This window comes from Halobacillus andaensis (assembly GCF_014636475.1).
In the GTDB taxonomy this organism is placed as follows: Bacteria; Bacillota; Bacilli; order Bacillales; family Halobacillaceae; genus Halobacillus_A; species Halobacillus_A andaensis.
In genome coordinates, this window is the sequence record NZ_BMEL01000001.1 from 748,889 (window position 1) to 979,574 (window position 230,686).

Below are 230,686 nucleotides of genomic sequence, written 5' to 3' on the forward strand. Positions count from 1 at the left end.
TCAGCAATGGAGACCGGCCGACGCAAGAAAAATTGGTCACTCACTTGCACATGAACAAATTGTCCTGGACGTTCGACTAAAGTAGAGATCTCCCCTTGCAGTTCTAACAAATACGTTTGAAAAGCAATTTGCTGATGGTTCACAACCTTCATCCATTCTCTAATCATTACACAAACACCGCTTCTTTCTTATCAATGGTGCGGGCTGTAAATGTCATCGCATCAATGACTTCTACTATGGTCTTAGCTGTATCTAGACTTGTTAAACAAGCAATTCCATGCTCCACAGCCTCTCTTCGAATTAAGAAGCCATCAGATCTTGATCGGCGTCCTTTATTTAAGGTATTCACAACAAATTGGACTTCATCGTTGCGAATCAAATCGATAATGTCTCTCTGCTCCGCTCCTAGTTTACCGACCGCTTCGACTGGTAATCCTTTTTCTTCAATGGCTTGAGCCGTTCCTTTTGTTGCAATTAACTGAAAGCCTAGCTGGTGAAATGTTTTGGCGATTTCCAGCATCTCTGCTTTATCTTTGTCCGCTACGGTTAGAAGGACAGAGCCTTCTGTTGGGATTTTCAACCCAGCAGCCGTCATTCCTTTGTATAAAGCTTTTTCTAAGCTTTGATCATAACCAATCACTTCACCTGTTGATTTCATTTCAGGTCCTAAGGTCGTATCTACACTTCTCAGCTTCTCAAAAGAGAATACAGGAACTTTGACATAAACTCCGTCTGGTTTTTGAGCAGTACCGGAAGAGTAGCCTAATCCTTTTAATGTTTCTCCTAAGATAACTTTTGTCGCAAGCTGAGCCATCGTAATTCCAGTAATTTTACTTAAAAACGGCACCGTACGGCTGGCTCGTGGATTAACTTCCAAAACATACGCCGTATCATTTAATATGACGAACTGAATGTTGATTAACCCTTTCATATTCAGCTCACGTGCAATCTTCACTGTAGCATCTACACATTGCTGCTCGAGTTCTTCTTTTAACCGTTGGGTTGGATAAACAGCCATCGAGTCACCAGAGTGGACGCCCGCTCTCTCAATATGTTCCATTATGCCGGGAATGAGCACGTCTTCTCCGTCGGTAATAGCATCTACTTCAATTTCCATCCCCGTTAAATATTTATCGATTAAAATTGGATGACCGTTGTGCACACGGACGTTTTCTTCCATATATACGTTCAACTCTTCCTCAGAATAAACAATTTCCATTGCCCGGCCTCCTAGTACATAGGAAGGTCTAACGACAACTGGATACCCAATTTCACGCGCTGCTTGAATGGCTTCTGCTTCACTTGTCACGCTCTCGCCACCTGGTTTAGCAATATCCAGTTTATTCAGCAGCTGTTCGAATAAATCACGGTCTTCTGTTTGATTAATCGCATCCATTGTTGTCCCTAAGATGGAAACACCGCGGCGATCAAGTCCTTCCACGAGGTTAATCGCTGTTTGACCACCAAACTGAACGATCACCCCTTCAGGCTGCTCTATATCGATGACATGCATCACATCCTCGAGCGTGAGAGGTTCAAAATATAGCTTGTCAGAGACACTAAAGTCAGTTGATACTGTTTCAGGATTGTTATTCATAATAATGGCTTCATAACCGAGTTCTTTAAGTGCCAGGACAGAGTGAACGGTAGCATAGTCAAATTCCACTCCCTGTCCAATTCGAATCGGGCCGGACCCGATAACAAGCACTTTTTTCTTAGGGGAGACAACCGATTCATTTTCTTCTTCGTAGGTACTGTAAAAGTACGGTGTTTCAGATACAAATTCCCCCGCACACGTGTCGACCATTTTATAAACCGGGTGAATGTCATGATCCTGCCTGAAGTTCATAACTTCAATTTCACTTGCTTCTAGTACTCTAGCAATTTGAGAATCTGAAAGGCCTTTCTGTTTTGCCTCTTTAATCGCAGCTTTATTCCATCCCTTATCTTGAATCAGGTGTTCAAGTCGAATAATATTCTGCAGTTTCGTCAGGAAGAAATAATCGATGCCTGTTGCTTCATGAATCTCTTCGATTGAAACCTCTTTTCTTAGAGCTTCTGCTAGAATAAATATTCGTTCGTCATCTGCTTTTTTCATGCGTTTCACTAATTCATCTACAGAAAGATCTTCAATTGATTTTACGTACAAATCATCGTTTTCGCCTTCTAACGAGCGCACTCCTTTGAGTAAAGCTTCTTCGATCGAACGGCCGATCGACATGACTTCCCCCGTTGCTTTCATCTGTGTCCCTAGCTTACGATTTCCTTTTGCAAATTTATCAAAAGGCCAGCGAGGAATTTTTGCGACTACGTAGTCTAATGCCGGTTCAAAACAAGCGTATGTTGTTCCAGTAATTGGATTACGAATTTCATCTAACGTCATACCGACAGCAATTTTTGCAGCCATCTTAGCAATTGGGTAGCCGGTCGCTTTTGAAGCTAAGGCGGAAGAACGGCTCACCCGTGGGTTTACTTCAATGACATAATACTGAAAGCTGTGAGGGTCAAGAGCCAGTTGAACGTTACAGCCCCCTTCAATTTCTAAAGCCCTAATGATTTCGAGTGAAGCATTTCGAAGCATTTGGTATTCTCGATCACTTAACGTTTGTGAAGGAGCGAATACGATCGAATCGCCTGTATGAATACCAACAGGATCAAAATTCTCCATATTACACACGACGATGGCCTGATCGTTTGAGTCTCTCATTACTTCATATTCAACTTCTTTAAAGCCTGCGATGTTTTTTTCTATTAAGCATTGGTGGACAGGTGATAATGATATGCCGCTTCGTGCAATTTCCCTTAGCTGGTCTTCATCATCACACATGCCTCCTCCAGCGCCACCCATTGTATAAGCTGGACGTACGATCACTGGATAACCGATGCGATTAGCAAACTGTACAGCTTCTTCAACAGAATTTACAATTTCGCTATCAGGTACAGGCTGACCCATCTTGTGCATCAATGAGCGGAATTTCTCTCGATCCTCTGCTCTTTGAATAGCGTCAAGCGGTGTCCCCAGCAAATCTACTTGATAACGTTCAAGAATGCCAGATTCACTTAATTCGACAGCTAAGTTTAATCCCGTCTGTCCTCCAAGTGTAGGAAGGATGGCATCTGGTCGTTCTTTTCTCACAATTTTCATTAAGAATTCCAGCGTTAAAGGCTCCATATATACTTTATCCGCAAACGTGTGATCCGTCATGATTGTCGCAGGGTTAGAGTTGGCAAGGATTACCTCATACCCCTCTTCCTTAAGCGCTTGACAGGCTTGAGTCCCTGAGTAATCAAACTCTGCTGCCTGACCAATCACAATGGGTCCTGATCCAATCACTAGTATACGTTGAATATCTGTTCGTTTAGACATAAAGAGCCTCCTTATTTTTCTTCTTCCACTGCTTAATTCTTTCTAAAAATTCATCAAATAAATACGCTGTGTCGTCCGGTCCAGGTGAGCTTTCAGGGTGATATTGCACACTAAATACGTTGCAGACAGAATGCTCTAATCCTTCAACCGTATCATCATTAAGAGATACTTGAGTAAGTCTTAATTTTGTGGATTGAACAGACACCGAGTCCACCGCGTATCCATGGTTCTGAGACGTAATACGAGTTCGGTTCGAACGAAGGTCCTTCACCGGCTGATTGACCCCTCGATGACCAAATTTCATTTTGCTCGTATCCGCTCCCCCTGCTAAAGCGATCAGCTGATGACCTAAACAAATTCCGAAGATCGGTACTTGTCCCATTAAAAGACGGATGGTTTGAATGGCCTCTGGTACATCTTTTGGATCCCCTGGGCCATTAGAGAGCATGACACCGTCTGGTTTTAATCGCAAAATTTCGTCGGCTGTCGTATGATAAGGAACCACAGTGACGTGGCAGTTACGTTTCGTAAATTCCCGCAGGATGCCGTGCTTCATACCGAAGTCTATGAGTACAATACGATCTCCTCGCCCGGGAACGACGTAAGGCTTAACTGTCGAAACCTGCTTCACCTGGTCTTTAGGTAACGGCGTATCTTTCATCATTTGTAAAATCGGTTCTACCGGTCGGTCGGCTGATGTAATAACAGCCTTCATCGTTCCGTGCTGTCGAATAATCTTTGTTAATTTGCGCGTATCGATTCCGCTGATTCCAGGTATTCTTTTTGCTTTTAATAACTGATCAAGCGTTTCTTCACTTCTAAAATTAGAAGGGTGATCACAATGTTCTTTAACCACTACACCTAAGATGGCGGGATTTACGGTTTCAAAATCGTCTCGGTTAATGCCGTAATTTCCTACCAATGGATAGGTGAACGTCACAATTTGGCCACAGTAAGAAGGATCTGAGATCACCTCTTGATATCCTGTCATTCCAGTATTAAAAACGACTTCTCCGAAACTTTCACGATCACTGCCAAACCCTTGCCCAATAAATACTGTGCCATCCTCAAGTACGAGCTGCTTCATTTATATTCTCCTCCCATACAATTTCTCCATTTACGATCGTTAACACTGGCCATCCTTTAGCTTTTTGCTCATGAAATGGGGTGTTTTTTCCTTTTGAAACAAATTCAAACCGGTTAATTGTTCGTTCTTCTGTAAGGTTAATCACTGTTAGATCAGCGGGTGCTCCTTCGTTTAATGTTCCATATGGCAGATCGAACACGCGGCTCGGTTTCACTGTGAGCCAATCCACTAATCCTTCCAGGCTCCATCCTTTTCCTTCAACGAAATGTGTATAAAGCAGCGGAAATGCTGTTTCAAGACCCGTGATCCCAAAAGGTGAATGGATTAATCCTGATTGCTTCTCTTCTTCGGTATGCGGAGCATGGTCTGTTGCAATACAATCGAGCGTTCCATCGAGAAGACCGTCGATCAGCGCTTGTTGATCTTCCTTCGAGCGAAGGGGCGGATTCATTTTAAAGAATGCATCGTCCTCTTTCACATCTTCTTCATTTAAGAGGAGATGATGGGGAGTAACTTCGGCTGTAACATGGATACCTGCTTTTTTAGCATCACGAATCACACGAACAGATTCTTTTGTCGAGACGTGACAAACATGATAGTGACAGTTCGCCGCTTCAGCTAATAGAACATCGCGGGCGATATGAACGGATTCGGCTATGTTTGGTATACCTGGTACGTTAAGTCTGCGGCTGACATCTCCTTCATGAACCACACCATTATTAACGAGAGAATTGTCTTCACAGTGGGCCACTACCGTCTTATTTAGACGTGAAGCTTCCAGCATGGCTTCATACATCATCCCTGCTTCTTGAACTCCCACTCCATCGTCCGTAAAAGCAAACGCCCCAGCCTCTTTCAAAGACTCAAAGTCGACCATTTCTTTACCTAATTGACGAGTTGTAATGGAGGCGTACGGTAACACGCGAACAACTGCATCTTCCTCAATCTTCTTATTTAACGTTTTAAGACTATCCTCATGATCAGGTACAGGTCTCGTGTTTGGCATGGCACAAACCGTCGTGAATCCTCCTTTAGCTGCAGCGCGAGTTCCTGTAGCGATGGTTTCCTTCGCTTCTCCTCCTGGTTCTCGCAAGTGGATGTGCACATCGACTAACCCAGGAGCAAGTAGCTGCCCTTCTGCGTCAATCGTCTGGTCAGCTGTCTCATTTACCGTTTCAGCAACCTTTTCGATCGTACCTTTTTTAATTAAAACCTCACAATTTACAAATTCACCGTTTTCTACTCGTTTCGCATTTTTAATGATGAGCGACATTTAGCATTCCTCCTGTAATAAAGTTTGAATTATGGCCATTCGAATGGCGACTCCATTCGTCATTTGCTGGAAGATCCGTGACCTTGGACATTCCACTAACGATGAATCGATTTCCACTCCACGGTTGACGGGAGCTGGATGAAGAATGATACTATCTTTTTTCATCCGCCTTTCCCTTTCTACCGTTAAGCCAAAGGTAGATAAATAATCATCATAAGCAGCAGGTTGTTCGTGACGTTCACACTGAACTCTTAAAAGCATAAGAACATCGCTCGTTTCAACTGCTTCATCCATGGATATGTAATTGTCGCCTAACGTTGGATCTTTCCATTCATCAGGAGCCACGAAGGACACCTCAGCTCCAAGTTTTTTCAAGGCACAAGCATTAGACCTTGCAACTCGGCTGTGTTTGATGTCTCCTGCGATGGTCACATGCAGTCCTTCAAATGAAGTGAATTCTTCAGAGATCGTAAACAAGTCAAGCAAGCTTTGTGTCGGGTGTTCACCAATGCCATCCCCTGCGTTAATGATAGACAACCGAAGATCTTTTGTAAGTTCCTGAAGGATCCCTTGTTCTGACTGACGCAGCACAGCGAGCTGTACACCGATGGATTCTAATGTTTTCAATGTGTCTCTTAACGACTCCCCTTTTGTTAAGCTGGAGTCCGATCCGTTTACATCGACCACATCAATGCCTAAGCGCTTTTCTGCGATATAAAAACTATTTTTAGTTCGTGTGCTCGGTTCCAAAAAGATGTTGGCAGCAAACGCTTGAGGCGCACACCAATGGTCATCCCCTTCTTTGATTTGTTTCGCCTTTAAGAATAATTCTTGAATATCAGAAGAAGTTAATTCATTCACCGATAATAAATGCTGCATGTTCTCATCTCCTTTATTAAAAAAAGCACCCCCGGGTGCCGGGGGTGCTTCATTCGTTAGACGTCACGAATAAGCTAAGCCCAAGTACACCCTTTAAAGCCTCACGGGACTTTGTTAAAACGCGTCTGGATTAGGTTAAGCTGCTCCTGTTGATTTTTCATTTTCTTCTACTTCAGGTTCTTCGAACATATGGCCATTGCCTTGACTTTTCTCTTTGCCTGGCAGCACTAAATTCAAAAGTACACCGATAATTGCTGCAAGGGCCATGCCTTGAATAGCTAAGCCTTCTCTAATCTCGATGAATGCTCCCCCAACACCGAGTACAAGGATGACCGAAGAGATAATAAGGTTTCTTTTCTCTCCAAAGTCGATTTGGTTATCAATTAACATGCGCAATCCGCTTGAAGCAATCGTACCAAAGAGCAGGATCGATACTCCGCCCATAACCGCTGGAGGAATAGACCCAATCACAGCTGTACTCATCCCAATGAAGCCGAAGAATATGGCAAATACTGCCGCGCCTCCGATGACGAAGATGCTGTAAACTCGCGTAATAGCCAATACACCGATGTTTTCACCGTATGTGGTATTCGGCGGTCCCCCTAAAAACGAAGCAATTGTTGTCGCTACTCCGTCTCCTAAAATTGAGCGGTTAAGTCCAGGATTCTTTAAGAAGTTACGCCCTACAACTTTTGATAATACCATCTGGTCCCCAATGTGTTCTGTAATTGTAACGAGCGCGAACGGCACCATTAAGAATACGATTTGCCAGCTGAATACAGAGACAGGTGAAAAATCTTTAAAAGGAATGAGGAATTCCGGCATTTGGAAGATCGCTTGCAAAAATCCTCCTACTGAGCCTGCACTCGTAATGCCGGCCCACTCTGCTGCAATTTCGCTTGTATCCACGATGCCTTGAGTTAAAGCAAAAGTATACCCTCCGACTATTCCTATTAAAATCGGCAGTAAGCTTAAAAATCCTCTAAAGAAGACCGTTGCTAAAATGGTAATGCCCAGCGTAACTAATGCGACGGTAAAGTGAGTAGCGCTGTATACTTCGCCATCCCCTGATTCATACATCGCCATGTCTATAGCCGTTGAAGCCAGTCCTAGACCGATTACGATAATGACAGGACCTACGACGACGGGGGGAAGCAGCTTCATAATCCACCCCATTCCAAAAATCGTAATGAGAAGGGAAACAGCTCCGTAAACAAGGCCAGCTAAGAAACTTCCCACCATAGCTCCGGCTACGCCGTGTGTGCTCGAGACTTCCATGATCGGATAGATAAATGCGAAGCTTGATCCTAGATAGGCAGGTACTCTTCCTCTTGTAATTAATAAATAAGCGAGTGTACCAAAACCGCTTGATACGAGTGCTACGGCCGGCGGTAAACCGGTTAGAAAAGGTACCAATATTGTTGCGCCAAACATGGCGAATAAATGTTGAAAACTTAATGCGAGCCATTTATGAGCTTTCGGAATTTCTCTAATGCCTACTGCTGCTTCTACTGATTTCATGATGATTTCCTCCTTTTGATCATAAAAAAACCTCTTTGCTTAAAAGTTCGCAAAGAGGTATACGTATCGTATGACACGCATGTTACTTCCGACCTTTTAAGCCTCTCTGGACTTTATTAAAGGTGACTATTTATTTTTCATAAATGATTACTTCATCGCGAGCATCCGTTTCAGAAAGCTCTACTGTAACGACTTCATTTTGAGAAGTTGGAATGTTCTTTCCTACATAATTAGCTGTAATCGGCAGCTCTCGATGGCCGCGGTCAACGAGGACAGCTAATTGAATTTGAGACGGCCGTCCATGGTCCATCAGTGCATCCATTGCGGCACGCACTGTGCGACCCGTGTACAGCACATCATCTACTAAAACCACTTTTTTGTGAGTGATATCAGTTGATATATGAGCTTCTTTTACATCAGGATCATTTTCATAACTTTTATTTTCTAAATCATCTCGGTAGAGCGTAATGTCGAGTTCTCCACCTTCGATGCTTTGGCCTTCAATGCTTTCAATTTTCTCTTTCAAACGGTCGGCAATCGGTACGCCTCTGGTTTTAATACCCACAAGGACTAGATCCTCCACGCCTTTATTTTTTTCTATAATCTCATGTGAGACCCTAGTAAGAGCCCGTCTAATTGCGGCTTCATCTAATACCGTTGCTTTTTTCTCCATTTGATAGCCCTCCATACAAAAAGCCCTTTTCCGCATAAAGGCAGAAAAGGGCTTTTTGCACACTTCTAGTGCTTCCGCTACCTTCTCAGCCTCACGGGACTGTTGTTAAAGGACTTAATTTCTTATATAGGATTATCACAGACTACAGGAATTTTGTCAACTTTTGTTTCGCAAATATTCTAGCGTTTGTGTAAACTCTTCAGGTGGGGCAACCTCAAATGACTTCCACTCTCCTGTTGTAGGATGGGTAAAACCAAGAGATTTAGCATGAAGAGCTTGACCGTCTAATTCAAGTGTCTTTCTTGGTCCATATTTCGGATCCCCCGCTAAAGGATGATTAATATACCTCATATGCACGCGTATTTGGTGGGTTCTCCCTGTTTCAAGTTTACATTCCACATAGGAATAATCTTTAAAATGTTCAAGTACTTGAAAGTGAGTGACGGCATCACGTCCATTATCCACCACTGCCATTCGCTGGCGATCTTTAGGGTCTCTTCCAATAGGAGCGTCAATCGTTCCATACTCGTGAGCAATTGTCCCGTGAACGATAGCCACATATTTACGTTCTACCGTCTTGTCCACCAATTGCTGAACGAGAGATTCATGAGCTTTGTCATTCTTAGCCACCATTAGCAGACCGCTTGTATCTTTATCGATCCGATGCACGATACCGGGTCTTTCTACACCATTAATGCCTGAGAGGTCATTACAATGGTAAAGAAGCGCATTAACGAGTGTACCCTCCTCATGTCCAGCAGCAGGATGAACCACCATACCAGACGGTTTATTGACGACGATTACATCCGAATCTTCAAAGATGACATCAAGCTCTATGTCCTCTGCCTTTAATTCAAGAGGCTTTACTTCCGGAATGGTCCAGCTGATTTTATCGCCTTCTTGAACTTTATAATTACTTTTTACCACATCCCCATTAACATGGACATGCTTTTCCTTTAACCACAATTGAATTTGCGATCGAGATGCATCTTGAATCACATCCGATAAAAGTTTATCTATTCGTTTCGCTTGGTCTGCTTCAGACACTTTATAATGTTCGTTCACTTTGCTGTACTTCCTTTCTTTTTACGTTCATCAACAAAAGTAGCGATCATGACAAAAATCACACCAACGACCAGTGCTGAATCGGCTACATTGAATATCGGGTAATTATAAGATCCAAGATAAACGTCTAAAAAGTCTACAACCTCTTTACGAAATACTCGATCAATAAAGTTTCCAATAGCCCCAGCTAATATTAAAGCCAAGGCTGTTCCTACAAACCTGCTAGCCTTCGCATATTGCTTCATATAATAAATAATAACACCAATCACAATGATCGTGATGATGTAAAAAAACCACATTTGTCCCTGAAGAATGCCCCAGGCCGCTCCGGTATTTCGGTGTGAGGTTATGTAAAAAAAGTTCTCAATGACAGGGATGGATTCTCGCAGCTCCATTTGTTGAACCACAATCCATTTCGTTAGTTGATCAATGATAATAATGGCGGCGGCAAATAAATAGTAAATAAACATAATGGCTCCTCCAAGTATTAATTTCCTTAGCTATTGTATCATATTCAAAGAAAACCCGCTTCATAAAAGAAAAAGCACCGCCAATTCGGCGGCACTTTATCACTAAGAGACATAATGCTTTTCAACGACTGTAGCACAACGCCCACAAAGTTCAGGGTGATTGGAGTCTTTCCCTACATCATGGGAAGAAACCCAGCAGCGTTCACACTTTTCGCCCGTGTGCTTTTCAACAGCTACATTTACATAATCATATTCTTTTGCTTCAGCAGCCTCATCTTTCAACTGGGCCTCTGACACAATTAAAAGTTGATGCAATCCTGAAATCGACGTTAAGATATTTTTCGTTTTCTCATCTTTCGGCACGACCGTAATTTGTGCATCTAAAGATTTTCCAATAACTTTCTCATTTCTTGCTTCTTCAAGAGCTTTGAGAACATCATCTCTCACTTCCATGAAGTGATCCCATTTCTCTACTAACTCCTGATTCACGTGATCATCCGCTTTCGGCATATCCGTTAACTGTACACTATGTGCAGTGGTTCCCGGAATGAATTTCCACGATTCTTCCGTCGTGTGTGGAAGGATCGGCGACATTAACTTCACTAAAGAAGTTAGAATTTGATAATACACCGTTTGGATACTTCTGCGGTGCGGGTGATCTTCTGCCTCGATATATAAAATATCTTTAGCGAAATCAAGATAAAATGAGCTTAAGTCAATCGTACAGAAATTATGAACCTTATTATAAACGGTGGAAAATTCGTACGTCTCATAGGCTTGATGCACATCTTTAATTAATTTATTGAGACGATGCAGCATATATTGATCGACTTCTTGCAGGTCTTCTGCTGCTACACGATCTTTTTCTGGATCGAAGTCATGAAGATTACCTAATAAGAAGCGGAACGTATTACGAACCTTACGATACACTTCAGCTACTTGCTTAAGAATATCATCTGAAATACGCACATCAGCTTGATAATCTGCAGATGATACCCACAGTCGGATAATGTCAGCCCCGAGCTGCTTCATGATTTTATCCGGCACCATCACGTTGCCTAATGATTTACTCATCTTACGCCCATTGCCATCTAAAGCAAAACCATGGCTTAAAATCCCTTTAAACGGAGCTTTACCTGTTACAGCTACGGACGTAGATAGAGAAGAGTTAAACCAACCGCGGTATTGGTCGGAACCTTCTAAATAAAGATCGGCAGGTCGCTGTAATTCATCTCTTTGATGCAGCACAGCTTGGTGTGTAGAACCTGAATCAAACCAAACATCCATGATATCCAATTCTTTCGTGAACGTGCCATTTGGGCTGTGCTTGGAAGTAAAGCCATCCGGAAGCAAGTCTTTCGCTTCTCTCTCAAACCAAACGTTTGAACCATGCTTTCTAAATAAACCGGCTACATGATCAATCGTTTCATCGGTAATGATCGGTGTTCCATCTTCGCCGTAAAAGACAGGGATTGGAACTCCCCACGTACGCTGACGGGAGATACACCAATCTTGACGGTCGCGTACCATGTTATAAAGACGCGTTTCGCCCCATTTAGGTGTCCATTCTACGCGATTAATTTCGTCGAGCAGCTGCTCGCGAAAATCTTTAATCGATGCAAACCACTGGTCAGTTGCGCGGAAGATCGTCGGCTTTTTCGTTCTCCAATCATGCGGGTAGGAGTGAGTAATAAACTCTAAGTGAAGCAAAGCTCCAGCCTCTTTAAGGTGATCAGAAATCGTTTTGTTCGCCTTATCATAAAATAACCCTTCATAACCAGGAGCTTCTTCAGTAAATACACCTTTGTGATCGACTGGACAAAGGACGTCAAGACCATATTGTTGACCTACCCAGAAGTCATCTTCCCCGTGCCCTGGTGCGGTATGAACACAACCTGTACCGCCATCCGTTGTTACGTGATCACCTAAGACTAATAAAGATTCACGGTCATAAAGAGGATGCTTCGCTTTAATGTGTTCAGCTTCTTTCCCTTTAAACATTTGAACGACTTCATAGTCTTCCCATCCAATGGTTTTAGCTACGTCTTCAAGTAAATCGTGAGCCACGATAAACTTTTCCTGCTCCACTTGAACAACTGCATAGTCGTACGCAGGATGTAAAGCAATGGCCAAGTTGGACGGAATCGTCCAAGGAGTTGTCGTCCAAATGATGAATTTTTCTCCGCCTTCTAGTAAATCTTTCCCATCAGTTACTTCAAAGCTTACATAGATCGATGGAGAACGCTTATCCTGATACTCAATTTCCGCTTCAGCTAATGCTGACTCCGATGAAGGAGACCAGAAAACCGGCTTCAACCCTTTGTAAATATAGCCTTTTTTCGCCATATCACCAAACACCTTAATTTGTTCAGCTTCAAAATCTTTATTAAGTGTGATGTAAGGGTTATCCCAATCTCCTCGAACGCCCATTCGTTTAAACTCCTGGCGCTGATTATCTAATTGACCTAAGGCGTACTCTGCACACTTCTCACGAAATTCTGCTAGAGACATTTTCTTTCGATCTACTTTTTTCTTAGCAAGAGCTGATTCAATCGGAAGCCCGTGTGTATCCCAACCAGGAACATATGGAGCATGATAGCCTGCCATAGACTTATAGCGAACAATGAAATCTTTTAACGTTTTATTTAACGCATGCCCCATATGAAGACTTCCATTCGCATACGGAGGTCCATCATGAAGGACAAAAAGAGGGCGTCCTTTCGTTCTCTCTTGTACTTGCTTGTAAATATCTTGCTCTTCCCACGCTTTTTGCATTTCCGGTTCGCGGTTTGGTAAGTTCCCACGCATTGGGAAGCCTGTTTTCGGCATTAATAACGTATCTTTATAGTTCATTCATGTATCCTCCTTTATACTTCTATACAAAAAAAGACCTCCCCATCCCCAAAAAGGGACGAGAAGGTCTCGCGTTACCACCCTAATCCATCAGCAGTCAGCCGATGTACTCTTCCTATTCGTATCGTGAATGACTCGGCTACATTTACTTTAGTTTCAACATAGCTGCTCCAGGGGGATTTTCCTGCAAAGTCCTGCTTCGGCCTTTCACCGTCGCCGAATCGCTTCTTGCTGCTAAGATCATTGAGTACTTTCCCTTTCAACGCGTACAAATATTCATATGTGTTAATGAATTATATGTAATTTAAGCCAATTCGTCAAGTTTTATTTCTCTGCATACTCTTTATCCGCTTCTTCCTGCTCCTCTTCTTCTAATTGTGCAGGTTCGGCGTGTGGAAATTGAGTATCAAGCAGCTGATCCCAATCATCGTTATCAATCATATCCACTTGGGCTTCAACAAGCATACGAAGTCTCATCTTAAAAACCTTCGCTTGCTTCTTCATCTCTTCCACTTCTACTGATAGACGACGAGAAGTAGATAAAGCCTCGTTAATTATGCGATCCGCATTCTTTTCCGCTTCTTTAACGATGAGCTTCGCTTCTTTCGCAGCGTTTGTTTTCACATCCTCTGCGGTTTCTTGAGCGACCAAGATGGATTTATTTAAAGTCGTTTCAATGTTATTAAAGTGACCAACACGCTCATTTAACTGTTCTACCTCGCGCTCTAGCTCTTTTTTCTTGCGAATGACAATTTCGTAGTCTTTAATGACTTGATCTAGAAACTCATTCACCTCGTCTTCATCGTACCCTCTAAATCCGCGTGTAAATTCTTTGTTATGAATATCCAATGGTGTTAATGCCACACCGGCCACCTCCTAAGAAAGTCTCATGTTCTATTACTACTAGTTTCGACATGTTCATTAATATTCCTGCTATTGATCAGGAATTAATTTAACTTCGCTACCGTCACTTTAAATTTTTCTTTTTTTGTTGTACCATGCACATTCATTAAACGGCTTCTGCCTTTCCCGCGGACAGATAGCAAGTCCCCCTCCTCTAAAGGATAGGAAGGGTTTTCAACAGTTCTAAAATTCACTTTCACATGGCCAGCCTCTATGAACATCGAAGCTTTTTTTCTAGAAACCCCATAAACTTCTTTCAGGAGAACATCCAACCGTAACGAAGATATTGTCGAATCGCTTGTTTTCCACTCTTCTTTACTCTCGATTAATTCTTCTAATGGCTTTTCCTCAAATTGAACATTTGCTTTTTTAATACTAGTAAAATTCATTCTTATATAGTCACTGACTTCATCAGCAACTACAATTTGAACCAGGCCATCTTGAACGACTAAGTCTCCCAGCTTTTCTCTTTTAATGCCTAATGACATAAAGGAGCCAAGTACGTCCCTATGTTCTAAATGAATAAATTTATCGTGATAGTGAGTTTGGAGCAGACAAACGGAAAAATCTTGGTCATCAATTGTCTCATACTCAGGAGCAACAATAGCCCGCTTCCTTTCCGCTTGATTTCCCCCTCCAAATAAAGCCCATTGCAGATTAGGATGAGAGCCCATTAGACTTGAAAAAATATATTGTTCTCGCGGATCAAGAAAATCGGTTTCTTTTCTTTGATATCGCATCTCAACATTACTTTGTAAGGAGAGCACTTGATCTATAAATGGTCGTTCTTCTTCTCTAAAATGCTGATAAATCTCCATTCATTCACCTCAAAATAAAAAAGAACAGATAAGAAGCTGGGTAAGCATCTAATCTGTTCTCCGATCTTATAATGTAACAATCATATAATACAGTTCCCGCAAGCCTGAAGCAGCAAAACGCAATACGAGAATAGCAACGATTGGAGAGATATCGATCATACCTAGTGGAGGAATAATCTTTCTAAACGGTTCAAGAAACGGCTCCGCTAGTTTCGCCAATATTTCCCCAAAACTAGATTCCCGTGCACCTGGGAACCAAGATAGCAAAATATAAATGATTAGAATCCAGCTGTAGATATTTAATGCTGTGAATAAAATTTCAAACAAAAACGCCATCAGTTACCACCTTCTATTTATATCATCATCTTCACTCATAAGCATTTCAGATATAGAACCTGAAATCTCAACGTTTTCTGGAGTACAAAGAAACGTTTGAGAACCTAGCTTTTGAATGTCACCACCTATAGCATAAACTGTCCCGCTTAAAAAATCCACAATTCTTTTCGCCTGTTGATGATCGACGCGCTGTAAGTTAATCACTACGGCTTTTCGGTTAACAAGCTGGTCAGCAATCTCTTGGGCTTCATTATAATTTTTCGGTTCGCTCAACACCATTTTTGATGAACTTTTTGCACTTTGTAAACTTACGATATTTTGATGCTCTGATGGCTGCTTGGTTCTTTGCGGAGCAGCTTTAGGTTCTTCTTTTTTTTCCTGGGGGGCTTCTTCATCTACATATTCGTATTCATATTCATCTTCAAGTGTAAAAAACGATTTTAGTTTATTTTTCATACTCAATTTCTTTCACCTCAATTTCTTTAGTTAACCTACGAGACTGGACCCCACTCTAATATGAGTTGCTCCTTCTTCTATTGCAATATGATAATCATTGCTCATGCCCATAGATAGACTTTCACATGGAGCATGGGGCTGATTTTTATCTCGAATAATATCACGAAGAGCTCGTAATTTTCTAAATACAGCTCGTAGTTCTTCTTCATGATCCACATGAGGAGCCATGGTCATTAGCCCTACGATTTTAATCTTGTCATAAGCTTTTAAGGATTCGACGAAATTTTCTACATCTTCTGGAGCTAGTCCATGTTTCGACTCTTCCCCGCTAACATTTACTTGAACAAAACATGGAACCGTTTGTTCTGCTCGCTTTTGTATCTCTTTCGCCAGTGACTTTCGGTCTAACGAATGAATATAATCCACTTGATGTATGACATCTTTCACTTTACGGGATTGTAAAGACCCAATGAAATGCCAGGTCGCTTGATCACCGATCGACTCATATTTTTTTAAGAACTCTTCTTTACGATTTTCACCTAAGTCCGTAATACCTGCCTGTAACGCTTCTAGTGTTCGTTCAATGGAAACGTACTTCGTGACAGCGATAATTTTAATATCGTCAGGGTTACGTTCACAGTCCCTGCACGCTTGTTCAATTGTTTGCTTCATTTTTACTAGGTTCTCTGCTACGGTCATATGTAACCTCCTAACTTAACCCTTTAGACCAATATAGGCAAGCATTCGTCCTGTCTGCCCTCGGTCACGCCGGTGGGAGAAAAATAGTTGATCTTCTTCATAAGTACAGTAATTAGAAACTTCAATGTTGTCGCTTAAGATTCCAGCATTTATCGCTATTTGTCTGTTTAACTCTTTTAAGTCAAGGTTAAACTTGTTTTCATTAACTTTCTTAAGAACTTGCGTTTTATAAACTTCAGCAATATGTTCAATGACTCGATCATCCACTTCATAGTGAGACTGAGATATGCAAGGTCCAATCACAAGTCTTATGTTGGAACGCTGTGCCCCTTGCTCTTCTAATCGTTCAGTCATGTGTCGCACCATTTCATGCACGGTACCTTTCCAACCGGCATGGGCGACGCCAATCCACCCGCTCTTAGGTTCTAAAAATAGTAAAGGGACGCAATCTGCATAAAAGGCTGTGAGTAGAATATCCTTCTGATTCGTAATGATACCGTCTATTCCTTTGAGCGCATCTTCATGTTTAAACGCTCCTTTACCTTTGTCAGCCTCAGAAACCACTTTTATTTCTGTGCCATGAACTTGTTCTCCCATTACCCATTGTTCAAGCGGAACGTTTAATTCATTGCCTAGAGCTTTTCTATTTTTTATTACTTTATCTTGTTGATCTGATACGTGAAGTCCCATATTCAAAGACTGGAACGGAACTTCACTGTACCCGTCTTCCCTGCTAGTTATACCTGCAACTACATGAAACCCATCAAAGCATGTCAACTGCTTTAACGTCATACGCTGGAAGGGTTCGGTCATGCTACCACCTCAATTTCCCTTCATTTTACCACATTATTCACTCTTTTTCCTATCATAATCCTGGGATTCGAACTTTTGGTCCTTCATTCGAGAGCTATATCCTGTCTTTTTCACTAGTATAACGTCCGCTCCTATATTAACGATCTGATTCCAAGGAATGACCATCTCTTCATCTTTTCCAAAAAGGCCCATCGCTTTCCCTTTTAACGTTAAAACTAATCCTTTCAACTGACCTCGCTGGCTGTCTATATCTAAATCGGTAATATACCCCAGTCTTTCCCCTGTTTCCATGGCAATGACGTCTTTAACTTGAAGTTCGGAAATTTTCATTTTAATCCCTCCTTCTAAAGTATATGCACAAGACTAACAACCATTTCTTATCAAGCAAGGAAATAAAAAAATCAGATTGGGACAAAACTCAATGAAGCATAAAATAAATGACACCATCGCTCCGTCAAAATACTTCGCTTTCCGTGGGCACGGCCTCAGTTTCGTCTTGCGTACCGGGTACCAGGTACCGAAATTCACACTTGGCACTTCGCTCTTTTACAACTTTTCGGTACCTGGTACCCTTATGCGTGGAGAAAAGGATTATGAAAGAGCACCGCTTTCCGCGGAGCAAGACGGAAAATTTCAGTCGGCACTTTTGAATAAGGTGTGACCCCGGAAGGCTGATAAAGCCTGAGGAGGCACACCATTCGCCACCGGAAAGGGAGTTGTTTCCTCCAACCCTTTCATCTTCGTCAAGCAAGATACAGTTAGATTGTCGAGGAAAAAAGAGAACTAAGGTTTCTCTACAAGATGAAAACCCTGCTGAATGTTCAGCAGGGTTTTAACATATTATTGAAACATGGATGAATTCATTTCTTTAATCGCTGCTTTCTCGAGCCTAGATACTTGAGCTTGAGAAATTCCAATTTCCTCAGCTACTTCCATTTGCGTTTTCCCTTGGAAAAAGCGTTTCGTTAAAATCATTTTTTCACGATCATTTAACTTTTTCATTCCCTCTCTTAACGAGAGTTCATCCAGCCAGTTTGAATCTTTCTCTCGATCATCCTTTAATTGATCAACTACATAAATGGGGTCTCCCCCATCATTATAGATCGGTTCAAACAGGGAGACAGGATCTTGAATGGCGTCCATAGCAAATACAACGTCTTCATGAGGTATTCCCATTTTCTCTGCTATTTCATGAGGAGCTGGGTCTTTTGATGTTTCACTAATCATTTTCTCACGCATTTGAAGTGCTTTGTACGCGGTGTCTCTTAAAGATCGAGACACTCGAATAGGGTTGTTGTCACGTAAATAGCGTCTAATTTCACCTATAATCATAGGGACCGCATAGGTTGAGAATTTAACATTGTGACTTAGATCAAAGTTATCAATTGATTTCATAAGCCCTATGCATCCGACCTGAAACAAGTCATCGCCATACTCCCCGCGATTGTTAAATCGCTGGATGACAGATAGCACCAGACGCAAGTTCCCGTTTACTAAGATTTCTCTAGCTTCGGTATCACCAGATTGTAAACGCTCAAACAGGGTCCTCATTTCTTTATTTTTAAGTACAGGAAGCTTTGATGTATCTACACCGCATATTTCTACTTTATGTCGTGTCAAAAGTAAGACCCTCCCAAGAAGCTGATTTCCATTTTCAGTATCTCCTTGGAAGGGAATTTTATGCATTGTTATTTTATTTAAACTTACACCATTTTATCAAATTCTCGTTGAAGACGCCGGATTATTTTTTTCTCTAACCTTGATATATAAGACTGCGAAATCCCAAGCATATCAGCTACATCTTTTTGAGTTTTCTCTTTCTTGCCAATTAAACCGAAGCGAAGTTCCATAATTTCTTTTTCTCGATCATTTAATTGTTCAAGTGCTGATTTTAGCAGTTTTTTATCTACTTTTTTCTCAATGCCTTTCGTAATTAAATCTTCTTCTGTCCCTAATATATCGGATAATAAAAGTTCATTGCCATCCCAATCCACATTAAGCGGTTCATCAAACGACACTTCTGTTTTTAATTTGTTACTCTTTCTTAAATGCATAAGGATTTCATTTTCAATACATCTTGAAGCATAAGTAGCAAGCTTGATTTTTTTCTCAGGATCAAATGTATTTACAGCTTTAATTAATCCTATCGTACCAATACTAATTAAATCTTCTATGTTTAGCCCCGTGTTTTCAAATTTCCGCGCAATGTACACGACTAACCTTAAGTTTCTTTCAATGAGCATTGCTCGCGCGGCTTTATCTCCTTTAGGGAGACGTTCTAATAAATCCCTCTCCTCTTCACGACTCAATGGAGGCGGCAGAGCTTCGCTGCCCCCAATATAATATATTTCTTTTTGTTTAATTCCCAGTTTTATTGCTAATTTGTACAACCAATACTTTAATTTAAATGAAAGTTTCATTTCGTCATTTTCCCCCTCTACTAAGCAGAAATACCTTTAACTGCAGCCTGCGGATGAATTAGAATCTGATACATTTGATCCTCTGTTAGATCCCGTTCTTGAACTCCGAGTAATGGTTTTTTAACGACTAGGTCCCCTTGGGGTGTGTAAACCGTGATTGAATCAACGACAAAGGTTACCATCAATTGACTCCCCATTCCGGCCCCTTGGTAAGGAATAAGTCGAACAGATGATTGGTAAGGTTCAGATAACTGTTCAATTCCTTCTAACTGGTCATCACCCGTTAACTTTTTTAATTGCTCTTCATTTAAAAAATGTTTCCAAACATGGAGGTCAGCTAAGAAAACCATTTTCTTGCTTATAGGATCAATTAAATGATTGCCACTATCGACTAAGCCTGTACACACCATCGACTGTTGATGAAACTCTACTTTTACACGATATAAATCTTCCGTTTTCAAACGATGAGCTTGAACATATTCCATTCTCCATTTTGTAAAGTACCACGAAGCCGGGAAACCGATGCATACAAAAAGCCAGCTGAATGGGTCGCCGAATCCTGTGGAGAAGGTAATAATCTCCCCATGATTAAATTGAACTTGATTGTTTAAGAAAAAGTGCACTCCTACGAGCGTACCGCCGATCGCAAAAGTTACAAAATAAAAAGTAAGCCATTGAATGAAGGCTGAACGGATAGAAACAAACGAAAACGCCACTAGTATAATCAGAACGGAAAAGAAAAGCTTTCCTGTTAATGTCACTAACCAGGAGTTCGGCATGAGAACAGTGACAGGAACGATTGAAGAGGCAACAAGTGCACCAGTCAGAATTCGTACACGTGAAGTTTTGGCGCGTGTTAACCCTTGGGTTAAAAAGAGAATCATCCCATCCATCAACAAATTAAGAGTCCAAACAGCATCGAGATAAATTCTTCCCCACCCCTCATTTGTATTTATAGAAAAGTATAAATCTCGTCCATTGAAAAGTCTGTCAGAACGTGATTCAATAACAAGCTATTTTTGTTAGAAGTTGTCTACTTATTTTAGAACAAAAAAAGGTCACTCCCCTGCAAGGGAGTGACCTTTACTAATCATTCTATAATTTAGCGGCGTCGATTACGATTTCTAAGGAATGTTGGGATATCTAACGTATCTTCTTCATTCCCCGCGTTTGGCTTCGGCTGCGCCGGCTGTTCTCTAGTTGTTGGCTGTGGTTGTTCTTCACGAGGACGTTCCACGTGATTCTGTTTCATTGGATTCACAGGGTTTTGACGAGGTTTTTGCTTTCCTTGTGCTAACTGCGCTTCATCGAAACCTGTGGCAATAACCGTTACAACAATTTCATCTTTTAAGTTCTCATTGATCACAGAACCGAAGATAACATTTACTTCTTGATCTGCTGCTGACGTTACAATATCGGCAGCTTCTTGAACTTCATAAAGACTTAAGTTTGTTCCACCACTAATGTTCATTAACACACCGTGAGCCCCATCAATTGATGTCTCAAGCAATGGAGATGAAATGGCCTTCTTAGCCGCTTCAGCTGCACGGCTTTCACCTGTGGCAATCCCAATTCCCATAAGAGCTGATCCTTTATCAACCATAATGGTTTTAACGTCTGCAAAGTCAACGTTAATAAGTCCAGGTACAGCAATAAGGTCAGAAATACCTTGTACACCTTGACGAAGTACATTATCCGCTTCACGGAATGCTTCAAGCATTGGAGTATTCTTATCAACAATTTCAAGCAGTCGGTCATTCGGAATGACAATTAGAGTATCTACACTGCCTTTTAGGCTGTCAGTACCTGTTGCAGCTTGCGTAGCTCTTTTTCTACCTTCAAATGTAAATGGACGTGTAACGACACCTACAGTTAAAGCACCGAGTTCTTTTGCTACGTTAGCAATTACTGGAGCCGCACCGGTACCTGTACCGCCGCCCATTCCTGCCGTTACGAAAACCATATCGGCACCTTGAAGAGCTTCTTCAATCTGTTCTTTACTTTCTTCGGCAGCTTTCCGACCAACTTCCGGGTTAGCACCTGCACCTAATCCGCGAGTTAATTTACCGCCAATTTGCATTTTAACTTCTGCTTTTGACAAATTTAACGCTTGAGCATCGGTGTTTACAGCAATAAATTCCACACCTTGCACGCCGTGCTCTATCATTCGGTTAACAGCGTTACTACCGCCGCCACCGACACCTATTACTTTAATTGTTGCTAACTGATCCATACTCGTATCAAAATCTAACATCATCCGTTCCTCCTATTTCTACAAGATTACAAGATTCATGATCGACTGTTCGTTTATAAAGGGTTTCATTTTTAATCAAAGAAATACTTTAATAAATTAGAAAAGCCTGATTCTTTTTTCTCCTTTGGCTTACTATTCTGTTCTTTTGATTGTTGTTTAGAAACTCGCTTCTGCTTCTGAGGAGCAGGCTGATCATACTGAGTCGATACTGCTGGGAATAATTCTTTTCCTTGTATTTTCGCATTACGGTAAGCAAATTGCAATATTCCAACACCACTTGTGTACTGTGGTTCTCGTACACCTAAATAGTCTGGAATGGCTAACCTTACATTGGAATGGAAGACATCCTGTGCTAATTCTAGTACACCAGGCATATTCATTGCTCCACCAGTCAGTACAAATCCTCCTGGTAAATCTTGAACTCCCATACGCTGTAGTTCTTTAGCCGCAAAAACAAAAATTTCTTCAAGCCTTGCCTCAATCATATCAGAGATTTGCAACTGATTGAACGATTGTTGACGATTACTTCCGATAATTGTGACAGAAAATGTTTCTTCTTCACTCGCATCATCAAAAAAGGCATGCCCGTATTCAAGTTTAATGTTCTCTGCTTCTTCTGTTGACGTTCTCAATCCTATAGATAGGTCTTTCGTTATATTATCGCCGCCATATGGAAGAAGACTTGTCCCTTTGAGATATCCCTCTTCAAAGATGGATACCGTGGTCGACCCTCCACCAACATCTACTAGTGCAACACCAAGATTTGTTTCATCATTAGAAAGAGAAACAGTCCCGGCCGCTAGCGGCTGCAGGCAAACGTCCAATACTTCTAAGCCTGCTCTTTCAACACATTTTAACGTGTTATGTAACACTGTCCTAGCGCAAGTAATGATCATGCCTTCCATTTCCAAGCGCACCCCGATCATTCCGCGGGGATCTGTAATTTCATCTTGCCCATCCACAATAAATTGTTCAGGAATTACATCGACGATTTCTCGCTCTGGCGGTACAGATACGACTTGAGCGGCATCGATGACTCTAGCGATATCTTCGTCACCAATTTCTCTATTTTCCGCGGATACAGCCACTACCCCGTGACAAGGCTGCAATTGGACATGATTTCCATTTACCCCTACCACGACACGTTCGATTTTCATATCTACCATTCGCTCTGCTTGTTCAACTGCTGACTTTATCGATTGAACGGTTTGATCGATATCTACGATCGCACCTTTTTTCATGCCATTTGACTTAGCTGAACCCACGCCGATTATATTTAAAGAATCATTCATGATTTCACCAATAATGACTTTGATTCTGCTTGTACCTATATCTAAACTTACTAAAACTTCATTTTCATTCACCAGTGACGCACCTCCTGTTACAAGCCATATAAGTACTTAAAATCATATCGTTTTTACTACAAAAAAACAATCTTTGCAATATAAACGTAAATGAATTGATAAACACCGTAAACGAGCGTTTTCACTACTGGAATAACTTGTATATAATTTGTTTTCCACAATGAATTAAAATTTCCTTTAATTTCTTTTCACTTTTTTGAATTTACTGGAATATCTTCTTTTCGTCGATCAAGATTCGACGAAGGCGGCCTAAATTGTTAAACATACGCACACCAAGCGCGAATACAGCTGCCAAATACAACTCAACTCCCAATTGTCTTCCTAGGAAGACGAGACTAGAAGCAAACACCACATTCAGGAGAAATCCGCCAATAAAAGCTTTATCACTAAATTGTTTTTCCAAGTGAGCTCTTGCTCCTCCTAAAAGTGTATCAAATCCAGCTAAAACAACAACAGCCAAATAATGAGAATAGGCATCTGGAACGGCGACATCTGTCATAAAGCCCAGTAATAACCCAATCATTAAAAAAATAATAGGAAGCCACATTATGATTCTCCTGCCTTTTCTGCGGTGCTTTCTGTTAAATCTTTTAAATTTAACGGATCTTTATACGGAGGCAGTGTTACTTCCTCGTTCACTTGAATTTCCACGTCCATATCTTCTATAGCAAGAACTTGAATGATTTGACTGCCATCTAAATAACTTTTCAGTGCCTCTGGGTCTTCAGCAATAGCTTTGATTTTAAGAGGTAAAGAAGGGACGGGGCGATTGTTCATGTAGGTCTCGCCATTTACATTCCGGATGGGAGTAATGAGGGTATAGCGTTCATTTTCAACCGCAATATCTTTAGCTCCGAACGTATTCATTTCATTAATCAAGTGACTGAGCATTAATGGAGACAAACTAGGGTATACGTCTGCCCCATCCTCGTTTTCAAAGAAGATAGGAGATATTGTCATGGTGACGCCTGCCCCGCTTGCCTCACTCAACCCGAGCTCTTCTTCTAATTTCTCTATCGAACTTTTTAAGGTGCGAATTTGTTGTCTTTTACCTTGCTCTTCATAATCAGAGAGTGTTTGATCCGTCTCTTTAATGCTGTCTAACAATCCTTGTTGAATTTCCTGTTCTGCGATTAATCCTTCGCGCACTTCCCATTCATCTTTGCCGTTGTATTCTTCTATTTCATTAGCATGATCTCTTGGAGAATCCATTTGTATAGCCACTAGAAATCCAATCGCTAAAAAAATAATGCCATTTACCCAACTCCACTTATTTTTCATGATGCTCTTCCTTCTAAAGTCGAACGAGCATCAATGGATACTCTTTCTACATTTATATCCACATCCACATGATCCTCTTGCAGTCGTTCTTCAATCCCTCCAGTTAGTTCCAGGCTGGACTGAAGTACATCTGGATTTCCAATCGCTTCGATGACAAACGGAGCTGGATGCTGAACGCCATCTACTGTAATGACGGGGCCTGTACAAGAAATGTAGCTGTCACTATGAAGACGCTGTCCATTTACAGAAACTGCTTTTGCACCAGCACTTAACAATTCATTAATGACTTCGAATACATGGGTTTCATGTACGATATAATCGTTCACTTGGCCGTCCTCTGGTATATAGGCTGCATCTTGTAGTTGTACAGATACTCCCTCACCTTCAACCGAAAGTTCGCCAGCAAGCAGTTGAAGCTGTTTCTTTTTATTTACATAATCGCTGACTGTCTTCTCAGAATTAGCGATTTCGTCTTCAAGGTTCACCACTTCCGTACGTTTACGCTGTAATTCTTCTCTCAATTGTTTATTGCTTTTTTCTAATTCAAGTAATTGCTGTTGGAACTCAAATTCTTCTGGCCATTCTGCATCTTCATTTAATTGAACCATCTTTGGAGACGAACTTGACTGATGATAAGTAAAAGTAATGAGAAAACCAGAAAATAGTAAGAGCATAGAGAGCATCAGTTTACTCACCCTGTTCCTCATCCACTTCTTCTCCTTCTTCATCAGCCTCTAGATCGATTTCCTGGTTCTCTTCTTCACCTTCTCCGTCTTCAGCGTTTTCATCTTCTTCATCTTCTGAATCAGGATAAGCTTCAAAGTAAGCCCCCACATCAATATGGATGATTCCTCTTTGTCCTTCTTCAATTTGAGAGGCTATGGAAGGATAGGCCGTAATTTTCTCAGAAAACGTCCGGATCGAAGCTTGTACTTCAAAGCCATCATTCATATAAAGGGTAATTAAATAAGGATTCTCATCATTAGGAGTATAATGGATTTCTGATATGAGACTGGAAATACTTTGAGGTAAATCCTTTAACTGTTTCGACATCTCTTCTAAATAAGTAGATTCGCTAAATTCTTTTAATATAGGCGCATCTCCACCAGGTAACTCACCAGTAGAATCTAATTTTTCACCATTTTCTAAAATGGGTTGAAATTGACCCTCTGATTGTATGTAACCGATACGTTCAGCTTCTTCAATTTCAACCACAATCGTGCTGGGGAGATTCCTTTTTACACTAACTCCCATAACTTGAGAATGTTCAGAAACTTTTTTCTCAATTTCTGCTGGATCTACCTGCCAAATATTTGTCGACGTTGTGACTCCTGATAACTCCTTCACCTCGTCCTCGTTTACAAATCGGTTCCCTTCTATTTCAACCTTACTTACGTGGCTTAACGGTGATTGTAAATAAACGACAATGGATATGAGTAGAAATAAAATTGATAAATATTGGGTTAATCTTCGGTTTGCCTTTTTCTTTCGAATTTGTTTTAGCTTCGGTATTCGATCCTCTATGGAAACAACTTTTTTTTCTGGCATGATTCGCATTTCTCCTTGCTGCCATTTCCATTCTTATAAAAAATAGAGCATTTTATTCAGCCCTCTACATATCTCCCATTATATCATATCTAATCACCTAATTATGTAAGAGAATCTAATTGTTTTATAGGATTATTCCGTTTATTTTCGAGGCCAAAAGATGGACGCATGGTTACTAACAACCTAAATTGTATTACCACGTTTAAACCTCCTTTAAACCAAAATAAGTCAGGCTGGGAAAATCTAAATAAAGCATTAAATCGTCACCGGGTACCAGGTACCGAAATTCACACTTGGTACTTCGCTCTTTTACAGCTTTTCGGTACCTGGTACCCCTTATGCTCCCTCGCTGCAATAGAGTTGCTTCACTTCTCCTGTTTGCCCGTCCTACCGGAGTCGTTTCTTTTTCCTCTCCTTTTATCACAACGGGCTTTTTCCCCTCTCCACGCCAGACAACGTATAGATGGTTTTAGGAGTAGATAATTGAACATACGAATGAGTTTGTAGATTGATCTCTGTTGACGCCACGATGAGCGTTCGGTGGTGACGCCTGGTCGATTAAAACCGGCCACGTCCTGTGGCCAACATCGACACTAGCACGTCCGGTGCGTCGCGGGAACAGCGCGAGCCGAAGATCCACTAGGTCAAATGAACTTCTTGACCAAGTTAGCTGAGGCCGTGCCCGCGGCAAGCATCCACCGATAAGCGATTCGTGAGATTCAACTACAAACTTTAACAGCTCTTTTAGATTAGAAAGGACTTTTTCAGTTGTTTCGCAAAAAAGTCCGAGGAGGCACATCATTGGTTTCTCTACAAGCTAGTAAAAACCGCACCATTTCTAGTGCGGTTAAGGTTCATTCGAATATCGACTGACACTCAGCAATAAGCCTAGTGCCGCTAATGTAAGAGTCAGAGAGGAGCCCCCATAGCTAATTAGAGGCAGTGTAATGCCCGTAACTGGGATTAATCCAGTTACTACACTCACGTTTATCATTACTTGAATAGAAATCATTCCGACAATCCCCAGTCCTAGTAGGCTTCCAAACAAGTCAGACGCATGCAGGCTGGCACGAACTCCTCTCCACAATAGGATAAAGAAAAGGACTAAAACGAACGAGCCTCCAAGAAAACCCAGTTCTTCAGCGAGTACAGAATAAATAAAGTCGGTTTGCGGTTCAGGTAAATAAAAAAACTTCTGCATGCTCTTCCCTAATCCGAGACCCAATAATCCTCCAGGTCCGATCGCATATAAGGATTGAATAATTTGAAATCCACTACCTAACGGGTCTTCCCAAGGATGAAGAAAAGCCGTAATTCGCTGAATTCGATAAGGCGCTGAAGCAATTAGTCCTACCATACCAGCTACCCCGCCCGCTACAATTAACATAAAGTGGGCAATTCGAGCTCCGGCTACAAACATCATCACTAAACATGTACCTACCATTACTACTCCCGTACCTAGATCAGGCTGCAGCATGATGAGGGCAAAGGGCACGAGAATAATAGCTAAACCTGGCAGGAAGCCTTCTTGAAATGAGACGATTCTTTTTTGTCTGATCGATAAAAACTTCGCTAAAAAAATGATTAATCCTAATTTCATAAATTCGGACGGCTGAATGCTGAACATTCCAATGCCAATCCAGCTTCTTGCTCCACCACGAACCATTCCAACCCCTGGAATTAAAACAAGAATTAGAAACAACAGACATACGGCTACAATTAGTTTTGCGTGCTTGTACCATACAAAATAAGGAATTTTGGATAAAGTAAACATGGCAATGAGACCTAAAGAGGCAAAAAGAATTTGTCGTTTAGCATAAAACCAGGAATCATTAAATTTGTATTCGGACCATATACTTGAGGAGCTATAAACCATTACAATTCCTATGACCAGCAAGCATAAGATTGAAATGATTAACCATACATCTGGCTTTTGTTCATTTGAGCGCATAAAAAAGCCCTACCTCCCATTTGGAAACCAGGGCTTAAATGCTTGTACATAAGCCCTTATTACAGCTTATGCACAGCTTCTTTAAACATATGACCTCTTTCTTCGAATGTCTTATATTGATCCCAGCTAGCACATGCCGGAGAAAGTAGAATGACCTCTTCTGACTCAGCAAATGAATAAGCCGCTTTTACAGCCTCATTCATCGTCTCTGCAAATGCAATCGATGAGATGCCTGCTTTCTTCCCAGCATCTGCAATCTTCTGTGCTGTTTCACCGAACACGACGAGTGCCTTTACGTTGACCAGAGGATCTATCAATTCATCAAATTCATTTCCACGATCAAGTCCACCTGCTAACAGAACAACTGGCTGATCAAATGCTTTCAGCGCATTCGTTGTTGCCAATATGTTGGTCGCTTTTGAGTCATTGTAAAAATAAATCTGGTGTTTTTTCGTTACGAATTCCATGCGATGTTCGACACCTTTAAAGGTAGTAAGTACTCTCCTAATCGCTTCATTGGAAACGTCGCTTAATTTAGCAGCTGCTATGGCAGCTAAAATGTTAGATAAATTATGCTCGCCTACTAACACAATATCTTTTCGATCCATAATTTTTTCTTCTTTAAAGTAAATAGCTTCTTCATCTCTCCAGCTTCCATCCACTTTCTTTTTAATTGAAAAAGGAACGAGCCGGGATGGTGCTGACTTAAGATAGGAAACGATAGCCGGATCATCCGCGTTATAAACAAAGTAATCTTCAGCACTTTGATTTTTAACAATATTGGCTTTGGCTGCATGATAATTTTCTAAACTATGGTGATAATCTAAATGGGCTTCAAATAGGTTAAGCAGAACTGCAATATGAGGAGAAAACTTCTCAATTCCTAGAAGTTGAAAAGAAGATAATTCAACGACCATCGTTTCATCTTCACTGGTCGTACGAGCCACCTCACATGAAACTTCACCTATATTTCCAGCGATTTTAACCGGCGACTGATTTTCTTTCATGAACTCATAAATAAGCGTAGTGGTCGTCGTCTTTCCATTAGATCCCGTCACACCGATAAGATTGCCTTCGTGAAGCTGACCAGCCAGTTCTACTTCCGTAACGATAGGGATTCTTCGCTTTTCTGCTTCTTTGATCATCGGATTCTCATAAGGAATTCCCGGGTTTTTCACAACTAATTCTATATCATCCAGGAGATGAAGGGGGTGACTCCCCGTCACCACATAAGCCCCTTTATCTTTTAACTCTGTAATATCCGCACTGTTTTCATCTGCCTTTAAGTCATTGACCGTTACATCGAGCCCACTGTCTAACAACAGATGAGCTGCTGCTGAACCACTTTTCGCTAATCCTAAGACAAAGACCTTAGTGTAAGGAAAAGCATTCGTGTTTAGTTGTTTCATCCAAACATCACCTCAATATATACCCCAAGAAAAGCGAAAATAAATCCTACAGCCCAGAATGTGGTCACTACTCTCCATTCTGACCATCCTTTTAATTCGTAGTGATGATGAAGCGGACTCATTCTGAAAATTCGTTTTCCCGTCGTCTTAAACGAAGCCACTTGAAGAATAACTGACAGAGTTTCGATAACAAAGATTCCTCCGATAATAACGAGCAGCAATTCCAGCTTTGTCAATATAGCAACGACAGCAATCGCTCCACCTAAAGCTAATGAACCTGTGTCTCCCATAAATACTTTCGCGGGGTGAGCATTAAAGACAAGAAATCCTAATAATGCTCCGACAACAGCCAGGCAGAAAACAGCGACTTCCATATTTCCACCCGTGATCCAGGCTAGAATACCAAAAGCACCAAACGCGATAGCTGCTGTTCCAGCTAGTAACCCATCCAGTCCATCCGTTAAGTTTACGGCGTTAGAGCCGCCTACGAGCATAACTAAAATGAGTAACGCATAGCCGAAGCCCAGCTCCAATTCTATCGCTGTTCCTGGAATCTCAATATAGGTAGAGAATCCGTTTTGTTGTAATATGAAATACACTACTATGGCAATAATCACTTGGCCAAGCATTTTCTGCTTTGATGTTAAACCAAGGTTTCTCTTTAAAGCTACTTTAATATAATCATCTAAGAATCCAAGTAAACCGTATCCTATCAGTACAAATAAAACGATAAAGATATGTACTTGACTCGGTTCTGAAATATACCAAAAGGAAGAGACAATCGTAGTGATTGCGATAGAGATTAAGATCATAACTCCGCCCATTGTAGGTGTGCCAGATTTCTTCTGGTGAGATTTCGGCCCTTCATCTCGTATACTTTGGCCAAATTTAAGTCGCCTTAAAAAGGGGATAATAATTGGCGAAATAACGACTGTGAGTATGAATGATAGTGCCATGGTTAGTAATAAGATATAGTCGTTCATTTAATTTTCCTCCTTCGTTGTCGTCTTCACTCATCCAATAGATCATTTAACAGGACTTCTAGTTTCATACCTCTTGAAGCCTTAAGTAAAACGACCGTATCAGAATTTAGTTGTTGTTGAACGTGATGACTCAACGAATCTTTATCTTTGAAATGCTTTGTTTCAATGTCTAAGTTTCTTTCCTTCATACCTTCAATGATTTGAGCGGCATGCTCTCCAACCGTGTAGACAGCAGAAATTTCTTCAGTAATGGCCGTTGAAACTTCTTTATGCAGCTGATCAGCATGAGCACCGAGCTCAAACATATCACCTAATATAAGTATTTTTTTAGACTTAGACTTCAACTCTAAAATAATTTCAATGGTTGCTTTCATCGAAGTGGGAGATGCATTGTACGCATCATTAATAATTAAGGCACCATTTAAGCCCATATGTTTCTCAAAACGCATCCCAGACATTTGCAATTGTTTTAAACCCGTTTGTATCTCTTTAACCGTAAGACCCAGTTCTTTAGCTAGAGTGACCACATATGAGGCGTTTTTAACATTGTGTTTACCAGACATCGACAGCTCGTATAGATCTTCATCAATCGTAAACAAACTGCGGTTTTCTTCTAGTACGATATCGTTGATCACCACATCTGAGGAAGACTGAAACCCACATGCAAAAGCCTGAGGAGTTTGATGATATTTTCTCAACAACTCTTCATCTCCATCAAAAATAAAGCTTCCCTGCTGCCATCCATCTAGAATTTCCAGCTTTGCTTTAGCAATCCCCTCACGAGAACCTAAATATTCAATATGAGATTCTCCAATATTGGTGATCATGACGTGTCGAGGCTGAGCTAATTTAGATAATAAAGAAATCTCTCCTGCTTGACTCATGCCCATTTCTAGAACAGCGACTTCCGTATCTAAAGGCATTGATAAAATCGTCAGCGGCATGCCTACATGATTGTTAAAGTTCCCTGCTGTCTTATGTGTTCGATATTTCACTTGTAGTACCGAAGCTGTTAGATCTTTCGTCGTCGTTTTTCCATTTGAGCCCGTAATTCCAACGACAACTGGATTTACTTTACGCAAATAAAACGAGGATGTCTCCTGCAATGCCCGGAGAGTATCCTCGACGAAAAATACAGGAAACTCGGTGGGAATTTCCTTTGGTAATTCGTGATCTTCTTGCCAAAGAGCTGCTACTGCTCCCATTTTTATCGCATTCATTAAAAAGCGGTGAGCATCATGATTTTCACCAACAAGTGGAACGAAAAGGCTTTGTTTCTTTTCTACGCGAGTATCTGTCATGACTTCACGAATTTGTATGGAGTCTTGAGTCGCTCCCCTTCCGTTAGGAAAATATGAAGCTAATTCCTTTACCTTAAACATTACATCTGACTCCCCTTAACCTTCAATAATATATCCCTCGCTACTTCGCGATCATCGAAATCATGGCGGACTCCATTAATTTCTTGATACGTTTCATGTCCTTTGCCTGCAATTAAAACCATATCTCCCTGCTCAGAGTTAGTAATGGCAATATCAATCGCTTTTCTTCTGTTCTCTTCCACGATGAAATCCCCATCTAAATGAGAGGTCATATCGTTAAGAATGACTTCAGGATCTTCTGTTCGTGGATTATCAGACGTGAAAATGGCCTGATCCGCATATTTCATTGCAACATCAGCCATTAACGGGCGTTTTGTACGGTCGCGGTCACCACCACAGCCTACTACTACACGAATTTTACTCTTGCAAAATTCTTGCATTGTATTTAGAACATTTTCTAATGAGTCGGGTGTATGAGCGTAATCGACGACAACACCAAATGACTGACCTTCAAGTACAGGTTCAAAACGTCCACGCACACCTTTTGTCTGCTTAAACGATTGTTGGATGACAGCGAGATCCACCCCGGACACAATAGCCGCTCCAGCAGAAGCTAACATATTATAAACACTAAACATTCCCATTAAAGGACTCTCTATGGAAACCTCACCATTAGGAGTTGATAAGACAAAAGAACTTCCTTTTTCGTGAAGGGATATTTGTTTTGCAGTGATATCCGCTTCAGAATGAATGCCGTATGTTAATGTTGGCTGAGCGGTGGAACGAATTAATTTATGAGCGAACGGCGAATCCTGATTTATGATTGCGAATTTTTCCCGTTCCATATTATACCCGTTCCCTAACTGAGCAAACAATAGGGACTTAGCCCGAAGATAATCGTCCATACTTTCGTGATAATCTAAGTGGTCTTGAGTTAAATTTGTGAAAATAGCCACATTAAAGTCACAGCCATATACCCGACCTTGGTCCAGTGCGTGGGAAGATACTTCCATAATTGCTGTATCTACTCCATGGTTCAGCATTTGATTAAAGCTTTGCTGCAGAGACAAAGCATCTGGCGTTGTATTTTTAACTGGATACGTCTGTCCTGCTATATTCATTTGTATGGTTCCAATCGTGGCCGTCGTATGATTGTTTAACGTAAAGATTTCATCCAGCAAATACGTAATGGTTGTCTTGCCATTTGTACCAGTAACACCTATGGTATGAACCTGTTCCGTCGGATAATTGTAAAAAGTTGACGCAATCATAGCTAACGCTTTTGTCGTATCATTTACGGTAACAACAGGAAAATCCACATCCAATTCTCGCTGCGCTATAATGAGAGCTGCGCCTTGGTCTATGGCGGCGTGCACGAAATCGTGCCCGTCGGATTCACTTCCAATAATACATACAAAAACATCACCTAAATCAATAGAGCGCGAATCCATCGATACTCCGTTGATCTCAAGTTCATCAATGCTTTGATTGGTTTTATAATAAGGGATTGATTCAAGTAATTTTGTAATATTCATTCATACCATCCTAACTGTCCACATTCTTTTTCATTATAGCAAAAAATCGTAAAAGTGTATGGTATTCTCCTAAATTTAGAAAAGTCAATCATCATTAAAATACAATCGAATGGTTGAATCACTAGGTACTTTCACGCCTGCTTTTGGAGCTTGTGCTACTACTTCATCTCCTTCACCACTTGATTCTACATGCAGTGTAGTAAGCACTTCCCTAATTTCTTTTCTCTTCATTCCAGTCACATCCGGGACTTCCACCAGGGGTTCATCTGGCCACGCATACTCTTTATCTAGACCGTCCTTACGCGGTTTTACTCCTAAAGACCGTAAACTGTCTTCCATAATCGAACCTACAATCGGGGCAGCCACAACTCCCCCAAATTGAACAGTACCTTTAGGATTATCGATCGCAAGGTAAACGACAAGCTCAGGATCATCAGCTGGAGCAAAACCAATAAATGAAACAATGTGGTTGTTACTCATGTATTTTCCATCTTCTCCTACTTTTTGAGCTGTTCCGGTTTTCCCTCCGACTCTATACCCTTCTACATAGGCGCTTCGACCTGTTCCTTTTGCCACAACACTTTCTAACGATTTACGTACTTCCGCAGAGGTTTCTTCAGAAATGACCCTTTTCATCATATTCGGTTCTTTTTCCTCCAGCACTTCCCCGCTTACGGGATCAAGCCACGCCTCTTGTACGTATGGCTCATAATAGTAACCGCCATTCACAGCTGCAGCTACGGCCATTACTTGCTGAATGGGAGTAACCGATACACCTTGACCAAATGCCGTGGTCGCTTGTTCTACAGGTCCTATTTGTTCAGGCTGGAACAAAATCCCGCTTCCTTCTCCTTCTAGGTCAATCCCTGTTTTCTGCCCAAAACCAAACCGTTTAATATATTCAAACAATTTATCTTTCCCTAAACGTTCTCCTAATTGGACGAAGCCTGGGTTACATGAATTTTGTACAACCTCTAAATAAGTCTGATCTCCATGGCCGCCGCTCTTCCAGCAATGAAGCGTGGCTCCTCCCACTTTAACAGAGCCAGAGTCATGAAAGTGCTCGTCCTCTAAATTGACTAACCCTTCTTCAAGCGCAGCCGCGAGCGTAATAATTTTAAATGTCGATCCTGGCTCATAGGTGCTCCATACTGGCAAGTTTCGATTATATATGGAAGCTTCAACATCTTGATATTGGCTGGGATGAAAGTTTGGTCGAGAAGCCATCGCTTTTACTTTTCCCGTCTTAGGGTCAACCGCAATGGCTATCGCACCATCAGGATTATACTTAGCTTCCGCCATGTCCAATTCGCGTTCAACAATGGATTGAACGTTGTAATCAATCGTTAACTGTAAATCCTTTCCATCCACTGGAGGAGTGTATGTATCTGCTATGTCGGGCATACGCTTTCCTTTTGCATCCGAGAAAAAAGATAGAGCGCCTTGTTCCCCTTTCAACTCCTCATCATAATACGACTCTAACCCTAGTAATCCTTGGTTATCAATCCCACTAAAACCAAGCACATGAGATAAAAAAGCTCCATTTGGATAATATCTCTCAGAGTCTTCAGCAATGTAAACGCCTGGTAAATCTAACATTTGAATGGCATCAGCTTTGTCTTCAGAAATCTTCCGTCCTTCAGGATGCAGCTTTTCAATAGAAACTTGCTTCGTTACGTGTGAATACGCTTTTTCAACACTCATTTGTAAAATATCCGCTAATTGCTCAGCGGTTTTTTCTGGTTCTTTAATTTGTCTTGGTACGACCATAACAGTTGGAGCTGATTGATTACCAACTAAAACTTCTCCGTTCGTGTCCATGATTTTTCCCCGTTCAGGCTCAAACGTTATATCTCTGCCCCATGACTGCTCGGCTCGCTCCACTAGAAAATCACTGAGAACGAATTGAACATACCCTAACCTTCCTACAATAACAGTAAAAATAAGTAAAGCCACAAAAAAAACAGCGACTAATCGCTTTCTTACGATTACCTGTGATACTCTTCTCATATCCATAACCCCTTTAAAAAATCGATAGAGTAGGCTTGTATCACTATATGCAATCTGAAAACGATTAGAACACTGCCTTAAGCTGTTTATTCAGGTGTAGAGAGCTCTACTACCAAATAACCTTCTTCCTTAATATTTGAACCTTCTTTTATACTTTGCTGGTCCACGTAACCATCACCCATCGTTTCTACTTTTAAGTCAAAGTGCTCGGCAAGCTTTTGCACATCTCGTAAAGACCAACCAGTAATATCAGGCATCTTCGGCTCATCGGTTATAATGATGATCCGCTGATCACTTAACAACGTCGTTCCTTGTTGTGGTAACGTTTCAGTTACTTCATCTCCATCTCCAACCACAGTAACTTGACTAAAGTCTTTCTTCAAATCCTTCTCAACCTTAACTGTATCTTCACCTATATAATCTTTCATTTCATGCTCTTCTACTTTATGGTCATTATTTTGATCTGGGTTAATATCAAGATAATGGAGGCTGTTTTCCATTACAGATTTCAAAATAAAGGAAACTGGTTCTGATCCTGTTTCTGTCACGTCTAGTTTTGGTTGTTTCACAGCCACGTACATTAGTAGTTCAGGATCTTCCACTGGGGCCATACCTAGAAAAGAAAAAATATGATTTTCTTTCCCTGTAAGGTAGCCGCCGCCTTCTTTAGGAATTTGAGCAGTTCCTGTTTTTCCTCCCAAAGAATAGTCATTTAATTCAAATGGAGCCCCTGTACCGTTTTCCCCAGAAACGACACGTCCGAGTAGATCTCTCATCTGACTCGCTGTCTCCTCTGATATAGGCTCATCAATGACTTCGGGTTCCTTCTCGTTTAAAATTTCTCCATTCTCACTAGAAGTCACTTTCGATAAAGTGTAAGGCCTCATCATTTTGCCATCATTCGCAATTGCCGTCGCTGCGGTCATTAATTGTAATGGAGTAGTTGTTGTTCCCTGGCCAAACGCAGTCGTTACTTTTTCAATATCATAGTCATATAATATGCGCCCTTCACCTTCGTTAGGTAAATCAATGCCTGATTTTTCATCCAGATGGAAATCCGATAAATAACCCCTGAATTTTTCTGGACCTACTAAGTCGTATCCCAGCTTTGCTGCAGCTACGTTAGAGGAACGTTCAAAACCTTCATCGTAGGAAATGTCGCCCCAGCCTTCACGGTTATGGTCACGAATCGTACTTCCGGAAACTTCATAGGATCCTGATTTAAAGTTGTCCTCGCCATTATAGACACCTTCTTCAATCGCTGCGGCCCATGTGAACATTTTCATCGTTGAACCTGGTTCAAAAGAATCCGAGATTATATCGTTATACCAGTTATCTACCTCTCCCAAATCGTTTGGATTATAGCTTGGTCTATTGCCTAAAGCCACTACCTCTCCTGTTTTAGGATCCATAACTGCTGCCATAATTTTAGCAGGTTCATATTGCTCATCCACGGTTGCCATCGCATCTTCTAAGAACGTCTGGATTTTCTGATCAATGGATAAATGAACATCTTCCCCATGATCAGGTTCTTGTAAGATTTCATTAGGATCAAGCAGTCTTGAACCATACTTATCTCGCTCATAAGAAATTTGACCTTTGCTCTCACGTAAATAATCTTCCATTTGCTTTTCAACACCGGTAACTCCGGTAATATGACCGTCTTCCGTACGAGCGAATCCAATAATGTGAGAAGCAAATGTACCGTTTGGATAGTACCGCTTAGACTCTTCTTCAAAATTGATGCCGCTTAATTCTTGATCTTCAATTTCATCTTTCACGTCTTGAGATAAATCGCGTCCATTGCTTCCAAATTCAACTTGAAACCTTCCGTCCTCTTGCGCCTCGGTTATTCGCTGCTCGATTTCATTCTCTTCCATATTCAAGAAAGGAGCCAACACAGACGCCGTTTCTTCCGGATTCGTCACATGTTCTGGCTCCTCTTCTGAACGGGAATATTCAGGATCGACCACCGCATATAGTTTATATGTAGGTCGATCGTAAGCTAATAACATCCCATTTTTATCGTAAATATTGCCTCGATCGGCATCTAAAGAATACGAACTCGTACGAGCTTCCTCTGCCCATTCATTTAAATTCACGCCTTCAATTTCGGCGGTGGACTGAATATACAAGAACCGGCCCGTAATAATTAAAAAAATCGCAGAGAATAGTAAGATTAAAACCGCGGCGCCTTTATGGGTATTTGAGCTTTTCATAAAGATTCACCTGTTTCTGTTAGTTTCCAACGACACCCGCTTGTTTCACTTCTGCATTTTGCATTTCAAGTCCGTTATCTTTAGCAATTTGCAAGATACGATCCGGATTGCTTAACTCTTTCGCTTCATAAGCCAGGTTGTCATTGACCGACTGCTGCTGTCCAATTTTTTGTTCCATTTTTTGAATGTCACGGTTTAGTGTATCAGTTGTAGAAGAAAATTGCACCATAAATACAGAAGCAATAACCACCAGCCCTGTGGCCATAGAGTATAAAACTTTCTCTCCGGTACTAACCCACTGTTTCTTCTGAACTTTAACTTTGACCTGTTGCTGTTCTTGCTGCTTCTCCATTGGCTGCTGAAGCTTTCTCGCTCTTTCTATACTCATGTTTGCTTCCACCCTTCTTCAAATGTAAATGAGTCTGACCATGGTTTTATCTTTTCCACGACTCTTAACTTCGCTGATCTTGATCTACGGTTATCATCTAATTCTTCATCGTTCGCTATAATAGGCTTTCTAGTAACTAATTTGAAAGGAGGTTGTTTTTCTTCTGGAATCATTGGAATGTTTTTTGGCAGTGGAGGGTTGGTGCTCCACTTCTTAAACGCTTGCTTACACAGCCTGTCCTCTAGTGAATGAAAGGTAATGACGGCAATTCTACCTTCGACAGATACGACTCGTGCAGCTTGATGGAGCGTATCCTGAAACGCGCCAAGTTCATCGTTTACAGCAATACGGATCGCTTGAAAAATTCGCTTTGCTGGATGACCCCCTTTACGCCTTGCCGGCGCTGGAATTCCTTCTTTAATAAGTTCTACTAGTTGGTCAGTTGTTTCTATAGTTGTTTCTTTTCTTGCGTTTTCAATCTTTCTTGCAATTTGCTTGGAGAATTTCTCTTCTCCATATCTAAAGAAAATCCTTACAAGATCTTCGTAAGCCCATTCATTTACGACATGCCAGGCAGATAGCTCACTCGATTGATTCATTCTCATATCAAGAGGCGCATCGTTATGGTAGCTGAACCCTCGATCTGCAACATCCAGCTGAGGACTGGAGACCCCTAAGTCATACAAAATTCCATCTACGTGTTCAATATTTAGCTCCGCCAACTTTTCTTCTAACTGTTTAAAATTAGCGTGAATAAATGTAATTTTATCTTCATAAGGTTGTAAGCGTTCACGAGCAGCATTTAGTGCATGGATATCTTGATCAAACGCTATCAAATGGCCGCGGTCAAGTCTAGAAGCTATTTCTTCTGAGTGCCCTCCGCCACCTAGCGTGCAATCAACATATATCCCATCTGACTGTATATGTAGCTGCTTAATGGTTTCTGATTTTAATACACTGTAATGTTCAAACATATCCTCACTCGTTTCTCTCTCGATCAAATATCAAAATCTAACATATTTTCAGCAATCTCAGAGAAAGACTCCTCTGATTCTTCGAAATAATTTTCCCATAGATCTTTACTCCAGAACTCAATACGGTTAGACACTCCAATAACGACACATTCCTTATCTAACTTCGCATGACTTCTAAGTGGGGGAGGAATATTAACCCTTCCTTGTTTATCGACTTCGCATTCAACAGCTCCAGAAAAGAAGAAGCGTGTAAAAGCGCGAGCGTCTTTTTTTGTTAATGGAAGCTTTTTCAGTTTTTCCTCGAGCAATTTCCATTCATTCATAGGGTAGGCGAATAAACATTGATCTAAACCTCTCGTGAGCACAAAGCCATCTTGAAGCTCATCGCGGAACTTAGAGGGAACAATGATCCGTCCCTTTGTATCAATGTTGTGCTGAAATTCGCCCATGAACATAGAGTTTACCCCACTTTCTAATTTCAGCCTACCACATCACTCCACTTTTCACCACTCATATTTAATTATTCGTTGTAAATAAAAAAAATCCTGCCGTCGAAGGCAGGATTTTCATCGTTTTATTTAAATATTTTTCAGGTGGGGGATCGTGGGGGAGAAACTCACACTTTCACAAGATAATGGGTGTGTTCAAACGACAAATCATGTGAATTTAACTGTTCAAACAGCGAAATACCGTATGCATTCAGCCATGGGAGGACACTCCACACTCTTTCTTGAAATCCACCATTTGGGTGAAGGAGGACATGAAGTTCGTCAAACACTTCTAACTGATCCTGGTATTGGTTTTCAATACTTTGCATCATCCGTTTCTCTAAGAACTCAACAGATTGTTCAATGTACTCCCAGTTCTTCTGAGCCAAAGCAGCCACATCCGGACTTAATTGGGCAGCTTTCTCTCGTAAAGGCTGATGGATCATCTCCATTTCCTTTTTTACTTCTTTTGACAGATCTCTGATAGGAGGAGTTCCAGTAGAAGCCAGCCATGCAAGCTTTTTACTGGCTGTTCCGTGTTCAATGACTTCCTTTTCGTCTAACTGGAGGCGCTGCATATGTTGTTCTGATTTTCGATCCACCATTGTAAAAGAAAGACGCGGCACGACGGGAGGCATTTTTAATTGTAAAGCCTCAAAACCTGGCTTTAATGCTGACCAGTAGCTGATCTCACCGGGGCCTCCTACAAAAGCAAGCACAGGCAGCAGACATTCTTGCATTAAAGGGCGAGTCACCACATTATTGCTTAACAGCCACGGTTTTTTTTCAGCAATCGAACGAAGCTGCTCTTTCGTTAGAGACACTTCCTCTTTTTTACCTTTAAAGTCCCCGTTTTCATCCCTTATTAATAAAACCCGTTCCCCTTCATGGTGGTAGAATAAATGAGCATCATCCATTTCACTATCTAAAGATAGAGGATAACCTTGTTGTTTATTTTTCTGTTCTAAGGAATGAACACCTTCAGCTATGACCTGATTTTCATCAATCATTTTTAAAAAGAACTGTGATTCTAATTTGCGTATTTCTTGATCGTGGGCATCTAATAAGATCAATCCCTCAGAAGGAAACAATTGATGAACAAGCTTGGCAAAGAAATCACTGTAACTGTTGGATGTACGGAGCATACTTTCCAAGCGGTGGAGTAGGTCTACACTATGTTCCGTTTCATTTAATTCATGAAAAACAGAAGTCAGCCATTGCTGAATGTCCTTTTGATTAAAAGGTAAGTCAGAGACTGAAGATTTTTCGTTCACATCTGTATCTGCTTGGATTTTTTCCATGTTCCCATTTTTCTTCATAAAGATATGGTTGATTTCCGCAAAATCGTGATCTTCCCCGGCAATCCAAAATATAGGAACAACCGGGGCTCCTACTTCTTTCTCTTTCTGTCGAGACAGCTGTAGAATAGATATAATTTTATGAACAGTATAAAGAGGACCTGTCAGTAAGCCAGCTTGTTGCCCGCCCACCACAACTGAAGCACGTTTATCTTTTAACTTATTAATATTCGTGAACGTAGCTTCACCTGCTCCATACTGATCATTCATTCTTATGAGCTCATCGACTAATAGGTCTCGGTCGTAGGAAGTAGATTCAATATGGTTAAGACGGTCCAGCCACGTATTTTCCCCATGAGGGTGGTAGTCAAATTTGTCCTGTACTTTAGAAAAATGATATTTATAGTCTGCAATAAGTGGATTTTTATCCGCTAAGCTTATTGAATCAATACGCATTTATAAACTTCTCCTTCTATTCCATGGGTTGGTATGTACCATTATGTATTGTACAGAAATATAGTGAGAAGTTCACCTAATCTGTTTATTACAAGAATACTCTGTCTACAATGCCGTAAGTCGCCAGCCCCATATAAACAAACATGAACAATAAAAACGTTAAGCGCAGGAATCCTTTAAACGCCTTAAAGAAACGAATCTCTTCTGATACCTTATACTGGACGATCAGAGCAAGACCTAATAAGCAAAGTAAGAATACAAGAATCCATGCAAAAAAACCTTGGCCAAATAATACGATTAACAAGGTATGCACAGCAGCAACTAACACTGGGACCATTAATTGAGCCGTTTGATGAACAGCCTTCTTTTTGTTTCGGTACCACTTTCTTGTACAGAAATAGAGCACGAATAAAAAGAGAAATGGAGCTGTTAACACAAAGGCTATTACAGATACAAGAACATCACTCATGTCGCCTCTCCTTTTATATTTTTTATTTCTAATGCGTGAATAGCATCCACCACAAAAGAATGGTAGGGTGACTTTTCCTTGGAGTGTTGAAGTATAAAGCCGCAAATCGCATCTACTTCTGTATGTCGGTGTTCCAGTAAATCTTTTAACATAGAGGATTGATTTGCGCCTGTTCTCTCTGCAATCTGCTTCACTCGGTCCCATTGCTCTTCAAATGAAAGGTTTAACGTCTGAGAAGCTTCTGCACATAGCTGTTTTGCTAATCTGCAGAGGCAGGGATTGGTGATTACATATTTATTTTTCACACCAAACAGTGCCGTTAAGGGATTAATAACCGTATTAATAACAAGCTTTTCAGCAAGCATAAGCCAATAATCGTCTTTAAACGTAAACCTAAAATTATGCACGCTGAGTTTATCAGTTAAAGCAGCAACATCAAGCGGACCTTTAAAGTGAGCTAAATGTATCATTCCCAGGCCTGTATGCTGAACTTCATATTCAGACATTCTAACTGCTCCATGCTCGACAACTCCTACTGCACAAGAATTAGGCAGCCCCTCTAAGAGATTAAGATGAGCCATCCCATTTTGTAAAAACAGACAAGGCACGTTTGAAGGAAGCTGCTTTATTATGGTATGTACATCATATTGTTTAACCGTAACTATAAGGAGGTCTTGGATTTCTAGATTTTCTGGGTTGTTATACGCTTCTACCGTTCCGCACAAGGCTCCACACTTCACCCCGTATTTATTTAATTTCTGTTTTTGGTTATTGCTTTTTACAAAAACAGAAACTGTATGGTTTTGCGAAAGGTAAGCAGCTGCTAACAGCCCAATTGCTCCCCCTCCTATAATGCCAACCTTCATGCTCGTCCCCCATTTCCCTTCGCTCTTTTTTCTTATTGTAGCAAATTTTACGATTTGGATGGTGAACAATTTTGAGGGAAGTAATTGTTCATTTCATTCTGAATATTTTTATATTATAATGAAAGGAGAGAAAGATTTAGGAAAGGGGAATTCGTTTTATGATGACAAAAGTAAAAGTTCAACCTCTTCTAGTTAACTATAAGACGTTAGAGGAATTTAAACGTTTTAAAGAATATGGACACCAGGAATTAGCCATGTTTGAAGATCTACAAAGCAATATTGTAGAGAATGATAGTGAATCACCTTTCTTTGGCATCTATTTTGGAAACGCTTTAGTAGCAAGAATGAGCCTCTATCGTGTTTCAAAAAAATATGACCACTATTTCCAGCCGCCTCAAGATTATTTAGAGTTGTGGAAACTGGAAGTGTTACCAGATTATCAAGGACAAGGGTTTGGGAAGGCTCTAGTTGATTTCGCCAAGAGCTTTCAACTGCCAATAAAAACGAATCCGCGTGTAAAATCCCATAACTTTTGGGAAAAGATGGGCTTCCAAAAAGCAATGTACGATGTGGAACGTGATTTAGGAGAAAATCCATTAATCTGGCTTCCATCAGGAGTGGAAGAAAGAGAAGTATAGATAAACACACAAGGCCTCTACAACAATCTGTAGGGCCTTTTTAAATTAAGAAGAGCTTTGGTATTTGTCCTTCACCCAATTGGTCAATTTATCAATTTCAGACCAGGCCTCTTCCCACTGTTTTATTTGATTTTTCAATCGTACATTTTCCTCGCTGAGCTGATATAACTTTGTTTGCAGCTCTTGTTGATCATGGTGAGAATGCTGTTTCATTTCTTTTAAGAAAAGGATGGCATCATCTAATGAAATCGATGTATTTTTTGCTAATGTCGAAGTCGCCAACGTATTCCGATGGTGTGTCCTCTCTTGCTTAGCCTGCCGAATATCCTTTTGATAATTTTTTCTCACTGTGGCATTCCACCTAAACCCACACGCGGCCGGCGTACGATTCAGTTGTTTTGCCACTTCTTGAAAAGCTTCCAGCTGCGTGTGGCCTTCTCTAATGTATTGCAGCACTGTATCCGCTAATAACTCATCTTCTTCCTTCTTCCAAGCATCCTGCCTAGGGGCGTCCATTCTATCCCTCCTCTATGGTTTGCTTATAGTTATGCAAACACGAAGATTGATAGACTATACTTTAAGACTTTTTTCTTGTCCTAATGAATTTTTCTACTGCTCGAATATGCTCCTCAGATTCCCATAGAGAGGCACAATTCTTAACCTCCTCCTCCATATGCGACGACACATTGTGCATCGATAAGGAATGAAGATATTGAGATTTAAATATTTTAAGCTGACGGTGAGATTTTTGTAAGAAAGGGGCTAGAAGAAGACGGTGAGTGTCAAGTGACTCCCTCGTCACGATTTTATGTAACCATCCAATACGATAGGCTTCTTCAGCTGAATACATATTCGATTCCATCAACCAATGAGCGGCTCTATCGGCCTGAATTCTTTTATATAGAAGTTCTCCTCCGCCCCATCCAGGCGTAATTCCTAAACCTCCTTGTATAAACCCGTATTCTCCATCCTCTAATCCATATCGAAAATCGCAAGCCGTTGCAATTTCACATCCACCGCCTCTTGCTTGACCATTTAATAAGGCAAAGGTAGGCAATGGAAAGGTTGCTAGCTCGTACAAGACTTGTTTCATAGGGTGCAATATTTGATAGGCTTCCTTTTCTTTTAAATTTCCATGTAATTCCCTTAAATCTCCTCCTGCACAAAACGCCTCCTTACCTGCGCCTGTTATCACTAAGCATTTGACCTTAGGGTTATTCTTACTTTCCACGATCACTTGCAGGAGCTCCTTGGCCATCACTTTTGTAATCGCATTCATTTTTTCGCTGCGATTTAACTTGATGGTAACTACTCCTCGTTCATCCCAATTGACCTCTACCTGTTCCAATGGGTACGCCCCTCTCTTTTGTAATATAAGGCTGTGTTAGACATTAGTGTTGATCCATCGGAAATGGCTTACCGCATTCCATTCCCTCACCAAATAGAAATATCAACAGTATCATTGAACAGAGTATAATGTAAAAAAGAGCCTGAACGTGAATTCAGGCTCTTCATTATACTTCTTTTACTTAGCAATAACTTGCTTTCCATTATACTGTCCACAAGATTTGCAAACATGGTGTGGTTTTGAGTACTCCCCACAGTTTGAACATTCTACCATGCCAGGTACGTGTAGCTTTTTGTGAGTACGACGTTGGTTTTTAACCTTTTTAGATGTTTTACGCTTAGGTACTGCCATGTTGTACACCTCCTTTTATTTGACAAGAGGAAATCTTTTCCCTTAATCGTTGTTTTCTTTTTCATTTAATAATGATTGCAGTTTAGCCATTCGAGGATCTACTTTATCTTCCTCCGGTTCTTCTGTAATCACTTGCCAACCCTTACCTTCTGTAAGAGCTTGATCCTGAACCTCTTGATCATCTGAAAATACACGGGTTGGAACCTCTAATAGAATATTTTCCTTGATATATGGCGTTAAGTCAAGAACTTCTCCACGAACCGGATGAATTTCGCTTTCGCCTTCTTCCTCATAGTAAGGAGAGACATTAAATTGTTCGTGTCCTTCTAACTGAAAAGGATAAGGTACATCAACTAATGTTCGCGCACAAGGCAGGATCATTTCACCTTTCACTGTAAAGGTAACAGTAATATCATCACCGTACTTTACAGCTTGCCCTTGCACATGAACAGGGGATATTTTACGAATATCATTCTTCATATCCTCTAATTCACGAACGTCGACGTCTTCTTCAAACTTAAACGGTTCATCACCAGATTGATTAAGTTTCTGTAGAGGAAATTTCATTTTTATCACCTCATGGCAACAAGAGTTATTGTAAAAGCAATTTAACTATTTGTCAATATTTTTTCTTTACAGATATCTGAAGATCTAGGACTACTCCTTATTTTATTAGAAAACAATTCGTTTCTCAACTTACAAGGCACAAAAGCCATGATAAAATAGGAAGAGCAGAATATATACAGTTCTCCTATCATACCGAATTTCCCTTAATCAATCAAGGAGGTTAACGAAATGAAAGCCTGTGGAATTATCGTTGAGTATAACCCGTTTCATAACGGCCATGCCTATCATGTTAAAGAAAGTAAAGAAAAGTCCAAAGCTGATTGTATGATTGCGGTTATGAGCGGACATTTTCTTCAACGGGGGGAACCTGCCATTATTGATAAGTGGCACCGAACAAAAGCGGCTTTACAGTCTGGAGTAGACCTTGTGATTGAGCTGCCTTACATATTTGCCGTCCAACACAGCGACTATTTCAGTAAAGGGGCTGTGTTAAGCTTAAATGCTTTGCAAGTAGATTCCATATGTTTTGGAAGTGAAAATGGTGCGATTACACCTTTCTTAGAAGCTTATCAAAATCTAAACGAGCGTTTAGAGGATTATGAAAGTTCTTTAAGAGAAGGATTAGATCAAGGTCTTTCTTATCCAGATGCTGCTCGTTTGGCTAATGAAACGATAGGTATTTCAGTGGAAGCTTTTGATTTTGCCGCGCCTAATAATATTCTAGGTTATAGTTACGTGAAACAAATAAAATCTTATGCATCTGCCATAGAGCCATTAACCATTAAGCGTATAGAGAGCAACTATCACGATACCCATGTCTCTGGTCGTATGGCAAGCGCTACAAGTATACGAAAGGAACTTCTAGCAAATCGAGAAGTAACAGAACATGCTTCTTTAGCCCTTCCGCAGTCGACAGTTGATGAGCTTAACACCTATTATAACGAGTCAAAAGTGTGGCATGACTGGGAAAGTTATTTTAACTTATTGCATTATAAAATCATGACAACCCCTACAGAAGAGTTAAAACATATACACGGGATGGATGAAGGACTTGAGTATCGGTTAAAGCAAACCATTCGATCGTCCACTTCCTTTTTTGATTTCATGCATCGTTTGAAAACAAAACGCTATACTTGGACACGACTCCAGCGGTTATGTACGCACCTTCTAACTGGACTTACGAAACAACAAGCTTCCCTCCATTTAGAATCAGAGTACATTCCTTATGTTCGTCTGCTGGGAATGAATCAAACAGGACAAGCTTATTTAAATCGTCGCAAGAAAGATATAGAAACCCCTATTATTGCGCAGCCTCAGCAGCTGACAAGCACACTTCTTGATGCTGAAGAACGGGCAACAGCTGCTTATTTCAGTCCGCTGCCCCCTGTGCAAAGAATAAAGCATTTAAAGAAAGAATACGGCCCTCCTGTTCGAATCCATTAAAAAAAGAGGCTGGAACCTCATAATGGTACTAGGTACCGAAAAGCTTTAAAAGAGCGAAGTGCCAAGTGTGAATTTCGGTGCCTGGTACCTGGTGCGTGACGGAGCGATGTGTAATTTCTCTTTAACATAAAAAATCCGAACGATTCTGCAGAAATCAGTTCGGATTTTTTATGCTTTATTCAGTTTTCCCCATCCTGTTTTAAAAAACTCATAATTGAATACGGCGTGCACTTAAAGAAAAGATACTTTTTCTTATCATTCACTTAAATAATTTAGCGCGTCTTCAAACGTATCCACGGCTACCACATCCATACCTGTACCGATATCTTCCGCTGCCTCCATAGCCACTTCATAATTTGATCCTTCTTCTTCTCCCTCATTTGGGGCAAAAAAGACATCACAACCTTCTCGATCAGCAGCTACCACTTTTTTATCGATCCCTCCGATCCTTCCTACTTCCCCTTCGTAATTAATCTCGCCTGTACCACAGACTTCTCGACCTTTTGTAATATCTTCTTCTGTTAATTGGTCATACATTTCCAAGGAGAACATTAACCCCGCACTAGGTCCTCCAATGTCTCCACTCTTTACATTGACTTCGGGATTTACTTCTACAGATCGATCCGTTACGAGCGATATTCCTACCCCTACTTTATCAGGGTCATCAGGGAAAGGAGCTACTTGTATATCCTTAGAAAGCGTTTCATCCCCTCGTTTAATGGTTAACGTTACTTCATCACCTTCACTTAAACGTTCTACGTAATTTACGAGTTCGTCTGACTCACTAATTTCTTCTCCATTCACACTAAGTATTTCATCCCCAGGTTCTAATTCGTCTTCAGCCGGCATTCCTTTTAAAGCCTGTACGACGAATACCCCTTCATAATCTATGGTTATATCGCGACCTGCTGATTCGTAAGCGACCACTTTAGCGGCTTCTTGTGAAGATTCCATTAACTGCAGTTGAGCATGAAAATATTCATCTTCCGAAATCCCTTCCGGACGAACTTGTTCTAAAGGAACCACTTCATGATAAGAACGGACTTTCGCAAGCGCCCATTGAATTGGTGTTGCCTGTCCTCCTCTAACCGTAACTAAATGCATATCTCCTTCGCTTGGGTACGCATCCGCGATTTCCACAAATGGCTGTAGTGCATCTGCTGTTCCAGGTTTATAAATATAATAAGGCAAGCGGTAAGCCCCTAAGAAAGCTACAAAAAGTATAGCTATAATTCCGGTAATAATTACTCTTTTGTTTGACTTCATGTTTTTTTAGGACCCCTTCCAGTCTCTCATCTTTTCTAGGATTTGGTCTATTGCTCTAGACGCTGCTTTCTCTCCTTCCTCCACAATTTCTTCTAAATCTGTGAAGGCTCTGGAGCTGAATTGCTCGACGTCCGGCCGGATCATAACATCAGTATAGGAGGCTACCCCAGTAACAGACGCTAACTCATCCTGCATAATATCAATACTTTGGATAATGACATCATAGATCGATTGTATGCTTGGCTCAGCTTTGCTATGGGCACAATCGACAGCAATAATGATATCGGCCCCCATATCCTTCACCACTGACACAGGCACGCGATCGATGACGCCTCCGTCAATATACAATCGACCATTAATTTTCTCTGGAACAAAAATTCCAGGTATAGCTATACTGGCGCGAACCGCTTCACTGGCAGGACCTGTTTGAAAAATTTCCTTTTTTCCCGCTGACAGGTCAGTAGCCACGATTGAGGTTGGAATGGTAAAATCCTCGATATTTTTCCCAAACGTAAATAAACGGATATACTCCTTAATTCTACGCCCCTGAATAAATCCCATTTTAGGAACCGTAAAATCAAGGTAGTATTTCCGTTTAAATGTTAAGGCCAGTTTATATAAATCTTCAATTTTTTGACCTGATGCATATAATGAACCAACTAACGCACCCATACTGCTTCCGGCAATCATATTCACAGGAATGTCGTGCTCATGTAAAACTTTTAGGACACCTAAATGAGCAAATCCTCGAGCGCCGCCAGATCCAAGTGCGAGCCCGATCTTAGGCTGCTTCAAAACGCATCTCTCCTTGGTATTTCTTATCAGCTTAAGTATGCCCTGTTTTAACGTTAAGGAAGCTTCCTTTTATTTTATGGAATAAGCAAGGCACTTATGAGCGTACAAATAGGTAAAAGAGATAAGAAATCTATAATCATTTTACTATGGATGATTTTAGAAGTACAGAAAACGAGAATGCTCCGGGGTGATTCTTCTGGCATATGTAAAAACGTTATTGTTAACTATTTTTATTATATATCTAACGATTTCCCTGATTCAAATGCCTGACGTGGCACTGTCTTCAAGTACGAAAGGTTTAAACTTGTGGTGGTCAATTGTCTTCCCATCCTTATTACCTTTTTTTATCGTGGCAGAATTGTTATTTGGACTGGGTGTCGTACATGGGGTAGGAATCCTATCTGAGAAGTTTATGAGACCGTTGTTTAATGTGCCTGGCTCAGGAGGATTTGTATGGGTAATGGGAATGGCCAGCGGGTACCCAGCAGGTGCAAAATGGACAAGAGAACTGCGTAAAAACGGACAAGTTACTCGTATAGAAGCGGAGCGGCTCGTAGCTTTCACAAACGCTTCAAGTCCGCTATTTATTCTTAGTGCGGTCAGTGTTGGTTTTTTTGGGGACCCTGGTTTAGGTATCCTACTGGCAGCCGCACACTATGGCGGGTGCATCATTGTAGGATTTCTCATGCGATTTTATGGGTATCGAGATCAAAGGTCTTCGTATCGGACTGCCAGTTTTTCACTTAAGGAAGCCTTTTTATCCATACATAAATCTCGATTAAAGGATGGGAGGCCTTTTGGCAAACTATTAGGAGACGCTGTTATTCAATCTGTACAAACCCTTCTTCTTGTTGGTGGATTTATTATTATGTTTTCCGTGCTGACAGGAATGCTTAAACATAGTTTTTTACTTGATATTTCTTATCAAATTCTACACCTTTTCCATGTACCATCCGATCTTCATTTCCCGATCTTAACTGGTTTACTAGAACTTACCACTGGTATTGGAGAGGTTACTTCTTCTAATGCTCCACTGCTTACTCAGTTGTGTCTCGCCAGCTTTATGCTCGGCTTTCATGGTTTTTCCATTCAAGCTCAAATCGCCAGCCTATTAGCTGACACAGATATTCGATTTGCTCCCTATTTTATGGCCCGCATCATTCACGGAGTAACAGCCGTATTGATTGTCACTGTACTTTATCATACGACGGATATCGTCAGTTCCAACTCCATTAACGTTTCGAATATAACCGCTCATCACAACCATTCGTATTTGGAATTCATGTATATGTACGGACCCATTTTCACCATTGTGGCTATTGCTTTAGCATTTTTCTTAAGCTGCAAAAAAGTGAACAGGGCGGGACAAAACTGAATAAAGCATAAAATCATCCGAACGATTCGATTGAAATCAGTTAGGATGATTTATACTACATCGAATGTACACGATCGCTCCGTCAAAATACTCCGCTTTCCGTGGGCACGGCCTCAGCTTCCTCAGAAAGCAAAGACCGTTCTGCGGGATCTTCGACTCGTGCTGTTTCCACTGGAGTCTCCGCATTTTGACTACGCTAATCATCTGCGTTTATACGAATGTTCGTTTCTCGATATCAAAGTTTACTTATGTCCCGACCTCTTAAAGCTAGAAACTTAAGGTTTCTCTACATTTTTATGATTGTGTAGTTCGATAGAATAAAGTGTTTTAGGAAAAGACTCCCTTTCTGTAGGCGAATGTTTTACCTTCAAAGAAATATTTGAACATACGAATGGGTTTTAGATTGGTCTCTGCCGATGCCACGATGAGCGTTCGGGGGTGACGCCTGGTCGATTAAAACCGGCCACGTCCTGTGGCCAACATCGACACTAGCACGTCCGGTGCGTCGCGGGAACAGCGCGAGCCGAAGATCCACTTGGTCAAGTGATCTTCTTGACCAAGTTAGCTGAGGCCGTGCCCACGGCAAGCATCCACCGACAAGCGATTCGTGAGATACAATTACAAACTTTAACAGCTCTTTTAGATTAGAAAGGACTTTTTCAATGGCCTCCGTTTAGCCCTCCGGGGGCACACCTGATTCGTCTCCCGCAGGAGTATCGCCGTTTCCAAAAAAACCTTTTTCGATAATTGATCACTTTTTTAAAAAAACTCTGTTCCCTTATGGAAACAGAGTTTGCCGCAAAGTATTCATTGATTGGTGGTTCCAGGAGCACAGTGTAATAAAAAGAAACGGAAAAAGTGACGGCTCCTGCGGGACGAGCAGTCAGGAGAGGCCTTGGAGATCGCACACCGAAGAGACTTTCCGCCTTGCCCCGTGGAAAGCAGCACTTTTTCCTGTTCCTTTTCTCCACACAAAAATAAAGGAACTACCCTATGATTACGTATTATATCCGTTCAAACTTTTTCAACAGTCTAAAGCAGTTACAATAATAACTGATTTAAGCTTCGTATTTCTTTTTCAAGGCTTCTTCAACAGGAGGTGGCACTAAATCTGAAATATTCGCTCGGTATTTTGCAACTTCTTTAACAATGCTTGAGCTTAAGAAAGAGTATTGATTGTTTGTCATCATAAAGAACGTTTCAATTTTTTGATTTAGCTTCCGGTTCATGGAAGTGATTTGCATCTCGTATTCAAAATCACTAACTGCTCGCAGTCCTCGAATAATCGCTTGAGCATTTTTTTCTTCTGCGTAATCCATTAACAACCCATTGCACGCATCAACCGAGACATTATCAAAATGCTTTGTGACTTCCTGAAGAAGGGCCACTCTTTCATCTACGTTAAACAATGGAGATTTACTTTGATTGTTAAAAACAGCCACCGTTACGTGGTCAAACACTTGTGCTCCACGTTGAATAATATCGATATGTCCATACGTTACAGGATCAAAACTGCCAGGACATATTGCTAATCTTGTCATCTGATAAACCTCCTACTTAAAAATAGATACACCTATATTACTTCCATACTTTTCTGTTTTGATTAATGTTAAATGCTGTACCTTTTCGGGTATTTCTTCGGAAGCATCATGTTCACAAACGATCGTTCCCCCGTCTGCCAGCAATTCATAATCCAGCACTTTAGCAAGTAAATCCTCATAAGAAAATTTCTTATATGGGGGATCTAAGAATATGTAATTAAACTTTAGCTCTCTTTTGCCAGCGGCTTTAAGTGCCCTTAATGCGTCTGTACGATACACTTCAACCTTCTCATTGAGTTTAAGCATATTAATGTTCTCATATATCGTTTCAATTGCTTTTGGTTGTTGATCCACGAACACACAGGATTCTACGCCTCGGCTTAACGCTTCTATTCCAAGACCTCCACTCCCTGCAAACAAATCTAACGCCGCTCCCCCGTCAAAATAGGGGCCAATCATTTGAAAGACGGATTCTTTTACTTTGTCAGTCGTTGGTCGTGTTTTGTGGGTTGGCACTGATTTAAGCGGTCTACCTTTATGATCACCAGCAATCACTCTCATCATAAGCCCCTCCTCTCTATATTCACAATTATCCTACCACAAATAAGCACTGGCTGGAAACTTTTGATTTTTATACATCAATCATCGTATAAATTTTTAAGAATAGGTCATACTTGTAACAGAAGCAGGACTTTTGCTTCTGGAAACGGAGAAGACTTATTTCCCCATAAGTTCTTCTACCGGTTTCTCCTCTCCCTTTGCTTTTTGCTTCAACGTTTGAAAGCAAAAAGAAGGGCTGTCCGTCTATGGACAGCCCTATTTTTTTGCCTTCCCGATCCCTACCGCATTCACAATTATTCCATTTAATGCTACAGTTACATAAGACTCAATCTAAATACATAGATATCGCAGGAGGATAAGATATGATTCAGAAATTCATCGAACTAGGCGAGGGATATACAGACATTTATGAGCTTGTAGAACTTGGTAGACGAATGCCTGAAAGAATTCAAAATGCACTCGCATTCTATAGTGAAAAGTCAGGCCAATCAGCAGCTTCTTTAGCCCTTATAATGAAACCTACGTCGGAGCAAAAATTCCAACCTATTTATATATGCAGAGAAGGCATACCTAATCCTCACGAGAAACCGAATCAGCGCTTTGAATTATTTAAAAACATGGTCGAAGGTGCTGGTCATCATGTGATCGAATATACGGTTAAACCTTCCAATGTCTTTCCAGAAAACGAGCTCTATTATAATTACCTAATTGGAATTTTGCGAACCAATAAAAGACTTTCACCATTAAGTTAAAGGCTCTGATAAATGATGCCGAAGATAGTTCTATTGAGGGTTAAGGATCCAACCCTGTTCTCGTCACAAGCAACGGAATCTCTTTTTAATTGAAGATATTCACATTGGAATCTATCGAATCTAAGTAAAAAAGCGTTCGTCTAGTAGACGAACGCTTTTCCTATATTCCCATCTTGTAATCATATTGTTTTGCTTTATCTGGTTTCGCGTTTTCAAAGTTCGTGCGAATTTCAGGTTTATATGATAATACAACGCGTGACACAAAAGGGAGTCGTTCCAGCTTGTCCATTTTAAACTCAACGTCTTCTTGATCGACATAAAGCAAAGCATATTTCTGCTTTTTCGAAGCGTGAATTAAATGTCCGTGTTTTTTAATCTGCCTTATATTTTTCATATGCTGAAAATAAACGATGAGACCTTGTCGTTTTGTTCTCATAAAGTTTCCCTACTTTTTTAAATGTTTAGAGTAATCGTAACAGTCATGTACAAAGACAGCAAGGATAATTTATAAAGGCTTACTTCTAAGAAGCACAGCCACATCCGCCACCGCTTCCACATCCGCAGCCTGAATCAAACACCATACCGTTACGGGGGACCTTAATTTGTTCGCTCACACTAAAAGCAACGCTTTGACTCACTTCATCTAAAAGCCTTTGAACTTCTCTTTCCGCTTTCTTAAATTGGACGACCTTCTCATGCATGTCCATTTCTCGTTTAACACTACGGACCTTCTTCATAATGTCGTTATAGTCCGGGTGATAGCGACCAAAACGCTGTACATCCTCGTATTGATCTTTTATATGATTAAAATTGCGAATTAATGACTGAGCTTCCTCATCAGATTCTAACTGCCTTTTTGTCTCTTGATAGTGATCCATAACATCGGAATCCATTATCATTTGGCCAATGGCTTCTGATCGATCTAAAAGATCTACAATTTCCATTGTGGCTAACATACATGCCCACCTCCACTTTCATCATACCAAAAGGAAGAGCAGAATGAAATATGAATTCCATCTGCCCTTTGTAATTAATAGTACGGAAATTGGATGGGGGGACGTCTTTCCGTTTCTTGTTTATCCTGCTGCACATTTGAAATTAACTGTTGAATTTGCCCGATGGCCCCATTGAGGTCATCAATGTGTTTAGAAACATCCTCCCAGTCAATTTCCTGAAGCAAATCACCAAACTGCCTCATCCATTCTTTCTTCGTTAACCTTTCCTTTTGCTCGTCTCCTGCCACTTGGTCCCAATATGGATCATCTTCCCCTAGAATCATCCATTTCTCATAATAATGTTGAATACGAGTATGATCTTTTCTTACCTGGTCTTTTAAAGAAGGATGACGGTTAACAAATGCCTTAAACTTTTGAACACTAGGGTGTAAATTGTGTTCACTCATTGATGTTCACACCTCGCTACGTAGACTACATTATAGCCTATGCAGCTTTTCTTCAGGTGTTCAAACGCAAAAAAGACGACCGAATTGGCCGTCCATACATAGTTAATGAAGCTCTGGCGGTTCAGAAATTTCATGTAAAGCGACGCCTGCCGCTTCATCTGACATTTCCTCTGTAGAAAGGTCGCCTAAAGAGATCATTCCGGTTAATTTTCCGTTTTCAACAACTGGTAAACGACGTACTTGGTGTTCGGCCATCATTTGACTAGCTTCTTCCAAGCTCGTGTCAGGAGTCACACTGTATAAGTGATCACTCATCACTTGTTGAACAGGAGTTGAATCAGCACTGTGATTTGCGTAACCTCGAATCGCTAAGTCACGGTCAGTTACCATTCCCATAAGTTGGCCATTTTCATCACAGATCGGAACAGAACCTACGTTTTTCTGTTTCATCATGCTTGCCGCATCAAACAATGTACTGCTTGATTGACAAACAGACAAATCCGTAGTCATAATGTCTCTCACTTTTTTCATGAAGATCCTCCTCTTTTAATCAATATCAATGGTTAGTATCTCCACAATGTCGAGTTTAACTCATGCATCCTGGGAATATTTATAGTATAATAAGGAAGTGCAAGCATCACACTGGAAGTTCACATAAAAGGTGATGTTCACTAAATTAATAGAGGTTTAGCGTTCAATCAATTGCAACTTGTACTCGTTCATAATAAAATGATACAAGATACATAAAATTTGTGAGGTGGAAGAAATGAAGCTTGAAGGTACTGGTATTGAGGGACTTGTTGTTGATTTACAGCCCCTTACTCAAATTATGGAAAATAACGGTTTTATTCTAGGTGGATCTTGGGATTACGAACGTGTTACTTATGATTACAAAGTAAGCGCCCCTGAAAAAAATGTTACGTATTATATTCGTATACAAGGATATGCCGTCGAAGGAGATGTCGACCGTGGAAATGCTGTGATCCAATTAGTCACTCCCCTACTCGGTAAACATTATTATCCTCACGGTGTTGAATACGGCGAACAAGAAGAGTTCCCTGCAGGCTTAATGGAAAGAGCTACGAAAGCAGTGGAAAAACTAAAGGACGCGGTAGCTCAGTACCAAAATTCATAAGTAGTCATACTTATGATAAGGAGTCGCACACCTTGCTCAGGTGAGCGGCTTTTTTTAAAAGTCAAAGCATATTTTGCTTTCCAGAAGGAGGATTCAGTTTACATTGTTCCGCTACCTTTCGAAACGACAGTGGATTCTTTTATTATTGGGGATATTGTTTGTTGTTGCAGGATACTTCATTTTACCTGTCTCAGTTCCCTTAATCATCGCTTTAATTACAGCCCTCTTTTTAAACCCCGCTGTTCGGTGGATGCAGTTTAGATTTAGGCTCAATAGAAAAATGGCTGTCACCATTGTCTTTCTATTGTTTGTCATCATGATCGGGTTATTAGGTACATATGCTGTTACTCGTGCCGTTACTCAACTAGTGGAGCTGGCAGATAATGCCCCGTCTTATATTAACCAAATCAATAATGTTTTAATCAACTGGCAAAACAACATGAATAGTTTCACGCAAAATATGCCCAGTGAATTTGTTGATAAAGTTTCCGTAGAGCTCCAAAACACTATAGATACAACGACTCAGACACTAAGCCAGAAGCTTCAGCTTAGTAACATTGCAGCCTTTGCTGCTAAAATCCCTGAGTATTTAATTAGCTTTCTCGTTTACCTAATTGCGCTATTTCTCTTTATGCTAGAATTGCCTCGCTTAAAGGATAAGATGCATGGCAACTTTACTGAATCGACTTCAGAAAAAGTAAAATTTATGAACGCAAGACTTTCTTACGTTGTGTTTGGTTTCTTAAAAGCTCAATTCCTTGTTAGTATCGTTATCTTTGTCGTATGTTTAATCGGGTTGTTTTGGATTACTCCAGAAGTTGCAATCGTTATGTCTCTTATTATTTGGATTGTAGACTTCGTCCCAATTATCGGCTCCATAGTGATTCTTGGACCATGGGCGCTGTATATGCTCATTGTTGGCGACATAGCAATGGGCGGACAGCTGGCCATGTTGGCCATTATCCTGCTGGCCATAAGACGAACCGTAGAACCTAAGGTGATGGGGCGCCATATCGGACTCTCTCCACTAGCTACCCTTATTGCGATGTATATTGGTCTTCAATTAATTGGCTTAATGGGATTTATTTTAGGTCCGCTTCTTGTCATCGCCTTTAATTCTGCAAAAGAAGCAGGTATTATCCGCTGGAACTTTAAATTATAAAAAAATCGCCTATCTCTTCAAAGATAGGCGATTTTTTAAATTTCTTTTCGTGAAGGAGTACTTTTCTTACTTTCTTTTTGCTTTTTCTTTTGAAAAGTGAACATGTCCCGATTTGATAGCGTCTGTGCAAACCCGTTATTAATCAGCACCTTTTGAGAGGGAATATTGGATTTGCCGCATTGAGCTTCTACACTGCTTATTTGTTCGTTTTCAAAGGCCCAATTACACATTGCTTTTAATGCTTCTGTAGCATACCCTTGGTTTCGCTCAGTTTCAACGATGTGATATCCAACTTCTACTGTTCCTTCCTCATCAGGAATTCCCTTGAATCCTATATCTCCAATGACTCTTTCCTGATCGATATCCATAATGATCCAAGGACCAAAGCCCAAATGATTTGAATCTTCTTCTAAAGATTCTACATAAAAGGGCAGCATGGCCTTTAACCCATCATGAGGCCAGCTTCGGTTCCACGGAAGCTGATACTTATAATAAAATGCAAGCGGATTTTTCATAATCGTTTGAGCTAGATCTATTGTCATCGGGATATATTTTAGTCGAGCAGATAATAATTCCATCATTCTACTCCCTTTCTATTTATGTAATAAACCCATCATACTATTTTATATTCCTTATTATCCTCATCATTAAACAATAATAAAGAAAAAACAGTCAGTTTTTTAAACTGACTGCCTTCTTTAAAATCCAAATATTGCTCTCATCATACTTGTGGTCGTTCCACTGTCATAAAGAACGTATAATAATAAATAAACCATAACACCAGTTATTGCTGTACAAAACCAAATAACGCTCGTCACAGGGCCAATTTTTCGATGCTTAGAAATATTTCGCTTAAAGGCAACACGCAAAGTTACTAAACCAAATACTCCACCGGTTGTTGCCAAGATAATGTGGAAGATTAAAAAGATCGTGTAGTATATTTTAATGTCATCCGGCCCGCCAAAGCTTGTATTGCCAACAAATATCGTGCGACTAAGGTAAATGATAAAAAAGGTCAATGCGCTAATAGCAGCAGCCACCATCGTCCTTTTATGAGCGGCTCGTTTATCTTTTGCAATTAATACCCATCCAATAGCGACAAGTATAGCACTGAGAACGATGAAAAACGTACTTAAAGTTGGTAGTAACGGCATGTCAATTTTCTCCTCTTTCAAAAATCAATTCACAGAAAAAGGAGTCGAACTTAAAGTAAGAAAGACTCTCTCTCTGAATTTATGACTCCGTTTGAGCGTGTGCAGGTAACGGGTCAATTGTATCTCTTTCACGGTTAAACCAGCTAAAGAAAATTTGAGCAATAATTACACCGAAAATAATTTCCTGAGTAATTTTCATAATAATCCCACCCAATTGCTGATCTTCAACTAATGGCATCGGTGTAAAATATTCAGGGCCGCTCAATGAACTTGAAATCCCTGCCAACACATCACCAGGTACGCACAAACTCATCGCTTGCAGCCAGGCACCGGATTGAGTGTACGTCTCGTACAATGGTGTACCAGCGAAGATAATCAGCCCACAAGCAGGTGTGATTAATACACCATTCGCAAAGATGAAACCGATTTTTAGAATTGGGCTTAAACGATCCATCTCTTTAATTGGACTAAATACGGACCACCACATAAAAAAGGCTGTAAGTAATATAAACGTGGTGATTAAAGTGTGGGCCATTTCATTCGACTTAGCGTAATCGAAAAAAACAGGCATATGGTAAATAGAAAAGAACCCATTAAACACAATTAACGATACAAGCGGTTTCGTCATCACTTTTAGTATGGACGATACAACGGGCGCGGCAAAGACCTTATGCCAAATCCATACAGGAATACCTTTAATAATTAAAATCGGAAACAGTAAGTAATAAAGAGCCATTTGCGTCATATGTGCTGTAAACATAATATGAGAAAGCAAGTCCACCGGGGACCCTTTCACTATATAAAGCAAGAGCATTCCAGCGTAAAACATAATCTGCTGACCGATCGTTGGCCGCTCTTCTCCTTGTTTACGTTTCGGACCCGTTATATAAAAATAAAGCGCTGACATGGCGAGTATAAATATTAAATAATATGGACTCCACAATGCTCTGAACCCAAATATCTGCAGTTCTAACCACACAGGCATCTCACCTCTTTTTCTTTTACAGGATTCTTTTCTATTCTAACGAAATTTCTTCTAAAAAACGAGTCTTCCTCTACAGTTTTTTTAATGTTCATAAATTAGACATAACCAGGGCATAAAAAAGAGACCGGAAAACCGGTCTCTTTTATTACCACCATATAATTGTAGTGAATGTGATGATTGTTAGAATGGCGACTCCTAATCCTCCATACATCATAACAGCTACCATGTCGTGTCCTTTATTCTTCATATGCATGAAATAATAAAGCTGGAAAAGTACCTGAACGACCGCAAGCAGTAACAAGGTAGGAATTAGAAATATCGATCCGATATCAAGTATTACCATTCCAAAAGCAATAAACGTAAAGAGAATCATTAGCGCAAAACTAATCACTTGCTGCTTCATCTCTTCTTTATGCTGCTTCTTCACAAATTCGTCTTGCTGCTGTGTCATATTCGAGTGATTTGCCATTGTTTATACCACTCCCATCAAGTAAACGACAGTAAAGATAAATACCCAAACAACGTCGATAAAGTGCCAGTACAAGCTGGCAATATAGAACTTCGGTGCGTTGTAAAGGTTCAAACCACGCTTAGAGTTACGAATCATTAGGGCTACGATCCAGCTTAGGCCAAACAATACGTGACCACCATGGAATCCGACTAACGTATAGAAAGCAGAACCAAAAGCTGAAGACCTAAAAGTAAATTCGTACTCATGGATATAATGCACAAATTCATATATTTCAAAACCTAAAAATGCTAAACCTAAAGCTACTGTAATACCTAACCAAAGCTGCATTTTTCTAAAATCATTGTTTTTCATGTGATACATCGCGTATACACTTGTCAATGAACTAGTTAAAAGCAGCATCGTCATGATAAATACCAGCTCAAGTCCGAATAAGTGTTCAGGTGTGTTTTCACCTGAAGTTGAACGATTTAGCGCCAAATAAGTTCCGAATAAACTTGCGAATAATACGGTTTCTCCACCTAAGAAAAACCAGAAAGCTAGAAACTTATTTTTCCCTTCGAGGGTGGCTTTTTCTGGATCATGCGGCATTTGTTTTGGATTCAACACATCTTCATGACTCATTATTTGCCAGCCCCCTTTTCAATATCTTTTTCAAGGTCTGCTTTATGAATGTGGTGACCGAGATCGTCTTTAAGTGAACGTATCAGCATGGAGCCGAGTGTGATTCCCATTCCGATGAAAACAAGAGCTAACCAGCCTTTATCATCCACTTGATAGATAAATCCGAAACCAGCTATAAACAGGCCTAGTGACATCATGAAAGGTAAAATAGACGCGTTCGGCATATGAATATCACCCAACGGCTCAGCAGGTGTCATACCTTTTTTCCCTTCACTTTTCTCTACCCATAATGGATCAAGTCCACGAACAAGCGGAGTTTGTACAAAGTTGTAGTGTGGTGGGGGTGATGGAATCGACCATTCCAGTGTTCTACCATCCCAAGGGTCTCCGCTCACTTTTTCAGTTTTCACAGATGTATACACTACGTTAACTAAGAAAATGATTGTACCGATTGCCATTAAGAAGGCACCAGCCGTACTAATAATATTCCCTGTTTCAAGTCCTTGTCCTTCAAGGAAAACCCAGTAACGTCGAGGCATCCCCATTAGACCTAAGAAGTGTTGAATAAAGAATGTTAGGTGGAAACCAATGAAAAACGGCCAGAAAGCAAGCTTACCAAGTTTTTCGTTAAGTACTTTACCAAACATTTTAGGCCACCAGTAGTGCAGGGAAGCAAAAAGACCAAATACTACACCACCAACAATTACGTAGTGGAAGTGTCCAACAACAAAATATGTGTCGTGGTATTGATAGTCGGCTGCAGCTGCAGCAAGCATTACCCCCGTCATTCCTCCAATTGTAAAGGAAGGAATAAACGCTACAGACCACAGCATAGCGGAAGTCATTCGAATGTTTCCGCCCCACATCGTAAACATCCAGTTAAAGATCTTAATCCCTGTTGGTACAGCGATTGCCATCGTTGCAACAGCAAAGATGGAGTTCGCAATAGGGCCCATGCCAACTGTAAACATGTGGTGAGCCCATACCATGAAGCCCAGGAACCCAATGAGTACGGTTGCAAAAACCATCGCAGAATAACCAAATAAACGTTTCTTAGAAAATGTAGAGAATATATCACTAAACGCACCGAATAGCGGCAAGATCAGGATATAAACTTCAGGGTGTCCAAAGATCCAAAATAAGTGTTCCCATATGATGGCGTTACCTCCGGCAGCCGTATCGAAAAATACAGAACCAAACATACGATCAAACATCATTAGGAACAAGCCGACTGTTAAAGCCGGAAATGCAAATAAGATTAATGCACTGGTTACAAATGAAGCCCATGAGAATAAAGGCATACGCATATACGTCATTCCTGGTGCACGCATGTTAACAATCGTTACGAGGAAGTTAATCCCCCCGATTAATGTTCCCGCACCGGAAATTTGCAGCCCCATGACATAGTAATCGACACCATGTCCTGCTGACGTTGTTGATAAAGGAGCATAGTTTGTCCACCCTGCATCAGGTGCTCCTCCTGTAAACCATGAGACGTTCAGCAAAATTCCTCCGAATAAAAACAGCCAGAACCCGAGGGAATTTAGAAATGGAAAAGCTACGTCTCTTGCGCCGATTTGCAGTGGAACAACAGCATTCATTAAAGCAAATATAAGCGGCATAGCAGCCAGAAATATCATGGTAGTTCCGTGCATCGTTATCATTTCATTGTATAATCCAGCTGAAATAAAGTCATTGTCTGGCCTCATCAACTGAATACGAATTAGCATCGCTTCAAGCCCGCCGATTAGGAAAAACAGGCCACCAGCGACCAAATAAAGATGGGCAATCTTCTTGTGGTCCACTGTTGTCAAATAATCCCAAATTGCAGCGCCGAGCCCACGATTTTGTGACATTGCAGTACTCACGCTTTAACCTCCCTTTAAAGCCTTTACATAAAGTATTATTCTTCTTCTACTTCTTCACCGGATAGATTCGAACCTACATCTGAATGATCAAGCTCCATTAAATATTCAGCGATTTGATTAGCTTCTTCTTCTGAAACTAAGTTAGCTGGCATTTGGTTTCCTGGCTTTACTTCTTCAGGGTTTACAATCCAGTTCACCAAGTTTTCTTTAGACGGCTCTAAAATACCAGCAACCTTCGTACGATTCGCAAAGTTTGTTAAGTTCGGACCTTGTCCGGCAGCACCGTCGCCAATCGCGTGACAGCCTAAGCAGCTCTCTTCAAAAAGGTCTTGTCCTTCTTGTGCATCAGCTGTTTCTGCTTCTGCTTCAGGATCGACATTTTGCATGTCTTCTTTCCACTGGTCATATTCATCAGGACTTACAGCAATTACTCTAAAATCCATCAAGGAGTGAGATTCTCCACAAAGCTCAGCACAGTGGCCCCAATAAACGCCTTCCTCGTAAGCTTCTAAGTACATGGTATTGTCATTATCTCCAGGGTTTGTATCCATTTTCCCAGCAATGGAAGGTACCCAGAAAGAGTGAATCACATCACTCGATTTCATATCTAAGTATACTCTCTCACCAGTAGGAATATAGAGATCCTGACTCGTAGAAATTTCATCGTCTGGATAACTGAAGTGCCACCAATACTGATTTCCTGTTACTTCAACAGTTGTAACTCCGTCATCACCTTTGGTAGATTCATCAGCTAGATCAAAAGTAGCTTGTACAGTTGGTACTGCCAATACTAATAACAAAATAATTGGGATAACTGTCCAAATCACTTCAAGCGCTTTATTTCCCTCAGTTTGCTTAGGAATAAAGTCTTCTTGACCCTTTTTCTGACGATAGCGGATAAGTACAAACGTGTAGATCGCCATAACGATTACAAATACAAAGACCATAATAGCGATACTGATCATCATAAGATCAAATAATAAATCCGAGCCATATCCTTTAGGTTTAAGTGCACTAAGGTTATCAACTCCACACCCTGATAAAACAAGGGTCAGTGCCCCAAATAGGAAGAATGACCGGAACTTTCCCATCCAACCTCTCATTAAGTAATACCTCTCTTTCTCTTTTTAATGAAATCTTTATATTATTAGTAACCAGCTCATGAGTTCATTTCATGAGCTAGTTACATTAATAAAAAAACGGCAGTGTAACTAATACCATTGTTAAAAATAGGATGGTCAAATAGTTAAGAGAATAAACGAACATCCATGTTGCCCACTTATAGTCATCTTTCATAAAGAAGCCAGCGATTCCTAAGATCAGCCAACCTAAGGATAAAGTAAATGCGATGACTAAAAATATACTGCCCAGTGACGCTAGATAAATCGGTAAAGGCAGCAGACAAGCCACGTAAATCACAATTTGACGCTTCGTCATTTGAAAACCATGGACAACTGGCAGCATAGGAATTCCTGCTGCTTTATATTCATCCTTCTTCTTCATAGCTAGCGCTAAGAAGTGAGGTGTTTGCCAGATAAACATGATTAGAAACAAAATAATTGCTTCTAATTGTAAACTAGGTTCAATGGCGGCCCATCCAATTAAAGGGGGCACCGCACCTGAGAAGCTTCCAATAACTGTGTTAATGGTATATTTCCTCTTAGACCACATCGTATACAGAACAACGTAGATAAACCAACCAGCTGCTCCCAATAAAGCTGCAGGTATTGTTGTGAAGGATAAGACAACGACCCCAGCTGCTGAAACACCAATTCCCATCCATTTAATAACATCAAGAGGAATAGATCCTGTTACGGTTGGTCTGCTTTCTGTTCTAGACATTAAAGGATCGATGTCTCTATCATACCAGTTATTTAAAATACAGCCACCAGCAATTACGAAAGCGGTTCCGAACATTGTCAGCAGGAAGGTTAACCACTGATCAGTAAAACTGGCTCCCGTATAATATAAAGCTAGCCAAAAGCCAGTAAAAGTCGTAATTAAATTAGAATTTATAATCCCAACTTTAATCAAACTTTTAATATCAGCTAGTAATGAAGTTTCACGTACAGTCGAATTCATGACCTGTGTAGCCGGCGTGTCAACTGTTCTAGGATTGTCCATAGACATATCTTCCCTCCTTCTCCTGCTTGCTGAAACTTTCAGTACAAAGCATTCTTTGTTTCTTGTAAAATTTGTAACACAGTCAAGAAACATCAAAATAATTGTATCACGTTATCATGTTTCTATCTATTTCTACATTACAATTTTATTTTTTTGTGACAAAATTGTGAAGCTCCTAAAAGACTCATACCTATATATTTCTAGCAAATATATAGAAGCATTGCAAGAGCTTTTGTAATAAACATTGTTCTTTCTATGTATTACTCAGAGGCTATTCCAAATGAACCACATAAAAGCCCGTACCACCATAACCAGCGGTACGGGTGCTTACCTTCTCGTGCATTACTCGAATTCAATCAGTAAGTCGCCGACATGAATCGCTTCATTGTTGTGAATATATATATTTTTAATGACTCCATCAAAAGGAGCTTGCACAGTTGTTTCCATCTTCATCGCCTCTGTAATCATGAGGTGATCGCCTTTCTTCACTTCTTCCCCTTTTTCAGTGATTACTTTTATAACTGTCCCCGGCATACTAGCTCCGATGTGTTTCTCGTTTGTTTTATCTGCTTTTGGACGTTCCTCAACCGTAGAAGTGATATTTTTATCTTTAATAACTACTTCACGAGGCTGCCCATTCAGTTCAAAATAAACCGTCCGTGTACCATCTTTTTGAGCTTCACCAATGGACACGAGCTTAACAATTAACGTTTTCCCTTGTTCAATCTCTACTTCAATCTCTTCTCCTAATCGCATCCCGTAAAAGAACGTCGGGGTATCAAGTACAGACATGTCGCCGAACTCTTCCGTGAATTTTTGATAATCCATAAAAACTTTAGGATACAACGCATGACTGATCATATCAAAGCTGGTCACTTGCCTTCCGAGCTTATGAAACAGTGTTTCTTGAAGATCTTTAAAGTCTACAGGATCTAAAAGTTCGCCGGGCCTTACATGAATAGGCTCTCTTCCCTTTAAAATAATACGTTGAAGTTCAGCTGGGAACCCTTCATAAGGCTGCCCTAAATAACCTTGAAACAACTCAACGACACTGTCAGGAAAGGCTAATGAATCACCGCGATCATAAATATCATCTTCATTCAAATCATTTTGCACCATAAATAATGCCATGTCGCCAACGACTTTAGAAGATGGTGTAACCTTTACAATGTCTCCAAACATATCGTTGACTCGGCGATACATATGTTTCACTTCGTCCCAGCGATGTGAAAGTCCAACGGCTTTCGCCTGCTGCTGCAGGTTACTATATTGTCCACCAGGCATCTCATGATGATACACTTCTGTATGAGGTGCCATCATACCGCTTTCAAAGTCCGCATAATGTTTTCTTGTATCCTCCCAGTAGTGACCTAACTTTTCGAAAGAAGAAATATCCATGCGTGGCTTGCGACTTTTACCTTCCATGGCATAGTACAAGCTATTCGCACTCGGCTGGGAAGTCAGACCTGCCATGGAGCCCGTGGCTACGTCCACTACATCCACACCCGCCTCAATGGCACGTGCATAAGTGAAAATTCCATTCCCGCTTGTATCGTGCGTATGAAGGTGAATCGGTATATCAATCGTTTCTTTCAAGGTTGAGATCAATTGATAAGCTGCTTCTGGCTTTAACAGTCCCGCCATATCTTTAATCCCTAAAATATGAGCTCCTGATTGTTGCAATTCTTTGGCTACATTTTGATAATACTTCAAATCATATTTCGGTCTTGTAGCATCCAAAATATCGCCTGTATAGCACATTGCCGCCTCTGCTACTTTATTGTTTTCCCGAACAGCATTAATGGTCAGTTTCATGCCTTCCACCCAATTTAAGCTGTCGAAAATTCTAAATACATCAATTCCAGCATTGGAGCTTTTTTCGACAAACTCTCGAATTAAGTTGTCAGGATAATTCTTATAACCAACAGCATTAGAAGCCCTTAGCAGCATTTGAAATAGAATATTTGGAGCTTTCTCCCTTAGCTTTAATAGTCTTTCCCAAGGGTCTTCATTCAAGAACCTATAGGATACATCAAAAGTAGCTCCTCCCCACATTTCCAAAGAGAATAAGTCAGGAGATAGACGTGCTGTTGGTTCTGTGATGGTCTGTAAGTCTTTCGTCCTTACCCGCGTAGCTAGTAAAGACTGGTGGGCATCCCTAAAGGTCGTGTCCGTAAGAAGCACATCGTTTTGTTGTTTAAGCCATTCAGCTAACCCTTCAGGTCCCTGTTCATCTAATATTTGCTTCGTACCATCAGGTATTTTATTAGAATGCTTTACACTTGGAATACGAGGTGTAGGAATCGTCGGTTTTTTGCGGCTTCCTTTACCTTCAAATCCATTAATGGTGCGATCAGCAATATAAGTTAACATTTTCGTTCCCCGGTCTTTTCGTTTTGGAAAAACAAAAAGCTCAGGAGAGCGATCAATAAAGGTCGTATTGTATTCCCCAGATAAGAATTGGTTATGCTGAATCACGTTTTCTAAGAAAGGTATGTTCGTTTTAATCCCACGGATACGAAACTCTTTTAAGTTTCTCACCATTTTATGTGCAGACTGGTCAAAGCTTAGGGCCCACGTAGATAATTTCACCAATAATGAATCGTAGTATGGAGAAATGACAGCGCCCTGGAATCCATTTCCGGCATCCAGACGCACCCCGAAACCGCCCCCGCTGCGATAAGCCATGATCTTGCCTGTATCAGGCATAAAATTGTTTAACGGATCTTCTGTCGTAACACGCGATTGAATGGCAAAACCATGCGTTTGAATATCTTCTTGTTTTGGAATGGATATAGGCTTCGTATGTAAATTGTATCCTTCCGCAATCATAATTTGAGATTGAACGATGTCCACACCAGTAATCATTTCTGTAATCGTATGCTCAACTTGAACACGAGGGTTTACTTCGATGAAATAAAATTCATCCCCGGTTACTAAGAATTCAACTGTGCCAGCGTTCACATATTTAATATTATCCATTAGTTTTACAGCTGCATCACAAATTTCTTCTCTTAAAGCATCGCTTAGAGATACGCTTGGTGCAACTTCAACCACTTTCTGGTGACGACGCTGTACAGAACAGTCTCTTTCAAATAGGTGAATGACATTGCCATCAAAATCCCCTAAGATTTGTACTTCAATGTGTTTAGGTTCTTCAATTAATTTTTCTACGTACACATCATCACTGCCAAAAGCTGCTTTAGCTTCTGACCGGGCTCGGTCGTATCCATCTTGAAGGGCGTCTTCACTTCGAACAATACGCATCCCCCGGCCTCCGCCGCCCATGGCTGCTTTAATCATAATTGGAAAGCCATGTTCTTTTCCAAATGTCCGGATTTCCTCTAATCCTACCGGACCGTCTGTTCCTGGAATAACTGGAATATCTGCTGCTATTGCTTGCTCTCTAGCCTTCACCTTATCGCCAAACATGTCTAAATGCTGACTTGTAGGACCAATAAATGTGATTCCTTCTTCTTCACACCTTCTAGCAAAATGGATATTCTCTGATAAGAATCCATACCCCGGGTGAATCGCATCGACATCGACACTTTTAGCAATTTCAATGATTCCTTCAATATCTAAATACGCATCAATCGGCTTTTTCCCTTCACCTACTAAATACGCTTCGTCAGCTTTATACCTATGGTAAGAACCTGTGTCCTCTTGAGAATAAACAGCTACAGTACGAATATTTAACTCAGTGCAAGCTCGAAATACACGGATCGCAATTTCACCACGATTGGCTACAAGAACTTTATTGATCTTTTTTAATTCTGCCATGATTTCACTCCTTGATTATTTGTACGATGAACAGGCTGTCTAATCGGTTCATACGTTTTTTGTTTCTCTGTTTCTTTTGCTTTTACACTTCTTGCTACATTATTTAATACACCTAATGAAAGCATCATGATAAGCAGCGAGGACCCACCATAGCTGACTAAAGGAAGCGGCACACCTGTAATTGGCAAGAGTCCACTCATAGCCCCCAGGTTAATGAAAGACTGGATAGCGAACATCGAGGATATGCCCAGCGCCAATAAGGCTCCAAATGGATCTTTACACTTCCACGATATATATAACCCTCTTAAAATAATCAATGCAAGTAAACCTACCGTGATAATAACACCTAAGAATCCTAGTTCTTCAGCAATCACAGCCATTATAAAATCTGTGTGAGGTTCGGGTAAATAGCCTAACTTTTGGACACCTTGTCCAAGGCCTTCTCCCAGAAGTCCGCCAGTACCTATCGCTACATAAGACTGAATGAGATGGTAACCGTCGGCGTCCGGAGTGTTAAAAGGTTCATAAGCTCCTGTGAAGCGTTCAATCCTCTCATCCGTTATCATTTGTGTAGCAGCCAGAATGAGAACACTTCCGGTTACCGCACTTAAGATGAGGATGTGTTTCCATCTAATTCCTGAACTCATTATTACTACAGCAGCTATCATCCCTATTACGGCAGCTGACCCTATATCCGGTTGAAGAACGATTAACGAAAGCAGAAACCCAGTTACGATTAAAGGTGGCATGACCGCCTTCGTAAAATCCTCTATGTAACTTTGTTTCTTAGCATATACAGAAGCTAAGTAAATAATTAAGCCTAACTTGGCAAACTCTGATGGCTGAAAATTCATAAACCCGAGGTTATACCAGGATTGTGCGTTATTAACAGTGGTCCCAAAGAAAAACAATCCTCCTAACGAAACTACCATTAACAACACTAATAATTTAGCCATCCTCTTTAAGTGCCGATAAGGAAAAATAGAGCCGAGCACCATAAGTATAATCCCAATGGAAACCCATTGGAGCTGCTTAAATAAGTAATGGTTGCTATCCACGTTAAATCGTACCGGGCCATACACCATACTCGCGCTGTAGACCATTACAGTCCCAAACAGCACTAATGCTATGGGGGCGAACAACAAAGTGAAGTCATAGGTTTTTAATCGCTGTATCATAATTATTCATCCCTACTAACATATTAAATTCTTGTTCCATCGTGCGATCTCCTTCTTTTTTTGTCACAATTTCTATTCTAGTTTAATAGATTTCTACTAAACCCTACACATTTTTGTATAAAAAAACTCAAACCGCAACATAAAATGTCGCAATTTGAGTTTGTCTGTCACGAATTTTGCGCTGCTTCATGCAAGACATTCAGTTGCTTTTCTAAATTATCTAAAATCGACTTGCCTTCTTCTTCACTGATTAGATCCAGTCGAACTGCGAAATGAATTTCGCGCGAAAGACCGAACATTTGTGTATCTAATACTTCTTCATATAATGGACATTGAGGCATAGTTAAGTTATCCATTTGAACTTTAATTAATCGCAATATTTTATCGGCGTCAGCTTTTAGAAGGGCATAGGCCTTTTCACGGTGATCCACAGCCACATCAGACAACATCAAGATCCCCTCCGTTTACATTCTATCTTTTATTAATAGTATCGTTTTGTGCAAAAAAATGCAACAACTGAATGGAGGAACACATCAAAAGATAGACAAGTCGTAACGATTTGATAAAATCTCTAATAATTTTAACCCAACGACACTGTTTCCTTTTTCGTCCAAGGCCGGTCCATATACTGCAATTCCTCCGAAGCCGTTTAACGAAGCCATCACCCCGCCTGCAACTCCGCTTTTCGCGGGGAGACCGACTTTAATAGCGAAAGAACCAGAAGCGTCATACATGCCGCAGGTCACCATAAACGTTTTACAAATTCGGGCAAAGTGTTTAGGTATAATCTGGCGGTTGGAGTGCAGATCCCGCCCTTCGTTCGCAAATAAGGCTCCTATTCGTGAAAGCTGCTTTACATTAACATCGATTGAACACTGTTTAGTATATACATCTAACGTCTCCTCAATATCCCCTGAAACGACGTCATGCTGTTTTAAGTAATATAGAAGAGAGCGGTTTAAAAACGCAGACTCAAATTCTGAATTCGCCACCTCTTCATTAACTCCAATCGAATGGTCATCTGTCATATCATGAATAAAACTCAACAGTCGTCCCACTTTTTCATTAGCGTTTTCCCCGCGGATCATATTAGATACTGCTAATGCTCCTGCATTAATCATCGGGTTTAGTGGTTTAGAGGGCCGGTGCTGCTCTAAACGATAAATGGAATGAAAAGGATCACCGGATGGTTCCATACCGACTCTTGCAAATACGTATTCTTCTCCGTTGTCTATTAGTGCGAGCGCTAAGGAAATGACTTTTGATATGCTCTGTAATGTAAAACAACTGTCTGTGTTTCCCGCTTGAACACATTCCCCATCTAAGTAATGGATGGAAACAGCTAATTGGTGGGGATCGCGTGATGACAAGGCAGGTATATAATCGGCCACATGGCCATCTTCTGCATATTCTCTAACATTGTCTAACCAACTTTCTAAAGTAGGTCTTTCTATTTTATCTTTCATTTTTAAAAACTCCTTTTAATGAAATCGTCATCATTTTTTGCTATCCTTTGAATTGTACATATTTAATTTAGAAAGGTGGCTGTCCCTTTGATCGTTCAAATACAAGGAAACGTCAAATTCCCCATAACCTTAGATCCAACGGTCTGGATTTTCGATGATCGTAAACAAAGCTTTGAGGAGGTATTTCATCCAGAGAGCGTGGAACAAGACAACGAAGCTGAGGAAGAGTTAAAAAGAAAGTCTCAGCGTTTTGACCGTGAAGTGTATCAACAGAAGTTAAATCCTCCCGTTAACAAAAGCTTACACCGTAAAGAAAAAGAAAGAATATTAACTGAATCGTTTATGATGCCTATTAAGCCATTCATCCACACGAGCGAACCAGATCCATCCGTTTCAAAAGCTGTTCTTATCACGGAAAATGGTGAACATACGCTTCAGGCTGACCGTTTTGCTGAGGGATTATTATTATTCTCAAAAGACGGCAAACCATTAAAAGAAGATGGTCCGGTTCACCTCTATTTCACTGATGAAGGGGATCAGCAAGAACCCATTAAAGGGATAAGGAAAATCATTTTCCAATAAGCGATGATACTTTTTGATTCGTTGATAAATGATTCTTCCATCAACAAATTTGCTTAACAGAGCTTTCCAATAAAATATATTCCCCCTTAAAGAGACAGCTGCTAAAGCTGTCTTTTTTGTATAAATGCACTAGAACTTCGCAAACTATACAAAAAGAAGCGAGGGTTTCCAATGAAATTAGTTATACTCTTAGGAGGAATTCTTTTTCTTGCCGCTTGTCAGCAGCAAGGCGGAGATTCACTATTACAGGAAAAACCAAAAAATACAGATACTAAAATGCAGTATGTTACCAATTCTGACCCCGTTGAACCGGAAAAGAAAACGACTCAGGAAACAGCAAGACATTTGGCTAAGCTAGCCGTTGAAGTTCCTGATGTTCACGATGCAACTTCCGTAGTTGTAGGAAATTACGCTGTCGTAGGAATTGATGTCGATAAAGACCTTGATCGTTCACGGGTAGGCGTTATCAAATACTCAGTAGCTGAAGCCTTGAAAGATGATCCCGACGGCAGAAATGCGTTAATCGTCGCTGACGCTGACGGGGTAGAGCGTATAAGAGACTTAGGTGAAAAAATGTCGGAAGGTCATCCCGTGGAAGGGATCACTGATGAACTAAGCCAAATCATTGCCCGTTATTTACCGGAGGGCCCAATTAGAGAAGTTCCAACCGACGATGATCAAAGTAAAGAATCTGTTCCTGATGAAGATCAACAGGATATGGATGAGATCCAAAAAGAGCAATCCTCTGATCAATAAGTGAAAAACAGCTAAATCCTTAAAGGATTTAGCTGTTACTTTTTTCAATAATTTCTCGCTCTTTTTCAGTTAAATCATTATAGTATTGTACGCCAAATTGTGAACCTTCAGAAACCATTTTTGCGTTTTCGTTATCAGATAACTCCGGTTGACCAGCTTCTTCAATCGGCATGTCGTCACCTTTACTGAAACGTCCTTGTAATGATTTTGCTTTATCAACCACTTGTTGTCGCTTTGATTCATCCTTCATAAAATAAGCAGCTGCACCACCTGCTGCCGCTCCTATTGCTGAAATAATCCAACGCTTTCTCACACTATCATCCTTTCTTTAACTACTTATGATAAAGTGTTCCCCTAACCTATTTAATTAAAACCTGAAATGCGTCTTTCGGTTATTCATGATATGATATGGATAAGAACTATAGAAAGAGGTGATCCTCATGCGTGTGAAATGTGTACTTTGTGATTCTATTGAGACGATCGACAGCTACTGCCTGCAGGCTAAACGACTTCGCAATCGCAAGATCACCACTTATATGTGTCCTTCCTGCCATGAGAGAATAAAAACAAATACTGAAAAACGGATTAATTCTGGTCAGTTTCAATTCCGCCGTGAAATAAAAAAAGAAAAACACTTAAATTAAACGAAACCCCCAATACCATAGAGATGGATTGGGGGTTTCTTATGACTGTTGATCAGATTGACGAGCACCTCGTTCTTTATGTAGTCGTAACCTATAGATCCCTAGAATTAGTGCGGCTACTACTAAGCTCTCAGCCACAGGTAAATTTAAGCCAAGTATTAATGTTAAAAAGAACGTACCGATGATGAGTACAGTATAAACCACTATATTTTTTAATAGAGGAAGCTTTCTGGCAAAACCTAATTTAAATGTAATAACCGCTAACGTCACGGTCACAAGATACAATCCAAAAAATGAACGAAAAAGTACAGCCACTTCTCCCTCGTCATTTAGATTAACTTCGCTCCCTAAACCGCTAAAAAACAAATCAGCAATCGGCCATAAATCCACTGGCACTTCTAATGTTGACATATCTGTCATGATGTCCCCCCTAACTTCGACAACTTTTCTTCTCACATCATACTAAATGTAACGTTTTTACGCCACCTTATAAAAATGTCAACAATCGTTTTCATCTTACATGATTTCATTTATAATGAGCAATAGTAGGGGTGAAATCATGAAAAATATTAATTTGAACTCAATATTGCTGGCTTTCTTCGTAATCCTGGCATTTATATCTGTTGGATTTGCACTTGGCCAGGAAGTTTTCTGGTTAGCTTTTCTATTCCTATTAGCAGGATTTGGTTTAATGGGATTCGGCATTTCTAAAAAGAAACGACAGGAAACCTAAAAAAAACGCTGATTTCTATCAGCGTTTTTTTAGGTTATTTTTTTAGTTCAACGTATTGATCTATAATCTCTTTATGGATGTCGGGATGACTGGCTAACACAGTCGTCTTATTAAGCATGTCCAGCTCTTGACCATCTGCCGTAGTTACAAGCCCCCCCACTTCGTTCACAATAATCTTCCCCGCAGCAATATCCCAAGGCATCAACGTCATCGTTAAGTAACCATCAAGCACACCTTCAGCTACATAAGCAAATTCTAAAGCGGCTGAACCGTAAGAGCGTGTACTGCGAATCCGCTTAACTAGCTCTTCTACCCCTTTATGTTCAATATGAGGGTTCTCAGGAATTAACCAAGAAGTATTTAATGCTAATATCGATTGTTCCATTGATCGTTCATTCATTAATTTAAGAGGCTCATCGTTTTTAAAAGCACCTTGTCCACGTACCGCTGTGTACAGAGCTCCTGCCATAACATCATAAATGATCCCGATTTGCCCAACACCTTCCTCATAGATACCAACGGAAATAGCAAAGTTCCGTTTTTGGTGAACAAAATTCATGGTTCCATCGATGGGGTCGACAATCCAAACAATTCCTTTTAAATCTTGGATGTCATCTCCAAACCCTTCCTCACCGAATAATCGATGTTCCGGAAACTCGTTTCGAATACTCTCCGCAAAGAATTTTTCTGTGCTTTGATCCATTTCTGTTACTAAATCATTAGGGTTCGATTTAGTTTCAATGGTTCGAGGTTCATGAATTTTTTCTTTAATTCGCTGCCCTGCTTCATATACAAAGTCTTTCGCTTTTTCAAATAAATGTTCTCTTGTTTGACTCTCCATAGACTAGATTGACTCCTTCTCGTATGGTATCCCTCTATCTTAGCAGAAATTGGGTGTATTAAACAAAAAAAGAGCAGCCTTTAGTCGGTGCTCTTTATTCAGACCATTCCATCAGCTGCTTATGAAGCTCTGACAACCTCATTTTACATTTATCCATTTGCTCCTTGTCCTCCGCTATCATAGCATCATGCAAGGAAACCAGTTCATAATCAATTTCCATGCGGATTACGGGGAGCCTCTCTTCAGCTTCTCTTTTACGTAATGCCTCCATAACGTGTTTCACTGGTCTTTCCTCCCTTTTTCCATCCATAATTATATATATGACCATAAGCTCCTGAAGTTTCGATAAGATTACTTATTTATAACCCAATTTCGCATGTCTGAAACCTGCAAAACACATTACTTAATGGCAGCTCTGACTTATGGTAAAATTCTGTGTAGAATAAATAGGAGTTGAGTTTATGAGTGAGTTTAATGGATTTACGCAGCAAGATTTTGATGTTTTTTCTATTGATGGACTTGAAGACAGAATGGAAGCCCTTCGAGGGAATATCTCCCCTAAATTAGAAGCGGTTGCTACTGAATTAGCTCCTGATCTTACAGCTATGACGGGAGATGAAATGTTTGCACATGTAGCTAAACACGCGAGACGGACCACAAATCCTCCGAACGATACATGGGCTGCGCTTGCCGCAAATAAGAGAGGCTATAAGAAGCTTCCTCATTTTCAAATCGGCATGTGGGGGACCCACGTTTTCGTCTGGTTTGCAGTGATTTATGAGAGCCCGATTAAAGAAGACTTTGCAAAAACACTGCTTAAAAACCAAGAAGAAGTTCAGTCCATTGTTCCAGACGAATTTGTGTGGTCACTTGATCATACTAAGCCAGACACCATCCCACACAACGAAGTAGATGATGAAAAATTAACTCAAATGCTCGATCGATTAAAAACAGTTAAAAAAGCTGAACTTCTTTGCGGCATTACGCTTGATCGAGACGATGAACGTCTTCAAGACGGCCAGCGCTTTATTGACTTGTGCCGCAATACGTTTGAAACATTACTGCCACTCTACCGTTATACAAAATAAAAAAAGAGCCATATCGGCTCTTCAGGCTATTGAAAAAGCTTAGACGAATATATTAGGATAATGAGATGTGATTCCTTCATATTTGTCTGGTGAAAAGGAACAGGAAAAAAGCGCCGCTTTCCGCGGGGCAAGACGGAAAGTCTCCTCGGTCTGCGACCTCCGGGGCCTCTCCTGTCTGCTCGTCCCGCAGGAGTCGTCACTTTTTCCGTTCCTTTTATCAAATTAGGCTTTGGAACCATCGTAGAATGAATGAGCTGTAGGAAACAGCGAAACTCCTATGGGAGATACGAATAAGGGGTGACCCCGGAAGGCATAAGCCTGAGGAGGCACACCATTCGCCCATGGAAAGGGAGTCGTTTCCTAAAACCCTTTATTCTATCGAAGGAAAAAAACTTACACGTACGTAAAAAATTAAACAAACCTAAAGTTTCTCTACAAGCTGAAGAGCCATATTGGCTCTTTTTATTTATTCATCTTTACTCGCTGCCCTTCAGACAGTTCTCTCGCTCTTTTAACCGTTCGATAACAGGAATACCCAGACTCTTTTTCAAACTGCCCGCATAACTGCTTCTCTTCACTTTTTGACGGAACAATTTGTTTGAATCGCGTATAGGCCATCATGAGATCTTCCTTCTTTACAATGCCTTCATAAGCTTGTTCAACCATTGAATAAAAGTTTACGACATCAATGATTTCTTCTTTCGTCCAAAACGCTTCATCTATTGGATATTGATAACTCATATTGTCACTTCCTTTGATTATTAGCTCCAACTTGTACGAATAGATTCTGCCTCTTTAATGATTCGCTCAAATAATTCGTTCACCGTTGGGACGTCATGGATACGAGCTGCCACTTGCCCAGCCCAGCCAAATCCATGTTCTTCTCCATTATAAATGTATTTTTTATTCGTTTCTCCACTGACATACGGACGCAAAAATTCATAGCCTGGCTGATTTTTTTCATATTCTACAATTTGTTCCGTCCATTGGTTCTTCAATGCCCTGGCAGGCGCTCCTAATGAACGTTTTATCACAATTGTAGAATTTTCATCCGCTTCAATTAAAGCATTTTTATACCTTTGATGAGCATGCCCACATTCTTTCGTTGCGATAAATCGCGTCCCCATTTCAATGCCTTCCGCTCCTAATGCTAAAGCAGCCATGAGACCTTTCCCATCCCCAATCCCTCCTGATGCAATAACAGGGATTTTTACTGCTTCTGAAACTTGTGGTGTTAATACAAACGTACTCACATCTTCTCTGCCAATGTGACCGCCGCCTTCTTGTCCAACCACCATTACAGCATCTGCACCTAACTTTTCTGCTTTGATCGCTTGCCTTTTCGCAGCTACAAGAACCAGCGTTTTAATTCCAGTTCCTTCTACCATTTCTAAAAGAGGTTGAGGATTCCCCCCTGTAATGGATATAGCAGGTACTTTTTCATCAATGGCCGCTTGAACCATAGACTGAAATGGTCTTCCATGCTGCCCAATAGCAAAATTCACTCCAAAAGGTTTGGAGGTTAATGAGCGTACATTATGTATTTCTTCACGCAATTGTACTTCATTCTTCATGCTCATCGCCGTAATTTGACCTAACCCACCGGCATTTGAAACAGCTGAAGCCAATTCACTATAAGCTAAGTGAGCTAACCCCCCTTGTATGACCGGGTATTCAATATCCAGCAAATCCGTCACCCTTGTTTCCCACTTCATACGATTCACCTTCCTTTTTCATCAGTTTATCATCTAGTAAAAAAACTAGCCACAGTATGAGAACTCTGCTATAATTCATGTGCTTTTATACGTGACATAGCAAAATATCAAAAGCAATAAAAAGCTTGATTTTATAAAGAGGTGGACCACGATGGACCAAAATAAAACGCCTTTGTTTTCGGGGCTTAAACAACATATTGAAAAAAAGCCTGTACAATTTCACATTCCTGGCCATAAGCAAGGGAAAGGAATGGATAGCGAATTCGCTTCTTTTATGGGAAGCCAGTCATTAGCGATCGATTTAATTAATATTGAACCATTAGATGACCTGCATCATCCTCATGGGTTAATTAAGGAAGCGCAGACACTTGCAGCAGAAGCCTTTGGAGCCGATTACACATTTTTCTCCGTACAAGGCACTTCTGGTGCCATCATGACAATGGTAATGAGTGTCTGCCACCCCGGTGATAAAATTATTGTTCCAAGAAATGTTCATAAATCTGTGACCTCCGCTATTATTTTCTCAGGCGCCATTCCTATTTTTGTTCATCCTGCTTTAGATGATCAATTAGGAATATCTCATGGTATAACACCCGCCGCTGTTAAACATGCTTGCGAGGCTCACCCTGATGCCAAAGCTGTACTTGTGATCAATCCGACGTATTTTGGTGTTACTGCTGATTTAAAACAAATTGTTAACATTGCCCACGGCTATGACATGCCTGTTCTTGTTGATGAAGCCCACGGCGTTCATATCCATTTTCACGAAAGGCTCCCAGCGTCAGCAATGCAAGCTGGGGCAGATTTAGCAGCTACAAGTGTACACAAACTTGGAGGTGCCTTAACGCAAAGCTCCGTATTGAATTTAAAAGAAGGATATGTATCTCATGAACGAGTGCAGTCGGTGCTTTCCATGTTAACGACCACTTCTACTTCTTACCTTCTTCTTGCCTCTCTTGACACCGCGCGAAGGCATTTAGCGATGAATGGTAAAGAAATGATTGAACAGACGCTGAATTTAGCAGACGAAGCACGATACAAAATAAATGAGATCCCTGGCTTATATTGCGTTGGAGAAGAAATAATAGGAACACCAGCCACTTTCGATTATGACCCGACAAAGCTTATTATTTCTGTTAAAGAATTAGGGATTACTGGCTATGATGTAGAGGTTTGGTTAAGGAAGCATTATCACATTGAAGTAGAGCTGTCCGATCTATATAACATCCTCTGCATTATTACCTCAGGGGACTCCAAACGTGAACTCACTCTGTTGGTAGAAGCGCTCACTCACTTAGCTGGTGAAGCTAAACGTGATTTGGAAGTGGATAACATGAAAGTAAATGTGCCAGAAATCCCGCTCCTTGCTTTATCACCAAGAGAAGCGTTTTATGCTTCTACGGAAACAGTTCCCTTTGCCCGATCTGTCGGTCGGATCAGCGCTGAATTTTTGATGGTCTACCCCCCCGGTATCCCAATCTTCATTCCAGGAGAAATCATCACCCAGGACAATATTGACTACATCAATGAAAACATTGCTGCTGGATTGCCTGTTCAAGGATTAGAAGATGACACACTTGAAACGATTCAAGTGATTAAAGAACATAGAGCTTTTAAATAACTGCACAAGCAAAAGGCTCTCCAATGATTTTCATTGGAGAGCCTTTTTTAAGTACTACTTTTTAGGTTGGTTGCAAGAAGGACATTTACTGTAAAGAGTAGACACTTTTTCGTTTTCATAATGTTCAATTACCTTTTGACACCCTTGACAAACAATTGTACCCATTTTTACATCCCATCCTTTACGTTTTGTATTCGCTTTCACTGTACATTTATTTTAATATGTCACATTAAAAATTACAACCCCTTTAGTATAACTTTTTATAAAATGTGTCATACTAATTAGTTGGTCTAATTCAATATATGAAATTCATTTTAAAAAAAGAACGGCTATACCCCGTTCTTTTCTAGCTTCTTGAGAAACCATCGTTTTCTCTTTTAGCTCGAAAGTATAAGCATTCCTTGCATGATCAAGAGGAAAGAGTTTTAGGAAACGACTCCCTTTCCAAGGGTGAAAGGTGTGCCTCCTCAGGCTTATCAGCCCTCCGGGGTCACACCTTATTCGTCACCCCCTTAGGAGTCTTCCCGTTTCCTAAAACCCTTTTTTCGATAATTAATCACTAGATCCAGTGGCGTTTAAGAGGTCTTTTTCCCCAAGGCTCCGTGATCCAGTGGTTCCAAGAGGCTCTTTTGATTAAAAGGAACGGAAAGCGTCGATTTTTCTTGTTCCTTTTTCTTCAGATTCTAATAAAGGAACCATGTGATACTATGTGTACATCCATCCAAAGCTTTTTCAACAGAAAAAAGAACGGCTATACGCCGTTCTTTTACTCATCGATTTTAATAAGTTTAGGATCTAATAATTTATATCCTTTTTCTTTAAAACCTTCTACAATGTCTGGAATTGCTTCTGCTGTCCACTCTCGATCATGCATGAGTAAGTTTGCTCCAGGTACTAATAGTTCGGTATTAACCATAATATCAGCTAGTGCGTCAGCATCTTGATAATCAGCTTCCCAATCGTATCCGTACGTCCAGTTCATTAACAACATGCCTTCATCTTTAGCAATCTGTTCAGTCAGCTCTGTATTTTGACCAAAAGGAGCTCTAAAGAATTCGGGGCGCTCCCCAATAATCTCTTCAATTTGATCATTGAGATCTACTATTTCAGATTTCTGCTCTTCTTCCGAGATGGCTTGTAAAGAAGCGTGAGTCATCGTGTGGTTTCCAATTGCGAAACCTAAATCATGTATTTCTTTTAAAGTTTCTTTCTTCTCAGGTGTATTGATAAAATGTCCATTCACAAAGAAGATAGCCGGTGCTCCTAACTCATGGAGGGTTTCCGCCATTTCCAGCCCATGTTTGTCTGGTGCATCATCAAATGTAAGAAGAACTACTTCTTCTGAAGCATCATCGATAGGTTCAAATGCCCAAACCCTATTCATTATGTATTCCGGTTCAGCAGGGGATTCCTCTACAGCTTTTTCCTCTTCCTCTTGCTCCTCCTCACCATTATTATTTTTTTCTTTACCTTCCACATTCTCCTCTTCGTCCTCCAACACATCTTCTTGTACCTCTTCACTCTCCTCCTTATGGGCTTGACTATCACTGCACCCCGTCAAAATGATCAGTACGATAAATACATTCAAAAAACTTTTCATTGTTACCCCCCAAATTTACTAAATATGTATATTTCAATTATAGAGGAAATGTTCATTTTTCACTATCGTTTTACAAAATTTTCGTTTATAATGTTCAAATGTGACTTATGAACCAGAGGGTATTTTTTATTCGAAAGAGTTGACATTGACTCCCGATTAGCTTTATTCTGTGTAATGGCCTGCTATTTGTGGGCTTTTTTATTTTGTTCGTGCATCTTTTTAACGATTCAGCAGAATTCGACACACTTGTTGTTTCGTTTTATAAGAGGATGGGTACTATAACGTATGGTACGATCATCTCATTTCTTATTCCATTACACTATTCAACATTTTCCCTCTGAATGGTTCTTAACTTATTATATTCACAGTCCCCCACTTGAATATAAGCGCATGAAAGACGAGTGGTGGCAAATAATAAAACCACTTCACTCCGAGCACGATCTAACTAACTAAGGTTCAATGCAAGAAAAAGAGGCTTTTAAGTCTGGTGACTTCTTTCGAGATGAGATGATGGTTAACTTTGGGGATAGAGCAGAAACAAGTCGTTCCACCAGCTAAGCTCTCTTAATAAGTCGGAAAGGATGTTTGATATGCAACAAGTCTCGAAAGTGTTTTACATTTCTGTTGTTGTAGCTGTATTGTTCATCATTTGGGGTGTATTACCTGACTCCTTAGTACAATCAGGAAGCCTTTCTACTGTAACAACAAATGTACAAGGGTTTATAACAGACAAATTTGGTTGGTTTTACTTACTCTCTGCAACAGGCTTTCTTATTTTTGCCATCTATTTGATTTTTTCTAAATATGGAAAGCTTAAATTAGGAAAGGAAGAAGATGAGCCTGAATATCCTTACATTACTTGGTTTGCTATGTTATTTAGCGCCGGCATGGGGATTGGACTTGTTTTCTGGGGCGCAGGAGAACCGCTCTCTCACTTCCATGCACCACCCGGCCTTGAAACAGAGGCTCAAAGTCAAGATGCTGCCAGAGAAGCTATGAAGTACAGTTTCTTCCACTGGGGCTTTCACCCTTGGGGGATTTATGCCGTACTTGCTCTTGCTCTTGCTTACTTCAAATTTAGAAAAGGGGCTCCAGGGGTTATAAGTGCAGCACTCGTACCGTTATTAGGAGAAAAGAGAATTAAAGGCCCCATTGGTACAGCTGTTGATTTCATTGCTGTATTTGCTACAATCTTTGGTGTTGCTACATCTCTAGGTTTTGGTACCTTACAGATCGCAAGTGGTATATCATTTTCATTTGACGGAATTGATAATACATTTGGTCTTCAGCTTATAATTATTTTTGCTGTAACTGTGCTGTTTATGACTTCAGCGATGACCGGTTTAAATAAAGGGATTAAGTATTTAAGTAATACAAACATTGTACTAGCTTTATTACTCATGTTCTTCCTTTTATTCGCAGGTCCCACAAACTTTATAATGGACTATTTCACCTCAACCTTTGGCTCATACGTAAGAGATTTACCATATATGAGCTTTAGAATGACTCCATTCTCTGAAGACAATACGTGGGTCGCTGACTGGACCATCTTCTATTGGGCCTGGTGGATTTCATGGGCTCCATTTGTCGGAACGTTTATCGCTCGTGTGTCTAAAGGACGTACAATACGTGAATTTATTTCAGGGGTATTACTAGTACCTACGATCTTCGGCGCACTTTGGTTCTCCGTATTTGGCGGAACGGCCATCAACCTGGAATTTTTCGAAGGAGTAGACATTTACTCTGACGTTAGTGAATTAGGTGAAGAAGTTGCCCTATTCTCTACTCTTCAGCATATCCCGCTGGGCGGCGTTATGACAGTAATTGGTCTATTGCTGATCAGCACATTCTTTATTACTTCTGCTGACTCTGCAACATTTGTATTAGGTATGCAAACAACAAACGGAAGTCTTAACCCTGCACTAAAAGTTAAATTCATCTGGGGAATCATTCAAGCAGGGGCTGCCGCAATCCTGCTATGGCAAGGCGGATTAAGTTCCTTGCAGACAGCAGCTATTATCGCAGCCTTCCCTTTCACCATTATAATGATTCTCTTGTGTTTCTCCATGTTTAAAGAGTTTCAGAATGAAGGTAAAAAAGTCGGACTTAAGAAAAAATAAAAAAATTAAAGGTTTATTTTATGAACCGCCCCCTGTCAAGTAGACAGGAGAAATCATTAAAACTAATTGAAACGGCTTTAGCTCTACACTCTATAGAGCTAAAGCCGTTTTTCCTTTTTGTAAACAACTTAGCAATAGAAATGTAGGTACTCATCTATTTCAAGAAAGAGGTCTTCCAATGTTTCATTATTTCTCCCGCTTCATCGATTATCCCCCGTCAGATAATCACTTACAGTTGCTTCCATCAAAAATGTTTCCATTATTAATTTTTCCAAACATTGTACACATGCTTCTCTGTACTTTTCGCCGATCTTCAAACCAGTATCTCGTAACATAGAATATGGAACAGATTTCTTGAACAGTATATTTCCTATTCTCATAAGCAAGGAGAACTTTGTGCTTGTATAAAGAAGATTACCAAGGTTTGATATAGAAAAACTTCCCCCTTAATTGGACTACCTTAATAAAAGAGAAGCCTTTTACATAAATAAAACTACGATAACAAATCAATTAAGCAGAAAACATTGCTTTTGCATTATGATAACAATTAGATAACATAGCGTCTTTCTCCCATGTTCTTTGATACACTTTATTTTATAGAAGGAGTGGTAAAAGAGATGATACGATTCGCAATGAGCGGCATACTTATATACAGCTTGTTTGTCATTCTTTTATCAGGATGCAATGCAGGCGATGAAGACATAAAAGTAATAAGCGCAAAACCCTCAGGATATGAAATTAACCTTTACACACATCCAGATGACGAAGAACAAGCCAAAGATTATATGGAAGCTTTATTAAACTGGAAGACAAGTCAGGAAGATGACGACTTTTTAGCTTTCAATGAGACCACAACGAATACAAAAGATATTGACCTCACATCTGATCAATTACCCGCTCTTATCATCTATAAAGAAGGTCAAGCGATCCAAACTATTACGGGTGAAGATACAAGCCCTACAGATATTATAGATACATTAGAAAACACTGTTGCCATTACAGAAAATCAAAACTCCTAAGCCAAATGGGCTTAGGAGTTTTTAAACTTATAGAAGAAACCTAAGTTCTCTTTTTCACCTCAACAATGTAAACATTTGTTGCATGAGAAAGAGGAAAGGGTTGTAGGAAACGACTCCCTTTCCAGGCTCCACACGACGTGGGGTCGTTCGATGTGGGCACACGATGTGTCGAACTTAATTGAACTTCCCCTCTAAAAGGCTTCCTCAGGCTTTATCAGCCTTCCGGGGTCACACCTTATTCGTATCTCCCCTAGGAGTGTCACCGTTTCCTACAACCCTTTTTCGAAATAGATCACTGTAACAAGCATTTATTCAAGCTGTGCCCTTATGAAAACAGCGTTTGCTACAGGGTAGTCACTCTACGATGGTTTCACGATCACGCTTTGATCAATGGAAAGGAGAAGGGGCGACTCCTGCGGGACGAGCAGACAGGAGAAGACCCGCAGGTCGCAGACCGAGGAAATTTTCCATCTTGCCCCGCGGAAAGCGGCGCTTTTTTCTGTTCCTTTCTTCCATACCAATAGGAAGGAACCATGTTATAAACTCCTATTAAATCCGTCTAAGCTTTATCGACAGCCTAAAAAAACTCCTAAGCCTATTTAATTTGGCTTAGGAGTTTTTTATAGGTTTATTTAGTGATATGAATAGGTTGACCCATAGCAACTTCAGCAGCTTCCATCGTAATCTCACCAAGAGTTGGGTGAGCATGAATGGTAAGAGCTAAGTCTTCTGCTGTCATTCCTGTTTCAATAGCTAGTCCTAATTCAGCAATCATGTCACTAGCATTTGGACCTGCGACTTGTGCGCCGATGACTAGACCATCATCTTTACGAGTGATTAGCTTTAAGAAACCGTCACTATTGTTAAGTGACAAGGCACGGCCGTTCGCTCCAAATGGGAACTTAGAAGCGTTAACTTCATAGCCTGCGTCTTTTGCTTCTTGTTCAGTATATCCTACAGAAGCTAATTCTGGATCAGAGAAGACTACAGCTGGAATACCTAGGTAGTCAATTTCTGATTTTTCGCCTGCAATAACTTCCGCAGCGATTTTACCTTCATAAGAAGCTTTGTGAGCTAATGGTGGTCCATCTACGATGTCACCAATTGCATAGATGTTATCAAGGCTTGTACGACATTGTTTGTCGGTTTTAATAACACCTTTGTCGCTCATTTCAATACCAAGCTCTTCAAGACCAATTTCATCAGTGTTTGGACGACGTCCTACTGTAACTAGGACGTAATCAGCATCAACTGTTTTCTCTTCGCCTTTAACTTCATAAGTTACAGTTACACCATCTTCCTTCTCTTCAACACCTTTAGCCATGGCGTTTGTAACAACGTCAACGCCTTTTTTCTTCAGACGGCGTTTAACGAGAGAAGACATTTGCTTTTCAAATCCACCGAGAATGTCTTTTGTACCTTCAAGAATCGTCACTTCTGTGTCGAAGTTTGCATAAGCTGTACCTAATTCAGTACCAATGTAACCTCCGCCAATGACAACCATTTTCTTCGGTACTTCTGTTAACGCTAAAGCGCCAGTAGAATCAATGACACGATCAGAAAATTTGAAAGATGGAATCTCGATTGGACGAGAACCTGTAGCAATAATACAGTTGTTAAACGTGTAAGTTTGCGAGTTCTTATCATCCATAACACGTACTGTATTTTTGTCTACAAAGTAAACCTCACCTTTTACGATGTCTACTTTGTTTCCTTTTAACAGACCTTCTACTCCGCCAGTAAGCTTTTCAACTACTCCACTTTTCCACTCTTGGACTTTAGAGAAATCAACGGTCGTATTTTCAGATTTGATACCCATGTCATCTGCACCTTTGGCATGTTCAAAGCGGTGACCCGCTTGAATGAGTGCCTTTGAAGGTACACAGCCGACGTTTAAGCAAACGCCTCCAAGGTTACCCTTGTCAACAATCGTAACCTTTTGACCTGTTTGAGCAGCACGGATGGCAGCTACATAGCCGCCAGGTCCTGCTCCTACTACTAATGTGTCTAACTCAATTGGAAAATCTCCTACTACCATACTTTACGCCTCCATCATAATAAGTTGTGGATCGTTCAGTAAACGCTTGATGTTATTCATTGCATGTTGAGCTGTCGCACCGTCAATCATACGGTGGTCAAAGCTTAAGGAAATAGCAAGTACTGGAGCTACAACTATCTCACCATCACGAACAACTGGTTTCTCTGCAATACGTCCAATTCCAAGAATAGCTACTTCAGGGTGGTTAATTACAGGTGTAAACCATTGTCCACCAGCAGAACCAATATTGGTGATCGTTGTAGATGCACCTTTCATTTCATCTGATCCTAGCTTACCATCTCTAGCTTTTACAGCCAATTCATTTACTTCACTAGAGATAGAGAAGATTGACTTACGGTCAGCATCTTTAACTACAGGAACGAGAAGTCCCTTATCTGTATCAGCTGCAATACCAATATTATAATAGTGTTTCTGAATAATTTCATCCGTATTGTCATCTAAAGAAGTATTTAGAACTGGATATTTCTTAAGTGTAGAAACTAGTGCTTTTACAACATACGGAAGATAAGTTAATTTAATATCTTGCTCTGCTGCTACAGCTTTAAATTTCTTACGGTGAGAGACTAATTCAGTAACATCTACTTCATCCATTAGAGTAACGTGAGGAGCAGTATGCTTGGAATTAACCATCGCTTTAGCGATTGCCTTACGGATTCCACTCATCTTCTCACGAGTTTCAGGATAAGCTTCGCCTGCTGCAGGTGCTTGTTGTTCAGTAGATTCTGTAGAAGCTGTTTCTTCTGCCGTATCTTCAGATGCTTGTTCTTTAGTTGCAGAAGTTTGTTCTCCACTTAAGAAACTGTCAACATCTTCTTTTAACACACGGTTGTTCTTGCCAGAACCTTGAACTTTACGGATGTCTACACCGTTGTCACGCGCATACTTACGCACGGAAGGCATAGCGATGACACGCTTATCATTATCGACATCTTCATCTTCAGCTTGTACTGCCGGCTGTTCATCTTTCGATTCTTGTTTCTCCTCTTGTTTAGGAGCTTCTTCTTTTTCTTCTTTAGGTTCTTCTTTTTCTTTCTCTTGAGATTCATCAGCTGAATCTTCAGAACCGTCGTCGATTGTAATGATAACTGTACCTACAGTTGTTGTTTCACCTTCATCAACATGAATGTCTTTTACCGTTCCATCAACCTGAGAAGGAATCTCTACAACAGCTTTATCATTTTGTACTTCACAAAGTACATCATCTTCTTTTACTTCGTCACCTGGCTTTACAAACCATTTTGCGATTTCACCTTCATGGATACCTTCACCAATATCAGGTAGTTTAAATTCAAACGCCACAGGTATTACCTCCTATTATTAGAGATGATTAAAAGTTCACTACTTTATTTACTTTTTCCACAATGTCATTGTGGTTTGGAAGCCAAACTTCTTCAGCTTGTGTAAATGCATAAACCGTATCAGGAGCAGATACTCTAAGAACGGGTGCTTCAAGGTGAAGGATCGCTTTTTCTTGAATTTCTGAAACCACATTTGAAGCAATTCCAGCTTGTTTCTGCGCCTCTTGAACAACAACCGCACGATTTGTCTTCTCAACGGAAGCTAAGATTGTCTCGTAATCTACTGGGCTTACCGTACGCAAATCAATCACTTCTGCACTTACGCCGTCTTTTTCTAATTCTTCAGCTGCTTTTAAGCAAGAGTGAACCATTGCACCGTAAGCCACTAAAGTAACGTCTGTTCCCTCACGCTTAATTTCAGCTTTACCAAGTTCAATCGTATACTCCTCTTCAGGAACTTCTTCACGGAATGAGCGGTAAAGTTTCATGTGCTCCAAGAAAATAACTGGGTCGTTGTCGCGGATGGACTGAATAAGAAGTCCTTTTGCGTCATAAGGGTTTGAAGGAATAACAACTTTAAGTCCAGGCTGCTGAGCCATCAAACCTTCAAGACTGTCTGCGTGTAGTTCAGGTGTGTGTACACCGCCGCCAAAAGGAGAACGAACTGTAATCGGCATTGAACGAGTGTTACCTGAACGATAACGATAACGAGCCATTTGGCCACTAATCGCGTCCATTGTTTCATAAACGAAACCAAAGAATTGAATTTCTGGAACCGGGCGGAAACCAGTTAGAGAAAGTCCAATTGATATGCCGCCAATTCCTGACTCAGCAAGTGGCGTGTCAAATACGCGCTCTTCCCCAAATTCATCCTGAAGACCTTCAGTCGCACGGAATACGCCGCCGTTTTGACCAACATCTTCACCGAAAACCAGCACGTTTTCATCATTTTTAAGTTCTGTGCGCATCGCGTCAGTGATGGCTTGAATCATTGTCATTTGTGCCATGATCTACTTCGACTCCTTTTCCTTGTATTCTTCATATTGCTCCTGCAAGTTTGAAGGCATCTCTTCGTACATATTTTCCATTAGATCTGTAACTTTTTGTTTTGGAGTATTGTCTGCTTCTTTAATCGCAGCTTTAACTTCTTCTTTCGCCTGTTCGATCACTTTGTTTTCTTCTTCTTCTGACCACAGATCTTTAGATTCTAAGAATTTACGGAAACGTACAATTGGGTCTTTCTCTTCCCAGTCGCTATCCATATCTTCTGTACGGTAACGTGTAGGGTCGTCACCAGCCATCGTATGCGGTCCATAACGGTAAGTCATCGTTTCAATCAATGTAGGACCATCTCCGTCTACAGCACGCTGACGAGCTTCTTTTGTAGCTGCATAAACAGCAAGAACGTCCATGCCGTCAACCTGAATACCTTCAATACCAGCAGCTACAGCTTTTTGTGCAATAGTTTGTGCAGCAGACTGCTTATCAACTGGTACGGAAATTGCAAACTGGTTGTTTTGCACCACAAATACAGCTTGTGCACCAAAAGCTCCAGCGAAGTTAATTCCTTCGTAGAAGTCACCTTGTGAAGCACCGCCATCTCCAGTGTAAGTAATTGCAATTGCGTCTTCTTTACGTTTCTTGAAGCCTAGTCCAACCCCAGCAGCTTGGGTAATTTGAGCACCGATGATGATTTGAGGACTCACAGCGTTTACTCCTTCAGGCATTTGGTTCCCTTTGAAGTGACCGCGTGAGAATAAGAAGGCTTGATATAGTGGAAGCCCTTGCCAAATCAACTGTGGAACATCACGATATCCTGGAAGGATAAAGTCTGCTTTATCTAAAGCAAATTGGCTTCCTAACTGTGATGCTTCTTGTCCTGCTGTAGGAGCATAGAAACCTAAACGTCCTTGTCTGTTTAGTGCAATTGAACGTTGGTCTAAGATTCTTGTATATACCATACGTCTCATAATTTCTTTTAGATCTTCATCAGAGAGATCAGGCATAGCGTCTTCATTGACAACTTCGCCCTTTTCGTTAAGGATTTGAAACATTTCAAACTGATTTTCGATGTTCTCGAGAACTCGTTTCAAAGTAATCCACCTCTTCCTTTCTATTTTTAAAATTGGATACTGCATTTAGCGTTCCCAAAAAAGTAAAAAAACTGTACCGATTTCCTCTTATTGAATTTACCCTTAACCAAACTTTATTAATCCTAGCTGGCATATAAGCTAAACTGTTACAATTTTAGTAAGTTGATAATTGGTACAATGTATTTTCCTATTGTAGTTTAGCTCAATCTTCCTTAACCGTCAATAACTCTATTTTTAAATAATCATAAAGAATTGTTACGGTATTTAAGGTAAAGGTCTCGTTTGATTCTATCGATAAGTTTAGTACTGTACTACTCATTTTTGTGACCTGTATTAATTTTACGATTTTTTATATGGAGATGCAAATAAAAAACCAGCTGATTTGGTTCAGCTGGTTTATCTATCTATTCTGCTTCCTCATAGTTAACATCAAGTTCAGCAGCATCATAAAATTCTTTCTTCATCTCATTATAGTCCGTCGTATACTGATTAAAAACTTCATTGGCTTCGATCACTTCATTGTAGCTGTCATTAATTTCATCTACTTTAGACTGAAGGTCTTCTTTTGTTAAATCTTCTTCTTGCATCATTTCATAAAGTTCACTGTCTAGACCAAGAGCCGTTTGATAAGCGTCATAAAGGTCCTGATAAGCCTCATATCGATTATCCATCGTATCAATCAATTCATTAGCTTTATCTTGTGCCTCTTCAGACTCAAGTTCATCTACCAAAGATTTAACTTCATCAAATTCTTCTTTTGCTTCATCGATACTTTCTTTTTCTGTATCGATTCGTTCTTTTCTTTCCTCTACTATAGAGCCAGCCTCTGCAGATAACTCCTGAATATTCTCCATGTCTTCAGAATCCATTTCAATAATCTGATTATAAATCTCTTCTTCTTCTTGCTCTAATTCTTGCAACGGCTCTTGCTGTTCTCTAAAATTCTCCTCTAGACTGACTGCCTCTTCCATGTGCTCATACATCTGTTCTTCTGGTGACTGGCTCGAACAAGCGACCATTAAAAAAGTCGCTGCAGCAAGCAACGCCATAACTTTTAAGTAACGCACTTTCTTCCCCCTCATGCTTAAAAAATCTTATGTATTTTCTAAATCATACCATCAATATTATAATAAAAAGGAACAAATTGAAAGGATTGGAAGTATTAATTGAATAATATTTATCGAAGTCAAAACCGCTTTTTTCTGTGTTAAAATAATTTGGAATGGGTTTATAGAAAGGATGTCGCAAATGATTACGATGGAAGATATCGTTCGTGAAGGTCACCCTGCTTTACGAAAAGTTACGGAAGATGTAGAATTGCCTGCTTCCGAAGAAAATAAAGCTATTTTACTGGATATGCTTCAGTACTTAAAGAACAGTCAAGATGAGCAGGTATGTGAGCGCTATGGCTTAAGACCCGGGGTTGGGCTTGCCGCACCTCAGATTAATGTGAATAAACGCATGCTCGCTGTACATTTTTATGATTTAAAAGATAAATTATACAGCTACGGTTTATTTAACCCAAGAATCGTAAGTCATTCTGTTGAACGATCTTATTTATCAACTGGTGAAGGATGCTTATCTGTGGATCGTGAAGTGCCCGGGTATGTACCTAGGTATCGCAGAATTACAGTGAAAGGAACTGACCTTACAGGTAATGAGGTTAAACTAAGACTGAAGGATTTCGCTGCGATTGTTTTTCAACACGAGATTGATCATCTAAACGGCGTAATGTTTTATGATCATATCGATGCTGAAAATCCGTTTAAAGAGCCTGAAGGCGCAGTCGCAGTAGACCGATAATTTCATAGTAATTTTTTCTTTTAAAAAGGACTGCCGTAAAATCGGCAGTCCTTTTTACTTTTATAGAAGTTTTAATTTGTATATAGCTTTTACGAGTCCGCCTTCTGCCACATCAGTTGTTACATAATCACTCACTTGTTTTGTGGCATCCACAGCATTCCCCATCGCCACACCTGTTCCGACATCACGGATCATTTCTATATCATTTAAACCGTCACCAAATGCATACGTATCTTCTAACTTAACGCCTGCAGCTTGAATCATTTGATTAATACCTTGTGCTTTTGAGCCTCCTGATGGCAGTACATCACAAGAGTATTGATGCCAGCGGATATAATCAAATTGTTGATGACAATCTCGATAATGGTCAATTTCATTTCCTTCACAAAAAACAAGCGATTGGTAGAGCTCGTTTTTCTTATAGAATTCTTCATCTACAGGCGGGTATTGAAAATGCAAGGAACCTAAACTAGTTTCAATTTCAGGTTTGTTTGGCTGAGAGGCCCTCATCCCTTCATGATTCATAAATACCATCGGGTGCCCTTGTGATTTTGCATCATGGTAAAGCTCCTCTAAATGCGAATGCGGCAGAGGGTTCTTATAAATCGTTTCCCCTTCAAAAACAACATATTGACCATTAAAACTAACATAGGAATCGATTCCAAGGGTTTCTCTTATGTGTTCATACATAAAAGGAGCACGACCGGTAGCGATCGCACAGTATACTCCGCTATTTTGCAAATCTTTGATTGCCTGGATCGTCTCCACAGGCAACTCTTTATCGTGGTTTAGCAAGGTTCCATCAATATCAAAAAAAGCAATCTTCTTCGTCATTTTTTTACCTCCAAGATTTCCAGAAACATTATTTATATGCTGGCTATACTTTAGCATGAGTGGATATATTTGAGAAGTTTTACGAAAGATATAACAAATTGAACAAGTCAAAATGTTTCTTTCTACGACAATCCGTATTATACTATAGATAACAGGGATTGGGCGGTTTAACGTTTTTAGTGTCTTTCTTCATCGGTGAAAGGAGATGGATGCACATGATGAAGCGTCTAAGAAGAAAGCTTCGAAAACGTTGGAAAAAGATCATGGAACGTAAGAGCTATGCTTAAATTAAATGTCATATAGCGGAATATGACGGTTTCACCTTAATTTTTTTATGACTATAACAAAAGAATCGTGCTATCATTACACTTAGAACAAATGTGGAAATTATATCTAGTAAGGAGAGATAATGGAATGGTATACAAAGTTTTGTATCAGGAACTTTCTAAGGAAGTTCCTGTTCGCGAACGTACGCAGGCTATGTACGTGGAAGCGAATTCAGAAAGAGAAGTACGTGAGAAATTATTTGAAAAGAAGTTGAATATCGAATATATCCAAGTGTTAAATGAGGAACATTTGGAATACGAAAAGCAAAGTGAAGATTTTCAATTGGAGAATGTGTAATCTATGAAGTTTGTGAAAAATGACCAAACCGCTGTGTTTGCTCTTGGCGGACTTGGCGAGATCGGTAAAAACACTTATGCAGTTCAATTCCAAGACGAAATCATCCTCATTGACGCTGGAATTAAGTTCCCTGAAGACGAGTTATTAGGAATTGACTACGTGATTCCCGATTACACGTACCTCATTCAAAACGAAGATAAAATTAAAGGGCTATTCATTACGCACGGGCACGAAGATCACATTGGCGGTATTCCTTACCTGCTGCGTGAAATTAACATCCCTATTTATGCAGGAAAGTTAGCTGCAGGTTTAATTCGTAATAAGCTGGACGAGCACGGTCTGCTAAGAAGTACAACCATGCACACAATTCAGGAAGACGATGTTATTAAATTCCGCAAAACATCGGTTTCTTTCTTCCGTACGACGCATAGTATCCCTGATTCTTACGGAATCGTAGTTAAAACGCCTCCAGGTAATGTTGTTCACACTGGAGATTTCAAATTCGATTTCACCCCTGTTGGAGAACCAGCTAACCTTGCGCGTATGGCTGAGCTTGGTAAGGAAGGCGTGCTTGCACTACTTTCTGATAGCACAAATAGTGAAGTTCCTGGATTTACGAAGTCGGAAAAAGTAGTGAGCCAAGGTATTGAAGATATTTTCACTCGTGTAGATGGAAGATTAATATTTGCTACTTTTGCATCAAATATTTACCGCTTACAGCAGGTCATCGAATCTGCAGTAAAGTATAATCGTAAAGTTGCTGTATTTGGCAGGAGCATGGAAAACTCTGTTCGGATCGGTCAAGAACTTGGATATATTCAAGCTCCAAAAGAAACATTTATCGAGGCTAATCAAATTAATCGATACCCAGCTCATGAAGTTACAATTTTATGTACTGGTTCTCAAGGTGAGCCGATGGCTGCATTATCCAGAATCGCTAATGGTACTCACCGTCAAATTCAAATTCAGCCGAAAGATACTGTCGTGTTTTCCTCTTCCCCAATCCCTGGTAACACGATAAGTGTCAGCCGTACGATTAATAAGCTTTACCGTGCGGGAGCTGATGTCATCCACGGACCATTAAACGATATTCATACATCTGGTCACGGCAGTCAAGAAGAAATGAAGCTTATGCTTCGTCTAATTCAGCCTAAGTATTTTATGCCGATTCACGGTGAATACCGTATGCTTAAAGAGCACGTGAATCTAAGCGAAGATTGCGGTTTAGATCCTGAAAATTGCTTCGTAATGGACAATGGTGATGTCCTTGCCTTAGGTAAAGACGAAGCTATGATTGCCGGCAAAATACCGTCTGGTTCTGTTTATGTCGATGGCAGCGGAATTGGCGACATCGGGAACATCGTACTAAGAGACCGCCGGATCCTTTCAGAAGAAGGACTAGTCATTGTTGTTGTAAGTATAAACATGAAGGAATTCAAGATTGCTTCAGGTCCTGATATTATCTCTAGAGGTTTCGTATACATGAGAGAATCAGAAGACCTTATTAAAGAAGCTCAAAAGCTTGTAAGCACGCATGTGGATAAAGTGATGCAGCGCAAAACGACTCAATGGTCTGAAATTAAAAATGAAATTACGGATACGATCGCTCCATTCTTATTTGAGAAAACGAAGCGTCGTCCAATGATCCTTCCAATTATTATGGAAGTATAAACAAAAACAACCTCACTATTCAGGTGAGGTTGTTTTTTCAGCTTGTGGAAAATCCCTGTTTTTCTGCAAGCTTTTTTTCTTGCTGCCAGGAGCGAAGGCCCCTTCCCTTTCCGCGGACGAGCACCCGAGCTTCCTCGCGAAACCTACGCTCGGCGATCTCGGCACACTCGTTCTTCCGCAGGAGTGGAAGGGGCCTCGCTCCTTGGAATTTCATTAAGACAGAAAAAGACTATCCTTCACCTCGCTCAACTTTGCTAGATGGAGGACAATCTTTTTTCATGTTCTGGCAGGTATCCGTGAACAGCACCTGTTCCTTCACTTTCTCTTTTCCACACAAATGACAATAGCTTTTGTCGACCTTCCAGACATGGCGAGTGATCACTGATCTAGGAGAAGACATTGAACGCGGTGAAAAATGAAAGAAATCAGGCTATCGGGACTTTCTCGACAGCCTGCAAAAAACAAGGTTGAGACATAAGTATAGATGTCAAAAAAACGAACATTCGTAATTACGCAGATCTTCAGCGTAGTCAAAATGCGAAGACTCTTGTGGGAACAGCGCGAGCCGAAGATCCCGCAGGAAAGCGCTCTTTGCTTTCTGAGGAAGCTGAGGCCGTGCCCACGTAAAGAGAAGTATTTTGACGGAGCGGCGTACATTCGATATTACATAAATAACCCGAACGGATTTCAATAGAATCGTTCGGATTATTTTATGCTTTATTCAGTTTTGTCCCAGCGTGTTTTTTTATTGAAGCCGTTTAATAGCTGTTTTCATATCAGGTAAGTCTAAGTCCCCAGATTCAAAGAAGTTTTTTATAATATATTTCGAAAAGTTGGCGGCAGACTGGTAATCAATGTGACCTGGCAGTGGAGCTTGATCTTCTATAACCACATCAATAATCGCTGGCTTATTCGATAAGAACGCCTGCTTCATTTTAGTTGATAAATCTTCATGAGTTTCAATTCGGTACCCTTCTCCTCCGCATGCTTCAGCGAATTTTGCAAAGTCCACTTCGCCTAAGTCTGTTTTGTAATTAAGATGTCCCATTTGCTCTTGCTCATATTTAATCATGGCAATTTTACTGTTATTTAAAACAATCATTTTAATAGGCAACTCATATTGGACGGCTGTTGCAAAATCCTGCATAACCATAGAAAATCCACCATCACCGCTAATTCCAATCACCTGACGGTCAGGGTGAGCCAATTGAGCGGCAATCGCTCCCGGCAGACCGCTGCCCATCGTAGCTAACCATCCTGATATAAGAAAACGTTGATCAACAAAAGGCAGAAAGCGTGATACCCAAACCGTAACGTTTCCAACATCAGCGGAAACGATGGCTTGCGGCTTCATGACTTCCTCTAAATGATACATTACTTGTGGTGCATGTAATGGATCTTCTGATGAACGCTTTTCCTCTTGAAGAGCTACACTCCACTTCTTCATTTTGCTTTGATACTTTTCTAAAAAGGCAGCATTGTCATTCTCTTCTACATAATACGTTAACGATTCAAGTGTCTCTTTAGCATCTCCAGCCAGACCAAGCGTAATTGGATAATATTTGCCCAGGTGATCTGGTTTATTATCAATTTGAATCGCTGTAACTTGATCAGGCAAAAATTCGAGATATGGAAATTGCGTTCCAACTAAAAGCAGTAAATCACATTCTTTCATGGCATGATAGGCGGGTTTCGTACCTAACTGCCCATGCTGTCCTAAACAAAAGGGATGATGATCAGGAAGCACTCCTTTACCTAGTAAACTCAAAATAATCGGTGATTTAATTTTTTCTGCAAATGAAATTAATTCAGTTCTAGCATTCGCAGCTCCTTGACCTGCTAAAATAAGAGGTTTTTCTGCCTTCTCTATTAACGATTTTGCCTCTTCTAAATGCTTGTCCTGAGGACTGATTTCTGGTCGGTAATAGCTTGATGATGTCAACTTTACATCATAGGAATGTTTCTTTCCAAATAAGTCATCAGGTACGACGAGTACAGAAACACCTTTATGAGTAAAAGCTTCCCTTATCGCTTGATTCATTAGATCGGGAAGCTGCTTCTCTGTTTGAACCCGTTTGTTAAATACAGCCACATCATCAAACATTTTTTCTAAATTAATTTCCTGAAAAGCTCCTGTCCCTACTTCTTCACTATTCACTTGACCAACGATAGCTAAAACGGGTGCTTTATCAGATTTCGCATCATATAATCCATTTAATAAATGAATACCGCCTGGACCCGCAATCGACATGCAGACTCCTAGTTCGCCTGTTAATTTGGCATGAGCTGCTGCAGCTAACGACGCGGTCTCTTCGTGTCTAACTTGAATAAACTCAATCTCTTCTTTTCTCTTTCTCAAATCTTCAATAAGTTCATTTATGGAATCGCCGGGTAATCCATAGACGTGATGAACACCCCAATTTATTAATAGATCGACTAGAATTTGTCCTGTTCTTTGTTCTGCCAAGAGAGATCCTTCCTTTCGCTAAAAACACTTTATCTATGTTTTTTCCCTTCCCCATTAAATTTAAACCATACGGCAGAAAACCATATTATTACATATAAAAAAAGAACCTCTATAAGGTTCTCAGCTTGTTGAGTCTGTGACAAAACTGAATAAAGCATAAAATAATCCGAACGATTCTATTGAAATCAGCTCGGATTACTTATGTGCAAGAAAGAATTTTCACCATCGCTCCGTCAAAATACTTCGCTTTCCGTGGGCACGGCCTCAGCTTCCTCGGAAAGCAAAGAGCGCTTTCCTGTGGGATCTTTGACTCGTGCTGTTCCCACAGGAGTCTACGCATTTTGACTACGCAATAATCTGCTTTATTCTAGTCAAAGTCTACGTTCGGTTTTTACACAATTGCTTTACTTATGTCCCGGTCTCTACATTTTTTACGCATGTGTAAGTTTCTTTCGTTCAATAGAATAAAGGGGGAGTCCCTTTCCGGGGCGAATATTGTGCCTGCTCAGGCTTATACCTTCCCGGTTCAAACCTTATTCGTATCTCCCCTAGGAGTCTCGCCGTTTCCTGCAACCCTTTTTCAATAATCGATCATTGGAAAAACAAAGCCGGGTATTCATACTATGGTTTCAAAACCCAATTTGATAAAAGGAACAGAAAAAGTAACGACTCCTGCGGGACGAGCAGACAGGATAGGCCCCGGAGATCGCAGATCGAGGAGACTTTCCGTCTTGCCCCGCGGAAAGCGGCATTTTTTCTGTTCCTTTTCACCAGATAAATATGAAGGAACCATAGTTATCTCCGGCTAAGCTTCTTCAACACCCTTAGAACCTCTCTAAGGTTCTTTTAATCTTCCACCACTAAATTTTTCTCGAAACGACTTATATCCTTATCCGCACCAATGACGATTAAAATATCGCTCTCGTGAATCTCTTCAGTAGCCATTGGAGATACAATAACTTCTTTCTTCCTCTTAATCGCTACAACGTTACATCCGTACTCTGCACGGATATCTAGATCAACTAAGGTTCGGCCGCTCATTTTACTGCCTGCTTTTACTTCTACTACACTGTGATCATCTGAAAGCTCGATGTAATCTAATATATTATTGGAAATAATATTATGCGCAATTCGTTTCCCCATATCTCTTTCCGGGTGAACGACATGATCTGCACCAATTTTACTTAAGATTTTTTCATGGTAATCATTTTGTGCTTTCACTGTTATCGTTTTTATCCCTAATTCCTTCAACATCAACGTTGTTAACATACTCGCTTGAATATTATCGCCTATGGCTACAATAACGTGATCAATATTACGTATACCTAACTCTCTTAACACATTCTCATCTGTTGAGTCCGCAATAACAGCATGGGCAGCAATGTCCCTATATTCATTTACTTTATCTTCATCTAAATCAAGAGCTAATACTTCCATACCTTCTCGGCTCAATTCCCGGCAAATACTGCCGCCGAAACGACCTAGCCCTATCACGGCAAATTCTTTTTTCATTCGTCTAGCCTCCAAAATTCATTTAACATCTACCGTTATTCTATCACATTTTTTAGGTGTAAAAAATTTTCGGTCAACGGTCCATCTATTACTAAGTATCCCATAAAAATAAAGAGACTGGGTTATAAGTAAAACAGGCATGTCAAAAAACGAACATTTGTATAAATGCAGATCATTAGCGTAGTCAAAATGCGAAGACTCCTGTGGGAACAGCGCGAGTCGAAGATCCCGCAGGAAAGCGCTCTTTGCTTTCCGAGGAAGCAGAGGCCGTGCCCACGTAAAGCGAATCATTTTGACGGAGCGGTTTGAATTCTCTTTAACATAAATAATCCGAACTGATTTCAATAAACTCGTCCGGATTATTTTATGCTATATTCAGTTTTAGCCCAGCCTGCCTACTTATTTCCTTTTACGTAGTCTGCATCGAATAAAAATAAACGCATAAGCAGATATAAAGATGGGACGAGCAAGCATAGGCCTGCTATAAAGACAATGACAAGAGTAATCCCCATCGTTTCATGAGTGGCTCCACTTGTAATCGTAATATATGGTTGAAGAATATATGGCAGGTGGGAGGCTCCATAGCCAAAGAAGGCAAAGAAAAACTGGAACATGACAGCTATAAATGCCCATCCATAGTACCTGCCGCTATATACAAGAAGAACAGCTGCCATAAAGAAAGCTACCGAGATTCCAAACATCCACCATAGGTCTATCGCTTTTTGATAATGCTCCGGGTTATGCTGACTTAAAGCAATAAACGTAGTTAAGCTGGCAATGATGGTCGGAGAGCTCCAAAAAAGAGCATATTTCCTGACAAGCTCTAAAGCCGGCTGGTCATTAGCCCTCGAAGCATAGTAGGTTAAAAACATAGCGCTAATATAGAGGACAGAAACGATCGCTAGAAAAACAACACTCCAAGAATATGGACTAGACAACAACTCACCATACAAAAGCTGTACACCATTTGCTGTTTCCTCGATAAATCCGCCTTCGGAAAGCGTTAAAGCCGTTGAAAGTGAAGCTGGAATAAGCAGTCCTGTAGCACCGTATAAAAACATATACAAATGGTTGTCTTTGGATCCGTAGTTTTCAAACGCGTAGAAAGATCCGCGAATGGCCAGCAGGATGATCGCTATACTGCCTGGAATGAGTAAAGCTTGACCATAATAGAAGGCGGCATCTGGAAAGAAACCAACAATTCCTACGAAGAAAAAGACAAAGAACACGTTGGTAACTTCCCACACTGGCGATAGATACCTGGCAATCAGCTTGTTCATAATGTGATCCTTTTTAGTCAGCTTCGCATAGTAAGCAAAGAATCCTGCTCCAAAATCTACGGAAGCTACGATTAAATAACCATATAAGAAGATCCAGAGCACAGTAATTCCTATATACTCATACCCCATTATTCATCCTCCTTCGTAGCTGCAACTTCAGGATATCGGTCTTCAAATTCAGCCTCTGCCGGGTGGTCTTTAAACATTTTACGCAGGACCACTACGCACCCAACTCCTAATACGGTATAAAGGGCTGTAAACAAAATAAACATTAAACCGACATGATTCGAAGTGGTCGCCCCTTCAGCTACTGTCATAATTCCTCTTAAGATCCATGGCTGACGGCCTTCTTCTGCATAGATCCAGCCAAATTCAATAGCTAACATGGATAATGGTCCACATGTAGCAATCAGCCATAGCAGTATATTATTCTCTTCATTCCACTTCTTCACTTTCCAGAACAGAAGGAATAATGCGGATACGCCTAAAGTATACATCCCTATTGAAACCATTAAATCAAACATATAGTGGATCCAAAGCGGAGGCTGTTCTTCTTCAGGTGTTTCATTCAAGCCTTCTACTTCTGCATTAAAATCACCATATGCTAAAAAGCTCAATGCTTTCGGGATGCGAATGGCGTTTTCTGTTTCTCCCTCTTCGTTTAGCGTCCCAAATAAAACGAGGTCTGCACCACTTTCAGTTTCAAAGTGCCACTCCCCTGCTGCTAATTTTTCAGGCTGATGCTCTGCTAGAAACTTAGCTGATAAATCACCAGCTACAGCTGTTAATATAGCAAAGATAAATGTTGCTGTTACTGTAAGCTTTAAGGCTTTCTTGTGATAAGTGGATCCTTTCTTCTTTATCAGCATAACGGCAGCGATCGTTGCTAATATTGCTGCCGAGGTTAAATAAGAAGATGCGACGACGTGAAAAACCTTAGTAGGTGTCGCTGGGTTAAACATAGCAGCAATCGGATTAATGTCCGTCACTGTATTTCCATCTAATTCAAAACCTTGTGGTGTATTCATAAACGAATTTACCGTGGTAATAAAGAAGGCAGATAATGTTGAACCTACAATTACAGGTATAGATAAAAGCCAATGGTACATAGGATTCTTAAAACGATCCCACGTATATAAATAGATTCCTAGAAAGATAGCTTCAAAGAAAAAAGCAAAGACTTCCATAAATAAAGGGAGACTAATCACATTTCCAGCGATCTGCATAAATCGCGGCCATAATAGCGAAAGCTGTAAGCCAATCGCCGTCCCTGTTACAACTCCTACAGCGATCGTCACAGTCATCCCTCTTGTCCATCGCCTGGCCAGAAGCTGTAAATGTTGATCATTTCTTTTTATTCCAAGAAATTCTGCGATGGAGATCATTATCGGTATACCTACACCCACCGTCGCAAAAATCACGTGAAAGACTAAAGTTAACGTTGTAAGTAAGCGGCTCATCGTCACGCTATCTTCAAAAAACATAAAAGTACCCCCTTGAACTTAATCAAGTAAATTTGTCTTCGTCTATTATAAAACGGCACGCTGCTCTACAGAAGGACAAGTAATGACTATTTTGTGACAAACTTCACAAAGTTGAATTACATTTAATGTACAAAAATTATCGGTGTCTTGTCCAGCTATTTGTTTCGTCTCTCCTAATGAACCATACCACCAAACAGACAAAATAATGCCCTCGTAACGAAATTACGAGGGCACTTTATTAGATCGCATCGAGCATTTGAAATTGTGCTTTAACCAATTCGAAATATTCTCCTTTTTGTTCCATCAATTCATCGTGAGAACCACTCTCTAATATGCGGCCATTTTCAAGTACGTAAATCGTATCTGCTTCACGAATTGTTGACAATCGGTGAGCAATAATAATGGCCGTTCGTCCTTTTAATAGACGACGAAGGGCTTCTTGTATTCTCATTTCTGTTTCCGTATCTATACTAGCCGTGGCTTCATCCAATATAAGAATACGCGGGTTAGCAAGCAGTGCTCGAGCAAAGGATAACAATTGTCGTTCTCCAGCTGAAAGAATGCTGCCTCGTTCTTCTACTTCCGTTTCGTATCCTTGGTTTAAACGTTGAATGAACTCATCTGCACCTACAACTTTTGCTGCTTCCATGACTTCTTCGTCGGTCGCCGCAGGCCGGCCAAAACGAATATTCTCCATTATCGTTCCAGAGAAAATAAATGTATCTTGTAGGACCACACTAATTTGCTGCCTTACACTATCGATCGTCGCATCCTTCAAGTCGACACCGTCTATTTTAACAGCGCCTTTTGTCGGGTCATAGAAACGGCTGATTAAGTTAGCGATGGTAGATTTACCTGAGCCTGTATGCCCTACTAAGGCAACTGTTTCACCAGGCTTCATTTCTAAATTAATATCATGCAGCGCCATTCTCTTTTCATCATAGGCAAACTGCACGTGATCAAACTCAATCCGACCCTTCATGTTTGTTAACGGTACAGCATTTGCATGTTCTTCAACATTAGGCTCTTCATCAAGAAATTCAAAAATTCTCTCTGAAGCGGCCATCGCCATTAACAGCTGATTATACATTTGCCCAAGTCTTGAAATCGGCTCCCAAAACATACCGAGGAAGAAAGCAAAGGATACAAATGTTCCGACTGGCATTCCTTCCTGTAAAATAAGGTAAGCGCCGTACGCGACTAAGATCACCGTACCTACTGCATTACTCATTTCAACAAAAGGACGAAACATCGCACTTTTTCGAGTGGCTACGTTCCACGACTCAAAATTATCTGAGTTTACACCATCGAAGTACTCTGAGTTTTCTCTTTCCTGTGAAAAAGACTGTGTAATTCTCACCCCTTGAAGACTTTCATTCAGGTGGGAATTGAGTCGAGATTGCTGAATACGAACTTGCTGCCAAGAACGTCTTATATTACGTCGCAGTTTAGTAGAGATGTAGAACATAATTGGCATGATCACAAGGATCGCAATCGCAAGTTTTGGACTTAACGCGAATAAGATTACGATAATTCCTGTCAGCATAACGACATCCATTAACAAGTTAATAATCCCATTCGTAAAAAGTTCTTGCAAGGAGTTAATATCATTCATGATACGTACAAGAATAGATCCTGCCGATCGTGTATCAAAGAATTTATGTGACAATCTTTGAACATGCGAAAAAAGATGATGACGTAAATCATAAATGACGTTCTGACCTAAGATATTGACATACTTAATCCTAAGCATGTTTGCGACATAGCTTAATAAGTACATGATAGCCACACCAACCACTAATTGAATGAGTAAATTAGTGTTTCCTTCTGCAATTGCAATATCAATGGCGACTTTACCTATAAGGATCGGCACGACTAATCGTACAATTGTCGCTACAAGCATAGCAATGATGGAGATCGGCAATAATGTTTTCCAATACGGTTTGACGTATCGCAGCAGACGCATGAGCTGAGACCAATTAAAAGGCTTTTCTATTGCCAAATCCTGGGTGTATTTAAACCGGTTTAAGTGTTTATTGGTTTCTGGTACATGCTTTGGTTTTCTAGCCATTTCTCTCCCCCCTTGTTTATGAGATGTTGGATGAGTCTAATATTTTCTCTTTATCCTGGTATTGAATATCATAAATGCGCTGATAAGGACCACCATTTTTAAGCAGCTCATCGTGTAAACCGCGCTCCACAATCGAACCTTCTTCTAACACTAAAATTTCGTCTGCGTGCTTTAATGAAGAAATGCGGTGAGCAATAATAAATGTGGTACGTCCCTTCATGACTTCTTTTAAGGCCTTTTGAATTTGAAATTCAGTTTCCATGTCTACAGCAGATGTGGCATCGTCTAACACTAAAATAGCAGGATCAATGAGGATCGCTCTCGCAATCGCAATACGCTGCTTCTGCCCTCCAGATAATCCCATCCCTCGTTCACCTAGAAGTGTATCGTAGCCTTCTGGCATAGCCATAATAAAATCATGGGCTTGGGCTCTCTTCGCTGCAGCTTTTACGTCCTCCAGCGTGGCATCAGGATTGCCATAAGCAATGTTTTCCTTAATAGTCGTAGAAAATAAAAAAGATTCTTGCAGCACAAAGCCAATATTTTTCCGCAGCGTTTTAAGTCCATAATCCGCTACAGGACGGCCATCAACCAGTACGCGCCCTTTTTCAGGCTCATAGAATCGAGTAATCAATTGAGTAATACTCGTTTTCCCTGAGCCGGTAGCCCCGATTAATCCGATCGTAGTGCCGGGAGGAGCATCAAAGCTAATATCTTTTAATGCGGAATCGTCATCTTCGGTGTAAGTGAGTGTGACTTGATCAAACGTCACATGACCACTAAGGCGATCTTGAACGATTGCATCTTCTTTTTCCTGAATATCTTCATTGGCTTCTAAAATTTCTAACAACCTTTCACCTGAAGCTTTAGATTGAGAAAAAAGGTTTATAACAAAGCCTAAATTCATAAGAGGTCCAAGAATGTACCAAACGAGGCTAAAAAAGGCTACTAATTCACCTAATTGTAAAGACCCATCGACGACGAGGTACCCACCATAGGCAAGAAGGGCAACTACACAGACGTTTCCTATGAACTCCATTAACGGAAAGTAACGCGCCCAAATATTCGAAGTCGTTATATAGTTCGAGCGGTAATGCTCACTTCGATCAAGAAAACGCCCAACTTCAAAGTCTTCTCTTGATAAAGATTTAACAGTGTTCATCCCGCTAATGTTTTCCTGCACTCGTGTATTTAATTTTCCAAATGATTTTCTAATTTTTCGAAAGGCGGGATGGACACGCCGATCAAATTGATACACGACAAAGCCTAAGAAAGGCATAGCAGCCATCGTTACAAGAGCGAGAGGAACAGAGTAATAAAACATCACGCTTAAACTAATAACAATTAACAAAGTAATACGGATAAGCTCAGAAAATCCCATGGCTAGGAAAAAACGAAAACCTTCTACATCCGCTGTTAATCGAGACATAATATCTCCAGTTTTAGCGTTGTCATAATATTTAAATGGAAGACGCTGCAACTTTTTATACAACTCATCACGCAATACATACACGGATTTAATACCGAAATATTCTCCTAAGTATTGATGAAAATATGTAGCCACTCCCTTAAACAACATCAGGATGACAAAGACGATACATATATAAGGAATGAGGTTGTATCGCTCTTCCATGACCACATCATCAATGGTAATTTGAAGCACCATCGGGTAGACAACGGTAATCCCGGTGACAAATAACAGCGAGAATACCGACCAGAAAAAGTAAGATCGATAAGGCCAATAAAACGGTTTCAATTTTTTAAAAATATCCAAGTGGTTACCCTCCTCTTTCTTTAACGTATTAACTAATATATCGAGTATCGAAATAAATTTCCACCCATTTGACTAATTTTTTTAAAATTTAGGAAAAAATAAACAAATACGCTTAAAAAACAAGCTACCACTATCATATAAAAAGACAGCCTCAAATATGAGGATGTCAGCTTGTAGAGAATCCTTAAAGAGTGTAAATTTCCTTGTGTTAGAGAGAGTAAATGGTTTTAGGAAACGATTCCCTTTCCGCGGGCGAATGGTGTGCCTCCTCGGGCTTTATCAGCCCTCCGGGGCCACACCTTATTCACATTTCCCGCAGGAGTTTCGCCGTTTCCTAAGCCCCTTTTTCGAAATAGATCACTGGCAAAATCATTTACTCCAACTGTGCCCTTATGAAAAAAGCGTTTGCAAAAGGGCATTCACTCTACGAGGGTTTCAAGATTCTATTCTGGTCAAAGGAACGGAAAAAGTGCCGACTCCTGTGGGACGAGCAGACAGGAGAAGCCCCGCAGGTCGGAGTGGAGGGCACTGAAAAACTGAAGGTATTAAAGTAATGAGCTTTTCAATAAGGGATTCTAAGCCCTCTATTCCTTCGTGAGTTTAAAGATTCGCTTCACATTAGGCCTTGGCGCCGTCGCACCTTGAACGCGCATGCTCCGAATTAGATAGGACTCTGTGGATTTCACGATGAGCGTTCGGTGGTGACGCCTGGTCGATTAAAACCGGCCACGTCCTGTGGCCGGTTTTAATCGACACTAGCACGTCCGGTGCGTCGCGGGAACAGCGCGAGCCGAAGATCCACGTGGTCAAGTGATCTTCTTGGTCAAGTTAGCTGAGGCCATGCCCGCGGCAAGCATCCACCGAAAAGCGATTCGTGAGGCTTTTTAAGATTAGAAAGGACTTTTTCAGCGTACTCTCGAAGTGACCGTTTACTCAGCTCTTTTTTACCTAAAAAAATTTCGTTTCATAAAAGAAATGTTCATTAAATAAGTAAAAAAAGCTTGTAGGAAAACATTAAGTTCTCCTGCAAGCTTTAACACTTTTTATTATTTTTGGTTAACACCCAGCACACGATTAACGCGTTTACGAAGCATCTTCATACCGCCACCGCCAGCTTGGAAGTGACGAAGGTTACCTTCTTCATCAAATACGTAGTAAGCAGGAACGTATTGATTTTCAAATGCATCTGTAAGTTTGTGTTCGTTATCTACATAGATTGGCTGCGTAATCCCGTGTTCATCAGCTACTTCTTTAATTTGATCTAAATCCAGATCTTTCTCTGAACGAGGCATGTGCACAGCGATGACATTGAGGTCCTCACTATATTCATCACGAAACTCATTCACGTTTGGCATCGCTTCTTTACAAAGCCCGCAGCTTACAGACCAAAAGTGGATAAGGGTTGGTTTGTCGCCAACTAGATCTTCTTTTGAAATAGGTTCGCTATTGTACCATTTTGTTGCTTCAGGCAACTCTGGCATTGGCGTTCTTAGTTTCATTCTGAATTCCTCCTTTAACTCTTGAAGTACGTATGGAAAAAAAGGTCTAACGCTGAGGTTAGACCAATTTTAGAAATTCAATTAAAGTGTTTCTTGACCTGGCTTCCAGTTTGCCGGGCAAAGTCCGCCAGTTTGAAGGGCTTGAAGTACACGAAGTGTTTCGTCTACGTCACGGCCAATGTTGTTGTGGTTTACAACTTGATACTGAAGTTCACCCTCAGGGCTGATAATGAATAGGCCGCGAAGTGCTACACCTTCATCTTCTACTAGTACACCGTAGTCTTTTGCTACTTGGTGGTTCGTATCAGCTGCTAGTGAATACTCAAGGTCACCCAGGCCGTTATCCTCACGGTTTGTGTTAATCCAAGCTAAGTGTGTGTGAATCGTATCCGTAGACACTCCGATTACTTCAGCATCCAGGTCTTCGAATTCATCGAAGCGATCAGATAGTGAAGTGATTTCAGTTGGACATACGAAAGTGAAATCCATTGGGTAAAAGAATAGTACTGTCCATTTATCGTTTTTCATGTTTTCTTCTAATGATACTTTTCCAAACTCCTTGTTTGGAAGTACTGCATCCATTTCAAAGCGTGGTGCTTGTTTTGCTACCATACGTTCTGCCATAAAAGAATCCCTCCATATGTTTTTAAGCATGATTTAACATTAATCTACAATCACAAGTTTCAGTATAACGAGAGAATAGATTGTAGTCAATGTTTAATAAAAATTAATTTAATCTAGACATTGGTTCTATCATTATTTAATATAGGCAACACTGTAACTCATTAAACATGATCCATAGGATAATGTAAAATATTTTGCATTCCTTTATGACAAAGCTTGACATTAAACCACAAAAAATTGAAAATAATTTCATACGTCAACTTATGATCATAATGAGCTATTTTGTTTGGAAAGGAGTTTGAACATGAATTTATTTGAGGAAGGATTTGATTTTAACTCCACCGTTCTTGTGGAATGGTTAATTACGGGAGGATTAAAGATCCTTGTTATTCTCATTGCATTTGCGATTCTCGGTCCAGTGGGAAAAAAAGCGATCAGTATCGCTATTCAACGCATGGGAAAACAGCGGAAAATTCCAGAGAGCCGTACCAAAACATTGGAAAAGCTGTCAGTAAATCTGTTTTCTTACATTCTTATTTTTCTATTAATCGTCATGCTGCTTAGTGCAGTAAATATAGAAATTGGTCCTTTACTCGCTGGAGCGGGGATTATAGGCCTGGCGATTGGTTTTGGAGCCCAAGGTTTAGTTTCTGATATTGTGACAGGTTTCTTTATTCTTCTAGAACGTCAAATTGAGGTAGACGATTATGTGACGGCTGGAGGTTACGATGGAATTGTTGAAGAAGTAGGCATTCGTACAACAAAACTAAGAAGTTTTGATGGCACGCTTAACTTTATACCTAACCGAAATATTGAAGGCGTCAGCAACCATTCTCGCGGCAATATGCGTGCCTTAGTCGATATCGGCATTTCTTATGATGAAAACATTGATCATGCACTAGAAGTTCTAACAAAAGTAGCCGACGATTTTGCGGACGATCCTCGCTTTAAAGAAGGACCAGATGTTTTAGGTGTACAAAGTTTAGGCGACTCTGATGTCGTTCTTCGTATTCTTGGCAAGACGGAAAACATGGAACAATGGGGCGTCGAACGTGACCTAAGAAAAGCAATGAAAGAAGCATTAGATGAAGCAGGAATTGAAATTCCATTCCCTCATCAAGTTTATATAGAAAAGAAAGAAAGCTAAAAAGAACCAGCCTGGTTTAAGTGAACCGGGCTGGTTTTTCTATTGCCATGCTTCAATTTTTCGTATCGTACCCACGTGCATATCAACGATTTTAAAATGGATCCCGTTTTCTTCCACAATGGTTCCTTCTTTAGCGTCGATATCCCGTGTGTAAATCCATCCAGAGATCGTATCTACCTCGTTGTTCTCGAACTCCACATTAAAGTAGTCATTAATGTCTTGGATCGATGTTTTTCCATCAATAAGATAATGACCATTTTTCAACGTCTTAATTTCCCTTTCTTCTTCATGATCATACTCATCCCTAATTTCCCCAACAATTTCTTCGAGTATATCTTCAATTGTAACCAAACCTGAGGTTCCACCATATTCATCAATTAATATCGCCAAATGAGTGCGCTCTTTTTGCAAGCGAACGAGAAGTTCTTGAATGGCAATGTTCTCAAATACTCTCACCACAGGTTTAATATAAGGTTTAAGCAAGCCCATTTTTTCAATATCATCATAGAAAAATTCTTTCATATGAATAACACCTAGAATATTGTCTTTATCGCCATCTATTACTGGATATCTCGTATATCGGTTCTGTTTCATAATGCGAATGTTATTCTTCATGGAGTCGTTCGTATCAAGCACCGCCATTTCAGTACGGGGTACCATAATTTCCTTAGCCATTCGATTATCAAATTCAAAGATGCGATCCACATACTTATACTCACTGCGGTTAATCTCACCTTGTTTGAAGCTTTGATTTAAAATGTACCTTAACTCTTCTTCGGAATGGACTTCTCCTGATTCTCTTGCTGTAGCAATCCCAAATAATCGAACGAGAGCGTTGGCTGAACCGTTTAACACATAGATAAACGGGTACATAATTTTATGAAAAAAGATCAATGGCCTCGACACAAGTAAAGTAATCCGTTCGGCCTTCTGAATGGCTACCGTTTTTGGAGCAAGCTCACCTAAAACGACATGTAAAAACGTAATAATTGAAAAAGCGATGGCAAATGAAATCGTATGACTAATGGCAGCGGGAAGTCCTGCTTCTCCGATTAAAGGTTTCAGGAGATGATCTAATGTAGGTTCCCCCAGCCACCCTAATCCTAGTGCTGTAATCGTTATTCCAAGCTGACACGCCGATAAATAATCATCTAGATTATCGACCAGCTTTAGCGCGACTCTCGAATTCTTATCACCAGCGTCTGCTTTTGATTCGAGTTTACTCCGGCGGACCTTTACGATAGCAAATTCACTAGCCACAAAGAAAGCTGTCAATATAATTAATAAAGCCACTGCAAGCAATTTAATGGTTGTTTCCATAGCTTCACATCCCAAGTAATAAACCAACCGTTCACGAAGGAACAATTTGCAATTATTATGAGACGAATCCTTCTATTGTATACAAGGACTACAGTTGCTTAAGGCTTGAAATGACTAGCGAAGATCCAACACGTAATGCATCTTCATCAGGGGAAAGCTTGGCATTATGCAGTCCTGCCTCTGAATTCACACCAAGCCAGAACATAAATCCTGGCATCTCTTTTAACATATAACCGAAGTCTTCGCCGGTCATCGCTGGACTGGCTTCAACATAGGTAACATCAAGCTGATCGGCTATTTGGGAAAATTGCTGAACCAGTTTTTCATCGTTATTGACTTGATAATAATTAGCACCATAATCAATCGATACTTTACAATCATTGGAGATTTCTAACCCTTTTGTGATCTTCTCGATTTCTTGTTTAACTTCTTCCATCGCGTTTGGAGACATCGTTCGAATCGTCCCCTCTAAACGTGCGTGTTCTGAAATGATGTTCTGTACGGTACCACCGTTAATCTTCCCAACTGTAATAACCGCACTGTCCAGCGGATCAACTCTTCTTGCAACGACCTGCTGAAGCTGGGTGACTAGAGAACTTGCAGCCACCACCATATCTTTTGTGAGATGAGGATAGGCGGCATGCCCTCCTTTTCCAATTAGGTCGATAAAAAGCTCACTCGTATTCGCAAAAAGCAACCCCGCTCTAGAGGAAACAGTACCCACAGGGAGCTCAGGCGCGATGTGAAGGGCGAAGATCACGTCAGGTTTCCATTTTTTCATAGGTGCTGCTTCAAGCATTGGCTCTGCACCGCCCGGTCCTTCTTCGGCAGGCTGGAATAAAAATAATATGTGATCATCGGCAGGCTCATTGGCTAAGGCTTCTAACGCAGATAAAGCAATCGTCATATGAAAGTCATGACCGCAGGCATGCATTCTTCCTTCATGTAAGGACTTAAATTCAAGATTTGTTTCCTCCTGCAATGGAAGTCCGTCAATGTCGGTTCGATACCCTATGGTTTTTTTCGGGTTCTTACCACTGACTTTCACAAAAATACCCGTACGCCACGTTTCCACTTCAAGATCATCCTGTGGCAGCTTTTCGATAAAATCGAGTAAGTATTTTTGTGTTTTCTCCTCTTGAAAGCCCAACTCAGGAATTTGGTGGAGATCCCTTCTGATTTGTATAAGCTGTTTTGATTCCATCGTGTCCCTCCATTAGAAACAAAGACCTTGCATGAGCAGCAAGGTCTTTGACTATTAATTATCCAGTTTTCTTAGCTCTTGTTTAATCTCAGTTTTTGATTTCGTTTGGTCATCAATTTCTTTAATGACGCGAGCCGGCGTACCAGCCACTAGCGTGTTTGCAGGTACGTCTTCTGTAACAATCGCTCCTGCGGCTACAACTGAACCTTCGCCAACCGTTACACCTTCAAGAATAACTGCATTAGCACCTACAACGACACCATCTTCAACTACAACAGGCTTAGCGGAAGGTGGTTCAATAACTCCGGCTAGAACAGCTCCTGCTCCGATGTGACAGTTCTTACCTACAGTAGCTCGGCCGCCTAGAACAACGTTCATATCAATCATTGTGCCTTCGCCGATAACGGACCCAATATTAATGGAAGCTCCCAGCATAATTACGGCACCGTCGCCAATTTCTACTTGATCACGAATAATGGCGCCCGGCTCAATACGTGCATTCACCTTTTTCAAATCAAGCAATGGAATCGCTGAGTTTCTGCGATCGTTTTCTAACACATAATCTTCAATTTGATCACTGTATTTTTCAAGTAGAGGTTGGATCGCCTTCCACTCTCCAAAAATAACCCCCGAATCTCCAGTAATGAAGTCTTGAACGTCATCACCGAATTCTAAGGATGTTAAATCTTTTCCTTTTACATAAACCTTAACTGGTGTAGATTTTTCACTATTAGAAATGAATGAGATAATCTCATTAGCATCCATCTGTTTCATATGTAGCCTCCTCGTTTCTTTAGGTTTCATTCTTTACTTTATCAAAGCGAATAATGCGTGACAAGAATTTTTGCTCTTATCCTTTTTTAGGCAGCCGTAAAATAAATAGAAAGCTTATAATTGCTAAAATTAGTAAACAAATATAGACCTGGTGCAGCCCATTTGTTAGCCCCTCTTTAAATACACCTAATGCCTGAGCACTTAAATCAGAACGAGCTTCTTCATTTAATAGAAGATTTGTGGAATCGACAGAATACTCTTGATCTAAGCCTTCCCGCTCTAAAGACTGGTGAATACGATTATTTAGAAGTCCTCCCAGAACCGCTGCACCTAGAGCACTTCCTAACGTACGCATAAACATGTTAGAGGCTGTAGCTATTCCTCGCGTCTTCCAATCTACTGAATTTTGAATAGACACAATAAAGGACGTCGTTGAAAAGCCCATCCCGATCCCGATGAACAAAGAACCAACAGCCGCAAAAACAGGTCCTTTTTCCGGAGAAAGCAAAGAAAACAGCACAGCGCCGATAATTAATGAACAGCCACCAACGATTGAAGTAAAGCGAAAGCCAGCTTTTAATAATAATCTCCCGGCCAAAGTCGAAGCGATCGGCCAGCCAATCGACATCGTTGTTAAGGTAAAACCTGCAACAGTGGCAGACTGCTCCATGACTCCCTGTACAAAGGCGGGCAAATAACTGGACACTCCAATAAGAATCATACCTGTCGTTAATGAAGTTAAATTGGCGTAGCGAATGGAGCGGTTTTCCCATAAATGAATCGGGAGCATCGGTATTGAGGAACTCCTCTCTGCTTTCATAAATAGAATGAAACTTCCGAGAGCTGTAAGAAATAGAATCAGCATTTCTAAAGATAACCAAGAAATTCCGATGCCTCCCTCCACTAACATAAGAACCACTAAGCTAACCATCAACATAATGTAGATCGAACTTTTGTAACTGACACGAGCTTCTTGCTTTTCAACGTCTTCCTTAAAGAAGAGCATGACGCCAGCTAAAGCAAGCAAACCTAAAGGGAGGTTCATCCAAAAAACGAATGGCCAGCTTAGCACATCGACGAAAAAACCGCCTAGCAACGGTCCGCTAACAGCGGATATCCCCCAAACACTAGACAAGTAGCCTTGGATTTTAGCGCGTTCTTCTTTAGAGTAAATATCTCCCACAATGGTCGTCGCAATCGGCATTAATGCACCCGCTCCCAGACCTTGAACAAACCTGGCAGCGATTAACACAACCATTCCGTTGGCAAGAGCCGCAATAATTGAACCGATAAGAAACAAGCTGATCCCCAACATAAAGATCGGTTTACGGCCATATGTATCTGAAAGCTTTCCAAATAATAGAACGGTTGAAGCATTGGTCAGTAAATAAGCTGAAAAGACCCAGCTGTATAAACTGAAACCTCCTAAATCGGCAACAATGCTTGGCATTGCAGTTGATACAATCGTCGCTTCAATAGCCGCTAAAAACATGGCAAGCATGATTGAAGCGAGCACTAACCCTCTTTTCATAAAAACCCCACCCCATTTCCTTTAAGAAAAAGTCTATAATACCTTTTAATGTTGACTTTTATGAATAGACACGGAATTTACTCCCTTTTCATTAAAGAAAAAAGAAAGGACGCCCAGAACGGGCGCCTTCTCAATTATCATCTTTTCATTTTCGTTTCCGTTATGCTCTCTTCAATGTCTCATGATAATATTTGCTAAACTGTTTTAAAATGGTTCTTCTCGTGATAATGCCGTCAAACTCTTCATCTGCGTTCGTCACACAGATAAATGGATGATCAATTAATTTATGAAGGGCATCTATCATTGAATTTTCTTTTTTTAAGCAAGGTACTTCTTTGTTCATCACTTGCTCTACTGTTAAGTCATTTAGTCTATTTAATTCAAACTGCTCAATTCCTAATGTTTCCTCTAATATCATGGATTTACTAACGACACCTTGAAATTTATTATCAGCATCTAACACGGGGATTGCTGAATAACCTGTCTTTAGTAAAACGAGTAATGCATGATCAAGAGGGTTATTAACTTGAACGTGTGCGACTTTTTCTGAAGAAATCATCAATTCTTCAACTACTGGAAAATTCAATTCATTACTTTGTACACTTATCATACTACATGAACACTCCCTATATCTTTCTCACTGAAGGAGCAAATGAAACGAGCGACAAATTACACATCCTTATCCTAACATAAAATCTTCTAATTCACGAGTTCAGCTTCCTTTTTTTCTTTTCAAATGTATAATCCACCTTCATCTACCCCAATTCATAAGGTAGTTAAACCACTAATCTTTAAAAATTGAAAGATTAAGCTTATACTAAATAGAAGACGGACAGGACATCGCGCGATCAATTCAGTTAAAAGTTGGGGATGAGAAATTAAATGATGACACACACGTTTTCTAGGAGAGAAGAAATCGCCAATGCGGTTACCCACGGTATAGGTGCGATCTTAAGTGTTGCAATGCTTATACTTCTCGTTGTATTTGCTAGCTTGCAAGGAACAGCTTGGCACATCGTTTCGGTCAGTATATATGGAGGCACCATGCTTCTTTTATACGTATCATCAACACTAGTGCATAGCTTTCCCCCAGGAAAAGCAAAAGATATCTTTGAAATTTTTGACCACTCTGCCATTTATCTATTTATTGCCGGAACTTACACTCCAATGCTTCTTCTGCCATTAAGAGGAACCTTAGGTTGGACGCTATTTGGGATTGTATGGGGAATGGCGATTTTAGGGATTATTTTTAAAGTATTTTTCGTGAAGCGGTTTGTTGTTTTATCTACTGTGTTCTACGTATTAATGGGGTGGCTCATTATTTTGGCATGGGGGCCGCTTACCGCTGAGGTGCCCGCTGCAGGCATTACGTACCTTGTCGTAGGTGGAGTATTATATTCCATCGGCTCCATCTTTTATGTGTGGCGAAGTTTTACGTACCATCATATGGTATGGCATTTATTTGTTTTAGGCGGATCGATCTTTCACTTTTTCACGATCTTCTTTTACATTATTTAGAAAACGACGGTTGTCACCGAAAAAGCAGGGGTTTAACTCCTAAGGAGAAATGATAAAAAATCTTCAATTGCAAGAAACCGACTCCCTATCCACTCTTGTTTACACACTAGGGGTAAAGTCCCTACAAACAAAAGAAGCTGCTTGGAGGCAGCTTCTTTTTTGTTGGTCTTTATTAAATGATATTGTCGAAGATTAAAACGGAAATTGATTCAGCCATTGGCCGCCATCTAAAGTAACGACTTCCCCATTCATATATGAAGCTTCTTCTGATAACATAAATCGAGCTAGTCCAGCGATTTCTTCTGGGGTTCCTAAGCGGCCAAGTGGTACAGATTGCAAGGTGCGTTTTGCAGCTTTCTCTGATTCGAAGAGCTTATCTGCTCCTCCAGTTCTTTCAATTGGTCCTGGAGCAATAGCATTAGCACGAATCCCGTACTGGCTTCCCCATTCAACGGCAAGGGTTCTTGTCATAGCAAGCACACCTGCTTTCGCTGATGCAGAATGAATAACACCGGCTCCAGCATTCCACGCATATGTAGCGACCATATTTAAAATCGATCCTTTAATCCCTTGTTCAATCCAGTACTTGCCTACAGCTTGGCTGCAGTAAAAGGTGCCATTTAGTACGATATTAATCACCGAGTTCCAGCCGTTAGGAGATAATTTTTCCGCTGGAGAAATAAAGTTCCCTGCTGCATTATTGACTAAATGATCAATTCGACCAAAGGTTTCGACCGTCTCGGCTACCATTCGATCTGCATCCTCTACCTTGCGGACATCCATTTCTATAAGAAGAAGTTTGTCTTCCTTCCCTTGAGCAATTTGCTCCTTGGCTTGCTGAAGCCGCTCTTTATTCCTTCCTGTTATAGCAACACTCGCTCCTTCTTCAAGGAAGCGTTTTGCCATATAAAGCCCCATCCCACTGGAGCCCCCAGTAACAATAATCACTTGATTTTCCATTAAACATCCCTCCGTCTATACTACATTCCATATAAAAAACTGAATTCCTGTTCATTTTTTTAAAAACTTGAAAAATTTTTGTTATATTTCATAGATAGTAAAAGTGGTATAATGACGAAAGTAAAGAACGGGGGCAGCCAAATGACGATGACACGAAGACGTTTTCTTAAAAATATAGTGTACAGTGTACTCGGCTTTTTAGGGTTATCTGGGGGCGGTTATTATTATGCTCGTTATATGGAGCCAGCCATGCTTACCACCCAGACCCATACATGGAATCACCCAAAGATTCCTACATCTTTTAATCAAGTAAAAATCGTTCAATTCTCAGATATACATTTAGGTTTTCATTATTCAATCGATCAATTTAAAGATCTGATTCAAAAATTAAAAGCTGAGAAACCAGACTTGCTTGTGTTTACTGGTGACTTAGTGGATGAACCTCAACGTTATCACTTCAGCTCTGAAATCCCTTCTCTATTAAATGAACTTGAAGCGCCTCTAGGGAAGTTCTGGATCTATGGAAATCATGATCATGGCGGATACGGAACAGAAAAACTGGAAGCTGTGATGTCAAAGGGAGGTTTTACTTTATTAAAAAACGAAGTAACCGAGCTAAGAAAAGATGGAGAGTCGATCTCTCTTGCTGGGTTAGATGATATTATGCTCGGCTCGCCCAATATTTCCGGTACATTAAACCAATTGAACGACGATACCTTTTCGATTTTGCTCGTTCACGAGCCTGATATTGCTGATCGCGTCAAAGACTATCCTGTCGATGTCCAGCTTTCTGGGCATAGTCACGGGGGACAAGTGCGTATTCCTGTGATTGGATCAATGGTCACTCCGCCGTATGGGGAGAAATATGTAGATGGCAAACACTTAATTAGTGACCGGCTCACGCTATATATCAGTCGTGGTATTGGCACAACTCGAATGCCTTATCGTTTCTTATGTAAGCCTGAATACTCCGTTTACACGTTAAGCTCCAACCCTTAACAATTGTGTGACAACCAGAGAACCATGCTACCTCTGCACCCAGCAGGTGGTAAACTGAATCAAGGGAGGGAAATTATGAAGCAGATAATATGGGTATTAATTATACTTACCCTAACGGCATGTGGTTCACCGATCGAGGAAAACATGTCTAGAGACGTAGAAGATTTCGAAGGTACAAACCAAGACGGAGATACCATTACATTTCCCGACCATTTCGAGGGTGATTATTGGATAGCAAATTTTATTTTCACGAGATGTGACACGGTTTGTCCTCCTATGACAAGTAATATGTCGCGATTACAACAGCAGTTAGAAGATAATGAATTACAAACTCCTCTTGTTTCCTTTTCTGCTGATCCTGAATATGATACAGAAAAGAAACTAAAAGAATTTGCAAACCAATTTGAAGCCGATTTTGACACGTGGGACTTTATGACAGGATATGAATTTCAGGACGTCAAAGAACTTTCGATTAAATCATTTCAATCCCCATTAAATCAGTTAGAGGATTCAGACCAAGTCGCACACGGAACTAGCTTCTTCCTTGTAAACCCCGATGGGAAAGTTATTAAAAGCTATGATGGAACAAAAGCAAAAGAAATGGATAATATCCTAGAAGATGTAAAGAAAATACAGTAATTTTTTTGCAAATACTAACATTTTCCGCTAAGATGGAAGATACTTGAAGAAAGGAGGACATGTATGCACTCAGATCATACAAACCGCGAATTAGCAGAGTCCTTGTTTATTGTGAATCGCCATGCCAAAACAGCTCCCCAGCCTAAACATTTATATGACATAAAAAAACAAGCGATCTCTAAGCTACTAAAAGAAAATAAAGCGAAGAAAGTAGGACTTCATTTCTCTGAGCATCCCAAATTCAGTAAACAGCATTCTACACTCCTCATTGAAATAGGCGGGTACTATTTTCATATTCCAGCTGAGAAGAAAGATTTCGATCAGCTTAAGCATTTAGGATCCGTTGACCAATCCTACCGAAACCCAAAACCTAAGCTGTCATTATCTAAAGCGAAACGAGTGCTTTATGATTATTTAGGTTGGGACCATAAAAAAGTGAGAACCACATCAACTTCTTACCAATCCCCCTCTTCGTTATTAGGTCAACAGAATATTACCCCGTGGAACCAACGACATAAGCGCCGATAAGCAGTCCAGCATACTGGACTGCTCAGCTTGTAGAGAAACCTTAGTTTTCTCTACATTTTTTAATACATGTGAAAGTTTCTTGTGTTGGATAGAATAAAGGGTTCCAGGAAACGACTCCCTTTCCATGGGCGAATGGTGTGCCTCCTCGGGCTTTATAGCCCTGCGGTGTCACACCTTATTCGTATCTCCCATAGGAGTCTCGCCGTTTCCTAAAACCCTTTTACGATAATCGACCACTCGTTAAAACTACGGAGAAGCCGTACCCTTGTGATAGTAGCAGGCCAGTTATTCTACGATGGTTCCAAAGCCTAATTTGATCAAAGGAACGGAAAAAAGTGACGACTCCTGCGGGTCGAGCAGACTGGAGAGGCCCCGGAGGTCGCAGACCGAGGAGACTTTCCGTCTTGCCCCGCGGAAAGCGGCGCTTTTTCCTGTTCCTTTACTCCAGACAAAAATGAAGGAACCACCACATAATCCCATATTATATTCGTCTAAGCTTTTTCAACAGCATGAGCAGTCCAGAATTCTGGGCTGCTTATATTATGTTTCGTGCGCTTCTAAAAAAGGTAAGTAACCCAATAGGAGGGTGATAAGATGACAATGAATCCTATGGACGATTTTCTTTACCACTTAAAGCGTTATATGGAATATACAACAGAAATGAGATCCTCTTATGAACATTTATCTGAGCATGAGAAAAAAATGATCTTAGAGGCTCATCCTGATGGAAATAGTCCGGAAGTGATTTCTAAGCAAGTTTATCAATGGCACGATACATTATTTAAAAGAATGGAAAAAGAAAAATAAAGAGAAGCCGGTTCCCCTCCGGCTTCTCTTTTATTTAATATAATGGTCAATCGTTTGGATTAAGTTCACTATTTCTGGTTTAGAGATTTGAGCATCCGCGCCTACTTTTTCTCCCTTATGTCTTAAATCTCGAGTAATTAAAGAAGAAAAAATAACAACCGGCAGCTTCTTCAAACTTTCATGGTCTTTTACTAGCTTTGTAAAATGATGACCATCCATTCTCGGCATTTCGATATCCGTAATGATAAGCTGATATTCATCTAGCGCATCTTTCCCTGCCTCTGCTAGTTGGATTAAGTGATCATAAGCTGCTTTTCCATCTTCAAAACAAGTGGTATGGACATACCCTGCTTCTTCCAATGTCTCTTGCAGTAAACCCCTGAGTAACCCTGAATCTTCTGCCATCAATATCTTTTTACTTGAACGTTCTCTTTCCCCTAATTCTTGGATTTGCTCGGCATGTACGCTTGTCTTCGGATTGATATCAGCTACCACTTTTTCAAAATCCAGCAAGAGCAGCAAATCTTCACCCTTTTTTATAACGCCCGTAATTTGCGTTTCCAATCCTTGATACATCTTCCCTGGCTTCTCTATTGATTCCCAGGAAATACGGTGAATTTGCGTAACGGTATGTACGTGAAACACAATTTTTGTTTGGTTAAACTCTGCTAAAATAAATTTGTCCTGCTTCGGATGATTTGAAGCCTCAAATCCTAATGCATGAGCCACATCAACGACAGGTACAATATTTCCTCGAATTTCAATAATTCCTTCCACTGCAGGATGAGAATGTGGGATTTTTGTAACTGGTAAAGGGTTAAGAATTTCTTTCACCTTAATGACATTAATACCAAATCTGTTGTTCCCTATGCTGAATTCTACAATTTCTAACTCATTCGTTCCACTTTCTAATAATATTCCTTGATCATTCTGCATTTGCCATTCGTCCTCTCCCTCATTACGTGCTTACCTCTAGAAGATATCATAATCTCCCCTCACGTAGTACCTAAGAACGATTCATTTACAAACAAATAGTTCTTTTGACATAGAAGAATTAAAGATACAGGCTGGGACAAAACTGAATAAAGCATAAAATTATCCGAACGATTCTGTAGAAATCCGCTCGGATGATTTATGTTACAGAGAATTCGCACCATCGCTCCGTCAAAATACTTCGCTTTCCGTGGGCACGGCCTCAGCTAACATGGTCAAGAAGTTCACTTGACCATGTTAGCTGAGGCTCGCGCTGTTCCCACTGGAGTCTATGCATTTTGACTACGCTAATAAGCTGCGTTAATCCTATTCAAATTTTATCGTTCTTTTTTTGACATCATTGCAAAAAAACTTGTAGAAATACCCAGGGTATCTCTACAAGCTGACAGCAGAACGCTTTAATCATTACGTATAATTAAGTATACAATTAACCCGACAACAGGAAAAAATAACGTCCCAAGAAGGACAACTAACGTAAAGCCCTGACTGTTTCCTTTTCGTTTTGAATCCCGATAGGCCCATACACTTGTCGCTATATTTAAAATAAAAAGAGCTAATCCAAATAAAATAAATAGTATAAAGAACATTCCTACTTCCAAACCTTTCACCTCCTCTATACTATACGAGAAAGCGAAATGAAACGTTTCAGTTTAAGCGACTTTTTTCGACCTTTTTCTAATGATTTTCGCCATCTTTTTCACACTTCTAACGAACACTAATAAAATCCCATACGTACTCATAGCCAATAAACTGATCGACCAGAAATAAGCAGGTAAATTCGTGGCCTGTCCATCGTAAGAATAACGATCTATTAACTGAAGAAAAAGAAAGCCTACAAAGATACAATTTACATAGCTTAAAAGGACCAGCCAATTTTTTGCCGTCATCCATTCAATCAACGGCTTCACCATCCACATCGTTCCAGCCATCAGTAGAAATACGAGACTAAATAGCAAGTGCCAGGCCTCTAACCCGAAAATTCGCAGCAAATCCTCATCAAACCAATTGTAAACAGCGTCTAATATTGAAAAGTCAACCATCGTAAATTCTCCCTTACGTTCGCTTTTCATCATTTTAGACACCGAAGTTTAAAATTATACTAATGTTCTCAGCTCACTTCGTATCCTTTTTGCTTCATCCACTTCAATCCTTCTCGCCTGCTAAGCGGGCGAAGCTCCTGCTTGTGAATGAATGCTGCAACTGCTGATGGGCTGGTTTTACTATATTCACGCAACGACCATCCAATCGCCTTTTCAATAAAAAACTCTTTTTCATGACGTAACGTTCTAATCGTCTGAAAAAGCAGTTCTTCATCTGTGTGTTCTTTACTTTTCAGTTGAAAAAGCACACTCGCCCTTCTCACCCATAGATTTGAAGAGTGAGACCACCGTTCGGTTAAAGGACGAAGATTCTCTGAATGGAACTTAAAGTATTGACCACATAAGTTGGAGCTGATCATATCGACCGTATCCCACCACGAATGATGAGAGATCAATTGCTTATATAAGGCAATAGAAGATATAGGAATCGACCCACGATAGCTGTCTAAAAGGGTTAAAGCGGCATAATGGCATTCTCTTTCCTTCTCTTTATAAAGAAGTTCCACGACTTGCACCGTTTCTGCATAACTTCTCTCAGGAAATAACGTCATCACTTCTTTTAGAATCTTTTTTCGCTCTGGCGTTTTAATACCATAAAAAGAGAATTTATTTTTCATATATTGTTCCATTGGCAATCGCTGATCATCGTTTCGGTTCTCTTGAAATGCAGTTACAATTGATTCATGTATAGAATAACTTCTACTCATCGGCTCTCTCCTTTTCAGGAAACAATAAAGGATTTTAAATCCTTAGCTCTATTTTTCATATCCTCATAACCTAGTTGATATAAGTGGTGAAGCTTATTACGGTTTCTTTCAATGCGATTCACCTTTAATGGCTGAGTGGGACGAATGACAAACGCCTGATGCGATTCTTCTAAATTTCGAATGGTCTCCATCGTTTTGTTATAAAACGAATGCCGGTTTTGCAGGGCTTGAGCAAAATGGGGATAGTTCTTATATTTACGCTGAAAGTACCAATTCCACTTCATTTTCGGTTTAATATACCCATCATTCCTCGTTAATACAATTACATGCTTTTTATTACCCGAATCAATGGAATGCTGAATAGGAATGGGATCTGAAATTCCACCGTCCATCAGTTCATGTCCTAAATAAGTAATACTAGGTGCTATTAAAGGCAGAGAGCTTGTAGCACGCATTATTTTCAATAGACTTTCACGATCTGGAAAATCATTATAATAGACAGGCGTGCCTGTTTTCATGTTCGTCGTGCCTACTACAAAGTTAGTGGAACGATTCATAAATGCCTCATAATCAAAAGGCACTAATTGATTCGGCAGCGTGTCAAAAATAAAATCCATACCAAACAATTGCTTGTGAGTCATCATACGTTTAAACGATATGTATTCGGGGTGATCACCGTATTCAACGAGCACTTTGTAATTCCGCCCTCTTTGCTTCGCCACATAAGAACTTCCATTGCAGGCTCCAGCAGAGGTGCCTGCCACATAGGAAAAATGAAGCTCTTCATCGAGTAGATAATCGAGAACACCTGCTGTGTAAGCTCCTCTCATTCCTCCACCTTCTAACACTAAACCAATCTGATCCATAACCCCCATCCTTTCTACCTATCAGTTTACCACGAACACGAAAAAAGCAACCACGAATGCGGTTGCTTTTTCATTATGATATGATCAGTTTATCATTTGGTTTTTATCTGTGTTTTTTACTCTTTTTTCGTCTAATTGGTCATCGATTTTATCTAAGGCTTGTTGATCATTTAATAGTTCTTGTTTATTCTGATCGACGAGCTCTTCAAATGAGATTCGATTCGGTCTCATGATCAAAACTCCTTTCCTTCAACTTCAAATTCATTGTAACAGAAAAAAATAAATGATAAATCAAAATTGTTTGAACATTTTGTTAACAATTGTGGAGGTAGTACTATGCAGAAAAAAATAAACCGTAAACTTTCCGATATTCAAATTTCAGGCATCCGTCAATTCTTTAATATGATCGGACAATATGAAGACGTCGTCTCTCTAACGATTGGTCAGCCTGATTTCTCTACACCCGATCATGTAAAAAACGCAGCGATTGATGCTTTACAAAATGATCGTACGACCTATACACATAATGCGGGAATTTTAGAACTCCGTACTGCTATAAGTAATTATGTAGAAGACAGCTTTGCCTTGACTTATGATCCTCTTAACGAAATCATTGTAACGGTAGGAGCGTCTCAAGCTATTGACATTACGCTTCGTACGATCATAGAGCCTGGAGATGAAGTTATCCTTCCCGGCCCTATATACCCGGGTTATGAACCATTAATAAAACTTGCAGGTGCTACTGTAAAATATGTAGACACGAGTCAGAATCATTTTAAATTAACAGCTGATCTTCTGGAAGAAGCCATCACAGAAAAAACAAAATGCGTAATTACTCCATACCCATCGAATCCTACAGGAGTATCCTTAACGAAAGAAGAACTTCGTGACATCTCACAGATTATTCGCGACAAAGAGATCTTTATGATTGCGGATGAAATCTATAGTGAATTAGTCTATGATCAAGATCATACGTCCATTGCCTCATTTACGGAAATTCGCGACCACGTGATTGTCATTAACGGAGTTTCTAAGTCTCATGCGATGACAGGATTTAGAATTGGCTATTTATTAGCCCCTGAATGGCTGGCCCAACAAATTCTTAAAGTACACCAGTACAACGTGTCTTGTGCCACGTCCATCAGTCAATATGCAGCACTAGAAGCTATAAAAAATGGGCAACATGATCCTAAAGTCATGAAAAACTCTTACCAAGAAAGACGAGAATATGTAATGAATCGATTGGATAAAATGGGATTAGAATACATCATTCCTGATGGCGCTTTTTACATTTTCCCAAAGTTTCCATCTGAAAAGTCAACCTTTGAAGCTGCGGTTGATCTAGTGGAGAAAGCAGGAGTAGCCCTTGTTCCTGGAAGTGCTTTTTCTTCCTATGGAGAAGGATACGTGAGACTTTCTTATGCTTACAGTAAATCAACTCTTGAGAAAGGTCTTGACCGATTAGAAAAATATTTAAAAGGCTAACCTTTTGTAAAAATTAATTAAATTTTAGTGACAAACGGACATCTTCTAAAAGAATAGAGTATTCTTATGGTAAAATAGGGATGTAACCATTGGATGACTATGGCTTTGTAAGAGAGGAAGAGTGAGATTGTCTGAACAAACGAAAAGAGAGTGGTTGGAGTGGATAAAAGCCATTGCCATAGCGATTGCGCTTGCTTTTGTATTACGCACCTTTTTCTTTGCCACGTCAATCGTTGAGGGAGCAAGTATGAACCCTACGTTAGAAAGCGGAGAAAGAGTTATGTTTAATAAAATTATCTATTATATAGATGAGCCGAATCACGGAGATATTGTAATTATAGAAAAACCAACTAAAAATTATGTAAAACGAGTGATCGGTCAACCTGGGGATACAATTGAATTTAAAAATAATCAACTATACGTGAATGAGCAGCCTCAAGAACAAACTTATTTGAATGAGCAATCGACAGCTGGTACCAGAGATTTTGGACCTGTTGAAGTACCTGAAGGCCGATACTTTGTAATGGGGGATAACCGCTCCGTTAGTAAAGACAGTCGAAATGGACTTGGCTTCGTGAGTGAAGATGAAATTATTGGCCGCACCGAACTCATTATTTATCCTTTTAACCAAATTAGCTTAACAAAATGAAAAAGCGTCCCATACCTATTAAAGGTAGGGACGTTTTTTTACGTTCGACCGGAAAATTGATGAAGAGTCTCTATCAGCACGTCTAGTTTTCCTTCAATGCGATGAAGCAAATAAAAAGTAACCGCGATCGGAAAACCTAGATCTGTAACTAAAGGAAGCCAGCCTTCCACTTCCATCACCTCTCTTATAAAAAAAGCCGCTGTGAAAGCGGCTTTTTTAATGATTATAGTTCCACAGCGGTTACGTTGCGTTCAACGATGCGAGCTTCTTTCTTCTCGACTAAATCACCGCCGCTTGAGTAGAAACAATTCTCTTCAATAATAGCATCCATAGCAGCATTTACATCCGCTTCGTTTACAGGTTCGCTTGGATGGTCAATAGATATGGTCACCACTTTTTCTTCTTCATTTGAAAACTTAAGTTCCAGCTTCTTCATAATCCCCCTCCTCTCTTAGTTATGGATTTTTTAATTAAAGGTCGACTAATACGGAACGATCATTACGTTCAATCGTTGATAACAAGTTTTCCTGAAGTGCTTCGATCGCAACGGCGACTTTATAAAGCTGTTCTTCGGTAGCTTCCATTTTTACGTTGTTGAATGATTTACGACGATACTTCACATTTCCTTTATCATCCGTTCCGTTTTCAAACACGAGCTGCAGCTGACTGTTAACCATATCTGCTGTGACTGCCATGTGAATCACCTCCTTTCACTTCTATAATCGTAAGAAGTATAAAAGAGGTGTTACTTATTTTAAGACTTTGTTAAATTTCGTTGAGGTGAGGTCGGAAAAACGGTTTTAACAGAGATCAAGAACAAAGGCGCAAGCGCCCGGGCAGACACGAAACGCATAAGCAAAACGGCTGGGGGGAAGGAGGCCTTCCCTTCCCCAGGGCGGATTGCTGAGTGTCTGGTCGCTGGAGCTGGATGTCGCTCTTTAAAAAATATCCACAGCTTGGAATTTTATAATTTCCTAGCCAAAAATAAAAAGTGAGCTCCATGACAGGAACTCACTTTTAGGATTTCTGTGTATTTAGATCGTAATCCTTATGTTATAACGTTTAGCCTCGGTCGAAGATACAGAACCCTATAAAACTAAACAAAACGACTAGACAGACAAGAAACATAACAATTTCTGTCATACCTTCACCCCCTCATCATTCATTCCTATTTTAGCAAATAATTCATAAAATAACTTCACATATTTTATATTTATCATAACACTTCACAGCCTGCTGCTTCACGGCTAAATGTGTAATAAAAATTATTCTTTTTATTTTACCATACCCTAAAGTTCACATAATAGTCACACATTATTGAATAGTTTGTGAAGTATTGAACAAACTATTCACATTTCCCATAGATCATTGTACTATAAAGATGTAAACAGATTGTGAAATGTTGAACAAACTAAAGGAGGAATTTTTCATGAAACAGTGGTTTACTGAACATGTGAGTGCAGCAATTATTTTATTAGGAATCCGTATTTATTTAGGTTACACGTGGCTGACTTCTGGTTTCGGCAAAGTTACCGGGGACTTTGATGCTGGTGGTTATCTTCAAGGGGCTATCGGCAAATCTCAAGGAGAAGAAGCGATTGTACAGGGGTGGTGGGCTGCATTTTTAGAAACCTTCGCCCTTCCTAACAGCGGCTTATTCAGTTTTTTAGTCATGTGGGGTGAAGTTCTTGTAGGAATAGCGCTGTTCATTGGATTGTTGACAAAAACAGGTGCATTTTTCGGAATGTTGATGAACATGGCTTTCTTATTAAGCGGAACGATTAGCACAAACCCTGAAATGCTTATTCTAGGGGCGTTAATTTTAGCAGCTGGAGCAAACGCAGGTCGTATAGGTCTTGACCGTTACGCAGCTGAATTTCTTAAAAATAAAGGGTATCCACTTTATAAGAAAACAGCATTAAACTAAGTTTTCCAGCATAGCTGTATCAGCTATGCTGGTTTTGGTCTGCTATAGCAGAATAAAAAACGTGCTGGCTCTTCCCTCTTTTCTTCGCTTCATATAAAGCGAGATCAGCGTGCTTCTTCATTTGAAACATCTGTTTGGCATCATCAGGAAATATACTAATTCCAATACTGCAAGAAAATGAAAAGGTATACCCTTGGATGAGAAAAGGATGATGAATGCGATTAATAATCCGCGTTGCCACCTCTTCAATATCTTGATTAGATTGAACTTCAGGAAGAAGAATGGCAAATTAGTCGCCGCCCATTCTAGCAACCACGTCTTTTTTTCTTACGGTACTTTTCAACCTTTTTCCCATCATGATGAGGAGTTCATCACCAACATTATGACCAAAATCATCATTTATCTGCTTAAATTGATCCCCATCCAAGTATAGGAGAGCGAAATTCCGGGTGGAAGATGACTGAGCCGCCATTTTCAGTTGATCATCAAATACTCTCCTGTTTGTCAGTCCCGTCAAGTGATCAGTGTACGCCATCTGCTTTAATTTTTCCTCTGCTCGCTTTCGTTTCGTAATTTCCCTGCTGGAAGCTACAACTTTCGTATAGTAACCCTTCTCATCCTTTACAGGGGTAAGTCTTGTTTCTACCCATAGAAATGTACCATTGCTCTTCCTCATTCTCACTTCATAACGGAGCTCACTCGAATGCTGTAAATAAGAAAGGGCATTCTCTTGAACAATATCTATATCCTCTTCATGCACATAGTCCGCGTAATGGTAACCCACCATCTCTTCTGAAGTATAACCGATGACATGCCAATGAGAAGGTGAAGCATATTGAATATACCCCTCCCGATCAATAATTTTTATTAGATCCTGAGAAAAATCAGCAATTAATCGATACCTTACTTCTGACTCTTTCAGTTTCAATTTTGTATGTACTTCATCCGTAATATCTTCTAAAGTCATGACCACTCTTATAAAGTTCCCGTTCTCATCCACTATCGCTGTTAAACCGATAGAAGCCATCATAATTTCACCGTCTTTACGATGAAGCTGCTGATCAAACCTTTTCAGCTTTTCACCTTTCTCTAGTAAAGTATAAAGTTCAAGGAAGTGGGCTTTGAGCTCAGGCTGCATATCAAACCAATTCATGTCATATAGTTCAGATTTTTGATAGCCAAAAACCCTATAAAAGGATTCATTTATTTTTAAGAAGTTCCATTCTAAATCAAACAATGCAAAGGCTTCTTCGGTATTCTCAACGTAAGACGAGAAAATCCTGTTTAAATAACGTACTTCCGGCGAATTCATCGTGTAAATGGAAATATTTTTTGTGATGGCTAAAATATAAGAGATTTGGGATTGATCGTTACGCAGCGGAAATAATGTCGTTTCAGCCAAGTACTGAACATTAGGGAAAATAACGGTATCATGGTAAGAGGTCTTTTGTTGAAGTATTAACACGTTGTGGTATTGTTCAGATAGAAAAGCCGCTTCACTATCTGGGAGGCACTCATGAAGGCTTTTTCCAATATTCATAGGGTTTAAGCGAGCTAACTCATAACCTGCTTCATTCATGAATTCATAAAAAAATTGATCATTTGAAACTTGCATTAGAAACACGCAGTCGCTCATTGAGCTGCCAAGTTCTTTGAGCAGGGGAATATGCGTTTCTTTTAAATATTTAGACACAATACTCATACAATTCCTTCTTTCAGCACATTCATTTAGTTTGATTCCTCTTTAATAGAGGTATTTGGTAATAAACGATTGCTTATTATTATACAATATTTTCAAGATTCAGCTACAATAGTTTTAATTTTTTTAGAAGAGGTGGACCATGTTAACTGGGATCTTTCGGTTTTTTATAGTTTGGTACATATGCGGCATTATATTATTAACATTTGACTGGCTTCCCCCATGGCTGGAATGGGCAAATAGCGTCTTCCTTATAACAGCCGGACTCATTGGCGGCATTTACTTCACTCAATTGTACGGCGTGATTAAAGGAATCACATATAGTTTCCTAATTATTGTTGTGAGCATCTATGTGGAGCATTTAGGAGTGGAAACGGGATTTCTATTTGGAGAATACCGGTATAATGAAAACTTCGGCTTAAAAATCGCAGATACTCCCCTAACAATAGGCTTCGCCTGGCTGCTTATCATTGGATGTTCTCATGAGATTGCCAGAGGCATTACAGTTTCTTTAAATGGCTGGTTGAAGGGGATTACGTTTTTAATCTTAGCGAGCCTGCTTGCTGTCACTATGGATTTGATCCTGGATCCTGTCGCCTATCACGTACAAGAGTACTGGCTATGGGAAGGTTCTGGCGTTTATTACGATATTCCATTTACGAATTTTGCTGGTTGGTTTATTTTAGCTTTTATCTTTCACGTTTTACATTTTGTTTTTTATCAACACTTATCAACCACTTCACCCGTTTGGCAGAAAAGAATGGCTTTTATGTTCGGAGCGATCATTTTTATGTTTAGCATTTTAGCGATTACAGGGGGCATTTATGGAGCTGCTATTTTAGTTATTGTCCTTGCACTTATCTGGTACGCTTTATATTATTGGAGGTTGCACGATGCTAAAAGCTAATAAAAGCCCCTGGATGATGTGGGGATTTACTCGTTTTAACCGTATGTTTCTTCATAGACATTTTCAAAACATTAAAATATGTAATTTAAATACAACCTCTATCCCTAAACGAAGCTTATTTATTGTCAATCATTCCAGCTGGTGGGATGCTCTTATTATTTTCTTTATAAATGATCAAGTCGTTCAATCAGATGCGTATGGCATGATGCATGAAGAAGGGATCAGACGTTTCCCTTTCTTTAGAAAAGTAGGTGTATATTCCATCAATCCTAAAGACCGTCGACACTTGCTCTCCTCCTTATCGTACAGCAAAGAGCTGCTGGAAAAAGACAAAACCGTATGGATGTTTCCACAGGGAGATGAGCAGCATTTAGAAAAAAGGCCGCTGGAATTTTCGAATGGAGCTTCTTATATTACAGAACATACGGAAGGAGTACAGGTTATACCTGTCTCACTTTATTACTCATTAGAACACACGAAAAAACCAAATGTGTATGCCTTAATTGGTCAACCTATTGATCGTTCGTTGTACAAAAAACTCTCTAGGAAAGAAAAGACACGACTATTTGAAAAGAAATCTACCGAACAGTTAGATGATTTAAAACAATTCGTCATTCAAGAGAAAGAAGAACCTTTTTCGTTTTATTGAGGGGGATGGATGCATGTTACTTACGATTGCTTTATTAATGACCATTTTGCTCAATGTATGGACAATCGCCAATAGCTTTTTTTTACCAAATCTACAAAAAGAAACAGCTGTAAAAGACAGGCCTAAGGTGTCTCTTCTTGTACCGCTTCGCGATGAAATTGAGCATGTGACAGAACTGATCCGCTGCCTAAAAGCCATCACTTATGCGAATGTAGAGTTTATTTTATTAGATGATCACTCTGAAGATGGTACATACGAAGCCCTGCTAAATGAGACGTCCAACGACCCTCGTTTCATTATTATTCAGGGTCACCCGCTGCCTGAAGGATGGAACGGCAAAGTCCATGCCTGCCATCAATTATCACAGCATGCCAGCGGAGATTATTATTTGTTTCTTGATGCAGATGCCAGGGTAAGCCCTTCGATTATTGAACGTTCACTCGCCACGCTTCAAAAGCGAAAGGCGTCGATGCTAAGCGGCTTCCCTCATTATCCGAATCATCATGTTCTTTCGCATTTGCTTGTCCCGCTTCAGCACATGGTTGTTTTTTTACATTTACCATTAGCTGTAGCTAATTTCACAAGGCTTCCTGCCTTCACCGCAGCATGCGGCATCTTTATCTTTATAGAAAGAAAAGCATATGATGCCATTGGAGGCCATCAAGCCGTAAAAGGGTCCCTCGTGGAGGATGTACATATCGCGAGAGAAGTTAAAAAACATGGTTTTTCTATGATTCTCTGCAACATAACAGATGGTGTGGTTTCCTACATGTATGATTCCTCTAAAGAGACGTGGGAAGGATTCAAAAAAAACATTTACACTGGAATTGGACGTTCTCCCGTCATGGTTGTATTCTTAACAAGTTTATATATTGGTTTATTCCTCTTCCCCTTTGCTTTAGGCGTTTATGGAATCGTAAGCGGACAAACCGCTTACTTCCTTCCTTTTTTACTTACCGTTACTTTTAAAATGTATGTGGATGCACGAACACGTCATCCCTTATGGTTATCGTGGCTGCTACCTTTCTCAGCAGCTCTATTAATTGCTCTTTTATTTGCATCGATGATGGTGCATCTTCGAGGAAAATCTTATCAATGGAAAGGACGGTCTTACGAATGAAGACAATAATTGTTGGAGGAGGTCTAGGAGGATTATCTGCTGCTATTTATCTCGCTAAAGAAGGGGTAGATGTTCATCTTTATGAAAAGAATGAACATTTCGGAGGTAAAATGATGCCGATTAATCAAGATGGATACCATTTCGACTTTGGCCCAAATACGATTACGATGCCCCATGTCTTTAAAGATGTACTTTCTCAAGCAGGGCTAAATCCAAACGAAGAGCTGCCTTTTCTATCGATCGAAAACCATACAAGAAATCAATTCACTGACGGAACAACCATCGATTTTTCATCAAATCCATCCTTTATGAAAGAGCAGTTACGGGAGATCGATCCTAAAGCAGCTTCTCACTATGACGAATTTCTTCAAGAAGTTGAAAAGCTTTACCACCTTTCGAACCGGTATTTTTTAAATCGAACCTTTTCGAGTTGGAAGGATTACCTTTCCCCTCCTCTTGCTCGAGCAATGACGAAAGTTCGTCCACTGCAATCGATGGATCGTTTTTTCAAGCACTATTTCAATCATCCTCAAATGGTACAAGCGCTCAATCGGTATGCCACGTATATCGGCTCAAGTCCTTACGCTTCTCCAGCTACATTTGCGATGATCGCTCATTTAGAGTTAAGTGATGGGGTCTATTATGTACGAGGTGGAAATACAAAAATTGCAGACAGCTTTGTGAAAGCAGCAAAGAAATTAGGCGTTCATCTCCATTCTTCTACTGAGGTAGAGAAACTGATCGTAAAGAGGGATCGTATTTCAGGCGTCAAGCTCTCTACAGGAGAGAAAGTAGAAGCAGACCGTGTGATAGTAAACGGAGACCTATTAGAAGCCCTGCCTGCGCTACTTACTGAGGAGGAACGTCCTTCTTTTAAGGACAAAAAAATCCGCTCCGTTGACCCATCGACTTCAGCGTTCGTCATCACTGCCGGATTGGATACACGTCTCGATTCGCTTAACCATCACCACGTCCTTTTTTCATCGAATTATCAAGAAGAGTTTCAAACCCTGAGGCAAGGAGAATACAGTTTTGATCCTACGATTTATATAAGTACCTCTTCAAAAACAGACCCAGATGTATCACCCAAAGGAGATAACTGCTTTATTCTCGTCAATGCACCTGCTGATCAAGAGCACAACGCTCCCTCGGCTTCAGCATATCGAGATTTAATCTATGAAAAGCTCTATGAAGCTGGATTACCTCTGGCTGCTCATGTAAAAAATGAACAGACCATTACACCGGGGGCTATCCAACATCGCTTTCGAGCATTTCATGGAGCCATCTATGGACCATCCTCGAACTCGAGGGTTCAAGCTTTTCGAAGACCCTTTAATCAGTCGAGTGATTATAAAAACTTGTATTTTTGCGGTGGAAGCACACATCCAGGAGGAGGATCTCCAATGGTTGTATTAAGTGGACAAAACGTAGCTGATAAGATTCTTGGAAAAATACGATTTGTAGAATAATAAAAAGCAAATTATTGCATTTCAGCAATAATTTGCTTTTTTTGTTGATCAGACACATAATTGCGTTTTCTAAATACTTCATAATGGTTATCGCGGACAGAATTCAAAATTGCGCGATACATATAGGCCGCTCCTTTTACGGGCGTACGTGAATACAAAGGATAGAGAGGCAGGGTGCCTAACGCATTTGCATAATAAACCTCTGCATCACTTGCTAAGTCTTCCCATAAAGCAATGAACGATTCATTTACTCTACCCTCTACGAGATCCTTAGTAGAGTAACGATACCTTCTTAACAATTTCTTTGGAAGATAAATACGTTCTCGTTCAAGATCCTCTCCCACATCACGTAAAATATTTGTAATTTGCATCGCGTACCCAAGCTCAATAGCCCCTTGTCTAAGCTCCTTCTCTTTGCCTGGAGCAATAACAGGCAGAAGCATGAGGCCAACCGTACTGGCTACATGGTAACAATAATGGAGCAAGTCCTCTTTATCTTCAATCAAAAATGGGCGTAAATCCATCCACTGTCCCTCGATCATTTCGTGAAAAGGCGCAGGATCAATCGAAAATTTATTAAATACGTCTTCAAGAGCGACCCACCCAGGGTGACTGCTTTCAAGGTTTCCATCAAGGAATAAATTGAATTCTTCAGCGAATTGAGTGAGTTCAGTTTCGGGATTCTCACCCTCATCTACAATATCATCAACGCGACGGCAAAACGTATATATCGCCCAAACTGCTCTTTTCTGATCCTTAGGTAACAGAGAGAAGGCTTTAGAAAAAGTTTTAGAATGTTGATCAATCACACGTTTACAATAGTCATAAGCTGTATTTAATTCCGTCATCGTTACCCACCTCGCTTATAATTATGTCTGGTCATTCCTTCACTTTGCAAATGATCTGACAACAGTTTTGCCCCTTGCATAACGATTGGTACGCCGCCGCCTGGGTGAACGGAAGCCCCCACCGCAAACAAATTATCGATTGGATAAGGCTGCAGCTGCGGGCGGAAAACGCCTGACTGGAACAGGGTTGGTGCAATACCAAAGCTTCCCCCTGCGAATAATCCATCTTTCTCTGCCTGCTCAGGATTTCTTACGTTCATCCATTCAATATGATTTCTCAAATCAGGAAATCCCCGTTCTTCCATTTCATCGATCACTGCTTCAATTAGCTGGTTTTGCTGATTCCAGTCTACCGTTTTCACTGCAGGTACTGGAATCAGTGTATAGAGTACTCCTTTTCCCTCTGGCGCTAAACTGGAATCCACTAACGATGGATGAAACGTATAAAAGGATGGATCATCAGGCAAAGATTTATCAGAAAAGACCTGTTTCATATGACGATCAAAGTCTTCTGACATAAAGAATTGATGGATCGCTTCGTTCGGATAATTTTTATCCAGTCCCATATATAACAGCAGACAACCAGAGGATGGCGTGTAGGTCCGCTTATTTCTATGGGTGGAGTCTAACAATCGGTCCATGATGGGAAAATCTCCATTCAACACTACTTGATCGACAGAGACCTGTCTTCCGGAAACTTGTAAAGCCTGTACCCTCTTATTTACGATAGGCAGATGCTCGACCTCACTTTGTGTATGAATCTTCACCCCTCTATTGACTAACTCACGTTCAATTAATTCGACTAAGTGAGCATACCCGCCTTTTAAATACCAAATGCCATGCGTATGCTCGCTATAAGAAACGAGTGAATACATCGCTGGTGATTGTTCCGGATGTCCGCCAATGTATAACGTCTGCAGCGTATAAGCTTCAACTAACCGCTCGTCATTAAAGTAACTCCGCATCATCCGCTTTACATTTTGGTAAGCCTTCAGCTTTATTAGAGTTTGGATATTCTTTCTTGTAAAGAAAGACTTCTTATCCACGAAGGATCGTTCTAGAAATTGTTCCTTTCCTTCCATGAAACGTATCTTCATATCTTTTAAAAAGCGTTCATAGCCTTTCTCATTCCCAGGAAACTTCTTATTGAGCTCCTCTAATTGTTTTTCTTTATCTGCATATTTCGTATAGGTGGAACCATCCTTGAAGTGGATATGATACAAAGGATCGCATCGTTGAATCGGAATATCTTCTCTGTTCATTCCTCCTTCTGCTAGGATCTCCATCAGCGTTTCCGGCAGAAGAATAATGGTAGGCCCTTGATCGATCTTAAACCCTTCATTCCTCTCATAAGCTAAGCGACCGCCCAGCTGTTTGTTCTTTTCAAAAATCGAAATGTTGTGGGTTTCTTTATTCGATAACAATAAAGCTGTAACTAAGCCGCCAATCCCGCCGCCAACAATGGCTATATGAGGTTTTTTCATTGAGCCACCTCCTCTTCATTGAGCCAGTTGGTTGTGATCCTTGCTGATTCTAAAATCGTAGGCAGCCCACTACCTGGGTGAGTCCCTCCACCTACAAGCCAGCAATTGCTTAATTCTTCAAAACGGTTATGCGGACGGAAATACATCATTTGAGAAAGCTGATGGCCCATACTAAAGGTAGCACCCTTGTGTACAAAATGGTCCGTTTCCCATTGCATAGGTGTGAGTACTTTTTCCTCTACAATGTGCCCACTTAAATCGTTAAACCCAGTTTTCTTCTCCACTTCATCTAGAATCAGCTGTTTGAATTGATCTTGTTTACCTGCCCAGTCAATTTCAGAATAATTGTTCGGAACAGGCGCTAAAATATAGATAGCCGAATGCCCATCTGGGGCTAAAGTATCGTCCGTTACACTGGCATTATGAATGTAAATGGATGGCTCTTCAGAAAGGACAAGGTCCTTCGTCATTTCTTCTACATTCTTTTTATAATCCTCAGCAAACAAAATCGTATGATGAGGCATATCGTAAAGCTTGTCTGCTCCTATATAAATCATAAAAGTAGAACATGAGTATTTCTTTTTTTCAAGCTTCGGCTGAGAATATTTTTTTAAAACGTCTCCTTTAATAAAGTGGTTCATAGCATGAGCAAAATCTGCATTAACAATGACTTCATCTGCTTCAAACGATGCACCAGATTCTAATGTAAGCGACGTGATTTTTTTATCTTGTAAAATAAATTCTTGGACACCTTCATTTAAATGAACCGTGCCTCCGTGTTCGTCTACCACTTTAGCCATGGCCTTTGAAAGTTGGTTCACTCCCCCGATAGGATGGAACACCCCGTATTCGTGTTCCATATAGGATAATATGGAAAAGGCACCTGGACACTCCCAGGGCGACATGCCTAAATACTTTGCTTGAAACGTAAAAGCAATTTTCAATTTTTCATCCGTAAAGTACTGAGAAAGCACATCATAGACTGATTTTCCTAATGACAGCTGTGGTAATGCTTTAAGTGCGCGTATACTTACGTAATCCCTTAAGCGATGATGCCGTGTTTGCAATAAAGGCATAAGGGCTTTCATTTTCTTCCTTGTATCGTGCATAAACCGAAGGTATCCCTGTTCATTCCCGGGAAAATGCTTTTTAATTTCTTCGATCATTTTATTTTCATCACGGTACATCGGTACACGTTTATTAGAAAATTGGAGTTCATACATAGGGGATAGCTCAACTAAGTCTAAATAATCGTGAACATCACGATTTGATTGAGAAAAAATCTCCTCGACGATATGAGGCATACTTAAAAACGTAGGACCAATATCAAATGTATATTCTCCTAATTTAAAATGCCCGTTTCTTCCTCCTACGTACGGTTGTTTTTCAAAAACATGTACATCATGTCCCTGACTAGAAAGAATCATGGCTGATGCTAATCCACCAGGTCCAGCTCCTACAATCGCTATTTTCTTCGGCATAACACGCACCTGCTTCCTCATACAAAACTTATACAAAAAGTATACAAAGAATATGTACCTTTTTTCAATTGATCACACTCTTCCAATGTGCTCTGGGGTTTTTACTACCTAACTTTACCCTTCTTCCCCCTAATTTAAGCTCACTTGCGTTCATAGTACGTGCCGTTTTGTGCAAGATAAGAAGAAGGAGGAAAGACGATATGAATAACCAACGAATATCATCTTTACAAGAAGACATGAGAACACCATTGCTGTTAGGTGACTTAAAAGATGAGCACATTAACCACTGGCACAATGAACTGGAAGATGAGTATAAGAATCTACAACATAAGCTCGAGCACGGGTTAAATCAGCCCTGCAAAATTGTAACGATTGCCGTCTACACTTTTATCGATTTATAGGTCTCAATCTGGGTATATCCCCATACCACCTCCATTTGCCTGCATAGGCTAAAGAGTAATCATTCAGGAGGTGAGATGATGTACGAAAACAGTCCTTACGCAAATAGTCCTTATGCAAACAGCCCTTACGGCGGCTACGGACGCAGATGCCCTAGACCCGGCAGCAGCTTTGCGTTAATCGTGGTGTTGTTCATTCTTTTAATCATCGTAGGTGCGGCATTCTACTGCTAAGCTAAATGTTAAAAATAGCTGTCTCCAATATCATGGAGACAGCTATTTTACTACCCAATAAGAATCCGTTCTTTAGGGAAATGATATTTTGATTTTTTCTTGTCCTTATACAAACTAAACAGAAATGTTAAAATACCAATTCTTCCAATGAACATTAACATCATTAAAAGTAATTTTCCAAAAGTAGATAAGCCCGGTGTAATGCCTAATGATAGACCAACTGTGCCAAATGCCGAACAAACTTCAAAGATAATTTCATTTAGTGAGAAATCCTCGGTTATGGATAGAGCTAAAATCGACAAAAACACGGTAAATAAAGCCATTATTGTAACAACCACCGCACGATTTAAATCTTCATGATGGATTTCACGACGAAATACGCGAATATTATTTTCTCCTCGTGCAAACGTTAAAATGAAGATCACTACTAATGCAAAAGTCGTCGTACGAATACCGCCCCCCACACTGCTCGGAGATGCACCTATAAACATTAAGGACGACATAAAAATGTGGGTGTGTTCTGCAAATTCACTAATATCCATTGTTGCGAGCCCGCCACTCCTAGTGGTTACAGATTGAAATAATGCGTAGAAAAAACTTTCGTGCCAAGACTTATCAGCAAAGAAATGATTAAACTCTAACAAATAAATCATCACCCCGCCAAAAACAATTAACGCAAAAAAAGTAAATGACGTCAGCTTTGCGAATAAGGAGAACTGAATGGTACGTTCTTCCACGTTGTTAAACAAATACTGCTTCACTTCAATTAGAACCGGAAATCCTATGGCCCCTGCTACAATTAAAATCATATTAATAAATTGTACAAAATAATCATTACGAAAAGGAATTAACGATTCTCCCGTAATGTCAAAACCGCCATTTGTCATCGCACTTATAGCACCAAAAAAACCTTGCAGATAGGCTTCTCCAGGATCATAATATTGCAAAAAATAAGTTCCTAATGTGAGAAACCCAACGAATTCTATAATTAAGACAACGATCACAATTTGCTTAACCATTCGAACCATGCCCTGGAAGGAAGAACGATTATGGTCTGTCATAATTAATCGCCGTTCTCGCAAACCTATTTTCTTGCCTAAGACAAGCCAAATCATCGTACCTACTGTCATAACCCCGATGCCGCCAAACTGGAGCACGAAAGCGAGAATAAAATATCCCGTCGTACTAAACGTTTCGGCCGTTGGAACCGTTGTTAAGCCTGTTACACTTACTGCACTAACCGCCGTAAACATAATATCGATAAATGCTAACTCTACTCCAGGCTTGTGTGCAACAGGAAGAGCAATCAATATGGATGAAATCGTTACTGCAAATAAATAAAACAATGCGATTAATTGGAAAGGGGATAATTCATTAATCCATCTCCAATTTCGCTTTCTCACCCACAACATAAACACAAGCCCCTTTTACAATCTTTTATGTATAGGCGAATTACGTGCCTGCTTCTTCGCCTCGTCTTTTAAACTCTTCTAATAAGTCTTCTCCTTGGTAGCCTTCATCTAAAAGAGTTTTTAAAACTTTTTCAATGTGCTCTCTTCTGCGGTCTACCATTGTACACATAAATATTACATTCATATCATTTCCAATCATGTTGGTATCAATCACATTCGCTAAGAAAGTGGCTGGCTGATTACTGCTTTTCGTAATCTTCACTTGAATAAGCAGTTCTTCAGAATTGGTTAAAATTTGATGAAAGTAATCTTCATATTGATTATCTACGTAAGCTTCAATGACCCAGCGGCCTCGGTCGTCTTCGCGATTAATAATTAATCCGTCGTTTAATTTAATGCGGCGCTGTGTAATATCCTCATTTTTCTCTTCCACAATATCAAGGGAAACCAGCTTGAATGTTTTCACAACCTCTAGCACCTCCGATTGGAATTCTATCATTATTATAGAGGACGAAAGCAAATAGAGCAAAGCTGGATTTAATTTTCATCTCTACTAAGTGGTAGTATTTAGATGCGAGTGAAATCCACACTTATTCAAAGTGAGTACCTCCAAAGTACTCGGCTCAGGTAGTTGGACGCCTCATGCTACCACAAGTTCCGAGTATAACTACCCGATAAGCATAGGTTCTTTTGGATAGTGGTAATTATCCTTAGTTGCTTTGCCTCTAATAATAAATAAGAAAGAAAATATACCAATTCGACCGATAAACATTAGCGAGATAATAACAACCTTTCCAGCTAGATCCAACTCTGATGTCGCGCCCATAGATAGCCCTGTGGTTCCAAATGCTGAGCAAGCCTCAAACGTAATTTCGATAAGTGATAAGTGAGGTTCAAAATAGTTTAGCAGTATAATGCCAAGCCCCGTAATTGCAATTGCTGTGTTTATTACGATGAAAGAACGAAAAATGTCATCTGGATGAATTTCTCGCCTAAATACACGAACACTACTCTTCCCTCGAGCATAAGCGATAATGCTAAGCAGTGAAATAGCAAAGGTGGTGGTCCTTATCCCCCCGCCCACGCTACTTGGAGAAGCCCCAATAAACATCAATACACAAATAACAAGCAACGTTGGAATACTAAATTCACTGACATCCATCGTTGCAAGACCTCCGTTTCGCGTCGTAACAGACTGGAACAGGGAAAAGAAGAATGCTTCGTGCCAAGACTTTCCTTCAAAAAAATGGTTACGGTCTAAAAGATAGATAAGAATGGCTCCGATGACCACGAGAGCACCAAAGGTGACAGATGTTAACTTAGCAAATAATGAAAAGTTAATAAAGTGCTTTTGTTTCTTTGTAAGATAATCTTTCACTTCAATAAGTACTGGAAAACCTATGGCCCCAAGAGTAAGTAAAAGCATATTAATAAATTGAACAAAATAGTCGTCTTTAAACATTTCAAGAGAGGTACCAGTTATATCAAATCCCGCATTAGTTGTCGCGCTCACTGAAGCAAACATCCCTTGAACGAATGATTCACCTAATGTAGGAAAATATTGGGTGAAATAAACCCCTAAAATAATTGCACCTATAGCTTCTATAATTATGATAATTAATAAAATTTGTCTAATAAGTTTTACCATTCCTGCAAAGGTGGATCGGTTTTGGTCAGTTTTAATCAGCTGCCTTCGCTTTAATCCGATCTTTTTCCCTAACATTAACCAAATAAATGTACCTAATGTCATTACTCCAATGCCTCCAAACTGGAGGATGAACATTAACACAAAATACCCCGGTGTATTGAACGTATCTGCAGTTGATACGACGGTTAAGCCTGTTACGCTTACAGCACTTACAGCCGTGAACAGGGTATCTATAAAGCTTAAATGAATCCCTTCTCTATGTAAAAAAGGGAGACTAATAAGTAATGTTGAGATCATTACTGCTGAGACGTAAAATAATACGATCACTTGAAAAGGGGTAAGTCGGTCAAAAAATTTATTGAAATTCATTTTAAATGTACGGGACATAATGTAGCTCCTTCTCACACTCGACATTTCACTTTAGCGGTTAATATGGCTTTTATCGATTTCCTAAAAATCATACGTTTTTTTAAGAAGTGTATAAAAGTAACGATTGCTATAATTATAATCCTAGCTGCTTGTATTACTAGTAGTTAACTAAGATTATTTATTATTGCAAAAATACTGGTGCGTAAAATTCAATTTTAGTAAATATTCTTCATGGCTTTGCTATGTATAAAAGAAGTATTGCCAAAAGATAATAACTTAATATTTACAAAAAATAAAGCGAGCTCTAAAAATGAGCTCGCTCCGTTACCCTCCAATATAAGACATTTCGATTTTTTTTCGAGTCGGTTTACCATTTTTACGATCGATCGAGTATTGGTCATCCCGCTTCGTCCATATATGAATCAGCCTTGAAATAATAGCCTCATCAGGTTCATCATCTCTCAGCATGGAACGAATATCATAACCTACAGATGCAAATAAACAAGTAAATAAGTGTCCGTCTGCAGACAGCCGAACTCTCGTACACGTGCTGCAGAATGCATCAGTAACTGATGAAATAACACCAATCTCAGCAGAACCATCCTCGTACTGATAACGGTTGGCTACTTCACCATAGTATTGCGGGTCAACTGGTTCTAAAGGCATCTCTTTGTGAATTTGTTCAATAATTTCCTTTTTAGAGACAACTGTATCCATGTTCCAGCCATTGTGATTTCCTACATCCATAAATTCTATAAAGCGGAGTGTATCCCCTGTTTGTTTGAAATAACGAGCCATCGGCAGAATTTGGTCTTCATTCATACCTTTTTTAACAACCATATTAATTTTTATAGGAAGCCCTGCTTCTCTAGCGGCTTCAATTCCCTTAATCACCGGCTTCGTCTTAATGCCTCGGCCGTTAGTTTCCTTAAATACTTCGTCCTCTATAGCATCTAGACTGATATTCACGCGATCTAAACCAGCTTCTTTTAGCTTTTTAGCTTGTTTTACTAAGAAAACGGCATTTGTTGTAATCGCTACATCTTGGATTCCCTCTACTTGCTTAATTCGAGCAACGAGTTGATCCATATTCTTCCTCATAAGGGGCTCTCCACCGGTTATCCTTACCTTTTCTGTTCCAAATTGAGCAAATATTTTAACAAGCCTGATGATCTCATCAAAGCTTAATAATTCTGACTCGGGCATAAAGCGGTAGTCATCTCCAAAAATTTCAGCCGGCATACAATACGTACAGCGGAAATTACATTGATCGATGACCGATATGCGTAAATCCTTCATTGGGCGGTCGTGCTTGTCTAAAACATATTCAACCATAGATCAGTTTCCCCTTTCTTTTACCCTTCTAATAAAAATTCTTCCGAGCCTGTTTCGTCCTCAAGCAAGATCGCTTGGACACCTTCTCCTTTTTGGTACCCTCTCGTGCCTCCTTTTAAAACGATAAGGACATTCGTTTTTGCCAAAGAAGTAACGACAGCTGATTTATCCATGCCTGCAGGATAAACAACGACTTTTCCTTCTTCATAAGAAATGTACCCTCTAATAAATCGAGTGAAAGGATTAGGCTTTCCAAAATCAGTTCCGAGAGCTGCATCAATTACAGGGTGGTAAGGGTTTTTGCGATCTAACATTTTTTGCAAATAAGGGTACGTATAAAGTTCGAATCCTACATAACAAGCCGATGGATTTCCTGATAACCCAAATAACAATTGCCCATTTGCATGCGCAACAGTCGTAACACTGCCAGGTCTCATCCCAATCTTATTAAATAAGACTTCTGCACCTAACTTTTCGTAAATGAGGGGCATGAGGTCGTAGTCCCCTACAGATACTCCTCCTGTCGTAATGAGCACGTCCACTTTTTGTAATGCTTCGGTTATCGCTTTGTAGCAAGTATCAAAGTCATCGGCCAGCTTGCCAAAGTACTTTGCCTCTGCTCCACTTCTATTAACTTGAGATAATACCATGTATGCGTTAGAATTGCGAATTTTTCCAGGCTCTAAAGGCTGATCTATGTCTAACAATTCGGTCCCTGTAGCAAACACACCGACGACCGGTTTCTTATAGACTTCAACTTCTGAGTATCCGAATGTCGCTAATAGAGCTTTAACGCCTGGGTTGACGGCAGTACCACTTGATACTAGAGGTGTCCCTTCTTTCGTTTCAGATGCTTTTTTAATGATGTTCTGATCTGGCTGCATTTCTCTTTTAATTGTCATATAGGACTGGCCGTCTTGTTCATGCGTATGGCAGATTTCGAACATCGCTACACATGTAGCCCCTTCAGGAATTTCGGCACCCGTCATAATCCGAACAGCTTCACCCGATTGTAAAGGCTTGCTGGCTCGATGCCCAGCCCCGATTTCTTCTGTGACGCGGAAAGTCATTGGATCTTCTTTTGTGGCATGCGCTGTATCTTCTGCTTTTATCGCAAAACCATCGTAAGGGGATTTATCAAATGGCGGGATCGCGTGAGTGGCTGCGACCTCCTGAGCCAGAATGCGCTCGTCAGCTTGTTCCAATGGAATTTTTTCTATTTTTGTAGAGGATGGTACGTTCATAACTCTTTGTATAGCCTCTCCTACAGGAATAGGCTTTCTATGTAAATTCATCGCAATCCTTCTTTCATAAAAAATGGGCTTAAATTGACCATAACGAAAATAAACAGAAATTACAAAACATATAAATGAAGCCCCCTCCCGTAAAACGAGAGAGGGCTGTTGTTAATACAAATTCCGGTAGGCAGCTTTACGGTTTAATAAGTTTTCTTCCGCATCTTTATTAAACGTTTTATTCGATTTACTTTTTTTCTTTTGAATAGACACATCAATTGTATAAACAAAAAAATGAATAGTCATAAGGCCTCTTCCTTTCTTTCAGAAGCTAGCTAACGCTGTGATTTTAAAAAACCACAAAATTAAACTATGCGGCCTTCGTGGTGACTATGTGTGCTCTTTCCTCACTTGATTATTGTTGTAATAATCAGAAATCTTATCATCAAGTCGACTGAGCAGTTTAATCGCATGACTAGGAGACATTTTATTGTAATGATGAAGCCCCTGGGGCTGCTCATCCATACGATCAGCCTTTTCCACCACTTCTTGCAATAGGGTCCGCTGCTCGGTTAACGAAAAAGGCAGATAACTGTCTGTGTGAAGTAACACAGCTAAGGAAACTTCTTTAGCCACTAACCGGTCTTCTCCTAACCGAATTAATAACTTATGGGCCCGTTCAGCTCCTTTAATCGCATGGATGTCGTGCTTTCGATATTCTTCATAATCCCACTTTCCATCCTTATACCATTCATAATGCCCAATATCGTGGAGCAACGCTGATTTCGTTGCTAAATCTGGGGAAACTCCTGATTTCACAGCTAAATCAAACGCGTAATGGGCCACGGTCACTGCATGATGAATGCCTGAACGTCTCAGATATTTTTGAGTAATGCGATGTTTAAATACGTCTACTAACGTAACTTTCGGCATTCAATCACCTCTCTTTTCAAAAAAATATACCATTACTGGACTTTCTCCACAAGCCAAGTCTTTTATATCCGTATGTTTACATTAAAACAAGGGGGGGTAGTGTTATTGTAAGATACTTATTTATGGGAGGTGAAAGAGTTGAGCCAACTATCCTCTTATCACATATACTTTAATCAACCATTATCAACAAACCAACTTGTAAATATTTATAAATACTCAACAAAAAATAATCGAAACATTTATTTACATCAAAATCATTTAATTGCTGATGCCGCTCATCTAACGAAGCTATTATCTTTTTTTCTATTTGTTGATATCGACCAGCCAGCTTTAATGATTATTGACGGTGAAAATATCGACGAAGTATACGAAATGATACAAAATGAATGCGAGGACTGTATCGCTGACATTAGCATCCGTTCCCAGTACAATGAAACGGATATGAACAGTGAAACATCTATTTCTGTTTAATTTAAATTGAGGGGTCAATGAAGATGGAGCCTTTACATTCGAACGACAAAAAGCGAAACAAGAGCTCTGATCCACTGTTATCTCGTTTAAAGTACATCATTTACTTAATCATTTTTCTTTCCTTATTATGGATAGTCACTACTTACGTATTTTTACCCCTATTCTAAACACTAAGCCCTGTCATCGCTAACGAATGACAGGGTTTTTTACTATTTTTTCAACATTCAGTATAATGATAGAAACGGAATGAAAGGAGAGATTTCATGTACGATATCGCAATCATTGGTGCGGGTCCAGCTGGGGCCAGTGCAGCTTTATTTGCTGCCAAAGCAGGTAAAAGGGTCATATTTTTTGATAGTGGGAAAAGCATTACCGCAAAAGCTTGGGTAGAAAACCACTATGGTGTAAAGGAAACGGAAGGTCCAGAACTATTAAAAACTGGACAAAGCCAAGCTACAAAGTTTGGCGCAGAACTTGTGAAAGAAAATGTAACTTCCTTACAAGAAGGCGAAAACGGATTGACCGTAGAAACAGAGCAACGATCCTATGAAGCAACACATGTTATCTTTGCTACTGGAATGTCAGCTAAGCTCGCTGAGTCGTTTGGCCTCTCAGTTATTGACGGTACAGAGCCTCGTGTAGCGAAAATTATTGAGGTAAATGATGAAGGTCGAACAGATCGTCCGAACGTATGGGCAGCTGGTACCGTTGCAGGAGTGAGTGTGCATACCATTATTACAGCTGGAGATGGAGCAAAAGTGGCTATTAATGTTATAAGCGAGTTAAACGGAGAACGTTATGTAGACCATGACATCCTTAAATAGAAAAGCTTTTCCAGCCACCTATATCAACCCTGCAGCTTATCAAATTCTAAGTAAAAAGAAACACAGCTTGTAGAGAAAAATCGCTTTTCGGTGGATGCTTGCCGCGGGCACGGCCTCAGCTAACTTGGTCAAGAAGTTCACTTGACCAAGTGGATCTTCGGCTCGCGCTGTTCCCGCGACGCACCGGACGTGCTAGTGTCGATGTTGGCCACAGGACGTGGCCGGTTTTAATCGACCAGGCGTCACCCCCGAACGCTCATCGTGGCATCAATAGAGATCCACATATACAATAACCCATTCGTATGTTCAAATATCTGCTCCTAAAAACCCTCTATACGTTGTCTGGCTAAAGAACGATATAAGGAAGCATAGACACGGATATGAGGGCCTCTTATCAGCCTTGCGGGTCACACCTTATTCGCATCTCCCATAGGAGTGTTGACGTTTCCTAAAACCCTTTTCCGGTAAAAGCCGCTAGTGGAAACGATAGAAAATCCGTGTCCTAATAGATCAGAGTCTTTCAGGGCCTCCATTATACAATGGTTCCGTGCGCCTTATGATATAAAAAGGAACAGAAAATGAGACGACTCCTGGGGGATGAGCAGACTGGAGAGGCCCGGGAGATCGCAGATCGAGGAGACTTTCCGTCTTGCCCCGCGGAAAGCGGCGCTTTTTCCTGTTCCTTTTCTCCGAACTAATGCAGGAACCAGAATGTCACGTTTACACCCATCCAGGCTTTTTCGACAGTCTGAGAAACACCTGCTGTTCGCAGGTGTTTCTTTTAATCAAACCATCCTTTTTTCTTAAACCAGAAGACCATTGTGACTGCCATTGCAATCATAATAAACCAAACGACAAAATAACCGGACTCTGTATTTAGTTCAGGCATGTTAACGAAGTTCATCCCATATACACCTACCACAAACGTTAATGGCATAAAAATAACAGAAATTACAGTAAGGATTTGCATCGTTCTGTTCGTTTGATGTGAGTTTAAAGATAAATAACTATCTCTTATATCTTGGGTCATTTCTCGGTTGGAAGCCACGATCTCCGCTACTTTGATCAAATGATCATAAACATCAGCAAAGTATTCTTTCCGATCTCGTACTCCTTCAAGATGATGTGTATTTAGCATTCGATAAAGTAAGTCTCTCATCGGATGGACGGTTTGTCGAATTTTTAATAGTTCGCTTCTCCGATCAAATAACTCTTCTAACAATTGCTCCATGGAGAGGTTTCTCGTATTATCTTCAATTTCATTAATATGATCTTCAATATCATATACAATAGGAAAATAATGATCCACCACTTTATCAAGCAGTTGATAGAGTATAAAATATTCATCTAACTCATTGTTTTGCCCATTTCGTTTCAACAGTCTTTCGATTGAGTCAATTTCCTCACAAGGCTGCTTATGAAAAGTAACGACAAAGTCTTCCCCTAGGAACAAGTTGATCTCACTTCGGTCTAAGCTTTTTTTATGAAGCGCATGAAATACAAAGAACGTATGATCTTCATAATAATCAAGCTTTGGCCGCTGTAAATCATGTAGACAATCTTCTATAGCGAGCGGATGAAATTGAAAATATGTACGTAGGGTACCAATCTCCTCCTGTGTAGGCTTTTCATAATCCACCCAATACCAATCGTAAGCGGCAGTGGTTAGTTCTGCCAAATCAGAAAACTGCTGCAGTCCATCTGTTTTTGAATATCCATAAATTCTTAACATCCTATCACCTTTTCTCCTTACGATCCTAAATTACCCGATAAAGTCAAACTAAAACATCTGCTCTGTTTTTTATATGGTAGGATAGAGACAAGATACCCTAATAAGGGGGATAATTTATGAGTGCAACGAAAACATTGTTAAAAAGTGACACCCTCCAATTACGGAGTATAACCGATGAGGACATCCCCTCTTTATTTTACCTCATTTATGGAGATGCAGATCCTGAATGGAAAAAATGGGATGCCCCTTATTACCCTCTTGAACCTCATACGATTGATACGTATCGTAGTCATGAGAATGCAAGAAAAGAAAGGTTAAAAAATGGTGAACCTGATTCACGACTGGTTATTGAAGTAGACAACAAAATTATTGGGACTGTTTCTTATTATTGGGAGCATAAAGCTTCGCTATGGCTCGAGGTTGGAATCGGCATTTATAATCCTTCTTACTGGAGCGGTGGTTACGGCACGAAAGCCTTACGAATGTGGATTGATCACATGTTTGCAAGCTTTCCAATTGCAAGGGTCGGTTTAACCACATGGTCCAAAAATGAACGAATGATGAGAGTCGGAGAGAAATTAGGAATGAAACTTGAAGGTCGCTTGCGAAAATGCAGGATTTATGAAGGAAAACATTATGACTCGATTCGAATGGGAATTCTAAGAGAAGAATGGAATGAAGGTAATAAAAGAAAGAACAGGCTGGGACAAAACTGAATAAAGCATAAAATCATCCGAACGATTCTCTAGAAATCAGTTCGGATGATTTATGTTCAAGAAGGGATCTTCGGCTCGCGCTGTTCGCACAGGAGTCTTCGAATTTTGACTACGCTAATGATCTGGGTTTACGGTTGGCACACGATGTGCCGAACTTAATTGAACTCCTCTCTAAAAAGCCTCCTCAGGCTTTGTCAGCCTTGCGGGGTCACACCTTATTCGTATTTCCCCTGGGAGTGTAGCCGTTTCCTACAACCCTTTTTTGAAATAGAGCTCTGGAAAAATTCATTTACTCAAGCTGTGCCTTCATTAAAACAAAGTCTACAACAGGGCAGTCACTCTACGCTGATTCTAAGATCCTATTATGATAAAAGGAACGGAAAAGCGCCGACTCCTGCGGGATGAACAGACAGGAGAAGCCCCGCAGGTCCCAGACCGAAGAGGTTTTCCGTCTTGCCCCGCGAAACCGGCGCTTTTTCCTGTTCCTTTTCTCCATACCAATAGGAAGGAATCATCCTATAAACTCCTATTAAATTCGTCTAAACTTCTTCTACAGCCTGAAGGACTCTATCTGATAGAGTCCTTCTTTCTTTTTACTATTAACCTAGTTGCTCATTTAACGGTGGAACGATTTGTTTCTTACGAGACACTACACCATTTAAAACGGCTTGATTATCCGTTAGCTCAACTCCAAATGCTTGGTTAACCGCATTCGATTGATCTCCTATTGCAATAACCGTGGAGTCGTTTGTAAGAATATCTGTAATGACAAATACAAACAAATCCAAGGACTTTGAGGATACTGTTTCATGAATAGCTTTCGTAAGTTCAGCTTTGCGCTGAAGTACTTCCTCTGTGTCTACTGTGTTGACTTGTGCAATTTCTACTTTTGAATCACCCATTGAAAATTCTTTTGCATCTAAGGATAGTAGCTCCTCAGCTGTAGAGTCACTGATGTCTGCTCCAGCCTTAAGCATGTCAAGGCCGTACACCTCAGCTTCTACTTGTGCAATTGCTTCCAGCTCTTTCGCAATCTCTACATCTTCATCCGTACACGTCGGAGATTTGAATAAAAGAGAATCCGAAATGATCGATGATAGCAGCAAGCCTGCTGTACTCTTAGAAATATCCTGGCCTTTTTCTTTGAACATTTTTGTTAAGATTGTAGCCGTACAGCCTACAGGTTCCGCCCGGTAATAAAGCGGTCCATTCGTTTCGAAATTCGCGATTCTATGGTGATCAATCACTTCCGTCACTTGAACATCGTCAATGTCTTCAGCACTTTGCTGGCGTTCGTTATGGTCGACAAGAATGACCTGCTCTACTTCATTGCTTACGGTTTGAACTTGTCTAGGAGCATCAACGTTAAAATAATCCAATGCGTACTGGGTTTCACTGTTTACCTCTCCTAAACGAACAGCTTCTACATCTTCCCCTAACTTATGTTTAAGTTCAGCATAAACGATGGCTGAGCAAATCGTATCCGTATCTGGATTCTTGTGTCCAAAAACTAGCTTCTTTGTCATGATAATCTCTCCTTTGCCTAACAGTATGTAAATTCAACTCCAGTTCCGATTATAAGGGAAATTCCACTATACGTCTATTATCTCCATATAAAATCTATTGTTTAAAATAGCTAAATAATGGAAATAGCCCACTAAATCGTTAGAAAGGAATGTGACATCAATGAAAGCTGTAACCTATCAAGGTAAAGAGAAAATGGTCGTTAAAGATATGCCTGCTCCCTCTTTACAATCTAGCAATGACATGATTGTTCGAATAACAGCAAGCGGTATTTGTGGATCAGATCTACATTTATACAAAGGTGGAATTGAGCCTAAAGAAGATTACATTGTCGGTCACGAACCTATGGGCATTGTTGAAGAAATAGGAAGCGATGTGAAGAGCTTACAGAAGGGAGACCGCGTCGTTATCCCATTTAACATAGGTTGCGGGGAATGCTTTTTCTGTAAAAACCAAATGGAAAGTCAATGCGATGAATCGAACCCTCATAGTGATGCCGGCGGTCTCTTCGGCTTTACAGAACCATTTGGAGGTTATCCAGGCGGACAAGCTGAATATTTAAGAGTTCCTTACGCTGACTTCACTTCATTTAAAGTACCTGAGTCAAGTGAACTAGATGACGAACAAGTATTGTTTTTATCCGACGTGATCCCTACTGCTTATTGGAGTGTAGAAAGCAGCGGCGTTAAAGAAGGAGACACCGTCATCGTATTAGGAAGCGGTCCGATCGGCTTAATGAGTCAAAAGTTTGCCGCGCTTAAGGGAGCCAAATGTGTCATTGCGGTTGATCATGTGGACCACCGTCTTGAGCACGCCAAACGGACGAACAACGTAGAAACGTATAATTTCTCAAATACTGATGAAATAGGTCCCCTGCTTTTCGATGAAACAAAAGGTGGCGCAGACGTTATCATTGATTGTGTAGGCATGGATGGGACAGTTTCTCCCGAGGAAGAATTTGGCTCTAAGCATGACAACCAATTTGGAACGATAAGTCCAATCATTACAGCTTCACAAGCCATTCGAAAATTCGGCACTGTACAATTAACGGGAGTATATGGGTCTGAAGCTAACGGTTTTCCACTCGGCGACTTCTTCAGCCGAAACATTTCATTAAAAATGGGACAGGCTCCCGTCATTCATTTAATGCCGAAGCTCTACGATATGGTAGAGAACAACGAGTTTGATCCTACAGATATCATTACTCATTCCATGAATATCGAAGATGCTCCAAAAGGATACGATATTTTTGATAAAAAAGAAGATGGAAACATAAAAGTGATTTTAAAACCATAGGATAATTGCGAAGCGGCAACTTAAGTTGCCGCTTTTTTGGGTTTGTGAAGGATGAAATAGGGAATTTATAAGATAAGTTTAACCACTACGAAAGAGGGAGTCAGGACGATGAGTACAACTTTTTTATCAAAGCGAAAGAACAAATCACAAAATGATACTAATTCTGAAGAACTAAAACCATGGATAAGGAGGTTCGGCCGTTTCGGACACATGGTAAAAGGAACAGTATACGGCTTAGTAGGCGTCCTCTCCTTTATGGCAGCTATCGGCGCAGGCGGTGAAACCACTGGTACAGGAGGGATGTTTCGATCACTAGCTGCACAGCCTTTTGGCGAAATTATACTTTGGATCATAGGTATTGGACTTATCGGTTATATTACATGGGTGATTATAAAATCAATTTATGACACATCAAATAAAGGGAGAGATTTAAAAGGTTTAATCACACGAACCGGGTATCTTATAGGAGGAGTCATTTATGGCGGCCTTGCTTCTAATGCTTTTCAAATTGCAATGCACGCCGGAAGCAGCGGTAACTCAGAGCAAACCATTTCTTCGATGCTATTAGGCCAGCCTTTTGGTCCTTGGCTGGTCGGTCTTATAGGGCTTATTATCATTGGGTATGGAGGAACAGAACTCTATAGCGGAGTGACCAACAATTTTTTAAAGAAATTTAATCATCATGAAATGAATGAACATGAAAGAAAAATTGCTAAGCAGTCTGGGAAAATGGGGTTGATCTCTAGAGGAATAGTTCTAGCTACTATTGGATTTTTCTTCGTGCAAACGGGTCTAACTTCCAACCCAGATGAATCTAAAGGATTAGATGGTGCTTTAGCAGAAGTCGCTCAGCAGCCTTTTGGTCAATGGATGTTAGGCTTTGTTGCCCTGGGTTTTATTCTTTATGGTATCTATGAAATAACACGAGGCCGTTATGAGAGAATGAGTTTTGGGAAATAAGGTTCTTGGAAGAAACAAAGCGTGCAGCTTTTCTTCTATTAAATTCCCCTTAACCTGAAGACTCGAAATCGAAATAGGAGAATGATGTCATAACAAAAAGTCGAGTAAAAAACCTTTACGATTTCTTACTCGACTTTCATTGCTATTTCTATTGTATCTCTACCTCTTATGCTTTTTCATTATTTCATTGAATTAGGTCCATGAAGGATCCGATTTGCGCGATGCGTGCCATACTTTTCTTTTAAGTCAAGCCGATGGAGCTCCCGGGCTAATTTATGATAATTCTTTACCCTCTCAGCGCTCAGCTCACCTGTGTCAATCGCGCGCAAAACGGCGCAACCCGGTTCGCTTTCATGCTTGCAATCACGGAACTTACATGTTGAGGCCAGTGCTTCAATATCCGAAAAAGCAGCCTCTACCCCTTCTGCATCCCCCCATAACTGCACTTCTCTCATACCAGGCGTATCAATTAACACCGCTCCGTTTTGAAGAGTAAACATTTCCCTGTGAGTGGTTGTATGACGGCCTTTATCATCCTGTGATCGAACTTGTTTTGTTTGCTGTATGTCTTCACCAAGCAAATAATTAATTAACGTGGATTTCCCCACTCCAGAGGATCCAATCAATGCATAGGTTTGACTGGGTTGCAGCTCTTTCATGAACTCTTCCATCCCATCGAGTGTTACACTGCTTACCCCGTAAACAGGTACAGCTGGGATCCTGCGGTCAATTTGAGTAATAAAAGCTTCCTGCTCGTCGCATAAATCTTTTTTTGTACAAACAATCAGTGGTCTTGCTCCACTCTCATAAACCTGATATACATACCGTTCCAAACGCTGCAAATTAAATTCAGAGGTCATTGCAGTCACTATAATAACAGCATCCATGTTAGCAGCTATAACCTGTTCACTATGCTGAGTTCCGGGTTCTTTTCTCGATAGCACCGTTTTCCTCGTTAACACACGATGAACGATGGCTTTCCCTTCATCAAAGGGTTGGATAACAACCCAATCTCCCACAACAGGTCGCACACTTGACTCATAGCGGAATTTACCTGACATGTGTCCTTGGACCGGACCTCGATCTGTCCATATCGTAAAAATACTTGAAGATGAACGAGCAATGAGGCCAGCTTTCTCTCCACTCTTTAATTGACTAGCTACTTCCTTTGGTAAAGTAAATAAATTCACTAAATTCCTCCTAAATTAGGAGGACGCTCACGCTTAGCTGATGTGTCCTCCCGTTTCTGATAAATGGTTAACGTTTCGTGCAAAGTAGAATTTTCTCATAACACATCAGCTCCTTTACTTAATCTCATTCTATTATATACAAAAGCTAACAAAAAAACATCAAGTAAAGGACTCTCCTTCACTTGATGTTTTCATTTAATCTAAATCACTAAATACGTTTTTCACTCTTGGAACAACTTCTCCGCTTCCATCTTCGACATCCTCGATCATCATAGAAACGATTAAGTCTTCTGACTCAGTATCCCAGGCAATAAACCAACCGTTTTCTTGAGCGTCTTCATCGTCTAACGATTGTTTTAGTTCCGCTGTGCCTGTTTTACCGGCTAAATTCAAATCATTCATTTGTGGTTCATAAGCCGACCCTTCAGAGTCATCTACAACAGCTTGCAGATTTTCTGTAAGTAAAGAAGCCGTTTCTTCACTTATTACGTTTTCTTTCCAAACCTGACCCGTTTCTTCATCCGAACGTAACGTAGGCTGCATCAGGTCTCCATTCGTTATAAACGGTGTATATGAAACAGCAAGGTGAAGCGAACTCATTTGAACTTGACCTTGTCCATAACCTGTATCTGCCAGCAGAGGTTCACTATCAAACTCTTCTCCATTTATAATTTGAGAAGCAGCAATTGGATAAGAAAATGGAAGATCTTCAGAAAAGCCGAATTCCTCCGCTTCCTCAAGAAAGTTTTCTCCACCAATATCTAAAATTGTGCGGGCGAAATAAATGTTATCCGACCTCACGAGGGCATCTCTTAGGTTTACATTGTTATCGACATTTGCTCCATCGACTCTTGTAACCGAATAGTCTCCCCACCCGTCTTTTGTATAGGACTTACCATCAATCGTCATGTCTTCGTTCGGGTCAATGTTGTTCGTCTCAAGACCGATGGCTGCTGTGATCGGTTTAAATGTTGACCCAGGAGAATAATTACTCCTAAATTTATTCGATAAAGGGGATCCCTCTTGTTCCTGGAGTTCGGTTCTTCGCTCACTGCTCATTCCTAATACAAACTCATTCGGATCATACGCCGGCGAACTGACCAATGCCTTAACTTCTCCTGTGACAGGGTCTAATGCTGAAGAAGATCCCGGCTCGCCCTCCATGTTGTCGTAAATTGTCTCCTGAACTTTTTTATCAATAGTAAGCTCTACATCTTCCCCGTCTGTCGCTTCATTTTCAGCCAGCACTTCTTTTTCATTATCATCTTCATCGACAATCGTAACTTTCCCACCAGCTTGTCCCCGTAAATCTTCTTCTAAGAGACTCTCTAAACCGGTTTGACCGATTTGATCTGAAGCCGTATAGCCATCGTCGCTCATTTCTTCCAGCTGTTCGCCTGTAATATCATCTACGTAGCCAATGATGTGAGCAGTTGCTTCTTCTGCTGGATAAACACGAGAATTGGTTTCTTGAAACTGAGTTCCCGTTAATTCTCTGATTTCTTCAATCCGCTCCTCATCATTATCTGAGACCGCGCCGACTGGTACAAAGGAAGAAGATTGAACCCAGGATTGATCAAGCTGAGAATCGATATACTCGACGGAAAGATCCAATATGTCTGCGAGATCTTCTTTCACCTTTTCTTCATCCTCTAATCTTTCAGGTACAATGCCTACTTGTTGAATCACTCCATTTTCTGCTAATGGATCCCCATTCGCATCTAATATCTCTCCTCTTTCAGCAGGGATGGATTGAGCATTTACTTTATCTCCTTCCTCCATTCCCGCAAAGATCATCGAAGGATTCCAGTCAACCGCCCACGTATCCTCCTCGTCTCCTTCTTCATAGACAAGTTCGGCCTGATGAGAAAATTCCAGAGCACCCGCTAAGGTTTCCATACTGACGTCATAGTCGTAAGCCGGGGTGTCTTCCTCATTGAAATCCTGTTCTTCTTCAGGTGCTTCATATGTAATCGAAAGATTGTTCATATTGATACCTTCATAAATCGTAGAGTATCTTTCTTCAAACTCCTCTTGGCTAATCGAGTCTTTAGACTCCTCGCTCAGTAAATCATACATCTCTCCAAATTCTTCATTTTCCCATGCTTCCATATAGTCTTCTACCGTAGTCTCAGGACTGGGTTTATCTGAACAGCCGATCAGCAAGAGAAAAGAAGAAATGAGGAAACCATTCCTTAATTTTTTCATGTTCGCAAAAGCCTCCTAACTTTTCCTTTTTCAACGTTAGCCCTTATTATATCAGACTTAATCCTTATAAAAAGAGTTTTGACTTACGGCTAAACAAAATAAAAAAGCAGAATATCAGGCATTTGAGCCATCTACTCTCCTTTCGATAAACATGCACACATCTCCAATTGTTGAAAACCTGTCAAACTCTTGATCTGCGGGGAGTGTCTCTTTTAAGTCAATATCGATATTCCAATATTGAATTAACTCTTCAAAAGCAGTAAAAAAGGAGGTGTGATCCCCTTTAAACAAATCATAGAGGGACGTATCAGTAGTAATATACTCGAGAGGATTATCATAATACACAACACTATGACGCTGAACATACGTAACAGTGGACAAGAAAATCTCATAAACAATATTCTCTTTCGTTACTTTTTTCATTTCTTTTTTGGATTTGAATTGGTCAAAGTCGAATACATCTGCCATTTCCCCCACCCCTTTTCTTTCTCTTTTCATCAATTTCTCGTTATAATAATAATTCTACCTCAATCGACAGAAACCCTTTAAAGCGATAAAAAATTATTAAAAGGTTAAGAGAAGATTTTTGAAAGAATGATGTGTTATTCTATCAACGAAATGACCGAAGGGAGTGCTTTGAATGAATCAAACCATCGATACACTGCTCAACCACCGCAGTATTCGTCAATTTAAAAATACGAAACTAACAGATGAGCAGCTTGACTACATTATTCGCTCAGCACAGCAGGCCTCGACCTCCAGTTACATGATGGCGTATACCATTATAGGTATAACAGATGCAGAAAAAAAAGCAGCTTTGGCTGAAGTGAGCGGTCAACCATACGTTAAAGACAATGGTCACCTTCTTGTATTTTGTGCGGACTTACATCGTCAAACTCACTCCGCAACAAGTGAAGACTATAACCAGATGGTCGACAACCTTGAAAATAGTGAACATTTCCTCGTATCTGCGATTGATGCTGCATTAGCTGCCCAGAACGCTGCGATTGCTGCAGAGTCAATGGGGTTGGGTATTTGCTACTTAGGAAGCTTACGGAATCATCTCGAACGAGTCGATGAACTGCTCGCTTTACCAACTCACGTGATTCCCTTATTTGGTATGGCGATTGGAGAACCCGCCCACCAGCCCGAACGTAAGCCGCGATTGCCAAAGTCTGCTATTTATTTTGAAAATGAATATCAGCCTCATGATGATGCTATTCAGACGTTTGATGATCAGATTGCGGAATATTATCAATCCAGATCCTCAAATAACCGGAGTGATACGTGGACTGATCAAATGCATCGACGTTTTAAAAAGACGATGCGCATGGACGTAACTGACCTTGTTCAGAAAAAAGGATTCAATAAACGGTAAAGAAAGTCTGGTGTTTTCTACATGAAGAACCAATTGAAGCAGACGGCTGAGCAGCTTGCTCAGGCTCGTCACGTTGTTGTCTTAACAGGAGCAGGTGTTTCTACAGCCAGCGGCATTCCTGATTTTCGATCAAACGAAGGATTATGGGCACAAGACTTTAAAAGAGAAGATTATATGTCTGTTGATTATTATAATTTTGATCCAGTCGATTTTTGGATAAAATATAAAGAAATCTTTCGCCTTAAGCTATTACAACAATATGAACCAAACGTGGTGCATCATTTTCTTAAGCAACTAGAAACAAAAGGTCGCCGCATCTCAATTATTACGCAAAATGTGGATGGCTTGCACGCCCAAGTGAACAGCTCTAGAGTAGTAGAGTATCACGGCTCATTAAATAAAGCGACTTGCCCTCATTGCCAAGAAGCTTACACGATGGAATATGTTCTTGCCAATGATACTCCGCAATGCAAGGAGTGTAACACCGTTTTAAAACCAAACGTTGTTCTATTTGGTGATTTGATCACAGCCCATGACGAAGCAGAAGCTCTAATCGATGAAGCTGATTTCTTACTTGTACTAGGCACCTCTTTGCAAGTCACACCTTTTAGCTTTTTGCCCGAATATGCATCAAGTCGAAACATCGCTTCTACGCTTATTAATAAAGAAGCAACGATAAAAGATCGTGTATTTGATCAAGTCATTCTTGGAGATTTAAGCGAACTGATTCCAAAATTGCAAACCGAGTTAAAAAACGTGTCTTCTTTTTAGGAGTCACGTTTTTTTATTGGAATGAGTGATTAATTTTTAATTTGATATTCTTCTCTAATGATCTTATTTCCCCTTTTCATAGTCGCAGCACCCACTTGGTGCACACCAGAAGGTTAAACACCCTTCCAACAGGGTAGACTCCTTATGAATCTATTTATGATGGAGGTATTTTAGTGGAACATATAAATGTAAGTCAGTCTGATTTAACAGCTAGCCGCATTGGTCTTGGGACATGGGCCATTGGAGGCTGGATGTGGGGTGGAACCGATGAGAAGCAATCCATAGAAACGATCCATGCCGCTCTTAATAAAGGCATTAATTTAATTGATACAGCCCCTGTTTATGGGTTCGGTGAATCCGAAGAAATCGTGGGTAAAGCTGTTCAGCAGTATGGAAAGCGTGAGGATATTATTTTAGCAACAAAGGTAGCTTTAGATTGGCAAAATGAACAGCCTTTCCGTAATGGAACGAAAGAACGAATTCACCAAGAAGTCGAAGATTCTCTTAAACGACTTCAAACCGATTACATTGATGTCTATCAAGTCCATTGGCCGGATCCGCTGACACCCCTTCATGAAACAGCAGAAGCCCTGCAATACTTGTATAAACAAGGAAAAATTAGAGCGATTGGGGTCAGCAACTTCTCACCAGAACAAATGGATGTTTTCAGAGAAGCAGCTCCCATTCACACACTGCAGCCGCCGTATAATTTATTTGAGCGAGATATAGAGGAAGACATTCTCCCTTATACCCAAAAGCATGACATTACGACCATCTCATACGGTTCTCTATGTCGTGGTCTTCTCTCTGGTAAAATGACGAAGGATCGTTCCTTTGAAGGAGATGACCTTCGAAACAATGATCCTAAGTTCCAGCAGCCGCGATTTGCACAATATTTAAATGCTGTAGACGAACTAGACCAACTAGCGAAAGACCGTTTTAATAAGAGAGTCATTCATTTAGCCATTAAATGGGTATTGCAGCAGCCTGGTTCTGGCATTGCCCTGATGGGGGGAAGACGCCCAGATCAATTAGATCCAGTAGATGAGGTCAGCGATTTCACCATTGATAAAGATACGATGAAAGAGATCGATTCAATTTTAGAAAAAAACATTAAAGATCCAGTTGGTCCCGAATTTATGGCTCCTCCTACAAAACAAGATCTATAATCGTTGTATGCCCGAGCTTTTTCTAAAGTTCGGGCATCTATTTTTGGTAAAATAAAACTAGTCGTACGTATGACGTATGAGATAGGAGGCTGATCGTGTGGATTTTATCCTATGGATAGTCATTGTACTTTTGTTTCTTGCCAGCTTTGCCAGTTTAATCTTTCCCATTATTCCGGGTCCTCTAGTTTTATGGCTCGGCTTTCTCGCCTATCATTTTTTCATTAATAATGCCGGCCTTAGTCTTATATTTTGGATAGCTATGATTTTATTAACCATTTTGTTGATTGTATCTGATATCATTGCCAATAGTTATTTTGTGAAGAAATATGGCGGCAGTAAATGGGGAGAACGAGCGGCAGCGGTCGGAGTTATTGCAGGTTCATTTATCATTCCTCCGTTTGGAATTATCCTCGTACCCTTTGTCATTGTCTTAATTGTCGAGCTTCTGCAAAAAAGATCGGCTGAAGAGGCTGGAAAAGCAGCTCTAGGCTCTTTATTTGGATTCTTAAGCGGCAGTGTTGCGAAAGTTTTGATTCAATTATTTATGATTGCTTGGTTCTTAGTAGAAGTTTGGATATCATAATAAAAAAGGCGCTTCCCTTCAATGGAAAGCGCCTTTTTTACTATTGTCGTCCCATTCCTTTTAAGAACTGCATCATCATCGTAATGCTGCGGTTAATTTCAGGGTCTTTCAGGGCCTTAGCCAAATCAAAAATGGTCGTTTTTTGATCTACAGCTGTATCATTCATTTCTTTAATGCCTTCATTCAGACGATTGGTTGTCTCTCGCACGGTTTTGACATCTAAGTCTCCCAACATAAACACAATTTCAGGGAGATTCTCAAGCAATTGTGCATATTGATCTTTGCTAATCTCATCCACCACATATTTTAAAGCCTTTTTCTTTGAATGAGAAAACGCATAAGCTGTATCTAATGTTCCTACTTCATCTAATGCGCTTAATAGCTCAATTCCTTTTAAAATAGCTTCTTTATTTTCAGTTACAGCCTCTCTTACTTCTTGTAAATCGCGTTCCTGCTGCTCTTCTTTAGAAATTTCTAACCTTTTAATATTTGTGATTGATTTAGCCATCTTTATTCACCTGATCCCCTGGGAATACATAATCATTACGCTCCCACTTATTTTCAACATTTACGCTAATTTGCGGTACAGGATTTCCTCGGCGGTGATTATTTGGCGGAATCGGAGATTTACCCTCTTTTCTCATAACCTCCATACGTACAGCAATCTCTTTATATGCCGGCGTATTGGTATCTTTATCCACTCGATTATCGGTAAGGAAGTTAACAGCCGACTTCCCATTTGCGCTCATAGGAATAAATAATTCTTTTCCTCTTACACGGTCAGTCACGGTAACGACCCCTGTCGCTTCTCCGGCTTCGGAAATCAGTTTCACTTCTGCACCTTCGCGAATATCTCTTTCCGTTGCAAGCTCAGGAGAGACTTCCACAAACGGATTAGGTGTATTCCGAGCGATCCCTTCCACTTTATAAGTCATATTACCTTCATGGAAATGTTCAAGAAGCCGGCCATTATTCACATGAAGATCGTACTTCTCTGAAGTGTCGTACTCTAATTCAAATTCTAATGGATAGAACCTGGCCTTGCCGTCTTCAAATGGGAAGCCTTCTTGGAAAAGAAGAGGTTCGTCTGTGCCATCTTCATGCACCGGCCATTGTAATGAATGGTATCCTTCTAAGCGTTCATAAGACACGCCGGCAAATAATGGAGCTAAACTAGCTGCTTCCGCCATAATTTCAGATGGGTGCTCATAGTTCCAGGCTCCTCCCATTTCTTGCGCAATAAGCTGAAGGATTTTCCAGTCAGGCTTTGCTCCTGGAAGGGGGTCAAGTGATTTGTATAAACGCTGGATGCGACGCTCCGTATTTGTAAATGTTCCTTCTTTTTCTAAACTCGGTGCTGCTGGTAACACTACATCTGCGTATTCAGCAGTTTTTGTCAAAAATAAATCTTGAACAATAAACAAATCAAGCTTTTCAAATGCATCCGTCACATAGTTAATATTGGCATCTACAATGCCCGTGTCCTCTCCTATTACATACATGGCACTTAAGTTGCCTGCATGAATGGCTTCAATCATTTGGTGATTGTCTTTTCCTGGCTCTTTAGGAATCGTGCAGTTCCAGGCTTGTTCATAGCGAGCTCGAACTTCATCATCTGTCGTTTCTTCATAGCCCGGGAAGAAGTTCGGCATGCTGCCAAAGTCACTGCAGCCTTGTACATTATTGTGGCCGCGCAATGGATAGGCTCCACAGCCTTCTCTACGATAATTACCTGTAAGAAGCAATAAATTGGATATGGCTGTACTCGTATCACTGCCGCGCATGTGCTGCGTCACACCCATTGCCCAGCAAATTGAAACCTTATCTGCTTTTGCAATTTCTTCTGCTACTTCAATTAACTCTTGTTTTGGTATGCCAGTTAATTCAGAAGCATATTCCATTGTGTAAGGTTCAAGACTTTCGCGATACGCGTCAAATTCGTTAACCCATTCTTCGATGAAGTTTTTATCTTCTAACCCTTGATCAAGAATATATTTTGATACTGCTGAAAGCCAAACCAAATCTGAACCGGATTTAGGCTGATAAAAACGGTCCGCTCGTGTAGCCATTTCATGCTTACGTAAGTCAAAGACGAATAGCTTTTGACCAAATAGTTTCTGAGATCGTTTAATACGGGAAGCAAGAACAGGATGAGACTCTGCCGTATTCGAACCAATCGTTAGGACTAAATTCGCTTTAGCGATATCATCAATTGACCCCGAATCACCGCCATGGCCAACTGTTCGGAATAATCCTTTAGTCGCCGGGGATTGACAGTAACGTGAGCAGTTGTCTACATTGTTCGTACCAATGATTTGGCGAGAAAGTTTCTGCATCAGATATGATTCTTCGTTTGTTGCTTTGGAAGAAGAGATGAAACCTAAATCATCAGAACCTCTTTTCTCTTTAATTTCAGTCATTCGTTTTGCTACATAGGAAATGGCTTCATCCCATTCCACCTCATGGAACGTGTCATCACGACGAATTAGAGGTTTAGTTAAACGTTTCTCGCTATTGACATAATCCCAACCAAACTTCCCTTTCACACACGTAGAGATTCCATTTGCCGGTGATTCTGCATTTGGTTCTACTTTTAGAATATGGCGGTCTTTTGTCCATACATCAAATGAACAGCCTACCCCACAATAAGTACAAACTGTTTTCGTTTTCTTAATACGTTCTTCACGCATCGCAGCTTCAGAATCAGATACTGCAAATAACGGTCCATAACCCGTCTCTACTTTCTTCGTTAGTTCGATCATCGACTTTAGCAGACCCGGTTCCTGATCCGTTAAGAAGCCAGCTTCTCCTTCCATCCCTTTTTCCATCATCGCATTACATGGGCATACCGTTGAACATTGCCCGCAATTTACACAAGATGACTGATCAATCGGCACGTCATTATCCCAAATGACACGGGGCTGCTGACGTTCCCAGTCAATCGTCAATGTTTCATTCACTTGAACGTCCTGGCACACTTCTACACAACGGCCGCATAAAATACACTGATCCGGGTCATATCGGTAAAATGCACCAGAATCGTCACGGTTGTATGGCTTTTCCTGGAAGGGACGAGACTGATGTTCTAATCCAAACTCCGCCATCGTATTATGGATTTCACAATCACCATTATTGTAATCACAAACGGTGCAATACAGCTCGTGATTTTCTAATATACGATCTAGAGCTTCTTTTTGAGCCATTTGTACTTGTGGAAGCTCCGTTTGCACTTTCATACCTGCTTCTACTTTTAACCCGCAAGCTCTCTGCATTTCGCCATTCACTTGAACGACACAAGTGTCACAGGTTTGAATCGGACCTAGTGATTCGTTATAACAAATTTGTGGTACATTTTCACCTGAGGAATTAATAAGATCCAGCAAATTTTGTCCTGGATCAGCTAAAAATTCCTTTCCATTTATCGTTACTACGGTGTGGTCTCTCTCTAGCAAAAATAACCCCTCCTAATGAATCTCTCTTCTTCACGCAGCTTGTTGATCACTCACTCTTCGTGCTGGTAAACTCTTCGGTTGTGCGGTGCTCAAAATAGTAAAATGCTTTTAACGACGCTCTTTATGGAACGCTTTCATAAAGCATTGAAAATAATGAATGACTTGCTCATGAAAAGGTCCAGCTCGTTACGTAACAAGAACCTAACGATAGGTATTTAATAAAATAGGCTCCTGAGATGCTGATTTATGTAAGCTAAGCCTTATTTTTGTTGATGTGCACAGACAATTTTATCTTTTTCGTCATATGCCCCCTTATTTTTCAGATATAGTAACATTTAACCTTTTTTTCAATTCATCAAACATCATTACTTGATCACAATAAAAAAACTTACAGTCTACTTTTAGACTGTAAGTTTTTTTACTAACCTGCTTTCTGTTCGTTATAGCTGCCTTCTTCTTGATTCATAGGTAATAGAGCTGGCTGGCTCGCAGATTCATCCAGCTGAAAATTCTTTAATTCATTTTCCATTGAAGCAGCAACTTTTTCTAGATCCTCAGCTAAATGGTTAAGCTGTTCCATAGCGGCATTGCTCTCTTGAACAGAGGCGGAAACTTGTTCAGCAGCTGCCGCCGTGTCTTCCGTCACCGTACTAATGCCATCGATATTTTCCAAGAGCTGGTCCTTCTGACTGTCCATTTGCTTCATGGAAGAAATAATTTCGTTAATCGCAGCTACATTCCCCGACACATTTTCAAATATATCCGTAAACGATTTCTCCGTTTCATTAACAGACACTTCTTGATGTGACACCACTTCTCCTGTTTCTTCAATTAATCGGACAATATCTTTTGTACGATCTTGCATGTGCTCAATCATTGAAGCTACGTCTGTTAATGCTTTTTCTGATTGTTCGGCTAATTTACGAACTTCTTCTGCCACCACTGCAAAGCCTTTCCCTGCTTCTCCAGCACGAGCTGCTTCAATAGCTGCATTCAGAGCCAACAAGTTTGTTTGGCCTGCAATTCCAGAAATGGTACTTACCACTTGGTTAATATTATCCGAACTATTTTGTAAATCTTCAATCGACTCTCGCATTTCATTCGTCATCGACGTCGTTTGATTAGAATGATTCCGGAGTTTTTCAACGATTTCTTTCGCTTCTTCTGACTGATTCAAAAGCTGATCTGATTTTACTTTAATAGATTCACTTTGCCCAACGACTCCCTTAATGGTATGAGCCAGCGTTTGAGCAGACTGAACACTGTAGTCCATTATTTCCGTTTGACTTTGAGCACCTGACGCAATTTCCTGAATGGCTCTCGATATTTCATGAGCAGCAGCTGCATTTTCTTCTGAGTTGGCGACCACATTCTCGGAAGAACTGCTTACCTGATTAGATGAATGCTTCACCTGATGAATGAGAGAGCGTATGGATAGAATCATTTGATCAAAATCCCGTGACAGTTCCCCAATTTCATCGTTTCGATCAATGTTTGCCTGAATCGAGAAGTTGCCTTTACCAGCCTCACTCATAGATCGTTGCAGTTGTTTGATGGGTTTCGTTAAATAACGGGTTAATAATATAGCAATAATTAAAGAAAGGACGATCACTCCCACGAGGACAAGTACAATCGGTAATATAATAGAATTGGCTTGTGATACGAAGTCAGACACTTGTACTGTTCCTACCATTTTCCACCCTGTTTTCTCATTGGTCGCATAAGCTACGGTTTGCTCGCCTCCATTATCATACTGATAGGATCCGGATTGATTACCCATAACCTCTGCATAAAATGGTTCTCCTTCAGCGCTCGTGCCGATCAACTCTTCGTTAGGGTGAGCGAGATATACCCCAGTATCACTTAAAAGCATAGCGCTCCCAGTTTCCCCAACTTTTACATCGTTTATCATTTCAAACAGCGTATTAACGGTAAAATCAATCGCAAACACCCCGGAAATGGTACTACCATCTTCAATAGCTCGTGCCGCACTCACAATCGTATCGCCCGTGGCCGCATCTTCATATGGTTCCGTCCAGATGACTTCACCTGCTTGTTCTTCTGCTAGTGTAAACCAAGGACGAGTGGCAGGGTCATAATCATCTCCTAAGTCAGCCTCCGGATAAATAAACATATTTTGTGATTCTTTTTCTCCCATATAAATGTTTAAAATATAGGGATTAGCTGCTTGAGTCTCTCCAAATCGATCCAAAATTTTTTCCCTGTTTTCATTTGGACTTTGTAATGTATCGTCTTCCGCATATCGATTCGCATTGTGACTTATACTGTCAAACAACGTATTAAACGAATCACTCATAGACTCCATCTGTTGTTCCACATTGTTCGTCATGGCTGAAGTGGTGTTGGTTAAACTGAACCAATAACTTGTTCCGGCCACTACTACTCCTGTTAATAAAATTAATAATAGGAACGGATACAGAAACTGACGCTGTATTCTCTTTGTAAAAAAATCTTTGAAACCTGTTCGTTCTTTTCTCACCTTGCATCCCCCTTTATGTAACTACTCCTCTCTTTATCGGCTCAATTAGCTTGTTTTTTTATAGAATACTAGTTTTTTCTAATAAAACCTTTTTTCTTAGCGTAAATAAGAAGATGACACATAAAGCAGCAATAGCAATATTCAACATTCCCCCTATCATTCCCACCCAACGTGGAGAATAAAGGTCAACGAGGATGCCTGCTGCCAACATAGCTAACCCTAATTGAGTATTAGTCAACGATTCTAGAAGTCCAAAGACCCTGCCTTGATGTTCAGGCTTGGTTCGACTCATTACGATCGTGTCTAAACAAGCCGCACTCACTCCCCCAACCGCAGAAATGAGAACGAATAAACAGGCAGCCAGCCAAATCGACGGGGAGACACTAGCTGTAATTTGCATAGCACCCTCCATACCAACAGCCATTACTGCGAGCGACAACATCCTCTTTTTAATTAGACTTGTTATATAAAAACTTAGGACGAGACCTGCTCCTAAAGCTCCATATAAAAGACCAATTCCTAAATCACCTAATTGAAATGTCTCAGCACCATATAAACTAATCAACACGTTAAATATTCCGTCGGTCACTGGAGTTAAAAGTTGAATGATGATAACGGTCCAAACGACGAACCCAACTTGATTCCAGCTTTTTTCTACTCCAGCTTCTTCCTTAATGTTTGATGAAGTTGAGGGCGTGTCAGGCAGCTTTTTAAGAAACCAGGCAGCTACTAGAAATGTCACGGCATTTAAAATAAACGAAACCTTTTCGCCTAAGAAAAAAGCAACGACACCCCCTGAAATGGACCCTAAAATTAGAACAACTCCTACTATTACCTGTTCTAAAGCATTTACTTTTGCTAATTGATTCTTTTTTACAATTGATCCGATGGTGCTTTTTCGCACAGGCTGATAGAAGGCCTCTCCACAGGCTAATACGGCAACACCCACATAAAGAATCCATAATTGTTCACTCGATTCGACGAATAAAAAAATTAAGGCAAATGGAAAGCGAATTAAATCTGTTACGATCATTAACATTCGTCTATTAAACCGATCAGCAAGTTTTCCGCCTAATAATGAAAATATTAAATAAGGAACCACTCGTATTCCCATAACGAGGCCCACTAAAAGTCCTGACCCCGTTATTTCTAAAACAAGTGCCAGTACGGCAACTTGACTGAACCTGTCGCCAATTCCATTGACGATTCCGGCACGAAATAAATAAAGGTATGAAGGGAAATGATCAAACATCACCATTATCTATAAACTCCTTAGATACTCATCTAATTAGATTGCAAAAAATGAACCTGGCGAGGTACCAGGCTTTACCTTTTAACCACAACAGGCCACATTTCTTCTGGGTTACGTTCGTATTGATTGTTTTCTCGATACATGAATTGCTGCATAATCCATTCTCGTCTAACTGTAGCATAATCGTTATAAAATTCTTTAATGTACTCATTTATTTCTTTTTCGCTGTAAACTTTCCCTTTCTCAAGTCCTTGGACATAATAGGAAAGAACCACGAGTTTTTTCTTTAACTGACTTGGCATTTGACGCAGGGTTCCCTCCCGGTTAATAAAATTACGCAAGATTTTCACTTGCTCTGTATCAGTGACGTCGAGCTCTTTCTGCTTCACTTCATCATCCCCTAGTCTTAGAATTGCTGTGGCCATAAACTCTAGTCTTTTCTCGTCTAAGTAATAGTAGATTGTGTTTTTATCTCGTCGCGAATATAGCATGCCAGTTTCTCTAAGTTTTTTTATATGATGAGTAATGGTGGGAGCTCGCAAACCGAGTTTGTGAGCAATTGCCTGCCCGTGGAGAGGGCCATTCTTCAATAACGATACAATCCGCAATCTCGTCGGATCTCCAACTGACTTATAGAAGTTAACCATCTTATCTAATTGCATATTTTCACCCCTATATATTAGATATATATCTAATTAGATGATAATTGAATTAATTTTCTATGTCAAAGAAAAAAACTGCTATTAGGGCAGTTCCAGGCTGTTGAAAAAGCGCCGCTTTCCGCAAGGCAAGACGGAAAGTCTCCTCGGTCAGCGACAGTGACTGCCCTGTTGCAAACGCTGTTTTCATAACGGCACAGCTTGAGTAAATTGTTTTTTCAGTGATCTATTTCGAAAAAGGGTTGTAGGAAACGGCGACACTCCTGGGGGAGATACGAATAAGGTGTGCCTCCGTAAGGCTGATAAAGCCTGAGGAGGCACACCATCCGCCCCGGAAAGGGAATCGTTTCCTCCAACCCTTTACTCTTCCTCATGCAAGAAATGTGGTCGAGGTAAAAGAGAGAACTAAGGTTTCTCTACAAACGGAAAACTGCCATTAAGGCAGTTTTTCTACTCATCCATTCATTTGTTTCAGATAGTCCACGACTTTCGTGTCAATATAGCCTCGTTCTTGCTCCCGCTCTTCGAAATTCTCTGTATGAAGGAACGTCGTCAGACCTTCATAAAATAGCTGATCGTCAGCTGTAACCGAATTCAAATACCCTGCTTTGTTTAACTGAACGGCTACTTCCTCTTTTAATGATCCTGTTAATGCTACGATTTCTTCTGGCTTGGACTTTGCAAAATACAATTGATGCAATTCATAAATGCGCTCGAGTTCTTCGATTGGCTCGGGGTGATCATCAACCCGAAGATCAACTAATACATCGCTTGACGCACCGTAACCTGCTTTTTCTTTTTCAACATAAATGGCAGCTGATTGTTTACCTCTGCTGTCTCCTCCAGCTTGCTGGGCAGCTTTTAATCCGGCCAGCAGACGGTCAGCCAGGCTGCCTTCACTTTTTTCAAATGTTTTGCCCATTTCCGTCACCGTTTCTTTATTAACTAAAATGTTTCCTTGGGCTGCGTAATGCTTGCCTGTTACTCCCCCTGCCCACTCATAACAAGATTCACCTGTAAAAGTAGCTGCATTTCCTTTAGCATCGACCACTCCTACTTGACGGTCGTCTGCTCCTTCGTCGTGTTTAATCAGCTCATCAATCGTTTCTTGAGCAGAAAGACCTTCACGTAAGTATTTCAAACCATCAGGACCATAAGAAGGATTCGCAAATGCCTGAGTAGCGACTGCTCCCACCCCTGCTTTTGCCCAAGGGACTACAGAACCCACTCCTAAGAACTTTGATTGTACAGCAACGCCTACTTCACCTGTTTCTGGATCAATGCCAACAATAGAAAAAGTTGCGATAATTTTACTCAAACCTATCCACTCCTTTCCCCTTACATTCGACAGAAAAAGATAAAAACCTTTTACAAAAAAGAGGTTCCTAAAAGGAACCGCCCAGGCTGTCGAGAAAGCTTGGAAGATCACGGTATATCATGGTTCCTCCATTAGAATCTTCGGAAAAGGAACAGGAAAAAGCGCCGCTTTCCGCGGGGCAGGACGGAAAGTCTCCTCGATTTGCGATCTCCGGGGCCTCTCCTGTCTGCTCGTCCCGCAGGAGTCGTCACTTTTACCGTTCCTTTTATTATAATGTGTGTTTTGGAACCATCGTATAATGAAGGAACTTCAAAGGAGCAAGGGCCCTTCCACTCCTGCGGAAGAACGAGTGAGCCGAGATCGCCGAGCGTGGGTTTTGCGAGGAAGCTCGGGCGCTCGTCCGCGGAAAGGGAAGGATCCTTAGCTCCTGGTGGCAAGAAAAATGCTTGTAGAAAATATGTTTCTCTTTTACCTCGACCGTATAAACATTTCTTGCATAAGGAAGAGGAGAGGATTCTGTTCCTTACCTCCAGACTAATGCAGGAACCAGAGGATGAGGCCATGCCCCCGGAAAGCGAGTATTTTGAGGCCACTGAAAAAGTCCTGTCTAATCTTAAAAACCCTCACAAATTGCTTTTCGGTGGATGCTTGCCGCGAGCACGGCCTCAGCTAACTTGGTCAAGAAGTTCACTTGACCAAGTGGATCTTCGGCTCGCGCTGTTCCCGCGACGCACCGGACGTGCTAGTGTCGATGTTGGCCACAGGACGTGGCCGGTTTTAATCGATCAGGCGTCACCCCCGAACGCTCATCGTGGCATCAACAGAGATCAATCTAAAACCCCTTCATATGTTCAAATATCTGTTCCTAAAAACCATCTACACGTTGTCTCGCTAAAGAACGATATAAGATGGAAACGAATCGTTAAACTTATGAAGGATAGAAGGAGCTTAAAAGTTAAAAGAAAAGCGGCCTGTGTGGAAATTAAATTCCATGCAGACCGCTTTTTAAATTCTAACTTTCATAGACCTTTAGTTTTTCAGTGGCCGCAGTATTTTACGGAGCGGCGTACATTCGATGTAATATAAATAATCCGAACTGATTTCAATAAAATCATTCGGATTATTTTATGCTTTAGTTAGTTTTGTCCCGTCCTGTTTGATTAATACGTAGTAAACCATGTCCATTTTTGTAAATGATAGGTCAAGTATCGGACGGTGCTTAAATTATCCTGATATTCCTCATAATCGGCCGTATAATTTCCGTCTTCATTTTCCCAGATCCTCGTGAAATAATCATTCACTTCAGTAAATACTTCTTCATTCGGATCACCTTTAATTCTTACATCCGCTTCTAGATTTAAGTTAGCTAAGTTTCGTCTCGTGTAGTTACCTGATCCGCTGATAATTACATTTTCGTCCTCACGATCAACATACAACGTTTTTAAATGAAATTGTTCCATATTCACGTCATACCATTTAAGATTTAAGTTGTCATTACCTAAGTTATTCATCTCAGCCGCGATTGGCAAGTTAGGGAGTCCGGACTTTTCATGTCCAAACGATTGTTTATTAGGGTCCATCACAATATTTACAGTCGCTCCTCGATCTGCTGCCTTGTCTAAACCATCAATAATGTGACGATCGGCTAAGTAATACATCCCCAGCCACACATAATCTCCCTCTTCTGCTTTTTCAAGCTCTTCAATGGCGGCATCCTTTATTTTCTGCTCAGTAATGTATTGAACTTCAAGAGGGCCTTCTTCTTCACCAAAATCCTTGTTCTCATAATCCGGATAATCAGCTTCCCCGGAGAAATGAACGACCGCTTCTTCAGCTTCTAACATATCCTTAATGATGGGGCCGGTCATCTTAAAAGCTACATTTTCATGAAATCCGCTCTCATCGTGAGGATTCGCTGAAGATACCATCGCTGCATTCTCAGTAATAAGCACCTTGCGATGATTCGCTTTTACATTTAATAACTTTAAATAAGAGCGCAGGGTTACGTCAGGGGCATCACTCGCAAATGGATTGGAAATCCATCCATCTCCGCTTGTGCCCATCCAGCTAAAAAATATCCTCCATATACTCGAATAGACAGGGTTAGAATCTCTTAAACGATTTAAATCAGTAAGAACGACATCAATATCATGATCTCGCAATCGATCAATCTCTTCTGATTCATATGATCCATAAACGGTGTTGATTTCATCTGTAATAAATACCACTTGTAAATCTTCATGCTCTTCTTTTTGTTCAATCAAACGATCCGTCAGTTCCTCAGCTATGTTTGGAAATTCCTCACCATCATCACTATACCCATTGAATAAAAACATATCGATGACTATAAATTCTTCCGCTTCTGCGATCGTCTCATACATTTCCTCAAATATTTCGAGCTCATGAACGACATCTCCATTTTCGTCTTCATAAGTTAGATCTTTATAAAATTCGATATCCTCTACGTTGCGAAATTGACCTTCGTAAGCCATTCCTTCAGGAAGGCTCTTCCACGACGTGTGATAAGCTATCACAAACGCAAGAATAATAATAAATCCAACAAGCACCCAAAACCACTTTTTCTTATGTAGATTCTTTAGTTTTTTCATCTCGTGCCCCCTCTTAGCTATCTTATATGATTCACTTCATAGAAAGCAACGAAACCTATAAAAAAAGCAGTCCGCGCCACGGGAAGCGCGAACTGCTTTTTATTCACGATGCTCTCTGAATGAGCAGAGAGGGACGTTGAACGAACAATAACCCTAATACAATGGAACACAAAATGAAGGTTGGCAGCATATAGCCGCCATTGTACGTTAAAGAATACAGCCAAACTGGTGTGCCTTCAGGTGCCATTGTCCCGTAGAAAGCAATTCCAGCGATAAAATGACCAATAAAGCGGAACAAGCTGCCTACAAATGCACCAATTACAATCCAGGTGACTAACCGCTTGTAGTGACGAGCGGCAGCTGCCTCCCAAACCGGCTTTGCGAACACACCTGCCAGTCCAATAACACCAAAAGCTACGATATAGTCAAGTATGGTCTGAACAGGTGTAACAATATAGGCGCCTACTAATATTTGATAAAAACCTAGCAACAGGCCTGTTACTACTCCGCCACTTACTCCCCAGCGAAAAGCCATAATGAAAACAGGCACCATCGCAAAAGAAATAGATCCACCTTGAGCCCATAACTTAAATGATAAAAACGGTAATACATCCAATAATATCGCTAATGCAGAAAAAATGGCTGCTTCTACTAAAAATAACACTCGTTTGTTTCTCATTTTTGTCTCTCCCCTTATTTAAAAGACACAAAAAAAGCAATGCCAAAGGGAAGCTTCCTGATGGAGGAATCCCGTGCATCGCCATCAAAAAAGCCACCATCCCTACGCCAGTACTAACTGACAGGTTCGAAGGGTCAGAACAAATTGTTCACTCTCAGCACTAAGGCTCCCCTTGAAGGCTTATTATTTCGTTTGCTTTTCTTGCTATAATTTCATTATAAATGATCGTTCAATTCATGACAAACTTTACAGTCAGGGTACAATGGTGACCGGTACTTCTGTAGATTGCAGCACATTATAACTTACGCTACCTAGGATGGCGCCTTTTACACGTCCTACTCCCCGCGTTCCCATTACAATCAAACGAACGTCATCATTTGCTGATTCTTCAAGAATGACTTGATCTGGAATCCCAATCCTTTTTCTAAAGGTATGAGGTACATCATGCCCGGCTAAAAACTCTTCCGCTGCTTCAAAGGATTGACGTGCAGCCTCCTCCTGATATTGCTTTACTTGGTTTTGCCCAGTGAATTTTCGAACGTTTCTCGTGTTATAGTCGAACTGCACGTTTAAAATGATCAGTTCATACCCCACTTCTTCTGCAAACGGAACCGCATACTGAAGAGCACGTATCGAACTAGGTGATGCGTCAAAAGGTACGAGTATTTTTTTATTCATGGCAACCCCCTCCTCACCTTTATTATACTTAATTTCCACTCACTAATGAATACTCGTATTGTTGATATTAATGAATTTTTGGTGATAAAAAGAGTTTTCCGATTCAAAAACGCACAATTCGATAATATCAAGCAAACATCGTTACAATCCGCGTCACACTTCGTGGCGACATGCTGATAGACGGCTACCAATGTTTTGCCCATTGCTAGAATTTCTATCCTCTAAACATGTCCGTAATGAATTTATAACGATCTGCACGATAATCCGATATGACCACTTCAAACGGCGATCCGTCTGATAAATAACTGTTTCTCTCAATGTGCAACAAAGCTTGACCCGCTTCGACACCAAGTAAATCCGCTTGCTTTTCCCCAGCGATTACAGCTTCAATCATTTGCGTAGCTTTTTCAATCGTGTATCCTTTGTCTTTCTCTATGTAATCGTAAAGAGACTTTTTTACAATGTCTTCTGTAAGGTCAGGGAACTTACGAACAGATAGATATGTTGTCTCAATAGCCATGGGTTCTTGATCGGCGTAACGGATTCGATCAATTTTAACTACTTGGGAGGAAGATTCTAGATGCAGCTTTTGTGAAATCTCGGCAGGGGCGGTTTTAATTTGTAAAGATAGGAGCCTGCTTTCTGGTTTCATGCCTCTTGACTTCATATCTTCTGTAAAACTCGTCATGCCTTGTAAAGGCTGAGCAATTTTTTCCTCAGCAACGAAAGTCCCTCTCCCTTTACGGCGATAAAGAATACCTTCGTTAACAAGATTGGTAATGGCTTGCCGAACAGTCATCCGGCTCACTTCATAACTCTCTGACAGCTCTCTTTCAGAAGGTATGGCTTCCCCTCGTTTAAATTCTTCATTAGCAATTCTTTGCTTTACATTTTCCTCTATTTGATAATACATGGGCAGGGGGGATTGTTTATTTAACACGAAACTTCCTCCTTTTCTTCTTTCAACCTATTGAGACGAATCATAATTGATTCCGGTAAGGACTCAATTATTTCCCGGGTGATGAAATGATCATTTTAAACTGAAGCAATAGGAAGCTCGAGGGCTTTCGCTATTAAAAAGTGAATCCGAGCCATCGCACATTCTTTAACGTTTATCCATGATGATAAGAAAATCCTCGAGTGTTGTATCCTTTTATCTATTAATGTCCGTTCTTATGGAGTATTCCTCCTTCTTTCAAGCAACTTTTCAAAGTCAGATCATCCCCATGAAGGATTACCGCTATCTGTTGTTGGGGGAACTTTTTAACAGTATGTAAATTCATTTTCAATAGCTGTAGGTGATGGTGTCATTGCGTGCGCAAGCCCTTCTTACAAAGCTCATTTTTATTATTCTACCATACAACTAGTGGTTATAGTTGTCTATACCACTTTGATATCAAATAAGAAAAACCCTCATAAAGAGGGCTTTACTTCGTATTGGAATACATGACGAAAAATTCTAAGCTGCGTTCAGTAATTATATCGAGGTCTATATCTAACGTAGCTACGTGGTAGCTGTTCTCAAGATGAATCAGTTCTTTATGTTCGGATAAAACAGTGTTAAAAATCATTTCAGAATTTTCTGGAGGTACAATATGATCTTCTTCAGATACAAAAATAAGAATAGGACAATGAATTTTAGCCAGCTCATCGTGCACACGAGTCATCATTAAAATGAGATGTTCAATCGATGCTACCGGGGTTTTATCATACGCCAGTTCAGTAACTCCTTCTTTTTTAATGTCAGAACCAATCGCTGCAATATATCGATCGTCTGTGGTTTCGATTATATTTTCCATGGAGGGGATATCAATCGCAGCGTTAATAGGAATAACTCCTGCAATGTCCTCATACTTTGCTGCTAAATGAAGCGCTAACGTACCGCCCATAGATAATCCAACCACAAAAACCTTCGAACATCGCTCTTTTAACCACGCATAAGCTTCCTCCACGGAATCCATCCAATCTTGAGCCGTGGTGGTTTCCATATCTTCAGGTGCTGTCCCATGCCCTTTTAAGCGGGGACAAGCCACACTATAGCCTTCTTTACCATAAGCTTCCACAAGAGGCCTTACACTTTGAGTTGTCCCCGTAAAGCCATGTGAAACTAAGATTCCAACTTCATTTCCCTCAAAATATATGGGTTGAGCTCCATCTAATACAGGATATTCTTCCATCATACCAGCTCCTTTTTCCCTATTATTTTTTTTAGCACTGTACGTTCTAAGACGGACCAAGGCAAAATCCGTTTAAGCAACAGATTCATCCTTACACCTGGTCCGATCGGGTACCTTAACTTCTTTAATCCAGATCGGTCAGCCAGAGAGGCCATTAATCCCGCTACTTTCCCTGGGTCTTCATGCACTTCGCGGTTTAACGCTTTCCATAAGCCTTTTGTATATTCATGATAGGGGGAGTTAGGATCATACACAGCTTGAGGAAGATCAAGACCTGTGGACCAAATATTCGTTTCATAGGATCCCGGCTCAATTAACGCAACATCGATGCCAAAGGGCTTCACTTCAAATCGTAAACTTTCTGACAATCCCTCTAGCGCGTGTTTTGAACTAACATAAGCTGAAAGACCTGGAAAACCAATAAGTCCGCTAATACTGCTCACATTTAAAATTTTCCCGTTTTTTTGATGCCGCATCTTTGGCAGTACAACCTGGATCACTTGAATAACACCAAATACATTGGTTTCAAACTGGCGGCGGTAATCTTTAAGAGGAACTTGTTCTAGAAATCCTCCCACCGCATATCCAGCGTTATTAACAAGAACATCTACTCGTTTTAATTGATTGACCTGTCTTTGAAAAAAAATTAAAGAATCGTCGTCTGTTACATCTAATGGCCAAACAGTAATGTTCTCTGCAACGGTTTCATGTAATTTCGCTTGTTTAAAAACATTCATTTTGTTGGGATTTCGAATCGTAGCAATCACATTCATATTCTTTTCTGCACATTTTATAGCAGTGTGATAGCCAAAGCCGCTAGAGGCTCCGGTTATAATCACGGTTGGTTTCATTTCTCACCCTCCGTTTCTCTAGTAAAACTTCGATACTCATGGGTCCATACCCTTTTTTCAGCCTCATTTAATCCAATAAAATTACATTTGCCTATGTAGACATATGCCCTTCCATATCAAACGCCCGTTCATAAAGTATTGTATAAGAGAAAAGGTGGTGAATGATGTGAACTACTATGGAGGTTATGGATGTGGGTACCCTAGACGACGCAACGCGGGTGGTTTCGCCCTTATCGTCGTGTTGTTCATTCTATTAATCATTGTTGGTGCTTCCGTTTACAAATAATTCTTCTCTTCTACAGACCAGGAACTTTTCACCCCCCTGGTCTTTTATTTACGTTTTGACGGTAGTCCAAGCTTTTAATACAATAAGGAAGATTGATAGAAAGAGAGGGGATTCCTATGCCCGATATTCAAAATGGACTACACGATATGTATTATAAGCTTGATAGAGTAGAAGATATTTATTTTATGAAAATTTATTTGGATGACTTGAACGGAATCTGTGTGACAGCTCCACTACATAAATCTAAGGAAGATGTAGAGGCCTTCCTTTATAAAAAAAGAGAGTGGATTGATGAGAAATGGAAAAAAATCCACGGGGACTTATACGAGAATCATCTAAAGGAAGAAAAGGTTGCTTATTTAGGACGAAAATATAAAGTCCAAAAGAATTCATCAGATCAACCTTCTTCCTCGTTCTCTTTTTATAAAGGGAAATTCCACTTTACCTACCCTGCTGTTTTAACTGCTGAAGAAATGGAAGTGAAGCTCCGAGAAAAAGCAGACGAATGGGTAAAAAACAAAGCAGACGAAAAACTGAAAGATCTCGCGGTAAACAGTGCAGCTGATGATTACAGGTTAGGGTGGAAAGACGGAGACTCCCTTTACGTGAATTGGAGGGTAGTCAAGCGTTCGAAACAAGCCATTCAAACAGTGATTGAGGATCTAATCGAAGAAAGAACTTATTAAATATCAGGGTGAGACAAAACTGAATAAAGCATTAAATCATCCGAACGATTGTGTAGAAATCAGTTCGGATGATTTATGTTCATGCGCACCGGGTACCAGGTACCGAAATTCACACTTGGCACTTCGCTCTTTTACAGCTTTTCGGTACCTGGTACCCTTATAAGCATAGCCCTCTCTTTAAATAAACAGCAGCAAACTAACAGCCATTACAGCCATTCCAGCTACTACACCATAAATGGATAGATGGGCCTCTCCGTACTTGCGTGACGCCGGTAGTAGTTCATCAAGAGAAATAAATACCATGATTCCGGCTACCCCAGCAAATAATACCCCAAACATCACGTCATTAAGAAATGGCATTAAGATTAGATAAGCAGCAACCGCTCCAACAGGCTCTGATAAACCCGATAAGAAGGAAAGCTTAAATGCTTTTTTCTTATCCCCTGTAGCAAAATAGATAGGAACTGAAACTGCAATACCTTCAGGGATGTTGTGGATGGCAATAGCAACGGCTATCGCGACACCTAATGTTGGATCTTGTAATGCCGATGTAAACGTAGCGATACCTTCTGGAAAGTTGTGAATCGCAATCGCTAAAGCTGTAAAAGTCCCCATTTTCAACAAATGGCTGTTTTGTACTTCAGCCGGTGTCTTAGACATATCTTCTACCTTTTTCGGTTCATGAGGATTCCCCTGCTGGGGGATCGCTTTATCTATAAGAGCAATGACGAGCATCCCGCCGAAGAAGCTCGCTACATTAATCCAATTCCCTAAACCTTCTCCGAGGGCACTGACTAATGAATCTTGCGCTTTAAAGAAAATTTCCACCATGGACACGTAAATCATGACTCCTGCGGAAAAACCTAAAGCTACCGATAAAAACCTAGTGTTTGTTGTTGAGGTAAAAAAAGCAAGAATACTGCCTATCCCTGTTGCTAAACCGGCCATTAATGTTAACCCAAAGGCAAATAACACATTTTCCATTCTTTCTCTCTCCTTCTCCATTTCTTTGTCTATCCATAGTCTAATTCAAAACTTTCCTCTACGCAACTTTTTTTGTTTTAGTTATATTTTATGTGCGAGGGTAAAATTTGACCCATAAAAAAACGACTTTATTTCGAATAGTACATTCGAGAATAAAGTCGTGTGTGCTAGTCTATTTCTTTACCTTCACCTGACAAAATCATCATTTGGTCATTTTCATAGCCTAACGTATAATCTAAATTATATTTTTTCATTTCAATTTCACCCTCAATTGTCTCCTCAGTTGTGATGACACAATTCACAGCTACCTCTTCTCCCTCTGGGTCGGCAACTACTTGATCAATCGAAACGGATAACGTATTATAATATCCTTCTCTAAATTCTTCGTAGCTCTTGTTCTCTTGCCACTCAGTTCCGAGTAATGAATACGCTGTGACAAAATCCCCTTGATTTATACTGTCGTAAAAGTATTGAACCAAATACGTCGCTTGGTCAGCGTCCGTTTGCTCGTTGGAAGCATCAGTCCCATCTGCAAGCTCAGGGTATTCAGGAAGCTCCTCCATTGGAGATTTGGACCATTGTTTTACCATAGGCAGGATGTCTAGTACGGGGATACTAAACCCGATGGATTCATCTCCTAATTTAGCAGAATTAATCCCAATGACCTCCCCCGTTTTTGCATTGAGCAATGGGCCACCACTATTCCCTGGGGAGATGGGTGCTGAGATTTGATACACATCTTCATACGTGAAAGGATCTAATTCAAAGTTCCGGTCCAGCCCGCTGATTTCTCCCCGGGTTACTGTGTTTTGAAGACCTAGAGGACTTCCAAGTGCTAATACCTCGGTTAATAAAGGTGCATTTTCACTTTCTTGAATCGCTAAAGGATCTTTCCCTTCTAAATCAGGCACCCGCACCACAGCAATATCTGTACTGCGACTAGATCCAATTACTTTACCCGACATTTCTTTGGAATCTACATTAATGACTTGCACGTCTTCCGTATTAGCAACCACGTGGGCGTTCGTAATCACGTCCCCTTTATCGTTATACAAGAAACCAGAACCAATTGTTCCATTATCAAGCTCGATCTGCACAACAAGCTTTTGAGATTCATAGATAATTTCTTGCGTACTTTTTGTGACGACTCCTTCTTCTTCCTTCGGCATAGGCTTGTCTAACACCGAGCTTGCTTCCAGCTGAGAAGGTACCTGATGCTGAATCCATACAAACGATGCAATCCCTGCAATCAGGATCATTGCCATTACAATTGAACTTGTCACCCATGCACGTTTCACGTTGTACCTCCTACTCTACAAACCATTGGACATTTGTTACTTCGACCGAAATTTCTTCTTTTTCAAAATCATAATAATTTTGTTCAAACTTTCCTGTATCCTCGGGATTTAGGTACATGGGGTACACTTGAGACGTATCTGTTTCCAAAATTTCTCCATCTTCATCAAGAATATCGTAAGTGATCTCAATGGAGCTGACAATACTTGTCGCTTCACTTTGGACTTCCCCCTGGACTGTGACATCTCCAAATTCATCTTTAGAAGCTTTAATCGTTAGCACTTTAACTGCTTCTCTTCGATTCATCATTTCTTCCATAGCAGCTTGTTCCATAGCCCGTTCCATTCGATCCTGCTTCTCCTGTTCAAATGCCAGCTTTTCTTGTTCCACCCGGTCCTTTAATCGAAGAAGCTTTTTATGATTAATCACATATTGCAATCCTTCATCTACTGCTGCTATGGCTTCATTATATTGTCTTTCCTTCATCGCTTTTTCTGCTTGTTTTGAACTTATAGACACAATCTTTTCTGTTATTTTCTCGCGGGCACGTGTAGCTTCTTCTAAATCAAGACGAGACAACGTATTCAATTTTTCAGCCAGTTCATCAATATTCGTTAATTCCTTCACTTCATTATTAATTTTCCCGACCGTAATTCTTGAATCAAGCTCATTCATTCTTGGCGTTAGCGTCGCTACTAAACGATTTTCTTGCTCCCCCATCTTTTGATTAACCTGTGATAACTCGTTAAGAGCGTTGTCCAAATCATTTTCTTCAATAGACGTTTCTACACGTTCTAAATCTTTTTCCATAGCTTTCACTTGGTTTACTGCCGATAAGTTTCTTTTTAATGCTTGATAGTCAGGCCGTTTATCAGCTGCACGTTCAAGAAGCTTCCCTGCTTCATTATAATCTCCCTCTAAAGCTAGCTCTTCCGCTTTTTCTTTATCTTCTAAAACAGATTGATTCACTTGTTTGGCATGGTTATAGAAGAAAACTAACCCAGCAGCAATGAAAATGAATAAGGCTCCCGGTAATATGGACATCCAGAGTTTCTTCCGTTTATGTATAGACGAGTCAACCTCAGTTCCTAACTCCTCAAATGAGTCTTCACTTAACTTTTCACCACAATGGGAGCAAAAACGGGAACCCGAATTATTTTCACTACCACATTCACGACAAATCACCATGGGCCCGTCCTCCTTTAATGATAAAATTGGAAAATTATTGGAATAAAACCATCCATTTCTCATTATATCATGATTCGATAATCAACTGAGAATGGATTTTTAGGTTTTTCCTTTGAACTATGTAAACGCACGGCCACACTTAAAAAATGTGCATAAACTAATAGAAAACATGGAGAGGAGCATTCATGAATGAGAGAGCGAATGAACAATAAGAAAGAGCAAAAGGCTTCGCGTCCGAAAAAAAAGTCATGCTGTGGTAAAAAGCGCACTAACAGAGGTTCGTAAATAAAAAAGGCCGCACATTCTGCTGTGCGGCCTTTTACGTATTTAACCAGCTTGTTCATTATGAACCGTTTCTACATCTTTCTTTTTCCCTATTAAACGGTTAGCAATTGTAGTGATCGCTCCATCACCCGTGACATTAGTCGCTGTACCGAAACTGTCTTGAGCTAAATAAAGAGCAATCATTAGAGAAACCATTACTGAACTAAACCCAAGCATGCTCTCTAATAATCCAACTGCAGCCATTACGGCTCCTCCTGGAACACCAGGGGCTGCAATCATCGTTACTCCGAGCATAAGAACAAAAGGAAGCACATCCATAAACGTTGTAGCCTGTCCCTGCATATACAACACGGCCATGGCACAACTCGTAATTGTAATCGTACTTCCTGCAAGGTGGACATTAGCTAGTAAAGGCACGGAGAAGTCGGCAACCTTCTCTTTAACTCCAATAGATTTCGTTTGCTTAAGTGTTACTGGGATCGTAGCTGCTGAAGACTGAGTCCCTAGCGCTGTAAAATAAGCAGGTGCTAATTTTTTTAGTAAATGAAAAGGGTTCGCACGGTGAAGAGCTCCCGCAATTCCGTACACACTGATTAAATAGATCAGGTGCAAAATAATAATCATTACAAATACTTTAGCAAATACACTTAAGATCGTAGCCACTTGACCTGCATAAGACATATTGGCAAAAATACCAAAGATATGAAATGGTAATAACGGAATAATGATATTCTCAATCACTTTGTGAATGATGGATCGGAATTCTGCCATTACATTATATAACGTGTCACCTTTAACCGCCGTCATCCCTACTCCTAATAAAAAGGAAAAAATTAAGGCAGCCATGACATCCATAATCGGAGTCATTTCCACCGTAAATGACGATTCAATTAAAGACTCTTCTGGATTGGTCATCTCGCCGGCATCCTGGCGGCTCAGGATGGAAGGGTACAAGTTACGAGCGACAAGATAAGCGGCCACTCCTGCTAATACGGTAGATAAATAAGCGAGTCCTGCTGTTATACCAAGCATTTTACCTGCACCTTTACCAATTGATGCAATCCCTGGAGCTATAAAACCAATGATAATTAAAGGAATCACAAAGTTTAAGAAATTACCGAACAAGCCTGTAAATGTAGCAAATAGTTCGATTGCCCCTTCTGGAACGATTAACCCTATAAAAGTACCTAAAATAATAGCTAAAATAATTCTGACAAGTAAGGGTACACGACTCATTTTCTTCTTCCTTCCTTATGTTATTTTTTAGTATGTTAACGTAGTACAGAAAATATCTTTCTACACATTAACGTATATAAAGGGCTTTGTGAAGAGGAAAATCCTATGAAAGCCCTTAACTAAAAGAAAAAATTATTGCGAATCATTGGATAAATGATCACGGGGACTATCCACTTAGACAGACGTCATTAAAATGTAATACTTTTGTATCACATTTGTATTTGTTAATTACATTTACCCTTGTTATAATCCTATAAGGATGTTGAAGAAAGGGGTAAAAAGTCTTGAAAAAAGCACTTATTATTTTATCATTTATGTCGTTGTATGCTTTTGGAATCGCAGGATTCAACCCTGATACGTTACAAGCAGATGAACAATCTAAAGAAGAACTTAAAGCCATTACTCTAAGTGAAAAAACAGCTGACCTGGAACGGTTTGCTGATAAAGATGACGAAAAAGATTCAGAAGTAGAAAAAACGGTTAGTGTAGAAGCTACTGCCTATACCGCTTTTTGTGAAGGTTGCAGCGGCATTACGAAAACTGGAATCGACTTAAGAGAGGATCCAGATCAAAAAGTAATTGCTGTGGACCCTGATATCATTCCTTTAGGATCTAAAGTTCGAGTTCCTGGTTATGGTGAAGCTATTGCAGGAGATACAGGCGGAGCCATTCAAGGTCATCGCATCGACCTCTTCATGGAAGAAAATGGAGATGCTATGGATTATGGCCGTCAGCAAATTGAAGTTGAAATCCTAGAATCATAACAAAAGGTCAGTCCATTGGGACTGACCTTTTATTTATTCTCTTGAAAATCGTGTACGGTGCGCTCGCTTATCTAAATAAAAGCTTTCGACACTTGACGTGTGAACAGCTACTCCTTCTTCCAGGAACCACCAATCTCCGCGGTCAAGCTGCTTAACGATGAATTCCATCGTTTCTCTCTCATCCATTTCCTCACTTAGATCAAGATCGTGAGTAACGACGCGCTTACTATCTAATAAAAATATGACATGCCATTCTTTTTTCTTATTTTCCACTTTCAATCACCTTCCTTTATGTACTCGTATTTTTTCATTTCCCTGTTTGTTTGATAAATAACCATACTTTTTTAAAAAAGTTGTAAGAGTTATATAGTCTCCCTCTTTCTATAAAAACTATGTGTTTACAAACCGTACCTGGTACAGAGATAAAAAAGAAAAAAAGCGAAAGGCTTTAAAGCCTTTCGCTTTTTTATTGGATGATTTTAGCGTGGACTTTACGTGAGCGAGGTCCGTCGAATTCGCAAAAATAAATGCCTTGCCATGTCCCTAGCACTAATTCACCGTCTTGAATGATAATGGTCTGGGCGTGGCCAACCGTACTCGTTTTCATGTGAGCAGCTGTATTGCCTTCCATGTGACGATCTTCCGGATGCTCCCACGGATACACTTCGCGAAACCTGCGCAGCATATCCGTCTTGACGTCGGGATCTGCATTTTCGTTAATTGTAATTCCGGCTGTTGTGTGTGCAGAAGAAACGACAACTGCACCGCTCTTCACTCCCTGCTCTCTGATCCAGCTTGAAATTTGTTCGGTAATATCAATCATTTCGTCATGGTTACTTGTCTTTACTGGAATCGTTGTAAACATTCGCTCACCTCTCTCTATTAGACTTGAGATGCCGCATAGTCTTTTAACTTTTCATAGATATCGATCTCATTTTGATGAGTGGTCGATTCGCCCCAATCCCAACGTTTATTTTCTAGATCGACTTCTATTGCAGCGGTATATACATTCGTTGCATTCCCTCTTAATTGAATGGTATAACGTCTTTCAGCTTTTTCAACCACACAATTCACAAGTCCGCCTTTGTTGATAACCACGATCGGCACATCTAATTCATTAGGGCCCAGAATTGTAGAAACAAGTGTTGAAGCAGACATTGCTGTACCGCATGCATTTGTCAGACCGACCCCTCGTTCATACGTTTGCACAAAGATTTTATTTTTTTCTAAAATCTGTACGAAGCTGACGTTAACTCCCCGAGGAAACACACTCGTGAGTTGATTTGCTTTTTCACCAGTAGCTTTAAGATCCGCTTGATCCACTTCGTCGACGATCGTAACGATGTGGGGATTAGGGACACTGAGGGCCGTAAACGTAAGTTTTGAAGACAACTCGGGAATGACTTCGTCCAGCGCTTCGCTTTTTTCAAAATTCATTGGCAACGAAGCTACTTCAAAAGAAACCGGCTCAATAGCGACAGAGAACGTATCGATCCCGTCATAAATTTCCGCTACCTGTTCAACGGCCAGTACGGCTTTTTGCGTTTCAATTTTTACATTCGAATGCCCCACTTGCTCAATCACATGACGGGCTACACAGCGCAAACCGTTGCCGCACATTTCCGCCTCTGTTCCATCTGAATTAAACATCCGCATACGCGCTTGGGCTTTTTCACTGTCCATCACAAAGAGAATTCCGTCAGATCCGACGCCATCATTTCGGTCGCATAATAATAAAGATAGTTCTCTTCGTTCATCCTCTGTAAATGTATAGTTATGTGTCATTTCATCAATTAAAATAAAATCGTTACCTGATCCATGGCATTTAATAAATTCTAACATATTAATTTCCCCCCCATTTTTTTAACACCATCATAGCATATTCTATCCCATTATACAGAACGACGTTTCATAAGCCATAGAAAATATGGTGCTCCAATAAGAGCTACTAAGATCCCTGAAGGAATTTCATTTGGTGCAAGGAGCGTCCGGCTAAATAAGTCAGCGACTACAAGTAAAAATCCGCCAACTAACATCGTTACCGGAAGCAGCTTCTGATTCGCACTGCCGACTAGCAACCTTGAAAAGTGTGGAGCAATCAGTCCGACAAAACCAATTGCCCCAACTGCGGCAACGCTGCACGCTGCTAAAAGTGTGGCAAGCAAAGCCATTTGAAAACGAACGGATACTACTCCTAGCCCCAGACCCTTAGCCGCGTCATCTCCTAAAGAAAGCACGTCCAAGTTTTTAATGTGGACGGCTAGAATCGGTATAAATAAAAGGACAGGCCATAGCAGAAACTTGAGAATCTCCGCCCAGCCTTTTGCATAAGTAGTGCCCGATAACCAAGTAAGTGCAGAGGCGACTCCTAGTTCCGCTTGAACGACCATAATTTGTATAAAGGCTGAGCCGAACGCAGAAATCCCTATACCTAGAAGAGCAAGAGTGGTTGGGTGAAACTCAGCTTTAGCCCCTAAGGCCATGACAACTAAAAAGAAGAGAAGAGCTCCAATCATCGCACCAATCGGTACCCAGAAAGCCGAGACACTGAAAAAGTAAATCGTCGTTAACGCTCCTACACCCGCACCCGATGTAATCCCAATTACCGAAGGATCAGCTAACGGATTACGTAATACTCCTTGAAAGATCAGGCCGCTGACTGCTAGAACAGCACCAGCTAATAAAGCTACGAGCGACCTTGGTAACCGTAATTCCAAAATAAAATTACGCATAAACTCATTGGTCTGCCCCATTAAAGCTTCATAGGTAGCTATCGGTTCAAATCCATAATTCCCCGATGACATGCTAATCCCTATCGTCACAATAATAACGAGAACTAATATAGGAACTATTTTTGCAAGCGGCAAGTTTACAGCCACTCTTCCAGCCATTACAGATCCTGTATCTTTCGAATTTCCTTCTTGCTTCATGCGAAGGACGAGCCATATGAGCCAGGGAGAGCCGACTAGCGCTGTAATGGCACCAACAGGCAGCTCAGAGAAGGAAGGATCAATGACTCTAGCCATCACATCAGCAAATAACAGGACGTTCGCTCCCCATATAAAAGATCCAATGATCAGCGAAGCATGGGTTCTAAATCCTATTAATTTTACGATATGAGGCGCTACAAGGCCGACAAACCCGATTGGCCCAACGACACTTACTGTGACAGAGGTGAGCAGGACAGCTGCCAGAATGGTCACCAGCTTCACGGACTTGATATTTTGCCCGAGAGCTGTGGCTACGTCATCCCCAAGCGTAAGGGTGTCTAATTTCCGTGCATAAATCAGGAGTATAATGAAGGAAATAATGATAAATGGCAAAGAAAACTGTACGCCATTCCAATCGTTTTGCACAAGAGTACCTGATCCCCAAAGGAATAAACCTTGCGTTTCATTCTCATAAAAAATTTGCAGAAGCGACGTTAGAGATGAAAATAAAAAGGTAACAATCATCCCAGCAAGCACCATACGGACAGGAGTGGCATCTCCCCCTCCTGATAACACGTATACAAATAAGAAAGTAAGAATACCTCCAATGAACGCTGTCACCACTCCATTGGCAACCGTAGCAAACGGTAGATAAATCGTAGCAGCCACCACGGCGAAATAGGTTCCTGAATGGATGCCTAACGTACTTGCAGAAGCAAGCGGGTTTTTCGTGACCGTTTGTAAAATAACTCCTGAGACGGCAAGCCCCCCGCCAGCAAGTATCCCAATGACGGCACGAGGAAGACGCATCACACGAACCGTATGATGCTCAATCGTATCCATAGGGTTAACAATGGATTGTACGACTGTTGATAAAGGAAGCGATACATTTCCTTGATTGATATGTATAAATGTTAATAAACATAATAAGACGCTCCCACCTCCAAAGGTGAGAGCTCCTGTTATTACTTGTCTTAAGTTCGGGTTCATTTATGTTCACGACCTTTTATTCGTCCTGACCTTCCTTTTCCAGGACAGAATCAACAACTTGTTCTGCTAGTACCTCAGCTGAAAGCGGTCCACCAAACGTCCACGTGCTCCCTGGCATTTGATATAACCGATCATCTTGTACAAAGTCCAGTTCTTCCCATACTGGGTTACCAGCTAATTGATCATCAAAGATGTTATCTTCATCTTGAACGATGTAGAAGAAATTAGAGTCCTGATAGTTCTGTAACGTTTCTACAGTTGTTTCAGTGTAGCCGTAGATCTCCAACTCTTCTGATTCATAATCATTTGACATCCCTAATTCACTCATCACGTTTGCTACCATCGAATTGTCGGTGAATAAGCGAAGTGTTGGCGTGTTTTGAGCCGTAAAGGCTTGCGTGATGACATAGTTCATGTCTTCCTGTCCAGCTTCCTCTAAACGCGCTCTCTGCTCCTCAAATGTACTTTCCATATCACTTACAGCTTGTTCAGCTTCATCTTGGCGGTCAACAACTTCAGCAATAGTATTAAATTCTTCTAGCATGCTGTCAAACTGATTCTCCGCACTTTCTTCCGAATAGGGGGCAAACATTAATGTAGGAGCAATTTCTTCTAAGTCTTCAGCAATTTCACTATGACGGAAATCCACCCCGATAATCAAATCAGGTTCCAGTCTCGAAATCGCCTCGAGACTTGGCTCTTGTCTTGTCCCTACATCTTCTACTTCATCACTTAGCGGCTGGCCTACATCCACCCAGTCCCCATAAGAATCAAGGTCAGCCACTCCTGTCGGCTCCATACCTAGTGCTTGAAGCTCTTCTGCGTACGACCATTCTAACACAACGATATTCTCTGGTGTTCCTTCAATCGTCTTCTCACCTGTAGCGTCTTCAACCGTTACAGAACGAGATTCTTCTTGAGAGGAATCTTCTTCTGCCTCTTCTTCATTATTTCCACTGCAGGCCGCTAATAAAGCGGTCAGTAAAATCAACATAAGTAAATAAAATTTCTTCATCCAACCTCTTCCTTTCTTTTTCTATTCCTTTATGTGCTGCTTCTATGTAATACATAAAGAAACAAATAAGTTAAATGATAAAGATTCTCATTATCACAATACTATCTTACTTGTCTAACAATTGAATGTCAATGAAAACTTTTCTCAATTATGCGTGTATATACGACTTAATATTAATACCTGGTATTAATTCGCCATTGACTTTATATAAGTTGGATTGCTACGATTAAAATACAGCAAATTCGTACATCATGAGATATGGAAGGAGATTGTTATGGAAGACTTACATTCATACGGTTGGTACGCTAAACGTGTGGCTAAATATATGCCCAAAGGAGTCTTTAAGCCTGTTCCTAAACGGTTATGGGGCGGTCTTGCTTATTTATCCATTGTCATCGCTGGATTGTTCATTATCAGTCTTACAGAATGGCACCCATTCTTTTATTTACCGATTTCCATCATTCTTGGAGCAAGTTTTGCAGGTATGGGGTTCTTAGGACATGAAATTTTACATGGCACAGTCGTGAAAAAGCCATGGATTCGAGATCTGCTCGGTGCGATTGCCTTTTGGCCATTAAGTACAGGACCAAAGCTATGGAGAAAATGGCACAATTTAAACCACCATATCCATACACAGCACGAAGAAAATGATCCAGATTCCTGGCCGACACTCGAACGCTTAAGTAAGTCCAAGTTTTTCCGCTGGGTTTACAAGCTCCCTTTGTTTGTCCGCTCTTTTTTCGCGTTCGCTTCACTGGCTGTTCAATTTACAGCTCACTCGTTAAAAATGTTTTTTGCCTATATTAAGGATTTCAAACCTAAAAAACAACCAGAAGTTTGGCTGCAGATGGTTTTACCATGGGCAAGCTGGATCGGGCTGCTTTTTCTTATCGGTATTGAAAAATGGATCTTCGCGTTCGTCATTCCCTTGCTCGTTGCTAACCTAATCGTCATGGGATATATATCAACCAATCACCGGTTAAACCCGCTTGTTCCAGTCAATGATCCTCTGGCTAATAGTTTAACCGTTACTGTTCCTAAATGGGTTGATTACATTCACTTTAATTTTTCACATCACACGGAACATCACTTGTTCCCAGGGATGAGCTCGAAGCATTACCCACTAGTCAAACAAAAAATCAAAGAACTCTGGCCAGAACGTTATCATGAAATGCCGTTGAGCAAAGCGCTTCTTGCCTTATGGAAAACACCAAGAGTATACTTTGACAATCGAGAGTTAATTGACCCTAACCAGGGAAACCTCTATGGCTCACTCGGCAACGGATTAAATGTTGAAAAGGTAGACTATAAAAAAATGAAGTAATTGCTTAAAAACGTCCTTTTTTAAAGAGGTTCAGGCTGTCGAAAAAGTTCTCGACAGCCTTCTTTTTTGATCTTTATTTTAAAATTCAAGGTATTAATCATTTAAAACCATCAGAGAGAGTGAAGTACTTGTTTCAATGAAGGAAAGATCTACATAATGAAATTGAAGTGGTGACTATTAAAAGATAGTGGAATGTAATATTGCATATTCGAAAGAACTACACGGGCAGCGCTATTGTCACTTGCACAGAAAAGAGAAAATCAAGGAACAGGCACTAATGACGACTACCTGTCTAAACATAATAAAGTTTACCTTACACCTAGCTAGGGTTGGAGGAGCGTTTTTTTCGGCTATAAGCTAAAGCTAAGGAGCACAGACCATGACACTCCTGCGGAAAAACTGGCGATCCGAGACCCCGAGTGTGGGTTTCACGAGGAGACTTGGGCGTTCGTCCGCGGAAAGCGGCGCTTTTTCCTCTTCCTTTTCTCCATACCAATGGGAAGAAACCGTCCTAGAATCTTATATTAAATATCGACAACCTGAACCTCCTTTCTTAAGGAGGTTTTTTTAGGTTTAACAGATGTTTATCGTCTAATCCTGGTCCTTTAAGCACTTCCTGCCGTCCACAAAAAAATAAGCGTCAATCTCATCGATTGACGCTCCATTCCTCATTTCTTATACCATGACCATTCTTTTTGTTAAGGCTAGCTGTTGAACGTGTGGCAATCTGGAAACATCCATATTTCCTCCACTTACAACAACACCGCACTTCTTCCCAGCTAAAGCTGGCTTCTGGGCTAATACTGCGGCAAGAGCCGTAGCTCCTGCTCCTTCCACGAGCGTCTTCTCACGTTCTAGCAGCTTTAAGATGGAGTTTGCAATCTGCTGCTCTTCCACCGTTACGATCTCATCCACATACTTACGGATATAATGGAACGTTTTCGTCCCATGCTGCTTTACAGCAATGCCGTCAGCAATAGTAGAGACAGAGGTCAATTTTTTCGGACCACACTTGTAAAACGAGTTATACATGGAAGGTGCTTTCTCAGACTGAACACCCACAACTTTAATATCCGGCTTCAATTGCTTCGCCGCATAGGCGATACCTGCAATTAGACCTCCCCCTCCGATGGGGACGACGATGGTGTCAAGATCGGGCTGCTCCTGCAGCATTTCTACAGCTACTGTTGCCTGCCCGGCCATAACGTCTACATCGTCAAACGGATGGATAAACGTCGCACCGCAGCGTTTCTGCTCTTCCATGGCAGCTGCATAGGCTTCTTGAAAAGATTCTCCTGTTAGTACAGTTTTTGCTCCATAAGCTTCTGTTGCTTGAACTTTAGCTTGAGGAGTTCCCTCTGGCATAAAGATTTGAGCAGTAATCCCACGTTTGGCTGCAGCGAGCGCTACACCTTGCGCGTGGTTTCCTGCTGATGCAGCAATGACTCCACATTCTGCTTCTTCACTCGTCAGCTGGGAGACTTTAAAAGAAGCACCTCTTACCTTGAATGCTCCTGTCTTTTGCTGATTTTCCATCTTCAAGTACACTTGCTGCCCTGTGTAATGATTAAATGTTTCAGAGGTTTTAAACGGTGTTTGGTGCACCACATCGTTTAATTGTTCTTTGGCTTCAAAGACTTTAGCTAGCGTTAAGAAATCCCCAACGTCTTCACTCCTTGTTTTAATTATTTGGCTTTTTCTGTTTCATACTGATCAATGGCGTCAGCGTAATTCAACGTCACAGATATTTCGTCCCAGCCATTTAACAACATATCTTTATGATAAGGTTGAATATCAAATGCTGATACTAAACCATGATCACTTTTCACTTGTTGATTGACTAAATCAACGTCAATGGTTACTTTTTCTTCCTTTGCCTGCTCTAGTAAGTCATTGACTTCATGACGAGGCAGTACAATCGGTAGAATTCCATTCTTAAAGCAATTATTGTAAAAAATATCGGCAAAGCTTGTGGCGATTACGACCTTAAAGCCATAATCTTGTATGGCCCAAGGCGCGTGCTCTCTTGAAGAACCGCATCCGAAATTTTCACCAGCTACAAGAACGGAAGCGTCCTTATACATTGGATCATTTAAGGAGAAATCTTCTCGTTCTGTACCATCATCATTGAAACGCCAGTTGTAAAAAAGAAACTGCCCGAAGCCCTGACGCTCAATTCGTTTCAGAAACTGTTTCGGAATAATTTGGTCTGTGTCAATGTTCGAGCGATCAAGCGGGTAAATTAACCCTTTGTGCTGTTTAATAGGTTCCATTCTTTACCCTCCTACCGTCGCGCCAAATTTTCTTACATCTACAAAAGAACCTTCTAGTGCAGCAGCGGCTGCCATTTCAGGGCTGACAAGGTGAGTTCTTGCTCCATTCCCTTGACGGCCTTCAAAGTTACGGTTAGATGTGGATGCGCAGCGTTCACCTGGTGGAACAATGTCATCGTTCATCGCCAGGCACATGCTGCAGCCAGCATCCCGCCATTCAAAACCAGCGGTTAGGAAAATCGTATCCAGCCCTTCAGCCTCCGCTTGCTGTTTTACGGAGAATGAGCCAGGTACAACCAATGCTCTTACTCCTTCATGCACTTTGCCGCCCTTAACGATCTCGGCTGCTTTGCGCAAGTCGCTGATTCGTGAGTTTGTACAAGAACCGATGAAGACGTGTTCAACCGGGATCGATTGAATTTCTTGATTCGGTTCAAGCCCCATATAATCCAATGCACGCTGTATGCTGTCTTGCTCTTGAGCATCTTCAAGTACCGATGGATCTGGAGTAGTAGCGCCGACAGGAACACACTGAGAAGGGTTTGTACCCCATGTGACTTGCGGCTCCACTTCAGAAGCATTAATTTCAACAGTCGCATCATATTCGGCGCCTGGATCAGTGGCTAGCGAAAGCCATTCCTGAGCCGCAGCCTCAAATTCTTCACCTTTAGGAACATGACGCTTGCCTCTTAAATAATCTACTGTTGTTTCGTCCGGGCTGATTAAGCCAGCACGAGCTCCTGCTTCAATGGACATGTTACAAATGGTCATACGCTCTTCCATGGAAAGTTTGCGAATGGCCTCACCTGTATATTCCACGACATACCCGGTTCCAAAACGTACGCCGAACTTAGCAATGATCGCCAAAATTAAGTCTTTGGCTGTAACACCCGTTCCAAGCTCACCGTCTACTTTCACTTGAAGAGTTTTCGGTGAAGCTTGCCACAAAGATTGAGTCGCTAAGACGTGCTCTACCTCACTCGTTCCAATACCAAAGGCTAACGCACCAAATGCCCCGTGTGTGGACGTATGACTATCACCGCACACAATGGTCTTTCCTGGCTGAGTAAGTCCGAGCTGAGGACCAATGATGTGAACAATTCCCTGATCGGGGTGGTCGATGTCAGCTAAACGAATGCCGAACTCATCGCAGTTCTCTTTAAGTGTATCCATTTGTTTTTTAGAAATTTGATCTTTAATGATGTGGCGATGCAATGTCGGCACATTGTGATCCATTGTTGCGTACGTACGATCAGGACGACGCACTTTGCGATTTTTCATTCGCAGTCCTTCAAACGCTTGAGGAGAGGTGACTTCATGGACCAGGTGCAAATCAATATAAATTAACTCTGGCTTACCCTCTTCTTGATGAATGACGTGCTGATCCCATACTTTTTCAATAATCGTTTTAGGTCGCCCCATAATGGTCTCTCCTTTCTTCGTTTATGCGTAACACCTCATAATGTTCTCTGTCGTAACGTTAGAACTCATGTGTTCGGATACTTTCTTCGCAAGCTCACTTCCGCTCACTTGTGTTCCACCTTCTATTTTCAAATCTGCCGTGTGGTATTTTTCATTAAGCACGGCGTGAACAGCTGATTCAATTTCATCGGCTTCCACATTCATATTAAAAGAATAACGAAGCATCATCGCTGCTGATAGAATAGTAGCTAACGGATTTGCTTTATCTTCTCCTGCAATATCTGGTGCTGAGCCATGCACAGGCTCATAGAGACCTAAACCGTCCTGACGAATGCTGGCAGATGGAAGCATACCTAGTGAACCGGTTAGAACAGAAGCTTCATCGCTTAAAATGTCACCAAACATGTTCTCCGTTACAATGACATCGAAGTAGCCAGGGTTTGTCACAAGCTTCATCGCTGCGGCATCAACAAGCATATGCTCAACTTCCACCTCAGGATAATCGGACTTTTTCTCTTCTACTACTTCACGCCACATACGGCTTGATTCAAGAACATTTGCTTTATCAACAGAAGTGAGTTTGTTTCGGCGTACTTGAGCACTCTGGAAGGCTTGTTCAACAATACGCTCCATCTCATGCCTTGAGTAAGCAAGGGTATCGACCACGTCTTGCCCGTTGTTGCGACGCTCTCTTGGTTCCCCAAAATACAAACCGCCTGTCAGTTCGCGTACGATTAATAGATCGCTTCCTCCTACTACTTCAGGCTTTAAAGGAGAAGCATGAAGCAAGGAATCAAATCCTTTAACTGGACGAAGGTTCGCAAACAATCCGAGTTGTTTGCGAATACCTAGCAACCCTTTCTCAGGACGCATATGACCAGGAAGGTTATCCCATTTAGGGCCGCCTACAGCTCCAAGCAATATACCATCTGCTTTTTTACAAGCAGCTACTGTATCTTCTGGTAGAGGGGTGCCATGGTTATCAATGGCAGACCCACCAATGTCGTGAGTTTCAAAAGTAAAGCTATGACCAAATTGTGCAGCTACGGTTTCAAGAACACCTTTAGTTGCTTTTGTAACTTCTGGACCTATGCCATCACCAGGCAATACAACGATATGCTTCTCCATATCTTTCCCCTCCTATAGTTGGACTTCTTTTACGTTTGTTGGTTTAATGTGCAACGTACGATTGACAGCATTTAAAAATGCGTGAGCAGAAGCTTCAAGTACGTCTTGAGCGGAACCACGCCCGGAAGCTTTTTGCCCATCTACCGTTAATTGCACGTACACTTCAGCTAAAGCATCTCTGCCTTTACCGATGGAACTCAATTGATAATCTTGCAAATGAACCTCTTCATCCAGCAATTCATCGAGCGTGTTATAGATAGCTTCAACGCTTCCTTCACCCGTGCTTGCCTTCTCTACTTCTTCTCCATCAGGGCGAGTCAGCAAGATCGTTGCAGTAGGACGGTTGACACTGCCATACTGCACTTGAAAAGCTTTCAAATCGTATTTTGGAACGTCTTCGTTCTCCGTTTGCTTATCAGCAAGGATCGCAAATAAATCTTCATCCGTCACTTCTTTTTTCTTACCTGTCAGCTCTTTAAAAGCACGGAATGCTTCTTTTAACTTAGATTCAGATAGTTCAAAGCCAAATGATTCAGCTTTTTGTTTAAACGCGTGTCGACCAGAATGTTTACCAAGTACAAGATTATTGGAATCAATCCCAACCATCTTCGGTGTGATAATTTCATACGTCGTTGCTTCTTTTAGTACACCGTCCTGGTGAATACCAGATTCATGGGCAAAGGCATTGCGTCCTACAACAGCCTTGTTGCCTGGCACCTGCATTCCTGTAAGCTTACTGACAAGATCACTCGTTCGCTTGATTTCTTTAAGAACGAGTCCTGTGTGAAAATCGTAGCGGTCTTTACGAATCTCAAGAGCTACGGACACTTCTTCCAGCGCTGCGTTACCGGCACGCTCACCAATGCCATTAATCGTACCTTCAATCTGACCCGCTCCCGCTTCAATGGCAGAAAGAGAGTTACTTACAGCCATTCCCAGGTCATCATGGCAGTGGGCAGATAAGGTGACTCCTTCGATGTTTCGAACGTGCTCTTTTACATATTTGAAAAGTTTCGCGTATTCATCAGGAGTCGTATAACCAACCGTATCCGGAAGGTTAATGACATCAGCACCTGCGTCGATTACCTTTTCGATAATGTGAACAAGAAAATCGTAGTCCGATCGTGTTGCGTCCTCTGCAGACCATTGAACGTAAGGGAAACCTTTTTCTTTAGCATAAGCTACAGATTCAACCGCGATATCAACGACTTCTTCTGGAGTCTTTTTCAGTTTGTGAGTCATGTGAATGGGAGAAGTAGCCAAGAAAACGTGAAGTCTTGGTTGTGCGCCACCTTTTAACGCGTCCCATGCTGCATCGATATCACTTTTAAAAGAACGGGCTAACCCTGTTACAGAACAATTGCGTACAGTGTCAGCGATCTCTTTCACTGCATCAAAGTCTTCTTGTGAGGAAGCGGGAAATCCCGCTTCCATAATATCTACACCAAATCGTTCTAATTGCTTAGCAATCTCAATCTTTTCAAGACGATTCAAGTTAACGCCGGCTGACTGTTCCCCGTCCCGTAGTGTAGTGTCAAAGACATTAACGCGAGCCATGATTGACCACTTCCTTTTCTTTTGATTGAGATTTCTTAACAAAAGGCATTAATTCGCGTAACTCTCTACCCACCTTCTCGATTTGATGATTGTTTTCACGATTATTGATGGCATTAAATTCAGCACGGTTCACTTGGTTTTCAAGGATCCAGCCTTTCGCAAATTTACCAGTTTGGATATCTGTCAGCACATCTTTCATACGTTCTTTCGTATCTTCATTTACGACGCGAGGCCCTGATACGAAGTCTCCCCACTGAGCAGTGTCGGAGATGGAGTAGCGCATGCCTTCTAGTCCACCTTCATACATAAGGTCTACGATAAGTTTCAGTTCGTGCATACATTCGAAGTAAGCAACTTCTGGCTGATAACCAGCTTCCGTCAGCGTTTCGAAGCCTGCTTTTACAAGACTGGATAGTCCGCCGCAAAGTACAGCCTGCTCACCGAATAGATCCGTTTCTGTTTCTTCTTGGAAAGAAGTCTCAAGAACGCCTGCGCGGCCGCCGCCGATGCCTTTTGCATAAGCAAGGGCAATTTCACGGGCTTCGCCTGATACGTCTTGTTCAACACCAAATAGTGCCGGTACGCCTGCTCCTTCTTCAAAAGTACGGCGAACAAGATGTCCTGGTCCTTTTGGTGCTACTAAGAATACATCCACGTTGCTTGGAGGAACCACCTGGTTGAAGTGAACGTTAAACCCGTGAGCGAATGCCAGGGCAGCTCCTTCTTTAAGGTTTGGTTTGATCTGTTCTTCGTACACCTTCGGCTGATATTCATCTGGAAGCAGTACCATTACGACGTCCGCTTCTGCTACAGCATCTGCTACTTCTTTTACTTCCAATCCGTCTTGTTCAGCTTTTTCCCAAGATTTACCTTGTCTAAGTCCTACGACAACATTGTGTCCGCTCTCTTTCAAGTTCTGTGCGTGCGCATGACCTTGGGAGCCATATCCAATTACTGCTACCTTTTTGCTTTGTAGTACCTCATCTTGAATGTCGTTGTGATAATAAACTTGTGCCATGTTAATCTCCCTTTCGTTAGTAAATTATTTTAGTAGTGAATAAGATTTGATTTCGGCTACTTGCGGCTGATGCCCTCTAGTGAAGGCCGTCAATCCTGTTCTTGCAAGCTCTTTAATGCCATATGGTCTAAGCAGATCAATCAATGCATCTACCTTATCCGAATTTCCTGTCACTTGAACCGTCATGCTTTCACGGCTCACATCGATAATGGTTGCTCGAAATGGTTCAATAATTCCTTGAATTTCACTGCGAATTTGCGGGTTGCTGAGCACTTTCACCATCGCCAGCTCACGAGCCACAATCGCTTTATCCGTAATGTCGGATACTTTTAAAACATCAATTTGTTTATTTAGCTGCTTCGTCAGCTGTTCTAATTTGCGTTCATCTTCTACTTCTACGACGAACGTCATTTTTGAAACGCCTTCGGTCTCCGTCCGGCCGACAGAGATGCTCTCGATATTAAACTGACGTTTAGAGAGCAGCCCTGTCACTCTGTTTAACACCCCGCTGCGGTTATGAACGGTAGCAGTAACTATACGTTTCATCGAGTCACCCCAATCATTTCATGAAGTCCTTTGCCAGGTGCAATCATTGGATATACATTTTCCAGCTGCATCACGCGGCAATCAATGACAGCCGGTTGGTCGTTATTCAATACATCTGGTAAAACTTTCTCTAAATCTTCTTTTGTTTCAATCTTATACCCAGGAATATCATAGCTCTCCGCTAGTTTAACGAAGTTTGGCTGAGATTGCGCAAGAGAATGAGAGTAACGCTCTTCGTAAAACTTCTCCTGCCACTGTCTTACCATTCCCAGGGCCTCATTGTTTACGATCACTACTTTTACAGGAAGGTTTCTTTCTTGCAGTAAAGAAAGCTCCTGCATCGTCATCTGGAAACCACCGTCGCCAACAATGGCTACTACACTGGCATCAGGGGAAGCAAGCTGCGCACCGATCGCTGCTGGGAAACCAAATCCCATTGTGCCAAGTCCGCCTGATGTTACCCATTTGTTCGGCTGATGGAAGCTGTAATACTGTGCGGCCCACATTTGGTGCTGGCCGACATCTGTCGTTACGATGGATTTACCTTGCGTATAAGCATGCACCTTTTTCATCAGCCATTGCGGTGAAATCTTATCCTCGTAATCATCGTGCCAAAGCGGGTATTGTTCTTTGTTTTGATTTGTCTTATCCAGCCACTCTTGATGGTCAAGCTGAGAAATGCTTCGTTTGTTAAGGGCTTCAAGAGCTGCTTTCGCATCGGATACGATCGGAATTGTCGTTGGCACGTTTTTACCAATTTCAGCTGGATCTATATCTACGTGAGCCACTTTTGCGTTTGGAGCAAAATGCTCTAAGTTTCCAGTTAAACGGTCATCAAATCGAGCACCGATATTGATGAGTAAATCACACTCATATAAAGCCATATTGGCTGAATACGTTCCGTGCATTCCGCCCATTCCTAAGGAAAGTTCATCACTTCCTGGAAAGCTTCCGAGTCCTAACAATGTCGTCACAACAGGAATGTTGTAATTTTTAGCGAAACGCTGCAGTTCATCTGAACCTTTTGAGTGAATAATGCCGGCTCCTGCTAAAATCACCGGTTTTTTCGCTTGAAGCATTGCTTCGTGCAATTTATTAATCTGCAACGGATTTGGATGCACCGTTGGCTGATATCCCGGTAAGTGAAAGGTGGATTCTACTTCTTTTTCATGCACCGTAGACGATATATCTTTAGGGATATCGACAACAACTGGTCCAGGGCGTCCGGTTGTCGCAATATGAAAAGCTTCCTTCACAACTCGCGGCAGCTCTTCTATTTGCTGTACTTGATAATTGTGCTTCGTGATTGGCGTTGTAATTCCCATTACGTCTGACTCCTGAAAAGCATCTGTGCCAATAACGCCTTTTGCCACTTGACCTGTGAAAATAACAACAGGTAGAGAGTCCATCATCGCATCAGCGATTCCTGTGATTAGGTTTGTAGCTCCCGGACCAGAGGTTCCAATAACTACACCTGGACGTCCTGACACTCTCGCATAACCTTCAGCTGCGTGAATCGCTCCTTGTTCGTGACGCGGAAGTACATGATCGAATGACCCTTCAGCACGATAAATGGCATCATAGATTGGGAGAACCGCTCCTCCTGGATACCCAAATAAAGTGTCAACACCCTGTTCGATTAATGAATCTACCAACAAATCGGCTCCCGTACGTGGCGCTGTCTTAACTTTTTGAGCTGCTTCAGCCTTCATTTTTTAATCCCTCCTAAATTACATATAAAAAGACCTTTTCATCCTCAATTCCTCTACAAATAGACACTTGTAGAAAGAACGGAGGGGTGAAAAGGTCTTGGTTATTCCACGGTACCACCCTCATTTACGTACAAAACTGTACGCCTCTGGGAGCTTACTAAAATGATAAGCTCCATTTTGATAACAGGTGTGATCTTAGGGACACCTGATCCCACCTACTTGATTTCTCGTTCAGTCGGGACACTCAAGGATGATGTCGGAGATAAGGAGCATTTCCGGGCTTCCAGCAACCCCGGCTCTCTGTAAATGCCTGAACTTATTCCTTTATTCCTGTCGTAGAGTTCACAGATTCAATTGTATGATCGATTAGCTGACCTGAGCTTTCCCTTTAGAAGAGTAAACCTGGTAGCCATCGGTTGTCGTGATTTTTCTAAACTCGGATAATAAGTGGTTCGTCACAGCGCCCGGGCTTCCATCGCCTACTTTACGCTGATCTACCTCAACAACCGCAATAACTTCGGCTGCTGTGCCTGTTAAAAATACTTCGTCAGCTACATATACATCATGTCTTGTAAATGGTTCCTGTTTTACTTTATAACCATGTTCTTCAGCAAGATCAATGATAGCGTTACGTGTAATTCCTTCTAAAGCTCCTAAATAAACAGGAGGTGTATATATGGTTCCGTTTTTCACAATAAAAATGTTGTCTGCTGAGCCTTCTGTCACATAGCCTTGATCATTTAGCATGAGTGCTTCGTCTACGCCTGCTTGGTTTGCTTCAAGTTTCACTAAGATATTATTGAGATAGTTTAAAGATTTCACTTGTGGTGGCAGTACGTCTGGTCGGTTCCTTCTGCTTGATACAGAAGCGAGACGAACGCCGCGTTCATATAATTCTTTAGGAAATAAAGCAAGTGCTTCAGCAATGACAACCACGCGCGGATTTGCACAGCTGGACGGGTCTAAACCTAAGTTTCCCGATCCTCTTGACACAACGACGCGGATATAAGCCGTTTCCAGCTGGTTTTTGCGGACTGTTTCAGCAATAATCTGCTCCAATTCCTCCTTTTCGTATGGGATGTGAAGCATGATTGATTTAGCTGAATCATAGAGGCGGTTTAAGTGTTCGTCTAGTTTAAAGATGTTGCCTTCGTAAACACGAATGCCTTCGAACACCCCGTCACCATATAAGAAACCATGGTCATAGACGCTTACAACTGCCTCATTCTTATCTACGTATTCTCCGCTTAAGTAAATCCACTGGCTGCTCATTTAAAGCACTCCTTTCTTTTTAAATTTTGTTTAACATAGATATTAGTTTAAGGGTGACCCCGTGCAGGCATGCACTCCTGCACGTTGAGGTCAAAAGGTCAATCTTCCACATGAATCAACTTGCGCGGCCATTGGTTTCGGTTGCGATGTAGTTGATTGAGGACTACTTTAACGCCATTTCAGGAAAAGGTCAACAGGTTTTCGCGAAGTTTTCTGACTAGTTCGATTATTGAATTAACTTGGTAAGCGTTTTCATTCAGGCTATACATGAGTTTTCTGCTTAGTTTCACTTTTTCTTTTTTTCTTTTTTATCTGAAAAATGAATGTTTAATGTCGTGAAGAACCTATAATACCGCCTATTTTGAGCCTATTTTTAAACGGTGTCGATTTAGAAAAGAAAATAGACGTGCCGACAGCACGTCTATAAGTGGAGGGCTTATCAAACGGTAACGAAGTACTGATGGACGAACTGATGAAGGAAATACATAAGAGGGATCGTTACAATTGAAACTATAGTCGTTAATGTCACACCAATCGCTGCAAAAGAAACATCCCCTCCATACTTTTGAGCATAAAGGAAAACGGTAGGTGCAGAAGGAGCAGCTGTAATAAGAAGAGCCACAGCTGTTAAAGTTGAAGGGATCGATAGGAAAGTGAATGGAATCAACCCCAGTGGAATAATTAGCAATCTCACGACTACGACCACCCAGGTATGCAAGTTTTTGCATACCTGGGTGAATTCCTGCCATTTTAAGTCTGCAAGAATACTTCCAATCATAAGCATCGCTAATGGAATGGTCGGCATTCCTAAGTAGGTAAGCACACCATTAACTATTTCTGGGAGCTGAACAGGCGTGATCATAATCAGCAAACCGAACATAGTAGCTAGAATACCAGGGTTAAAAAACACTTCTCTCAAGCGAAAGGAATGTTTTACCCCAGCAAAGAGATAAATGCCATACGTCCATATTAAAAGTAAGTACAGCAAATTGAAAATGGCCGCATACATAACGCCTTGTTCCTGGAACAAGGCATAACATACCGCATAACCGATAAAGCCTTGATTTCCAAACAACATGAGAGACTGATACACAACCCCTCTTGACTCCTCAAGTTTCGTTCGTTTCTTAATACCTAGAGAAAGTAGATAAGCTGTGAGAAGAGCATAACCAGACAGCAGGAACAGCACAAAAAAATCCAAAAGTATATGTAAGCCCACTGAGAGGTTCATGGAAGTTAGAATCAAACAAGGAAGTGTAAGATTTAAGATCAAAAGAGCAAGTACTTGTTCCGTTTGCTGAGGCAGCCATCCTGATCTCTTTGCTACAAAGCCGATTAACCCTATTCCATAAAGGATAATTAATTCAGTGCCTGCCATCCACATATCTACCCCTCCTTCTCTCCACTGTATGAAAGAATGGAATTAGGAGTGCTATATAATAGTAGAAACTAGTAACAGGCTGGTACAAAACTGAATAAAGCATAAAGTCATCCGAACGATTTTGTAGAAATCAGTTCGGATGATTTATGTTAAAGAGAATTCACGCCTCTCCGTCAAAATGCTTCGCTTTTGACTACGGTAATGATCTGGCTTTATACAATTGTTCGTTTTTTGACATCACTGTTTTATTAATGTCCCGGTCTCTTTTAAAAAGAGAAAAAACGTACTCTCTTACAGTGATTGAACGGCCACACTCTATTTACCCAGCTCATTACTACAGCACATATTGAGCCAGCGTACGCTGCACGTCTTCAATTGGGCTGTCTTTTTTAAACAGTTTTTCGATCGGAGTGGACTGACCGGATAGCCAAATTTTTAATTCAGAATCAAGGTCGAAGCTTCCCGCCGTCTCTGTACTGAAGTGTGTAATGCTTTTATAAGGAATGCTGTGATACTCAACTTTCTTACCTGTCACCCCCTGTTTATCCACTAATATTAATCTTTTATTTGTGAAAATAAATGAGTCCCTTATAACCTTATATCCACTTTCTACTTTTTCTTCGTTTATTAAAATGCCCTTTAACTCTTTACTCAACTTTTCATGATCTACTTCACTTGCATTGCCCATAAGCCCGTCTAAAAATCCCACAATATTCCCTCCTTAGAATCCGAGTTTCTTCCTATTATATATAACTCATTTATATTTACAATTAGAACGTTCCATTTTGGACATTTTGGGCTCGGTGTGATCCGCTATGAACAATTCTGCATAGTTCACTAACAGCTTATGCAAGAAGTAGCAAACGATTATGTACCTCCTACTCTTGTTTATAAAATACAACTACCGTTTCATCACTACCCTGCAACATTTATCAACTTTCCACTAAGGAACCAATATTTTAATCATAAGTTTCTTAGCCAGTGACATATCCTTTTGTATAGGTGGTATGATTAATCACTTTCTATAAAAAATTCGCAAAATTCTATTTATACCCTTGTCAAATCTTTCCCTGTAGTGTACATTAGGGTGAAAGAATTAAATAACAAACATTGATTTCTTATCAAGAGAGGCAGAGGGACTGGCCCGTCGAAGCCTCAGCAACCACTGGTATGACCAGTAAGGTGCTAACTCCAGCAAGTTGATTGTTCAACTTGGAAGATAAGAAGAAGAATTTAAACAACAAAGTCTTCTTCTTATAAGAAGGCTTTTTTTATTTTTCAACGAAACGGGGAATGATCATGTGTTGTAGAAAAGCAGAAACAAAACTAGTTCATACAGGAAAAAATAACGGAGATGCGTCAGGAGCAATTAATGCACCTGTTCACTTTTCCACCGCCTATGAACACCCAGGGCTTGGCGAGTCCACCGGCTTTGACTATACAAGAACAGGCAATCCAACACGTACTCTTCTAGAACAATCCGTAGCAGATTTAGAAAAAGGTAATGCAGCCTTTGCATTTAGTTCAGGAATGGCCGCGATTCAAGGAGCCTTATCCATCTTTAAAACAGGGGATGAAATTGTCGTTTCAGAGGACGTTTACGGGGGGAGTTACCGATTTTTCGACTATCTTTCCAATCAATATGGCATTAAATTTACCTATTGTGACAGTCAACGACTCTCACAAATTGAAAACTACATAACGGAGCAAACGAAGGCGCTTTACATTGAATCGCCTACGAACCCACTCATGCACACAGCTGATATACCGGCGATTTCAACCATTGCTAAAAAACATGATGTTTTGCTGCTCGTCGATAACACGCTTTATACTCCACTACTTCAACAGCCAATTACTGAAGGAGCCGACATTGTCATCCACAGTGCCACGAAATATTTAGGCGGCCATAATGATGTCCTGGCCGGTCTACTCGTTGCAAAAAATGAAGAGCTCAGTGAAAAACTAGGCTATTTTCAAAATACGGCAGGAGCCGTACTCTCACCATTTGATTCATGGCTGCTCATGAGAGGGATGAAGACCTTATCCATACGAATGGAAAAGCACGAGAAGAATGCGGCTTCCCTCGTAGAATTTTTAAAAGAGCATGAAGATGTGACAGATGTCTTTTACCCGGGACGTGGCGGTATGCTTTCGTTCAGATTGAAATCTGAGTATTGCATCGATCCATTTTTACGAAAGTTAGAAATCATTACTTTCGCTGAAAGCCTTGGAGGCGTAGAGAGCTTTATCACTTATCCCACCACACAAACACACGCTGATATACCAGAAGAGACACGTCAGCGCTACGGCGTATGTAATCGATTGTTACGTTTTTCAGTAGGAATTGAACACGTCGATGATTTAAAAACGGATTTAGAACAAGCACTGGCCAGCTTAAAAAAGGAGGAAATTTATCATGACTAATCATCATACGTTTCAAACTCGACTACTTCACAATGATCACAAATTTGACCGAGAAACTGGAGCGGTAAGTGTCCCGATTCAGCAAGCTTCCACATTCCATCAGGCTGATTTTGATAACCCAGGTATCTATGACTATAGTCGTTCCGGAAATCCTACAAGAGAAGCATTAGAAGACACCATTGCAAACCTGGAAGGCGGTACGCGTGGATACGCATTTGCCTCAGGAATGGCGGCAATTTCAACCTCTTTCATGCTTCTATCGAAAGGCGATCACGTCGTTATTTCTGAAGACGTGTATGGCGGTACATTTCGTATGATCCACGATGTATTAGGCCGCTTTGGCATTGAGCATACGTTTGTGAATATGACTGACCTTCATGAGGTAGCAACAGCCATTCAACCGAATACAAAGGTATTGTATATCGAAACTCCTTCAAATCCTTTATTAAACATTACGGATATTCAAGCCGTTAGCAAACTTGCGAAAGCAAACAATTGCCTTACTTTTGTTGATAACACGTTCATGACTCCAGCTTTACAGCAGCCGCTTGAGTTAGGCGCCGATCTCGTACTGCACAGTGCGACGAAGTTTATCGCAGGCCACAGTGATGTGGTAGCTGGTCTAGCGGCAACCAACCACCCAGAAATTGAAGAACAGCTTGGCTTTTTACAAAATTCCTTTGGTTCCATCCTGGGAGCTCATGATTGCTGGCTTGTGTTACGAGGATTAAAAACATTAGACTGCCGCTTAAAACAGTCATCTGAATCTGCTGAAACAATTGCCACGTACCTAGCTGGACACCCACTTGTAGAGGAAGTTTACTATCCTGGATTCAATTCGCACCCTGGCTCGTCCACTCATGCGTATCAGTCAAGCGGAGCCGGAGCCGTATTATCGTTTAGATTAAAAGACGAAGCAGCCGTCCGTTCATTCAGCCAGCACATCGAATTGCCTGTATTTGCTGTAAGCTTAGGAGCAGTAGAATCGATTCTCTCCTATCCAGCAAAAATGTCCCACGCAGCAATGCCTGAACATGAGCGGTTAAAGCGCGGCATTACTGGAGGTCTTTTACGTCTATCTGTCGGACTAGAAAATCCAGATGATTTAATTCGAGATTTTGAAAATGGATTGGAGTATGTTGGTGCTCAACAAAAAGTATCAAAAGCTCAATAATTAAAGACTTTTAGCTTGTAGAGAAACCTCAGGTTTTTCTACAAGTTTTTTTGACCCTAAAGATGTACCTCCCCTCCTGACTGGATTTAATTTTCCGCTTACACCAATTACCTCCCACAGGAGATCTCACCTATGCTAAAGTTAATTTGTAATTATTCACCAAACAATAGTGAGTGAGGTGACTTTTTGTTTAAAAAATCGTTCATTATTATCTCATTTGTTTTTATTTTAAATGGCTGTGACTCACCACAAATAGATTCCAATGAAGTCGTTCATTCTCCCACAAAAGAAATTGGCTTCACCAAGCTTATGATGCCAGAACATAGGCCCGATAACTTTGGATTTTCTGCAATTCGGATTGGGTCAAAAAAATGAAGTAAACTCGTTTGAGGATCGAGTAACCAAGGATTTAACAGCCGAAGGAACAGCCACAGCAGATATAGCCTTTTCAGTTAAGGAAAAGGATAAAATTTATGAAAAAATGAAAGAATTGATCCCTGTACCAGTGAACGAAACAGTCTGTACGCAAGAACCATACGAAAAGGATATATGGAAAATTATCATAGAGGGAGAAACGATCACGCATTCCGTTTCAGGGGCTTACTGTGAACCTACTCCTGATGCACTGCAACTAATTGAGCTGCGGAATTATGTATTTAGTATTGTTCGAAGTAAAGCAGAATTCAAAGAACTTCCTCAGTAAAAACCATCGTATGAGTAGGATAAACCTAAATAAAGCTGTCGAGAGTCTCGACAGCTTTAAAGCCATTGTGTGAGGTTTTTCCTCTTATTACTACCATACCTACTTATTTATCTCCCTTTTACCGTAAACCTCGGAAACCCAAAGGCAATGGCAAGAAGGCCTGCCAGCGCGATCAACATTGGATAAAAACAATAAGGGGCGATCTCAACCGGCGATATCCCAGCTACCCCTGCAACAGCTAGAAGCTGTGCGCCATAGGGAATAACACCTTGGACAGCACTTGCAAAAATATCGAGCAAGCTCGCGGAACGTCGAGAGTCGATGTCGAAGCGTTCAGCCATCTGCCTGGCTAAAGGTCCAGCGGTAATAATTGAGATCGTATTATTAGCGGTCGAAAAGTTCACCATACTGACGAGGCCTGCAATTCCAAGTTCTCCTCCTTTATAAGAAGAGACTCTTCGGCTGATCACTTGAATTAAGAAGGCAATTCCTCCGTTTCTTCGAATTAATTCAACGAGACCGCCTAATAAGATAGCCAGCATCGCCAGCTCTTGCATGTTTGCAAATCCATCACCTATGAGTGTAACGTACTCCGCCAAGGCAATGTCACCTAACGATAATCCCACAATTCCAGCGAAGATGATGCCGCCAATGAGCACAAATATGACATTAATTCCTGCCACAGCAAAGACGAGTACCCCAAGGTATGGGAGAACTTTTATCAGCTGAAAACTCGTATCCTCATTCATGACCGAGGCAGCATTTGCTGTTAATATGCTGAAAATAACGGCCGTTACAATGGCAGCAGGCAAAACGATAAAAAAGTTTGCCTTAAACTTATCTTTCATTTGCGTGCCCTGGGTACGAACGGCAGCTATTGTGGTATCTGAAATAATGGATAAATTATCTCCAAACATAGAGCCGCTCACGATGGCACCCATCGTTAATGCAAGTCCAATATCTGTTTGATCAGCTACACCGAGTCCAATGGGAGCCAGCGCTGCTATTGTCCCTGTTGATGTACCCATTGAGATGGAGATGAAGCAGCAAATGATAAATAAGCCGACTAGCAGTAAATTCTCAGGAAGAATACTTAAGCCTAAATTAACCGTTGAATCTACGGCACCTACCCCTTCAGCAACTGAGGCAAAGGCTCCAGCAAGCAGGAAGATAACAACCATCAAAATAATATTCGGATGGCCTCCTCCTTCTGTCAACTGCGTCAGTTTTGTTTGAAAATCCGTTTTCTTATTCATCGTTAAGGCGACTAGAATGGCGGCAAAGACCGCGACAAGTACCGGCATTTGATAAAAATCCCCTGTAATAATTCCAGAGCCAATAAATAATATAATAAACACGCCAAATGGAATAAGAGCGAGCGGATTGGCTTTAATATCTTGCTCCATATAATTTCCTCCTTGTCTTTCGCTGATACATAAAAAAAGAGCCCTCACTAGGAGAAGGCTCTTTTTTATACCCTTCTCATCTACCAAGTTAAAACTTGCTGGAGTTAGCACCTTACTGAATTTTTCAGTGGTTGCTGAAGCATCTTTGGACCAGGTTCCTCCGCTTCTCTTGATAAGAAAATCAACGATATTCATTTAAAATCTAGACCTACTTTACAAGAAAGCAAGGAGTGTGACAAGGGATAAATGCGTAAATGAACATAGTACTACTATTCACACTTTTCAGCCAATACATCAGTTGATTTTTTCAATAAATCGAACCTATAGATATTGGAAAATAAGGGATCTGCCTTTATGATAGAAGAAGTGTAGTTCGAGGACTTTTGAAAGGAGGGCTTTCAATGAGTATTCGTACAAAACAACGAATCTTATTTTATACCATGGGCATAATCATTATGACGTTCGGCATCGCGTTAACCATTCATTCGCACCTTGGCACTTCACCATTCGATGCCCTTCTAGTCGGATTATTTCGTACGTTCGGCCTTACAATTGGCAGCTGGGAAGTGGTTGTAGCCTTTACATTAATTATTTTTAATGCAGTCGCGGAAAAGAAAAAGCCTGAATACTTTGCCATCATCACAGCACTCGTTACTGGTTTTTTCATTGATGTATGGGTGTTTTCTACAGAAGGATGGATTTCACCAGAATCTCCAGTCATGCAGTTGATCTGCCTATTGTTTGGTCTCTTTTTTGCAGGGTTAGGGATTGCTATAAACTTGCAAGCCGATTTCGCACCTAATCCATTTGATCGAACGATGCTTGTTGTAAGAAAGCTGACAGGCTTAAACGTTTCGCTATCGAGAGCATTAGTGAGCGTTGTTCTTGCTGCCATAGCCTTTCTCTTTAGTGGACCAATAGGAGTAGGGACTGTCATTATCACTCTCTTTAGCGGCGTGATCATCCACTTTTTTATGCCTTATGTCGCTAAAGTGGATGCGTCTATGACTGAAGGATCAATTAAAAAACGAAAAGCGCACATTTCTTAACAACCAGCACTGGGTACCAGGTACCGAAAACTTCGCTCTTTTACAGCTTTTCGGTACCTGGTACCCTTATGCAAGATCGTTTTTTTATTTCCCTTCTGCCTTCGAGCTCCAAAATACATGTACAATGCTGGCCAATAGAGCTGCGTCTAAGTCTTTTAGTTCCTGCAGAGATTCAATGTGTATTTTATGTTGAAAAAAACCTTTAATCGCAGTGGATCCTTTTTTATTAATCCGACCAGTTTTCTTCCAAGTAGCCTCAACCTTAATGGGTTCGTGATCTAAGAGAACGGCTATAATTCGGTGCTTCTTAGAAGATCCATTTGGTGTTTCAATCCTTCCGATCGGTTTTCCCATTTGAAAAATAGTCCACTCAAGTCCTCGTAAACGATCTTTTGACACTTGTTGGATGGTATATTCTTGATTCGTTTCTTCACTTTGAACTTCCAGATTCACTTCTTCATGCTCGCTACACGCCGTTTGCCCTTCCCAATCATGAAAATACCGACTCATGTAACCAATTATATATTTCCCTTTTTGAATGGCCATCTCCCTCGTGGAAGATCCACTTTTCGGAGGTATGTATGTAATCAACACGTCGTATAACCTCTTTTCTTTAACGGTATATAAGAGTTCGAACTAGAAGTCTCGTTCACTTACCTTAGACTAAAACGTTCGCTCCATCATTAAAGGAAGCTCCTCTATCCCCTCTATGGAATGCTCAACCTGTACGTTCCCCCAGTAGTCATCCCTCTTCCATATCCCATGCATCCCTGCTCGGATAGCTGCATAGACATCTTTTTCAGGGTGATCACCGATAAACACACTATCTTCCGGTCTTGCATGTAACTTATTTAATGCCCGGTGAAAGATTCGTCCATCCGGCTTTTTCAGCCCTTCTTTTTCTGAGATAAGAATGACATCAAAATAATGTTCAATTCCTAAAGCCTTCAAGTTTTCTAGTTGAAAAGGGTTTCTTCCATTCGTAATGATGCCAAGCTGTAATCCTTTTTCTTTAAGATCCTTCAACACCTCATCTACGTGTGGAAAAGCAATGCAGGACTCGTGAAAATAATTGAAATAGTCGTTGACAAGCTCTTCCGCCTTTACTCCCTGAACGTGAAACTCTTCTATTAGTTTAGGATAAACGACTTGCTTAGGGACATATCCTTTTTTATCTAATTCAATCAATCTGTTCATAAAATGTTTCTCAGCAATATTTCGATGAAGCTGTTCATATCTATGGTACTGGGATTTTGCGAACTTCTTCAAGGATTGATCCCTGTCTAATAATGTCCCGTCTAAATCAAAAAGCACGGCTTTAATCACAAAACCCCTCCTTGTTTTGATTACTTCTACGTTGAATGAACGATCCCTTTTAAAATCATGTAAAAACAAGTAGAAATTTTTTCCATATCCATACCACTGTATGTTTTTTACGATATTTAGAGTGTTGTTCTTTCTCAAATTCTTTATTTCTTATCTCCTCATCCACCTCCTCATATAAATGGTGGAAGCTTTGGATAATTTCATAACGAATCAATGCAGGGCAGCCGACAATCGACTACCCTAAAAAACCTATATTTCTGGATCAAATGTTTTACAATCAGTTTCCTCTTTTTTCGTCGCTTGATCACCGGCATGACTGACTACATAAATTGCGTCAGCCGTACATTTGTTGCCTTTACTCCAATACTTACAGTTATTTACTTCACACAAGACGTCTTTAGCCATCGGTGTCTCCCACCTCCCTCGCTGTTATTTTTTGCAGCGAGAAGTGGATTGATACGGAGAGGAATTTGGTAATTCACGGACGGTACAACACCTATCTATATTCACTAATCCTTATTTTATCAACAAAAAGCTTTATTGTCTCAGCCTTCCCCTTTATAATGAGGGAAGCAGAATTTTACGAAGGAATAGGTGTATAACATGAGTTTACTCACAGTGAATAAGTTAAGCCACGGGTTCGGTGACCGTGCAATTTTTGATGACGTATCTTTCCGTTTGCTTCAAGGGGAGCACATTGGCTTAATTGGAGCCAATGGCGAAGGTAAATCCACGTTTATGAATATTATAACCGGTCAATTAGAGCCGGATGCAGGAACTATTTCGTGGGCGAAACACTCAAGAATTGGGTATTTAGACCAACACGCTGATTTAAAACAAGGCATGACGATGCGCGATGTACTGCGCACAGCTTTTCAATATTTATTTGATATGGAACAAGAGATGAATGATCTTTTTGCAAAAATGGGAGAAGCTAGTCCTGAAGAATTGGAAGAACTGCTTGAAGAAACTGGACGCCTTCAAGATGCTCTAACGAACAACGACTTTTATACAATCGATGCCAAAGTCGAAGAAGTAGCCAATGGACTCGGCCTAGATGAAATCGGGCTCGACCGTGATGTACACGACTTAAGCGGCGGTCAGCGAACGAAAGTTTTATTAGCGAAGCTTCTTCTAGAGAAGCCTGACATCTTGCTGCTGGATGAGCCGACCAACTATTTAGATGTCGAGCATATCGAATGGCTGCGTAACTATTTAATTGCGTATGAACATGCATTTATTCTTGTTTCTCACGATATTCCGTTTTTAAACAGTGTCGTCAATTTAATTTATCATATGGAAAATCAGGAGCTGACTCGTTACCCTGGAGATTATGATGAGTTCCTGCGTGTGTATGAAATGAAAAAGCAGCAGAAAGAAGCAGCATTTAAGAAACAGCAAAAAGAAATTGCGAACTTAAAGGATTTTGTAGCCCGTAATAAAGCGAACGCGGCGACAAGCCGAATGGCGATGTCCCGCCAGAAAAAGCTTGATAAGATGGACGTCATTGAACTTGATTCCGAAAAACCAAAGCCATCGTTCCGCTTTAAGCAGGCACGAACGCCTGGTAAATATTTATTTGAAACAGAGGATCTTGTTATTGGTTATGATGAACCTTTGTCAAAACCGTTGAATTTAGCAATGGAACGCGGGGAGAAAATTGCTTTATCTGGCGCCAACGGGATCGGGAAAACCACCTTACTAAAAAGTATCCTTGGTGAAATCCAGCCGGTGTCTGGCTCCGTAGAATTAGGAGATCACCTTTACATCGGCTATTTCGAACAGGAGCTAAAAGAAGAATCTGACCGCACATGTATCGAAGAAATTTGGGAAGAGTTTCGCCACTTTACCCAGCAGGAAGTACGTGGATCATTAGCAAAATGCGGTCTGACCAAGAAGCATATCGAAAGTAAAGTGCAAGTGCTGAGCGGCGGAGAAAAAGCAAAGGTTCGTCTCTGTAAGCTTATTAATAAAGAAACGAACTTACTTGTACTCGATGAACCAACCAATCATTTAGATGTTGATGCGAAAGCTGAACTGAAGCGTGCCCTTAAGGAATACAAGGGCAGCGTCCTCCTTATTTCGCATGAACCTGAATTCTATCAGGACATCGTTACAGATGTGTGGAACTGTGAAAGCTGGACAACTAAAGTATTTCAATAAATAAAAAAGACTGCCTCTTTTAAGGAGGCCACTGAAAAACTGAAGATTTATGAGAGGTAGACTACAAAAAAGCGGGGTATGGAATTTAATTTCCATACCCCGCTTTTCTTTTAATTCCAAGAGACTTGTACCCTCTATTCCTTAAGTAGTTTTAGGTTTCGTTTCACATTAGCTATGAAAATCGCCATTGCGCCTTGAGTTCGCATGCCTTCGAGACCAGAAGATGAGGAGTGCCTATGCTTTAATTCACTATTCTTTGCTTCAATCTTATACCGTTCTTTAGCTCTTTCCTTGAAGTTCTCACTGTTTTGAAAGGCGAGTTCATCCCTATGTTCTTCTGAATAGTTCTGTTCAGCTTCCACCGTGGTTTCTCAGGAAACTTTTTCATCATCGATTCATTAATGGAATAAATCATTTTACGGATGTTCTTGGAACGGGTACGCAATACTTCTTGAGGAGATGAGTGATTGTATAGAACTCTCATGTGTGTTGCATCAAGGATGAGAGACTTGGATTGAATCACGCCTTTCTCAAGAGCAACCTCCATTGTTATCGTAGATCCCCTCGTCCTGACACAAATTCAAGGATAATTGACGGTCTAACATCGAACCCTTCACTTTTATGTAGTCCTTCCATTGTACAAGAAAAAAGAGTGATTTCCTTTTATAAATCAAAGAAAATCACTCTTTTTAAATGGACCTCCGTTGATTCCACGATGAGCGTTCGGTGGTGACGCCTGCGGGAACAGCGCGAACCGAAGATCCACTTGGTCAAGTGAATTTCTTGACCAAGTTAGCTGAGGTCGTGCCCGCGGCAAGCATCCACCGACAAGCGATTCGTGAGAATCAACAACAAACTTCAACAACTCCCCTAGATAAAAAGGAGTTTTTTAGTGGCCTCTCTTATTAAGAGCAGTCCTTTTTTAGTCAATCTCAAGAGCCATTTTTAAAAATTCAACGAGCATTTCCGATTGCTCTTTCAACTTTAAATCCGACGCTGGTAATATCGCATGATCAAGGGCCAGACCATCAACATAAGCAATGAGCGAACGAGCTAACGTTTGACTGTCGTATCGATCACTGAATTCCCCACTTTTCTGTCCCTCTTCAAAGATATCTGCATAGAGTGCAATCCCGGTAGCATAGCGTTGCTGGCCAAATTTCCTCCGTCGCTCGTCATTCCGTCCTGTAATAAAAAACTCTAAATTACTAGGGGCAAGCGGATCCATTTGATCATCGGGTACCCGGTCTTCACCGAATAAGTACGTTAGCAATACGTCCCAGTACGATTCTCCATCTTTTAGTTTTAAGGCCGTATCATTCATTTCCTGGTTAAGATTTTCTTTTAATAAGGCTTCATATAAGTCTTCTTTGTTCGAAAAATACTGGTAAAGACCGCCCCTGCTTACCTTCGCTTCTTCCATCACATCTTTCATTGTCGTTTTTGTATATCCCTGCTTGCTAAATACCCGTTTGGCGGCTGCTAAAATATTAGCTCGTCGTTGCTCGAGGTGTTCCTGACTTACTTTCGGTGTCATGTACTCTTCCCCTTTCCACTTTATTTTTCGCTAAATATCCAGCGAACGAAATGACAACGAGAATCGTTGCAGTCACGATAAATGTTGGGACCGCTCCGAATTGCGTAGCGAGCCATCCCCCAAGTAACGGACCAATAATCGTAGCCATCGTCATCACGCTATTTATCACTCCAAACACTCTCCCTGTCATGTGAACAGGCGTTTCAACTTGAACGGTTGCCTGAAAAGGAACAAAAATATGACTCGCCGCAAATCCTCCAGTCAAGCCAAACAGAGGGCCCCATACGATAGAAAATTCAACGTCAAAATAAGTAAGAACCGCCATCATGCCAAAACTGATGCCCAATCCGCTCACACCAGCTAACATATTAGGAAACGCTTGATAATCAGTTCTTTTCGCCAGCCGCCAGCCAGCGAGAAACATTCCAAGACCTGACGCTGTGACGATATAGCCAAACAAATCAGGAGAGGCCGTGGACAGATCACGAATGAGTACGATAATTTGTGAATCGGCTAATTGTAAAATCATTAAACTGATGCCTAAAAAGGCTAAGCCCATCTTGATAAAGGAATTTAGTTTAATAAAAGAAAGTCCTGTAAGAAACTCCTGTTTAAAAGAAGTTCGATTGCTGTCTTCCTCTTGTACTTCATTCATAGCTTCCAAACCTTTTGGCAATAGGAAAATAAAAATCGCGGACAGAAGAAAGGAAGCTGAATCAATGAAAAAAACGATCTTCGCTCCAAATGCCGCTACTAATAAACCGCTGAGCAGTGGTCCCATAATCTTTGTACTTGAATCAATCATCGAAGTGATCGACATTGCGCTTTTCATTTGCTCTGGCGCTACTAACTCTTTCAGCTTACCATTCTTCGCTGGAACAAAGACAGCAGAAAACGCACCTATAGTAAACAAACATACATAGACGAGCCATAACGTTTCCGCAAAAGCCAACCCAAGAATTAACCCTGCCCTCACGAGATCCGATACCATCATCAGCATTTTCCGATTCAATCGATCGGCCACTGTACCTGCTACAGGTCCAAGCAAAGCCATAGGTAACGCCAGGCATAAAATAACGAGTGAGACTTGCATTGGTGTAGCTTCCCACTTTAAACCCACAAGAGTAATGATGGCTACGATGCTGAGCCAGTCCCCAAGGCTTGAAATGGTCTGGGCTGCCATTAACGTTAAATATCCACGATTTTTAGTTAACTTCAATTCCGTTCCGCCTCTCTTAACGACACCCATGTCGTTTTTATTATTATATCGACACAGATGTCGTTTTGCAACTGTTTTTTTCCTGTTATTTAAAAGTACAAGCCTACATGTATCGCCCCTGACTGCATAACAACAGATTTATATGTAAAAACTAATCATTCCATTATTTTTCCATAAAACATGATAAGGGAATTTCACCCATATACTATTTATAGAAATACAGTAAAAGGAGGGGAGTCTGCCTTGCTCAAACGAACGAGACAGCACATCAAACAATTAAAACAAAGCATTGCCAAGTCATTAACCGACCATAGCCATCCGCCACTTCCTCCAGATGAAAAAAGAATCATTGAAAATATTCGAAAAGCCACTGCGGCAAATAATCAAAATAACATTACGCGCACCCAGGCTTATTTCAACTTTTATCAAAACCACCCTGAAATTCATTGGGCACTGCTGGCTCACCTCGTCTCTCGTAATGCCGGATGGAATATGACCGATTTAAAAGGAGAGTACTTACCAAAACTATTAACGGAACAAGAGCAAGTCGACTTCTTCGCTTTCCTAGAGCGAGGAAACTGGCTCATCTTTCAGGATGCTTATCCTCAGCTGCTGTTATATGAAGAAAGCAAGAAGCAGAAGCGTCCCCTCTTCCATTTGCTCGATCCGCTTAACATTTCAAATTTTATGAAGCCTTTCTGGGAAAATATGTGGTCAAATGAACGAAATGAGGAGTTGACGATTGCTTTAATTATTAATGAGCAGCAGTATATTGAAGAACGAGTGATTCATAATTCACTCTATAAAGATACGGTTCTTGATACGATTATGTTTAAGCTTCAGGACGTTTTCGACTTTAATCACATCCTTTTTCCTTACACCACACCTCTACAACAGAAAACAAAGCTGGTCGGTGGAACGGTTCACCATTTTTCATCGGTGGAGGATCGAATTACGTTAGGGAAAGGATTATACGATTTACTTTTCTCAGTGCAAAGCCGGCTGACTCAGACCGTCAATTGGGCTGAGGCTCATCCCCATACAGGTTCACGCAAAGATTACTGGCCCGACCTTTTTAATGATGTTAAAGAGACAGCTCCAGGCCAAGTCCATGAGTTAAAAAGCAGTCCGTGCTCTCTTCAAGTAAAAACTGCTCGAATCTATAGTCCTTCCCTCCCTTCCGTTTGGAAAGATTGGAAACACGACAAGGCTGAGCCCGGGGATTGGTGTCACAATAAAAAAATGCTTCATTTTATTAAACATCCGATTAAACAGCTAAGCGGGGATATTGAGAAAACGTACTGCGAGACAATTGAAGAGCTGGAAATGGCTGCTTTTACGAAAAATACATTTTTCCATAAAAAATAATCAACAGCTAGAGGGAGGCTTTTTCGTGAAAAAAGTCTTAATTATTGCTGATCCCGGGGTAGATGATTCGTTTGCTATTATGTACGCCCTTCTTCATCCTGAAATTGAAGTTGTGGGAATCGTCTGCGATTACGGAAATGTTAGTCAAAAAGATGCCATACGTAACACAAAGCTTTTACTGAAGATTGCTGATCAAGAGGATATCCCCATTATTCTCGGGGCCGACAGACCGTTAACCGGGGAGGCGCCTCAATATTTTTACGATATACACGGTGATTATGGTCTCGGTGGGTTCGTTCCTGACTCCCCCGCTTCGATAAAAGTGTATCCTTTTACAAAAATGTATGAATTAATTGATGAACACGGAAAAGATCTTACCGTTGTCAATCTCTCGCGCCTTAGTACCCTTGCTCTTATGTATTTCCATCCTGAAAGTAACATTGATCAAGTAGATCAAGTGCTCATTATGGGTGGAGCTTTTCACGTGCCAGGCAATGTTACCCCCTTAGCCGAAGCCAACATTTACGGCGATCCTCAAGCTGCCAAAGTGGTAGCGAAGCACGGACAAAATATAACCTTTATCCCTCTAAATGTTAGTAACCGAGCCATCATTACCAATGACGACATCTCTCACCTAACCCAGAACTCCATCTCTCCTTATTCTTCCATCTTAGAACCCATCATGAGCTATTACAGTAAGCAGTATGAAAATCTGATTCCCGGCATAAATGGCGCCCCGCTTCATGATGTGACACTTTTTTCATATTTGTTAAATCAAGATCGTTATCTTACAGTAGACCGGCAAGTACAAGTCATCGTCGACGGTCCTTCTAAAGGATTGACGCATGCAGATTTTCGTCCCGTCCCTAAAGTAATAGGTAAGGCCCCCATTCATACGATTGTCGTTGATTTTGATCCCTCTTTTTTTGTAAAAGATTTCATCGAAATCATGAGCTGAAAATGATGGGAGAACAAAGCACACCTTTTCTGTATAAGATAACAGTATAGAATGTTATAGGAAATGTTCAGAAAGAATTATGGGGAGTCATGGATTGGTACAACTGGCGCGCTAGGCTCGAACAGATATTTCCATCAGATGGCTTCAAGCGATCCCAAACAAGTCCTAGGATGACTGAAGACCTGCTTCATTACTCTTATAACGTGCAACAACTACTCGTATGTTTATATAAAATATAACGCCCTTACGTTGAAGTCGTAAGGACGTTTCTTTCTAACTAAAAATGTTCGGATCATAACGAACGGAAGATTGTTCAGCTTCTTTGCAATTGTCACAGATCGTCCGAATCGCCAATCCGTGTTCCCCTTCCATTTGAACCGTTTGCTCTTGATCCGAATCATTTAAAACGTCAGACCCCAGCTGAGAGACATCCGTTTGCTTCGCATCTAGTTCGCCAACTTGACGATTACATTGACGGCAGTAATATTTAATTTTCATATCGTTCCTCCTCGAGAGGTGTTGGTGCTAGTTTGTTCGAGATGAAATCCAGTTATACACATTGGGCGAAAAGTTCATTTGATTGATCAGCAAAAAACTGGAATGATAAGCGTTTTATTCTGTATATCCACGGTTTTTAAATTTTATCAGCGGTTTCGCTCTATTGATCGGCGAAAACCAAAATCTATCACGATTTCACATTTGGAGGTACATGAAAATGATTCACACAATTAAATCCGGAGAAACCTTATCCCAAATATCAATAGACTATCGCACTCCTCTCCCCTCGCTTATCCAAGCAAACCCTACAATTGATCCAGACATGATTTTTCCCGGTCAAACGATCACGATCCCTGGGATTCCAGAACCTGATACACTTCCTTACAAGATCGATATTTCTATCAATAACCGTCAGCTTAAGCTGCTGAAAGACGGAGCAGTCATGAAACAGTATCCGATTGCGGTTGGCCGTATCCTGCACGGTACACCTGTTGGTGATTTTGTCATCATTAACAAAGCACCAAACCCGGGTGGACCTTTTGGCACGATGTGGATGAGTTTGTCGAAGCAGTACTACGGGATTCATGGGACAAATGATCCCAGCTCGATTGGAAAAGCTGTATCACGGGGTTGCGTACGTATGTATAATCAAGATGTTGAAGAGTTAGCACGGACGATTCCAATTGGTACACGAGTTTCCATCCATCCTTAGTCGGTTTGATGATTGGTAATATTGAAGTCAAATATCCATCTTCAATAAACGGGGGCGTTAGTTTAATAAAGTCAATATCATAAAATAGAACTTCCATAATAATGGAAGTTCTATTTTTACTGCCTACTATTAACATTAAACTTTAACAGAGCCTGATTTAGCTCTAGCTTTCACGATAAGAAAGTGGGGATTCTTCATTAATTTTTGATAGGCACTTTCTTTTACCTCCTTCATTTTTGGAACAGGCTGAGGCTCAATCATTTGTTCCACGATGAAATGAGTACTTGTCCTATTGATGATCTCCTGCATCGATCTTCGATAAAAGCTCACCTCAATTGTAATCGAAGGCTTTTCCCACGTTTCCTTTAACAGCTTCTTGTTAAAATAACTGTCACAAGAATGACTCGTAAAATCCATAAAAGGATGATGAGTAGAAAACAAAAACATGCCGTCCTTTTTCAATACTCGCGCGAACTCTTTAAATGTGAACGTCCAGTCCTCTATGTAATGGAGGGTAAGTGAGCTTACAATGGCATCGAACGAATCGTCTTCAAAGGGCAAGGGTTCTGTAAGATCACAACAAAGGAAAGCTGCCTTCTCACCTAAGCGGTCCCTGGCGGCTTTTACCATCTTCGGACTGAGGTCGATGCCCGTCACTTCTGCCCCCCGCTTAAGGATCTGCTCTGTATACCATCCTGCGGAACAGCCGGCATCTAACACTTTAAAACCAGACAAATTCGCAGGCAGCTCATTCATCATAGCCGGCCTCTCATAATAAGCATTATATGGACTGGCTTCATCAGTATCATGCTGATAGGTGTAGGCTAATTGATCATACGTATGTTTTGGGTTATGGTCCATAATGGTCTCCTTCCTTAGTACGTGGCAAGTATTTTGTATAATAAGCGGCTATGAATAACAGCAGAAAAAAATGCCCAACTGATCAATCCAACAAAATCAAATAAATAAGCGAGTAATGAAAGAATAGGCATGGTCAAAAAAGCAGCCGGTGTCACGTAGCTTTTCGGTCCGCCTTTTACATTCATGCTTTTTCTTTTTTTATAAATATAAACAGTCGCTGCTGTGATGACCAGAATCGTTGCAGCCCCCATGAAGATCTCCATCGTCATATCTCATCTCCTCTTTTTATATGACAACAAACTCATTGTCTGAACATCTCAAATAAAAAGCGCCCCACTTAAGGGGCACTCTACTGCTTATTCATTTTCAGCTAAACGTTCTTCAATCTCAGTCATAATAGAACCGGCTTCTTCCCAATTTCCACTAGAAAGAGCACTTTGATACTGCTCAAATAATCCTGAAATTTCTTGTAAAATTTCTTCGGACTCTAAAATAGCTTCCTCACCCTCAGATGGTGCTTCTTCTTCCATTTCATCCTCATCAATTTCCACATCCGGATCAATTAATCCGAGCATCCGCTCAAGCGCTTGATCAAACGTCGGCTCCATTACAATTTCATCTCCGTAAGCAAGAATCACCTGCTTCACTTCAGGTAATGACGTTTCATTGGAAGATTCGATATAGATCGGCTCTGCGTACATAACAGTATCCTCAATTGGAATCGCAAGCAGGTTGCCGCGAATGACTTCTGAACCACCTTGAGACCACAAGTTCAGCTGCTGTGAAATTGTGCTGTCCTGGTTAATACGGTTCTCAATTTGTTGAGGGCCGTACACATTACGCTGTTTCGGGAATTGATAGACAAAGGTTTCTCCATAGTTTTCCCCATCATTTCGCACACCCATCCAGGCCACCATGTTTTGTCGGTTTCTTGGTGTATAAGGAACCATTAAAACAAATTCTTCCTCATCATATTCAGGAAGCTGCATCGTAATATAATACGGTTCCATTTCAATATCTTCGTTAAAATATTTTTCAGTTGGGAACTGCCAGTAATCTTCACGGTTATAGAAAACTTCCAGGTTGGTCATATGATACGTACCGTACATATCCGCTTGAATTTTAAATAAATCGATCGGATAACGAAAGTGGGCTTGCACATCCTCTGGAATTTCCTCTGTAAACAGCTCAGGAAACATGAGGTCATACGTTTGCAATAAAGGATCTTCAGGGTCTACAGCATAAAAGTTCACTTCTCCCGTATAGGCGTCGATTTCAACCTTAACAGAGTTACGAATGTAGCTGTCATCTCCTTCATAAGGTTCTGAGTATGGATAACGCTCCGCTGTTAAGTAGGCATCAAGCATCCAGGCTAAGCTGCCATCTTCTCGAACAAAAATATATGGATCTTCATCATACTCAAAAAACGGCGCGATCCTTTCGACTCGATCCATGATGTTACGCGTTTCTAGCAGCTGACTGTCACTTGTAAGCTGATCGGATACAAACATTCTAAATGAACCTTCATTAATCGAGAACAGCATACGGTTGATTCCAGATAACGGAATTCCAGTGTCCGCTTCATAGCGAGTGGACATGTTTTCATCGCCTGCTGGATAATCAAATTCATCTACTTCACTATTTACGATGACATTACGAGAGTTTTCTTCACCAAAGTAAATTTCCGGACGGGTAATATCAATATCTCCTTCAGGCGGTAAATTTTGCAGCATATATTCCGGCTGCCCCTGGGAGGTAATTTCATTCACATCACTCATCGCCACGCCGTACCCGTGGGTATATCTTAAATTTTGGTTCACCCACGTTTTAGATTGTGAGGGCAGATCAGAAGTGTTCAGTTCTCTTGCTCCAAGGAAAACTTGCTGATACTCCCCATCCACTTCATATCGATCCACATCGATGTCGTTAAACTGATAATACGTTCGAAAGGTCTGCAACTGATTGTAAATGTCCAGTATGGGACGCGCATCATTTATTCTGACGTTATTAATGGTTAATTCGTTTCGCTCAGTCATGGCTTCATCCAGAGATTGATTCCCAGGATGCTCACGTTCATCGATACCTTCCAGCTCATAGGCGGCACGTGTAAAATCCAAGTTATGCTGGAGATAAGGGCTTTCTTTTGAAAATTCATTTGGTGAAACGACGTAATTTTGTACCACGATCGACGCCCCTTGCGCAATAATCGCGATTCCGAAATAAGCAATAACGGGAATGAGCATTGATTTTAAGTTCCCGCGAGTTAATGCAATGATCATCCAGATCGCACCGATGACTGCTACACCGGCCATGACATAAGAAGCAGGTATATTAACGATGGAATCTGTATAGCTTAACCCGTGAACGACACTTTCCTGCACCATATTGACTTGATTCGTCAGCAGCGTTTCATAAGGTTCAAGCAAATGGGACGCAGCCAGGAGCAGCCCAATAATGCCTAACGTGGCCCCCATGTGAAGCTGAGCGAGCCGGCTGCGGCGATACATATGAAACGTAGAATAAAAACCCATCTCAATAAGTAACAAAAAGACCGCTAATCCTAGCAGGGTGAAAACGCCAAATTGCAGGAAGGGCAGTTGGAACATGTAAAATGAAAGGTCCATAGAAAAATGAGGATCGGTTTGCCCGAACGAAGCATGGTTTAGGAACTTTAACCACAGCTCCCACCCTACACCTTGTACAATACTGCTTCCTACTAGCCCTACAAAGATTGCAAGACCAGCAACGGTGAGCCGGCTCCATTTTTTCTGCCGGATAAACGCAGGCAGCTGAGTCGGGTTGAAATGACTCATATAAGCTTTTCTAATCCAGGACAACGTAAAATATGTGCTGATAAAAAACAGGAAAAAGCCTATTACACCAAGCAGCACTTTACTTCCTAGTATCGTAATATACACGTCTTTAAAACCGTGCGTATCCATCCATATGTAATCTGTAATCCAGTAAACGGATAGCCAGCCTATGAAAGCCAGAACGAATAGAACACCGATGACCTTACCGATGAACGAGCCCATCTTCTTCATCTTTCTAGCTGCTTCTGGGTTGATGTTTCTTGTTTGTTTATCCAATCTTCTCCTCCTCTACGTTCAATCTCTCCACTTCTATACGAATAAACGATCATTTTGTTTCGTTTTTTGAACGTGTTTATTATAACTTACAATCTTCTTTCACGGTCACCTGTTCGTAAATTTACATCAATAAAAGAACTCTGCCCTCCGAACTCCTTTTTCTTAGTCGACAAAGGAATGGTTTCTTTAATCCTAATCGTTTCTCTTTCCCTCGCTTTAAGGTGTACGTCATGAGGTCCTGCATGGTTCAATAAAGTAAAAACATGTACAGGAGGATCATACTTTTCTGTTTGAAATTCCACTTCAAATTCCACATCGTTTTGGCTGTAGTTTTCAAAAATCAATTCACATTCTGTTTCCAACGTGGTCGAATCGACCATTTCATACGAGCACTCACTATTTTCCTTATCATAAGAGACCGCATAAATACCAGAAGCTACCGTATGTTGAAAACCTGAAATCGTCATTGTAGGAACGAAGCTTGAAATGAGTAGAATGAGGAGAACCATCCGTACCTTATATTTATTAAACGACTGCAGCAGGAAACCTATGCCTACAATAAACAGGGCCAGAGGTAAAATGGCTAAGGGATTCACTTCGCCATTTTCAAAAAGAACATTCGTGCGTTCATGAGGATATGGAAAATCACTAATCATCGCTGCAAGTAAAAAGGTCAAACCTACATAAAACTTTCTTTTGTTCTCTACTATAATGACTACATCAGCTCCCTCTTCGTTCTTGAGACGCTTCTCATCTAAACCTATGTAGGATCCATCCGTTTCATTAGTTATCCTTTAGTTTTACAGCTTTTGTCACCATAAAAGTGTTAATAAATCGATCAAGCGGTCTGTTCCCGCCAAAATAATCTTCATAAAATCCAGCAATCACAAAACCAGCATCCATTTGACCTTGGATTTGATCTTCAAGTGTATGAGCGAATTCAACTGTATCCTGACTTTTTAAATAAGTCTCCACTTCTTTATCGGTTAAACCCGTTAGACTTGAAGAAGGAACAGAATGTTTAACCACTAAATTCCCTTTCAACTCTTCCTCTTCATCAAAGATAAATAAAAGAGGATTCGTAAACCCTGAAATAAGCGTGCCCTTCGGTTTTAACACGCGAAAGGCTTCCTTCCACACTGGTAAAATATTTTCCACAAATAAGTTCGAAACAGGATGAACAATAAGATCAAACGTTTCATTCTCTAAAAAGTGCAGGTCTGTCATGTCCCCTTGAATCGTTTCAATCGATAATCTATCTCTATTTGCTACATATTTATCCTGCTCTAGCTGGCCTTCTGAGATATCGACAACCACTACATCAGCCCCGGCCGCTGCCAATATCGGCCCCTGCTGACCTCCACCAGAGGCTAAACAGAGAACCTTTACTCCTTCTAATGAAGCAGGAAACCATTCTCTAGGCACCATTTTCGTAGTAGTCATCGTAATTTGCCAATCTCCTCTTTTTGCTTTTTCAACAATATCTTCGGAGACAGGTTTTGTGTAAGCTGCTTGATCTTTTACTTTCTTATTCCAAGCTAATCGATTGTGATGGGTCATCGTCATTTGAATGAACTCCTAACTTTTTCGTAAAATTTGATCAACAAATTGTTTCTTATGTCCGTATAGGATCCCACACCCTAAGGGTATTTCTGGGGTATGTTCAGTTTTAAAGCTTCTTATTATATTCGAAGCTTATTTCTAACATTCCAGAGATTATTTCTTACATTTTAATACATCAGATGGTTCTCTACTACATCTACTTCGACTTTACGTCTTGAAAATCCTTTAAAGACGATAGCATCATTTGGTTTTTCCACATAGTATTTATATAGGTACGTTTATAAAAGAGGTGAGCTTTGATGGCAGTGGTTAAAGCAACAGAGAATGACATCGCCTTATTAGCAAGATTGATAAGAGCTGAAGCAGAAGGTGAAGGACAAATTGGCATGCTGCTTGTTGGAAACGTTGCGGTTAACCGAGCTCGAGTCATTTGTTCCGACTTTGAAAATGTTCGAACGATCCCCCAGGTCATTTACCAGCCAAAAGCATTCGAAGCGGTAGATTACGGGTATTTTTATCAAAGAGCTCGTGAAAAAGAAAAGAGGCTCGCAAGAAGAGTGATTAAAGGAGAGAGACGCTGGCCGGCAAAATACAGCCTTTGGTATTTCCGTCCTGATGGTAATTGTCCGTCTACCTGGTATGGGCAGCCTCTCGTGGGGCGGTATAAACTTCACTGCTTTTTTCAGCCGACTGGGGAAGAATGTGAAGAGGTATATAAGTATTAAATGGATATCAACAGGGGTGACATCTCATAAGAGGTGTCACTTTTTTATAAAAAAGTGTGTTGATCGCTTGTTAAAGGGGTATGAATGATATAGGTTTAGCATCATACTAAAACGAAATATGCACAGCGCAGCAAAAGGAGGAGAGACTCTTGTCTACTCAACAAACTACTACACATGCTCACAATGAAGAACATGAAAGAACCTATACAGAAGATGAGAGTTCACCGAAAGATGAGAAAACGATTATATTAGGCTTGGTTCCAGCACCTGAATTGGCAGAGAAATTTGCCTACAAGCTCGCTGAAGACCTCCCCAATTTATTAAACGATCATATCGACGATCACATCGAATGGGAGATTAAAGTATTAACCGATCCTCTTACTGGCGGAACAGAAGATGCAGAAGAAATCATGCAGAAAACCGAAGAATTCAAAAAGGAACATAATTGGGATTATGCCATTTGCGTTACCGACCTTCCCATAATTTCCTCAGGTCGGATGGTTGTTGCTGAAGCGAGCAATGAGCGAAAAACTGGTTTCATATCGTTCCCTTCCCTGGGAGCATTTCCATTGCAGCGCCGTCTGCGTGAATCCATTTTTCAGCTTACGAGTGAGATCCATTATGGAAGTCCAGATCCTGAGGATAATAAAAAGGAGCAAAAGAAAACCCGAAGCCAAATGCGTAAACAGCGTGAAGCCGACCGTCTCATTGGGAAAAGTTTAACAGAACGACTTTCTCCTATAGAGAAAACTCACTTTAATGAAGACGAAGATGATAAAGGCGTTCGTTTTTATAATAAGCATAAAGCGACGGGACGCATAAGACTGCTGTCGGGAATGGCATTAGCCAATAGTCCGTGGACCATTTTTTCTTCATTTAAAAGCGTCATCGCAGTTGCCTTTGCTACCGGTTCTTATGGACTCATTTTCCCAACACTATGGCAGCTTAGTGATGGGTACAGCATTTTACGGTTTATCGCTTTAATGTTCACCGCCATGATTGCGATGGTGGTTTGGATTATTGTAGCCCATAATCTATGGGAGAAACAAAGCAGCGAGAGTTCGAAATATTTAGTGAAACTTTATAATTCGGCTACCCTGCTCACATTATCAGTAGCCGTCTTGTTTTACTATCTCGTCATTTTCGTACTTTTTCTTTTAGCCGTCGTCCTCTTTGTTCCTGGGAACATACTCGAACAGAGTTTAGGTCATTCTCCAGGAGTCATGACTTACATTTTACTTGCCTGGCTTGCTAGTTCGGTTGCTACTTTAGCAGGCTCTTTAGGAGCCGGCCTTGAAAGTGAAGAAACGATTCTAAACGCGACGTATGGCTATCGTCAAAAGCGACGCAGGCAGGAAAAGCAAGAGGACAAAGAAAAATAAAAGGAAACGTAAATACTTGGCTGTATAGATTAAGGACCACCTGCACACGTTATATAAAAAAGGAGGACCTTATCTTGAATACTCAACGAGCCCAAGAAATTGCTGCTTCTCCCGTCATGGCTAACGTGACGTTCAACAACGCCCCCGTCTACATTCAACACGTGGATGAGAAAAAACAGACAGCTAGAATTTACACGCTGAATAATCCAGAAAATGAGCTCGAGGTATCTTTATCCGAAATACAAGAACATTTCCAGTAATCAGGAACCATCACTCTTCAAAGGGTGATGGTTTTCTTATTTCAAATCTTCCAATAACCCTACAACTAATAAGTTCTGCTTGCTATGCAGCGCTTTATACACCCCATCTGAAATTTCAGAATGCGTCAACCACCTTCGATGACCTTGTTCTTCTTTAAACCCGAGAATCACTTCTTTGTAGAGACATGATGAAGGAACGGAAAGGGAAAAGTTATTTGCAGGATGGGCTGAGCTGCTTCCTTTTACATGAATCAGCTCCCACTCTTCTTCTTGATGTTGCGCTATATCATCACACATGTGCTGAAGCGACGTATGGCCTTCTTTATGAAACCAAGCGATCACTTTATGTACGGGACATACTTGAATAACCTGAGTAATGTCACGCCTAAATTGATCTACATTTGTATAATCTAAAGAAACTGTGGCTATCTTTTCAGGATAGAGCGACGTCTTTTTAAGGACTTCCAGCCTGTTTGCATCCCGAGCTACCACTGTGATGTAAAAACCGTCTTCGTTAAGTTGCTGTGCTGACCCGCTCAACATGCCGCTCCCTCCAATTAGTAACACATGCTCACTCATTCTGCGTTCCCCCTTTTTAAATATAAATCTTTAAAATGTCCTTATATAGAGCGCCGTTCCCCCTCACATCATCACTTTCCATATAATAGGAAATAAAAAATGCAGGGTTGTTTCCTACGTTTATATCGATTATTATAGGAATAGCGATTTTTTTTACAGAGGAGCGTATCTATGAAACGATCCATTTACGGATTGACCTTTGAACAACTGACTGACTGGATGACGGAGCACGGGGAGAAAAAGTTCCGCTCTAAACAAGTATGGGACTGGCTCTACCAAAAACGAATCACTGACTTTTCACAAATGAAGAATGTAAACCAATCCTGCATCGACCTTCTTAATGAACACTTTACGATCGAAACACTTAGCGAAGAAATTAAGCAAGAATCGAAAGACGGAACGGTTAAATTTCTATTCAAATTACATGATGGCAACGTAATTGAGACCGTATTGATGCGCTTTAACTACGGACTTTCCGTTTGTGTGACTACGCAGGTAGGCTGTAATATCGGCTGTTCATTCTGCGCCAGCGGTGTCTTACGCAAGAATCGCGATTTATCAAGCGGAGAAATCGTTGAGCAAATCATGCAAGTACAGCAGCACCTTGACCAACAAGGCAACGATGAGCGAGTCAGCCACATCGTCGTTATGGGAATTGGTGAACCATTTGATAATTACGAAAACCTAATTGACTTCCTTAAAGTCGTGAATGATCAAAAGGGATTATCTATCGGGGCGCGCCACATTACGGTTTCAACTAGCGGCATCGCACCAAAGATGTACGAATTTGCTGATGAGGGAATCCAAATCAACCTGGCCCTATCGATCCATGCGCCAAACAATAAACTTCGTACACAAATCATGAAAATTAATCGTGCGTACCCATTAGAAAAGCTGATGCCGGCTATCGATTACTATTTAGAAAAAACGAACAGACGGATCACATTTGAATATATTTTAATAAAAGATGTCAACGATCACAAAAAAGAAGCAGAAGAGCTTGCTGATCTTCTTAAAGATAAACGCCACTTGTCGTACGTTAACTTAATCCCGTACAACCCAGTGGCGGACAATCCTTATGAACGAAGCGAAAAAGAAGCGATCCTTACGTTCTATCAAACGTTAATGGACCGTGGCATCAAGTGTGGCGTTCGTACGGAACACGGCACGGATATCGATGCAGCCTGCGGACAGCTAAGAAGTAAACAAATTGAAAAAGAAAAAGCACGTAAAAAGAAAAATTTGCAAGAGAACTAAAAGCATGGGGCTCCACGCCTCGTGCTTTTTTATTTAATTTTTTTCTTTTCAATTAAACCAAACCCAAGTCCTGTCGGATCAACCAAATAAGCCAGATAAAAATCATCAAACTCCATTTTGTCTCTCACGATCAAAGCGCCGTGTTCCTGCGCTTTACGTATGGATTCCTCAATCGAATTGACCTCGATTTGAATGCGCGTGCCATGAGGGTAATCAGTTGGTCCCTCAACAATTCCTCCCTCCATTCCCTGTCCTCTTACGTCCGTTCGAACAGGTCGATAACCGAAAAAAGCTTCATCAATTTCCCAGCTGAACACATTTGAATAGAACTCAACTGCCTTCTCTGGATGCTGACTGTTTAATTCAAATCCAACCACTCTTCCCATATAGGCACCCACTTTCTATGGATCATTTTCACAGTTCCTAAAGTTATTCTTCTACATGAAAGGAATTAATCCTTCTTTCGTTTTTTCGGCAATGAGCTTTAAACAGAAACAAAAATAAAAGTATCCTTATTCCATACGTGTCGCTAGGAATAAGGATACTGCGATTGAGAATTAATTTTACAATGAAGTGTTCAATACATTTAATACTTTAGAATATTTCATAAATAAATAGTCTTTAAACTTAAATGGATTCATTGGTTGGTTATCAGGAGGATTAAAATTTTCAAAAGCATAATCAATCAATTTACGTGTTTCGGTATAAGCGATGTTCTGTGAATCACTTTTTAAAGTAATCACAATCACTTCTCTTCCATTTTTACTTGCAGAAGTAGATAGAGTGGTACCCGATTTATCGACGTACCCTGTTTTTCCTCCCGTAATGTCGGAAGAATTATTATCCATAAGCAATTTGTGGTGAGAAAGAATGGTAGTTTCCCAAGACTCCCCTTCCCACTCAAGTTCTTTTGTCCCGAAGTACTCTTTAAATTCAGGGTTTTTCAATGCATATTTCGTTAATTTCGCTAAGTCTGCTGCTGTTGTGACATGATCTTCATCGTAGAGACCGTGGGGATTGGTGAAATTTGTGTGATCTAATCCTACCTTCTCTTCTAAATACTTATTTAATTCCTCTGCAAAACGCTCTTCATCTCCAGCCATATGTTCGGCTATAGCAGCCCCTGCATCATTTCCTGAATTGATCAATAAACCTTGCACAAGCTTTTCTAAAGAAACTTCTTCCCCTTCCTCTAGATACACCTTTGTACCTTCGACTGAAGTCGCCTCTTCACTAACAGTAACAACATCTTCTAATTCCCCTGTTTCAATAGCATAGATCGCCGTGGCCATTTTTGTTAGACTCGCGGGATACATCTCTCTTTCTGCGTTTTTCTCAAATAAAGTCAAACCTGAATCCTTATCAATAACGATGGCTGCTTCGCTTAACAATTCTGGCGGTTTCTCCTCGCTGGTTTCTCCTGATGTATGAATCTCCGGGATGGAAGCCAGCAGGAAACTGATCATAATGATTAATATAGGTTTTCTTTTAAACAAAATGCCCTCTCACTCCCTTGTCGTTAAGTCAGTCGTCTTTTCTTTTTTCTCTTTAATCGAATTTTTCATCTATTTTAGATTATGTCTTAAAATGGTGGATTTTGTCGAGTTTTATATTTTGGTAATACATGAAATGGAAAATCTCTTCCTTCATCTTAGGAACTTCCCCTTTTCGTTTACTACAAACCCGTTTATTCTTTCTTCAGGAGACATTTTTGAAAAGTAATGACTTACTGAATGATTCTTAGTAAACTAAATTAGCAGGCCTGTTATGACAATCATACTAATCGATCCTGAGAGAACGACCAATGTTTAATCGAAGCGACCTGAGCTAGAATACCGAACGTAACGGTTAAAAAGATAATAAAAGAAAATAAGACGATCATGAGAATCTTTTTCCAATTCTTCGTTTTACCCCTTTTTTATGAAAAACACAAAAAGAACGCAAACAAAAAAATCCCTTCCCAAGACTTCTTGTCTTAGTGAGGAGATTTTCATCATCGGGATGCCACCCCAGTTTATGAATAGGTATCTATAAAAAGTAAATAGAGGAAGTTTAAAAATTTAACAAATTCGTCACCGCTCGATCCCCAAAGTTAATGAATTTGCCGGTTTTTTCAGCTATACTAGGCGTGGACCATTATATAAAGAGAAGGTGAATGATTGTGCAAATCAATAAAGATTTTAACTATGTGCCCTGGGTTGTCGGGCTTTCCATTGCGATCAACGCCATTGTTGTTGCGCTGCTTTTTTTACCTGAAATAGATGGGGGTACAAGCTTTGATATTCAGCTGCTTCCTTTACTTAATGCGGTATTGAATTCGTTTACGTTTGTGTTTTTACTTGCGGCTTTATTTATGATTCTGCGTAAAAACATTACCTGGCATAAACGATTCATTTTTGCTGCTTTTACAACAACTGCATTGTTCTTAATATCCTATTTAACGTATCACTCCATGTCTTCCTCTACCTCGTTTGGGGGAGAAGGACTCGTAGCAGCTATTTATTATTTCATTCTGATCACTCACATTGTTCTCGCCGCTGCGATCGTCCCACTGGCATTGCTGACGCTCTTCCGTGGGTTGTCAATGAAGGTTGATAAACACCGCAAGATTGCACGCTGGACGATGCCGCTTTGGCTTTATGTTAGTTTAACAGGTGTGATCGTCTACTTGATGATCTCTCCGTATTACTAAATAACCTGCCCCTGCTCTGGCTGCAGGGGCTTTTTTGATGGCGCGTCTGCTGAAGCCTTACCGGCGAAACGCACATTATAATTAAAAACCCCCTCGTGGATTACTTATCCACTCGGGGGTTTCTTTTACTCAATTTACGCTCCTGGCGTATCTTCTAAATCATCGATGCGCTTCTCAAGGTATTGCGTATCTTTTCTGGCATTAAATTTCTCAGCTTTTTCTACCTTCACCCCGATGTTATAGTCCGGAATTTTGGAGAATTTTTCATAGCGGCCTTTCGGTAAGAGAAAATTCCCTTCTGGAAAGTGGACGCCGAGGTTTCCGCTCGCAATGTCGTCAATTTTAGCCCGGCCTTGAAAAATGCCGTACTGGTTGTACAGAACGATCGCTTCTTCATCCTGAATTCTTAGTTCTCGGGCGTCCTCTGGATTAAGCAGCACATCGTAACGTTCAGCTCCATTTAGCGGGTCCTTTTCTTTATAGACCATGGAGTTGAACTGTTTACCTCGTCTCGTCGTCAGATAGAAATCACCTGGTTTCTTTTGTAAATCAGGGATTTCTACTGGAATTAAGTTTCCTCTGCCGTCTGAAGTTGGACAAACGCCGCCTTCACATAGCCAGGCACCGCCCCATTGGAAGACATCGCCTTGCTTTTTCAAATGCTGGACGCCTTCATAACTTGGGTTAGCCATAGCCATTTCTTCTCGAATCGCTTGTCCATTATTAAAATCTACTAAATGGGCCGTATCAGGTTTTACACGCTTGGCGAGGTCAATATAAATTCTCCATTCAGCACGGGCTTCTTCGATTTTGTTTTTATTCCCTTCAATTTCCGGTGAGAAATAAACCATTCGCTCTGTAGAAGTTGAGGTGCCTCCTCCTTCTTGCTCATACCGCGTTTTAGCCGGTAAAACGATGACCGCTTCTTTCGCATCCACTAAAGTAGAGGTATTTAAGATAATATCCTGATGAACTCGGACATCTAATGCTGAAAGAGCTCTTTCTACATAATCGGGATCAGGCATTGTTTCTAAGAAGTTGCCTCCTGACAAGTAATAAAGCTTAATTTTTCTTTCGTGGTCTTCAGGGAGCAGGGCATTCTCAAGCGTCACCCCTACTACATCGCCTTGCCATTTCGGAAGCTCAAAGCCCCAAAGGTTTTCGATCCGCTTTATATTCTCACCTTTAAAGTCACCGCCTGGCAGCACGAATGGATCTGCCCCCATTTCTCCGCTTCCTTGCACACTTGAGTGACCGCGAAACGGCATCAGTCCGCTATATTTGCGACCTAAAAATCCGCGCAATAAAGCAAGATTAGCAACTTGTGAAATGTTATCAGTGGCAAATGAGTGCATCGTTAAGCCTAACGCCCAGGCGAAGACAGCGTTCTTGCTGGTCGCTAACAATTCGGACAGCTCAATAATTCGTTCTTTCGTCACCCCTGAAGATTTCGTGATTTCTTCCCATGATTGGGTGTTAACATTCTGTTTTAATTCGTCCAACCCGTTGACGTGCTCCTTGACGAATTCATGATTAATCGCAGAACCGTACTCTTTTTCTTCCATGTCAAACCAATGCTTCATAATCCCATGCATAAAAGCTATATCCCCACCGATATTAATTTGATAAAAGTCATCGGCCACTTTCGTGCCAAATAAAGCCGATTCTGTATTCGATGGAATCCAGTATTTATCCATCGCAGGTTCTCTGTAAGGATTAATGACGATAATCTTCGTCCCTTTCTTCTTTGCTTCAAGCATGTACTTCGTGGAAACAGGCGAACTGTTAGATGCTACACTTCCCCAAAATAATAAAACGTCCGTTCCAATCCAGTCCTGATAATTAGCCGTTGATGCTCCTACTCCGACGGATCGTTTGAGCGCCGTTTTACTAGGTGAGTGACAAATACGTGACGCATTATCCACATGATTCGTTCCAAGAAAACGTGATACTTTTCCAGCTACGTAATAGGATTCATTTGTAATCCCCCTTGACGTTAAGTAAAAGCTATATTGCTTTGGATCCAGCTGCTTCATTTTATCAGCGATCATATCCATGGCATTGTCCCACGTAAGCCGGGAAAACTTTTTTTCTCCTTTACGTCGAATCATCGGGTAAGGAATGCGGCCTAACTCTCTTAATTCTGTACTTGAATACTTACGCAGTTCATCGATATCTGAATGCAAAATCTCTTCATCTATCGCTGGCATCGTGTTTAGGCGAAGTACATTTAACCGTGTGGTACAAATATGGGGGCCTGTTAACGTTTGATCGTAAAGACCGGACACACCTAATGCACACCCATCACAAACTCCTTTAGTAATAATGTTTTTGGCATAACCAATGTTATCTTTGTTATCCCACGCCACCTTCATTGTATCGCGAATGTGTTTCGGTTTTATTTTGCCTAACCCAAAAGGAATTGGACTTACCCAATGCTTAGGTGCTGGCATTTTAGCTTTTTTCATTGGGCCGTTATGTTTCGTTTGTCCCATGATTTGATTACCTCCTTCATGTGTTTCTTCCATAAAAAAACCACCGTACAGCCCTTCACCTAATGGCGCGAAGGGCTTGTATCGGTGGTTAAGTCTTTAGCAGGATCGCTGCGAAGTGCCAAACCTCATATTTAATTTATGAAAACTTTTTTTGTATATCTTCACTAAACACAAAGATCGACATGCCAAAATCTTTTTCAATATCAATATCTACGAAAAGATCGACAAACTCACTTTGCAGAAACTCTTCCATTTCTACAGGATGGTTGTTTCGATACATTTCTTTGACCATTTCTGTACGTGCGGCACGCAGCATTTGCTTGCCGTCTTGACC

The 230,686-nt window shown here is 40.7% G+C and carries 224 protein-coding genes, 3 pseudogenes, 3 riboswitches and 1 other annotated feature (2 of these 231 cut by a window edge); of the genes and pseudogenes, 58 read left to right on the forward strand and 169 right to left on the reverse strand.

Going from position 1 to position 230,686, the window contains the following annotated elements:
* The 39 genes from IEV27_RS03890 to IEV27_RS04080 form a co-directional block, all read right to left on the reverse strand.
* Window positions 1-167, reverse strand: partial view of a dihydroorotate dehydrogenase electron transfer subunit gene (locus IEV27_RS03890; RefSeq protein WP_188376136.1) — the start only. The gene continues 595 nt to the left of window position 1, outside the view; the window shows 167 of its 762 coding nt (coding positions 1-167); its start codon is at window positions 165-167; the stop codon falls past the left edge of the window.
* Window positions 167-3,367, reverse strand: a complete 3,201-nt coding sequence (carB, locus tag IEV27_RS03895) for a carbamoyl-phosphate synthase large subunit (RefSeq protein ID WP_188376137.1) — start codon at window positions 3,365-3,367, stop codon at window positions 167-169. The genes IEV27_RS03890 and carB overlap by 1 nt, the downstream gene beginning before the upstream one ends.
* The gene (locus IEV27_RS03900; RefSeq protein ID WP_188376138.1) at window positions 3,360-4,454 is read right to left on the reverse strand and encodes a carbamoyl phosphate synthase small subunit; all 1,095 of its coding nucleotides are present in this window, start codon (window positions 4,452-4,454) and stop codon (window positions 3,360-3,362) included. The genes carB and IEV27_RS03900 overlap by 8 nt, the downstream gene beginning before the upstream one ends.
* A complete protein-coding gene (gene pyrC / locus IEV27_RS03905) occupies window positions 4,435-5,727 on the reverse strand; it encodes a dihydroorotase (RefSeq protein WP_188376139.1) in 1,293 nt (430 codons plus the stop codon). The genes IEV27_RS03900 and pyrC overlap by 20 nt, the downstream gene beginning before the upstream one ends.
* On the reverse strand, window positions 5,728-6,606 hold the full coding sequence (locus tag IEV27_RS03910) for an aspartate carbamoyltransferase catalytic subunit (RefSeq protein WP_188376140.1): 879 nt from the start codon (window positions 6,604-6,606) through the stop codon (window positions 5,728-5,730).
* Between the two features lie 135 nt (window positions 6,607-6,741).
* Window positions 6,742-8,127, reverse strand: coding sequence for a solute carrier family 23 protein (locus tag IEV27_RS03915; protein WP_188376141.1), 1,386 nt, complete (start codon window positions 8,125-8,127; stop codon window positions 6,742-6,744).
* Between the two features lie 130 nt (window positions 8,128-8,257).
* Window positions 8,258-8,800, reverse strand: a complete 543-nt coding sequence (gene pyrR, locus IEV27_RS03920) for a bifunctional pyr operon transcriptional regulator/uracil phosphoribosyltransferase PyrR (RefSeq protein WP_188376142.1) — start codon at window positions 8,798-8,800, stop codon at window positions 8,258-8,260.
* 156 nt (window positions 8,801-8,956) lie between these two features.
* Entirely contained in the window at window positions 8,957-9,865 is a 909-nt protein-coding gene (locus IEV27_RS03925; RefSeq protein ID WP_188376143.1) for an RluA family pseudouridine synthase, read from the reverse strand.
* Window positions 9,862-10,335 (reverse strand): signal peptidase II, encoded by a 474-nt coding sequence (gene lspA / locus IEV27_RS03930; protein WP_188376144.1) that lies wholly within the window; start codon window positions 10,333-10,335, stop codon window positions 9,862-9,864. Before lspA ends, IEV27_RS03925 begins: the two co-directional genes overlap by 4 nt.
* Window positions 10,336-10,437: 102 nt before the next feature.
* Entirely contained in the window at window positions 10,438-13,188 is a 2,751-nt protein-coding gene (ileS, locus tag IEV27_RS03935; RefSeq protein ID WP_188376145.1) for an isoleucine--tRNA ligase, read from the reverse strand.
* Between the two features lie 51 nt (window positions 13,189-13,239).
* Window positions 13,240-13,460 (reverse strand) — a binding site (T-box leader).
* A 52-nt stretch (window positions 13,461-13,512) separates the two neighbouring features.
* Window positions 13,513-14,052 (reverse strand): DivIVA domain-containing protein, encoded by a 540-nt coding sequence (locus IEV27_RS03940; RefSeq protein WP_188376146.1) that lies wholly within the window; start codon window positions 14,050-14,052, stop codon window positions 13,513-13,515.
* A gap of 83 nt (window positions 14,053-14,135) precedes the next feature.
* Window positions 14,136-14,909, reverse strand: a complete 774-nt coding sequence (locus IEV27_RS03945; RefSeq protein ID WP_188376147.1) for a YlmH family RNA-binding protein — start codon at window positions 14,907-14,909, stop codon at window positions 14,136-14,138.
* A gap of 66 nt (window positions 14,910-14,975) precedes the next feature.
* Complete coding sequence (locus IEV27_RS03950; protein WP_188376148.1) at window positions 14,976-15,245, reverse strand: YggT family protein; 270 nt, start codon at window positions 15,243-15,245, stop codon at window positions 14,976-14,978.
* A gap of 3 nt (window positions 15,246-15,248) precedes the next feature.
* Window positions 15,249-15,707 carry a cell division protein SepF gene (locus IEV27_RS03955; protein WP_188376149.1) on the reverse strand — a complete coding sequence of 153 codons (459 nt, stop codon included), beginning with the start codon at window positions 15,705-15,707 and terminating at the stop codon, window positions 15,249-15,251.
* A gap of 24 nt (window positions 15,708-15,731) precedes the next feature.
* A complete protein-coding gene (locus IEV27_RS03960) occupies window positions 15,732-16,400 on the reverse strand; it encodes a YggS family pyridoxal phosphate-dependent enzyme (RefSeq protein ID WP_188376150.1) in 669 nt (222 codons plus the stop codon).
* A gap of 15 nt (window positions 16,401-16,415) precedes the next feature.
* The gene (gene pgeF / locus IEV27_RS03965; protein ID WP_188376151.1) at window positions 16,416-17,213 is read right to left on the reverse strand and encodes a peptidoglycan editing factor PgeF; all 798 of its coding nucleotides are present in this window, start codon (window positions 17,211-17,213) and stop codon (window positions 16,416-16,418) included.
* A gap of 33 nt (window positions 17,214-17,246) precedes the next feature.
* The gene (locus IEV27_RS03970) at window positions 17,247-17,543 is read right to left on the reverse strand and encodes a YlmC/YmxH family sporulation protein (RefSeq protein ID WP_188376152.1); all 297 of its coding nucleotides are present in this window, start codon (window positions 17,541-17,543) and stop codon (window positions 17,247-17,249) included.
* Window positions 17,544-18,053: 510 nt separating this feature from the next.
* Complete coding sequence (sigG, locus tag IEV27_RS03975; RefSeq protein WP_188376153.1) at window positions 18,054-18,833, reverse strand: RNA polymerase sporulation sigma factor SigG; 780 nt, start codon at window positions 18,831-18,833, stop codon at window positions 18,054-18,056.
* An 83-nt stretch (window positions 18,834-18,916) separates the two neighbouring features.
* A complete protein-coding gene (gene sigE / locus IEV27_RS03980) occupies window positions 18,917-19,633 on the reverse strand; it encodes an RNA polymerase sporulation sigma factor SigE (RefSeq protein ID WP_188376154.1) in 717 nt (238 codons plus the stop codon).
* A gap of 20 nt (window positions 19,634-19,653) precedes the next feature.
* Window positions 19,654-20,589, reverse strand: a complete 936-nt coding sequence (gene spoIIGA / locus IEV27_RS03985; protein WP_268235633.1) for a sigma-E processing peptidase SpoIIGA — start codon at window positions 20,587-20,589, stop codon at window positions 19,654-19,656.
* Window positions 20,590-20,735: 146 nt separating this feature from the next.
* Complete coding sequence (gene ftsZ / locus IEV27_RS03990) at window positions 20,736-21,887, reverse strand: cell division protein FtsZ (RefSeq protein WP_188376156.1); 1,152 nt, start codon at window positions 21,885-21,887, stop codon at window positions 20,736-20,738.
* Between the two features lie 71 nt (window positions 21,888-21,958).
* Entirely contained in the window at window positions 21,959-23,251 is a 1,293-nt protein-coding gene (ftsA, locus tag IEV27_RS03995) for a cell division protein FtsA (protein WP_188376157.1), read from the reverse strand.
* A gap of 202 nt (window positions 23,252-23,453) precedes the next feature.
* Complete coding sequence (locus tag IEV27_RS04000) at window positions 23,454-23,798, reverse strand: small basic family protein (protein ID WP_188376158.1); 345 nt, start codon at window positions 23,796-23,798, stop codon at window positions 23,454-23,456.
* A complete protein-coding gene (locus IEV27_RS04005; protein ID WP_188376159.1) occupies window positions 23,798-24,532 on the reverse strand; it encodes a DUF881 domain-containing protein in 735 nt (244 codons plus the stop codon). The genes IEV27_RS04000 and IEV27_RS04005 overlap by 1 nt, the downstream gene beginning before the upstream one ends.
* Window positions 24,529-25,227: a DUF881 domain-containing protein gene (locus tag IEV27_RS04010; protein WP_188376160.1), complete on the reverse strand. Its 699-nt coding sequence runs from the start codon at window positions 25,225-25,227 to the stop codon at window positions 24,529-24,531. The genes IEV27_RS04005 and IEV27_RS04010 overlap by 4 nt, the downstream gene beginning before the upstream one ends.
* Complete coding sequence (locus tag IEV27_RS04015; RefSeq protein WP_188376161.1) at window positions 25,220-26,080, reverse strand: cell division protein FtsQ/DivIB; 861 nt, start codon at window positions 26,078-26,080, stop codon at window positions 25,220-25,222. The genes IEV27_RS04010 and IEV27_RS04015 overlap by 8 nt, the downstream gene beginning before the upstream one ends.
* Before the next feature lie 847 nt (window positions 26,081-26,927).
* Entirely contained in the window at window positions 26,928-28,031 is a 1,104-nt protein-coding gene (spoVE, locus tag IEV27_RS04020) for a stage V sporulation protein E (protein ID WP_188376162.1), read from the reverse strand.
* A gap of 59 nt (window positions 28,032-28,090) precedes the next feature.
* Window positions 28,091-29,440, reverse strand: coding sequence for a UDP-N-acetylmuramoyl-L-alanine--D-glutamate ligase (gene murD, locus IEV27_RS04025; protein ID WP_188376163.1), 1,350 nt, complete (start codon window positions 29,438-29,440; stop codon window positions 28,091-28,093).
* Complete coding sequence (gene mraY, locus IEV27_RS04030; RefSeq protein WP_188376164.1) at window positions 29,437-30,423, reverse strand: phospho-N-acetylmuramoyl-pentapeptide-transferase; 987 nt, start codon at window positions 30,421-30,423, stop codon at window positions 29,437-29,439. Before mraY ends, murD begins: the two co-directional genes overlap by 4 nt.
* A 26-nt stretch (window positions 30,424-30,449) precedes the next feature.
* Window positions 30,450-31,805 (reverse strand): UDP-N-acetylmuramoyl-tripeptide--D-alanyl-D-alanine ligase, encoded by a 1,356-nt coding sequence (locus tag IEV27_RS04035; protein WP_188376165.1) that lies wholly within the window; start codon window positions 31,803-31,805, stop codon window positions 30,450-30,452.
* Complete coding sequence (locus tag IEV27_RS04040; RefSeq protein ID WP_188376166.1) at window positions 31,805-33,280, reverse strand: UDP-N-acetylmuramoyl-L-alanyl-D-glutamate--2,6-diaminopimelate ligase; 1,476 nt, start codon at window positions 33,278-33,280, stop codon at window positions 31,805-31,807. Before IEV27_RS04040 ends, IEV27_RS04035 begins: the two co-directional genes overlap by 1 nt.
* A gap of 84 nt (window positions 33,281-33,364) precedes the next feature.
* A complete protein-coding gene (locus IEV27_RS04045; protein WP_188376167.1) occupies window positions 33,365-35,290 on the reverse strand; it encodes a stage V sporulation protein D in 1,926 nt (641 codons plus the stop codon).
* An 86-nt stretch (window positions 35,291-35,376) separates the two neighbouring features.
* Complete coding sequence (locus tag IEV27_RS04050; RefSeq protein WP_188376168.1) at window positions 35,377-37,509, reverse strand: penicillin-binding protein; 2,133 nt, start codon at window positions 37,507-37,509, stop codon at window positions 35,377-35,379.
* A gap of 19 nt (window positions 37,510-37,528) precedes the next feature.
* Window positions 37,529-37,897, reverse strand: coding sequence for a cell division protein FtsL (ftsL, locus tag IEV27_RS04055; protein ID WP_188376169.1), 369 nt, complete (start codon window positions 37,895-37,897; stop codon window positions 37,529-37,531).
* Window positions 37,894-38,871, reverse strand: a complete 978-nt coding sequence (gene rsmH, locus IEV27_RS04060; RefSeq protein ID WP_188376170.1) for a 16S rRNA (cytosine(1402)-N(4))-methyltransferase RsmH — start codon at window positions 38,869-38,871, stop codon at window positions 37,894-37,896. The genes ftsL and rsmH overlap by 4 nt, the downstream gene beginning before the upstream one ends.
* 23 nt (window positions 38,872-38,894) lie before the next feature.
* Entirely contained in the window at window positions 38,895-39,326 is a 432-nt protein-coding gene (gene mraZ / locus IEV27_RS04065; protein WP_188376171.1) for a division/cell wall cluster transcriptional repressor MraZ, read from the reverse strand.
* A 161-nt stretch (window positions 39,327-39,487) separates the two neighbouring features.
* Window positions 39,488-41,113, reverse strand: a complete 1,626-nt coding sequence (gene bshC, locus IEV27_RS04070) for a bacillithiol biosynthesis cysteine-adding enzyme BshC (protein ID WP_188376172.1) — start codon at window positions 41,111-41,113, stop codon at window positions 39,488-39,490.
* 88 nt (window positions 41,114-41,201) lie between these two features.
* Window positions 41,202-41,582: a DUF3397 domain-containing protein gene (locus IEV27_RS04075; protein WP_188376173.1), complete on the reverse strand. Its 381-nt coding sequence runs from the start codon at window positions 41,580-41,582 to the stop codon at window positions 41,202-41,204.
* On the reverse strand, window positions 41,579-42,448 hold the full coding sequence (locus IEV27_RS04080) for a ketopantoate reductase family protein (protein WP_188376174.1): 870 nt from the start codon (window positions 42,446-42,448) through the stop codon (window positions 41,579-41,581). Before IEV27_RS04080 ends, IEV27_RS04075 begins: the two co-directional genes overlap by 4 nt.
* Before the next feature lie 161 nt (window positions 42,449-42,609).
* Here IEV27_RS04080 and IEV27_RS04085 point away from each other — a divergent pair, with 161 nt between their 5' ends.
* Window positions 42,610-43,086 (forward strand): N-acetyltransferase, encoded by a 477-nt coding sequence (locus IEV27_RS04085; RefSeq protein ID WP_188376802.1) that lies wholly within the window; start codon window positions 42,610-42,612, stop codon window positions 43,084-43,086.
* A gap of 45 nt (window positions 43,087-43,131) precedes the next feature.
* Here IEV27_RS04085 and IEV27_RS04090 read toward each other — a convergent pair whose 3' ends face one another.
* The 4 genes from IEV27_RS04090 to IEV27_RS04105 form a co-directional block, all read right to left on the reverse strand.
* Entirely contained in the window at window positions 43,132-43,602 is a 471-nt protein-coding gene (locus IEV27_RS04090; protein WP_188376175.1) for an RsfA family transcriptional regulator, read from the reverse strand.
* Window positions 43,603-43,663: 61 nt separating this feature from the next.
* The gene (locus IEV27_RS04095) at window positions 43,664-44,434 is read right to left on the reverse strand and encodes an enoyl-CoA hydratase/isomerase family protein (protein ID WP_188376176.1); all 771 of its coding nucleotides are present in this window, start codon (window positions 44,432-44,434) and stop codon (window positions 43,664-43,666) included.
* Between the two features lie 177 nt (window positions 44,435-44,611).
* Window positions 44,612-44,785, reverse strand: coding sequence for a 50S ribosomal protein L32 (gene rpmF, locus IEV27_RS04100; RefSeq protein ID WP_188376177.1), 174 nt, complete (start codon window positions 44,783-44,785; stop codon window positions 44,612-44,614).
* A 42-nt stretch (window positions 44,786-44,827) separates the two neighbouring features.
* Window positions 44,828-45,352, reverse strand: coding sequence for a YceD family protein (locus tag IEV27_RS04105; RefSeq protein ID WP_188376178.1), 525 nt, complete (start codon window positions 45,350-45,352; stop codon window positions 44,828-44,830).
* Between the two features lie 228 nt (window positions 45,353-45,580).
* Between IEV27_RS04105 and IEV27_RS04110 the strand changes: the two genes are divergently transcribed.
* On the forward strand, window positions 45,581-46,795 hold the full coding sequence (locus tag IEV27_RS04110) for a nucleotidyltransferase (protein ID WP_188376179.1): 1,215 nt from the start codon (window positions 45,581-45,583) through the stop codon (window positions 46,793-46,795).
* Window positions 46,796-47,050: 255 nt separating this feature from the next.
* On the opposite strand, the gene IEV27_RS04115 is transcribed toward IEV27_RS04110, so the two are convergent.
* Both IEV27_RS04115 and IEV27_RS04120 read right to left on the reverse strand, forming a co-directional pair.
* Window positions 47,051-48,061 (reverse strand): SepM family pheromone-processing serine protease, encoded by a 1,011-nt coding sequence (locus IEV27_RS04115; RefSeq protein WP_188376180.1) that lies wholly within the window; start codon window positions 48,059-48,061, stop codon window positions 47,051-47,053.
* 6 nt (window positions 48,062-48,067) lie between these two features.
* On the reverse strand, window positions 48,068-48,856 hold the full coding sequence (locus tag IEV27_RS04120) for a patatin-like phospholipase family protein (protein WP_188376181.1): 789 nt from the start codon (window positions 48,854-48,856) through the stop codon (window positions 48,068-48,070).
* 187 nt (window positions 48,857-49,043) lie between these two features.
* Between IEV27_RS04120 and spoVV the strand changes: the two genes are divergently transcribed.
* Entirely contained in the window at window positions 49,044-50,231 is a 1,188-nt protein-coding gene (spoVV, locus tag IEV27_RS04125; protein ID WP_229734826.1) for a dipicolinic acid transporter SpoVV, read from the forward strand.
* Window positions 50,232-51,289: 1,058 nt separating this feature from the next.
* On the opposite strand, the gene coaD is transcribed toward spoVV, so the two are convergent.
* Together coaD and rsmD are read right to left on the reverse strand one after the other, a co-directional pair.
* A complete protein-coding gene (gene coaD / locus IEV27_RS04130; protein WP_188376182.1) occupies window positions 51,290-51,772 on the reverse strand; it encodes a pantetheine-phosphate adenylyltransferase in 483 nt (160 codons plus the stop codon).
* Between the two features lie 12 nt (window positions 51,773-51,784).
* On the reverse strand, window positions 51,785-52,333 hold the full coding sequence (gene rsmD, locus IEV27_RS04135; protein WP_188376804.1) for a 16S rRNA (guanine(966)-N(2))-methyltransferase RsmD: 549 nt from the start codon (window positions 52,331-52,333) through the stop codon (window positions 51,785-51,787).
* Between the two features lie 362 nt (window positions 52,334-52,695).
* On the opposite strand from rsmD, the gene IEV27_RS04140 reads away from it, so the two are divergent.
* A complete protein-coding gene (locus tag IEV27_RS04140; protein ID WP_188376183.1) occupies window positions 52,696-53,085 on the forward strand; it encodes a DUF7147 family protein in 390 nt (129 codons plus the stop codon).
* Window positions 53,086-53,245: 160 nt separating this feature from the next.
* Here IEV27_RS04140 and IEV27_RS04145 read toward each other — a convergent pair whose 3' ends face one another.
* The 4 genes from IEV27_RS04145 to IEV27_RS04160 form a co-directional block, all read right to left on the reverse strand.
* On the reverse strand, window positions 53,246-53,521 hold the full coding sequence (locus IEV27_RS04145) for a YlbG family protein (protein ID WP_188376184.1): 276 nt from the start codon (window positions 53,519-53,521) through the stop codon (window positions 53,246-53,248).
* An 85-nt stretch (window positions 53,522-53,606) separates the two neighbouring features.
* On the reverse strand, window positions 53,607-54,041 hold the full coding sequence (locus IEV27_RS04150; protein WP_188376185.1) for a YlbF/YmcA family competence regulator: 435 nt from the start codon (window positions 54,039-54,041) through the stop codon (window positions 53,607-53,609).
* Between the two features lie 74 nt (window positions 54,042-54,115).
* Window positions 54,116-54,487 carry a spore coat protein YlbD gene (gene ylbD, locus IEV27_RS04155; RefSeq protein WP_188376186.1) on the reverse strand — a complete coding sequence of 124 codons (372 nt, stop codon included), beginning with the start codon at window positions 54,485-54,487 and terminating at the stop codon, window positions 54,116-54,118.
* A gap of 102 nt (window positions 54,488-54,589) precedes the next feature.
* On the reverse strand, window positions 54,590-55,018 hold the full coding sequence (locus IEV27_RS04160) for a CBS domain-containing protein (RefSeq protein ID WP_188376187.1): 429 nt from the start codon (window positions 55,016-55,018) through the stop codon (window positions 54,590-54,592).
* Window positions 55,019-55,253: 235 nt separating this feature from the next.
* Between IEV27_RS04160 and IEV27_RS04165 the strand changes: the two genes are divergently transcribed.
* Together IEV27_RS04165 and ytvI are read left to right on the forward strand one after the other, a co-directional pair.
* Window positions 55,254-55,622, forward strand: coding sequence for a YugN family protein (locus tag IEV27_RS04165; RefSeq protein ID WP_188376188.1), 369 nt, complete (start codon window positions 55,254-55,256; stop codon window positions 55,620-55,622).
* 103 nt (window positions 55,623-55,725) lie between these two features.
* Complete coding sequence (gene ytvI, locus IEV27_RS04170; protein ID WP_188376189.1) at window positions 55,726-56,784, forward strand: sporulation integral membrane protein YtvI; 1,059 nt, start codon at window positions 55,726-55,728, stop codon at window positions 56,782-56,784.
* A gap of 35 nt (window positions 56,785-56,819) precedes the next feature.
* Here the strand turns inward: ytvI and IEV27_RS04175 are convergent, their stop codons facing one another.
* From IEV27_RS04175 to glsA, 12 genes are all read right to left on the reverse strand, one after another.
* A complete protein-coding gene (locus IEV27_RS04175; protein WP_188376190.1) occupies window positions 56,820-57,362 on the reverse strand; it encodes a GNAT family N-acetyltransferase in 543 nt (180 codons plus the stop codon).
* Between the two features lie 120 nt (window positions 57,363-57,482).
* Window positions 57,483-57,938 carry a DUF420 domain-containing protein gene (locus IEV27_RS04180; RefSeq protein ID WP_188376191.1) on the reverse strand — a complete coding sequence of 152 codons (456 nt, stop codon included), beginning with the start codon at window positions 57,936-57,938 and terminating at the stop codon, window positions 57,483-57,485.
* A 79-nt stretch (window positions 57,939-58,017) separates the two neighbouring features.
* Window positions 58,018-58,917 (reverse strand): cytochrome c oxidase assembly factor CtaG, encoded by a 900-nt coding sequence (gene ctaG / locus IEV27_RS04185; RefSeq protein ID WP_188376805.1) that lies wholly within the window; start codon window positions 58,915-58,917, stop codon window positions 58,018-58,020.
* A gap of 151 nt (window positions 58,918-59,068) precedes the next feature.
* Window positions 59,069-59,392: a cytochrome c oxidase subunit IVB gene (gene ctaF, locus IEV27_RS04190; protein ID WP_188376192.1), complete on the reverse strand. Its 324-nt coding sequence runs from the start codon at window positions 59,390-59,392 to the stop codon at window positions 59,069-59,071.
* A gap of 3 nt (window positions 59,393-59,395) precedes the next feature.
* Window positions 59,396-60,016 (reverse strand): cytochrome (ubi)quinol oxidase subunit III, encoded by a 621-nt coding sequence (locus IEV27_RS04195; RefSeq protein ID WP_188376193.1) that lies wholly within the window; start codon window positions 60,014-60,016, stop codon window positions 59,396-59,398.
* Window positions 60,016-61,884, reverse strand: a complete 1,869-nt coding sequence (gene ctaD / locus IEV27_RS04200) for a cytochrome c oxidase subunit I (RefSeq protein WP_188376194.1) — start codon at window positions 61,882-61,884, stop codon at window positions 60,016-60,018. Before ctaD ends, IEV27_RS04195 begins: the two co-directional genes overlap by 1 nt.
* Window positions 61,885-61,919: 35 nt before the next feature.
* Window positions 61,920-62,987: a cytochrome c oxidase subunit II gene (coxB, locus tag IEV27_RS04205; protein ID WP_188376195.1), complete on the reverse strand. Its 1,068-nt coding sequence runs from the start codon at window positions 62,985-62,987 to the stop codon at window positions 61,920-61,922.
* An 85-nt stretch (window positions 62,988-63,072) separates the two neighbouring features.
* On the reverse strand, window positions 63,073-64,008 hold the full coding sequence (gene cyoE, locus IEV27_RS04210) for a heme o synthase (protein ID WP_188376806.1): 936 nt from the start codon (window positions 64,006-64,008) through the stop codon (window positions 63,073-63,075).
* A gap of 342 nt (window positions 64,009-64,350) precedes the next feature.
* Window positions 64,351-67,791 carry a pyruvate carboxylase gene (pyc, locus tag IEV27_RS04215; protein ID WP_188376196.1) on the reverse strand — a complete coding sequence of 1,147 codons (3,441 nt, stop codon included), beginning with the start codon at window positions 67,789-67,791 and terminating at the stop codon, window positions 64,351-64,353.
* A complete protein-coding gene (locus tag IEV27_RS04220; RefSeq protein ID WP_188376197.1) occupies window positions 67,779-68,969 on the reverse strand; it encodes an FtsW/RodA/SpoVE family cell cycle protein in 1,191 nt (396 codons plus the stop codon). Before IEV27_RS04220 ends, pyc begins: the two co-directional genes overlap by 13 nt.
* A 167-nt stretch (window positions 68,970-69,136) precedes the next feature.
* Window positions 69,137-69,418: an Fpa/YlaN family protein gene (locus tag IEV27_RS04225; RefSeq protein WP_373868064.1), complete on the reverse strand. Its 282-nt coding sequence runs from the start codon at window positions 69,416-69,418 to the stop codon at window positions 69,137-69,139.
* A gap of 84 nt (window positions 69,419-69,502) precedes the next feature.
* Window positions 69,503-70,435 carry a glutaminase A gene (glsA, locus tag IEV27_RS04230; RefSeq protein WP_188376198.1) on the reverse strand — a complete coding sequence of 311 codons (933 nt, stop codon included), beginning with the start codon at window positions 70,433-70,435 and terminating at the stop codon, window positions 69,503-69,505.
* Between the two features lie 87 nt (window positions 70,436-70,522).
* On the opposite strand from glsA, the gene IEV27_RS04235 reads away from it, so the two are divergent.
* Window positions 70,523-71,017, forward strand: a complete 495-nt coding sequence (locus IEV27_RS04235) for a hypothetical protein (protein WP_188376199.1) — start codon at window positions 70,523-70,525, stop codon at window positions 71,015-71,017.
* Window positions 71,018-71,188: 171 nt separating this feature from the next.
* The gene (locus IEV27_RS04240) at window positions 71,189-71,773 is read left to right on the forward strand and encodes a YhcN/YlaJ family sporulation lipoprotein (RefSeq protein ID WP_188376200.1); all 585 of its coding nucleotides are present in this window, start codon (window positions 71,189-71,191) and stop codon (window positions 71,771-71,773) included.
* A gap of 28 nt (window positions 71,774-71,801) precedes the next feature.
* On the opposite strand, the gene IEV27_RS04245 is transcribed toward IEV27_RS04240, so the two are convergent.
* Window positions 71,802-72,086 carry a YbyB family protein gene (locus IEV27_RS04245; protein WP_188376201.1) on the reverse strand — a complete coding sequence of 95 codons (285 nt, stop codon included), beginning with the start codon at window positions 72,084-72,086 and terminating at the stop codon, window positions 71,802-71,804.
* A 127-nt stretch (window positions 72,087-72,213) separates the two neighbouring features.
* Here IEV27_RS04245 and IEV27_RS04250 point away from each other — a divergent pair, with 127 nt between their 5' ends.
* Entirely contained in the window at window positions 72,214-72,417 is a 204-nt protein-coding gene (locus tag IEV27_RS04250) for a YlaI family protein (protein ID WP_188376202.1), read from the forward strand.
* A 39-nt stretch (window positions 72,418-72,456) separates the two neighbouring features.
* On the opposite strand, the gene IEV27_RS04255 is transcribed toward IEV27_RS04250, so the two are convergent.
* Window positions 72,457-72,837, reverse strand: coding sequence for a YlaH-like family protein (locus IEV27_RS04255; protein ID WP_188376203.1), 381 nt, complete (start codon window positions 72,835-72,837; stop codon window positions 72,457-72,459).
* Between the two features lie 139 nt (window positions 72,838-72,976).
* Between IEV27_RS04255 and IEV27_RS04260 the strand changes: the two genes are divergently transcribed.
* Complete coding sequence (locus IEV27_RS04260) at window positions 72,977-73,150, forward strand: DUF5325 family protein (RefSeq protein WP_188376204.1); 174 nt, start codon at window positions 72,977-72,979, stop codon at window positions 73,148-73,150.
* A 34-nt stretch (window positions 73,151-73,184) separates the two neighbouring features.
* Here IEV27_RS04260 and IEV27_RS04265 read toward each other — a convergent pair whose 3' ends face one another.
* Window positions 73,185-73,991 carry an inositol monophosphatase family protein gene (locus tag IEV27_RS04265; RefSeq protein ID WP_188376205.1) on the reverse strand — a complete coding sequence of 269 codons (807 nt, stop codon included), beginning with the start codon at window positions 73,989-73,991 and terminating at the stop codon, window positions 73,185-73,187.
* Between the two features lie 94 nt (window positions 73,992-74,085).
* On the reverse strand, window positions 74,086-74,274 hold the full coding sequence (locus IEV27_RS04270; RefSeq protein WP_188376206.1) for a YkzI domain-containing protein: 189 nt from the start codon (window positions 74,272-74,274) through the stop codon (window positions 74,086-74,088).
* Window positions 74,275-74,452: 178 nt separating this feature from the next.
* Between IEV27_RS04270 and IEV27_RS04275 the strand changes: the two genes are divergently transcribed.
* Complete coding sequence (locus tag IEV27_RS04275) at window positions 74,453-75,079, forward strand: YktB family protein (RefSeq protein WP_188376207.1); 627 nt, start codon at window positions 74,453-74,455, stop codon at window positions 75,077-75,079.
* Window positions 75,080-75,541: 462 nt separating this feature from the next.
* On the opposite strand, the gene IEV27_RS04280 is transcribed toward IEV27_RS04275, so the two are convergent.
* Together IEV27_RS04280 and IEV27_RS04285 are read right to left on the reverse strand one after the other, a co-directional pair.
* Window positions 75,542-75,820, reverse strand: coding sequence for a UPF0223 family protein (locus IEV27_RS04280; RefSeq protein WP_188376208.1), 279 nt, complete (start codon window positions 75,818-75,820; stop codon window positions 75,542-75,544).
* A gap of 20 nt (window positions 75,821-75,840) precedes the next feature.
* A complete protein-coding gene (locus IEV27_RS04285) occupies window positions 75,841-76,794 on the reverse strand; it encodes an NAD(P)H-dependent flavin oxidoreductase (protein WP_188376209.1) in 954 nt (317 codons plus the stop codon).
* Between the two features lie 151 nt (window positions 76,795-76,945).
* On the opposite strand from IEV27_RS04285, the gene IEV27_RS04290 reads away from it, so the two are divergent.
* Window positions 76,946-78,415, forward strand: coding sequence for an aminotransferase class I/II-fold pyridoxal phosphate-dependent enzyme (locus IEV27_RS04290; protein ID WP_188376210.1), 1,470 nt, complete (start codon window positions 76,946-76,948; stop codon window positions 78,413-78,415).
* 54 nt (window positions 78,416-78,469) lie between these two features.
* Here IEV27_RS04290 and IEV27_RS04295 read toward each other — a convergent pair whose 3' ends face one another.
* Complete coding sequence (locus IEV27_RS04295) at window positions 78,470-78,580, reverse strand: GapA-binding peptide SR1P (RefSeq protein ID WP_188376211.1); 111 nt, start codon at window positions 78,578-78,580, stop codon at window positions 78,470-78,472.
* Window positions 78,581-79,181: 601 nt separating this feature from the next.
* Window positions 79,182-80,015 carry a polysaccharide deacetylase family protein gene (locus IEV27_RS04300; protein WP_188376212.1) on the reverse strand — a complete coding sequence of 278 codons (834 nt, stop codon included), beginning with the start codon at window positions 80,013-80,015 and terminating at the stop codon, window positions 79,182-79,184.
* Between the two features lie 590 nt (window positions 80,016-80,605).
* Between IEV27_RS04300 and IEV27_RS04305 the strand changes: the two genes are divergently transcribed.
* Together IEV27_RS04305 and IEV27_RS04310 are read left to right on the forward strand one after the other, a co-directional pair.
* Entirely contained in the window at window positions 80,606-82,135 is a 1,530-nt protein-coding gene (locus tag IEV27_RS04305) for a glycine betaine uptake BCCT transporter (RefSeq protein ID WP_188376213.1), read from the forward strand.
* Between the two features lie 617 nt (window positions 82,136-82,752).
* Window positions 82,753-83,154, forward strand: a complete 402-nt coding sequence (locus IEV27_RS04310; protein ID WP_188376214.1) for a hypothetical protein — start codon at window positions 82,753-82,755, stop codon at window positions 83,152-83,154.
* Between the two features lie 628 nt (window positions 83,155-83,782).
* Here IEV27_RS04310 and lpdA read toward each other — a convergent pair.
* The 5 genes from lpdA to IEV27_RS04335 form a co-directional block, all read right to left on the reverse strand.
* Window positions 83,783-85,192 (reverse strand): dihydrolipoyl dehydrogenase, encoded by a 1,410-nt coding sequence (gene lpdA, locus IEV27_RS04315; protein ID WP_188376215.1) that lies wholly within the window; start codon window positions 85,190-85,192, stop codon window positions 83,783-83,785.
* Between the two features lie 3 nt (window positions 85,193-85,195).
* Complete coding sequence (locus tag IEV27_RS04320) at window positions 85,196-86,512, reverse strand: dihydrolipoamide acetyltransferase family protein (protein WP_188376216.1); 1,317 nt, start codon at window positions 86,510-86,512, stop codon at window positions 85,196-85,198.
* 28 nt (window positions 86,513-86,540) lie between these two features.
* Window positions 86,541-87,518 (reverse strand): alpha-ketoacid dehydrogenase subunit beta, encoded by a 978-nt coding sequence (locus tag IEV27_RS04325; protein WP_188376217.1) that lies wholly within the window; start codon window positions 87,516-87,518, stop codon window positions 86,541-86,543.
* Between the two features lie 3 nt (window positions 87,519-87,521).
* Entirely contained in the window at window positions 87,522-88,604 is a 1,083-nt protein-coding gene (gene pdhA, locus IEV27_RS04330; protein ID WP_281063570.1) for a pyruvate dehydrogenase (acetyl-transferring) E1 component subunit alpha, read from the reverse strand.
* Between the two features lie 404 nt (window positions 88,605-89,008).
* Window positions 89,009-89,671: a YkyA family protein gene (locus tag IEV27_RS04335; protein ID WP_229734827.1), complete on the reverse strand. Its 663-nt coding sequence runs from the start codon at window positions 89,669-89,671 to the stop codon at window positions 89,009-89,011.
* Window positions 89,672-89,852: 181 nt separating this feature from the next.
* On the opposite strand from IEV27_RS04335, the gene def reads away from it, so the two are divergent.
* A complete protein-coding gene (gene def / locus IEV27_RS04340) occupies window positions 89,853-90,407 on the forward strand; it encodes a peptide deformylase (protein WP_188376220.1) in 555 nt (184 codons plus the stop codon).
* A 60-nt stretch (window positions 90,408-90,467) separates the two neighbouring features.
* Here the strand turns inward: def and IEV27_RS04345 are convergent, their stop codons facing one another.
* Window positions 90,468-91,241 (reverse strand): Cof-type HAD-IIB family hydrolase, encoded by a 774-nt coding sequence (locus IEV27_RS04345; protein ID WP_188376221.1) that lies wholly within the window; start codon window positions 91,239-91,241, stop codon window positions 90,468-90,470.
* A gap of 414 nt (window positions 91,242-91,655) precedes the next feature.
* Between IEV27_RS04345 and IEV27_RS04350 the strand changes: the two genes are divergently transcribed.
* Entirely contained in the window at window positions 91,656-91,865 is a 210-nt protein-coding gene (locus IEV27_RS04350) for a DNA-dependent RNA polymerase subunit epsilon (RefSeq protein ID WP_188376222.1), read from the forward strand.
* A gap of 3 nt (window positions 91,866-91,868) precedes the next feature.
* Entirely contained in the window at window positions 91,869-93,536 is a 1,668-nt protein-coding gene (rnjA, locus tag IEV27_RS04355) for a ribonuclease J1 (protein WP_188376223.1), read from the forward strand.
* 745 nt (window positions 93,537-94,281) lie between these two features.
* Here the strand turns inward: rnjA and IEV27_RS04360 are convergent.
* The 9 genes from IEV27_RS04360 to IEV27_RS04400 all read right to left on the reverse strand — a co-directional run bounded on the left by IEV27_RS04360 (window position 94,282) and on the right by IEV27_RS04400 (window position 106,247).
* Window positions 94,282-96,003 (reverse strand): pyruvate oxidase, encoded by a 1,722-nt coding sequence (locus tag IEV27_RS04360; RefSeq protein ID WP_188376224.1) that lies wholly within the window; start codon window positions 96,001-96,003, stop codon window positions 94,282-94,284.
* Between the two features lie 846 nt (window positions 96,004-96,849).
* Entirely contained in the window at window positions 96,850-97,515 is a 666-nt protein-coding gene (locus IEV27_RS04365) for a potassium channel family protein (protein WP_188376225.1), read from the reverse strand.
* Window positions 97,516-97,910: 395 nt separating this feature from the next.
* Window positions 97,911-98,924, reverse strand: coding sequence for a cytochrome d ubiquinol oxidase subunit II (locus IEV27_RS04370; protein WP_188376226.1), 1,014 nt, complete (start codon window positions 98,922-98,924; stop codon window positions 97,911-97,913).
* Window positions 98,924-100,279 (reverse strand): cytochrome ubiquinol oxidase subunit I, encoded by a 1,356-nt coding sequence (locus IEV27_RS04375; RefSeq protein ID WP_188376227.1) that lies wholly within the window; start codon window positions 100,277-100,279, stop codon window positions 98,924-98,926. The genes IEV27_RS04370 and IEV27_RS04375 overlap by 1 nt, the downstream gene beginning before the upstream one ends.
* Window positions 100,280-100,324: 45 nt before the next feature.
* Complete coding sequence (locus IEV27_RS04380) at window positions 100,325-100,480, reverse strand: hypothetical protein (protein WP_188376228.1); 156 nt, start codon at window positions 100,478-100,480, stop codon at window positions 100,325-100,327.
* A 37-nt stretch (window positions 100,481-100,517) separates the two neighbouring features.
* Entirely contained in the window at window positions 100,518-102,350 is a 1,833-nt protein-coding gene (locus IEV27_RS04385) for an ABC transporter ATP-binding protein (RefSeq protein ID WP_188376229.1), read from the reverse strand.
* A 16-nt stretch (window positions 102,351-102,366) separates the two neighbouring features.
* The gene (locus IEV27_RS04390; protein WP_188376230.1) at window positions 102,367-104,124 is read right to left on the reverse strand and encodes an ABC transporter ATP-binding protein; all 1,758 of its coding nucleotides are present in this window, start codon (window positions 104,122-104,124) and stop codon (window positions 102,367-102,369) included.
* Between the two features lie 1,046 nt (window positions 104,125-105,170).
* Entirely contained in the window at window positions 105,171-105,623 is a 453-nt protein-coding gene (locus tag IEV27_RS04395) for a TlpA family protein disulfide reductase (RefSeq protein ID WP_188376231.1), read from the reverse strand.
* 81 nt (window positions 105,624-105,704) lie between these two features.
* Window positions 105,705-106,247, reverse strand: a complete 543-nt coding sequence (locus tag IEV27_RS04400) for a peroxiredoxin (protein WP_188376232.1) — start codon at window positions 106,245-106,247, stop codon at window positions 105,705-105,707.
* Window positions 106,248-106,551: 304 nt separating this feature from the next.
* Here IEV27_RS04400 and IEV27_RS04405 point away from each other — a divergent pair, with 304 nt between their 5' ends.
* Window positions 106,552-107,394, forward strand: a complete 843-nt coding sequence (locus IEV27_RS04405) for a mechanosensitive ion channel family protein (RefSeq protein ID WP_188376233.1) — start codon at window positions 106,552-106,554, stop codon at window positions 107,392-107,394.
* Window positions 107,395-107,433: 39 nt separating this feature from the next.
* Here IEV27_RS04405 and IEV27_RS04410 read toward each other — a convergent pair whose 3' ends face one another.
* From IEV27_RS04410 to cbpB, 5 genes are all read right to left on the reverse strand, one after another.
* The gene (locus IEV27_RS04410) at window positions 107,434-108,714 is read right to left on the reverse strand and encodes a hemolysin family protein (RefSeq protein ID WP_188376234.1); all 1,281 of its coding nucleotides are present in this window, start codon (window positions 108,712-108,714) and stop codon (window positions 107,434-107,436) included.
* 88 nt (window positions 108,715-108,802) lie between these two features.
* The gene (locus IEV27_RS04415) at window positions 108,803-109,918 is read right to left on the reverse strand and encodes an N-acetyldiaminopimelate deacetylase (protein ID WP_188376235.1); all 1,116 of its coding nucleotides are present in this window, start codon (window positions 109,916-109,918) and stop codon (window positions 108,803-108,805) included.
* Window positions 109,919-109,972: 54 nt separating this feature from the next.
* On the reverse strand, window positions 109,973-110,692 hold the full coding sequence (gene dapD / locus IEV27_RS04420) for a 2,3,4,5-tetrahydropyridine-2,6-dicarboxylate N-acetyltransferase (RefSeq protein ID WP_188376236.1): 720 nt from the start codon (window positions 110,690-110,692) through the stop codon (window positions 109,973-109,975).
* A 76-nt stretch (window positions 110,693-110,768) separates the two neighbouring features.
* A complete protein-coding gene (locus IEV27_RS04425; RefSeq protein WP_188376237.1) occupies window positions 110,769-112,223 on the reverse strand; it encodes an MDR family MFS transporter in 1,455 nt (484 codons plus the stop codon).
* A 160-nt stretch (window positions 112,224-112,383) separates the two neighbouring features.
* Complete coding sequence (cbpB, locus tag IEV27_RS04430; protein WP_188376238.1) at window positions 112,384-112,833, reverse strand: cyclic-di-AMP-binding protein CbpB; 450 nt, start codon at window positions 112,831-112,833, stop codon at window positions 112,384-112,386.
* Between the two features lie 272 nt (window positions 112,834-113,105).
* On the opposite strand from cbpB, the gene trhA reads away from it, so the two are divergent.
* Window positions 113,106-113,741, forward strand: coding sequence for a PAQR family membrane homeostasis protein TrhA (trhA, locus tag IEV27_RS04435; RefSeq protein WP_188376239.1), 636 nt, complete (start codon window positions 113,106-113,108; stop codon window positions 113,739-113,741).
* 192 nt (window positions 113,742-113,933) lie between these two features.
* On the opposite strand, the gene fadH is transcribed toward trhA, so the two are convergent.
* Window positions 113,934-114,701, reverse strand: coding sequence for a 2,4-dienoyl-CoA reductase (fadH, locus tag IEV27_RS04440; RefSeq protein ID WP_188376240.1), 768 nt, complete (start codon window positions 114,699-114,701; stop codon window positions 113,934-113,936).
* Window positions 114,702-114,812: 111 nt separating this feature from the next.
* Here fadH and IEV27_RS04445 point away from each other — a divergent pair, with 111 nt between their 5' ends.
* The 4 genes from IEV27_RS04445 to IEV27_RS04460 all read left to right on the forward strand — a co-directional run bounded on the left by IEV27_RS04445 (window position 114,813) and on the right by IEV27_RS04460 (window position 117,674).
* Window positions 114,813-115,700, forward strand: a complete 888-nt coding sequence (locus IEV27_RS04445) for a metallophosphoesterase (RefSeq protein ID WP_229734828.1) — start codon at window positions 114,813-114,815, stop codon at window positions 115,698-115,700.
* A gap of 75 nt (window positions 115,701-115,775) precedes the next feature.
* The gene (locus IEV27_RS04450) at window positions 115,776-116,339 is read left to right on the forward strand and encodes an SCO family protein (RefSeq protein ID WP_188376241.1); all 564 of its coding nucleotides are present in this window, start codon (window positions 115,776-115,778) and stop codon (window positions 116,337-116,339) included.
* A 63-nt stretch (window positions 116,340-116,402) separates the two neighbouring features.
* Window positions 116,403-116,867: a YkyB family protein gene (locus tag IEV27_RS04455; protein ID WP_188376242.1), complete on the forward strand. Its 465-nt coding sequence runs from the start codon at window positions 116,403-116,405 to the stop codon at window positions 116,865-116,867.
* Window positions 116,868-117,461: 594 nt separating this feature from the next.
* A complete protein-coding gene (locus tag IEV27_RS04460) occupies window positions 117,462-117,674 on the forward strand; it encodes a hypothetical protein (protein ID WP_188376243.1) in 213 nt (70 codons plus the stop codon).
* A 30-nt stretch (window positions 117,675-117,704) separates the two neighbouring features.
* Here IEV27_RS04460 and IEV27_RS04465 read toward each other — a convergent pair whose 3' ends face one another.
* The 6 genes from IEV27_RS04465 to IEV27_RS04490 form a co-directional block, all read right to left on the reverse strand.
* A complete protein-coding gene (locus tag IEV27_RS04465; RefSeq protein ID WP_188376244.1) occupies window positions 117,705-118,610 on the reverse strand; it encodes a chemotaxis protein in 906 nt (301 codons plus the stop codon).
* A gap of 455 nt (window positions 118,611-119,065) precedes the next feature.
* Window positions 119,066-119,254, reverse strand: a complete 189-nt coding sequence (locus tag IEV27_RS04470) for a PLDc N-terminal domain-containing protein (RefSeq protein ID WP_188376809.1) — start codon at window positions 119,252-119,254, stop codon at window positions 119,066-119,068.
* 63 nt (window positions 119,255-119,317) lie between these two features.
* Window positions 119,318-119,707 (reverse strand): hypothetical protein, encoded by a 390-nt coding sequence (locus tag IEV27_RS04475; protein WP_188376245.1) that lies wholly within the window; start codon window positions 119,705-119,707, stop codon window positions 119,318-119,320.
* Between the two features lie 68 nt (window positions 119,708-119,775).
* Window positions 119,776-120,474 (reverse strand): DNA alkylation repair protein, encoded by a 699-nt coding sequence (locus tag IEV27_RS04480; RefSeq protein WP_188376246.1) that lies wholly within the window; start codon window positions 120,472-120,474, stop codon window positions 119,776-119,778.
* 14 nt (window positions 120,475-120,488) lie between these two features.
* The gene (locus IEV27_RS04485) at window positions 120,489-121,340 is read right to left on the reverse strand and encodes a patatin-like phospholipase family protein (RefSeq protein WP_188376247.1); all 852 of its coding nucleotides are present in this window, start codon (window positions 121,338-121,340) and stop codon (window positions 120,489-120,491) included.
* Window positions 121,341-121,424: 84 nt separating this feature from the next.
* Window positions 121,425-121,571: an FbpB family small basic protein gene (locus IEV27_RS04490; protein ID WP_188376248.1), complete on the reverse strand. Its 147-nt coding sequence runs from the start codon at window positions 121,569-121,571 to the stop codon at window positions 121,425-121,427.
* Between the two features lie 105 nt (window positions 121,572-121,676).
* Between IEV27_RS04490 and IEV27_RS04495 the strand changes: the two genes are divergently transcribed.
* A complete protein-coding gene (locus IEV27_RS04495) occupies window positions 121,677-122,825 on the forward strand; it encodes an aminotransferase A (protein ID WP_188376249.1) in 1,149 nt (382 codons plus the stop codon).
* A 127-nt stretch (window positions 122,826-122,952) separates the two neighbouring features.
* On the forward strand, window positions 122,953-123,474 hold the full coding sequence (lepB, locus tag IEV27_RS04500; RefSeq protein ID WP_188376250.1) for a signal peptidase I: 522 nt from the start codon (window positions 122,953-122,955) through the stop codon (window positions 123,472-123,474).
* 38 nt (window positions 123,475-123,512) lie between these two features.
* Here the strand turns inward: lepB and IEV27_RS04505 are convergent, their stop codons facing one another.
* From IEV27_RS04505 to IEV27_RS04515, 3 genes are read right to left on the reverse strand one after another with little or no spacing between them, the layout of a single operon-like run.
* Complete coding sequence (locus IEV27_RS04505; RefSeq protein WP_188376251.1) at window positions 123,513-123,644, reverse strand: YvrJ family protein; 132 nt, start codon at window positions 123,642-123,644, stop codon at window positions 123,513-123,515.
* Between the two features lie 53 nt (window positions 123,645-123,697).
* A complete protein-coding gene (locus IEV27_RS04510) occupies window positions 123,698-123,910 on the reverse strand; it encodes a DUF2922 domain-containing protein (RefSeq protein ID WP_188376252.1) in 213 nt (70 codons plus the stop codon).
* A gap of 34 nt (window positions 123,911-123,944) precedes the next feature.
* A complete protein-coding gene (locus IEV27_RS04515; protein WP_188376253.1) occupies window positions 123,945-124,169 on the reverse strand; it encodes a DUF1659 domain-containing protein in 225 nt (74 codons plus the stop codon).
* A 734-nt stretch (window positions 124,170-124,903) separates the two neighbouring features.
* On the opposite strand from IEV27_RS04515, the gene IEV27_RS04520 reads away from it, so the two are divergent.
* The gene (locus tag IEV27_RS04520; protein WP_188376254.1) at window positions 124,904-125,401 is read left to right on the forward strand and encodes a DoxX family protein; all 498 of its coding nucleotides are present in this window, start codon (window positions 124,904-124,906) and stop codon (window positions 125,399-125,401) included.
* 19 nt (window positions 125,402-125,420) lie between these two features.
* Here the strand turns inward: IEV27_RS04520 and IEV27_RS04530 are convergent.
* A pseudogene (locus IEV27_RS04530) lies at window positions 125,421-127,103 on the reverse strand (sensor domain-containing protein).
* A 139-nt stretch (window positions 127,104-127,242) separates the two neighbouring features.
* Here IEV27_RS04530 and IEV27_RS04535 point away from each other — a divergent pair.
* The 4 genes from IEV27_RS04535 to IEV27_RS04550 are packed head-to-tail and all read left to right on the forward strand — an operon-like array spanning window position 127,243 to window position 131,245.
* On the forward strand, window positions 127,243-128,007 hold the full coding sequence (locus tag IEV27_RS04535; RefSeq protein WP_188376256.1) for a carotenoid biosynthesis protein: 765 nt from the start codon (window positions 127,243-127,245) through the stop codon (window positions 128,005-128,007).
* Window positions 127,994-128,656 (forward strand): lysophospholipid acyltransferase family protein, encoded by a 663-nt coding sequence (locus tag IEV27_RS04540; protein WP_188376257.1) that lies wholly within the window; start codon window positions 127,994-127,996, stop codon window positions 128,654-128,656. The genes IEV27_RS04535 and IEV27_RS04540 overlap by 14 nt, the downstream gene beginning before the upstream one ends.
* A gap of 13 nt (window positions 128,657-128,669) precedes the next feature.
* Window positions 128,670-129,776, forward strand: coding sequence for a glycosyltransferase family 2 protein (locus IEV27_RS04545; RefSeq protein WP_188376258.1), 1,107 nt, complete (start codon window positions 128,670-128,672; stop codon window positions 129,774-129,776).
* Window positions 129,773-131,245 (forward strand): phytoene desaturase family protein, encoded by a 1,473-nt coding sequence (locus IEV27_RS04550; RefSeq protein ID WP_188376259.1) that lies wholly within the window; start codon window positions 129,773-129,775, stop codon window positions 131,243-131,245. The genes IEV27_RS04545 and IEV27_RS04550 overlap by 4 nt, the downstream gene beginning before the upstream one ends.
* An 11-nt stretch (window positions 131,246-131,256) precedes the next feature.
* Here the strand turns inward: IEV27_RS04550 and IEV27_RS04555 are convergent, their stop codons facing one another.
* Genes IEV27_RS04555 through IEV27_RS04565 form a run of 3 tightly spaced genes read right to left on the reverse strand, consistent with a single transcriptional unit; the run spans window position 131,257 to window position 135,058 of the window.
* A complete protein-coding gene (locus IEV27_RS04555; RefSeq protein ID WP_188376260.1) occupies window positions 131,257-132,093 on the reverse strand; it encodes a phytoene/squalene synthase family protein in 837 nt (278 codons plus the stop codon).
* A gap of 2 nt (window positions 132,094-132,095) precedes the next feature.
* Entirely contained in the window at window positions 132,096-133,577 is a 1,482-nt protein-coding gene (locus IEV27_RS04560; protein ID WP_188376261.1) for a phytoene desaturase family protein, read from the reverse strand.
* Window positions 133,574-135,058, reverse strand: coding sequence for a phytoene desaturase family protein (locus IEV27_RS04565; protein ID WP_188376262.1), 1,485 nt, complete (start codon window positions 135,056-135,058; stop codon window positions 133,574-133,576). The genes IEV27_RS04560 and IEV27_RS04565 overlap by 4 nt, the downstream gene beginning before the upstream one ends.
* Window positions 135,059-135,258: 200 nt before the next feature.
* On the opposite strand from IEV27_RS04565, the gene IEV27_RS04570 reads away from it, so the two are divergent.
* Together IEV27_RS04570 and IEV27_RS20055 are read left to right on the forward strand one after the other, a co-directional pair.
* Window positions 135,259-135,459, forward strand: a complete 201-nt coding sequence (locus IEV27_RS04570; protein WP_188376263.1) for a hypothetical protein — start codon at window positions 135,259-135,261, stop codon at window positions 135,457-135,459.
* A gap of 78 nt (window positions 135,460-135,537) precedes the next feature.
* Window positions 135,538-135,690, forward strand: a complete 153-nt coding sequence (locus tag IEV27_RS20055; RefSeq protein ID WP_253922849.1) for a YjcZ family sporulation protein — start codon at window positions 135,538-135,540, stop codon at window positions 135,688-135,690.
* A gap of 50 nt (window positions 135,691-135,740) precedes the next feature.
* Here the strand turns inward: IEV27_RS20055 and IEV27_RS04580 are convergent, their stop codons facing one another.
* The 7 genes from IEV27_RS04580 to IEV27_RS04605 form a co-directional block, all read right to left on the reverse strand.
* On the reverse strand, window positions 135,741-137,102 hold the full coding sequence (locus IEV27_RS04580) for a TrkH family potassium uptake protein (protein ID WP_188376264.1): 1,362 nt from the start codon (window positions 137,100-137,102) through the stop codon (window positions 135,741-135,743).
* Window positions 137,103-137,142: 40 nt separating this feature from the next.
* Window positions 137,143-137,568, reverse strand: coding sequence for a YwpF-like family protein (locus IEV27_RS04585; protein WP_188376265.1), 426 nt, complete (start codon window positions 137,566-137,568; stop codon window positions 137,143-137,145).
* 201 nt (window positions 137,569-137,769) lie between these two features.
* The gene (locus tag IEV27_RS04590) at window positions 137,770-139,137 is read right to left on the reverse strand and encodes a TrkH family potassium uptake protein (protein ID WP_229734829.1); all 1,368 of its coding nucleotides are present in this window, start codon (window positions 139,135-139,137) and stop codon (window positions 137,770-137,772) included.
* Between the two features lie 306 nt (window positions 139,138-139,443).
* The gene (gene moaA / locus IEV27_RS04595) at window positions 139,444-140,454 is read right to left on the reverse strand and encodes a GTP 3',8-cyclase MoaA (protein ID WP_188376266.1); all 1,011 of its coding nucleotides are present in this window, start codon (window positions 140,452-140,454) and stop codon (window positions 139,444-139,446) included.
* Between the two features lie 20 nt (window positions 140,455-140,474).
* Entirely contained in the window at window positions 140,475-141,749 is a 1,275-nt protein-coding gene (locus IEV27_RS04600) for a molybdopterin molybdotransferase MoeA (RefSeq protein ID WP_188376267.1), read from the reverse strand.
* 111 nt (window positions 141,750-141,860) lie between these two features.
* A complete protein-coding gene (locus IEV27_RS19960; protein WP_268235629.1) occupies window positions 141,861-141,995 on the reverse strand; it encodes a hypothetical protein in 135 nt (44 codons plus the stop codon).
* Window positions 141,996-142,079: 84 nt separating this feature from the next.
* Window positions 142,080-142,622, reverse strand: a complete 543-nt coding sequence (locus IEV27_RS04605; protein ID WP_188376268.1) for an HD domain-containing protein — start codon at window positions 142,620-142,622, stop codon at window positions 142,080-142,082.
* A 138-nt stretch (window positions 142,623-142,760) separates the two neighbouring features.
* Between IEV27_RS04605 and IEV27_RS04610 the strand changes: the two genes are divergently transcribed.
* Window positions 142,761-143,093, forward strand: a complete 333-nt coding sequence (locus IEV27_RS04610; RefSeq protein ID WP_188376269.1) for a hypothetical protein — start codon at window positions 142,761-142,763, stop codon at window positions 143,091-143,093.
* A 263-nt stretch (window positions 143,094-143,356) separates the two neighbouring features.
* Window positions 143,357-143,917, forward strand: coding sequence for an FAD-dependent oxidoreductase (locus IEV27_RS04615; protein WP_188376270.1), 561 nt, complete (start codon window positions 143,357-143,359; stop codon window positions 143,915-143,917).
* Window positions 143,918-144,698: 781 nt separating this feature from the next.
* Here the strand turns inward: IEV27_RS04615 and corA are convergent.
* On the reverse strand, window positions 144,699-145,649 hold the full coding sequence (corA, locus tag IEV27_RS04620; RefSeq protein WP_188376271.1) for a magnesium/cobalt transporter CorA: 951 nt from the start codon (window positions 145,647-145,649) through the stop codon (window positions 144,699-144,701).
* A gap of 116 nt (window positions 145,650-145,765) precedes the next feature.
* On the opposite strand from corA, the gene IEV27_RS04625 reads away from it, so the two are divergent.
* Window positions 145,766-146,365 carry a GNAT family N-acetyltransferase gene (locus tag IEV27_RS04625; RefSeq protein WP_188376272.1) on the forward strand — a complete coding sequence of 200 codons (600 nt, stop codon included), beginning with the start codon at window positions 145,766-145,768 and terminating at the stop codon, window positions 146,363-146,365.
* Between the two features lie 362 nt (window positions 146,366-146,727).
* Here the strand turns inward: IEV27_RS04625 and IEV27_RS04630 are convergent, their stop codons facing one another.
* Both IEV27_RS04630 and IEV27_RS04635 read right to left on the reverse strand, forming a co-directional pair.
* Window positions 146,728-146,880: a hypothetical protein gene (locus tag IEV27_RS04630; RefSeq protein WP_188376273.1), complete on the reverse strand. Its 153-nt coding sequence runs from the start codon at window positions 146,878-146,880 to the stop codon at window positions 146,728-146,730.
* 84 nt (window positions 146,881-146,964) lie between these two features.
* Window positions 146,965-147,891, reverse strand: coding sequence for a manganese-dependent inorganic pyrophosphatase (locus tag IEV27_RS04635; protein ID WP_188376274.1), 927 nt, complete (start codon window positions 147,889-147,891; stop codon window positions 146,965-146,967).
* Between the two features lie 160 nt (window positions 147,892-148,051).
* Between IEV27_RS04635 and IEV27_RS04640 the strand changes: the two genes are divergently transcribed.
* The gene (locus tag IEV27_RS04640; RefSeq protein ID WP_188376275.1) at window positions 148,052-149,185 is read left to right on the forward strand and encodes an alcohol dehydrogenase catalytic domain-containing protein; all 1,134 of its coding nucleotides are present in this window, start codon (window positions 148,052-148,054) and stop codon (window positions 149,183-149,185) included.
* A gap of 108 nt (window positions 149,186-149,293) precedes the next feature.
* Window positions 149,294-150,145: a DUF1206 domain-containing protein gene (locus IEV27_RS04645; RefSeq protein WP_188376276.1), complete on the forward strand. Its 852-nt coding sequence runs from the start codon at window positions 149,294-149,296 to the stop codon at window positions 150,143-150,145.
* 179 nt (window positions 150,146-150,324) lie between these two features.
* Here the strand turns inward: IEV27_RS04645 and rsgA are convergent, their stop codons facing one another.
* The 3 genes from rsgA to IEV27_RS04660 all read right to left on the reverse strand — a co-directional run bounded on the left by rsgA (window position 150,325) and on the right by IEV27_RS04660 (window position 154,011).
* Entirely contained in the window at window positions 150,325-151,335 is a 1,011-nt protein-coding gene (gene rsgA / locus IEV27_RS04650; RefSeq protein ID WP_188376277.1) for a ribosome small subunit-dependent GTPase A, read from the reverse strand.
* Between the two features lie 195 nt (window positions 151,336-151,530).
* A complete protein-coding gene (locus tag IEV27_RS04655; RefSeq protein ID WP_188376278.1) occupies window positions 151,531-153,543 on the reverse strand; it encodes a penicillin-binding transpeptidase domain-containing protein in 2,013 nt (670 codons plus the stop codon).
* A gap of 114 nt (window positions 153,544-153,657) precedes the next feature.
* Entirely contained in the window at window positions 153,658-154,011 is a 354-nt protein-coding gene (locus IEV27_RS04660; RefSeq protein ID WP_188376279.1) for a hypothetical protein, read from the reverse strand.
* Window positions 154,012-154,183: 172 nt separating this feature from the next.
* Here IEV27_RS04660 and nfsA point away from each other — a divergent pair, with 172 nt between their 5' ends.
* The 4 genes from nfsA (at window position 154,184) to IEV27_RS04680 (ending at window position 157,444) form a co-directional block, all read left to right on the forward strand.
* Window positions 154,184-154,921 carry an oxygen-insensitive NADPH nitroreductase gene (gene nfsA / locus IEV27_RS04665; RefSeq protein ID WP_188376280.1) on the forward strand — a complete coding sequence of 246 codons (738 nt, stop codon included), beginning with the start codon at window positions 154,184-154,186 and terminating at the stop codon, window positions 154,919-154,921.
* 21 nt (window positions 154,922-154,942) lie between these two features.
* Window positions 154,943-155,692, forward strand: a complete 750-nt coding sequence (locus IEV27_RS04670) for an NAD-dependent protein deacylase (RefSeq protein ID WP_188376281.1) — start codon at window positions 154,943-154,945, stop codon at window positions 155,690-155,692.
* A gap of 173 nt (window positions 155,693-155,865) precedes the next feature.
* The gene (locus tag IEV27_RS04675) at window positions 155,866-156,861 is read left to right on the forward strand and encodes an aldo/keto reductase (RefSeq protein ID WP_188376282.1); all 996 of its coding nucleotides are present in this window, start codon (window positions 155,866-155,868) and stop codon (window positions 156,859-156,861) included.
* Between the two features lie 97 nt (window positions 156,862-156,958).
* On the forward strand, window positions 156,959-157,444 hold the full coding sequence (locus tag IEV27_RS04680) for a DUF456 domain-containing protein (RefSeq protein ID WP_188376283.1): 486 nt from the start codon (window positions 156,959-156,961) through the stop codon (window positions 157,442-157,444).
* Window positions 157,445-157,484: 40 nt separating this feature from the next.
* Here IEV27_RS04680 and IEV27_RS04685 read toward each other — a convergent pair whose 3' ends face one another.
* The 12 genes from IEV27_RS04685 to IEV27_RS04740 form a co-directional block, all read right to left on the reverse strand.
* Window positions 157,485-157,952, reverse strand: coding sequence for a helical membrane plugin domain-containing protein (locus IEV27_RS04685; RefSeq protein WP_188376284.1), 468 nt, complete (start codon window positions 157,950-157,952; stop codon window positions 157,485-157,487).
* On the reverse strand, window positions 157,945-160,896 hold the full coding sequence (gene fdhF, locus IEV27_RS04690; RefSeq protein ID WP_188376285.1) for a formate dehydrogenase subunit alpha: 2,952 nt from the start codon (window positions 160,894-160,896) through the stop codon (window positions 157,945-157,947). The genes IEV27_RS04685 and fdhF overlap by 8 nt, the downstream gene beginning before the upstream one ends.
* A 421-nt stretch (window positions 160,897-161,317) precedes the next feature.
* On the reverse strand, window positions 161,318-163,396 hold the full coding sequence (locus tag IEV27_RS04695; RefSeq protein ID WP_188376286.1) for a methyl-accepting chemotaxis protein: 2,079 nt from the start codon (window positions 163,394-163,396) through the stop codon (window positions 161,318-161,320).
* A 58-nt stretch (window positions 163,397-163,454) separates the two neighbouring features.
* The gene (locus IEV27_RS04700) at window positions 163,455-164,654 is read right to left on the reverse strand and encodes an MFS transporter (protein WP_188376287.1); all 1,200 of its coding nucleotides are present in this window, start codon (window positions 164,652-164,654) and stop codon (window positions 163,455-163,457) included.
* Between the two features lie 68 nt (window positions 164,655-164,722).
* Window positions 164,723-165,310: a DUF2087 domain-containing protein gene (locus IEV27_RS04705; protein ID WP_188376288.1), complete on the reverse strand. Its 588-nt coding sequence runs from the start codon at window positions 165,308-165,310 to the stop codon at window positions 164,723-164,725.
* A 451-nt stretch (window positions 165,311-165,761) separates the two neighbouring features.
* On the reverse strand, window positions 165,762-166,625 hold the full coding sequence (locus IEV27_RS04710) for a DUF1028 domain-containing protein (protein ID WP_188376289.1): 864 nt from the start codon (window positions 166,623-166,625) through the stop codon (window positions 165,762-165,764).
* A 1,160-nt stretch (window positions 166,626-167,785) separates the two neighbouring features.
* Window positions 167,786-169,234: a phospholipase D-like domain-containing protein gene (locus IEV27_RS04715; RefSeq protein WP_188376290.1), complete on the reverse strand. Its 1,449-nt coding sequence runs from the start codon at window positions 169,232-169,234 to the stop codon at window positions 167,786-167,788.
* Between the two features lie 103 nt (window positions 169,235-169,337).
* Window positions 169,338-169,913: an energy-coupled thiamine transporter ThiT gene (gene thiT, locus IEV27_RS04720; protein WP_188376291.1), complete on the reverse strand. Its 576-nt coding sequence runs from the start codon at window positions 169,911-169,913 to the stop codon at window positions 169,338-169,340.
* Window positions 169,914-169,995: 82 nt separating this feature from the next.
* Window positions 169,996-170,096, reverse strand: a riboswitch (TPP riboswitch).
* Window positions 170,097-170,165: 69 nt separating this feature from the next.
* The gene (locus tag IEV27_RS04725; protein WP_188376292.1) at window positions 170,166-170,591 is read right to left on the reverse strand and encodes a universal stress protein; all 426 of its coding nucleotides are present in this window, start codon (window positions 170,589-170,591) and stop codon (window positions 170,166-170,168) included.
* Between the two features lie 214 nt (window positions 170,592-170,805).
* A complete protein-coding gene (gene phnF / locus IEV27_RS04730; RefSeq protein WP_188376293.1) occupies window positions 170,806-171,531 on the reverse strand; it encodes a phosphonate metabolism transcriptional regulator PhnF in 726 nt (241 codons plus the stop codon).
* A gap of 487 nt (window positions 171,532-172,018) precedes the next feature.
* The gene (locus tag IEV27_RS04735) at window positions 172,019-172,771 is read right to left on the reverse strand and encodes an alpha/beta hydrolase (RefSeq protein ID WP_188376294.1); all 753 of its coding nucleotides are present in this window, start codon (window positions 172,769-172,771) and stop codon (window positions 172,019-172,021) included.
* Window positions 172,768-173,619, reverse strand: coding sequence for an SDR family oxidoreductase (locus IEV27_RS04740; protein ID WP_188376295.1), 852 nt, complete (start codon window positions 173,617-173,619; stop codon window positions 172,768-172,770). Before IEV27_RS04740 ends, IEV27_RS04735 begins: the two co-directional genes overlap by 4 nt.
* A 166-nt stretch (window positions 173,620-173,785) precedes the next feature.
* Here IEV27_RS04740 and IEV27_RS04745 point away from each other — a divergent pair, with 166 nt between their 5' ends.
* Together IEV27_RS04745 and IEV27_RS04750 are read left to right on the forward strand one after the other, a co-directional pair.
* Window positions 173,786-173,905, forward strand: coding sequence for a YjcZ family sporulation protein (locus IEV27_RS04745; RefSeq protein WP_188376296.1), 120 nt, complete (start codon window positions 173,786-173,788; stop codon window positions 173,903-173,905).
* 116 nt (window positions 173,906-174,021) lie between these two features.
* The gene (locus IEV27_RS04750; RefSeq protein WP_188376297.1) at window positions 174,022-174,591 is read left to right on the forward strand and encodes a YgjP-like metallopeptidase domain-containing protein; all 570 of its coding nucleotides are present in this window, start codon (window positions 174,022-174,024) and stop codon (window positions 174,589-174,591) included.
* A 177-nt stretch (window positions 174,592-174,768) separates the two neighbouring features.
* Here the strand turns inward: IEV27_RS04750 and zupT are convergent, their stop codons facing one another.
* The 5 genes and pseudogenes from zupT to IEV27_RS04770 form a co-directional block, all read right to left on the reverse strand.
* Window positions 174,769-175,575 carry a zinc transporter ZupT gene (gene zupT, locus IEV27_RS04755; protein ID WP_188376298.1) on the reverse strand — a complete coding sequence of 269 codons (807 nt, stop codon included), beginning with the start codon at window positions 175,573-175,575 and terminating at the stop codon, window positions 174,769-174,771.
* Between the two features lie 167 nt (window positions 175,576-175,742).
* On the reverse strand, window positions 175,743-176,873 hold the full coding sequence (locus IEV27_RS04760; RefSeq protein ID WP_188376299.1) for a S1C family serine protease: 1,131 nt from the start codon (window positions 176,871-176,873) through the stop codon (window positions 175,743-175,745).
* Window positions 176,874-176,883: 10 nt separating this feature from the next.
* Window positions 176,884-177,915 carry an FxLYD domain-containing protein gene (locus IEV27_RS04765; RefSeq protein ID WP_209488393.1) on the reverse strand — a complete coding sequence of 344 codons (1,032 nt, stop codon included), beginning with the start codon at window positions 177,913-177,915 and terminating at the stop codon, window positions 176,884-176,886.
* A gap of 75 nt (window positions 177,916-177,990) precedes the next feature.
* Window positions 177,991-178,122, reverse strand: a pseudogene (locus tag IEV27_RS20060) (zinc-ribbon domain-containing protein); the annotation flags it as partial.
* A gap of 264 nt (window positions 178,123-178,386) precedes the next feature.
* A complete protein-coding gene (locus IEV27_RS04770) occupies window positions 178,387-179,580 on the reverse strand; it encodes a dicarboxylate/amino acid:cation symporter (RefSeq protein ID WP_188376301.1) in 1,194 nt (397 codons plus the stop codon).
* A gap of 284 nt (window positions 179,581-179,864) precedes the next feature.
* On the opposite strand from IEV27_RS04770, the gene IEV27_RS20065 reads away from it, so the two are divergent.
* Window positions 179,865-180,344: a 3D domain-containing protein gene (locus tag IEV27_RS20065; RefSeq protein ID WP_373868065.1), complete on the forward strand. Its 480-nt coding sequence runs from the start codon at window positions 179,865-179,867 to the stop codon at window positions 180,342-180,344.
* A 33-nt stretch (window positions 180,345-180,377) separates the two neighbouring features.
* Here the strand turns inward: IEV27_RS20065 and IEV27_RS04780 are convergent, their stop codons facing one another.
* The 5 genes from IEV27_RS04780 to IEV27_RS04800 all read right to left on the reverse strand — a co-directional run bounded on the left by IEV27_RS04780 (window position 180,378) and on the right by IEV27_RS04800 (window position 185,279).
* Window positions 180,378-180,617, reverse strand: a complete 240-nt coding sequence (locus tag IEV27_RS04780; RefSeq protein WP_188376302.1) for a hypothetical protein — start codon at window positions 180,615-180,617, stop codon at window positions 180,378-180,380.
* A 193-nt stretch (window positions 180,618-180,810) separates the two neighbouring features.
* On the reverse strand, window positions 180,811-181,209 hold the full coding sequence (locus IEV27_RS04785) for a secondary thiamine-phosphate synthase enzyme YjbQ (RefSeq protein ID WP_188376303.1): 399 nt from the start codon (window positions 181,207-181,209) through the stop codon (window positions 180,811-180,813).
* A gap of 17 nt (window positions 181,210-181,226) precedes the next feature.
* A complete protein-coding gene (dapF, locus tag IEV27_RS04790) occupies window positions 181,227-182,186 on the reverse strand; it encodes a diaminopimelate epimerase (RefSeq protein ID WP_188376304.1) in 960 nt (319 codons plus the stop codon).
* 50 nt (window positions 182,187-182,236) lie between these two features.
* Complete coding sequence (locus IEV27_RS04795; protein ID WP_188376305.1) at window positions 182,237-184,264, reverse strand: iron ABC transporter permease; 2,028 nt, start codon at window positions 184,262-184,264, stop codon at window positions 182,237-182,239.
* Window positions 184,265-184,280: 16 nt separating this feature from the next.
* Window positions 184,281-185,279 carry an ABC transporter substrate-binding protein gene (locus IEV27_RS04800; protein WP_188376306.1) on the reverse strand — a complete coding sequence of 333 codons (999 nt, stop codon included), beginning with the start codon at window positions 185,277-185,279 and terminating at the stop codon, window positions 184,281-184,283.
* Between the two features lie 274 nt (window positions 185,280-185,553).
* On the opposite strand from IEV27_RS04800, the gene desB reads away from it, so the two are divergent.
* On the forward strand, window positions 185,554-186,603 hold the full coding sequence (gene desB, locus IEV27_RS04805) for a Delta(10) desaturase DesB (protein WP_188376307.1): 1,050 nt from the start codon (window positions 185,554-185,556) through the stop codon (window positions 186,601-186,603).
* A 675-nt stretch (window positions 186,604-187,278) separates the two neighbouring features.
* On the opposite strand, the gene ilvA is transcribed toward desB, so the two are convergent.
* From ilvA to IEV27_RS04860, 11 genes are all read right to left on the reverse strand, one after another.
* A complete protein-coding gene (gene ilvA, locus IEV27_RS04810) occupies window positions 187,279-188,292 on the reverse strand; it encodes a threonine ammonia-lyase (RefSeq protein WP_373868076.1) in 1,014 nt (337 codons plus the stop codon).
* Window positions 188,289-188,876, reverse strand: coding sequence for a 3-isopropylmalate dehydratase small subunit (gene leuD / locus IEV27_RS04815; RefSeq protein ID WP_188376308.1), 588 nt, complete (start codon window positions 188,874-188,876; stop codon window positions 188,289-188,291). The genes ilvA and leuD overlap by 4 nt, the downstream gene beginning before the upstream one ends.
* A 3-nt stretch (window positions 188,877-188,879) precedes the next feature.
* On the reverse strand, window positions 188,880-190,298 hold the full coding sequence (leuC, locus tag IEV27_RS04820) for a 3-isopropylmalate dehydratase large subunit (RefSeq protein WP_188376309.1): 1,419 nt from the start codon (window positions 190,296-190,298) through the stop codon (window positions 188,880-188,882).
* A gap of 21 nt (window positions 190,299-190,319) precedes the next feature.
* A complete protein-coding gene (gene leuB, locus IEV27_RS04825; protein ID WP_188376310.1) occupies window positions 190,320-191,426 on the reverse strand; it encodes a 3-isopropylmalate dehydrogenase in 1,107 nt (368 codons plus the stop codon).
* Window positions 191,427-191,438: 12 nt separating this feature from the next.
* Complete coding sequence (locus tag IEV27_RS04830; RefSeq protein ID WP_188376311.1) at window positions 191,439-192,983, reverse strand: 2-isopropylmalate synthase; 1,545 nt, start codon at window positions 192,981-192,983, stop codon at window positions 191,439-191,441.
* Window positions 192,970-194,001, reverse strand: a complete 1,032-nt coding sequence (ilvC, locus tag IEV27_RS04835; protein ID WP_188376312.1) for a ketol-acid reductoisomerase — start codon at window positions 193,999-194,001, stop codon at window positions 192,970-192,972. Before ilvC ends, IEV27_RS04830 begins: the two co-directional genes overlap by 14 nt.
* A 24-nt stretch (window positions 194,002-194,025) precedes the next feature.
* Window positions 194,026-194,547: an acetolactate synthase small subunit gene (gene ilvN, locus IEV27_RS04840; protein ID WP_188376313.1), complete on the reverse strand. Its 522-nt coding sequence runs from the start codon at window positions 194,545-194,547 to the stop codon at window positions 194,026-194,028.
* On the reverse strand, window positions 194,544-196,259 hold the full coding sequence (ilvB, locus tag IEV27_RS04845; protein ID WP_188376314.1) for a biosynthetic-type acetolactate synthase large subunit: 1,716 nt from the start codon (window positions 196,257-196,259) through the stop codon (window positions 194,544-194,546). The genes ilvN and ilvB overlap by 4 nt, the downstream gene beginning before the upstream one ends.
* Window positions 196,260-196,625: 366 nt before the next feature.
* A complete protein-coding gene (gene ilvE, locus IEV27_RS04850; protein WP_188376315.1) occupies window positions 196,626-197,531 on the reverse strand; it encodes a branched-chain-amino-acid transaminase in 906 nt (301 codons plus the stop codon).
* Between the two features lie 439 nt (window positions 197,532-197,970).
* Window positions 197,971-198,915 carry an AEC family transporter gene (locus IEV27_RS04855; protein WP_188376316.1) on the reverse strand — a complete coding sequence of 315 codons (945 nt, stop codon included), beginning with the start codon at window positions 198,913-198,915 and terminating at the stop codon, window positions 197,971-197,973.
* Between the two features lie 331 nt (window positions 198,916-199,246).
* Window positions 199,247-199,621, reverse strand: a complete 375-nt coding sequence (locus IEV27_RS04860; protein ID WP_188376317.1) for a PH domain-containing protein — start codon at window positions 199,619-199,621, stop codon at window positions 199,247-199,249.
* 406 nt (window positions 199,622-200,027) lie between these two features.
* Window positions 200,028-200,138, forward strand: a riboswitch (SAM riboswitch).
* Between the two features lie 73 nt (window positions 200,139-200,211).
* On the opposite strand from IEV27_RS04860, the gene IEV27_RS04865 reads away from it, so the two are divergent.
* From IEV27_RS04865 to IEV27_RS04875, 3 genes are all read left to right on the forward strand, one after another.
* Window positions 200,212-201,336 (forward strand): methionine biosynthesis PLP-dependent protein, encoded by a 1,125-nt coding sequence (locus IEV27_RS04865; RefSeq protein WP_229734831.1) that lies wholly within the window; start codon window positions 200,212-200,214, stop codon window positions 201,334-201,336.
* Window positions 201,329-202,510: a cystathionine beta-lyase gene (gene metC / locus IEV27_RS04870; protein WP_188376319.1), complete on the forward strand. Its 1,182-nt coding sequence runs from the start codon at window positions 201,329-201,331 to the stop codon at window positions 202,508-202,510. Before IEV27_RS04865 ends, metC begins: the two co-directional genes overlap by 8 nt.
* A 337-nt stretch (window positions 202,511-202,847) precedes the next feature.
* Window positions 202,848-203,213, forward strand: a complete 366-nt coding sequence (locus tag IEV27_RS04875) for a hypothetical protein (RefSeq protein ID WP_188376320.1) — start codon at window positions 202,848-202,850, stop codon at window positions 203,211-203,213.
* Between the two features lie 107 nt (window positions 203,214-203,320).
* Here IEV27_RS04875 and IEV27_RS04880 read toward each other — a convergent pair whose 3' ends face one another.
* Window positions 203,321-204,619, reverse strand: a complete 1,299-nt coding sequence (locus tag IEV27_RS04880) for a Na+/H+ antiporter NhaC family protein (protein WP_188376321.1) — start codon at window positions 204,617-204,619, stop codon at window positions 203,321-203,323.
* A 73-nt stretch (window positions 204,620-204,692) separates the two neighbouring features.
* A riboswitch (SAM riboswitch) is annotated at window positions 204,693-204,798 on the reverse strand.
* 222 nt (window positions 204,799-205,020) lie between these two features.
* Between IEV27_RS04880 and IEV27_RS04885 the strand changes: the two genes are divergently transcribed.
* Window positions 205,021-205,668, forward strand: a complete 648-nt coding sequence (locus IEV27_RS04885; protein WP_188376322.1) for a YczE/YyaS/YitT family protein — start codon at window positions 205,021-205,023, stop codon at window positions 205,666-205,668.
* 84 nt (window positions 205,669-205,752) lie between these two features.
* On the opposite strand, the gene IEV27_RS04890 is transcribed toward IEV27_RS04885, so the two are convergent.
* The 3 genes from IEV27_RS04890 to IEV27_RS04900 form a co-directional block, all read right to left on the reverse strand.
* Window positions 205,753-206,262: a hypothetical protein gene (locus IEV27_RS04890; protein ID WP_188376323.1), complete on the reverse strand. Its 510-nt coding sequence runs from the start codon at window positions 206,260-206,262 to the stop codon at window positions 205,753-205,755.
* A gap of 69 nt (window positions 206,263-206,331) precedes the next feature.
* Complete coding sequence (locus IEV27_RS04895) at window positions 206,332-206,994, reverse strand: HAD family hydrolase (RefSeq protein WP_188376324.1); 663 nt, start codon at window positions 206,992-206,994, stop codon at window positions 206,332-206,334.
* Window positions 206,995-207,243: 249 nt separating this feature from the next.
* Window positions 207,244-207,399, reverse strand: coding sequence for a DUF1540 domain-containing protein (locus IEV27_RS04900; protein ID WP_188376325.1), 156 nt, complete (start codon window positions 207,397-207,399; stop codon window positions 207,244-207,246).
* A 198-nt stretch (window positions 207,400-207,597) separates the two neighbouring features.
* Between IEV27_RS04900 and IEV27_RS04905 the strand changes: the two genes are divergently transcribed.
* Window positions 207,598-209,157, forward strand: a complete 1,560-nt coding sequence (locus IEV27_RS04905; RefSeq protein ID WP_188376326.1) for an ABC-F family ATP-binding cassette domain-containing protein — start codon at window positions 207,598-207,600, stop codon at window positions 209,155-209,157.
* Window positions 209,158-209,291: 134 nt separating this feature from the next.
* Here IEV27_RS04905 and IEV27_RS04910 read toward each other — a convergent pair.
* From IEV27_RS04910 to IEV27_RS04920, 3 genes and pseudogenes are all read right to left on the reverse strand, one after another.
* Window positions 209,292-209,498 (reverse strand): annotated as a pseudogene (locus IEV27_RS04910) (IS5/IS1182 family transposase); the annotation flags it as partial.
* A 581-nt stretch (window positions 209,499-210,079) separates the two neighbouring features.
* Entirely contained in the window at window positions 210,080-210,694 is a 615-nt protein-coding gene (locus IEV27_RS04915) for a TetR/AcrR family transcriptional regulator (protein WP_188376327.1), read from the reverse strand.
* Window positions 210,648-211,913 (reverse strand): MFS transporter, encoded by a 1,266-nt coding sequence (locus tag IEV27_RS04920; RefSeq protein WP_229734833.1) that lies wholly within the window; start codon window positions 211,911-211,913, stop codon window positions 210,648-210,650. The genes IEV27_RS04915 and IEV27_RS04920 overlap by 47 nt, the downstream gene beginning before the upstream one ends.
* Window positions 211,914-212,156: 243 nt before the next feature.
* Here IEV27_RS04920 and IEV27_RS04925 point away from each other — a divergent pair, with 243 nt between their 5' ends.
* Together IEV27_RS04925 and IEV27_RS04930 are read left to right on the forward strand one after the other, a co-directional pair.
* A complete protein-coding gene (locus IEV27_RS04925; RefSeq protein ID WP_229734835.1) occupies window positions 212,157-213,281 on the forward strand; it encodes a DUF2515 family protein in 1,125 nt (374 codons plus the stop codon).
* Window positions 213,282-213,306: 25 nt separating this feature from the next.
* Window positions 213,307-214,239 carry a nucleoside hydrolase gene (locus IEV27_RS04930; RefSeq protein WP_188376329.1) on the forward strand — a complete coding sequence of 311 codons (933 nt, stop codon included), beginning with the start codon at window positions 213,307-213,309 and terminating at the stop codon, window positions 214,237-214,239.
* Between the two features lie 273 nt (window positions 214,240-214,512).
* Here the strand turns inward: IEV27_RS04930 and IEV27_RS04935 are convergent, their stop codons facing one another.
* Complete coding sequence (locus IEV27_RS04935) at window positions 214,513-214,737, reverse strand: anti-sigma-F factor Fin (protein WP_188376330.1); 225 nt, start codon at window positions 214,735-214,737, stop codon at window positions 214,513-214,515.
* Window positions 214,738-214,954: 217 nt separating this feature from the next.
* On the opposite strand from IEV27_RS04935, the gene IEV27_RS04940 reads away from it, so the two are divergent.
* Window positions 214,955-215,449: a L,D-transpeptidase family protein gene (locus IEV27_RS04940; RefSeq protein WP_188376331.1), complete on the forward strand. Its 495-nt coding sequence runs from the start codon at window positions 214,955-214,957 to the stop codon at window positions 215,447-215,449.
* Window positions 215,450-215,584: 135 nt separating this feature from the next.
* Here the strand turns inward: IEV27_RS04940 and IEV27_RS04945 are convergent, their stop codons facing one another.
* The 5 genes from IEV27_RS04945 to IEV27_RS04965 all read right to left on the reverse strand — a co-directional run bounded on the left by IEV27_RS04945 (window position 215,585) and on the right by IEV27_RS04965 (window position 220,965).
* A complete protein-coding gene (locus IEV27_RS04945; RefSeq protein ID WP_188376332.1) occupies window positions 215,585-216,310 on the reverse strand; it encodes a class I SAM-dependent methyltransferase in 726 nt (241 codons plus the stop codon).
* 14 nt (window positions 216,311-216,324) lie between these two features.
* Complete coding sequence (locus tag IEV27_RS04950) at window positions 216,325-216,579, reverse strand: hypothetical protein (protein WP_188376333.1); 255 nt, start codon at window positions 216,577-216,579, stop codon at window positions 216,325-216,327.
* An 87-nt stretch (window positions 216,580-216,666) separates the two neighbouring features.
* The gene (locus tag IEV27_RS04955; protein WP_229734939.1) at window positions 216,667-219,345 is read right to left on the reverse strand and encodes a UPF0182 family membrane protein; all 2,679 of its coding nucleotides are present in this window, start codon (window positions 219,343-219,345) and stop codon (window positions 216,667-216,669) included.
* Window positions 219,346-219,485: 140 nt separating this feature from the next.
* The gene (locus IEV27_RS04960; RefSeq protein ID WP_188376334.1) at window positions 219,486-220,076 is read right to left on the reverse strand and encodes a hypothetical protein; all 591 of its coding nucleotides are present in this window, start codon (window positions 220,074-220,076) and stop codon (window positions 219,486-219,488) included.
* A gap of 106 nt (window positions 220,077-220,182) precedes the next feature.
* Window positions 220,183-220,965: a class I SAM-dependent methyltransferase gene (locus tag IEV27_RS04965; RefSeq protein ID WP_188376335.1), complete on the reverse strand. Its 783-nt coding sequence runs from the start codon at window positions 220,963-220,965 to the stop codon at window positions 220,183-220,185.
* A 296-nt stretch (window positions 220,966-221,261) separates the two neighbouring features.
* On the opposite strand from IEV27_RS04965, the gene IEV27_RS04970 reads away from it, so the two are divergent.
* The 3 genes from IEV27_RS04970 (at window position 221,262) to IEV27_RS04980 (ending at window position 223,329) form a co-directional block, all read left to right on the forward strand.
* Window positions 221,262-221,687, forward strand: coding sequence for a cell wall hydrolase (locus tag IEV27_RS04970; protein ID WP_188376336.1), 426 nt, complete (start codon window positions 221,262-221,264; stop codon window positions 221,685-221,687).
* Window positions 221,688-221,836: 149 nt separating this feature from the next.
* Window positions 221,837-223,069 (forward strand): MFS transporter, encoded by a 1,233-nt coding sequence (locus tag IEV27_RS04975; protein ID WP_188376337.1) that lies wholly within the window; start codon window positions 221,837-221,839, stop codon window positions 223,067-223,069.
* 74 nt (window positions 223,070-223,143) lie between these two features.
* Entirely contained in the window at window positions 223,144-223,329 is a 186-nt protein-coding gene (locus IEV27_RS04980; protein WP_188376338.1) for a small acid-soluble spore protein H, read from the forward strand.
* A 36-nt stretch (window positions 223,330-223,365) separates the two neighbouring features.
* On the opposite strand, the gene IEV27_RS04985 is transcribed toward IEV27_RS04980, so the two are convergent.
* Window positions 223,366-223,908: a Rossmann-fold NAD(P)-binding domain-containing protein gene (locus IEV27_RS04985; RefSeq protein ID WP_188376339.1), complete on the reverse strand. Its 543-nt coding sequence runs from the start codon at window positions 223,906-223,908 to the stop codon at window positions 223,366-223,368.
* Window positions 223,909-224,079: 171 nt separating this feature from the next.
* Here IEV27_RS04985 and rlmN point away from each other — a divergent pair, with 171 nt between their 5' ends.
* Window positions 224,080-225,165: a dual-specificity RNA methyltransferase RlmN gene (rlmN, locus tag IEV27_RS04990; RefSeq protein ID WP_188376340.1), complete on the forward strand. Its 1,086-nt coding sequence runs from the start codon at window positions 224,080-224,082 to the stop codon at window positions 225,163-225,165.
* Between the two features lie 29 nt (window positions 225,166-225,194).
* Here rlmN and IEV27_RS04995 read toward each other — a convergent pair whose 3' ends face one another.
* Entirely contained in the window at window positions 225,195-225,551 is a 357-nt protein-coding gene (locus IEV27_RS04995; protein WP_188376341.1) for a VOC family protein, read from the reverse strand.
* A gap of 177 nt (window positions 225,552-225,728) precedes the next feature.
* Window positions 225,729-226,661 (reverse strand): D-alanyl-D-alanine carboxypeptidase family protein, encoded by a 933-nt coding sequence (locus IEV27_RS05000; protein ID WP_229734837.1) that lies wholly within the window; start codon window positions 226,659-226,661, stop codon window positions 225,729-225,731.
* Window positions 226,662-227,320: 659 nt separating this feature from the next.
* On the opposite strand from IEV27_RS05000, the gene IEV27_RS05005 reads away from it, so the two are divergent.
* Complete coding sequence (locus IEV27_RS05005; RefSeq protein ID WP_188376342.1) at window positions 227,321-227,857, forward strand: DUF420 domain-containing protein; 537 nt, start codon at window positions 227,321-227,323, stop codon at window positions 227,855-227,857.
* A 134-nt stretch (window positions 227,858-227,991) separates the two neighbouring features.
* Here the strand turns inward: IEV27_RS05005 and IEV27_RS05010 are convergent, their stop codons facing one another.
* Window positions 227,992-230,352: an FdhF/YdeP family oxidoreductase gene (locus tag IEV27_RS05010; RefSeq protein ID WP_188376343.1), complete on the reverse strand. Its 2,361-nt coding sequence runs from the start codon at window positions 230,350-230,352 to the stop codon at window positions 227,992-227,994.
* Window positions 230,353-230,488: 136 nt separating this feature from the next.
* Window positions 230,489-230,686, reverse strand: the 3' portion of a protein-coding gene (locus IEV27_RS05015; protein WP_188376344.1) for a Na-translocating system protein MpsC family protein. 159 nt of this gene lie beyond the right edge of the window; 198 of the gene's 357 nt are visible here — the last part of the coding sequence; the start codon falls outside the window, past its right edge; the stop codon is at window positions 230,489-230,491.

Coding starts and splice junctions, on each gene's coding strand:
- IEV27_RS04110 (WP_188376179.1), top strand. CDS start 45,581: ATGAAAGCCTGTGGAATTATCGTTGAGTATAACCCGTTTCATAACGGC.
- IEV27_RS04150 (WP_188376185.1), bottom strand. CDS start 54,041: ATGTTAGCCACAATGGAAATTGTAGATCTTTTAGATCGATCAGAAGCC.
- ilvN (WP_188376313.1), bottom strand. CDS start 194,547: ATGAAACGTATAGTTACTGCTACCGTTCATAACCGCAGCGGGGTGTTA.
- IEV27_RS04090 (WP_188376175.1), bottom strand. CDS start 43,602: ATGGACGCCCCTAGGCAGGATGCTTGGAAGAAGGAAGAAGATGAGTTA.
- IEV27_RS04705 (WP_188376288.1), bottom strand. CDS start 165,310: ATGCAATTAGATAAGATGGTTAACTTCTATAAGTCAGTTGGAGATCCG.
- zupT (WP_188376298.1), bottom strand. CDS start 175,575: ATGGAAAATGTGTTATTTGCCTTTGGGTTAACATTAATGGCCGGTTTA.
- IEV27_RS04590 (WP_229734829.1), bottom strand. CDS start 139,137: ATGTCCCGTACATTTAAAATGAATTTCAATAAATTTTTTGACCGACTT.
- IEV27_RS04005 (WP_188376159.1), bottom strand. CDS start 24,532: ATGAAAAATAAGTGGAGTTGGGTAAATGGCATTATTTTTTTAGCGATT.
- IEV27_RS04485 (WP_188376247.1), bottom strand. CDS start 121,340: ATGGATCAGATTGGTTTAGTGTTAGAAGGTGGAGGAATGAGAGGAGCT.
- IEV27_RS04715 (WP_188376290.1), bottom strand. CDS start 169,234: ATGAAAAAACTAAAGAATCTACATAAGAAAAAGTGGTTTTGGGTGCTT.
- IEV27_RS04445 (WP_229734828.1), top strand. CDS start 114,813: ATGACGAAAGTAAAGAACGGGGGCAGCCAAATGACGATGACACGAAGA.
- ftsZ (WP_188376156.1), bottom strand. CDS start 21,887: ATGTTAGATTTTGATACGAGTATGGATCAGTTAGCAACAATTAAAGTA.
- IEV27_RS04950 (WP_188376333.1), bottom strand. CDS start 216,579: ATGACGATGGAGATCTTCATGGGGGCTGCAACGATTCTGGTCATCACA.
- IEV27_RS04425 (WP_188376237.1), bottom strand. CDS start 112,223: ATGAAAAGAGGGTTAGTGCTCGCTTCAATCATGCTTGCCATGTTTTTA.
- IEV27_RS04880 (WP_188376321.1), bottom strand. CDS start 204,619: ATGGAGCAAGATATTAAAGCCAATCCGCTCGCTCTTATTCCATTTGGC.
- coxB (WP_188376195.1), bottom strand. CDS start 62,987: ATGAGAGGTTGGATGGGAAAGTTCCGGTCATTCTTCCTATTTGGGGCA.
- IEV27_RS04670 (WP_188376281.1), top strand. CDS start 154,943: ATGAAGAACCAATTGAAGCAGACGGCTGAGCAGCTTGCTCAGGCTCGT.
- trhA (WP_188376239.1), top strand. CDS start 113,106: ATGATGACACACACGTTTTCTAGGAGAGAAGAAATCGCCAATGCGGTT.
- IEV27_RS04915 (WP_188376327.1), bottom strand. CDS start 210,694: ATGACACCGAAAGTAAGTCAGGAACACCTCGAGCAACGACGAGCTAAT.
- IEV27_RS04570 (WP_188376263.1), top strand. CDS start 135,259: ATGAATAACCAACGAATATCATCTTTACAAGAAGACATGAGAACACCA.
- IEV27_RS04475 (WP_188376245.1), bottom strand. CDS start 119,707: ATGGTTGACTTTTCAATATTAGACGCTGTTTACAATTGGTTTGATGAG.
- ilvB (WP_188376314.1), bottom strand. CDS start 196,259: ATGAAGGCTGAAGCAGCTCAAAAAGTTAAGACAGCGCCACGTACGGGA.
- pyrC (WP_188376139.1), bottom strand. CDS start 5,727: ATGTCGCTCATCATTAAAAATGCGAAACGAGTAGAAAACGGTGAATTT.
- rnjA (WP_188376223.1), top strand. CDS start 91,869: ATGAAGTTTGTGAAAAATGACCAAACCGCTGTGTTTGCTCTTGGCGGA.
- IEV27_RS04940 (WP_188376331.1), top strand. CDS start 214,955: ATGATTCACACAATTAAATCCGGAGAAACCTTATCCCAAATATCAATA.
- IEV27_RS04450 (WP_188376241.1), top strand. CDS start 115,776: ATGAAGCAGATAATATGGGTATTAATTATACTTACCCTAACGGCATGT.
- IEV27_RS04945 (WP_188376332.1), bottom strand. CDS start 216,310: ATGGACCATAACCCAAAACATACGTATGATCAATTAGCCTACACCTAT.
- IEV27_RS04580 (WP_188376264.1), bottom strand. CDS start 137,102: ATGTTGTGGGTGAGAAAGCGAAATTGGAGATGGATTAATGAATTATCC.
- IEV27_RS04085 (WP_188376802.1), top strand. CDS start 42,610: ATGACAAAAGTAAAAGTTCAACCTCTTCTAGTTAACTATAAGACGTTA.
- IEV27_RS04145 (WP_188376184.1), bottom strand. CDS start 53,521: ATGAGAACAAAACGACAAGGTCTCATCGTTTATTTTCAGCATATGAAA.
- IEV27_RS03900 (WP_188376138.1), bottom strand. CDS start 4,454: ATGAAGCAGCTCGTACTTGAGGATGGCACAGTATTTATTGGGCAAGGG.
- IEV27_RS04955 (WP_229734939.1), bottom strand. CDS start 219,345: ATGGGCTCGTTCATCGGTAAGGTCATCGGTGTTCTATTCGTTCTGGCT.
- dapF (WP_188376304.1), bottom strand. CDS start 182,186: ATGTTAGAATTTATTAAATGCCATGGATCAGGTAACGATTTTATTTTA.
- IEV27_RS04855 (WP_188376316.1), bottom strand. CDS start 198,915: ATGTGGATGGCAGGCACTGAATTAATTATCCTTTATGGAATAGGGTTA.
- IEV27_RS04300 (WP_188376212.1), bottom strand. CDS start 80,015: ATGAAAAGTTTTTTGAATGTATTTATCGTACTGATCATTTTGACGGGG.
- IEV27_RS04460 (WP_188376243.1), top strand. CDS start 117,462: ATGACAATGAATCCTATGGACGATTTTCTTTACCACTTAAAGCGTTAT.
- IEV27_RS04305 (WP_188376213.1), top strand. CDS start 80,606: ATGCAACAAGTCTCGAAAGTGTTTTACATTTCTGTTGTTGTAGCTGTA.
- IEV27_RS04560 (WP_188376261.1), bottom strand. CDS start 133,577: ATGAAAAAACCTCATATAGCCATTGTTGGCGGCGGGATTGGCGGCTTA.
- IEV27_RS04520 (WP_188376254.1), top strand. CDS start 124,904: ATGAAACAGTGGTTTACTGAACATGTGAGTGCAGCAATTATTTTATTA.
- IEV27_RS03910 (WP_188376140.1), bottom strand. CDS start 6,606: ATGCAGCATTTATTATCGGTGAATGAATTAACTTCTTCTGATATTCAA.
- IEV27_RS04075 (WP_188376173.1), bottom strand. CDS start 41,582: ATGAGTGATGTTCTTGTATCTGTAATAGCCTTTGTGTTAACAGCTCCA.
- IEV27_RS04545 (WP_188376258.1), top strand. CDS start 128,670: ATGTTACTTACGATTGCTTTATTAATGACCATTTTGCTCAATGTATGG.
- coaD (WP_188376182.1), bottom strand. CDS start 51,772: ATGACAAGATTAGCAATATGTCCTGGCAGTTTTGATCCTGTAACGTAT.
- lspA (WP_188376144.1), bottom strand. CDS start 10,335: ATGTTTATTTACTATTTATTTGCCGCCGCCATTATTATCATTGATCAA.
- leuD (WP_188376308.1), bottom strand. CDS start 188,876: ATGGAACCTATTAAACAGCACAAAGGGTTAATTTACCCGCTTGATCGC.
- nfsA (WP_188376280.1), top strand. CDS start 154,184: ATGAATCAAACCATCGATACACTGCTCAACCACCGCAGTATTCGTCAA.
- ilvC (WP_188376312.1), bottom strand. CDS start 194,001: ATGGCACAAGTTTATTATCACAACGACATTCAAGATGAGGTACTACAA.
- IEV27_RS04725 (WP_188376292.1), bottom strand. CDS start 170,591: ATGAATAAAAAAATACTCGTACCTTTTGACGCATCACCTAGTTCGATA.
- IEV27_RS04565 (WP_188376262.1), bottom strand. CDS start 135,058: ATGCCGAAGAAAATAGCGATTGTAGGAGCTGGACCTGGTGGATTAGCA.
- IEV27_RS04540 (WP_188376257.1), top strand. CDS start 127,994: ATGCTAAAAGCTAATAAAAGCCCCTGGATGATGTGGGGATTTACTCGT.
- lpdA (WP_188376215.1), bottom strand. CDS start 85,192: ATGGTAGTAGGAGATTTTCCAATTGAGTTAGACACATTAGTAGTAGGA.
- IEV27_RS04995 (WP_188376341.1), bottom strand. CDS start 225,551: ATGGGAAGAGTGGTTGGATTTGAATTAAACAGTCAGCATCCAGAGAAG.
- IEV27_RS04600 (WP_188376267.1), bottom strand. CDS start 141,749: ATGAATTTACATAGAAAGCCTATTCCTGTAGGAGAGGCTATACAAAGA.
- IEV27_RS04515 (WP_188376253.1), bottom strand. CDS start 124,169: ATGGCAGTCACAGCAGATATGGTTAACAGTCAGCTGCAGCTCGTGTTT.
- IEV27_RS04375 (WP_188376227.1), bottom strand. CDS start 100,279: ATGTTTTTTGAAGATAGCGTGACGATGAGCCGCTTACTTACAACGTTA.
- IEV27_RS03970 (WP_188376152.1), bottom strand. CDS start 17,543: ATGAAAATTTCCGAACTTCAAGTTAAAGACGTCATTGCCATGGAAACA.
- IEV27_RS04415 (WP_188376235.1), bottom strand. CDS start 109,918: ATGGAATCAAAACAGCTTATACAAATCAGAAGGGATCTCCACCAAATT.
- IEV27_RS04550 (WP_188376259.1), top strand. CDS start 129,773: ATGAAGACAATAATTGTTGGAGGAGGTCTAGGAGGATTATCTGCTGCT.
- IEV27_RS04225 (WP_373868064.1), bottom strand. CDS start 69,418: ATGTTGTCTGATGTGGCTGTGGATCACCGTGAAAAGGCCTATGCCCTT.
- pyrR (WP_188376142.1), bottom strand. CDS start 8,800: ATGGAGAAAAAAGCAACGGTATTAGATGAAGCCGCAATTAGACGGGCT.
- IEV27_RS04765 (WP_209488393.1), bottom strand. CDS start 177,915: ATGTCCATATTACCGGGAGCCTTATTCATTTTCATTGCTGCTGGGTTA.
- IEV27_RS04660 (WP_188376279.1), bottom strand. CDS start 154,011: ATGGCAGATGTATTCGACTTTGACCAATTCAAATCCAAAAAAGAAATG.
- carB (WP_188376137.1), bottom strand. CDS start 3,367: ATGTCTAAACGAACAGATATTCAACGTATACTAGTGATTGGATCAGGA.
- rpmF (WP_188376177.1), bottom strand. CDS start 44,785: ATGGCAGTACCTAAGCGTAAAACATCTAAAAAGGTTAAAAACCAACGT.
- IEV27_RS04040 (WP_188376166.1), bottom strand. CDS start 33,280: ATGAATATTACAAAATTACTTGAATCAATCCCTTATTATAAAACCAAT.
- ylbD (WP_188376186.1), bottom strand. CDS start 54,487: ATGAGTGAACACAATTTACACCCTAGTGTTCAAAAGTTTAAGGCATTT.
- IEV27_RS04750 (WP_188376297.1), top strand. CDS start 174,022: ATGCCCGATATTCAAAATGGACTACACGATATGTATTATAAGCTTGAT.
- murD (WP_188376163.1), bottom strand. CDS start 29,440: ATGAAACAACTAAACACGAATGCTTTTCCTTACACTAAGGTCTTTGTC.
- IEV27_RS05010 (WP_188376343.1), bottom strand. CDS start 230,352: ATGGGACAAACGAAACATAACGGCCCAATGAAAAAAGCTAAAATGCCA.
- IEV27_RS04905 (WP_188376326.1), top strand. CDS start 207,598: ATGAGTTTACTCACAGTGAATAAGTTAAGCCACGGGTTCGGTGACCGT.
- IEV27_RS04370 (WP_188376226.1), bottom strand. CDS start 98,924: ATGGGGTATGAGTATATAGGAATTACTGTGCTCTGGATCTTCTTATAT.
- IEV27_RS04645 (WP_188376276.1), top strand. CDS start 149,294: ATGAGTACAACTTTTTTATCAAAGCGAAAGAACAAATCACAAAATGAT.
- IEV27_RS04700 (WP_188376287.1), bottom strand. CDS start 164,654: ATGGTGATGTTTGATCATTTCCCTTCATACCTTTATTTATTTCGTGCC.
- IEV27_RS04630 (WP_188376273.1), bottom strand. CDS start 146,880: ATGATTCCTTCCTATTGGTATGGAGAAAAGGAACAGGAAAAAGCGCCG.
- IEV27_RS04165 (WP_188376188.1), top strand. CDS start 55,254: ATGAAGCTTGAAGGTACTGGTATTGAGGGACTTGTTGTTGATTTACAG.
- IEV27_RS04035 (WP_188376165.1), bottom strand. CDS start 31,805: ATGTTTAAGGTAAAGGAATTAGCTTCATATTTTCCTAACGGAAGGGGA.
- leuB (WP_188376310.1), bottom strand. CDS start 191,426: ATGGAGAAGCATATCGTTGTATTGCCTGGTGATGGCATAGGTCCAGAA.
- IEV27_RS04510 (WP_188376252.1), bottom strand. CDS start 123,910: ATGAAGAAGCTGGAACTTAAGTTTTCAAATGAAGAAGAAAAAGTGGTG.
- sigE (WP_188376154.1), bottom strand. CDS start 19,633: ATGAAACTTTCATTTAAATTAAAGTATTGGTTGTACAAATTAGCAATA.
- IEV27_RS04000 (WP_188376158.1), bottom strand. CDS start 23,798: ATGTGGCTTCCTATTATTTTTTTAATGATTGGGTTATTACTGGGCTTT.
- mraZ (WP_188376171.1), bottom strand. CDS start 39,326: ATGTTCATGGGCGAATTTCAGCACAACATTGATACAAAGGGACGGATC.
- IEV27_RS04965 (WP_188376335.1), bottom strand. CDS start 220,965: ATGACGATGACCCATCACAATCGATTAGCTTGGAATAAGAAAGTAAAA.
- IEV27_RS04625 (WP_188376272.1), top strand. CDS start 145,766: ATGAGTGCAACGAAAACATTGTTAAAAAGTGACACCCTCCAATTACGG.
- IEV27_RS04220 (WP_188376197.1), bottom strand. CDS start 68,969: ATGATACAGCGATTAAAAACCTATGACTTCACTTTGTTGTTCGCCCCC.
- ctaF (WP_188376192.1), bottom strand. CDS start 59,392: ATGGCAAATCACTCGAATATGACACAGCAGCAAGACGAATTTGTGAAG.
- IEV27_RS04480 (WP_188376246.1), bottom strand. CDS start 120,474: ATGAGTAGAAGTTATTCTATACATGAATCAATTGTAACTGCATTTCAA.
- IEV27_RS04635 (WP_188376274.1), bottom strand. CDS start 147,891: ATGACAAAGAAGCTAGTTTTTGGACACAAGAATCCAGATACGGATACG.
- IEV27_RS04140 (WP_188376183.1), top strand. CDS start 52,696: ATGATTCAGAAATTCATCGAACTAGGCGAGGGATATACAGACATTTAT.
- IEV27_RS04280 (WP_188376208.1), bottom strand. CDS start 75,820: ATGAGTTATCAATATCCAATAGATGAAGCGTTTTGGACGAAAGAAGAA.
- IEV27_RS03915 (WP_188376141.1), bottom strand. CDS start 8,127: ATGAAATCAGTAGAAGCAGCAGTAGGCATTAGAGAAATTCCGAAAGCT.
- IEV27_RS04455 (WP_188376242.1), top strand. CDS start 116,403: ATGCACTCAGATCATACAAACCGCGAATTAGCAGAGTCCTTGTTTATT.
- IEV27_RS04405 (WP_188376233.1), top strand. CDS start 106,552: ATGAATTTATTTGAGGAAGGATTTGATTTTAACTCCACCGTTCTTGTG.
- cbpB (WP_188376238.1), bottom strand. CDS start 112,833: ATGATAAGTGTACAAAGTAATGAATTGAATTTTCCAGTAGTTGAAGAA.
- IEV27_RS05005 (WP_188376342.1), top strand. CDS start 227,321: ATGATTGTGCAAATCAATAAAGATTTTAACTATGTGCCCTGGGTTGTC.
- IEV27_RS04490 (WP_188376248.1), bottom strand. CDS start 121,571: ATGAGACCGAATCGAATCTCATTTGAAGAGCTCGTCGATCAGAATAAA.
- rlmN (WP_188376340.1), top strand. CDS start 224,080: ATGAAACGATCCATTTACGGATTGACCTTTGAACAACTGACTGACTGG.
- IEV27_RS04900 (WP_188376325.1), bottom strand. CDS start 207,399: ATGGCTAAAGACGTCTTGTGTGAAGTAAATAACTGTAAGTATTGGAGT.
- IEV27_RS04785 (WP_188376303.1), bottom strand. CDS start 181,209: ATGTTTACAACGATTCCAGTAAAGACAAGTAACCATGACGAAATGATT.
- pyc (WP_188376196.1), bottom strand. CDS start 67,791: ATGGCAGAATTAAAAAAGATCAATAAAGTTCTTGTAGCCAATCGTGGT.
- IEV27_RS04295 (WP_188376211.1), bottom strand. CDS start 78,580: ATGGGTACAATTGTTTGTCAAGGGTGTCAAAAGGTAATTGAACATTAT.
- IEV27_RS04740 (WP_188376295.1), bottom strand. CDS start 173,619: ATGAAACCAACCGTGATTATAACCGGAGCCTCTAGCGGCTTTGGCTAT.
- ilvE (WP_188376315.1), bottom strand. CDS start 197,531: ATGAGCAGCCAGTGGATTTACTTAAGCGGAGAATACGTAGATAAGAAT.
- IEV27_RS04410 (WP_188376234.1), bottom strand. CDS start 108,714: ATGGAAACAACCATTAAATTGCTTGCAGTGGCTTTATTAATTATATTG.
- IEV27_RS04735 (WP_188376294.1), bottom strand. CDS start 172,771: ATGATGGAAGAATATCCTGTATTAGATGGAGCTCAACCCATATATTTT.
- desB (WP_188376307.1), top strand. CDS start 185,554: ATGGAAGACTTACATTCATACGGTTGGTACGCTAAACGTGTGGCTAAA.
- IEV27_RS04555 (WP_188376260.1), bottom strand. CDS start 132,093: ATGACGGAATTAAATACAGCTTATGACTATTGTAAACGTGTGATTGAT.
- leuC (WP_188376309.1), bottom strand. CDS start 190,298: ATGGGGCGACCTAAAACGATTATTGAAAAAGTATGGGATCAGCACGTC.
- IEV27_RS03950 (WP_188376148.1), bottom strand. CDS start 15,245: ATGGCGTTTTTGTTTGAAATTTTATTCACAGCATTAAATATCTACAGC.
- IEV27_RS04160 (WP_188376187.1), bottom strand. CDS start 55,018: ATGAAAAAAGTGAGAGACATTATGACTACGGATTTGTCTGTTTGTCAA.
- rsmH (WP_188376170.1), bottom strand. CDS start 38,871: ATGTTTGAACATTACAGTGTATTAAAATCAGAAACCATTAAGCAGCTA.
- IEV27_RS04640 (WP_188376275.1), top strand. CDS start 148,052: ATGAAAGCTGTAACCTATCAAGGTAAAGAGAAAATGGTCGTTAAAGAT.
- IEV27_RS04325 (WP_188376217.1), bottom strand. CDS start 87,518: ATGGCACAAATGACAATGATTCAAGCCATCACTGACGCGATGCGCACA.
- IEV27_RS04395 (WP_188376231.1), bottom strand. CDS start 105,623: ATGAAACTAAGAACGCCAATGCCAGAGTTGCCTGAAGCAACAAAATGG.
- ftsL (WP_188376169.1), bottom strand. CDS start 37,897: ATGAGTATAGAAAGAGCGAGAAAGCTTCAGCAGCCAATGGAGAAGCAG.
- IEV27_RS04970 (WP_188376336.1), top strand. CDS start 221,262: ATGGCAGTGGTTAAAGCAACAGAGAATGACATCGCCTTATTAGCAAGA.
- IEV27_RS04180 (WP_188376191.1), bottom strand. CDS start 57,938: ATGCCGTTACTACCAACTTTAAGTACGTTTTTCATCGTTCTCAGTGCT.
- IEV27_RS04290 (WP_188376210.1), top strand. CDS start 76,946: ATGGACCAAAATAAAACGCCTTTGTTTTCGGGGCTTAAACAACATATT.
- fadH (WP_188376240.1), bottom strand. CDS start 114,701: ATGGAAAATCAAGTGATTATTGTTACTGGGGGCTCCAGTGGGATGGGG.
- IEV27_RS19960 (WP_268235629.1), bottom strand. CDS start 141,995: ATGACTATTCATTTTTTTGTTTATACAATTGATGTGTCTATTCAAAAG.
- IEV27_RS20055 (WP_253922849.1), top strand. CDS start 135,538: ATGTACGAAAACAGTCCTTACGCAAATAGTCCTTATGCAAACAGCCCT.
- IEV27_RS04470 (WP_188376809.1), bottom strand. CDS start 119,254: ATGTTCTTTATACTATTTATTTTATTTGGATTAGCTCTTTTTATTTTA.
- cyoE (WP_188376806.1), bottom strand. CDS start 64,008: ATGGACAATCCTAGAACAGTTGACACGCCGGCTACACAGGTCATGAAT.
- spoVE (WP_188376162.1), bottom strand. CDS start 28,031: ATGCGCTCAAATGAACAAAAGCCAGATGTATGGTTAATCATTTCAATC.
- thiT (WP_188376291.1), bottom strand. CDS start 169,913: ATGAGAAACAAACGAGTGTTATTTTTAGTAGAAGCAGCCATTTTTTCT.
- IEV27_RS04535 (WP_188376256.1), top strand. CDS start 127,243: ATGTTAACTGGGATCTTTCGGTTTTTTATAGTTTGGTACATATGCGGC.
- IEV27_RS04260 (WP_188376204.1), top strand. CDS start 72,977: ATGAAAAATATTAATTTGAACTCAATATTGCTGGCTTTCTTCGTAATC.
- IEV27_RS04285 (WP_188376209.1), bottom strand. CDS start 76,794: ATGAAGTGGGAAACAAGGGTGACGGATTTGCTGGATATTGAATACCCG.
- IEV27_RS04605 (WP_188376268.1), bottom strand. CDS start 142,622: ATGCCGAAAGTTACGTTAGTAGACGTATTTAAACATCGCATTACTCAA.
- IEV27_RS04365 (WP_188376225.1), bottom strand. CDS start 97,515: ATGAAAAAAGAATTTGCCGTGATAGGGCTAGGTCGTTTCGGCGGCAGT.
- metC (WP_188376319.1), top strand. CDS start 201,329: ATGACTAATCATCATACGTTTCAAACTCGACTACTTCACAATGATCAC.
- ileS (WP_188376145.1), bottom strand. CDS start 13,188: ATGAACTATAAAGATACGTTATTAATGCCGAAAACAGGCTTCCCAATG.
- IEV27_RS04655 (WP_188376278.1), bottom strand. CDS start 153,543: ATGAAAAAATTAAGGAATGGTTTCCTCATTTCTTCTTTTCTCTTGCTG.
- IEV27_RS04050 (WP_188376168.1), bottom strand. CDS start 37,509: ATGAAAAGCTCAAATACCCATAAAGGCGCCGCGGTTTTAATCTTACTA.
- IEV27_RS04115 (WP_188376180.1), bottom strand. CDS start 48,061: ATGAAGTCAAACAAAAGAGTAATTATTACCGGAATTATAGCTATACTT.
- mraY (WP_188376164.1), bottom strand. CDS start 30,423: ATGAACGACTATATCTTATTACTAACCATGGCACTATCATTCATACTC.
- IEV27_RS04045 (WP_188376167.1), bottom strand. CDS start 35,290: ATGAGAAGAGTATCACAGGTAATCGTAAGAAAGCGATTAGTCGCTGTT.
- bshC (WP_188376172.1), bottom strand. CDS start 41,113: ATGCGTATTGATTCAATAAGCTTAGCGGATAAAAATCCACTTATTGCA.
- IEV27_RS04800 (WP_188376306.1), bottom strand. CDS start 185,279: ATGAAGAAATTTTATTTACTTATGTTGATTTTACTGACCGCTTTATTA.
- IEV27_RS04865 (WP_229734831.1), top strand. CDS start 200,212: ATGTGTTGTAGAAAAGCAGAAACAAAACTAGTTCATACAGGAAAAAAT.
- IEV27_RS04400 (WP_188376232.1), bottom strand. CDS start 106,247: ATGGCAGAACGTATGGTAGCAAAACAAGCACCACGCTTTGAAATGGAT.
- IEV27_RS04495 (WP_188376249.1), top strand. CDS start 121,677: ATGCAGAAAAAAATAAACCGTAAACTTTCCGATATTCAAATTTCAGGC.
- IEV27_RS04240 (WP_188376200.1), top strand. CDS start 71,189: ATGAAATTAGTTATACTCTTAGGAGGAATTCTTTTTCTTGCCGCTTGT.
- IEV27_RS04275 (WP_188376207.1), top strand. CDS start 74,453: ATGAGTGAGTTTAATGGATTTACGCAGCAAGATTTTGATGTTTTTTCT.
- IEV27_RS04770 (WP_188376301.1), bottom strand. CDS start 179,580: ATGAGTCGTGTACCCTTACTTGTCAGAATTATTTTAGCTATTATTTTA.
- IEV27_RS04015 (WP_188376161.1), bottom strand. CDS start 26,080: ATGCCAGAAAAAAAAGTTGTTTCCATAGAGGATCGAATACCGAAGCTA.
- IEV27_RS04615 (WP_188376270.1), top strand. CDS start 143,357: ATGTACGATATCGCAATCATTGGTGCGGGTCCAGCTGGGGCCAGTGCA.
- rsmD (WP_188376804.1), bottom strand. CDS start 52,333: ATGAGAGTGATTGCTGGTGATCATAAAGGTAGACCGCTTAAATCAGTG.
- pgeF (WP_188376151.1), bottom strand. CDS start 17,213: ATGACCGAACCCTTCCAGCGTATGACGTTAAAGCAGTTGACATGCTTT.
- IEV27_RS03945 (WP_188376147.1), bottom strand. CDS start 14,909: ATGGAGATTTATCAGCATTTTAGAGAAGAAGAACGACCATTTATAGAT.
- IEV27_RS04105 (WP_188376178.1), bottom strand. CDS start 45,352: ATGAAATTTCCTCTACAGAAACTTAATCAATCTGGTGATGAACCGTTT.
- IEV27_RS04885 (WP_188376322.1), top strand. CDS start 205,021: ATGAGTATTCGTACAAAACAACGAATCTTATTTTATACCATGGGCATA.
- IEV27_RS03960 (WP_188376150.1), bottom strand. CDS start 16,400: ATGACCGTAGCAGAGAACCTAGTAAAAATGAAGCAAACAATTGAACAA.
- IEV27_RS04265 (WP_188376205.1), bottom strand. CDS start 73,991: ATGGAGAGTCAAACAAGAGAACATTTATTTGAAAAAGCGAAAGACTTT.
- IEV27_RS04195 (WP_188376193.1), bottom strand. CDS start 60,016: ATGAGTCATGAAGATGTGTTGAATCCAAAACAAATGCCGCATGATCCA.
- IEV27_RS04080 (WP_188376174.1), bottom strand. CDS start 42,448: ATGAAGGTTGGCATTATAGGAGGGGGAGCAATTGGGCTGTTAGCAGCT.
- IEV27_RS04465 (WP_188376244.1), bottom strand. CDS start 118,610: ATGCAGAATGATCAAGGAATATTATTAGAAAGTGGAACGAATGAGTTA.
- IEV27_RS04350 (WP_188376222.1), top strand. CDS start 91,656: ATGGTATACAAAGTTTTGTATCAGGAACTTTCTAAGGAAGTTCCTGTT.
- def (WP_188376220.1), top strand. CDS start 89,853: ATGATTACGATGGAAGATATCGTTCGTGAAGGTCACCCTGCTTTACGA.
- IEV27_RS04345 (WP_188376221.1), bottom strand. CDS start 91,241: ATGACGAAGAAGATTGCTTTTTTTGATATTGATGGAACCTTGCTAAAC.
- IEV27_RS04985 (WP_188376339.1), bottom strand. CDS start 223,908: ATGAGTGAGCATGTGTTACTAATTGGAGGGAGCGGCATGTTGAGCGGG.
- dapD (WP_188376236.1), bottom strand. CDS start 110,692: ATGAAACAGATGGATGCTAATGAGATTATCTCATTCATTTCTAATAGT.
- IEV27_RS04255 (WP_188376203.1), bottom strand. CDS start 72,837: ATGACAGATATGTCAACATTAGAAGTGCCAGTGGATTTATGGCCGATT.
- IEV27_RS04310 (WP_188376214.1), top strand. CDS start 82,753: ATGATACGATTCGCAATGAGCGGCATACTTATATACAGCTTGTTTGTC.
- IEV27_RS04175 (WP_188376190.1), bottom strand. CDS start 57,362: ATGGAATTATTATCTGCTCGACTAAAATATATCCCGATGACAATAGAT.
- moaA (WP_188376266.1), bottom strand. CDS start 140,454: ATGGTTGAATATGTTTTAGACAAGCACGACCGCCCAATGAAGGATTTA.
- IEV27_RS04685 (WP_188376284.1), bottom strand. CDS start 157,952: ATGGCTAAATCAATCACAAATATTAAAAGGTTAGAAATTTCTAAAGAA.
- corA (WP_188376271.1), bottom strand. CDS start 145,649: ATGTTAAGAATTTATGGATATTCAAAAACAGATGGACTGCAGCAGTTT.
- glsA (WP_188376198.1), bottom strand. CDS start 70,435: ATGAAAGATAAAATAGAAAGACCTACTTTAGAAAGTTGGTTAGACAAT.
- IEV27_RS04830 (WP_188376311.1), bottom strand. CDS start 192,983: ATGGCTCGCGTTAATGTCTTTGACACTACACTACGGGACGGGGAACAG.
- IEV27_RS04935 (WP_188376330.1), bottom strand. CDS start 214,737: ATGAAAATTAAATATTACTGCCGTCAATGTAATCGTCAAGTTGGCGAA.
- IEV27_RS04795 (WP_188376305.1), bottom strand. CDS start 184,264: ATGAACCCGAACTTAAGACAAGTAATAACAGGAGCTCTCACCTTTGGA.
- IEV27_RS04385 (WP_188376229.1), bottom strand. CDS start 102,350: ATGGCTAGAAAACCAAAGCATGTACCAGAAACCAATAAACACTTAAAC.
- IEV27_RS04250 (WP_188376202.1), top strand. CDS start 72,214: ATGCGTGTGAAATGTGTACTTTGTGATTCTATTGAGACGATCGACAGC.